The following is a 230,686-nucleotide window of genomic DNA, read 5'->3' as shown; positions in this document are numbered from 1 at the left end:
CGCCATGGCGATTGATGCCGCGGCACTAAGCGACCCGGACAAGAAGCGCATCATGGCCGACTATCTGGCCGATGCCCGGCTGAGTTTCGATCTTTATCCGCGCTGGCAAGCCTATTTGCGGAAATACCAACCCCGGACGCTGGTCGTATGGGGGGAGCGTGACCCGATCTTCGATGCGGCGGGTGTCAAAGACATTCAGGCGGCGGTCCCGGCGGCGAGCGTGCACCTTTACGACACCGGACATTTTGCGCTTCAGGAGGATGCGGGCGATATCGCCAGACAAATCATTGATGCCTTCGCGCGCTGACTCATGTCGACTTACCGCGTGACTGGCAAAACGCTTCAAAGCGAGTCGTTGCCAGCCGGCGTCGGGGGCGGCACGCCATCCGCCCCGTCATCGCAAGATTTCATTACGGAAAACACCAGGGGAAGTGGCGGTGCGCCACTGGACGTCCTCGTCGCAAGCGGCACGGCGCCGTAACGCGGCGTAATACGTGCTTACACATTCGCAGCGGCGCCACGTCAACATGCGTCGCAGCGCATGCGTTTACTGAGGTAGATGCAACGCATCTGCCCTCAAATGCCCGGACGATTCACCATGAAATCTCAAACCTTTTACACATTAGCCGCGTCGCTGTTGTTGGGCGCTTCGCTGTCCGGCTGCGTGGTCGCGCCGGTCGCCCCGGTGGAACCCGCGGCGGTCGCGCCTGCCGGTGTCGTCTACGTCGCACCGGTCGGCGTCGTACCGGGCCCCGGTTACTCGTGGCGCTATCACGCGCACTACGGCTGGGGATGGTGGCATCCGCGCTATGGCTGGCATCGCGGTTGGCACTGAGATGGGATGCGGCGCGGCCGGGCGTGATGCGCGCCCGGCGCTTCAGGAATTCGCGCTGCCCGGCATTTGCCATCCACCGCCTAGCGCCTTGTAAAGCGCCACCGACGCTTGCAGTCGGGCGAGCCGCAGCTGCACTTGCAGATCCAGGGCGGTGAACAGCGTGCGCTGCGTGTCGAGCAGCGTCAGCAGGGTATCCGCGCCGGCACGGTAACGCGACTGCGCGAGGGTGAATGCCGTGCGCGCCTGCGTCAGTTCGCGTTGCTGTGCGTCCTGCTGACGCTCGATGCCGTCAATGGCGTTGAGCGAGGCTTCCACGTCGCCGAACGCGGCAACGATCGTCTTCCGGTAATCCGCGAGTGCCGCTTCGCGTTGTGCGGAGCGCAGATCGCGCGCGCCCGCGAGCGCACCGCCATGAAAGATGGGGGCGCTCAGGCTAGCCGCGACGCTGTAAATCGGATTCTCCAGCACCGTATTCAGACGGCCTCCCGAAAACCCTACGCCGCCCGTGAGCGAGATCGATGGCAGCATGCGTGCGCGGGCTTCGAGCACGTCGGCGTCGCTGGCGGCGAGCACCGCTTCGGCGCGCGCAATGTCGGGGCGACGCGTGAGCAGGTCGCTGGGCAACGACGCGACCGCTGCCGGTGCGGTGAGCGCGTCGAGCATCGGGGTGTCCAGCGGCACATCGCCCAGATGGTGTCCCGTCAGTACCGCCAGGGTATTTTCACTGTCCGTCGCGTCCTGACGGCGCGCCGCGAGGTTGCGCAGTTGCGCGTCGTACAGTCCTTCCTGCTGCGCCAGATCCAGCGGACTTGCCTGACCCGCGCGTGCCTGAGCACGAACCAGACGCAGGACCTCCGCCGCAATATCGCGCTGCTGTGTGGCGATGGACGCGCGCTCGCGAGCCGCCGCCAGCGCCAGCCAGAGATTGGCCGCACCCGCCGTCGCCGTGAGCCGGATCGTATCGCGGTCGAACGCGCTCGCGCGTAACTGCGCCAGCGCACTATCGCGTGCGGCGCGATTCGCCCCCCAGAAATCCAGCTCGTAAGTGGCCGAGACGCCTAACGTCAACGCAGTGCCCGACACGTCGGCATTCCCGCCGATGCGGCCCTGCCGTGATGCCGAGGCATTGCCGTCGAGCGACGGCAGCAGGGGCGCGCCCGCAATGCGCGCGAGCGCCTGTGCTTGCCGCACCCGGGCGTAAGCCGCCGCGACATCCAGACTGTCGCGCTCCGTCATGGCGATCACCCGGTCTAGCGACGGGCTTCCGAATGCCTGCCACCACGCCTGATCGACGGGATGACCGGGCAAGGGCGTGGACGCCCCCGCGCCACTTTGGAACGCGCTCGGCGTAGCGACGTCGCGCGATGCGGGCGGCTCGTGCAGTGCGCACCCGCTGACGACGACCGCTGCACAAACGAGCGTCAAGGAACGCAGCGACAGCGAGGCCGTCGCGTTGCGTCGGAAGGGGAGGGAAGTGGGCTTGCTGCGCATGGCGGTCAGTCGCTCGCGAGAGCGACGATGGGATCGAGGCGAGCCGCCTGACGTGCGGGCATGTAGCCGAATATGAGGCCGGTCGCGAGAGCGCATCCGAACGCGGCGAGCATGGCCCGCACGGAGAACACCAGATCGACGCCCCAGAGAATGAGCACCAGCCCGAAGGCCAGACCGGAAACGAGGCCCAGCACGCCGCCGACGGTCGAGACCATGACGGACTCCGTCAGGAACTGTCGCAGGATGTCGGTCTGCCGCGCGCCCGTCGCCATGCGGATGCCGATCTCGCGAGTGCGCTCGCGCACGGTCATGAGCATGATGTTCATCACGCCGATCCCGCCGACGATGAGCGAAATGGCCGCAATCAGCCCGAGCGTGAGCGTCAGTGTTTGCTGGGCTTCGCTCTGCGCCTTGAGCGAAGCCGCCTGATTGTAGACCTGGAAGTCCTTCACATGATGGGCTTCGGTCAGCACACGCGTGATGTCTGCCGCCGTCTCGTCGACCTTGTCGAGGTCGTGCACGAGCACGGAAATCCACGACAGGTTGGCGGTGCCGAAAACCCGTCGGCTACCGGTGCTGGACGGCACGAGCACCACGTCGTCGTCGTTCGACTGACCGGACGTCGCCCCTTTTTCCGCCAGCACGCCGATGACCTGGAACGGTACGTTGTTCACCAGCACGTATTGCCCCAGCGGATCGCCTGGTCCGAACAGCTTGGTGCTGATGCGCTTGCCGAGGACCGCGACGGTCGCCAGCGAGCGCACGTCCTGCGGCGTAAAGAAGGTGCCCCGCGACACGTTCCAGTTCAGCACGTGGGGGGCCTGCTCGGTGACGGCCCACAGTCGCGTGCCGACGTCCACATTGGCGGCGCGCACGATGGTCTTGCCCGCGAAGAAGGGCATTGCGATATCGACGTTGGGCACCTGCGCGACGAGCGCGGCATCCGCCTCCGATAGCGTGCCGCCGGGGCCGCGCTCCGTATCGCCGCCCGGCGTCACATACATCCGGTTGGTGCCGAAACTCGCAATCTTGGCCATGACAGTGCGTTGCGTGCCGGTCCCGATGGCGAGCATCACGATGACCGACGCGACCCCGATGATGATGCCCAGTAGCGTGAGCAGCGTTCGGAAGCGATTCACGAGCAGGACCTGCCACGCCGCCTGCACGGCTTCGTAGATGTCTGCCCACGGAGACGCCGAGCGCGAGAGCCCGTGCGCCATCGTGGTCGCGAAGTTTTGTGCGTTCAGCGTCCAGCCTGCGCTGTCCGGCGGCGTCGAGGCGTCGGGCGGCGGCGGCCGGTCGCCCGCGTTGCCCGCGTTGCCGTCGCGCTGCGCCTCGCCGCTATCGGAAATGATCAGCCCGTCGCGAATCTCGATGACGCGGCGCGCCTGTGCGGCGACCCCACGGTCGTGGGTAATCAGAATGACGGTGTGACCCGCGTCGGCAAGCTCGCGCAGCAACGCCATGACTTCGGCGCCGCTTCGCGTGTCGAGCGCACCGGTCGGCTCGTCGGCGAGAATGATGCGCCCGCCGTTCATCAGCGCCCGGGCGATGGACACCCGTTGCTGCTGACCGCCCGAGAGCTGGTGCGGACGGTGGTGAATTCGTCCATCCAGTCCCAGTCGGGTGAGCAGTTCCGTTGCCCGGTGGTGCCGCTCCGCGCGCGACATGCCCGCGTAGACGGCGGGCACCTCGACGTTGTGCAGCGCGTCGAGGGTACGGATCAGGTGATAGTTCTGGAACACGAAGCCGAACGCTTCACGGCGCAGCCACGCGAGTTCATCGGCAAGGAACGACGCAATATCCTGACCGGCGAATCGGTATTGCCCGGAGGTGGGGCGGTCCAGGCAGCCGAGCAGGTTCATCAACGTCGACTTGCCTGAGCCGGAAGCGCCGACGATGGCGACGAATTCCCCGGCATCGATGCGCATCGAGACGCCGCGCAGTACCTGCGTCGCCGGCGTGCCGCCTTCGCCACCGTAGCTGCGGCAGATGTCGACCAGTTCGATCAGCGGAATCGCCTGCGGGGCAGGTGCAGGCGGCTCGCCGGACGTGCCGGCAGCATGGGTGTCGGTTACCACTGGAACCTCCCGGCCCCGGCGCGAACGGTGCTCACCGAGGTAATCAGGGCGTCGCCCTGTTTCAGGCCGTCGAGGACCTCGCCGTCGAGACGATCGCGCAGGCCGATGCGCACCTTGCGCTCGACAGGCTTGCCGTCGACCAGCACGTTGGCCGTGAAGACCCCCGCCTGCGCGTTGACGGGCACAAGCGGCGTCATCGGGGCGAGCAGCACATTCTTCGCCGAGGCGATGATGAAGAACACCTGCGCGGTCATCTCCGGCATGAGCACGCCGTCGTCGTTGTCGACGTCGACCAGCACGGTGTAAAGCACGACTTTGCCCGTGCTGCCTGTCGGACTCTGCTGCGAAGTGTCGGCGCCGCTCTTGTCCAGCGGCGTGGGCGGCGCGGGCAGTACCTGACGCACCGCGGCGTGCCAGCGTCGCGGGCCGGTGTCGGTCTGCCCGCCGAGGGTGGTGAAGTACACGGGCATGCCCGCTTTCACGTGCCCGATGTCGGCCTCGGAGACTTGCGTCCACACGGTCATGTGAGACAAGTCCGCAATACGCATGATGAGCGGGGTCTGGTAGGTGGCGTTCAGGGTCTGACCTTCGCGTGCGTCGAGGGAGACCACGGTGCCGGTAATCGGTGCATAGATGCGTGTGTAGCCCAACTGCGCTTCGTCGCCCTTGAGCGTTGACGTCGCCCCGTTGATCTGAGCATGCAGGTCGTTGATCCTGGCCACAGCCACGTCCAGATTGGCTTGCGCAGTCTGCACGTCTTCGAGTCGCGTCGCACCGTCGCTCATCATCTGCTGCTGACGGGCAGCACGCTGGGCCGCCAGCACACGCTCGGCATAGGCTTGTGCCAACTGGGCGTGCAGGCTGGCGAGGCTGGCCCGGTCGGCATCGACTTTGGCTTGTTGCACCGCCGGATCGATCTCGACGAGCAGATCTCCCTTATTGACCCGGGCCCCCGCCTGAACATGCAGACGGCGAATCGCTCCGGACGCTTGTGCGCCAACGTCCACGTAGTTTCGCGGACGAAGATTGCCCAGCGCCGTGACGCTCAACTCCAGGTTGCCCCGGTTGACGGTCGCGGTTTCCACATGCTCGACGTGTCGAAATATCGTGAACCACAGCACGAATGCCAGAAGTGCAACGACAAGGAGGAACAGGGCGCTACGAATTCGCTTCGGTTTGAGTGGCATCTGCTTCGATGGCGTGCACGGCCGAGCCTTGTCAGGTCTCGGCACGTCGTTTGGTGAACGAACTGGTGGTTGGCGAAAGCCGTCACTGACGCGGCGCACAGTATAGAACGATTCTCATTTACAGAGAAATCCTATCGTATCCGTCGAGCCGATAAATTCGAGAAGCCTGTCATATAGATATTACAAAGATGACCAATATTTAGAAGTAAATGAGCAAAATTCGGTTGACAGAGGCGATGTGTCTTTTGTAGATTCCACCTCACCAATGAAGAATGATTCTCATTAACTTGCTAAGAATCCTCGTAACGACCCTCGCATACATCGGGCGTTCGGCGGAGAAATAAGTAGTAAGGAATACGAACCATCAAGGGAGTGATTCAATGAGCTGGGATGACGAAAACGCGGAATTTGAAGTTGTCGTGAACCACGAGGCGCAGTATTCGATCTGGCCGAGTTACAAGGTAATCCCCGGTGGCTGGCGCGCCGTGGGCATGAAAGGCAACAAGGCGGCTTGTCTCGCGTACATCGAAGAGCACTGGACCGACATGCGACCGCTCAGCCTGCAAAAGGCGATGAGCGAGCAGGCCGGGCAGTCGGCCGCTGTCGACACCTCTGCGTCGGTGCACTGATTGCGCCTACACCCTATCGCGCCGACGCCTTCCGACACAATGCGCCCCCCGATCCTCCTGTTCTGTCTTCCCTATGCGGGAGGCAGCGCAGCGATTTTCCGCGACTGGCAGCGTTCGCTGCCCGACTGGATTCGTGTGGTGACGCTGCATCCGGCCGGTCGCGGTGTACGTCATGGCGACACGCCGGTCCATCGCTGGCCGGCATTCGTCGACGACATGGCGAAACAGGCACTGACGTCCCTTGTCGTGCCGGGGCAGGCGCCGTTACCGTTCGCCATCTTCGGGCACAGCATGGGGGCGCTGGTGGGTCTGGAACTCGCGCATGTGCTGCGGGCCCGGCTGGGTGTGACGCCTTGCTGGTTCGGTGCGTCGGCGAGTCTGGCGCCGAGCCTGCGTGAGCGTGAGACACACTGGCTGACGTGCGACGACATGACGTTCAAGGCCGAAGTCCGGCGTCTTGGCGGCATGCCGGAAAGCCTGCTGGAGAACGACGAGTTCATGGCGCTGGTCATGCCCGCCCTGCGTGCCGACTTTCACCTGTGCGGCACTTACGATCCGCCTGCACGCGCGCCACTGGCGTGCCCGCTGCTGGCGATCAACGGTGAGGGCGACGCGCGTTGCATCGTTCCCGCAAACGACCCCGCGTGGGCAGGCGAGACGACGGGGCCATTTGCCTCGGCGCGCGTGCCTGCGGGGCATTTCTTCATCAATACCCACCGAGATGCGCTGCTGGCGCAGGTGATTGCGCATCTGCGCGACGCCGTCGGTGTGAGCGAAACGCCTGTCCGGGCGCTCGCCTGACGTCAATACGGAGATGGACATCGTGCAAGGCCTCCCCCCGCTGTTCGATTTCGCCCCCTATCTCGAAGTGCGCGACGAAACGTTGCCCCTGATTCGGGAATTCGCGTCGCATATGGCGTTTCGTAGTGCCGTCGTCGAGGAGTTGGAGCTGGACGAAGACTTCTATCGCCGACCGCTGCGTCCCGAGGATCTCGAATTCCTCCAGTTCAAGAAGGCGGTGCGCGCCGAGACGGTCAGCCGTTTGCCGATGCTCGCCTCCCAGCGTCTGCTCATGTGCATCAACGAGGTCGGTATCGCCCGTATGCCGCGCCCCGGCGATGCCGAGGGTTTCGCCAGTGCCGATGCGTTCTACAGCGAGCGCAATCAGGTGCTCGGTGCACGCATCCGGCCGTATCTCGAGAACTATGCCTACACGTTCCTCGGCAATGAGGGCAAGGCCGACAACACGCCGGCCTCGCTGACCGAAGCCCTGCGTGCCATCGTGCAGACCGAACATGCGTGGTGGAGCGAGATGTTCGCGCTGCTCCAGCGCAACGAATATCTGCCCGAGGGCCTGCGCTTCATCATGATCCAGCGCTGGAGCCTCGCGCCGTCGCGTCGTGCCGCCGTTGCACGTGCGGTGGCCTCCGGGTATTTCGACGCCGTCTCACCGGATGCCCGTCCGGTCATGGTCGATGCCGCGCAGGACGCCTTGCTCACCCGCGTTGCCGGGGCACTCGACCTGACGCGCCGCGAGCATTCGTACTGGCAGTTCTATCTGCCGACGAGCCTTGCCAAGTGCAACCTGCTGTACGCGCTGGGCGCACGTCCGGACCGGGCTTTTGCGTTACTGGGCGCGGCGTTCGTTGCCGAGGCCGAAATGCTGGCGTTCTGTCAGGCCGCCGCTGCCGCCTGCCCGCACATGCTCCATGGGTTGCCGATTCAGCAGCCGCCGTTGGAAGACGCCGTGGCGGATCTGCTTCGCCGTGCCTCGGCCGCGACGACGCAAATCGACGACAAGTACGCCCAGCAGGGCCTGTATCGCGTCAGTCAGGGGCTCGGCGCTGCCGAACTCATGGCCGCACGGGGCCGTTGGGACCTCGGCGAGCAATTGCGCTGGCTGTCGGCGATCGAGCGTTACGTCGCGTTTGCGAAGCAGGTCGAGGGGCGTATCGAAGTCGAATGCCCGGGCATCGACCGGGAGACGTTTGTCGAGCCTCGCGAGATGTGTTCGACCACGCACGTGCACAACGATCACCGTCTGGTCGTCATCGAGTCGGGCGACATGATCTTCTGGGGCAACCTGGGAATGCAGCTCAAGATGAAGCAGGGCGACAGCGTGCTGATTCCGGACGGCCGTCTGCATGGCTCGACCGTGGTGTCGCACGAATGCACGTACCACCAGCCGATCATCCCTGATGAATGGATCGCGGCACTCCATGCGGGCACCATGCCGGCCCCGCAGTCCTCTGCTGCACTCGCCTGACGAGTGCGCCTCATGCCCCTGCGCGGTGACGCCGGCGCGCCCACCTAGCGCCGGCGACCAGAGACTCAAGGCTATCGACTCGTATAGCCTGTTAGTACTACTAAATTCTAGGCACGTTCACGCATCCCGCCGCCGGCTGTCCGGCGACGGTCGATGCGTGACGCAATGACAGCCGGCTCGGGCCGGCGCGCGCAGTTTCGACGGAGAAGCTCATGCAGCTCGATCCCCCCGATACCCTGGGTTCCCAACGCTCTACCTCTGCCCCCGATGCTTCCGGGAATTCCCCTGCGCCCAAGCGCACCACGGCCAGCGACTGGCGCTCGCGCGTCATTCTCGGCGATCAGGTCGGGGATATCGAACTGCCCGATTGGCTGGAGACGTCGTACGAGACGCTGCGCACGCAGGTCATGCACCCGGAGTATCCGTGCTTCTTCGGCACGATTGCCGAGCGGCGCGGCGAGATGTTCTACACCTTCGTCAACGGCAAGGACAACGCGTCGCTGCCCGCCACGATGCTCACGTTCGCGCGTCTCGCGTCGCAGCCGGAATTCCGACGTAACAACATCGCGATTTTCTACGAGCCGGACGCCACGCCGCTGACGCACGCCGAATATCACGACCTGTTCTGGAACACGTTGCAGTATCTGCACAACGTCGACCCCGATCCCGAGGCGGATCATCAGGTGCCGCCCTCGCACGAGGACTGGGAGTTCGGCTACGGCGGGCTTCAGATGTTCGTCGTCTGCGCCTGCCCGTCGTTCTCGTTGCGCCACAGTCGCAACCTCGGGCCGGGCATGGTGCTGCTGTTCCAGCCGCGTGCGGTGTTCGTCGACACCATCACGAACAAGGTGATCGGGCGTCAGGCGCGCGAGCAGGTGCGCGAGCGGCTGCGCAAGTGGGACGCCGTCGGCCCCCACCCGGACCTGGGCTTCTACGGCGATCCGGGCAACCTCGAATGGAAGCAGTACTTCCTCGAAGACGAGAACGTTGCCGCAGCCGATCAATGCCCGTTCCTCAAGCGCATGCGTCGCGCGACGGAAGACGCCGCTGTGCCGACGGTGCAGGCCGACGCAGGCGCCGCGGCGCCGATGCTCGGAAAAATTGCCGTCCATCCCAAACCGCACCCGACGCCCGCCGTTTCCCCCGCGCACGTCGCTCATGCGGGTCACGCCGGCCATGGTGCGCATCTGGCGCGTCAGATGCATGCCGATGCGGGGCACGGACGGCTGATCGAGCTGGGCGACGGCGAAACGAGCGACATGCCGGGCAGCCATAAACCGCATTCCGGGCCGCACGCGCAGGCACCCGTGCGCAACGACGGCGAGCATCCCGAGTAGTCGGCGCTCCCCTGTCGGCATGCCAGCGAGGCGCGGCCCTTCGGTCGCGCCGTTCGCCTTGGATGACACGCATGCCACGAACGCAATGAATCGCAAAGAATGCAACGAACTTCAGGCACTCCGATGTCCCAGACTCCCAAGCACATGGTTGAGCGACTGCAATCGCTCGCAATCGAACGTCCGAACGACACCGCACTGATCTGCGTGCAGGCTGGCGGCGAGACGTCGCACGGCTACGCCGAGCTCGACCAGCGTGCCAACGCGCTCGCCCACCGGCTCGGTGGGGGCGCGCTCAAGGGCGAGCGCGCCATTCTGCTCATGGACAGCGGCCTGTCGTATTTCACTGCATTCTTCGGCTGCCTTTACGCGGGCGTGCTCGCCGTGCCCGCCTTCGCGCCCGGGCGCACGCGCGACGCGTACGCGGAGCGCCTGCGCGTGATGCTCGCGGACGCACAGGCCCGCTGGGTGCTGGTGACCCCGGAGCATGCGCAGATCGCTCGTTCGCTGCTGGACCTGTACGGCGAGACGGCGGAGCTGATCGTCATCGACGATTCGAGCGCCCCGGCATCCACCTCGCGCATCGCCATCGATCTCACGTCGGAAGACATCGCGTTCCTGCAATACACGTCGGGGTCGACTTCGGCGCCCAAGGGCGTGATGGTCACGCACGGCAACCTGATCGCCAACGAGGTGGCGATTCAGGAGCGTCTGGGCGTCACGCCGTCGGACGTGTTCGTGAGCTGGCTGCCGCTGCCGCACGATATGGGCATGATCGGCACGATGCTCCAGCCGGTCTACACGGGTATCCCGCTCGTGCTGATGTCGCCGAATCACTTCCTGGAGCAGCCGATCCGCTGGCTCGAAGCGATTGCGCGGCACGGGGGCACGATCTCGGGCGGGCCGGACTTTTCGTACCGTTTGCTCACTGAGCGTGTGCGCGATGCGCAGATGGAAGGCATCGACCTGTCGAGCTGGCGTGTCGCGTTTTCCGGCTCGGAGCCGGTGCGCCACGACACGCTGTGCGAGTTTGTCGAGCGCTTCGGCGCGTGGGGCTTCCAGCCGGGGGCGGTCTATCCCTGCTACGGTCTGGCCGAAGCGACGTTGCTCGTTACCGGGGTGACGCGCTCGGACGGGATGTCGTCGCTGTCGGTGGACGGTGCCGACGGTGAGACCAAGTGGCTCGTGAGTTGCGGCAAGGCGCCGCAGGGCCACGAGGTGCGCATTGTCGATCCGACCAGCGGCAGGACGCTCGGCGACGGCGAGATCGGCGAAATTCGTTTCAACGGCCCGAGCGTGACGGCGGGCTACTGGCGCAATCCGGAGGCCAGCGCCGCGACGTTCGTCGAGGACGAAGGCCGTCGCTGGCTGCGCACCGGCGATCTGGGCATGACGCGGGGCGATCATCTCTACGTGACCGGTCGCGTGAAGGACCTGATCATCGTGCGCGGCCAGAACGTGTATCCGCAGGATGTCGAGCAGGTCGTCGAAGCGGAACTGGACATCGTTCGGTCTGGCCGCGTGTCGGCGTTCGCCGTGGAGATCAACGGTCGCGAGAGCATCGGTCTCGCCGCCGAAATCTCGCGCCGCACGCAGAAGCTGCTGACGCCCGCACAGATCGTCGACGAACTCGACGCCGTGGTCGCCCCCCGCTTCGGCGAGGCGCTCGGTGTCGTGGTCCTGCTCAATCCGGGCGGACTGCCGAAGACGTCGAGCGGCAAGCTGCAACGCTCCGCAGCAGCACGCGGCTGGCGCGAGCGCACGCTCGACGCCTGGGCGGTCTATGCCGACGGGACGTTCGACGAGGCTTACGGCGCGTCGCATAACGAGGGACTGGAAGCGAAACCGACGGCAGGCGAAGCGTCACCGGACGCCGTTTCCGGACGTCTGGCGGCGATCTGGGCCGACGTTCTGGGGCATGCGGTCGATACCAACGATACGGTCGATGCAGCCAGCGCACACTTCTTCCGTCTCGGCGGCAATTCGATTCAGGCCGTGCAACTGGCCGCACGCGTGCAGGCAGCGTTCAATGTGCCGTTCGACGTGCGCGACGTCTTCGAACAGGCCGCTCTGCGCGATGCTGCGCGGCTCGTGACGCAACGTCAGGGCGAGGTCGCGCAGAAGGGGGCGGCCGGGGCCGTTCCGCTGATTGCGCGCAATACCGCGTATGACACCATTGCGCCGCTCACGCACGCGCAGCACCGTCTCTGGTTCCTGTGGAACCTCGACGCATCGGATACCGCGTATCACGTGGGCGGCCGGTTGACGTTCGGTGTATCGCCTGACGCGTCGGCATTGGAAGGGGCGTTGCGCGCCAGCGTGGCCCGTCATGCCGCCTTGCGCACCACGTTCGATACCGATGCGCAGGGCGAACCGGTGCAGCGCGTTGCGGACATCGCCACGGCGTCGCGCTTCACAATGACGCAGACGCGACTCGATGACGTGGCCTTGCTCGACGCCGCGGCGCAGGCGTGGATCGATGCGCCGTTCGATCTTCGCGACGGCCCGCTGATGCGCGCCGCGCTGTTCACGACACCGGATCGTCGTGCGCATCTGGTCGTGGCGTTGCATCACATCGTCTGCGACGCGTGGTCGATGCAGGGCTTCGTCGACGCGCTGGCAGACGACTATCTCGCCTGTCTGAGCGGCCAGCCGACGCCGGCGACCGACGATCCTGCCGCGCTCCGATACACCGACTTTGCCGTCTGGCAGCGCGATCAACGCGAGCACGAATCGCGAAAGCAGGAACTGGCCTACTGGTGCGCCCATCTGGGCGACGAGCCCGCGCCGGCCATCCTTGGCGACCGTACGCGCGCGGGGAATACGCCGCGCCGCGCCGCTGCCCACGCGTTCGACTTCCCGCCGCAGGTGCACGCGGCACTGGCGGGCGTGGCGGCGACGCACGGCGTGACGCCGTCGATGCTGATTCTGGCGGCGTTGGGCCTCGTGCTGCGCCGTCACACCACGAGCCACGACGTGCGCATCGGTATGCCCGTGGCCAACCGCCAGCATGCGGGCACAGCACCCCTCATGGGGCTGTTCGTCAATACGGTGGTGATGAAGCTCGACGTGCAACCGGCCGGCACGCTGGCGGCGCTGCTCGCGCAGGTGCGCGACACGGCGCTTGAAGCGCAGCAGCATCAGGATCTGCCGTTCGACGTGTTGCTCGACGCTCTGGCGCCGCATCGCAGCATGGGCCAGACGCCGCTGTTCCAGGTCATGTACAACCATGTCCAGCAAGACGAGCGTTCGCTCACGCGCTGGCCGGACATGGCCGCCACGCTGCATGGCATCGACGCGAGTGCAGCGCAATTCGATCTCACGCTGGACGTGCAGGCGTTCGCCGATGGCCGTCTCACGCCCCGATTCCGTTACGACGCCGACACGTTCGACGCCTCGACCATCGCGCGTCTGGCCGATCACCTGTGCAACGCGGTGCAAGCGTTCATCGACCACGCCGCGAAGGCGGTGCGGGACGTGGCGCTGATCGACCGGAACGAGCAGGACCGGCTGATGCAGTGGAGCGCGAGCCAACCGGTGTCGCCGGGCTTGCCGTTGCATCGGCGTATCGAAGCGCACGCCGCGCAAACACCGGATGCCATCGCCGTGACGTTTGAGGACGTCGGCATGACGTACCGTGAGCTGAACGCACGTGCGAACTGGCTGGCTCACGCGCTCATCGCGCGCGGCGTGGGGCTTGAATCGCGTGTGGGCGTTGCGCTGGAGCGTTCGCCGGACATGGTCGTCGCGATTCTGGCCGTACTCAAGGCGGGCGGCGCCTATGTCCCGCTCGACCCGCAATATCCGGCGGATCGCCTGAGTTTCCTGATGTCCGATAGCGGCATGGCGTTGCTGCTCACGCGCGAAAGTCTGCGTGAGCAACTTCCGGTGCCTGACGGCGTGCAGACGCTGCTGCTCGATACTCACGACCATGAGCACGACCATGAGCACGCGAGTATGTCCATGGACTCGGACGACACGTCGCCGGGCAATCCGGACGTGCCGGTGCTGCCATCGCATCTGGCCTACATCATCTACACCTCCGGCTCGACCGGCAAGCCGAAGGGCGCGCTCGTCACGCATGCGAATGTCGGGCGTTTGCTCGACGCCACGGATGCCGACTTCCATTTCGGCGCGCAGGACGTGTGGACGCTGTTCCACTCGTATGCGTTCGACTTTTCGGTCTGGGAAATCTTTGGCGCGCTGTGCTACGGCGCACGGCTCGTGATCGTGCCGTACCTGGTGAGCCGTGCGGCGGACGACTTCCTGACGTTGTTGCGCCGCGAGCGGGTGACCGTGCTCAACCAGACGCCGTCGGCGTTCCGTCAGTTGCTGCAAGTCCCGGACTTGGCGGCGGCGGATGATCTGGCGCTGCGCGTGGTCGTATTCGGCGGCGAAGCGCTGGAGCCGCAGACGCTGCGTCCGTGGTTCGAGCGCTTTGGAGACGCCCACCCGCGCATGATCAACATGTACGGGATCACCGAGACGACGGTGCACGTGACGTTCCGTCAGATCACGCAGGACGACCTCGCCGTGACGCGCAGCCCCGTGGGCCGTGCCATCGTCGACCTAGGGCTGTACGTGCTCGACAGCGAGGGCGAACTCGCGCCCATCGGTGTGCCGGGCGAACTGCACGTGAGCGGGGCAGGCCTCGCACGCGGCTACTGGCAACGCGCATCGCTGAGCGCACAACGCTTCATCCCGGACACCTTCGCGGCAGACGGCGGCCGACTGTACCGGACCGGCGATCTGGCGCGCTGGCGTGCCGACGGCGAGCTGGATTACCTCGGACGTATCGATCATCAGGTCAAGATTCGCGGCTTTCGTATCGAGCTGGGCGAGATCGAGGCGCAACTGCTCGCGCAGCCCGGCGTACACGGTGCGGTCGCGAGTGTGCAGGAAGGGCCGGGCGGCGCACGCCTGATCGCGCACGTGGCGGGCACCGCTCAGGTGCCTGCGTTGCGCAGCGCGCTGGGTGCGGTACTGCCGGATTACATGGTGCCCAAGGCGATCGTGGTCATGCCGGTGTTTCCGCTGACCGCGAACGGCAAGGTGGACCGTCGTGCCTTGCCTGCGCCGGAGTTCGGCCGTGGCGGAGACGTCGCGCCGCGCGCCGGCACCGAAGCCTTGCTGGCCAAGGTCTGGCAGGACGTGCTGGGCGTCGCCTCCGTGGGACGTCACGACAACTTCTTCGCGATCGGTGGCGATTCGCTGCTCACACTGAAGGTCGTGACGCGTGCAACGCAGGCGGGCCTCGCACTCGCGCCACGGCATCTGTTCGAGCATCAGAGTCTGGCCGAACTGGCCGAAGCGCTCGACCATGAAGGCGGCGTGCAGGGTGGGCAGGGGGGCGTGGGGACACAGCCCGCGCTCGTGCCGGTGCCTCGCGGCGCCGACGCCGTGCTGCCGCTGTCCTACGCGCAGCAACGCCTGTGGTTCCTTTGGCATCTGCAACCGGAAAGCTCCGCGTACCACATCGCAGGCGGATTGCGGTTGCAGGGTAAGTTCGATCACCGCGCGAAACAGGCGGTTCAGGCCGCTTTCGATACGCTCGTCGCTCGCCACGAGTCCTTGCGTGTGACGTTCGCACCGGGGCAAGGCGATGCGCAAAGTGCAGGCGGACCGGTCGCCGCGCGCCAGATCGTGCACGACACCATGCCGGTGGCTGTGCGTCATCACGACGTAACGGGCACCGCCGATCCGCAGGCCGAAGCCGCAGCGCTCGCCAACGCATTCGCGCGCGAGACGTTCGACCTGTCGCAGGGCCCGCTGCTGCGCGTGGGCATCGTCACGTTGAGTGCCGATGAGCATCATCTGCTTGTGTCGATGCATCACATCATCTCGGACGGCTGGTCGATCGACCGCATGCTCGACGAGTTCGTCACGTGCTATCGCGCAGCGCTGGACGGTACGACGCCGGTGCTGCCGGTGTTGCCGGTGCAGTACGCCGACCACGCCGTGTGGCAACGCCGCTGGCTCGATGCCGGCGAGCGGGAGCGTCAACTGGCGTGGTGGCGCGCCACGCTGGGCGATCGGCATCCGGTGCTGGCGTTGCCGGCGGATCGGGAGCGCCGGTCGCTCGCGGATTACACGGCAGCACGCCATACGTTCGTGCTGCCGGCGGCGCTGACGAGCCAATTGCGGGCAAGCGCCCAGCGTCACGACAGCACGCTCTTCGTGGCGTTGCTGACCGCCTACATGGCCACGTTGTATCGTCACTCCGGCCAGCACGATATTCGCGTCGGCGTTCCCGTCGCCGGGCGCGAGCGTCCCGAGGTGAACGACGTGCTGGGCTGCTTCGTGAACACGCAGGTCCTGCATGCGCAACCGCTACGCACGCAGTCGCTCGGCGCTCTGTTGCACACGGTGCGTGCGAATGCCGCCGGAGCGCAGTCGCATCGGGATCTGCCGTTCGACGTGCTTGTCGACGCACTCCATCCCGAGCGGAACCTGCGGCACACCCCGATTTTTCAGGTGGTGCACAACCATCGCCAGCCCGATCACCATGTGTTCGACGCGCTCGACGGCCTGACGGTCTCGCGTATCGATATCGCGGGCCGGAACGTGCAGTTCGAACTGACGCTGGATACGGAGGAGGCTGCCGACGGCTCCGTGAGCGCGGCGATGACCTATGCGCGCGAGATCTTCGACGAGGCGAGCGTTGCTCGCTGGGCCGCGCACTTCGTGAACTTCTGCGAGGCACTGGCAGGCGATCCGTCCATTGCCGTGGGGCAGGTGACGTTGCGTAACGCCGACGGCAGCATCATGCCGCCGGTAGACGATGTGCTCGGCGATTTCATGCTGGCACACGGTGGTGAGAGCGTTGATGCCGGGGCGCGTGCAGGGGCGCATCGCGGCGCCTTCGAGGCACCGGCGTCGCCCGCCGAGCAAGCCGTCGCGGCCGCATGGCAGTCGGTGCTGCAAATCGACCGCATCGGCCGTCACGACAACTTCTTCGAGATTGGCGGCGACTCGATTCTGAGTCTGCAAATCGTGACGGCCCTCGCGCGCGAGGGCTGGAAGATCACGGCGCGCCAGTTGTTCGAAGCACAGACCGTCGCCACGCTCGCCGCATTGGCGCAGCCGATCGCCGAGGCAAGCCCAGCGAATACGTCGAACGGCCGCGAAGTCGCCGCGATGGCGGACGTGGGCGCCAATGGCGACATCGAGGCGATGTATCCCGCCACGCCGTTGCAAAGCGGGCTGTTGTTCCACAGCCTGATGCAGTCGGGGCGCGGCGTCTACGTGAACCAGAAGCGTCTGACGCTGCGCGGTGCGCTCGATCACGACCGTATGCGCGACGCCTGGACGCAGGTCATGGCGCGTCACGCCATTCTGCGCACGCATTTCAGTTGGGCGCACGGCGGCGACGCGATGCAGGTCGTTTCGCGTCACGTCGGGTTGCCGTACACCCGTCATGACTGGTCCGTCGGGCCGCAGGCGACCTACGACGCGCGTCTGCATGCCTGGCTCGCGGACGATCTGGCGCAGGGCTTCGACCTCGCCGTCGCGCCGCTGCTGCGTGTGAACCTGTTCGCACGCCCCGACGGTCTGACCGATCTCGTCTGGACTGACCACCACGTGTTGCTCGACGGCTGGAGTGCTGCACGTCTGCTCGCCGAGGTGCTGGCGATTTATCGCGGCGAGTCGTTGTCCGAGGAAAACGACTCGCCGCAGTACGGCGAGTACGTGCGCTGGCTGGAGACGCAGACCGATCACGCCGACTATTGGCAAGCCCGCATGCGCTCGCTGGACGAACCGGCGACGCTGGTCGCCAGCCTGCCGGCGGGGCCGACCGGACATGACGCCACGTCGAGCACCCTGCTGCAAGTCGATGACGTGCTCGACGCCGCGCTGGACACGCGCCTTCGCGATGCGGCGCGCCGGTATCACGTCACGCTCAACACGATGGTGCAGGCCGCGTGGGCGATGTTGAGTTCGCGCTACGGCAACCGCACGCAGGTCGCTTTCGGCGTCACGCTGTCCGGCCGCGAGAACGATCTGCCGGGAATTGACCGTACGCTGGGCCTGTTCATCAACAGTTTGCCGCTGTGGATCGATGTGCCGGCGGCGTCGAGCGTTGCCGACTGGCTTCAGGACGTGCAGCAGCGCGGCACGGCATTGCGCACCGTCGAGACCACGCCGTTGCGTCAGGTGCAGCAATGGACCGGACGCGCCGCCGAAGCGCTATTCGACACCCTTGTCGTGTTCGAAAACTATCCGATCGATGCGGCTGTGCGTGCCGACGACGCGTCGCTGTCGCTCGCCGCCTTCGCCACGACCGAGCAGACCCATTACCCGCTGGTGCTCGCCGTGCTGCCCGGCGACACCCTGACGTTGCGCTGGAAGGCCAGGGCGTCGCGCATCGCGCCGCAGATCCTGCGCCAGTTGCAGGACGACCTGCGCGCGATTCTCGATCAACTGGCCCGCCCGGCCAACGACGCGCTGCCGAATGTCGGCGCCATCACGCTGTCCGGACGGATCGAACCGTCGCCGCTCACCTGTCACGCGTTCGAGCCGGTGATGCATCGCATTGCGGCGCAGGCGTGGGCCACACCGCAACGTCCCGCCATCCATTGCGAAGGCGTGCGGTGGACGTACCAGACGCTGGACACGGCGGCCAACAGCATTGCCGTGGCGCTGGCCGCCGCCGGCGTGCAGGCCGACGAGCGCGTCGGGCTGTGCGTCGAGCGCTCGCCGTGGATGACGGCGGCGTTGCTCGGCGTGCTGCGTGCGGGGGGCGCCTTCGTGCCGCTCGATCCGTCGTATCCGTCCGACCGGCTGGCGTTCATGATGGAAGACGCGGGCGTGCGCCGCGTGTTGGCCGACGCTGCGACCGCACAGGCGATGGCCGATGTCCTGAGCGGCCATGAAGTCATCGTCGTCGATACGCTGGACCCGGCGTCGACCGAGGTCGTTTGTCAGGAAGTGCATCCCGAACAACTCGCCTACGTCATCTATACCTCGGGCTCGACGGGGCGACCGAAGGGCGTGGCGATCTCGCATGGCGCATTCAGCCAGCACATCGACGACTTCCTGAGCACGTACGCGATCTCGCAGGACGACAAGCAACTGCAATCGTCCACGATCAATTTCGACGTGGCGCTGCACGAGATGCTGCCGGCCCTGTGCAAGGGCGGGCAAATCGAGATGCGCGGCGCGCAGGCATGGGATCTGGAGACCACGAGCCGTCACCTGAGTGAAGAGGGTGTCACCTTCTCGCGGATTCCGACCGCCTATTGGCAGCAATGGCTGCGCAATCCGCCGTCGCGCGAAGCGCTTGCCGGGCTGCGTCAGATCACCGTCGGCGGCGAGGGGCTGCCCGGCGACGCGCTGCGTCAATGGCAGGACGGCCCGCTGGCGGGCATTCAGCTCGATAACCTCTACGGCCCGACCGAGACGACCGTGGCCTGCATGTTCCGACGCACGTGCGACGAGGACACACAGCACGCCATCGTCTCCATCGGTGTGCCGTATCCGTCGCGCCGTGTCTACGTCATCGATCAGCATGGTCTCGAGGCGCCGGTCGATGCGCTGGGCGAGCTTTGCATCGCGGGCCACACGCTGGCGCGCGGCTATCTGGGCCGCGCCGCATTGAGCGCGGAGAAGTTCGTGCCGGACCCGTTCATCGGCAACGGCGCACGGATGTACCGCACCGGGGACCTCTGCCGACGCCGCGCCGATGGCCGTATCGACTTCCTCGGCCGTCTGGACGCGCAGGTCAAGCTGCGCGGCCTGCGGATCGAACTGGGCGAGATCGACGCGGTGCTGCGTCAGGTGCCGGGGGTTCGCGACGCGGTCGTGGCGCTGGTGGGCGCAGGCGAGGGCGCGCGACTGGCTGGCTACGTCGTGGGCGACGTGGCGGACGTGGTGCTGCGCCGCTCGCTGGAGCGCAAGTTGCCCGCGCACATGGTGCCGTCGGTGTTCGTGCACCTCGATGCGCTGCCGGTCATGCCGAACGGCAAGACCGACCGTGCTGCGCTGCCGGTGCCGCAGGACATGGCCTCGCGGGAGCGTCAGGCGCCGGTGGGCGCTGTCCAGACCGCCCTGCGCGACATCTGGCGCGACGTGCTGGGACGCGACGACGTTGGCGTGACGGACAACTTCTTCGAGATCGGCGGCGATTCGATTCTGAGCCTGCGCGTGATTGCACAGGCCGCGGCGGCGGGGCTCAAGCTCACGCCGCGTCATATCTTCGACGCGCCGGACATCGAGCGGCTCGCGCTGTTGGCGGAGCCGCTGAACGCGCGCGAGAAACACGTGGAGTGCCGCGATCCGCTGCCGCTCACGCCGATTCAGGCGACGTTCTTCCAACGTCACCCGCACGGCGAAGCGCATTGGAATCAAGCCGTGTTGCTGCATAGCGCATCCATGCCGGACGTTGCGGCGCTGCGACGCGCGCTGGACGCCGTCATGCAGGCACACGACGCGCTGCGCCTGCGCTTCACGCGCACGCCGTCGGGCTGGCAGCAGCAGGTCGTGGCGGTGGATGCACACAACCTGCTCGAAACGCTGGACCTTCGCGCCGAGACGGACTGGCGTGCGGCCATCGACCGCGAGGGCACCCGTGTCCATCGCTCCCTCGACATCGGGCAGGGACCGCTGCTCAGAGCCAGTCTCATGCAGGTGCCCGAGGGCGCCTATCTGCTCGTCACCATTCATCACTTGGCGGTCGACGGCGTGTCCTGGCGCGTCTTGCTCGACGAACTGGAGCGTGCCTACCACGCCGCGCACGAATTGCGCGCGATCGAGCTGCCGGACAACACGCCCTGGAGTGTGTGGGTTCAGGCGGCCGCCGATCATGCCGATTCGGCTGACGTCATCGACGAATTGCCGTGGTGGCGCGACGCGCTCACCGGTGCGAAACCGCTGTTCGACGGCACCAGCACGGGTAAGCCCCGTCAGACCCGTCAGTGGTCGCTCGGTGCGCAGTCGACGCGCGAACTGGTCACGCAGACCCGTAGCCGTTTGGGCATGCAGGTGGATGAAGCGTTATTGGGCGTGCTGGCCCGCTCGCTGGGTGAAGTCTTCGGCGGTGCCGACGCGATTGTTGCCGTTGAAGGGCACGGTCGCGAAACTCTCGGTCGCGGCGAGCATGCCCAGCTCGATCTGAGTTCCACCGTCGGCTGGTTCACGACGCGCTACCCGGTGCGCTTGCCATCGACCGGTGCATTGGACGACCAGCTTCTCGCGACGAAGGACACGCTGCGCGACGTCCCGAACAAGGGCCTGCACTGGGGGCTGCTGGCGTGGCACGCGCGCGACGACGTGCGCGATGCGCTTGCATCGCTGCCCGTCGCGCAGGTCGGCTTCAACTATCTCGGCAATCTCGATCAGGCGGTCGCGAGCGGCAGCCTGTTCGCGCTGTCGACGCTGCCCTGCGGCGAGATGGCCGTGGCGGCACCTGCGCCGTTTGCCCTCGATCTGAATGCGCGCATTCAAGACGGTGCGCTGTCGATTACGTGGGACTACGACCCCGATCTGCTCGATGCCGCACAGGTCGAGCAGTGCATCGCGCGTTTCGACGCGCAGGTGCAGGCCGTGGTGACCGCGACACGCGAGCGCACCCGCCTCTTCTCGCGCAGCGACTTCCCGCGCGCGGCGCTCACAGCGGCGCAATGGCAACGGCTGTCGCTGGAAGCGTCGGGGGTGGAGGATGTCTATCCCGCCACGGCAGTCCAGCAGGGGTTGCTGTATCACGATCTGTCGTTGCCCGGCGAGGGCATGTACATCACGCAAAAGCGCGTGACGCTCGTTGGCGAGCTGAATGTCGACGCCCTGCGCGCGGCGTGGGAACACGCCGTTGCACGTCACGCCGCACTGCGGACGCGTTTCGCCTGGGGCCATGGCGGCCCGATCCTGCAAATCGTCCAGTCGCGCGCCGAGCTGCCGTTCACCGTGCATCCGATGGCGGCGCACAACGAAACGACGACCGCGTTCGAGGCCCGTTTCACGCAGTGGCTGGCGAACGATCTGCGTGCCGGGTTCGACGTCGAGCGCGCACCGCTGCTGCGGGTGAACGTATTCCTGCGGCCGGACAATGCGGCCGATTTGGTGTGGACGGCACATCACGCCATTACCGACGGCTGGAGCAGCGCCTTGCTGATGGCCGAAGTGGTCGGTACCTATCGGCGAGTGTGCGACGGCCAGACGCCGGGACAGGCGAACGCGGCACCGGCGGTGCCGTACAGCCGGTACGTCGACTGGGTCTCGCGTCAGCCGTCTTCACGCGACTGGTGGGTGGCGCAAGCCGGTGATGCGTCCGAGCGCGGGCAGTTGCTGGCTTACGCCGCTGGCGAGTCCAGTGCCGCAGGGCAAGCGCTCACCTTCGAAGATGTGCTTCCCGACACGCTTGGCGCAAGACTCACCGAAGCCGCCCAGCGCTATCAGGTCACGATCAACACGGTGATGCAGGGCGCGTGGGCGATGCTGATTTCGCAGCATAGCTTCCGCCAGCGCGTGACGTTCGGCGTGACGGTCTCGGGCCGTCCCGCGTCGCTGCCCGGCGCGCAGGACATGCTCGGCCTGTGCATCAACTCTTTGCCGCTGTTCGTCGCCGTCGAGCCGTCGCGCGACCTGGGGGAATGGCTGCGCGCGTTGCAGGCGCAGAACGTTTCGCTGCGCGAGCACGAGCACACCCCGCTCGCCTCCGTCCAGCAATGGCTCGGCATGAACGGCACCGCACCGTTCGATAGCCTGATGGTGTTCGAAAACTATCCGGTGGCGGCCGGGCTGCTCGATGGCGATGCGTCCTTGCGCGTCGGGCAGGTGCAGGGATGGGAGCGCACCAACTATCCGGTCACGCTCACGGTCGCCACACGCGGCACGCCCGCGCTGGGCTGGCGCTTCGACGCGACGCGTTGTTCGGACTCACAGGCAGCACGGCTGCGTCGCGAGTACCTGACGTTGCTGAATGCGTTGGCCGACGCCCCGGCGACCGGCCAGCGCGTGGTTGACGCACTGAGCCCGAACGCCGACACGACGAACGCACTCGCGACGTTGGGCGAGGCCGTGGCGACCGACGTCGCGACGATCCTGGTGCCCGCACGCATCGCGGCGCAGGCGCGACGCACCCCCGATGCCGTGGCGCTTGTCCTCGACGAGCACAGCCTGAGCTTCGCTGAACTCGACGCTGCGGCCAACAGGCTGGCACACCGTCTGATCGGCATGGCTGTCACGCCGGAAGCACGCGTCGGTGTCGCGATGCATCGCTCCATCGACATGGTGGTCGCGTTGCTGGCCGTCATGAAGGCAGGCGGCGCTTATGTGCCGCTCGATCCGGCTTATCCGGCGGCGCGCATCGCGCACATGATCGACGATAGCGGGGTGCGCGTCGTACTTTCGCAGGCCGACGTCTCGCTGTCGTTGTCGGCGGGCGTGCAGCGTCTCGATATCGACGAATCCGCTCTGACCGACGGCCAGCCGCTGCCGCCCGATGTGGCATTGCGCAGCGACAATCTGGCGTACGTCATCCACACGTCCGGCTCGACCGGCGTTCCGAAGGGCGTGGCGATCTCGCATGGCGCGCTCACGGGCCACGTCGACGCCACCATTGCCTACGCGAAGCTGAGTGACGCCGACCGGGTGCTGCAATTCTCGACGGTGAACTTCGACGGCTTCGTCGAACAGCTTTTCCCGAGCCTGTGTGTCGGCGCGACGGTCGTGTTGCGCGGCCCGGATGTCTGGTCGAGCGACGAGTTTGTCGCGCGCGTACGCCGTCACGGTGTGACGGTGGCGCACTTGCCGACGGCCTACTGGCACGCGCTGACGCAGGATCTGGCGGATAGCGCCGAATCCCTCGCGCCGCTGCGTGAATTCCACGCCGGCGGCGAAGCGATGTCCGCGCAGGCTTTGCGCCGCACGCGCGAGAGCGCCGGGCTGGCGCCGGTCACGCTCATCAACACTTACGGCCCGACCGAGGCCACCATTACGGCGACGGTCTACGATGCCGCGGAGATCGGCGCCGACGCGCTGCCGTCGCTGTCGGCCTTCGTGCCTATCGGACGCGCTCTGCCGGGGCGTCGGCTGTATGTCGTGTCGCCGGACCTGTCGCTCGTGGCGCGCGGTGCGCCGGGTGAACTCCTGATCGGTGGCGACCTGCTCGCGCGCGGGTATCTGAACCGCCCGGCACTCACCGCCGAGCGCTTCGTGCCGGACGCCTTCGCGGGCGACGGCGCGCGCCTGTATCGCACCGGCGATCTGGTGCGCTGGCGTGACGACGGTGCGCTCGACTATCTCGGTCGCATCGACCATCAGATCAAACTGCGTGGCTACCGGATCGAACCGGGCGAGATCGAAGCCGCGCTGACGGCGCAGGCGGGCGTGCGTGAAGCCGCTGCGATCGTGCGTACGGACGGTGCCCGCGCGCGTCTGATTGCCTATGTGGGCCGCGAGCCATCGCAAGCCGTGGACGGCGCCCGACTGCGCGAGGCGCTTGCCAACGCGCTGCCCGACTACATGGTGCCCGAGACGGTCGTCGTGCTCGATGCCCTGCCGCTCACCCCGGGCGGCAAAGTCGACCGCGTGGCGCTGCCGGACCCCGGCGCCGCCGTCACGGCGTTTGAAGCCCCGCAGGGCGAGACCGAGCGCGTGCTTGCCGACTTGTGGCAGACGGTGCTGGGCGTGCCGCAAGTGGGGCGTCACGACAACTTCTTCGCACTGGGCGGCGACTCGATCCTGAGTCTGCAAGTCGTGGCGCGTGCCCGTCAGAAGGGGCTGTCGTTGTCGCCGAAGCAACTCTTCTCCGCACCGACGCTCGCCGCGCTGGCCGCTGCGGCGACACCGGCCGAAGCCGGCGCCGCACGCGTGACGACCGACGACGCGCCGGGCGATGTGCCGCTGTTGCCGATCCAGCGGGCGTTCTTCGCTGCCGGCATGGCCAACGTGCATCACTGGCATCAGGCGTTGCTGCTCACGCCGTCTGAGCCGCTGGACGCGCAGGCGCTGCGTCAGGCGTTGGTGAGCGTCATCGCGCTTCATGCTTCGCTGCGTCTACGCTTCATGCCCGACGCGGCGCAGGCCAGCGGATGGCGTCAGTCGTATGCAGCGTTCGACCGCGAAGCCGCGCAGGCAGTGCTGTGGACGCGGATTGTGGCGAGCGCCGACGAGATCGAAGCCGTCGGCAACGAAGCGCACGCCAGCATTCATCTCACGCACGGGCCGATCTTGCGCGCCGTGCTCATCACACTGCCGGACGCCAGCCAGCGCCTGTTGCTCAGCGCGCATCACCTGGCGGTCGACGGGGTGTCCTGGCGCATCCTGCTCGGTGACCTGCGCACGGCATACGACGCATGGCGTGCGGGGCGCGCACCGGCGCTGCTCTCGGTCGGCACGAGCTATCGCACGTGGGCCGAGCGTCTGGCGCAAGGTGCGTCGCGCGAGGCGCAACGCGCCGAGCTGCCTTACTGGACGAGTATTCGCGGCGCAACGCATCTGCCGGTGACGAACGACGGCGCCGTGGCGCTGGCGGCGGACCTGACCCGGGTCGAACGCCGATTCGATCGTGACGTCACGCGACACCTCCTGCAAGACGCAGGCGTGGCCTATCGCACGCAGACGGCCGAGTTGCTGCTCGTTGCCGTAGCGCGTGCCCTGCACTCGTGGGTAGACGCCCCGACGAATGTGTCGACGCAGGTGCCGACGCCTCTGTCGAACTACGTCATCGCACTCGAAGGGCATGGCCGCGAGCCGTGGAGCGACGACGTCGATCTGTCACGTACGGTCGGATGGCATACGAGCCTGTACCCGTTTGCCGTTCAGGCGCGGGGCGAGCTTCGCGACGCCATTCTGTGCACGAAGTCGGCGTTGCGTGCGGTGCCGCAACGCGGTCTGGGCTTCGGCGTGATGCGCTGGCTGGGCGACGACGCGACCCGCGAGGCGCTCTTCGAAGTGCCGGTGCCTAGCGTCGTCTTCAACTATCTGGGGCGTTTCGACGGTGCGCTGGGGCAGGATTGGCAGCAAGCCGGGGAACCGATGGGGCAGACCGTCGCCGGCGATACGCCGCTCTCGCATGACCTCAGCATCGACGCCAAGGTCGTGGACGGTGCGTTGAGCGTGGCCTTGTCGTTCAGCGCGCGACGTATGGCGAAGGCGGACGTCGAAGCGCTGGCCGCTGCCATCGACCGCGAACTGTCGGCTGTCGTCGCGCATTGTCTCGATGAGCACGCCGCCGGTGTGACGGCGGACGATTTCCCGCTGGCTGCACTGGACGAGGCAACGCTCGCCAGCTTGCCTCTGCCGTGGCGCGACGTCGACGATCTCTATCCGTTGGCGCCGATGCAGGCTGGCCTGCTGTTCCACGCCATGGTCGACGGGCAGGGCGGGGCGTACCTGAACCAGATGCGCGTCGATATCGACGGACTTGATCCGGCGCGCTTCGAAGCGTCGTGGCAGGCCGTGTGTGCCCGTCACGAGATGTTGCGCACCGGTTTCGTGGCGACTGGCAGCACGCTGCTGCAATGGGTGGCCCGCAAGGCGCCCGTGCCGTTCCTGCATCACGACTGGCGTGAGCGTACGACTTCGCTGGCGGTCGCGCTGGATGCCCTGGCGCTCGCGCAGCGCGAGCAGCCGTTCGATCTCGCAACGCCGCCGCTGCAACGTGTCGCTCTCGTGCGCACCGGCGCGTCGACGTATCACCTGATCTGGACGTGTCACCATCTGCTGCTCGACGGCTGGAGCACGTCGCGCCTGATCGGCGACGTCATGCGCCACTATCGTGATGAGTCCGCAGCGGCTCAGACGGCCTCGGCAGCGACGTTCCGCGACTATGTCGCCTGGCTTGTCGCACAGCGCCAGGACGATGCGGGTGGCGCGATTGCGTTCTGGCGCAAGACGCTCGGTATGCTCGACAGCGCGACGCGTCTCGCACCTCGTGAGTTGCCCGGCGCGCAGGCGCGCGAGGATTTCGCGACGGAAGTCTCGGAACTCGATGCCGACACCGTCAGTCTGTTGAATGCCTTCGCCGCACGCGAACACATCACCGTCAACACGCTTGCGCAGGGCGCGTGGGCGTTGATGCTGCATCAGGCGACGGGGCATGCCAGCGTGGCGTTTGGCACGACCGTGGCCGGTCGCCCCGCGTCGCTGCCCGGCGCCGAGCACATCGTCGGCCTGTTCATCAATACGGTGCCGGTCGTCAGCCACCGCCCGCTTCGCGATGCGGCGGGCGACTGGCTGCGTGACTTGCAGGCGCGGCGTGCCGAGGCGGCCGACTTCGAACACACGCCGTTGCACGACATTCAACGCGTGGCGCCGCTGAGCGGTTCGTTGTTCGACACGCTGTTCGTCTTCGAAAACTTCCCGGTCGACGGCGCGCTTGCGCAGGCGTCTTCGCACGGTCTGACGCTCTCGGGGGCAAGCACCGACGAATCGACGCATTACCCGCTCGCCGTCACGGTCGTGCCGGGCGCGGCGTGGCGCATTCGCTGGAGTTACCGCACGCAGTCGTTCTCGCGCGAGGAGGTGCTGACGCTTGCGACACGCTTCGCCCGCACGTTGCGCGCGCTGGCCGGCGAGGGTTCGCAGGCGGCGGCCCATGCGCTGCGCCTGAGCGCCGATACGGCCTTGCAGATCGCGGCCCTCGGTGCGCCGCAGTCGCAAGCCGCGTCGCCGGTGGCACAGCAGGCGTTGTGTCTGCATGAACGTATCGCGGCGAACGCGCGTCGTGCACCGCAGGCCCCGGCGCTGCGTGACGGTGAGACAGTCGTCACCTACGGCGAACTCGACGCGCAGGCGAATCGCCTCGCGCACCGTCTGCTCGCCATGGGCATCGGCGCGGAGTCGCGCGTCGGTATCGGCATGACACGCTCGCCGCAGATGATCGTGGCCATGCTCGCAACGCTCAAAGCCGGCGCGGCCTATGTGCCGGTCGATCCGGCCTATCCGGCCGAGCGGCTGTCGTATCTGATGGCGGACTCGGGCATGCGCTGCCTGCTGACCCGCGCGGGCGACCGCGAGCTGTTGCCGGTGCCGGACGGCTTGCCTGTGGTCGACATCGGTCACGAGTTGGGCGACACGGACGCCGTGGAAGCGGCAGAAGCCCCGACGATCAAGGTCGATGCGCGGCAGCTTGCCTACGTAATCTACACGTCGGGCTCGACCGGCAAGCCGAAGGGGGCGCAACTCACGCATGCCAACGTCATGCGCTTGCTCGATCGCACGCACGCGCGCTTCGGCTTCGGTGAGCAGGACGTCTGGACGCTGTTCCACTCGTTCGCCTTCGACTTCTCGGTGTGGGAAATCTTCGGTGCGCTGTGCTACGGCGGCACGCTGGTCATCGTGCCGCACGCGGTGTCACGCTCGCCCGCCGAGTTCGCGACGTTGTTGCGCGAGACCGGTGTGACGGTGCTGAACCAGACCCCGTCGGCGTTCCGTCAACTGCTGCAAGTGCCGTCGATGTATGAGGACGGCCTGCGCCTGCGCACGGTCATCTTCGGGGGCGAGGCGCTGGAAGTGCGCGCGCTCGCGCCGTGGTTCGCGCACTACGGCGATCACGGTCCGGCCATGGTCAACATGTACGGCATTACCGAGACGACGGTGCACGTCACGGCCCGTGAGATTACGTCGCGGGACCTCGGTGTCGAACGCAGTCCTGTGGGGCGTCCGATCGACGACCTCGGGCTGTACGTGCTCGACGCCTGGGGCGAACTCGCGCCGGTCGGTGTGCCGGGCGAGCTGCATGTCAGTGGGGAAGGGCTGGCGCGCGGCTATCTGGGCCGTGCAGCCCTCACGGCCGAGCGCTTCGTGCCGAATCCGTTTGCACAGGACGGCGAACGCCTCTACCGCACGGGCGATCTGGCAAGCTGGACCGACGAGGGCGAACTCGTCTACCTCGGTCGTATCGACCAGCAGGTCAAGATTCGCGGCTATCGCATCGAGCTTGGCGAGATCGAAGCACAACTGCTGCGCGTGCCGGGCGTGACGGACGCGGCGGTGATTGCCGTGGGCGGCACGGCGGACGCGCGTCTGCACGCTTACGTGTGCGGCTCCTCGGCGCTCGACGGGGCGGCGGTCCGCACGGCGCTGGCGCAACATCTGCCGGACTACATGGTGCCAGCGAGCGTGAGCGTGCTCGCCACGCTGCCGCTCACCACCAACGGCAAGCTCGATCGCGCGGCGCTGCCTGCGCCCGAGGCACAGCACGCGGGCGGACCCGCGCCGCAGGGCCGGACCGAGCTGGCGCTGGCCGAGATCTGGGCCGATCTGCTCGGCGTGCCGACGGTCGGTCGCGACGACAACTTCTTCGATCTCGGTGGCGATTCGATTCTGGTGCTCAAGGTCGCGGCACGCGCCGCACAGGCGGGAATCGCCCTCACGGCGCGCCAGTGCTTCGAGGCCACGACGCTTGCGGCACTTGCCGCTGCGGCCGATGCGACGGACGGTTCAGAGGCGTCAGCCCGGTCGGCGGGCGATACCGCGCTCGCGCCGATCGTTCGTCTGACGGATCGTGGCCATCTGCCGCTGTCACATGCGCAACAGCGCCTGTGGTTCCTGTGGCAGTTGCAGCCGCAAAGCACGGCGTATCACGTGGGCGGGGCATTGCTCATGCGTGGCGCGTTCGACGCCGAGGCGGCGCGCCAGGCGTTTGGTTCGCTCGTCGAACGGCATGAAGCCTTGCGGACGACGTTCGCCATGTCGCCGCGCGGCGAGGCCACGCAGGTCGTGCACGGCACGCTGGCCTGTGCATTCGAGCATCGCACCGGCGACGAAGCCGGTGCTCGCGAATTCGCCTTGCAATGGATGAGCACGCCGTTCGATCTCGTCAATGGCCCGCTGCTTCGCGTGGGTGTGGTGAGCATGGCGCAAGACGCGCACGTGCTCGTCGTGGGCATGCATCACATCGTGTCCGACGGCTGGTCGATGGACATCCTGCTCGGCGAGTTCGTCGACGCCTATCGTGCCGCCCTCGCGGGCGAGACGCCTGACTGGACGCCGTTGCCGGTGCAGTACACCGACTATGCCGTCTGGCAGCGCGGCTGGCTCGACCATGGCGCGCGTGAGGCCCAACTGGCCTGGTGGCGCGATGCGCTCGACGCCGCGCCCGGCAAGCCGCAGCCGGTGCTCGATCTGCCGACCGATCGCGCGCGTCGCACGCTTGGCGACTATCACGCGGCGCGTGTGTCGTTCGCGTTGCCTGCGGACGTATCGACGGGGGTGCGGGCACTGGCCCGGCGCTTCGGCACCACGCCGTATGTGGTGTTGCTCGCCGCGTTCCAGGCGTTGCTGCATCGCCATACCCAGCAGAACGACATTCGTGTCGGTGTGCCGGTCGCCAACCGTGAGCGCACCGAGATGTCCGGCGTGATCGGGTTGTTCGTCAACACGCAGGTGCTGCGTGCGCAACTCGGCCCGCGCGTCACGGCGGCCGAACTGATTGCGCAGATCGACGAGCGTGCCCGTCAGGCACGCCTGCATCAGGATCTGCCGTTCGATGCGCTGGTCGACGCGCTTCAGCCGGAACGCAGTCTGTCGCACACGCCGCTGTTCCAGGTCATGTTCAACCACGAACGCGACGACCGACGGGCACTGGCGCAACTGCCGGGCGTGCGGGTGGAGCCGTTTGCGCTGGACATGGGCGAGGCGCAGTTCGAACTCTCGCTCACGACCAGCGAGTCGCCCGAAGGGGCGATCCACGCCGACCTCGACTACGTGCGTGAGCTGTTCGACGCGGCGAGCGCGCAGCGACTGGCCGACCAATACGCGCGACTGGTGTCCGGCTTTGTCCTGACCCCGGATTGCGCCATCGGCGAGATCGCGCTGCACGATGCGCAGGGTCTTGACGCGCTGATCGGCTGGGGGCGTAACGACGACGGCCAGACGCACGCGGCACCGGTGCACGAAACGATTGCCCGTCAGGCGGCGGCAACGCCGCATGCGGTCGCCGTCATTCTGGACGACGCGCGTCTGACGTACGGCGAGCTGGACGCGAGAGCGAACCGTCTCGCGCAGCATCTGATCGCCGCGCATCAGGGCCGGGGCGAAGCGCGTGTGGGCATTGCCATGCGTCGCTCGCTCGACCTCGTGGTCGCGGTCCTTGCAGTGTTCAAGTCTGGGGCGGCTTATGTACCGCTCGACCCCGACTATCCGGCGTCGCGACTGGCGGACATCGTCACGGACAGCCGTCTCGCGGCGATTCTGGCGCATGCCGATGTGCTCGACCGGCTGCCTGCGGATCTCGCATTGCCGGTGCTGTGCGTCGACACGCTGGATCTCGAGGTGCGCGACGGCGTAGCGACAAGCGCGCCGGACGTGCGCATCCATCCGGCGCAACTGGCCTACGTGATTCACACGTCGGGATCGACGGGCAAGCCGAAGGGCGTGGCGATTTCGCACGGCGTGCTTGCGCGTCACGTGGACGTCTCCGCGCGCTTTGCCGGGATCACGGCAGCCGACCGTGTGCTCCAGTTCTCGACGATCAACTTCGATCCGTTCGTGGAGCAACTGCTGCCCTCGCTCTGTCTGGGCGGGACGGTGGTGCTGCGCGGGCCTTCCGTATGGAGCGCTGCGGAGTTCCGCGCGCAGGTCCGGCAGCACGGCATCACCGTGGCCGATCTGCCGACGGCCTACTGGCAGATGGTCACGCGGGAACTGGGCGATGACGAGGCGTTTGCCGGGCTTCGCGAAGTGCATGCGATGGGCGAGGCCATGCCGCTGGAGGCATTGCGGCAATGGCGCGCGAGCCGCGCGTTCGGTGGCGTGCGTCTGCTTAACACCTATGGCCCTACGGAAGCGGCGGTGACGGCGACGCTCTTCGACGCGTCTGCCGCCGAGATCGATTCGCTGCCTGCGCTGGTGCCGATCGGCGTGCCGCTGGGCCAACGCGCGTTGTATGTGGTCGACGCCGATTTCCAACTGGTGCCGGCCGGCGCCATCGGCGAACTGATGATCGGGGGCGACCTGCTGGCGCGTGGCTACCTGAATCGTCCGGATCTGACGGCCGATCGTTTCGTGCCCGATCCGTTCGGTGAGAACGGTGCAAGGCTGTATCGCACCGGCGACCGGGTGCGCTGGCGCGCCGATGGTCAGCTTGAATACCTGGGGCGCACCGATCACCAGATCAAGATTCGCGGGTTCCGGATCGAGCCGGGCGAGATCGAAGCGGCGCTGCTCGCGCAGCCCGGTGTCGGTCAGGCCGTGGTGCTGGCGCGCGACGTCGACGGTGTGACGCGCCTGATCGGCTATGTCACGCCGGTGGCTGGTCATACGGATACGGGACCGGCGCTCGACGCCGAGGCGCTGCGTCTGGCATTGGGCACGACGCTCCCGGACTATATGGTGCCGTCCGCCCTGATGGTGCTGGAGACCCTGCCGCAGTTGCCCAACGGCAAGCTCGACCGTCATCGGTTGCCGGTGCCGTCGTTCGCAGCACAGGCATTTGAAGTGCCGCAAACGGCGCTCGAACAAACGTTGGCGGATCTCTGGCAGGAGGTGCTCTCCGAAGGGCGTGCCGACACCGCGAGCGCAGTGCGCGTAGGCCGTCACGACAACTTCTTCGCCATCGGCGGCGATTCGATTCAGATCCTGAAGATCGTGGCACGTGCGGCAGGGCGCGGGATCTCGCTTTCCCCGCGTCAGATGTTCGAGTCGCAGACGGTAGCGGCGCTGGCGACGTCCGTATCGAGCATGCAGGGCGGCATACTGTCTCCGGTCAGGCCGCTTGCGCCACTCGCAGACCGCTCGTCGTTGCCCCTTCCGCTTCCCGCTTCGCATGCACAACGTCGCATGTGGGTGCTCTGGCATCTCGATCCGCAAAGCAGCGCGTATCACATTGCCGACACGGTCCGGATTCGCGGCGCGCTCGACATGGCGGCGCTTCAGACGACGTTCGACGCCATCGTGGCACGCCACGAGAGCCTGCGAACGACGTTCGGGCAGGGGGCAGGGGACGATGTCCTCCAAATCGTGCACGCGGCCACGCCCGTGACGATCGAGCGCACGACGCTCGACGTGGACGCGGCGCGCGAGTGGGCGGCGGCGTTCATGGCGCAACCGTTCGATCTCACGCGGGGGCCGTTGCTGCGTCTCGCGCTGGTCTCGCTCGGCGAGCAGGATCATCTGCTGGTCGTGGCGATGCATCACATCGTCTCGGACGGCTGGTCGGTTGACGTCATGCTCGACGAGTTCACGACGGGCTATGCCGCTGCGCTCGCAGGCGGCGCCCCGGCGTGGCGCGCCTTGCCGGTGCAGTACGCCGACTATGCGACGTGGCAGCACGACGTGTTGAACGACACCGAGCGCGAGCGCCAACTGGCTTACTGGCGTGAAGCGCTCGACGACCGCGCGCAGGTGCTGGCGTTGCCGACCGATCGTCCGCGAAACACGAGCGGCCGCTATCGCGCGGCGCGTTTGCCTGTGGCATTGCCGCCGGCACTCGCTACGCAGGTCGCCGCGTTGGCGCGTCGCCATGAGACGACAGTGTTCACGGTGCTGCTGGCGGCGTTCCAGACGATGCTGCATCGCTATACCGGCCAGGAAGCGATTCGGGTCGGGGTGCCGGTGGCGAATCGGGAACACGCCGAAGTGCAAGGCCTCATCGGTCTGTTCGTCAACACGCAGGTGCTGGGCGTGCAGATCGACCCGCGCATGACGCTCGAAGCGCTGCTGGTGCAGGCGCGTGAGCGCGTGAGCGGTGCGCAACAGCATCGCGATCTGCCTTTCGACGTACTGGTCGAGGCGCTGCAACCGGAGCGCAGCCTCGTGCACGCGCCGCTGTTCCAGGTGATGTTCAACTTCGAGCAGGAGAGCCGCCGTGCGCTGCAATCGCTGCCGGGGCTGGTCACGGAGCGCTTCGACGCGGTCGAGCAGGCCGCGCAGTTCGATCTGACGCTGAACTTGCGCAGCACGCCGGACGGCGTCATCGACGGCAGCTTCCAGTACGCCCGGGAGTTGTTCGACGAGGCAAGCGTCGCGCGCTTCATGACGCATTACCTCGGGGTGCTGACGGCGTTCGTCACGTCGATGGGCGCGGCGGTGGGCGACATCACGCTGGCCGACGACGCGGAAATCGAACGCCTGCGTCGTTGGGGCGAAGGCGACAGCACGACATCGGGCGCGTTCGCGCAGACGGCCGTGCACGTCGCCATCGCCGCGCAGGCCGCGCGCACGCCGTCGGCGCTGGCGCTGGTGCTCGACGACGCGCACCTGACCTATGCCGAGCTGGACGTCAGGGCGAACCGTCTTGCGCAACGTCTGGGCCACGCGGGCGTGAAGTCCGACACGTGCGTCGGCATCGCCATGACGCGCTCGCTCGACATGATCGTCGCCATGCTGGCCATCCTCAAGGCCGGTGCGGCGTATGTGCCGCTGGACCCGGATTACCCGCTGGCGCGCCTGACGTACATGATCGAAGACAGCGGCATCCGCCTGCTGGTGACCGACGCCGCCGTCGCAGACAAGTTGCCCGCACTGACGCAGTTGCCGGGTGTCGCGGTGGTGAACGTCGATATCGCTGAGCCGTCGGCAAGCGCTGTGACATCGGACGCACCGTCGGTGCCGGACCTGCCGCAGCGTCTCGCATATGTGATCTACACGTCGGGGTCGACCGGGCAGCCGAAGGGCGTGGGTATCGCGCACGCAGCGCTTTCCGGCCATATTGACGCGACGATTCGCTACGCGCGTCTGACGCCGTCGGATCGCGTGCTGCAATTCTCGACCGTGAACTTCGACGGTTTCGTGGAGCAGCTTTTCCCGCCGCTGTGTCTGGGCGCGACGGTGGTCATGCGGGGCCCCGACCTCTGGACGACGGACGAATTCGTCGCCCGGGTGGCTCGCCATGGTCTGACGGTGGCGCACTTGCCTACGGCCTACTGGCACGTACTCACGCAGGATCTGGCCGAGCGCGGCGCCTCGCTTGCACCGTTGCGGGAGTTCCACGCGGGCGGTGAGGCGATGTCGGCACAGGGCTGGCGGCGCACGCAGGCAAGCCCGGCGCTCGCCCCGGTCACGCTGATCAACACCTATGGGCCGACCGAAGCGACCATTACCGCAACCGTCTACGACGCAACGTCGGTGGCGGAAGCGACTGCCGCGACGTTCCCGGGCACGGTGCCGATCGGGCGTCCGTTGCCGGGGCGCAGCGTGCAGGTCGTCGCACCTGACATGACGGCCGTGCCGCAGGGCGCTGTCGGCGAACTGGTCATTGGCGGCGATCTGCTGGCGCGCGGTTATCTGGGCCGTGCGGCGTTGACGGCCGAGCGCTTCGTGCCGGACCCGTCGCGTACCGACGGGGGCCGCTGCTATCGAACGGGCGACCTAGTGCGCTGGCGCGCCGACGGTCAGCTCGACTATCTGGGACGTATCGATCAGCAGGTCAAGATTCGCGGCCTGCGCATTGAACTCGGCGAAGTGGAAGCCGCCTTGCTGGCGCTCGCGGGGGTTCGCGAGGCGGTGGCGTCGGCGCTCGCAACCCCAGGGGGCGAAGACAAGCGACTCGTGGCATGGGTTAGGGCGGAGACCGGTGCAGCGCTGGACGTGCCCGCGTTGCGTGCGGCCCTCGCCGCCACGCTGCCGGCCTACATGGTGCCGGAGGTGCTTGTCGTTCTCGACGCGCTGCCCATGACACCGGGCGGCAAGGTCGATCGCCGGGCGCTGGTGCTGCCGTCGGCTGAAGCCGCGCAGGCGGCTCAGGCGGCGCACGTCGCGGCGCCCGTGGGCGAGACGGAAATCGCGCTGGCGGCGCTGTGGCAATCGCTGCTCGATGTGCCGGCGGTGGGACGCGACGACAACTTCTTCGCGCTCGGCGGTCACTCGCTCAAGGCGTTGCAGCTTGTCTCGCGTGTGAAGTCGACGCTGGGTCGTGAGATGGCGCTGCGCGACGTCTTCACCGCGCCGACGCTCAGCGCGCTCGCGCAACAGTTGGCGCAGGCGCCGCGTATGGCGGCTGAGGCCCCGACGCTGGTTCGTGTGCCGCGCACGTCGCGCATGCCGCTGTCGCCCACGCAATACCGTCTGTGGCTGGCCGACAAGCTCGCCAGCCCGGACGACGCGGCGTCGTACACGCTGGCGACGGCCATGCGGGTGCAGGGGGCGTTCGATGTCGACACGGCGCGTGCCGCCATGGCGTGGCTCGTCGCTCGCCATGAGGTGCTGCGCACCTGCTATCCGGACGACGACGGCGTGCCGTATGCATGCATCGCGTCGCAGGGTGAAGCGGACATCGATGTCGTCGATCTGGAAGGACAAACCGCATCGGCGCAGGAAGCCGCTGTGGCCGAGGCCATCGCCGCGCAGTCACGGCATCGCTTTGGACTCGCGAGCGGCCCGCTTGCCAGGATTCGCGTGCTGCGCCTGTCGTCGGACGACCATGTCGTGCTCTTTGCCGTGCATCACATCATTGCCGACGGCTGGGCCATGAGCGTGCTGGTGAGCGAGTTCGCCTCCGCTTACTCGGCGGTGCGTGAGGGGCATGTATCTGGGCAAGCACCGGTCTTCTCGACGACGTCGGAGCTGTCCGCGCCGCAGACGGATCGCGTGGAGTACGTGGACTACGCGGACTGGCAGCGCAAGGCACTGGACGGCGCCTCGGGTGACGCGTTGCGCACGTACTGGCGCGATGCACTGCGCGATGCACCAGCGGCGCTCCGTCTGGACACCGATCACGTGCGCCCTGAGGCGACGTCCACCGCAGGCGCGGGCGTGCCGTTCACCCTGCCGAAGCATCTCGACGCGCCGTTGCGGACCTTCGCACAGCGTCACGGGACGACGGCGTCGAGCGTGCTGCTCGCGAGCTATCAGGCGTTCCTGCATCGACTGACCGGCATGGACGATCTGGTGGTGGGCGTGGATTCGGCGGGGCGAAACGATGTCGCGCTCGAATCGATGCTGGGCTTCTTCGTCAACGTGCTGCCGGTGCGCTCGCGTTTTGCGGCGAATGGCGCGTCGTTCCCCGCGCTCACCCGCCGCGCGCATGACGCCATGCTCGGCGCCATCGCTCACGAGGCGCTGCCGTTCGAGCGAATCGTCGAGGCCAGCGGCGTGGCGCGCGAGCCGGGCCGTAGTCCGCTGGTGCAAACCCTCTTCGTCATGCAGAACACGCCGCGCGGCGCGCTCGCTATCGACGGTCTGCGTATCGACCCGATCGGCCAGCCTACCGCGTCGTCGAAATTCGACATGGCGCTGTTCATGCATGAAACCCCGCTCGGCTTTGCCGGCGAATGGGTGTTCGCAACCGATCTGTTCGTGCACGCAAGCATCGAACGCTTCGTTGCCACCTGGCTCAAGCTTCTGGAGACCTATCTCATGGAACCCGACAATCCGACGAACGAGACCACCCCGGTGTCTGATGCGGCGCGCACGCGAGACGCTGCCCGCGCTGCGAAGCTGGAAAAACTCGACAAGCTGGGCGCCCTCGGCGGCGCACGCCGCACGGCTCGTGCGGCATCCGATGCTTCAGGCAGCCCGGACGGCAATACCGCCGCACCGGACTTTCAGGTCCGCGTCACGCCGATGCAGGCGGGTACGGGCTTCCCGGCGCTGATCGAACCGCTGCACGCCGATCTCGATCCGTTCGTCTGGGCGGCACGCCATCGCGAACAGATCGACGTCTGGCTCGCCCGACACGGCGGTCTGTTGCTGCGTGGCTTCGCCATCGAGGGGCCGCGTCAGTTCGAGCGCTTCGTCGAGGCGATCGTGCCGGAGCTTTACGGCGATTACGGCGATCTGCCGAAGAAGGAGGAGGGTGAGAGGACGTACCGCTCCACGCCCTATCCCGAAAAGGAAATGATCCTCTTCCACAATGAAAGCTCGCATCTGGAGCAATGGCCGCGCAAACAGTGGTTCTTCTGCGAGTTGCCTTCGCAGGTCGGCGGCGCAACGCCGATCGTCGACGGCCGCGAGATGCTGCGCCGGTTGCCTGCCGAGGTCGTGGATCGCTTCGCACGTCTGGGGCTGTGTTACGTCCGCACGTTCATCGAAGGGCTCGACGTGCCGTGGCGGCAGTTCTTCCATACCGACAGCCGTGAGGAAGTCGAGGCGCGTTGCCGGGCGGTGGGCACCGAAGTGCGCTGGTTCGGCGATACCTTGCAGACCGTCTCTCGCGGCCCCGGCGTGATCCGGCATCCGGCAACGGGCGACATGGCGTTCTTCAATCAGGTGCAACTGCATCACCCGTATTTCCTGGCGCCGGACGTGCGGCAACACTTGCTCGACATCGCCGGCGAAGACCGTCTGCCGCGCAATGTGCTGTACGGCGACGGCACGCCGATCGACGACGAAACGATGGCTCTGGTCGGTCGCGCGTACGACGCCTGCGCGTTCCGCTTCGACTGGCAGCGTGGCGACGTGGTCATGCTCGACAACCTGCTCGTCGCCCACGCGCGTGACCCCTATCAGGAGCCGCGCAAGATCGTGGTGGCCATGGCGCAGATGATGTCGCGCGACAGCGTGCCGCTCGTGCAGCCCGCATCACCGTCTGCCTCACAGGCCGCCGACCCGGTTGCGGGTCCGATGACACAGAACGACGACCATGCGTGACGCATCGTCTCACCCGACAGAGCCTCAAACGATGACCGATACCGGATTTGCATTGACGCCGGAGCAACGCACGCGCGTGGCTCTCGGCATGGAGGCGGCCAGTGTGGCCGTCGTGGTGGCGCCCGATGCGGTGCTTTCCCCGGACGCGGTGCGTCAGGCATGGGCGATGCTGTCCGAACGCCATGAACTGCTCACGATGGCGACCGGGCAGGTCGAAGGCTTTCGCGGCGTGCGGCACCTCCCGCAGGCGCCTGCGCTGGGCTTGCCGTGGATTGCGCGACGGGTGAACCACACGTCGGCAGACGCCGCTGCGCTGGCCGAAGCCGCCGGCCCGATGCCCGAAGACGCCGCCTCGCAACGCGCCAACGCCTGTGCGATCTGGCTCACCTGCGATGGCGTGGTCGATGCCGCGCAAGGCGACACCCGTCTGATCCTCATGGCGCGGGCCTGGCTGTTCGACGAAGCCAGCCTCGTCGCGCTCGCGCAGGAACTGATCGCGTTGGCATCGGATGTGCCGGGGCAGGTCGGCGTCGATGACGATGCGCCGTTGCGATACGAGGACTTCGCTTCGTGGCGCGACAGTCTCGTCGAAGGTACCGAAGGACTCGACGGCAAGGCCTACTGGCGTCGGTACCTCGACGAAGCCGGCTCGCCACGCACGGGCGTGCGTCTCGCGGCGCACCGTCGGCTGCCCGGCAGTGGCGAGGCGGCACAGGAGACGGTGGCGCATGGGGTGCGACGCGTCGTGCCCGGCGAGACCGGCTCGGCGCTCGTCGCCATGGCGCAGGCGCGCGGCATTGCACCGGACCTGTTGTTGCAGGCGGCGTGGTGGGCGCTGCTGGCCCGCATCGGCGGGCAGTCGCCGGTCGATGGCACCGTCTGCCACGACTGTCGCGCGGACTACGGCCCGCTCGCCGGCTCGCTCGGCGTGTTCGAGCGGCGCATGCCGGTGCGTGTGTTCCTCGACGACACGCTCTCGCTCGTCGATATCGCCTGCCGGCTGGGCGAGGCCATCGACGAACATCGCAACTGGCAGGAATCCGTGCCGGCCGACATCGGCAATCATGTCCTGACATCGGTGCGCATCGTCGTGTGGGATTCGCCGGCTGCGCGCACGCGTCTGGTCGGCGTGACGGCACCGCTGGGCAAAGCGGAATGCCATCTGGATCTGGTCACGGATGCCCGCGGCGCCGTCACCCAACTCGCGTTGACGGGCGACGCTTGCGCCTATCCGGTCGATGCGCTCGACGTGCTCGCGGATCAGTATCTGACGTTGCTGGCATCGCTCACGGTGCCGGCCAGCGCCGACAGGCCGTGGCGTCAGATCGAGGTGACGTCCGATCTCCAGAAGTCGCGCTATCTGGGCTGGGCGGGACCGGCGCTGACGGTGGCCGACGAGACGGTCGTCCACGCGTTGTTGCGTCATGCGCAGGAGCGGCCCGATGCCCCGGCGCTGGACGGCGACGGCAAACGTTTCACGTGGTCGGAGCTGACGAGCGAGGTGTTGAAGGTCTCGGCGCATCTGCAAGCGAAGGGCGTACGCACGGGCGACACGGTCGCGCTTGCCATGCCGCGCAGCGTGGACATGGTGATCGCCCTGCTGGCGACGATGCGCGCGGGGGCGGCCTATGTGCCGCTCGATCCGTCGTGGCCGGTGTCGCGCGTGCATGCCGTGCTGTCGCAGGCTACCCCCGTGCTGGCGATCGTGGCCCCGCCGTTCGATGCATCGGCGCCGGTGCCGTCGGTGCCGCTCGTATCGTTTTCCGAACTGATGCAGCCGATGGTCGGCGACGCGACCCTGCCGGCGCCGCGAGCGACGGATCGCGCGTACGTCGTCTTCACCTCAGGCTCGACCGGCACGCCCAAGGGGGTGCCGATTGGTCATCGTCAGTTGGCTAATTACGCGCATGCCATCTCGAATGTGCTGTCGCTCTCGCCTGGGCATCGGGTCGCGCTGACCTCGACGGTGGCGGCCGATCTCGGCAATACGGCGCTATTCGGCGCAATGGCCGCCGGGGCCTGTCTGGTGGTCGCCAACGAGGCCGACATGGCGGACGGCGCGGCGTTTGCCCGTTTCGTCGGCAGCAATGCCATCGATATCGTGAAGATCACGCCGTCGCATCTCGACGCGCTGGTGCAGGTGCCGTCTGCGATCCTGCCCGGCACCGTCGTGCTCGGCGGGGAGGCGACGCAGCCGTCGCTGGTGGACGCATTGCGCCGCATTCGCCCGGACGTCCGTATCGTCAATCACTACGGGCCGACGGAGACGACCGTGGGGGTGCTGACCCATGTCTGCGAGGCAGCAGGTGGTAGTCATGACAGCAACGATGACGGTGGCGATGACAACGGCGCGCTGCCGCTGACACAGCCGCTCGCCAACTGCTACGTGCGGGTGCTCGACGATGACCTGTCGTTCACGCCGGTCGGGGCGCGCGGCATGCTCTACATCGGCGGTGAGCAACTCACACAGGGCTACCTCGGACGCGACGCCCGCGAAGGGTTCGTCGACGATCCGTTCCAGCCGGGAGTAAGGCTCTACCGCACCGGCGACGTCGCGCGCTGGTTGCCGCAGGGCGGTGTTCAATGGCTCGGCCGCGCCGACGAACAGGTCAAGATTCGCGGCCACCGGGTGGAGCCGGCGGAAATCGAAGCCGCGTGCCGCGACATTCGAGGGGTGACGCAGGCGGCGGTGCGCCCATGGGGCAGCGGCACGCAGGTGCAACTCGCCGCGTATGTGGTGGCGCCCGGAATGGCCGATGCGCAGAGGCAGGTGCGTGACGCGCTGGTCGAGCGTCTGCCCGCCGCATGGATCCCCGCGTTCGTGCTCACGCTGGCGTCGATTCCGCGTCTGGCGAACGGCAAGGTCGACCGTCAGGCATTGCCGGACCCGAGAGACGGCGCCATGGCGGGCGAGGGCGGTGCGGTCGACGTCGCCCCGCAGACCCCGCTCGAGACCTGGCTCGCGAAGCGTCTCGAAGACTTGCTGGGGCGTGCGCCGGTCGGCGTGACGCGAAGCCTGTTCGACCTCGGCGGGGATTCGCTCACGGTGATTCGTTTCGTTGCCCGAATCGGCGAAGGGCTGCACATCGAAGTGCTGCCCGGACTGGTCTTTGCCAACCCCACGGTGCGGGCGCTGGCGAACGCCCTGCTGGCGCGCCCCGACGGGGGCGAGGCGCTGGTGCGGCGCGCACAGGCGCGACTCACATTCGACGCTTTGCCACCAGAGGCGCAGGCGGCGCTGCTGGCACGGGCGCGTCAGGCGAGCAGCGCGGCGTCCTGAACCATCGCACACCGACATTTCGGCCGCATCCCGGTGAGATTGACGACGCAATCTCCCGGGATGTTGCTGAAATCGCTTAGTTGTCATCACCGATTCGTCTTTTCAATTGTGAATGGTAATGAGAACGGTTATTATTTCCAAGATTTTCTTCGGATTCATACATCGGGCGTATCTCCGAATCCCGATGCAGCATGCGCCGCTGAGAGCGCGCCATTACACGTCATAGGGGAAGGTTGCACATGAAGTCGATTCACGGGCAGTGCCGGTCAAAAAGGAGGGGCGTACTCACACCGAGTCGCATGAGTCTGGCGGTCATGCTGTTGGTCCTTGGGCAGGCCGCCGCAGCGCAGTCGCAGTCGCAGACCGCCCAGAACAATGCCGGCGGTGACGCTACGTCATCTCCGGCGGCCGGCACACAAGCCGCATCGCTACCCGCGACGAATGTCGAAGACCGCCGTGATCCGGTGGCCGAGGCCCTCAATCCGGCTACCACGGTCGGCTCGAAGATCCCGATGACGGCGCGCGAAATCCCGCAGAGCGTGTCGGTGATCACGCAGGAACAGATCAGGGAGCAGAACTTCCAGACGCTCAAGGATGCGATGCAGTACGCACCGGGCATCACGACGCTGCAAAGCGATTCGGACCGTGTGCAGTACTATGCGCGCGGCTTCCCGATCACGTCATTCCTCGTGGACGGCACACCGTCCTTCGTGAACAGCAGTATTTCGGTGACGGCCGACACCTTCCAGCCGAGCCTCGCGATCTACGACCGTGTGGAAGTGCTGACCGGCCCGAGCGGGCTGCTCAACGGTTTCGGCGCACCGGGCGGTGCCGTGAATCTCGTGCGCAAGCACGCGCAGAAAGAGTTCGAAGCGAGCGCAACGCTCTCGGGCGGCACGCGCGGCAACAGCGGCGCGACCCTCGACGTGGGCGGCCCGCTCAATCCGTCGGGCTCGCTGCGCGGTCGCGCGGTCGTGTCGTACACCGGCGCCAATGGCATTCAGGACACCACGAATACGCGTAACAAGGTGCTGTACGGCACGCTGGAAGCCGATCTGACGTCCACGACCCTGCTGCGCGTGGGGGCGAGCTACAGCGAGTACACCTCCAACGAGCCGTGGATCTGGGGCATCTACACCAACGGCACCTACGGTGACCTGCCGCGTGGCCATTACTACGGCGCGGGCTGGAACCGGGACACGTTCCGCACGACGGACCTGTTCGCCGAACTGCACCAGAAGCTGGGCGGCGGCTGGACTGCCAAGGCCGTGCTCGATTACGTCTACTCGCGCTCGACCACGCTGCAAGCCAGCCAGTTCAACGCCTGGGACCCGGCGACGTACACGGGCGACATCAGCGCAACGAACAACGTGGTGAGCGAAGGCAAGACGAACATCGACGTGTCGGCAACGGGCCCGTTCACGTTGTTCGGCCGCACGCATCAGGCGACCATCGGCGCGAACTACATGCGCATGGTCGAACACCAGTCGCAGTATTACGGCGACCCGAGCAATCTGTTCAGCGTGACGAACGTCAACTTGCTGGACATTCTGTATCCGATGCCGGTGTTCCCGGGCACCCCGGACACCACCAGCCGTAACAACACGTACGCCAAGCAGTATGGCTTCTACGGTCAGACGCGTCTCTCGCTGCTCGATCAGTTGACCCTGATTCTCGGCGGGCGCGTGAGCTGGTATCAGTCGCGCTTCGCGGTCGATCCGACGTACAACGTCTTCGGCCTGACGGGGAATTCGGTGGGCAATTCCGGCAAGTTCACGGGCTACGCCGGTCTGGTGTACGACCTGAACAAGACCTGGTCGGTCTACACGAGCTACACGAGCATCTTCCAGCCGCAGGACAACCTGCTCACGACCTCCGGCACGCTGATCAAGCCGATCACGGGCGATCAGTACGAGGCGGGGATCAAGGGCGAGTTCATGGACGGCCGTTTCACGACGGCGTTCGCGGTGTATCAGATCAACCAGAAGAATCGCGCCATGGTCGATCCGAACGATCCGACCTCGTCGCACTACATCGGACTGGGCAAGGCGCGCACGCGTGGCTTCGAACTGTCGGGGACCGGGGAACTGACGCCGGGCTGGAAGTTGTTCGGCAGCTACACGTACAACAACAGCCAGTTGGAAGATTCGAACAGCTTCGACACGATCGCGTCGCCGTTCTCGTCGATCTCGCCGCACAACATCTTCAAGCTCTGGACCAGCTATCGCCTGCCGGGCATGTTGCATGGCCTCACGCTGGGCGGTGGCGTCACGGCGGTGAGCGAAACGTCGGCCTCGCGTAACGGCTATACCGCCACGCAGGGCTTCTACGCGGTGGTCGATGCGTCGATCAGCTATGCCTTCACGAAGAAGACGTCGCTCTCGCTCAACGCCAACAACCTGTTCGATCGCGACTACTTTGCCGCGGCGTACGCACGCGGACAGCCGCGTACCGTGATGTTGACGTTGCGTACGGCCTACTGATCGGTTCGATCCGAAGGCGTGTATGACCTCTGGCGCGCGCCACCGTGCGCCAGATTGTTTTCCGGCCCGGGCAAATGCGCGGGCCGTTTCATCGGAGGAAGCTGGTATGGCCATGGATGATCTCGACCCCGCGCTGCTGGAATTGCTGATGAGCGACATGCAGGCGTCGCTGGGGGCGAGGGGCGATGCCAGTGGCGACGACGCGCAGGCAACGCCGCATGCTGAGGCGTCGGCCGCCTTGCCGGGCGCCGTGCCGCTGTCGTTTGCGCAACGCCGTCTCTGGATGGCGCAGCAATTCGCACCGCACGACGATGCCTATCACATCTCCCGCGTGTTCCGTCTGCAAGGCGCCGATATCGACGCGAACGCCATCGAGCAGGCGATTCGCACGGTCATTGCCCGGCATGACGTACTGAGGACGTGTTTTTCCCTGCATGACGGCGAGCCATCGCAAACGGTACTGTCCGAAGTACCGTTCGCCATGACACGCCTCGACTGGCGCGAACTGCCGGTCGCCGATATCGACGCACGCGTGGCCGCGCTGGCGGCGCAGAGCGCCCGAATCCCGTTCGATCCGGCCACCGCGCCCATGCTGCGCGTGACGTGGATCGCCTTGCCCGCACAGCAGTACGTGCTGGCCGTCACCATGCATCACCTGATCTCGGACGCCGCGTCGAACGACGTGTGGGCGCGCGAGTTCGCGCAGGCCTATCTCGCGGGAGTGCAAGGCGCCGACCCGGCGCTCACGCTGCCCTCGCTTGCGATCCAGTACGCCGACTATGCCCAACGCCAACACGCGGGGCTCGTCAGCGGAAGATGGCAGGCGGCGCTCGATGGCTGGCAACGGGATCTGGCTGACGAATACGGTCCGTTGCAACTCCCTGCGCCGCTGGTGCGCGAAGCCGGCGTTCGGCGTGGCGTATTGCGTCACGCACTCGATGTCTCTCGCCACGCGGCGCTGAGCGAGTGGTGCCGACAAGCGGGCGTGACGCCGTTCGTGGCGCTGCTCGGCCTTTGGCAACTGACCTTGCGTCGCTACCACGGCGACGGCGATTTCCTGGTCGGCGTGCCCGTCGACGGCCGTCACGTTCCGGGGACACCGGACTTGATCGGCTGCTTCGTCGGTACGCAGGTCTACCGGGCGCATCACCGTCCTGCGCAAACGTTGCGCGCCGTCGTCGAGGCGGTGAATCGGGCGCGTATTGCCAATCTCGACCGGCTCGACGTGCCGTTCGAGCTGGCGCTCGATGCCGCCCGGCGCAATGGCGGCAGCCTCTTCCAGACGATGTTCAACTTCAGCCAGTCGGACGCGGCGCCGCAGTTGCGCGTCGGCGACGTGCAGGTGGACGTGCTCACGCTGTCCAACGACACGCCCCAGTTTGATCTGACTTTGGCGGTCGACTGGCATAGCCTCGGTGCGGATCTCGACCTCGAATACGACCGCGAGCGCGTCGATGGCACGCTCGCTCGCGCCCTGATCGACGATTTCGTGGCGTGGCTCGATGCATTGGTGAGCACGCCGGATCGCGCCACGGGCGCCGTCGCGCTTGCGCCGCGTACGTCGGCCCATCTGTCGGCGGATTGCCTGCCCGACGAGACGACGGCCGACGTCCACGATGCACGGCTCGATCCCTTGCCGGTGCGCATCGCGTCGCGCGCGGCGCTCGATCCGTCGCGTGTCGCTGTCGTCTGCGGCGATGCGCGTGTGACGTATGGCGAACTGATGCGCCGTGCGGACCTGCTGGCACAGCGTCTCGTCGAGGATGGCGCCGGTCCCGACGTGTGCATCGGCGTGGCGCTGGAGCGCTCCGTCGACATGGTCGTCGCCGTGCTTGCCGTGCTGCGCTCGGGCGCGGCGTATGTGCCGCTTGACCCCGAATATCCGGCCGAGCGTCTGGCCTATATCGTGGCGGATGCCGGTTTGCAGCGCATCGTCACGTGTCCGGAAGTCGCCGCGCGACTCGGGTTTGGCGCAGACATCCGGACGTTCGAGGTGCTGCCCGACGATGGGCAGCGGGTCGTGCCGACGTTGCGCGTGGACGTGCATCCGGAGCATCTGGCCTATGTGATCTACACGTCGGGCTCGACGGGGCGACCGAAGGGCGTGATGGTGCGCCATGCGGCGCTGTCGAGCTTTATTGCGAGTCTGGGCGAGCGTCCCGGGCTTGGCGCCGACGACCGCTGGGTCGCGGTGACGTCGCTTTCGTTCGACATCGCGGCGCTGGAGCTGTATCTGCCGCTCGTGACGGGCGCGCAACTGATCGTCGCCGACAAGGACACCACGCGTGATGGCGCAGCGCTTGCGCGGTTGCTGACGCAAACACAGGCCACGGTGCTTCAGGCGACCCCGGCGACCTGGCGCATGTTGCTCGACCTTGAGGCGCATGAGACGCAGGCGGCGCTTCGGGGGCTGAAGGGCCTTTGCGGGGGAGAGGCATTGCCGCCGGACCTGGCGCAGTCGCTGCTGGCAAACGGCGTGGTGCTCTGGAACATGTACGGTCCGACCGAGACCACGATCTGGTCGCTCGTCGGACGCGTGGACGGTCAAAAGACCACGCTCGGCGCCCCGATCCGTGCCACGCAGGCATGGGTGCTCGATACCCGACTCGAAGAGACGCCCGTCGGTGTGCCCGGCGAGCTTTATCTGGGCGGTGAAGGGCTGGCGCGTGGCTACTGGCAGCGCGCTTCGCTGACGGCCGAGCGCTTCGTCCCGCATCCGTTTGCGGCAGACGGTGCGCGGCTCGGTGAGCGTCTATATCGCACAGGCGACCTCGTGCGACGCCGCGCCGATGGCGACATCGAGTTCATCGGGCGTATCGACCAGCAGGTCAAGATTCGTGGTTTTCGTATCGAACTGGGCGAAATCGAGGCGGGACTGTCCGCATGCGAAGGGGTGCGCGAAGCGGTAGTGACGGCGCACACCGGGCCGGGTGGCGCGCGTCTCGTCGGTTACGTGACGGCTTCGCCGGGCGCCTCGCTGGACGAGGCGGCGCTTCGCCGTGCCATCGGCCGTACGCTGCCCGATTACATGGTGCCGGGCCGCGTGATCGTGCTGCCCGCGATGCCGCTCACGCCCAACGGCAAGATCGACCGGCGTGCGTTGCCGGTCCCCCAGCAAGGTGACACTGTCTACGAAGCCCCGCACGGCGACGTGGAAATCACGCTCGCCGAGGCATGGCGTTCGGCGCTGCGCCTGGATGACGGGGCACGCGTCGGCCGCGACGACAACTTCTACGCGCTCGGCGGCGACTCGATCCTGACGCTGCGAGGTGTGGCACATGCCGCGCGCGCGGGCGTCGCTTCCACCCCGCGTCAATGGTTTGAAGCGGCAACGCTGCGTGCGCTGGCCGAAGCGGTCGCGCGAGACGACGAGCCGCAAAGTCGCCCCGAAGTCCTCGTTCGCGAGGGGGCGGAATTGCGTGCCGCGGCGTCGCATGCGCAGCAGCGCCAGTGGTTTCTCTGGTCGTTGCAGCCGGAGAGTTCGGCGTATCACATCACCGGGGCGATGCGCCTGAAAGGGGCGCTGGACGTCGACGCCGTGCGGCGTGCCTTCGCTGCTATGGTCGCCCGGCACGAAGTGCTTCGCACCACGTTCAGCGATACCGTTGTCGATACCGATACCGACGGCGAGCTGCAACAGATCGTGCATGCCGATCTGCCATTCTCGTGGCAGTGGGTGGACGTCGCATCGGAAGACGAGGCTCACGCGCGCGCACAGGAATTCAACGACACGCCGTTCGACCTGCGCGCCGGACCGCTGTTGCGCGTGGCCTTGCTGGCGTTGCCCGCCGATGCGGCGCCAGTGCAGGAACAGGCGGAAGGAAAGGTTTCGGCACGGGCCTCGCATCACCATATCCTGCTCGTCGCGATGCATCACATCGTGGCGGACGGGTGGTCCATCGACATCGTGCTGCGTGAGTTCGTCGCGGGCTATCAGGCAGCGCTCACCGGACAGACCGCAACGCTTGCGCTGCTGTCTTTGCAATACGCGGACATTGCGCAATGGCAGCGTGACCGGCTGGCGGCCGGCGAGCGGCAGCGCCAACTCGACTGGTGGCGCGCGACGCTGGGCGACGGCGAGGCAGCCCCCGTGTTGCTGCTGCCGTCGGATCATCCGCGCGAACCGTTGGCGCAGTACACGGAAGCCGCCGCGCCGTTCTCGCTTTCCCCGGCATTGACGGGCGGGATTCGCGCGCTTGCCGCCGCGCATCGCGCCACGCCGTTCATGATCGTGCTGGCGGCGTTCCAGTGGTTGCTCTCGCGACACAGCGGCCTGCGCGATGTACGGGTGGGCGTGCCGATTGCCGGACGCGAGTTACCCGAGAGCGCGCCGCTGATCGGTCTGTTCATGAACACGCAGGTGATGCGCGCACAGCTCGATGCGTCGCAGACCGTGGCGCAACTGCTTGACCGGACTCGCACCCAGGTGCTGGAAGCGGCCGCCCATCAGGCGTTGCCGTTCGAGGCGCTCGTGGAGACCATGGCGCCGGAGCGCAGCCTCACGCATACACCGTTGTTCCAGGTGTTGCTCAACTACCAGCGCGATGATGCAAGTCCCGTGCAGGCGCTCGATGGGCTGCATGTGGAGCGCTACTTGCCACGCGAGCGTGCTGCGCAGTTCGAATTGACGCTGAGTGCGAACGAACTGGCGTCCGGCGGGATCACCGGCAGCTTCGATTACGCCCGAGAGTTGTTTGCGCCAGAGACGATGGCACGGATGTGCGAACAGTTCGTGGTGCTGCTCACGGCGTTCGTCGCGACTCCGGATTCGCCGCTGGGGGAACTGACGCTGCACACGCCGCAAGCGCACGACCATCTGTTGGCGCACGGACGGACCTTGCAGGCCGCCGCCCCGTTCCTGCCGGTGCACTGCCAGTTTGAGGCGAATGCTGCGCAGGACCCCGAGGCGCTGGCGTTGCGCCACGATGGCGTGTCGCTTACGCGCGCCATGCTCGACCGGCGAGCGAAACGTCTGGCGCATCGTCTGATCGCGTTGGGGGTGACGCCCGACACGCGTGTGGGCGTGGCGTTGTCGCGATCGATCGACATGATCGTCGGGATTCTGGCTGTCCTCAAGGCGGGGGGCGCTTACGTGCCGCTCGATCCGGACTATCCGCCGCAGCGACTCGCCGACATGCTCGACGACTGCGGTGCGACGCTGGTTCTCGGTCATGAAGCAAGCGCTCACGTGGCATTGCCTGACGGGGTGCTTCGCGTCGATATCGATGCCTCGCATGACACGGTCGATGGCTTCGACGCGCTCGACAGCGCCCCTCGGGTGGCACTGCTGCCGGGGCATCTCGCTTACGTGATCTATACGTCGGGGTCGACGGGCAAGCCCAAGGGCGTGGCGGTCAGCCATGGCGGGCTTGCGGCGCATGCGCGCGTGTGGGCATCGCTGTGTCGGCTGACACGCGACGACCGCGTGTTGCAGTTCTCGACCATGAACTTCGACGGCTTCGTCGAACAGCTTTTCCCGGCGCTTCACGTCGGCGCGGCCGTGGTGCTGCGCGGGCCGCAATTGTGGAGCGCGGACGAATTCGTGGCGAACGTCGCGAGAGACGGCGTGACGGTCGTCGACTTGCCCACGGCGTACTGGAACGTGCTGGCACAGACGCTCGACGGTACGTCGACGCAGGGCGCACCGCTCGCGGGTGTCAGGCAACTGCATGTGGGCGGTGAAGCGATGTCGGCGCAAGGGTGGCGTCGCTGGCGCGAGCACGCCAACCTCGGACATATCCGTTTGCTCAATACCTACGGTCCTACGGAGGCGGTCGTCACCGCGTCTGCATGGACCGCTTCCGATACGCCAACCGATGCCACGGCGAGCGTGCCGATCGGGCGGGCGCTCGAAGGTCGTCAACTGTACGTCGTCACGCCTGACATGACGCTGGCGCCGCAGGGCGCTGTCGGTGAGTTGCTCATCGGTGGCGATCTGCTTGCGCGTGGCTATCTCGACCGGGCCGCGCAGACGGCGGAGCGCTTCGTGCCCGATCCGTTCGGGGCCCCGGGCAGCCGTGCGTATCGCACCGGCGATCTCGTGCGCTGGCGTGCCGACGGCGAGCTGGAATACCTCGGCCGCGTCGACTTTCAGGTCAAGATCCGGGGTTTCCGGGTCGAACTCGGTGAAATCGAAGCCGCGTTGCTCGCCCAGCCGGGCGTGCGCGAAGCCGTCGTGAGTGCGTTCGACAGCGACGCGGGCACGCGGCTGGCCGCTTACGTCACAGGGCAGCCGGCGTGTCAGCCGGATGCGATCGCGTTGCGTGCCGCGCTCGAAGCGTCGCTTCCGGCGCCGCTCGTGCCGTCGGCCATCGTCGTGCTGGATGCGCTGCCCATGACGCCGGGCGGCAAGCTCGACCGCCGTGCGTTGCCGGCACCGTCCTTCGGGCAAAGCGAATATGAAGCGCCTGACGGTGAGCGCGAAATTGCGCTGGCAGAGGTTTGGGCGGACGTGCTCGGCCTCGCGCGCGTGGGTCGCAACGACAATTTCTTCTCGCTCGGCGGCGACTCGATTCTGGTGCTGAAGGTGGTCGCGCGTGCGGCCGCACGAGGCATCTCACTTACGCCCCGTCAGTTGTTCGTCCATCGATCGCTGGCGGCGCTGGCCGCCGCCTCGATGCAGGCGAGCGGGCCGATGACAGCGCCGATTCCCCGAAGCCTCCGTTCGCGTCAGGCATTGCCCATGTCGCATGCACAACGGCGACTGTGGTTCCTGTGGCATCTGCAACCGGAGAGCGGCGCCTACCACGTGGCGGGCGGCATCGGCTTACGCGGCGCGTTGGACGAGCAAGCCGTGCGTCACGCGTTCGCACGGATCGTGGCGCGGCACGAAGTGCTTCGCACGACCTTCGAGATTCCGGCGGGTGAGACCGAGGCGGTGCAGGTCGTGCACGACGCACCGGACTTCGACTGGCAGGCATTCGATGTGTCCGCCGACGAGGCGTCGGCCCGAGCGCAGGCGTTCGCCGACGCACCGTTCGATTTGCAGCGCGGACCGCTGTTGCGTGTCGGCGTGATGCGGCTGAACGGGCAGGGCACGCAGGCACAGCCGGACCATGTGCTGCTCATCGCCATGCATCATATCGTCGCCGACGGCTGGTCCGTGGGCGTGCTGCTCGACGAGTTCGTGGCGGCCTACACGGCGCAGGTCGGCGCGTCGGACGCGCCGTCTGCCCCGACGCGAGCCGAACTGCCGATTCAGTACGGCGACTACGCCGCATGGCAGCGCGAGACGTTCGACGGCGCGGAGCGTGACCGGCAACTTTCGTATTGGCGTTCGCTGCTCGGCGAAGGCGCTGATGCGCATCCCGTGCTAGATCTGCCGCACGATCATCCGCGTCATCCGGTCGGCGTGTACAAGGCGGGCCGTCAACCGTTCAAGCTGGACGACGCGACAGTCGTGTCGGTGCGCAACGCGGCCCGTCGTCACGGCGTGACGCCTTATGTCGTGCTGCTTTCGGCCTTCCAGGCATTGCTGCATCGCTGGTGCATGCAGCGCGAAATTCGCGTTGGCGTGCCCGTGTCGGGCCGTGACCATCCCGAACTCGGCAACCTGATCGGCGTGTTCATCAATACGCTCGTCATGCGTGCTGACTTCCCAGAGCGCCTGCGTGCGGCGGCGCTGGTGCGTAACGTCGCCGAGCGCACGCAGGCGGCGATGGATCATCAGACGTTGCCGTTCGACACGCTTGTCGATGCGTTGTCCCCGACACGCAGCGTGAGCCACACACCGCTCTTCCAGGTCATGTTCAATCATCAGCGCGAGGATTACCGCGTGCTGCGCGATCTGCCGGGGCTCGCGACGCGTCATTTCGACACCGGCGGCGAGGCCGCGCAATTCGAACTGACGCTCAACGTCGGCGAAGCTTCCGACGGCGCGATCGCCGGGAGTTTCACCTATGCGCGCGAATTGTTCGAAGCCTCGACGATGGCGCGTCTGTCGCGCCAGTTTGAGACGCTGCTGACGGTACTGTGCGCCTCGGACGACGCGATCATCGGCGACATTCCCCTTGTCGACGCGCAGGCGGCGGCACAACTCGACGCCTGGGGCGTTGCGACGGAGGACTTTTCGACCGACGCGCCGGTGCATGTCCGCGTGACGGCGCAGGCGCGACTGACCCCCGACGCGATGGCCGTGCGCGCCGATGACGATTGCCTGACCTACGCTGAACTGGAGCGTCGCAGCAATCGATTGGCGCACGCGCTGATCGCACAGGGTGTCGGGGCAGACGTGCCCGTCGCCATCGCACTGGAGCGAGGCGCAGGCATGCTCGTGGCGCTGCTCGGCGTGCTCAAGGCGGGCGGTTGCTACGTGCCGCTCGATCCGGCTTATCCGGCGCAGCGTCTGCAGTACATGCTGGAACACAGCGGCGTGACGCGCCTCATCACGCAGTCGTCGCTTCAGGCGACGTTGCCGTTGCCCGCAGGCTCGACGTGTCTGCTGCTGGATCGCTTCGATGTCGGGACTTCAGGGAGCGATCCCGACGGCATCGACGAGGCACCGAACGTGCCCGTCGGCCCGGAACATCTGGCTTACGTGATCTACACCTCCGGCTCGACTGGCAAGCCCAAGGGCGTGATGGTGCGCCACGGCGGCCTGTCGAACTTCCTTTCGGGACTTGCGCGGCGTCCGGGGCTGTCGGCGAGCGATCGATGGGTTGCCGTCACGTCGTTGTCGTTCGATATTGCCGCGCTGGAGCTTTTCTTGCCGCTCACGCTGGGCGCGCAGGTGATCGTGGCGTCACGAGACACGGCACGCGACGGCTTCGCGCTGGCGGAATTGCTGCGCACCAGCGAGGCGACCGTATTGCAATCGACACCCGCCACGTGGCGCATGCTGCTGGCGTCCGGGCAACCGTGGCCGGCGCTGCGGGCGTTGTGCGGCGGTGAAGCGCTGCCGCCGGATCTGGCCGACGCGCTGCGTGCGCGCGGCTGTGAACTCTGGAACCTGTACGGACCGACCGAGACGACGATCTGGTCGATGTTGGGGCGCGTTGTCGGCAAGCCGGTGCTGGGGCAGGTCATCGCGGGCACGCAGGCACGCGTGCTAGACACGCGGCTTGCGCCGGTGCCGCCGGGCGTGGCCGGCGAACTGTACCTCGGGGGCAGCGGTCTGGCGCGCGGTTACTTCGGACGTGCCGACCTGAGCGCCGAGCGCTTCGTCCCCGATCCGTTCTCGTCGCAAGGTCAGCGCCTGTACCGCACGGGCGATCTGGCCCGGTGGAAGCACGACGGTACGCTCGAATTCCTCGGCCGTACGGATCATCAGGTCAAGATTCGCGGACACCGGATCGAACTCGGCGAGATCGAGGCCCGGCTGGCGGCGTCGGCGGGTGTCGGTGCCGCTGTCGTGGTGGCGCATGACGGGGCATCCGGCACGCAACTGGTGGGCTACGTCAGCCCGGCCAGCCCGGCCGATGCCCCTGACGCGAACGCGCTGCGCAGCGAGCTGGCCGCGCAGTTGCCCGACTACATGGTCCCGGCGGTCATCCTCGTGTTGCCCGCGCTGCCGCTCACGCCCAACGGCAAGATCGACCGTAAGGCCTTGCCGGCCCCGGACGTCGCCCCGCGCCACTTCGTTGCGCCTGAAGCGGGCGATGAAGCGACGCTCGCCGAGGTCTGGCGTGACGTGCTGGGCGTCGCATCCGTCAGCCGGGACGACAATTTCTTCGCGCTGGGCGGGCATTCGTTGCAGGCGATGCAGATCGTCTCGCAGTTGGCGACGAAGCACGGCAAGGCGCTCGCCTTGCGCGACGTGTTCGCCGCGGCCACGCTGTCGACGCTTGCGCAGTGCATGGTGTCGAACGCGCCGCAGGACGCCAGCGTTATCGCACCGATTCCCCGGCGTGGGGACGCACGTCGTGCACGGCTTACGCACGGTCAGGCGCGCCTCTGGTTCCTCTGGCAGATGGACCCGACGAGCGCCGCGTATCACATGACGGGCGCATTCCGCTTCGACGGACAACTCGATCCGCAAGCATTGCAGCTTGCCGTGGCCGATGTCGTGGCCCGACACGAAGTGCTGCATAGCCGCTTTGCGTCCATCGACGACATGCCGTGGCAGATGATCGACGCCCCCGACGCGTTCGGTTGGTCGGTCGAGGATGTCGAGGATGGGGAAGGCGACGACAAGGGCGCAGCCTTGCAGGCACGTCTGCGTTCGTTGTCGTCTGCGCCGATCGATCTGGCGCGCGGCCCGATCCTGCGTGTGACGCTGTTGCGGGTCGGCCCGACGTCGCACGTCCTGCATTTCGTGACGCATCACATCGTGGCCGACGAATGGTCGGTCGGGGTGCTCGCCCACGATTTCGGAACGGCCTACACGGCGCGGCTGGCGGGCGACGCTCCGGCGTTCGCGCCGCTTCAGGCCCATTACGGAGACTTCGCCGAATGGCACCGCGAATGGCTCGACGAGGCACGCGAAACGTCGCAACTGGCCTACTGGCACGCCCGACTCGGCGACGAGCATCCGGTGCTGGAATTGCCTGTCGCCCGCAAGCGCGCCGGGCTGCGCGCGGATCTCGGCGCACGGATTACCGCCGAGCTGCCCGACGCTATTAGCCACGGCGTGCGCGCACTTGCCCGCCGTTACGGCACGACGCCGTTCACCGTCCTGCTCAGCGCCTGGCAACTCACGCTGTCTCGTTATGCCGCGCAGAAGGACGTTCGCGTGGGCGTGCCGGTGGCCGGTCGCGTGCATCCGGCCACAGACGATCTCGTCGGCTTCTTCGTCAATACGCTGGTGATTCGCGCGGAGTTTGATGGTTTGCAGACGCTCGGCGACCTGCTGGCGCACACCCGCGAGCGCATGATTGAGGCGCAGGCGAATCAGGATGTGCCGTTCGCCCGCGTCGTCGATGCGCTGAAGGTGCCGCGCAGCCTGAGCCACACGCCGCTGTTCCAGGTGATGTTCAACTACGGCGTGCGGCCGGACAAGCCGACCGCACTCCCGGGCGTGCAGTTCGGGCTGTTGGCCAGCGAGGCCGCCACCGCGCGCTTCGACCTCGTACTCAACGTGTTCGACGACGACGCGTTCGGGCTGTCGCTGACGTACGCCTGCGATATCTTCGAGCGCGATGCCATCGAAGCGATGCTCGGACGTTACCGTCAGGTGATCGACCGTCTGGTGCGCGATGAAGCGATGGTCGCGCCGCCCGACGTTGCGCTTGGGGACGTTCGCCTCGTCGACGCCCCCGTCGATGTCAATGAGGTATCTGGCAGCGGCAGCGTGACGGCCAAGCCATGGCGGCCGGTCGCACAGACGCTGATCGAATCAGCCCGGGCGCATGCCGTCCAGCGCGCGGTGCACTGCGAAGGCGAACATCTCACGTATGCGGATCTCGACGCATGGTCCGGGCGCGTCGCGGCGGCGCTCAAGGCGTCGGGGGTGCGGCCGGAGGAGCGGGTAGGACTCTGTCTGCGCCGCTCGGTGGCACTGGTTCCCGCGCTGATCGGCGTGTTGCGCGCCGGTGCGGCGTTCGTGCCGCTCGATCCCGAGTATCCGGCCGATCGTCTGGCCTACATGATGGAAGATGCCGGCGTGACGCGTCTGCTGACCGATGCCACGACGCGTGAAGCGCTCGCTACGCTGTTCACGCAACGTGAGGCGATCGACATCGACACGCTTCGCCCGTCGGCTGATGGGCAAGCGGCCGTGACCACAGGCGACGCATCTGACGATACCGATGTTCATGGCGATCAACTCGCCTACGTCATCTACACCTCCGGTTCGACGGGCCGCCCGAAGGGCGTCGCGGTGAGCCATCGCAGTCTTGCGCTGCATCTGAACGACTTCATCGCGACGTACGGCATCTCGGCAACCGACCGGCAGTTGCAGTCGTCGACGATCAATTTCGACGTGGCGTTGCACGAAATGCTGCCTTCGCTCATGCAGGGCGGCAGCATCGAAATGCGTGGCGCGAAGGCGTGGGATCTGGCGACGACCAACCGTCAACTGGTCGCGGAGCAGGTGACGTTCGCGCGGATTCCGACCGCGTACTGGCAACAATGGCTGCACGAGCCGCCGGAACCGGCATCGCTCGCGCTGCGGCAGATCACGGTCGGCGGCGAGGGGTTGCCCGGCGACGCCTTGCGGCAATGGCGCAGCGGGCCGCTCGCTCACATTCGTCTGGACAACCTCTATGGGCCGACGGAAACCACGGTCGCCTGCATGTATCGTCCGACGCAGGACGCCGATTGTGCCCAGCCCATCGTGTCCATCGGCGGGCCGTATCCGTCGCGCGACGTCTATGTGTGCGACGACGCTGGCAACGTGTTGCCGGTCGGGGCGCTTGGCGAGCTGTGCATCGGCGGCGAAACGCTGGCGCGCGGCTACCTTGGCCGCGCTGCCCTGACGGCGGAAAAGTTCGTGCCCGATCCGCACCGTAACGACGGCGGTCGCATGTATCGATCCGGCGACCTTTGCCGCAAACGCCCGGACGGCACCATCGATTTCCTCGGTCGGATGGACCAGCAGGTCAAGCTGCGCGGCTTCCGTATCGAGCTGGGCGAAGTCGAATCGGCGTTGCGAAGCGTTCCCGGCGTGCGTGAAGCGGTGGCGGAGCTGCGCGGGCAGGGCGACGACCGACAACTTGTCGGTTACGTCACGGGCGATGCAACGCTGATCGACGCCAGCCACCTTCGAGATGCGTTGCAGACGCGCTTGCCTGCGTTCATGATCCCGGGCGCCTTCGTGCAGCTCGATGCGCTGCCGCTCATGCCCAACGGCAAACTCAACCGTGCGGCCTTGCCTGAGCCGTCCGCGCCGACGCCGGGCGACGCCGCGCAGGGGCCTGCGACACCGACTGAAGCGCTGCTGTTCGACATCTGGTGTGACACGCTGGGTCGCGATGGCTTCGGCCGTCACGACAATTTCTTTGCCATCGGCGGCGATTCGCTCGCGGCGCTCAGGGTGGCGGCCCGTGCCCAGCGCAGCGGCGTGACGCATTTCTCGCTGGAAGGCCTGTTCTCGCATCCGACGGTGGCCGGTCTGGCGACGTGGCTGGATGAGGCGTCGCAGGGGCGTCCGGCGAACATCGTCACGCTCGGCGGGGCAACGGCGGCACGGCAACTGTTTGCGATCCATCCCGGCTACGGTCTTGTCGGCGAGTACCGGGCGCTCGCGAGTGCGTTGGAGGATGTGGCGCAGGTTCACGGCGTGCAGTCGCCGATGTACACCGATGCCGACTGGGCGCCGACGTCGCTCGACGCAATGGCTCGCGACTATGCGGCGGCGATCCGTCGTGTCCAGCCGCGAGGGCCTTATCGTCTGCTGGGCTGGTCGAGCGGCGCGGCAATGGCCCGCCATGTCGCCGGGGTGCTCGTGGCAGACGGCGACGTTGTCGACTTCCTCGGCAGCGTGGACGGTGCGGCGCCCGAGCGTGCCGCATCGGATGACGAAACCCGCGACGGCGCGTCGGATATTGCGCAGGCGATGACCGTCACCGACGCGGAAATCGACTTTCTGCAAGCCGCGATGCAGGCCGATGCCGGGCGCTGGCAGGGGGTGATCCCCGAGGGCGACGACGGGCGTCAGTGGTTTGCGACCGCGCTGCGCATCGGCAAGCACTTCGACGCCGTGTCGTCCAACGCGGGCGACGCGGACCTGTTGCCGGTGTCGATGCACCTGTGGCTGGCCCGTCGCGATGGCGATACGACTGTGGCACTCGATGCAATTGCCGCGACCCGGGCATGGCGCGCGCATGCGGGCAGTGTCGCGGTCGAGAGCTTCGACACGGATCACACCGGCATCGTGCGTCATCCGGATTTCATGGCGGCGCTGCATCGTGCCCTCAGCGCGCTGCGCGAACCGGATGATATCGCGGGTGCCGAAGACACCCGGCAGGGTGACGACTCATGACACTTCGTATTCCACGTACCGTGAACCCTCGTAAATTCCTCACCCTCTCCGTGTCCGGCGCCTTGTGTCTGGCGATACTCGGCGCTTGCGCGACGGATACGTCTCGCTCGCCCGGCAGCGCCAGCGAGGGCAGCGCGCAGTCCTATCGCGCCCGAATCGAACGGACCACCGACGGCGTGCCGCATGTGGTCGCCAACGATTGGGGCAGCCTCGGCTGGGGCGCCGCGTACGTGCAGGCGCAGGACGACCTGTGCACCATGGCGCAGGCGTTTGTCACGTACCGTGGCGAGCGCTCGCGCTACTTCGGTGCGCAGGGCCAGCAGCCGACGGCCAGCACGCTTGGCGAACTCGACAATCTCGATTCCGACTTTTTCTTCCGCTTCGTCGCTGACGATGCTCGGCTGCAAGCCTATCGCGACGCGCAGACGCCGCAGTTTCGTGCGCTCGTCGACGGGTTTGTCGCCGGTTACAACCGCTACGTGAACGACTGGCAGCGCGGCGGGGCGAGCGGTGTCGATCCGGCGCACGCCGCGTGCCGCAACGCACCGTGGGTGACGACGATCTCGCCGGAGGATGTCTATCGACGTCTTTTCGCAGCCAACCTTGCCGGGGGCATGGCCCGCTTCGCCGGACGTGTCGTGAGCGCAAAACCGCCCGGCAACGCGCCCGCTGCGCCCCAAGCGCAAGGCGGTGCGGCGTCGATGGACAAGCTTGCGTTGCGCCCCGGCGCATTCGACGTGGGCGGCGGGCGGGGTATCGGCAGCAACGCACTGGCGTTCGGTGCGCAAGGCAGCGCTCGTGGGGCTTCCGGTCAAGGCGGCACGTCGGTGTTGCTCGGCAATCCGCACTGGTTTCTCGAAGGACCTGATCGCTTCTATCAGATGCGCCTGACGTTGCCCGGCCAGCTCGACGTCAGTGGCGTGTCGTTCCTCGGCGTGCCGGTCGTCATGATCGGCTTCAACCACAATGTCGCGTGGACGCACACCGTGTCGGCGGCGCGTCGATTCGGTCTGTTTCAGTTGTCCCTCGCCCCCGATAGCGACACCACGTATCTGGTCGACGGCAAGCCGGTGGCGATGGCGCCGGTCGTCGTCTCGGTGCCCGTACGCGAGAGCGACGGCACGGTGCGCCCGCATACCCGCACGTTGTATCGCACGGCGCTGGGGCCGGTCGTGAATCTCGCATCGCTCTCACCCGCGTTGCAATGGCGTGCCACGGCGCCGGGCAAGCCGGGGCAGGCGTTCGTGATCCGGGACATCAACGCCGATAACTACCGGGTCTTCGCGAACTTCCTCGCGTGGGGCCGGGCGTCGTCACTGGACGAATTCGTCGGCATCGCGCGCCGCGAGGCGGCGACCCCCTGGGTGAACACGGTCGCGATCGGTCGCGACGATCCGCGCGTGTGGTTCGGTGACGTCGGCGCCATGCCCAACGTGCCGGACTCGCTGGCCGCCCGATGCACGCCGCCGCTGGGCAAGGCGCTCGCCTCGCAGGTGCCGGGCGTGCCCTTCCTCGACGGCTCGCGCTCGACGTGCGACTGGCAGACCAGTCCGGGCGCGGCACAGGCCGGCGCGTTGCCTGCCGACGCCATGCCGCAGATGTTTCGCAACGATTACGTCGCGAACATGAACAACACGCATTGGATCGTCAATCCGGCGCAGCCGCTCACCGGCTTCGCCGCAGTGACGGGGCAGGAGCGCACGGAGATGGGGTTGCGGCCGCGTCTGGGCTTTCGTATCGCCGAGCAGCGCATGCAGGGCAGCGACGGCCTCGGTGCGCCGGGCGCGAGCGTCGATACGGTCGCGCGCGCTGCGCTCGATGCCAGAACGATGTCCGCCTTGCTGTTCAAGTCGCAAGCGCTGGCGAGCGCCTGTCGTGCCGACGGTCGTCGGCAGATCGTGACGGTGGATCCGTCCGGCGACCAGAAGGGCAGTCAGCCGGTCAAGACCGCCGCGCCGCGCGACGTCGACATTGCACCGGCATGCGCGGTGTTGAAAAAATGGGATAACACGGGCGGCACCTTTGCGCAGGGGGCGGTGCTGTGGAATGCCTGGTGGGCGCAGATCAAAGCCGTGCCGGAAGACAAGCGCTTTGCCGTGCCGTTCGATCCGCAACGTCCGCTGGACACGCCTGCGACGCTGAAGCTCGACGGCAAGACGCTCGTCAATGGGCTGGGTGTCGCCGTGCTGCGCCTGCGTGAAGGCGGATTTACGCCGGACGTCGAAACAGGCTCGGCCATGTACGCCACGCGCAACGGCGTCAGAATCCCGTGGTTCGGCGGATGCGACGACGAAGGCTACTTCACCTCGGGATGCAATAGTGAAGCCCGTATCGAGGACGGCGCATTGAAGATCGATGCCCACGCGTTCTCGAACAGCTACATGCAGGTCGTGACGTTCGGGGCGAACGGCGGACCCGTCGACGCACGTACGCTCATGGCCGGTTCGCAGGCCGACGATCCGGCGTCGCCGCATTTTGCCGACGGCACGCTGCGCTACGGCAAGCAGGCGTGGGTGGCGCGTCCGCTCGATGCAGTCACCTCGGCAACGTCAGCGAAGCCGGATAGTGGCGGCGCGTGGCTCGACAGTGCGCAGGCGACGCCGTCCGTGCTGTCCGATGTCGGCGCTTCGCCGACGCTCCCGGCCCGGTGGCAGGCGTTGGCGTCGCAAGGCCTCCCGGCACGCGAGGCCAGCGAACTGCTGGGCACGTCCGAGGCGGCGCTCGTGGCATCGGAGCAGGGCAGCGTGATCGTGCCGCTGCGCATGGGGCGCGAGGACTTCCCGGCGATGCTTGCCAACCTTCACCGGTTGGGAGGTCTCGAGGTGATGGTGCGAACAGAGCAGGGCATCGGCGAAAAAATCGTGCGGTCGTCCAAACCGCTCTTCGATGCGAACGGCCACGCGACCCCGGCGCTGGGCATGTCGCTGGACGTCTCGCGCTGGCAGTCCGCGTATGCCGTCACCCGATACTACGGCCCGAAGCGCGAACCGTACCGCCAGTTGCAGTTCTTCGACGCACAGGGTCGGAATATCGCTAAGATGACGGTCCTGGACTCGAAACCGGCGGCGCATGTGATGGACTACGATGCATTTGTCGCGTCATATCGCGCGGGACAGCAGGACATCGCTTCGGTAACCGATGCGACGCCCACGCCAGTGGCTGCACAGGTGCCGGTAACGCAAGGCCGCTGTGTGATGGCTAGCGATGACGGACGTCGCGCTCGCCTGGCGCTGGCCGATGCATTGGACACCGCCCGAACGAACGGCTGGCCGGTGCGCATTGGCGTGAACAACGGCGCGGCGTCGCTGGCGCAGGACGGGCGCATCGAGAAGATCGAGAATATCGGCGGCGGATGGCTCAGCGTGCAGATCCGTCACTTCACCCTGCATGTGCGGGCATCGGGTATCGCCGCGCAGTGCGCCGACATCGGTGCGCCGGACGACGCGCACCGTCAATCGGAAGACATCACGTGGCTGGACAGCCACGGCTCGTCGGTCGTCTCGCTGGCGCTTGCACCGCAAGCGAACGCGCAACAACGTGAGCGCTGGCTCGCCATGTGGCAAAAGGGCGATGCATCTGCGCTGGCGGTGTCGCGCCGATCTCCCTGACGACCTTACCGCTCGCGTGCGCCGACACTGGCGACGCGCGGGCGAGAACCCTCGGAAAGTTGCATGAAACGTCGTAGTTTTTGTGCCGGTGCCGCCGCCATGCTGGCGGGGGCCGGTTCTCTGGTCCAGGCGGCCGGACGCCCGCCGACGGGGTCCGCGCTGCGCATTCTTGCGCCCGATCGCGGCGCAGTGTCGTCGCTGCTCGCGCTCGGGGTCGAACCCATTGCCGGTGCCGATCGCGCTTTCTACGACTCGATGGGCGCGGAGCCTCGCATGCCGCCGGGCATGAATATCGTCAACAGTGGCGATCCCATCGAGCCGAACCTCGAACTGATGATCGAGCTAGGCATCAACTGGTGCGTGACCGTCACTACGCCGCAGATCGCCCGCGAGCGCATGAGCGTGGTCGCCCCGGTCACCCATCTGGACATCTTTACCGGCCAGATCGGCGCGCTCGACCGGGCGGCCGACGGTCTGCGCACGCTGGCGCGCCTGACCGGTCGTGAAGCACAGGCCGCTGCCTATATCGGGCAGGTCGAAGCGCGCATGGCCGAGGTCGCACGCACGCTCGCGCAGAGTGGCCGTCCGCCGCAACGTCAGACGTATCTTGTCACGCTCAACGATGGCGGACGCTCCATGGTCGCGTATGGCCGCAACAGCATCATGTGGGACGTGATGACGCGTGTGGGGCTTCGCAATGCATGGACGCGCAGCACCAACGAGTATGGATTCAGCGTCGGCGGTGTGGAATTGCTGGCAGAAGCGCCGGATGCCGACATCGTGGTCGTCGACTTCGGTGCGTCGACGACGGCCGCGCTGCGTCAACTCGCCGTCAGCCCATTCTGGAACCGGCTCGCCTCCGTCCGTGCAGGGCGTGTCTACCGAATTCCGCTCATCGATCTTTTCAATTCGTATCCTTCTGCCATGACGCTGCTGAGCGGGCTTGACGGACTCGTTCGCCGTGAGGATTTTCGCCATGTCTAGCGCGGTCATTCCGACGCCGATGCCGCCGCGCGAGACGTCGCCGCTGTCGTTCGTTCTGCTTCTGTTCGTGCTGGCGCTCGGACTCACGTGGCTCAATCTGCACAATGCGCTGCCCGCCACGGGCTGGCGCGGCTTGCTGCCCGCCGCCGATCCCGACGACATGAAGCGCGTGGTGATCGAGTATTCGTTTGCGCCGCGTCTGGCGGTCTCGCTGCTGGCGGGCGTGGCGTTGTCGCTGGCCGGCGGGCTGTTTCAGCATGTCCTGCGTAACCCGCTCGCCGAGCCCACGACGCTGGGCGTGGCCGCCGGGGCCAATCTGGCGATGACGCTCACGACACTGTGGATGCCGTCGCTGCTCATCGAGCATCGCGACGCTGTCGCGCTCGGCGGTGCCGTCGCCGCATTCACGTTGGTGTTCGTCATCGCGTGGGCGCACTCGCTCTCGCCGCTGGTGCTGATTCTGTGCGGGCTGGTCGTCACACTTTGCGCGGGGTCCATCGGCTCGGTGCTGTCGTTGTTCTTCCACGAAGGATTGCTCGGCGTGTTCGTCTGGCAATCCGGCGCGCTCAACCAGAATAGCTGGACGATCGCACAGCAGTTGCTGCCACGCATTGCGCTCGGTGCGGTGGCGACGGCGTTGCTGGTGCGCCCGCTCTCGGTCATGTCCGTGGGGGACGAGGCCTCGCGTGCCCTCGGGGTATCGCTGCGCGGGTTGCGTCTGTGCGCGCTTTTCGTCGGCACATTGTTGTGTGCATGGATCGTCAGCGCACTGGGCGTGATCGGCTTCGTGGGACTGGCCGGGCCTGCGCTCGCGCGTCTGGCTGGCGCGCGTACGCTCGGCCGGCGTCTGACCTGGGGCGCGATCATCGGCGCATTGCTGCTGTGGCTGGCGGATCAACTGGTGCAGTGGCTCGGTCAGTGGATTCCGGAGATTCCCACGGGGATCGCGACAGCGCTGCTCGGGGCGCCCCTGTTGCTGTGGCTGCTGCCGCAATTGCACGACAGCGCGCATATGCATCGACCCGAAGGGCCGATCGTGCAGCGCGAGCCGCGCAATCTCTGGGTCGTGGTCATCGGCGCGCTCGTCGTGCTCGTCGCCATGACGGTGGCCGCCGTTCTCGTCTCGCAAGGGTTGTCGGGATGGCGGGTGGACACGTTTGCGTCGCTCGGCCAATTGACGTCGCTGCGTGTGCCGCGTGTGGTCGGAGCGCTGGCGGCGGGGGCCATGCTCTCGGTCGCGGGCATTCTGATTCAGCGTCTGACGGCCAATCCGATGGCGAGTCCGGAAGTGCTGGGGATTTCGTCGGGCGCGTCGCTCGGATTGATCGTGCTGCTGTTCGCGGTGAATTCGCCGTCGCAGACCATGCAGCTTGCGGCCGCCTCGGCCGGGTCGTTTCTCGCGCTCGGCGCGATGTTCCTGCTCGCGCGCCGGAGCGGCTTCTCGCCGGAGCGCCTGATTCTCACCGGCATCGGTATCAGCACCGTGTTCAGCGGCCTGGCGTCATTGATGATGGCCAGCGGCGACCCGCGCATGGCGATGCTGCTGGCGTGGATGGCGGGGTCGACTTACGGCGTCGGGGTGACGCAGGCGAGCGTGGCGTTGATGATCGCGGTGGTGCTGTTGCCCTTGGTGCTCTTCGCCGCACGTGCGCTCGACATCCTGCCGCTGGGGGAAGCCGTCGCCCGGTCGGTCGGCGTGAACGTCGGACGTGCCCGCTTCGGGCTGCTGCTCGCCGCCGCCGTGCTCAGCGCTGCGGCCACGCTCATCATCGGCCCGATCTCGTTCGTGGGCCTGATGGGGCCACATATCGCACGACTGCTGGGCCTGCAACGTCCGGTGTCGCAAATTTTCGGCGGCGCGTTTGTGGGCGCGGCCATGCTGGTGCTGGCGGACTGGATCGGGCGCAATGCGCTATTCCCTGACCAGATGCCGGCGGGGCTGCTGGCGACGTTCGTCGGCGGCCCGTATTTCCTGATGCTGATCTGGCGCGATCGGACCTGACAGGCCGGAGCGACAGCGATGACACAACACACTGCAAGACCGAGTGACACGATGATGGAAGACACAGAATTCGCCGCCACACCTGCGGCGGCGGCTGGAACCGGGACTGACCCGCACGCAGCGCATGCCGCCCACGATGTGCCCTCGCCGATGTACGACCTGCGCGACGTGTCGTTCAAGGTGGGGGATCGCACCTTGTTGCAGCCGCTTACGCTCACGCTCGCGCCACGCCGCGTGATCGGGCTGATCGGGCACAACGGTTCGGGCAAATCGACGCTGATCAAGCTGCTCGCTCGTCAGCAGGCGCCCGCCGGGGGAGAGATTCGCTTCGAAAACAAGCGGCTGGACGACTGGCAGGGCCGGGCGCTGGCACGCAAGATTGCCTATCTGCCGCAGCACACGCCGCCTGCGGCAGGTCTGCGGGTGCGGGAACTGGTGCGCTTCGGCCGGTATCCGTGGCATGGGCCGCTGGGTCGTTTTTCCGCGCAGGATCTGGCGCGAGTCGATGAGGCAATGGAACTGACCGGCGTCGCGCGATTCGCCGACCGGCTGGTCGATACGCTCTCAGGCGGCGAGCGTCAGCGCGTTTGGCTGGCCATGCTCGTCGCGCAGGATGCCGACTGCCTTCTGCTCGACGAACCCATTGCCGCGCTGGACGTCGCGCATCAGGTGGAAGTGCTCTCGCTCGTGCAGTCGCTCTCACGCACGCGCGGGCTGGGTGTCGTGGTGGTGCTTCACGACATCAACATGGCCGCACGGTTTTGCGACGAGATCGTGGCGTTGCGCGGCGGGCGTCTGTGTGCCCGGGGCACGCCGGCCGAGCTGATGACGAGTGAGCGTCTGGAAGAGATCTACGACATCGCCATGGTGGTGATGTCGCATCCGCAAACCGGTGAGCCGGTTTGCGTCGTCCGTTAAGTTTCACGATTGGGGAAAATTGCCATGACCGACCGTTCCACTGGTCAATCGCCTGACAAGACGCGCATCGGGCACGAGTTGTTCCGGCTGTTCCGGCCCTTCCTCCCGATGAGCCTGTTCTCTACGGTCATGGGCGTGGTCGCAGGTCTCACCACGGCGTGGCTGCTCGCGACGATTAACGACGGCCTGCATGCGCCCGACGGCATCACCGGCAAGACAGTCGTGACGTTCGTCGTGCTTTGCGCCGTCACGCTCGCCGGCAATGCGATTTCCGGCGTGGGCAACAGCGTGATCGGCCAGAAGATCATTGCAGCGCTGCGCAAGGACATCTCGGCCCGTATCGTCTGCGCGCCTATCGCCGAAGTCGAGCGCTATCGCGTGCACCGGTTGCTCGCCACGCTCAACAGCGACGTCGACACCGTCAGCGCCGTGACCTTCAATTTCCCCGGCTTCATGGTGGCCGTGGCGATCGCGCTCGGATGCGTGGTCTATATGCTGGTGCTCTCGCCGCTGTTGTTCCTCTTCGCGCTGGCCGCCATCCTGATTGGTCTGGGGATCAATCATTACGCGTCGCTGCGCTGGGACTTCCACTATCAGGGAGTGCGCGGCGCACAGGACGACCTTCAGAAGCAGTACCGCGCGATTACCGAAGGCGCCAAAGAATTGCGCCTGAACCGCGCCCGCCGTCAACGCGTGTACGGCGAGCAACTCTCGGGCGCCGCCGATCTGATCAGCGAGCTAAAGAGCCGCGCCATGCGTCTTTACTACGCGGCCAACGCGATGGGCAGCATGCTGTTCTTCGTCGTGATCGGGTTGATTCTTCTGTTGCAGTCGAGTCTTGGCGTGGATTCGCGCGCGGTCAGCGGCTTCGTGATCGTGCTGCTCTATATTCGCGGACCCATCGAAATGATTGCCGGCGGCCTGCCGACCTTGATTCAGGCGCGTGTCTCGTTCCAGCGCATTGCCGAACTCACGAGTCAGTTCCGTAACCAGGAACCGCGTCTGATCGACGGCCCGGCGCCCGGCGAACCGGCCTTTCCCTCGATGCAGACGCTCGCGCTGAAAAAGGCGACGCACGTGTTTCCTGCCGTGGGCGACAGCACGCAGTTCCAGCTTGGCCCCGTCGATCTCGAGATCCGTCGCGGCGAAACGCTGTTTATCGTGGGCGAGAACGGTTGCGGCAAGACCACGCTGATCAAGACACTGCTCTCGCTCTATAACCCGGGAGACGGCGAATTGCTCGTCGACGGCAAGCCGGTGCCGGCCGAGCGGCTCGACGATTTTCGTCAGCAGTTCTCGGCGGTGTTCTCCGACTATCATCTGTTCGACGATCTCGTGGCGAGCGATCCGCAAACGCTGGCGCACGCGCAGGCCTATCTGGAGCAACTCGGGTTGGCGCACAAGGTGAGCATCGTCGACCGGGCGTTCTCCACCATCGATTTGTCGGCCGGTCAGCGCAAGCGTCTGGCGCTGGTGCATGCGTACCTGGAGAACCGTCCGTGGATGGTGCTCGACGAATGGGCGGCAGACCAGGACCCGACGTTCCGCCGCTACTTCTATCAGGAGATGCTGCCGGACTTCAAGCGTCAGGGCAAAACGCTGATCGTCATCTCGCACGACGATCGGTATTTCGGCTTGGCCGATCGCGTGGTGCGTCTGCATCAGGGGCGCATCGTCGAGGAAGCCGACGGCAGTACGTTCGCCTACGAGCCGAATGTGGATGCGCCGGTGAGTGCGCCGGTGGAGTGAACCGCGCTGCGGCGATGGCATGAAAAAGGGGCCGCCGAAACGGCGGCCCCGGTCAGGTCGAACCTGTGGGTGAGGGCGGCGGCGCGAGAGTCCGCCGTGATGTCAGATGCTGGAACGGCCGAGCCATTCACGCACGTGGTCGCCGCGTTCGGCGCGAGGCGACACTTCGGTATTTTCCGGAGGCGTGCCGACGAACAGGAAGCCGAGAATGCGCTCATGCGGTTCGAAATCCAGTGCCTCGTGCAGATCGCGGTCGTAGGCATCGGGCCCGGTGGCCCAGAAGCCGCCGTAGCCGAGAATGTGCAGCGCATTGAGCACGTTCATGGTGGCAGCGCCCACGGACAGCAGTTGCTCGCCTTCCGGCACGCTGGTTTGGGTCGAGACCGACGCCGCGATGACCACGATCACCGGCGCTGCGAATGCCTTCTGGCGCCGTTGTTCGTGCGTCTCGGCCGGCTGATCGGGGGCACGTTTGGCGGCGATCTCCACGAGCACCTGACCCAGTTCGTCGCGCGCCTCGTCGCGGATCACCACGAAGCGCCACGGGCGCAGACGACCATGATCCGGTGCACGCAAGGCGGCGTCGAAGGCAAGATTGAGTTCTGCGTCGCCCGGCGCGGGCTCGACGAGCGGCCAGTGCGACTGGCGACTGAGCAGAGCGTCCAGCGCGAGCTGGCGCGTAGCGTTGGCAGGAGCGACAAAATCAGTGTTCGAACCCATCGGGAATTCCTCCAGTTTTCTGAATCCCAATGATCGGCGATTTTTTCTCAAAAATCAAAATGATTCTCATTTACATGACGCCTCGCGATAGTGTCGGCACAGCAGGCAGTGGGGCTGAGGTCGCCGCATGACGGCGCCTGCACGACAACTGCAAGGTGCTGGCAGGTGGCCTGCGGACATCGACGTCTGGCACGTGCCGCTGGCCGACGCGCAGGCGGCTCATGCAGCGCAGACAGGGGAAGCGGGAGCGGCTGACGCGACGCAGGACATCTACCGTTATCTCGATGCCGATGAACTGGCGCGCGCGCGACGGTTTCGCTACGACATCGACCGGGAGCGCTTCGCGAAAACCCGCTCGGCGTTGCGGGTGCTGTTGAGCGGGTACACCGGAATGCCACCCGAGTCGATTGGCTTCACGCAGGGCGAATTTGGCCGCCCGGAACTGGCGCCGGTGGGTGCGGAACCCGGTGCCAGCCTGTCTTTCAACGTTTCCCATACGGGAGACGATGCGCTGATCGCCATTTCCCGAACGCGCAGCGTCGGTATCGACCTAGAGGTGAAGCTGCGTGCGCTCGATTGGCAGGAGCTTGCGCCGCTGGTGTGCACGGCGCAGGAACGTGCTGCCATCGACGCGCTGCCTTCATCGGCCCGGTGCGACGCCTTCCTTCGGTGCTGGACCGCCAAGGAAGCTATTCTGAAGACGATTGGCCTGGGGATTACCGAGGGGCTGTTGTGCCTGCGAGTCGATGTCGGCCATCTTGCCGTGCAACGCCCGGTCGTCGCTGATGTCGCTGATGCCCTGCGCTTTCAGGCCGCCGGGCAGTTGAACTTCCTGTGGATCGACGACGTGCCGGGGTGTCAGGCCTGTCTGGCGTGGCAGGCCCTGCCGGTCTGAACGTCGGCAAGCGCCCGCTACCGTCGTTTTCCGCGTTCAGGCGAACGCCTCCACCACCATGCGCGCCGCAAGCGCCAGCAATACCGATCCCATGAACCATCGTTGCAACGTCATGAGGTGAGGGCGGGTGGCGAGGAATTTCGCGGTGCTGCCCGCACCGATGGCGACGGTTCCGTTCACCAGCGCGAACGCCAGAATCATGATCGACCCGAGTCGCATCGACGTTTCCAGAATGCTGCCGCCCTGATCGCGCGCAAACTGCGGCACGAGGGTCAGGAAGATCATGGCGAGCTTGGGGTTCAGCAGGCTTGTCGTCGCCCCCATCATGAACAATCGCCGGGGCGGTTCGTATGTGAGCGCCCTCACTTCGAACGGTGACCGCCCGCCCGGCTTCAGCGCCTGCCAGGCGAGATACGCGATATAGGCCGCTCCCGCGATGCTCAGTCCAAGCATCGCGAAAGGCATTTTGACAAAGAGTGCCGTGATCCCGAACGCTGCGGCAAACATGTAGAACAGATAGCCGACCATGACGCCCGCGAGCGACGTGAGACCCGCCGTGCGGCCCTGCGCAATCGAGCGCGACATGATGTAGACCATGTTCGGCCCCGGGGTGATGGCGAGCAGGCTGCACACCGCGAGGAAGGCATAAAACGAGGAGGCGCTGGCGGCGGAAGTCAGGGCGGGGTCAGGCATGTTGGTGCTCGATGTGGCGGAGGTTTGCACCAGTATCCGGCGGCACCTGTCGTCGGTAAAGCAATATAATCTGAGTCAATTCATCAGAATTTCTGAGTAAATGAAAAGACTCGATTTCGATGTGCTCGAGATGGTCGTGGCGGTCGCCGAGACCGGCTCGTTTGCGCGCGGGGCGGAAGTCGTGCATCGCTCTCCTTCCGCGCTGAGCATGCAGATCAAGGCGCTGGAGGACGATCTCGGCAAGCCGCTGTTCGTGCGCAGCACGCGCCACTTGGTCATCACGCCGGAGGGGCAGACGCTGCTCGATTACGGGCGGCGGATGCTGGAGATGCGGGCCGAAGCGTGGGCGTCGATCGTGCGCCCGGAGATGACCGGGCGCGTAACGATCGGCATCCCTGACGACTACGCCTCGACGCTGCTGCCGCAGGTGCTGCGCAAGTTCGCGGTGGCGCATCCGCGTGTCGAGATCCGTGTGTTGGGACTGCCCAGCAGCGCACTCGCGCCACTGCTCAAGGACAACACGCTTGATCTCGCCTGCCTCACGAAGTCGAAAGGCGTGACGGGGACGTTCATTCGCGTGGAGCCGATGGTGTGGGTCGGCACGTCGACGCGCCCCGTGTGGAAGGAGCGTCCGTTGCCGGTGGCGCTGTTCGCGCCGGGGAGCAACGCGCGAGCGCGGGCGATCAGCGCGCTCCAGCGTGAGAACATCCCGTATCGCATGTCTTACGAGAGCCCGAGCCTGCTGGGGCTCATCAGCATGGTGGAGGCAGGATTGGCGGTTGCGCCACTGGCGCGATGCAGCGTACCGTCACATCTTTTGCAGCTCTCTCAGAGCGACGGCCTGCCCCCGCTCGATGACCTGGAAGTCGTGCTGGCACGCAGCGCCACGTCCAATCGTCCGCCCTGCGACTTTCTGGCCGAGCAGATCCTGAGCGAGCTGCGGGCTTAACTATCGAACCGCGAACCGCAAACCGCTATGGCACTGAGCCGATTGAATGCCCGACAACTGGAGACGTTTCTCGCGATTGCGGACTGCGGGAGCATTGCGCGCGCAGCTGACCGGGTGTGTCTCACGCCGTCTGCCGTGAGCCAGTTGCTCAGCGAGCTGGAGCGGGAAGTGGGATTCCGTCTCTTCGACCGGACCACGCGTCGCGTTGCGCTCACCGTGGCCGGAGCGGATTTCCTGCCGGCGGCGACTGCTGCGATGACGCAACTCCATGCCGCCGAACGGTCGGCCAGGCACATTCGCGAGCGGGCCTCGGGGGTGATCCGCGTGGGCGCACCGCTCGTGCTCTGCGCCGCCGTGTTGCCCGACGCCATTGCCGCTTACCGTCAGCACCATCCGAACGTGACGATCCGCCCGTCGGACGTCGAAGTCGAAAAGCTCGTGGCGTCGGTCGCGGACGGGCAGATCGACATCGCGCTCGGGCCGGACCAGCCGCTGGGTGAGCGAGTGGGCGCGACGCCCCTGTTCGATAGTCCGTGGGTCGTCTGGTGTTCGCCGCAGCACGCGCTCGCGCGATATGACGTCGTGCCGTGGGAAGCGTTGCGTGAGGCGTCCATCGTCGCCACCGGGCGCGATCACGAATACAGCGTCACGCGCATGCTCAGCGACCAGCCGGAAGGGCACCGCGTGCTGCCCGTCGAAATTGTCGAGAACGTCACCACGGCGTTCGGTCTCGCCCGCGCCGGGCTTGCCGTGACGCTGGCGCCCGACTATGTGCAGGGCTTCGCGCGCAGTCAGGGGCTCGTGATGCGCCGCACCGGAAAGCCGGAGACGATTCGCCAGATTTGCCTTTATCACGCCAGAGAGCGAGCATTGTCGCCGGCGGCCGCAGGGTTTCATGCCTTTCTGGAGCAATGGGTCGGCGATTGGTATCGGACGTTGGGGGCATGAGGTGGCGACGGTATTCGTAAGCGTTCTTTAGGAATCGATTAGCAGAAGTCGCGATGTGACACGCCGGGCCGCGTAGACTCTTTCGGGTAATGAGGAGACACGCAACATGACAACAATTTCCGGATGCCACGTATTTGATGACTTCACCCAGCCCGAGGGGATGAGTGATAGCGAATGGGCGGCGCGATGCGAACTCGCCGCCTGTTATCGTGTTTTCGACGATCTCGGCTGGACGGAGCTGATTTACAACCACATCACGCTTCGCTTGGTCGACGCCACCCCGCCTGCCTTTCTCATCAATCCGTTCGGTCTGCATTATTCCGAGGTCACGCCCCTCAATCTCGTCAAGGTGGATGGCGACGGCAATATCCTCGGCAATCGCGACTATCCGATCAATCCGGCCGGTTTTACGGTGCATGCCGCGTTGCATCATGGGTTGCCCGGGGCGCACTGCGTGATGCACACGCATACGACAGCGGGCGTGGCGGTGGCCTGTTCCGCTGCCGGGTTGCGCAGCGACAATTTCTACAGCGCGCAATTGCAGACACGTGTCGCGTATCACGATTTCGAAGGGGTGACGGTCAACCCGGAGGAGGGGCCACGGCTGATTCGCAGCATCGACGGAAAAAAGGCCGTCATTCTGAGAAACCACGGTCTGCTTTCCTGGGGCGGCAGCATTCCCGAAGCCTTCACCTATCTCTGGACGTTAAATCGCGCCTGTGAAATTCAGCTTGCCACGAGCATGATGGGGCCGTCGTTGGCTATTGCGCCGGAAATTACGGAGAAATGCGCGCGCGATGCGCTGCAATTCGATCCGGCATTCGGCGCCGGACGCGATGTCTTCGATGCGTTGGTGCGCGTCGCTTTTAAACGGTGATTAAAAGTTAACTACTAAATTATCGGGTCATTCACAAAAATCTCGAAAACTTAGATATATTTAGAGACGTCGTTTGCGTGTCATGTTTCGTTTAATTAATATAACAAGAGTGAGCGAAATGCATGTCCCCCAATCTCTGGCGTCTCTATTGGGCCACGTGGCTCGCCAATATTTCGTTGATTGTTGTGGATGTTACGTGGGGCGGACGTGCGGGACTGTCCGTTCTACGAAGTGATATCGAATGGATGATCGTGCGCTGCGGTCTGGGCGTATTGCTGGCGTCGGTGCTAATGCGTGCAGCGGTTTCCCGTCGGTTGCTGGCGACGACGCGCGGCGATGCTTATGGGGAAGCCGGGGTTGGCGTGTTGTGGGTGACGACGCTGGCGTGCTTTAGCGGCGCGGCCATGTTTTTCCAATACCTGTCGGTCTCCGTTTCCGCCCCCGATATCGCCAACTGGCTGGTGTCCGCCGACGCGCGTCTTGGCATCGACTGGCCATCGCTTTATCACGCGATGCGCGCGCGGCCATGGCTGGATGTCACGCTTTCCCTTGCCTACCAATCGGTGTTTCCGCAATTGGCGTTATTGCCGTTGGTATTGATTTACACCCGAAACATCGCCAGTTATGCCGAGTTCGTCGTGCAATTCATGGTGGCCAGCGCCGTGGTGATGTTGATTGCGACGCTGTTTCCGGCGGAGAGCGCCTTCGTTCATTTCCACATTCAGGATCCGAATACGGTTTCGACGGTATCGGATTTCATGGACTTTCGAACCGGCAAGATGCGGGAACTCTCGATCTGGACCGCGCAGGGACTGATCTCCTTTCCGTCGTTTCACGCAGTGCTGGGCGTGCTGTTCACCTACGCAACGCGTAAGGTCGAGCGCCTGTTCCCTTTCGTTTTCGGGTGGAACGCCCTCATGATCGTGTCCACGCCGACGCACGGCGGACATTACGTCTGGGACGTCATCATGGGGCTCGTGGTTGGCGCGATCGCCATCGCGATCGGCCGTGTGCTGGCGGGCGTGCGTCGCGACGCAAGTGCGCAGGCGCCGGTCATCGACTACCGGGGCACATGAGGGAGGCTTCATACGGCCTGCATTCGGCCTTGCATGCGGGCTTCATGCCCCCGCATTTCTGAACGCTTTCGGTGAGCTCCCGGTGACCCGCTTGAACGCATTGCTGAAGGCGCTTTCCGAGGCGTACCCCAGCGATTGGGCGAGCGTTGCCACCGGTGTCTTGCCTTCGCGCAACGTCTTCTCCGCAAGCCGCATGCGCCATTCGGTGAGATAGGTGAGGGGCGCGACGCCCGCAATCTTCTTGAAGTGGAACGCGAAGGTCGTGCGCGACATTGCGCAGGCTTGCGCCAGATCTTCGAGATGCCAGTCACGCGCCGGATCGTCGTGCATGAGCCGCAACGCGGGTGCGAGGCGGGGATTTGCCAGTGCGCGGAGCCACCCCGCGGGCATCGGGCTCGACGTCTCCAGATGCGCCCGCAGAATCTGGATGAAGAGCATTTGCGCCAGTTGCCCCGCCACGAGCGAGGCGCCGGGCAGATCGTTCGCCCGCTCCTCGACCAATTGCGTGAGCAGCCACCGGAAGCTCGTCGCCTGAGGCGACGCCGCGGGCACGTGAATCCACGGCGGCAGGACGTCCGCCAACAGGCGGCCACTCGTCGGATCCAATAGCACGTGTCCACCAAGCTGCGAGAAGTCCTTGCCGTCGCCAAGCGTCGTGATGCCACTGCGCACGCCGGTAAAGACGCTCATCGCATCGACCGGCGCCGTCTCCAGATCGCCCGCCAGCACGAACGAGCGCTTGGCCGTCAGCAGTCCCACGTCACCGGTTCGGAAGTGTGTCGGCTCGGACTCGCCGTCGATCACGACCCAGCACTCGCCTTTGAGCACGGCAAAGAACTTGATCTTGTCGGGCGCGGGAAAGCGCAGCGCCCACGGTCCGCCTGCGTTGAAACCGCCGGTCACGATCGATTCCGCGTTCGTGAATTTCAGGATGTCGGAGAAGGGGTCTGAGCTCATGTTCGTACGATTGCGCAAGTAAGTCGAACTATAGAGCATTCACAGTCCGAGTGCCGGGCCGTAATCTTCTCGCATGTTCAGACATTGGGACATCCCACTTTCTCGCCGCGATGTGTCGGCAGACAGCCTTTCCTCTCGCCGTGATTCCCCGGCGATTCAGAAATTTCAGAGATTCATGATGAAAAACGAACTGGTTTTGGTCACCGGCGGCACGGGATTCATTGCCCAACACTGCATCATCGCGCTGCTGGGCGATGGCTACCGCGTGCGGACCACCGTGCGCTCCCTCTCGCGCGAAGCCGAAGTGCGCGAGCAACTGAAGACCGGCGGTGTCGACGCGGGCGACCGTCTGTCGTTCGTCGCTGCCGATCTGGCGTCTGACGACGGCTGGCATGAGGCGGCGGCGGGGTGCACGTATGTGCTGCATGGCGCGTCGCCCACGCCGACCGGCGAAAAGGCCGGCGAGGACGACTGGGTCAAACCGGCGGTCGACGGTAACCTGCGCGTTCTGCGTGCGGCGCGTGCCGCAGGCGTCAAACGCGTGGTGCTGACCTCGGCCTTCGGGGCCATCTGCGCCGGGCACAAGAAGCCGAAAAATCGACCGTTCGATGAGACGGACTGGACCGATCTGTCGGGGGACGTGTGGCTTTACCAAAAGTCGAAAACGCTCTCGGAGCGCGCCGCGTGGAACTTCATTGCCCGCGAGGGCGGTGATCTCGAGCTGTCCGCCGTCAACCCGGTCGCCGTCGTCGGCCCGGCGCTCGGCAAGGATTACTCGCACTCGATTCGCCTCATCAAGAACCTGATGGACGGACAGCCCGGCAGCCCGAAAGTGAATTGCGGTTTCGTCGACGTGCGCGATGTCGCCGATTTGCACGTGCGGGCCATGACGTCCCCGGCGGCGAAGGGAGAACGCTTCCTGGCGATTTCCGGGGACAGCATGTGGATCGCCGATGTCGCCAAGGTGCTGCGCGATCGGATGGGCGCCGCCGCGAGCAAGGTACCTACGCGCGTGCTGCCCAACTGGGTCGTGCGTCTTGGTGCGCTGAAAGACCCGACCATGCGCGGTGTCGTGCCATTGCTAGGCGTGGACATGAACGCCACGGGCGAGAAAGCGCGGCGACTGTTGGGCTGGACACCGCGTCCGCGAGAGGAGGCTATTGTCGCGACGGCGGAAAGCCTGATCCGGCTGGGGTTGCTGAAGGACGCGTGAGGGGACGTCCCGCGAGTCCTTCCACCGATTCATCTATCGGATAGATTGATGGCATCGAAAATTAGAACTTAAAAAATCAATCGACAATCGTCAAACTAGGCTCATGATCGGTTGAGGCAACTCAACCGGGGCCGGCGGGCCGCTCCCCGTCTCCGGAGGCGCGCCTGACGGCAGCCGCGCTTCCCGCATTGGCCTCGCGTGCGGCGTGTCAGGCGCAGCACGCGAGGCATTCTCGCTTCAGCGTTTCCTCCAAGGAGAATTCCATGCTGTATCAACCCGAAAGCACGCGCTACGACGGCCAGATGCCTTATCGCCGCGTCGGCCGCAGCGGCATCAAATTGCCGGCGATCTCGCTGGGCCTGTGGCAAAACTTCGGTGGCGTCGACGTGTATGAAACGGGGCGTGCGATGCTGCGTCGCGCCTTCGACCGTGGCGTGACGCACTTCGATCTCGCCAACAACTACGGCCCGCCCGCCGGCTCGGCAGAAGAGAACTTCGGCCGCTGGATGGCGCAGGACTTCAAGCCGTTTCGTGACGAACTGATCATCTCGTCCAAGGCTGGCTGGCAGATGTGGCCGGGGCCCTACGGCGGCCCGAACGGCTCGCGCAAGCACCTGATCGCCAGTTGCGAGCAGAGCCTCAAGCGCATGGGGCTGGATTACGTCGACATCTTCTATTCGCACCGGGTGGACCCGGACACGCCGCTGGAAGAGACGATGGGCGCGCTCGTGCAACTGCATCGTCAGGGCAAGGCGCTGTACGTGGGCATTTCGTCGTACTCGCCGGAACTCACGCGCAAAGCCGCGCAGATTCTGGCCGACGAGCGCGTGCCGCTGTTCATCCATCAACCGAACTACTCGATGCTCAATCGCCGTATCGAGAAAGGGCTGCTGAGCACGCTGGACGATCTCGGCACCGGCTGCATTGCGTTCTCGCCGTTGGCGCAGGGGCTGCTGACGTCCAAGTACCTGTCGACTTCCAGCGCTGAGGGCAGCCGTGTCACACGAGGCACCTCGTTCCGCCAGAGCATGCTCAGCGAAGACAATCTGGCCCGTATTCGCGCGCTCAACGACATCGCGCAGGGGCGTGGTCAGACGCTGGCCCAGATGGCGATTGCGTGGGCGCTTCGCGACGAACGCGTCACGTCGGCGCTCATCGGTGCACGCACCGTGGCGCAGCTAGACGACTCGCTCGATGCCGTGAAACGTCTGGACTTCACCGCCGACGAACTTGCGCAGATCGATCGATATGCGCAAGACGGCGATGTGGATCTCTGGAAGGTCTCGTCGCAGATCGAGTGACGCCGACGCTGGATGCCGAACCCGCTGTCATGCCCGTCAGCCGACTACGGCTGGCGGGCACGCATGGGAGAGGTTTCCGGCATGAAAGCGTGACAAGACACCGATGAAATCCCCGTCGATGCGGCGATTCGTTTGATCTGATAAGTTTCGCTAATTGGCAGAATTTATCTATCGGACCGATGGATCACGGGAGTCGCGAATGGAATTGAGACAGTTGCGCCATTTCATCGCCGTGGCGGAGGAGGGCAACTTCACGCGCGCGGCGCAACGGTGTCATATCGTGCAGTCGGCGCTCTCGACGTCCATTCGTTCACTGGAGGACGAACTCGGCGCGAAGCTGTTTGTGCGCACGACCCGCCACGTGAGTCTGTCGGCGGCCGGGCAGGCGTTTCTCGACCAGGTCAGACGTGCACTCGATGTGCTGGACCGGGCCTCGGGCGACGTCGCCGATATCCACGCCATTCGCAAGGGCCGCCTGTCCATCGGCACGGTGCAAAGCCTGCCGCCGTTTCTCGACCTGTCGAACCTGATGTCGCGCTTTTACGAGCGCTATCCGCAGATTGAAATTCGTCTGGTGCAGGGCGGTGCTCACGATCTGAACGACAAGATCGCGGCGCGTGAAATCGATCTGGCAATTCTCCCGATCGAGGAGCGCAGCGAGAAACTCACGTCGCACATCGTCGCGTGCGACGACATGGTGCTGGCCTGCGGGCACCGCCATTCGCTGGCGGCCAGACGAAATGTCCAGCTCGCACAGCTCGCGGACGAGTCATTCGTGGACTTCGTCCCGGGACATGGCACGCGGCGTCTGGTGGATCGCGGGTTCGCCGAGGCGGACGTACGGCGCCGCGTGGCGTTCGAGATCGGCGATCTCGATACGCTGATGAGTCTGGTGGAACAGGGGCTCGGCGTGGCGCTTCTGCCGGCCGATCTGGTGTCGCGGCGCGCCGAGCGGCTGGTGCAGGTGCCGCTCAAAGGCAAGACGCTCTGCTGGGAACTGGTCGTCACGCATCTGCCTGCCGCGTCGGAAGATGCAGTGCCGCCACTGGACCCTGCGCCGCTGGCGTTTCTCGAGATGTTGCTCCAGGAAACGGTCGCGGCACGCGAGGACTGAGGTTTGCCCATAGCGACGGCCCTAGGCCGGCGCTCGCTGGGTTGCCTTGCGCGTGGCGCGACGTTTTGGCCGGGGTGCGCTCATATAGCCGTCCGGCGCGACGGGTTGACCGTCGACCGTTGTCAGGGCGATGGGCGCGATCGGGGTGCCGGATGCCCGGTCGACGAGCGTCAGCGACAGTTCGTCGTCGTCGAAACAATACGTCTCCCCCCATTGCCACAGCGCGACCAGTACCGTGCCGAGCGCTCTGCCGCGCGGTGTCAGGACGTAGATCTTGTAGACCGAGCCTTCCGGGTCCGGCGTGATGTCGAGAATGCCATCCTCCACAAGCTTCTTGAGACGCGTCGACAGAATGTTGCGCGCGAGGCCCAGATTCGTCTGAAATTCGCCGAAGCGCGTCATGCCACGCATGGCGTCTCGCACGATCAGCAACGACCACCAGTCGCCGATCACCCCCAGCGCCCGCGCAATCCCGCACTCCACCTGACTCAGATCCGTTTTCTTGCCTTTCATCGCTTTGCCTATCCCCGACTTGCCAATAAAGCAGTTGCAAAAATAAACCTAAATGCTTAGGCTGTCCATGAGTTGCAAATTTAAACTTGTGGGCGATTCGCCCGTTTCTTCACGAAAGCGAGATATCGAGATGCTCTTCAACGACACCGCACCGACGCTCCCCAAACCGGCTGGCCCGCCGCCGTGGTTCGAAAAACTGGCGGACGACGCCACGCTCGAAGCGGCTGTGCTCAAGCGCCCGGTGCATGGACGCGAAAACATCATCGCGCTGATTAAGGTCGCTATCGGCGTCTATGAGGGGGGGATGGATTTTCGTTATCTGCGGCAGATGGACGACCTGTTTCTCGAGTCCTATCGGTCGACGGTCGCGGGGCAGCCGATCGAAAACATGGTGGTCGTGCACTACAACGCCGAAGGCCTTGCGGACTCGGTCGTGATCAATCATCGTCCGCTGGGCGCAGCGCTCACGTTTTCACGTCTGATGTGGGAGAAGGTCGGTGACCGCTTTGGCGATCTTTATCTGACGGGGCGGGAGGCCGACGCCATGGCCGACGCGGCGGCATCCGGCAAGTAATCTGCAAATCATCGGCAAGTCATCGGCAAGTCATCGGCAAGTCATCGGTGTTGGCGCGCGAGCGATGTCTTCGTCGCCGCGCGCGGCGACCGGGTTGCACGACGCAAGTTTTTCCCTGCCTCAACGGGCTGGTGATTTCGTTTGCCGAAACGGCATTGTCCTAACATCGCGCTGACCCTTCGCCCGCGCGGCGTTCACGGATTGTGACAGTGTGAAACGCCGGCGAGTCACACGCGACTTCCTCAACTTACTCAATTCGCACGATTGCGCGAATTCGTCGTGTTCGATCAGAATTTTCTGCGCCGCCTCCTTATCGATCATTTGATAAGGAATGCTTACAAATCATTTCGGGTGATGGCGGGCGCATCGAAATTCAATCGAATCGAACTGTCGGTAAGGAAGGTAGACGATGAAGAAGTTGACCGTAATGTGCCTCGTCGCGATGGCGTTGGCCGGCGCGGCGGTAAGTGGCGTGGTGGATGCCGCTCAGGGGGAGGTTGAGGCGGGGGCAGGTGTGGCGGCAGACGCCGCCGTCGATCGTCAGACGCAGGTCGAAGATTCGCTGGTCAGCATCTTCGAGAATCTGACGCTCAGGATTCGCTATGAGTACATTCAGAACCTGAACGACGGGCGAGGCTTCACGGCAGGCCGCGCGGGCTTCACGTCGGGAACGGATGACCTGTTGCAAGTGGTGCAGGAGTACACGGCGCGCAAGCCCGGCAACGCGCTTGCGTCATACCTGCCGGCTTTGCGAGCCGTGAACGGCACCGATTCGACGGCGGGCCTTGGCGGCTTTCCGGAAGCGTGGCGCGCCGCTGCCACCGACCCGCAGATGATCGCGGCGCAGGACGCCGTCAACGACCAGTTGTACCGCGTGCCGTCGCGCAAGCTGGCGAACAAGCTCGGCCTCGTGCTGCCGCTGTCGCGTGCGGCCTTGTACGAAGCGGGCATTCAGCACGGGTATGGCGACGATCCGGACTCCGTCAAACAGATCGCCGCGCGTGCGACGGCGCAGGTCGGCAGCACGCCGGCGGCCGGGGCCGACGAAAAGACGTGGTTACTCACGTTCCTCGAGATGCGCCGTGACGATCTGCTGGCGCCGGCCAATACGAGTTCCGCCGAAGAGTGGCGAAAGTCGGTCGGCCGCGCTGACGCGATGATCACGCTCTTTCACACCGGCAACTTCGATCTGACTCAGCCGATCACCGTGTCGGTCTTCGGAAAGACGTTCCAGTTCTGACGTGAGGGGTACACGGTCGGCGGCGATAATGCGTCGCCGACCGCATGCAGGGTTCGCGCAGGCTCAGACTTTCAGACGTCGGTGAACAATTGCGCGACACCGGTCATATGAAGCTCGCCCATGCCAGCATGCAGGGCTCGATCGAACACGCCGTAGGCCGCCGAAATCGTCGGTGCCGATGCCGGATCTCCGCAGGCCGATGCCATGTAGCCGAAATCTTTGTGAATCAGCCGGACAGGAAAGCGCGGTGCGAAATCTCTGGCGCCGATCGATCGGGCGACTAACGTGGCAGCCGGACTCCAGACGGTCGTCGATGCCATCGCCTCGACAATCGGCGCGGCGTCGACCCCGTACCTCGCGAACAGCCCAAACACCTCTGCCAGCGCCGTTACTTGCACGCCCAGCAGGGTATTGGTCGCAAGCTTGGCCAATGCGCCGCAGCCAATCGGGCCGACGTGCCGGATCATGGCGCCCATCGGCGTGAGGACCGGGCGGGCGGCGTCCAGTGTCGCGTCGTCCCCGCCGATCAGGTAGACGAGTTGACCGGCGTCGGCCTGTGGCAAGCTGCCCGACACCGGCGCTTCGATGAAGCGGATGCCGCGCTCGGCTGCGATACGTCCTAGCTGGCAGACCCAGTCGGGGGAGAGGGTCGAGCTTTCGATGGCGATGGCATTCGCCGACATGCCGGAAAGCGCGCCATGCTCGTCGTCCAGCCAGACATGTTTCGACGCCTGATCGTCCGTGAGCATGGTGATCACGAAGTCGGCGCCTCGGGCGGCCATCTTGGGCGTGTCTGCCCATGTGGCGCCATCGAGCGCTGCGTCGGGCTGAGCGGGGCGCGTACGGTTCCAGACCGTGACGCGGTAGCCCGCGCCGATCAGTCGTGCGCACATGCGTCGCCCCATGTTGCCGAGGCCAAGAAATGCAATGGTTGTCATGGTCTTTCTCTGACGAAAACTGAAATTCGGATAGATCGAGTCGCGGCACACGAACATGGCGCGGCTCACTGCGCCTGGCGGCTGCCGTTGCGGTTCAGGAGGACGACGATCAGACCCAGCATCACGAAACCTGCCGCTACGGCCGGAATCGAGGCGGGACCGGACTGGTTGACGATCATCCCGCCGACCCATGCCCCCATGCCCACCGCCGCGTTGAAGACGGCAACGTTGACCGATGTTGCGGCGTCCACGCAGTCCTCCATCTTCGACGTGAGGTTGAACACCGACGTCTGCAACAACACCGGAAGCGCGCCATAAGCGGCGCCCCACACGGCCATTGCCAGTAACGTCGCGACGTAACCCGAGCCTGCGAGATACATACCCAGGAGGCTGAGCGCGAGCAGGGCCGTCACCCCGATAAAACCGCTACGCAGCGACTTTGCGGCAATCGGTGTGATCGCGAAGTTGGCGACAACGCCCGCCGCGCCATACGTCAGGAGCAACACGCTGATGTGCTCCGCAGACTGGCCGCCGACCTGCGAGAGATACGGCGAGATGTACGTGTAGGCCAGGAAATTGCCGGTGACCACCAGTCCGGTCGTCAGCAGCACGCCGAGCAGCGGGCGGCTCTTGAGTACGGTGGACGTCGTGCCGCGCTTTGCCGTCCGGGCAATGCTGACGGCCGGTACCGACCAGGCGATGACGGCGAACACCGCAAAGCTCAATATCGCCAACGCCCCGAAGACGGCCTGCCATCCGGCATGCTCGCCGAGCAGGGTGCCGGCCGGCACACCGAGCACCGTCGCGAGTGACACACCACCGAACACGATCGATGTCGCCCTGACCGCGTTGCGTGGCGAGACCAGATGGACCGCCGTGACCACCGCCGTCGACCAGAACACGCCGATGGCGGCGGCGACGAGAAGGCGGCCTGCCAGCACCACGCCGTAGCTGGGCGCCAGGAAGGTGACGACGTTGCCGAGACAGCACACGGCCAGCAACGCCGCCATCAACAGCTTGCGGTTCCATCGTCCGAGCCAGCCGGTCAGCGGTGTGGCGGTGAGTGCGACGACGAATGCGAAGCTGGAGACGAGATAGCCCGCGGCACCTAACGAGACGTGGAGGCCGTCGGCCATGGCGGGCAGCACGCCGACCGGCATGAGTTCGGTGCTGACGAACGAGAAGCAGCCGAGGCTGAGCGCCAGCACGGCGGCGGCGCTTTTCGCCCGGGATGCCCCGGGCCAGCGGGCGGCAGCGTCCGGCGTGCCGGCGGAAGAGGTTATGGCAGGTTCCATAGATCGATCCGAGAAGAAACAAGTGGAGACGGATCGGATTCTGACGCCGGGCGTTCATGAATGCGATAGCATGGAACGCATATGATTCTTGCAGCCACGTCATCAATGAAAACACTCAACTCGCAACTACTCGAAGGCGTCGACGTGCTCGCAGCGGTCGTCGATACGAAGAGCTTCGGTCGTGCCGCCGAGGCGCTCGACATGTCGCAGTCCGGGGTGAGTCGTGTGATTGCCCGGCTGGAGGCACGTCTGGGCATTCGCGTGTTCGAGCGCACGACTCGCAACGTCCGGCTGACCGAGGCGGGGCGTGACTTCTACGAGCAGGTGATGCCGCTCGTCGGTGCGCTGGCCGAGGTGACCAACAACGCGGCCGGCAACGCGTCGAAAGTGCAGGGACGCCTGCGAGTGAACGTCGACCCGCTCTTCGCCAGTCTCGTCCTTGGGCCGCGACTGGGTGACTTCATGGATCGCCATCCCGATCTCGAGATCGAATTGCGCTGCCGCGACGAACTGGGGGATCTGGTCGGCGAGGGGTACGACCTGGCGCTGCGTTTTGGACATCCGCCAGCGTCCTCGCTGATCGCGCGAAAGCTGTTCGATACGCGCGTGTTGGCCATGGCCTCGCCCGCGTATCTGAAACGGCACGGACATCCCAAAGATCCGAAGGCGCTGGAGACCGGCGGGCATCGTTGCCTGCTGTTCCGCGAGCCGCTGTCGGGGAAACCGTTCTCGTGGGAGTTTCATCAGGGACGCAAGAAACTGACGGTGCACCCGCGTGGGAGCTTGATGGTGAACGACCCGAGCGTGGTCCTGAGCACATGCATCGCGGGGATGGGCATCGCACAAATGTTCGAGCTGGGCATGGCGCCATACATCGCGTCGAAGCAACTGGTGCCGTTGTTTCCCGACTGGTCCGATTATCGCTTTCCCCTCTACGTCTACTATCCGACGCGTCACCATGTCCCGGCGAAAACCCGCGCGTTGCTCGATTTCGTCGATCGTCTGGTGCGGTAGGGAAAGAGTACGCAGCGATGCCGAAGATAGCGATAAAATCGGAAATTCCTTCTGTGCTTTGGCCGGAAGGCAGCGCGCAGGGGTGACGCACGGAACTCACCTCGTCCACTTTTCGATTCCCACGCCGAGTCATAACGATGACCAAAGACGAACTGGAAAAGGCAATCTCGACGCGTTTTCAGGAGATGCCGCCAAAGCTTCGTCAGGCTGCCCGGTATGTGCTCGACTCTCCCAAGGAAGTCGCACTGCAATCCATGCGCACGGTCGCCGCGCGGGCGCAATTGCAGCCGGCGTCGATGCTGCGACTGGCGCGTGAGTTGGGGTTTGCGAGCTACGAGGACTTTCGCGCGGTCTATATTGACTGGCTCTCGGCGGGGCCGTCGGGCCCGTCGGGGTTACTCGAACGTGCCGAACAGGTCCGGGAGCACTCGCGGGCTTCGGGCGACGAGCAACTGCTGGCTGAGTCGCTTGCCAACGAGTACGGCAATCTGGAAGCTACGCTGAGCCCGCGCAATGGGAAAAGCTTCGTCGAAGCCGTGGAGCGCCTGCGAGGCGCGAGCCGCATCTACGTGCTGGGCCTGCGCAGCCTCTATCCGCCGGCGTTCTATCTGCATTACGTGCTCTCGACGTTTCAGGACAACGTCACGCTCATCTCTGGTGAGGGCGGTGCGCTGATCGACGACATGCGTCGCATCGGCAAGACCGACGTGCTGCTGTGCTTCACGGCGCGTCCGTACACGGTGGCCAGCGTGGAGACGACCCGCTTCGCACGTGAGCGAGGCGCCACGGTCATCGCGGTCAGCGACAGCACGCTCTCGCCCGTGGCGGCGCAGGCGCACACGTGCATCGTCGCGCCGAACACGAGCTTGTCTCTGTTCCCGTCGATCCTGCCCGCACTGGCCGTCGCACAAACGCTCGCGCAATTGCTCATCGCGCACGGCGGTGAGGAGACGCTGGCCGAAGTGGCGAACAGCGCGGCACAGCTTCACGAATTCAACATCTATACGTCCGGCGACTGACGTTGCATGGCGCGTCGCGATGACCGACGCCGCAACTTTCCCCGCACAACGCAAAAGCCCGTCGAGGCCTCACGGCACTCGACGGGCTTTTTTGATGCGCAGCGACGGGGGAGTCCCGTCGCAACGTCTATGCAGACACCTTGCGCGGACTCAGCCCATCTCAGCTCATTTCCGCTTTGACCAGTCCGAAGTTCGGGCGCCGACGCAGCACGAAATACAGACCGACGATCATCACGGCAGTCGCGACCATGAACCAGAACTGGAAGCGCGAATCAGGGTTGAAGGCTTGCGAGAGCAGCACGGCCACTAGTGTGAGGAACGCAATGATGTTGGAGAACGGATAGAACCAAGCCTTGAAGGTCGATTCCTCGCGTTGTTGTGCCGGCAGACGCGCCATTTTGCGACGCATGACGAAGTGCGCCACGATGATGAAGATCCACACGGTCATGACGAACGCACCGCTGCTCTTGGCCAGCATGAGGAACAGATCGCCGCCGCTCACGAAGTGCACCGCCAGAATGCCCAGACAGATCGCGAAGCTGAAGGCCAGCGCGTTGATCGGCACACCACGCGCATTCGTACGGGCGAACATCGGCGGCGCGTAACCGCGCTGGCTCAGCGAGTACAGCATGCGCGAGTTCGAGAACAGGAACGAGTTCATCACCGACATGAACGAGACGAACAGCACCGCTTTCATCGCCAGCGCGGCGTTCGGGAATCCGGCCATGCTGAACAGCGAGACGTACGGCGAGGCGAGGTTGGCCTTGTCCGTCCAGGGCAGGCACAGAATGATGATCGACACCGAGCCGATATAGAACACCAGCACGCGGAAGATCACGCTGCGGATCGCCCGCACCACGTTCTTGCGCGGGTTTTCCGATTCTCCGGCCGCAACCGCTGCGATTTCACTGCCGCCCAGCGAGAAGATCACGACCATGATGCCCGCGATCACCGGCGAGAGGCCGTTGGGCATGAAGCCGCCGTTGCCCGTCAGGTTAGCGAAGCCGGGGGCGGGAATCTTCGCTTGCAGACCGAACAGGATCGACAGCCCGAACAGCATGAAGATCACGATGGTGGCGACCTTGGCGAACGACAACCAGTACTCCGCTTCGCCGAACGAGCGCACCGAATAGGCGTTGCTCACGATCAGCGTCATGAGCATGACGACCGCGCCGCCCCAGACCGGCAGCCACGGCAGAAACTCGTTGAGAATCGCGCCGAGCAGAATCGCCTCGATGGTGATCGTCATGAGCGACTTGAACCAGTACAGCCAGCCGACGGCGAAGCCGGCCCACTCGCCGAGGTAGGTGCTGGCGTAAGTGGAGAACGAGCCCGCATCCGGGTTGCGCGAGGCCATCTCGCCGAGCATGAACATCACGAACGTGACGATCAGCCCGCCCACGAGGTAGGAGAGGATGGCGGCCGGGCCGGCGGTGGCGATGATGGCGCCGGAGCCGACAAAGAGGCCGGCGCCGATGACACCACCAAGGGCAATCATGGTGATGTGTCGCTGCTTGAGGCTTTGACTCAGCGAGTTCTGCTGCATGGTCGGATTCCCTGTTGTGTAAGGTGTTGGGGGACGACGGTGGCGCGACAGCGCGGGTGGTGCAGCGCCGTTGGCGAGGCGCCGGTGTCTCGGCCGGTGCCTCGCGTCGCGCGGGGGGAGATCAGCGGATGGCGGGTTCGATAGCGGCCTGAATGGCGCCGTCGAGTCGCTCGACCACGAGATCGATTTCGGCTTCGCTGATGACGAACGGCGGGGCCAGCATGATGTGGTCGCCATGCTTGCCGTCGATGGTGCCCATCGCCGGATAGCAGGCGAGACCGCGCGCCATCGCTTCGCGCTTCACGGCGGCATGGACCGCAAAGCGCGGATCGAACGGGTCTTTCGTCGCCCGGTCGGCAACGAGTTCGATGCCCACGAACAGACCGCGGCCGCGCACATCGCCGATGTACGGGTTCTGCGCGAAGCGCTCGTTCAGTTGCTGCATCAGGTATTGCCCGCGATCGCGCACCTGTGCGAGCAGGCCGTCGCGTTCGATGACCTGCTGCACGGCCAGCGCAGCCGCGCACGCCGTCGGGTGCGCGAGATAGGTGTGACCGTGATGGAAGAAGCCGCTGCCGGCGCTCATCGTATCGACGATACGCTGGCTGGCCAGCACGGCGCCGATCGGCTGATAGCCGCCGCCAAGCCCCTTGGCGATGGTCTGAATGTCCGGCGCCACGCCTTCCTGTTCCCAGGCGTGCAACGTGCCGCTGCGGCCCATGCCGCACATGACCTCATCGAGAATCAGCAGAATGCCGTAGCGGTCGCAGACTTCGCGCACGGCCTTGAAATAGCCGGTCACCGGTGTGATGACACCGGCCGTTGCGCCACCGATCGTCTCTGCCACGAAGGCGATGATCGAGTCGGCACCCTGTTCGAGAATCGTCGCTTCGAGTTCCCTGGCCAGACGCTGGCCGTACTCGAGTTCCGTCTCCTGCGCACGCTGGTCGCGATAGGCATAGCAGGGCGAGACGTGCGTGACGTCGATCAGCAGCGGCTCGAACTGTTCACGACGCCAGCGATTGCCGCCGATGGCCAGGGCGCCGAGCGTGTTGCCGTGATAGCTCTGACGGCGTGCAATGAAGCGACGACGCTGCGGCTGACCGATCTCCACGAAGTACTGACGCGCCATCTTGAGCGCGGCTTCGATCGCCTCGGAACCGCCGCTCACGTAGTACACGTGGCTCAGGCCCGAGTCGGCGGGCGTATTGCGGATCAGGTTATCCGCCAGCGCTTCTGCGACCTCTGAACTGAAGAAGCCCGTGTGGGCGTAAGCCAGCTTGTCGATCTGCGCGTGCATGGCCGCAATCACGTCGGGATGCCCGTGACCCAGGCAGGAGACGGCGGCACCGCCGGAGGCGTCGATGTACTGACGGCCCTGAATGTCCGTCAGATAGACGCCCTGACCGCCGGCGGCGATCGGGGGCTGATGGCGGAGGTGTCGATGGAAAACGCGGCTCGAAGTGGCTTGACTCATTTTGAACAGGGGGCGGTATGCGCGGGTACGAATTGAACAAATGTTTAATTTTTGTAAGCGTATAGTACATATGTTTATTTTTTGATGCGTGGAAACCCTGAGAGCGGTCGTACCCCGTGTCGTCGGGACGGACGGGGCCGCCCGCAGGTGACAAATAAGAAAAAACCCGCCGAAGCGGGTTGAGAGGGCGCGAAAGTGGGGGGAGCGTCGTCTATTTCGACGTGCCGTTCGACGTTGCGAGGGCCGCGATGCCCAAGGCCATATAAAGTAGGCCTGCGATGTACTTGCCGATGCCCGGCTTCTGGCTGCGCCGTGCGAGCGCTCGGCCGATCGTGCGCGCGAGTGCGGCGTACGTCGTGTCGCTCACGCCCCCCACGAGCACCAGCAGCAGGCCCAGCGTTACGATCTGCAACGGCACATGGCCGAGCGACGGCGTGACGAACTGCGGCAGAAAGGCGGCGATGAAGAGTCCCGTCTTCGGATTGAGCAGATTGACGAGAAAGCCCTTTCTCACTGTCGCGCTCAGTGCGCGTGCCGGGGCTTGCGGCGCGGCTTCCTGCGTCGCGGGCCTGCTGCGAATGACTTTGATGCCCAGATAGACCAGATACCCCGCGCCAAGCAGCTTGATGACGTTGAACAGGACCGGTGAGGCGAGCAGCAGCGCGGTGAGGCCGACGGCGGCGAAGCTCACATGGACGAGCGTGGCGAGCATCACGCCGAAGCACGACGCGAGGCCGAAGCGGAAGCCCTGGCTTGCGCTGGTCGTCGAGATATAGATCGTGGTCGGGCCGGGAATCGCAACGAGCACCGCGACGGTGGCGAGAAAGAACGGCAGTACGTGAAGGTCGATCATTCCGGAGGTTTCTAAGAAAGTTCGGGGGGCGTGCCGTGCGAATCCTAACACCGCTGGTCTTTGGGAAACGTTGCATCGGGATTACGGGAGTGCTTTCCAGTAGGGCATAAGGCCAGTGCGTCCGAGCGATTTGCGTTCGCATGCCTGCGTCCCCCGGCGAATGCTCAACTCTCAAGTGGCATCGCAATGCGGCGTTGAATGTCAGGCATCCGTGGTTCGCGTCTCAACTGCCGAAATCGGGGATACAGTGGCCGGGCGGCGAGCGTCGTCCCAATGCCCACGCGTTCCCCCCGGCGCGTTGCGACGGCTCGCCGCACATATCTCACACTCAAGTCCGAACTATGAAACTCTTCAAATCTCCGCTGAAGCCTTTGCTGGCCATGACTGGCGCCATGGGCATTGCGGCCGCTTTGCATGCCGCGCCCGCCAGCGCTGCTGAACTGTGGCAGACGCTGCCGCCGACGCCCGCTCCGGCCAAGTTCGACCGCACCGGCTTCGCGAACGTCAACGGCATTCGTCTGTACAACGCCGAAGTGGGCAAGGGCAGCCCGGTGCTGCTGCTGCATGGCGGTCTGGCCAACTCGAACTATCTGGCCAAGCAGGTCGATGCGCTCAAGGCACACCATCTGGTGATCGCCGTCGACACGCGCGGTCATGGCCGCAGCACGCGCGACGACCGTCCCTATGGCTACGACCTGATGGCCGACGACGTGGTCGCGTTGCTCGACCAGTTGCACATCAAGAAGGCCGATGTCGTGGGCTGGAGCGATGGTGCGATTCAGGGCATCGACCTTGCCATCCGCTATCCGGATCGCGTGGGCAAGATCGTGGCGTTCGGCGTGAATACCAACACGGACGGCTTGAAGCCGGACTTCGACAAGAACCCGGTGTTCGCCGCATACATCAAGCGCGCCGCCGGTGAATACGCCCAACTGTCGTCGACGCCGAAGGAGTACGACGCCTTCCTCGCGCAGATCGGCAAGATGTGGGACAGCCAGCCGAACTGGACCGACGCGCAACTGAAGACCATCAAGTCGAAGGTGCTGATCCTCGACGGCGAGCACGACGAAGGGATCAAGCTCGAACACAACATCTACATGGCACACACGATCCCGGGCGCACAACTGATGATCCTGCCGGGCGTGAGCCACTTCGCCTTCATCCAGGATCCGAAGATGTTCAACTACGCGATCACGCACTTCCTCGACAACTGAGCCGCGCCGCTAGCCGTCGATCTACCTGACGCCCGTTCGCCCGTCCGCCCATTTTCGCCACCCGGCGAGAACGGGCGAGAACGGGTGAGCTGGCCCCGCGCCTTCCACGCTGTCTCGCTCGCGTCGTTCCGCCGCCTTGCGGCATTCGCCGACGTTATCTCGACGTCATCCTGCGCCATCCCGCGTCATCGTTTACCCGCAAATTCTCCCGTCCCACAGCTTTTGCCGTTGACCGGCAAATTGTTTTTTGCTGGTATACCAGTTATGAACCAGACCCAACGCACCCCGGCCCTGAGCGATTCGGCTTACAACGCCATTCGCAACCTCATCGTTTCCGGCGAGATCCGTGCAGGCGAAGCGCTGTCCGAGCGCGGGCTCTCGGAGCGCTTCGGCATCAGCCGTACGCCCGTGCGCGAGGCGATTCGTGCCCTCGCGAACGACGGCCTGCTGGAGATCGTGCCGATGCGCGGCACCTTCGTGCGTCAGTTGTCGGTGCGGGATCTGAGCGAGATTCACGAGGTGCGCCTCGCCCTCGAAGGCATGGCCGCATGGCTGGCCGCGCAAAAGGGCGTGACGCCCGCGCTCGAAGAAGTGGCCGTGCGACTGCGCGCGCTCGATGCGCAGGGCGCCGAGGGCATCGAACTCGACGTCGACATCACGCAACGCGTGGGCTGGCAGTTCCACGAGGCGATGTTCGCCGCTGCCGACAACGTGCGCCTCACCGAGACCTATCACGCGTTGCGCACCCAGAACGGTCTGGCGCTGCAACGCATTCCGCATTACGACGCCGAGCGCACCCGCACCGCCGTTCGCGAGCATCTCGCGATCTTCGAGGCCATTGCCGCCGGGCGTCCCGAGGAGGCCCAGCGTCGTGTCTGGGACCACCTCACGCACGCCATGCAGGCTCGCTTGCAGGCACTCGTCCCCCCGGCTGTTCCGCCCGCTGCGAAAGCGGCGCCGGGTCGCAAGCGCTGACCGTCTGCGCTACCCGGAAGGCCCGGGTACTGCCTACGTCGAGCGCGAGCGGTGTCGTCTCGTTAAATCCGGAGATTGTCGTCATGTCGTCAAGTACTGCCAGCAAGAAGAAGCGCCTCATTCCGTTGCCCATCCAGATGCTGATCGGTCTGGCGCTGGGTATCGGTTGCGGCATGGTCGCCCCGGGGCTGGCCACGAAGCTCATGCCCGTGGGCACGGCGTTCGTGCAGGCCGTGAAGATGATCGTCGTGCCGCTCGTCTTTACGGCGATTACGCTCGGCATCTATCAGATGGGGCACAACGCGCGCTCGCTCGGACGCGTCTCCGCGATCAGCATGATCTACTTCTTCGTCGCGACGCTCGTCTCGATCATGATCGGCCTCGGCCTGAACGCGATCTTCCACCCGGGCCTCGGCGCGAATCTCGCGGCGGCGCACGCTTCGGCCAAGCCGATTGCGGCGTCGGTCGACTGGACCAAGTTCTTCCTGGACATGATCCCGTCGAACATCGTGGCGGCAATGAGCGGCAGCAATCTGCTGCCGGTGCTTGTCTTCGCGGTGCTGCTGGGCATGGCGCTGTCGGCCATCGGCGAGCGCGCCAAGCCGCTCGTCGGCGTGCTCGACGCGCTCATGGGCGCCGTGTTCAAACTGACCGACTGGATCATCTCGCTCTCGCCGGTGGCGATCTTCGCGATCATTTCGTGGCTGTTCGCTACGCAAGGCATCGGCACGATTCTGTCGCTCGTGAAGCTCGTCGGCACGATGTACCTCGGCCTCGGCGTGCTGCTCGTGCTGTTCTGGATCGTGCTCAAGGCGATCGGCGAAAAGCCGATGGCGACCACGCGTGCGATCAGCGAGCCGGTGATTCTCGCCTTCGCCACGCGCTCGTCGGAAGCAACGCTGCCGCTGCATATGGAGAAGCTCATCGCGATGGGCGTGCCGAAGGCCATCGCCTCGGTCGTGCTGCCGCTGGGCTACGCCTTCAACCGCGACGGCTCGATCATGTACTTTGCGCTGGCCGTGGGCTTCCTGGCCGATGCGTATCACGTGCCGCTCGACATGCCGACACTGCTGTCCATCGTGCTTGTCACGACGCTCGCCAGCAAGGGCAGCGCGAACGTGCCGTCGGGCGGGCTCGTGGCCATCGCCATGGTGCTCACCACCATCGGGGTACCTATCGAAGCCCTCGCCATCATCGCCGGTGTCGACGCTTTCCTCGACATGGGCCGTACCGCCATCAACGTTTTCAGCAATACCGTGGCCATCAAGCTCGTCATGAAGCTCGCCGGCATTCCGTACGAATCGCCCGAGGCCGTGCAGGCGGCGCTCGCGGCCGAATCGTCGCAAGGCGCGCAGGCAGGCGCAGGCAGCCATGCCCACGGTCAGGAGTTTGCATGACCTCAGGCCATACCGAACGCGCCGTCGATCTGCGCAGCGATACCGTCACCCGTCCCACCGCGTTGATGTGGGAGGCGATGCAGACTGCATCGCTGGGTGACGACACGCTCGAAGGCGATCCGACCGTACGCGCACTGGAACATCTCGCGGCGGTCATGACCGGCAAGGAGGAGGCGATGTATGTCGTCTCCGGCACGATGGGCAATCTGATCGCCTCGCTGTGTCACGCCACGCACGGCGGTGAAGCGGTGCTCGACGTGCAGGCCCACATGGCGAAGTCGGAAGCGGGCGGCATGTCGCGGCTCGCGCATCTGTTCCCGATGCTGATTCCGTCAGTCCGTGGCGAGATGGATCTCGATCAACTGGCCGGGGCGTTGCGTCCCGGCTTTTCGCGTTACGGCCAACCGACGGCGATGGTCGCGGTCGAGTCGACACACAATCACTCGGGCGGCTACGTGCCGTCGCTGTCGTATCTGGCGGATGTGCATGCGCTCGCGGGGCGCGCCGGTGTGCCGGTCCACATGGACGGCGCACGCGTGTTCAACGCGGCGGCGGCGCTCGGCGTGGACGTCTCGCAGATCACCGCGCATTGCGACAGCCTGACGTTCTGTCTGTCGAAGGGACTCTCGGCGCCGATGGGCGCGATGCTCGTCGGCTCGCACGCGATGATCGAGCAGGCGCGCACGTTCCGTCGCATGACGGGCGGCGGTCTGCGTCAGGCGGGCATCATGGCGGCGGCGGGGAAGGTAGCGCTGGAGACGATGGTCACGCGACTGGCCGACGACAACCAGCGTGCGCAACGTCTGTGGGCAGGCTTGGCGCAGATCGATGCGCAACTGGTCGATGCCGTGCCGTCGAGGAGCAATATCGTGCGCCTGCGTGTCGGCGAGCAACGCGAGGCGAATCCTCGTGCGTGGGAGGCGGCGCTGGCGGAGTACGGAATTCTGGCGCGGGCGAGCGGCACGTCGATGCTGCGGCTCGTCACGCATCGTCACATCGGCGATGACGATATCGATGAGACGATCGCGGCGATTGCGTCGATTCGCGACACCTTCGCGTCCAAGGCTTCGCCACTCGGCGTGCTTTGAGGCACGGATCGTACCGAGGGCGCGGCTTCATCTCCTCAAGTCGCCGACATCCGCCCGTGCGGAGGGTCGGCAGGGCAGGGCGCCCTCAACGATCCGCTACCGCCAGATATTGTTGCGGCGCACGGCCGAACAATCGCTTGAACATCACGATGAACGCGCTCGGACTTTGATAGCCGAGCGCGAGCGCGACATCGCCGACGGACGCGCCCAGCGCCAGTCGCGTGATCGCCTCCGACGCGCGCATGTGCTGACACCAGCGTCCGAACGTCATGCCCGTCTCGTCCTTGAAGCGGCGCGCCAGCGTCTTGCCGCTCGCGCCCAGTTCTTCGCCCCATCGCTCCAGCGAGTAATCGGTCGCGGGCTCCATCATCATGTGCTCGCAGATCGCCAATAGCTTCGCCGAGCTGGGCAACGGCAAGCCGTGCTCGCCGGGCGCGGCGGCTTCACGCAGCAGACGAAGCAGCAGGGGGACGGACAGCGCTGTGCGGCTGTCCGGGGCGTAGTGGATGCCGTCGGGGAGGATGTCGACGGCGAGCTCGCGCAGCAGCGGGCCGACGGTGAGCGCGAGCGCGTTCGGCCACAACCACGACACGGTGCCCGGCTCGACGCTGATCGTGCAGAAGTGCATGCGCCCGACGGCGTGCAGTTCGTGCGGCGTGTTGGGCGGCAGCCACAGCGCTCGCGATGCCGGTAGCGTCCAGGTGTGCGCCGGCGTGAGCACACGCACCACGCCACGCAGCGCCATCACCACGTGACCGTGCTGATGCTGGTGCCAGGGCTGGCGTTCGCCATCCTCGCACTCCATGCCCACAAGCGTGACGTCGCGCGCCAGATGTCGGCGCGTTTCCGGGTAGCGGCGCAGCAGCAATTCCTTCATGACGACTTCCCAACCGGACCGCTCGACACGGTCAGACGACGGCCGCACGTTCGAATGTCCCTCGTGAGGACAACGCGCAGCGCGCCAAAGCATAGAGAAATGGACAAAAAATGTCCGTTTCTCAACATTTTTTGCGATTCACAGCAAAACGATCCCCGGTATTCTACCAACTGCCATCGGGGTTCAGGTGGCGGATACAAGTGATAATAGTAATGCGTCTCATTTATTTTAATTCATTCGGACAGAATGACACTGACGCGGGAAGCGGACGTAAAGTGAAACGAAATCACACGGGGAAGCCGACCCAATCGCGGCGACTGACGATACTCGCCGCCATGGTCGCGGGAACAGTTTTGGGGCAGCAGGCGGCGATGGCTGCCGATGCCAGCAGTGACAATACGGCGGCGGCCGGTACCGCAGGCGTGGCAGCGACGTCTCTTCCGGTCGCTCTGCCCGCCACGCAGGTGAACGACTCGTCGCTCACCGAGAGCCCGAACGGGCCGGGACGCGGTTACGTCGCCAAGCGCATGAGGACCGCGACGAAGACCGACGCCGCGACGCTGACCGTGCCGCAGGCGACCTCGACGGTGACACGTCAGCAAATGGACGATCAGGGCGCCATCACCATCGATCAGGCATTGCGCTACACCACCGGCGTCAATACGCAGGACGGCACCGACGTGCGCTTCGACCAGTTGCGTGCCCGCGGTTTCGATATCGACGCGTACCTCGACGGTCTGAGTATCTTCCAGTCGCCGCGCTTTGCGACGGCGCGCGTCGACCCGTATCTGCTTGATCGCATCGACGTGATGTTCGGTCCGTCGTCCGTGCTCTATGGACAGGGCAACCCGGGCGGTCTGGTGAATTACAGCAGCAAGCTGCCGACGGATCAGCCGGTGCGCGAAGTCACGCTTCAGATCGGCAATCACGACACCTATCAGGCGGGCTTCGATCTGGGCGGATCGCTCACGCCGGACGGCACGATCCTCTATCGCGTGGTCGGACTGGCGCGTGACGCCAAGACGCAGGTGAGCGCCATCAAGGACGAGCGCCTGGCGATCGCCCCGTCGATCACGTTCCGGCCGGACCGCGACACGTCGCTCACGCTGCTGGCGGGCTATCAGCGCGACCCGCAAGGCGGCCTGTTCAACCCGGTGCCGGCGAGCGGCACGTTGTTCGCGAACCCGAACGGTCACCTCGGCTCCGATCAGTACTTCGGCGACCCGACCCGCGACGGCATGCAGCGCACGCAGTACTGGTTCGGCTATCAGTTCGCGAAGCAACTGAACGATACGTGGCGCGTCTCGCAGGACGCGCGCTACCTGCATATCGACCAGAACTACTACCAGACGTCGGTCACGAGCGGCTTCGGCGCGGATCAGCGCTCGGTTTACATGTGGGGCAATGCAGACAAAGAGCACGTCAGCCAGTGGCAGATCGATACGAATGCACAGGCGAAGTTCTCGACCGGCCCCGTCGAGCACACAATGCTGTTCGGCTTCGACTATCGTCGCGTGCTCGAAGGCGATAACTACGGCGGCGCCGTCGTCGGGCAACTGGATCTGTTCAATCCCAACTACGCGTCGTTGGCGGGGGTGAACCAGAATACGCGTCTGGACTATTCGCTGAGTCAGGCCGGTCTGTATGCGCAGGACGAACTGCGGTACAACCGCTGGGTGCTCACGCTCGGCATGCGTGAGGACTGGGCGACGACCCGATCCAGCACGAACGGCAATACGCTGACGGCCGACAACCACGCCTTCACGTGGCGCACCGGGCTGGCCTACGCGTTCGATAATGGCATCGCGCCATACGTGAGCTACGCGAAGTCGTTCGCGCCGGTGCTCGGCACGACCTTCTCCGGCGGGGCGTTGCAGCCCACGCAGGGCAAGCAGTACGAAATCGGTGTGCGTTATCAGCCGAAGCAATACGATGCCTCGTTGCGTCTGTCTGCCTTCGATCTTCGTCAGGAAAACGTGAGTGTGGTCGATCCGGCACACCCGACGTTCCCCACGCAGACCGGTGAAGTGCGCTCGCGAGGCTTCGAAGCCGAAGCGCGTGCCAACGTCACCCGCGATCTGAAGGTCATCGCTTCGTACACGTATGTCAATCAGGTCAACCTGCAAAGCACGACGGCGCAAGGCAAGCGCCCGCAGATCACGCCGCGCAACAACCTCGCACTGTGGGCCGACTACACGATGCACGAAGGCGTGTTGCGCAATCTCGGGTTCGGTGCCGGGGTGCGTTACATGAGTTCGTCGGCGGGAGACGCCGCCAATACGTTCGAAGTGCCGAGTCGGACGCTGGTCGATGCCGCCGTGCATTACGACTGGCAACAATGGCGGTTCGGCATCAACGTCAGTAACCTGTTCAATCGCGAATACATCTCGTATTGCACGAACTCGTTCCTCTGCTACTACGGCGCAACACGAACCGTTCTGGGGACAGCCCGATATCAATGGTGATGCAACGAAAATCGTTTGCCGTCCGGCGCCGCCTTCTGGCGGCGTTTGGCGTTGGTGCGGTGGCACCGTTCCTGCACGCTTCGCGTGCTTTTGCCGCTTCTGACGGCTTATCTGGCGGCTTATCTGGCGGCGTATCGGGTGAGGCCGTGGCTTCGGGCCGCACGCCGCGTGTCGTCGTGCTCGACTGGGGACTCGCTGCGCAGGTGCTCGCGCTGGGCGTGGTCCCGGTGGGCGTCGCGCGTCCGTTCTGGTACCGGCTGCTTTCGGGCACGCCTGAGATGCCGGATTCCGTGGTCGACGTGGGACTGCTGTTCCAGCCCAATTTCGAGGTCGTGCAGTCGTTGCGTCCCGATCTGATCGTCATCACGCCCGCTCATGGTTCGCTGGCCGATTCGCTTTCGCGCATCGCACCGCTATTCGTCGCGCCGCCCGCGCATCCGCATGAAGACGGATACCGTCTCGCGCAGCGACGGGCGCACGCGTTGGGGGATGCCCTCGGGCGTCCTGCCGAGACCGCGCGGCTGCTCGCGCAGACGGATGCGCGCCTCGGCGCCGTGCGAGACCGGCTGGCGCAGCATGGTGCCACGCAACGTCCGATTTATCTGATGAGTCCCATCGACACCCGTCTGACGAACGTCTTCGGCCGCGAGAGCGTATTCGGCGGGACGCTCGCTGCCGTCGGCCTCACGAATGCCTGGCGACGCCCGAGTGATACGGAGGGCATGGCGCAGATCGATTACACGCAGCTCGGTGTCGATACGGCGGCGAGCGCGATGCTTATCGGGGCGCGTCCCGGTTTGCTCGGCATGCTGGGCCAGAGTCCGCTGTGGCAGGCGTTGCCGTTCGTGCGGGGTGCGCGCGTCGGACAACTGCCGATGATGTTGCCCACGGGCGGCACCCCCACGGCCGTGAAGCTGGCCGACGCGTTGAGCGTTGCACTGACGGGGGCGGCGGCATGAGCACACGCAATCCGTTCTCATCCGTGACGAGTGGCGCGCCGCGTGGTGCGTCGACCCCCGTCGAAGTGCGTCATCTGTGGCGTCTGGCGCTTATTGTCGGTCTGCCTGCGGTGGCCCTCGCTGTCGCGACGCTACTGGCGCTGCGCCCGGCGGGTGTCGACAGCGGCGCGTTCCTCGCGGCGGTGTGGCACGCGATCGTGCATCCGGCGCTCGACGCAGGCGCGCCGACGTCGCCTGCCGCGATGTCGGGGCTGCTCGTGAACTACGCCTGGCTGCCGCGTCTCGCCATGTCGTTGCTGGCCGGTGCGGGCCTCTCGCTCGCCGGCGTGATGTTTCAGCAGGTGCTGCGCAACCCGTTGGCCGAACCGTTGACGCTGGGCGTGGCCTCCGGGGCGTCGCTGGCGCTCTCGGCCGCGACGATCTGGCTGCCGCCGGTCGCGCTGGCGTGGAAGTCCGGCGTCGCCATGGCGGGGTCGGCGGCGGCCATGGCCATCGTGATGGCGCTGACCTGGCGCAGCCGCTTCGCGCCGGTGCCGGTGATCCTCGCGGGCATGATCGTCAACCTGTATTGCAGCGGCCTGTCGATCATGGTGTCGATGACCCACGAGCGTGCGCTGGTGGGCGTGTTCGCCTGGGGCGCCGGCTCGCTCGTGCAGAACGGCTGGCACGACTTCGGCTGGCTGCTGCCGCGCGTGCTCGCGGCGGTCGTCGCGGCGGCGCTGTTGCTCAGACCGCTGACCCTGTTCACGCTGGACGACCGCAGCATCACGCAACTCGGTGCGCGCGTCGCCTGGATTCGTACGGCTGGCCTCGTGGTCGCGGTTGCGCTTTCCGCCTGCATCATCGGCACGGTCGGCATCATCGGGTTCGTCGGGCTGGCAGGGCCGCAACTGGTCCGGCTGGCGGGCGCGCGACGTCTGCGAGATCAACTGGTATGGGCGCCGGCTATCGGCGCACTCATGCTGATGCTGACGGATCAGATCGTGCAGTGGCTACCGCTGTTCGACGGCGCATCGCTGCCGACAGGGGCTGCCGCAGCGCTCTTCGGCGGTCCGCTGCTGCTATGGCTGCTGCGTCGCACGCGTGCCGGCGAAGTGGCGACGGCCGATGCCGCGCCGCCTGCGCGTGTGCGTCACCCGCTGCGCTGGCTGGCGGTGACGCTGGCGCTCGGCGTGGTGATCGTGTGGGCGACGCAGCATCTCGGCCGTACCTTCGATGGCTGGGAATGGGCGAGCGGCGACGTCTGGACGGCGATGTCGCCGTGGCGCATGCCGCGCATGCTGGCGTCGGCAGCGGCAGGTGTCGCGCTGGCGCTCTCGGGCACGTTGCTGCAACGGATCAGCGGCAACCCGATGGCGAGTCCCGAACTGCTCGGCGTGAGCGGCGGGGCGATGCTTGGCGTGCTGATCGTGACGTTTGTCGTAGTTGGTGCGGGCGCTTCCGTCCTGTTTCTGGCAGCGTTCGCGGGTGCTGCCATCAGTCTCGCCGTGATGCTGACGCTCTCGCGCAAGGGAGGCTTCTCGCCCACACGCATGCTGCTCGCCGGTGTGGCCATCTCCGGCATGGCGCAGTCGCTCGTGGCGATTGCGAGTGCGAGCGGTACGGCCAATGCCTTCCTGCTGCGCTCGCTGATGCTCGGGCTGACATACATCGTCGGCCCCGGCATTGCGATGGTCACGGTCGCGGCGGCGCTCGCGGGGCTGCTGCTGACGTGTCTCGCGTCGCGTTGGCTCGATCTGCTGCCGATGGGCGACGCGACAGCCACGGCAGTCGGCGTGAATGTAAAGCGGGCGCGCCTGTGGCTCTGGTGTCTCGCTGCGACGCTGAGCGCCGTGGCTACGCTCGTCGTCGGCCCGCTGTCGTTCGTCGGCTTGCTATCACCGCATCTCGCCCGCATGGCCGGATTCGGCAAAGGACGCTCACAAGCCGTGGCGGCGAGCGTGTCCGGCGCGCTGCTGATGATTGCCGCCGACTGGCTCGGCCGTAACCTGCTGTTCCCGCAACAGTTGCCGGCGGGCGTGCTCGCCATGCTGATTGCGGCACCGTATCTGCTGTGGCACTTGCGTCGTCAAGTGGCCTGATGTCCCCCAATATCCCCACAAAATATTAGAGAGGTTTGCCTCCTATGTCCTTGTTCTGGCAACTGGTGCGTGCGTCGCGATGGCCTTTGGCAATCGCGCTCGCCGGTAGTCTCATCAGCGGTTTTGGCAACGCCGGTCTCGTCGCGCTCATCAACCGGGCGCTCGGCGCACCGCGCGAGCATCTCGGTGTGCTCGGCGTGCAGTTTCTCGGCCTCGGTGTGCTCGTGCTCGTCACGCGTGCGCTGTCGCAAACGCTGTTCATGTCGCTGGGTCAGCGGGCCAAAGCGACGTTGCGCATGCAGGTCGTGCGTCGCATCGGCGCGGCGCCGTATGCGAGCCTGGAGCGGCATGGCATCGCCCGTGCCATCGCGGTGCTCACGCAGGATCTCGACACCATCGTGGTGCTGTTCGTGAATCTGCCGGTGCTCGCCATGCAGGGCGCGGTGATCGCGGGCTGTCTGATCTATCTCGGCTATCTGTCGTGGCAGATTCTGTTGTTCGCGGTCGTGACGATCTTCATCGGCGCGGCCGGGTTTCGTTTCGCAAACCAGCGTGCGCTCCTGCATCTGCGCAGCTCGCGCAAGCGTGAGGAAGCGCTGGTGAAGGATTTCCGCGCACTGTTCGACGGCGCGAAGGAACTCAAGCTGCATCGTGCGCGCCGCGACGCGTTCATCGAAGATCGCCTCGCGAGCAACGTCGAAGCGGTGCGCGTGCAACGCACACGAGGCTATGTGCTGTATGCGGCGGCGGCAAGCTGGGGCAGCTTCATTCTTTTCGCGTTCATCGGGCTCACGCTGTTCGTGGTGCTGCGTCATGTCGATCTGCCGCCGCAGGTCGTGTCGGGCTATGCACTGGTGTTCCTGTACATGATCATGCCTATCGAGGGCGTGCTCTCGGCGATGCCCTCGCTCGGGAGCGCGCGCGTGGCGCTGGAGCGCATCGCGCAGGTCGAGAAGGAGCTGCCGCGCGAGTTGCTCCCGGCGCCCGCCAGAACGGAAGTGCCGACGTTCCAGGAGATCGTGCTTGAAGGCGTGACGCACAGCTATTTCCGCGAACAGGAGAACGAAAACTTTACGCTGGGCCCGATCGGTCTGACGTTCCGCCCGGGCGAACTCGTCTATCTGGTCGGCGGCAACGGCAGCGGCAAGACGACGCTCGCCAAGCTCATCGTCGGCCTCTATGTGCCGGAGCAGGGCCGGATTCTGCTTGACGGTGTGCCCGTGGGCGATGCCGAGCGCGACCACTATCGTCAGTTGTTCTCGGTGGTGTTCAGCGACTTCTTCCTGTTCGAACATCTGCTCGGTTTGCCGTCCGATGGACTCGATGGGCAGGCGAAGGCGCTCCTGAAGTCGTTGCAGCTCGATCACAAGGTCACGATCGAAGACGGCCGTTTCTCGACGCTCGATCTGTCGCAAGGGCAGCGCAAGCGTCTCGCGTTGCTTGTGGCGTATCTGGAAGACCGGCCGTTCTACGTCTTCGACGAATGGGCGGCGGATCAGGACCCGCTTTTCAAGGATGTTTTCTACCGCCAGATGCTCCCTGCGCTCAAGGCGCGCGGCAAGAGCGTGCTGGTGATTACGCACGACGACCGCTATTTCGATCTGGCGGATCGTCTGATTCGCCTCGACTACGGCCAACTGCGCGCGCCGCAGACCGATGCCGGGGCGCACCACGAACCTGCTTCACCGAAAGCCCATGACTGATACTCCGATGTTCGCGCTGCAAGACGTTTCCTTCGCCGTGGAAGGCCGCACGCTCCTCGCGCCCCTCACCCTCGAACTCGCGGGCGGGCAGGTGCATGGGCTGATCGGCCACAACGGCTCGGGCAAATCGAGTCTGATCAAATTGCTTGCGCGCCAGCTCTCGCCGGTAAGCGGGAGCATCCAGTTCGAGGGACGCGCGCTGGCGTCGTGGGGCGCGCGCGAATTTGCGCGTCGCGTGGCATATCTGCCGCAACAACCGCCGGCAGCGGCGGGGATGACGGTGTCCGAGCTTGTCGCTCTGGGCCGCTACCCATGGCACGGCGCGCTCGGGCGCTTCGATGTGCACGATCACGAGGCCGTGCAGCAGGCGATGGCGCAAACGGATGTGCTGGGCTTTGCGGATCGTCTGGTGGAATCGCTCTCGGGCGGCGAGCGTCAGCGCGTGTGGCTGGCGATGCTCGTCGCGCAGCAGGCGCAGTGTCTGTTGCTCGACGAGCCGACGTCGGCGCTGGACGTCGCCCATCAACTGGACGTGCTCAAGCTCGTGCGCGAACTGGCCGACAAGCACGGACTGGGCGTGGTGATCGTGTTGCACGACGTGAACATGGCGGCGCGTTTTTGCGACACGCTGCTCGCGCTCAAGCAAGGCAGGCCGATCGCTCGGGGCACCCCCGCCGAACTGATGTCGCCCGACACGCTGCAAACCATCTATGGCGTGCCGATGGGGGTGCTGCCCAACCCCGATGGCGGCATGCCGGTGAGCTACGCGCGCTGAGCGAGCTCAGGCGTCGGCGAGGTAGCGTTGCGGGGTGCGGCCCGTGACCTGTTTGAACATCGCGATGAAGGCGCTCGGACTCGCATAACCGAAGGCATCGGCCGTGGCCGCCACCGACGAGCCGAGCGCCAATGTCGAGATCGCTTCGGACACCCGCAGGTGCTGACGCCACGTCACGAACGTCATGCCGGTGTCCATCTGAAAGTGACGCGCAAGCGTGCGTCCGCTGACCCCGAACTGTTCGCCCCAGAAGTCGAGCGTCAGTTTGCTGGCGGGGTCGTTCATCAAATGCTCGCAAATCGCCTGCAACCGTGTGTCGCGCGGGACCGGCACGCCGCGCTCGGGCAGGGCGGTGGCGTCGCGCAGCACACCCAGCAGCGGCGGCACCGAGAGTGCCGCCCGGCTCGTCGGGCCATAGCTGTCGCCGTCACGGCCGACGGTGACCGCCAGCTCGCGGATCAGCGGGGTGACGAGAATCACCGTCGGCCGCACCCAATCCCAGGGAAACATGCGCGGTTCCATGTAGACGTTGCAGATCTGCGCGTCGCCCACGGCATGCAACTCGTGTTCGACATCGGAAGGCAGCCACACGGCACGCGAGGGCGGCAACGTCCAGATGGCCGTCGACGTCAGCACGCGCACGACGCCGCGCACCGCAAATGCCAGTTGACCGTGACGATGCTGATGCCAGATCAGCCGCTCGCCGTGGCGGTACGACGTGATCTGCGAGTAGACATCGCGCGGCAAAGGACGCACGGCATTGGGGAATCGCTTGCGCAGAAAATCGTTCATGCCGGGGTTTGTAATCGGGTATCGATATGCAGACGAAATTTGTCAAAAAATCGACATTAATTGTCGCCCTTGCCTATTCCGAACCCGATATTCTCCTGATCTATCAATGTGTTTGCCGAATCTCGCGCAAATTTAGTAATGAGTCTCATTTGCGATATTTTCGCCAGTGTAGCGGGAATTGGACCGTGACGCTAAAGGCACAAACACCACACAAAACAAGGCACCGATTCACGATCGCCGGAAGATCCCGGCAACAAGGAACTAGGGGAAGTGTTGTCAACGATGCAAAAGAATCAGAACCAGCAACCTCGCCGCGCGGCACGGGGCCGCATGTCTGACGGCATGAGGACCGGGCACCCGTCGCCGCTGCGTCTCGCGCGTACACCCATCGCCGTGGCGATGCTGATGTTGGGCACCGCTGCGGCGCACGCGCAGTCGGCTTCGCCCTCGACGGCGGCACCGGGCACGACGGCAGCACTGCCGGCGGCAAACGTCAGCGCACAACGCGATGCGCAGACCGAGGGGTCGAGCTCGTACGGCACGTCGACCACGACCATCGGCAAGACGCCGCAGGCACTCAAGGACATTCCGAACTCGGTGTCGGTCGTCACGCGTGCGCGCATGGACGATCAGGCGATGACCTCCGTGGCCGATGCGCTGCAATTCACCACCGGTATCACGGCGGTCAACTACGGTGACGGCACTTACTACTTCAACTCGCGAGGCTACAACGTCGGCGTCGAATACGACGGCGTGTCGATCCTGAGCGGTATCCAGTACCAGCCGCAATTCGATCTCTCGATGTACGACCGTGTGGAAGTTTTCCGCGGCCCGGCAGGGTTGCTCGACGGCACGGGCGAGCCGGGCGGCACGGTCAATCTGGTGCGCAAGCGCCCGGGCGACACCTTCGCTGTGCGTAGCGAGACGACCATCGGCTCCTGGGCGAACTATCGCCAGATGATCGACGTCACGGGCCCGCTCAACGAATCGGGCACCATTCGCGGACGCGCCGTGCTCACGGGCGACACCGGCAACAAGTCGGTCACGCGGACCAATGAAAGCAACTTCCTCGCCTACGGCGCGCTCGAATTCGACCTGACGCCGCGCACGTTGCTGTCGCTCTCCGGCTCGTATCAGGTCAACCCGCTGCACGCGTTCGACTACGGTCAGTCGTTGCTGACGAACCGCACGTTCCTGAACGCCCCCAACAACTCGAACTTCTCGCCGGACTGGAACTACGCCTGGACGTCGATGCAGGAAGTCAACGGCAAGCTGGAGCATCGTTTCGATAACGATATCGTCTCGACGACGACCATCAACTATCGTCACGTGCTCTCGAACAGCAAGTACGCCTATCTCGGCCCGGGCATCAACGCTGCGACGCTCACGGCCCGCTATTTCGGCCAGTCGCAACGCGGCGAGAACAACCTGCTGGGGATCGACTCGCATTTGTCCGGCCCGGTAGAGGCATTCGGCCGCAAGCATGAATGGCTGGTCGGCATGAACTACCAGATGACGCAGCAGCGCAGTCTGTCGGGTGGCGAAAACCTCGGCACCTTCAGCATCTTCTCGCCGCCGTCGGTGGAGCCGACCATTCCGTTCGACTCCGGCAACAAGCTGCAAGCGCAGCAGTTCGGCGTGTACGGACAGGCGCGTGTTCGCGTGCTCGACCCGCTCACCGTCGTGCTGGGCGGACGCGAAGCCTGGTATCAGCAGCAAAGTCAGAATCTGCTGCCGACCGAAGGCCCGTGGAACACCACCGCCCGTGCGAACAACAAGTTCATTCCGTACGGCGGCGTGGTGCTGGCCCTCACGCCGCAGATCAACGCGTACTTCAACTACTCGAAGATCTTCGCGCCCCAAACGGCGACGACGTTCGACGGCCAGGGATTGCCGCCGCGCGAAGGGCAGCAATATGAGGTGGGCCTGAAGGGCTCGTTCCTCGATGGTCGCCTGAGCGCCACCGTGGCGGCTTTCCGCATGACGGACACGAACCGTGCGGTGGCCGACCCGTTCCACGCCATCGGCTCGGTCGCGGCAGGCTCGGCGCAGAGCCAGGGCTGGGAAGCCGAAGTAACGGGGCAGGTCACGCGTAACTGGAACGTTTACGCCGGCTACACGCTGCTCAATACGCGTTACAACAGCGATCCGAACCAGGTCGGTCAGGCGCTCGACGGCGAAGAACCGCAACACTTGTTCAAGCTGTACACGACGTATCGCTTCACGGATGGCCTGTTCGGCGGCGTGCTCGACGGCCTGCGCGTGGGCGGTGGCGTGCGTATTCAAAGCTCGACGTACCGCACGACGGGCTTTGCGCAGGGCGGCTACGCCGTGTGGGACGCCATGCTGGCCTACCGCGTGAACCGCCATCTCGAAGCACAGCTCAACGTGAACAACGTCTTCAACCGTGACTACTATGCCCGCGTGCCGTCGACGTTCTACGGTATCTACGGTGAGCGTCGCAACATCATGCTCACGCTGCGTGCGGACTATTGAAGGTTGTGACGCGGCGAGTCGCGTGTCCGTAACCCAAAGCCGGGCAAAGCGCTAGCCGATTGGACCGCCCTATGCAACCGTGTGTTGCGTAGGGCTGTCGGCTGATATTGGCAAATGGCGGTACACTCCGAGTACACGTCACCCTAGCCGGGTGGCACGCACCTCCCAATTTCAGCCGGTTTGAACGTCAACATGAAGTCCCCTGGTACTGCCTCTGCCACGCCCAACTGCGACGCAGGCGAATGCGTCGAGCTTGTCGCCACGGCAACCCTGCCGACCCGTTACGGCACCTTCACTTCCCATGCATTTCGCGTCAAAGACAGCGCCAACGAGCATCTCGCGCTGGTCATGGGCGATGTGACGGACAACGCGTCGGGCATCTTGCCGCCGCTGGTACGTCTGCATTCGGAGTGTTTGACGGGCGACGTATTCGGTTCCTACCGCTGCGATTGCGGTGAACAGCTCGATGCGGGCATGCGCAAGATCGCCGAAGAAGGGCGCGGCGTCATGCTGTATTTGCGCGGCCACGAAGGGCGCGGCATCGGCCTGAGCAACAAGATCCGGGCGTATCTGCTGCAAGAGCAGGGCCGCGATACGGTCGAGGCCAACCTCGATCTGGGGTTGCCCGACGACGCCCGCGAATACGACTCTGCCGCCGCCATCCTGCGCATTCTCGGCGTGGGCTCGGTGCGCCTCATGAGCAACAATCCGAAGAAGTTCGATACGCTCATCAAGCACGGCATTCCGGTGAGCGAGCGCGTGGCGCTCGACATCCCCATGCGTGAAGAGAACGAGCGCTACATCCGGACCAAGCAGGCCAAGTTCGGGCACTACTTCGAAGAGAACGAATGAGCGTGGCCTGCGGCCGCTAGCGTGAGCGGCGGCGCTCGGCCATGATGAGCGTGAGATATACCAGACCGGCTGCCATGCTGGCCTGGCCGCTATAGTTCACCAGTCCCAATCCCCATCCCTGATGCACGACCGTCGCCGCCAGCGCGACGATCAGTGCCGTCCATCCGAGCCCTCGGCTGGCGCGCGTGCGCGACACCGAAGCACCGCCGAAGAACGTTTCCTGCTGACGCTCGGTCGCCATCGCCAGCGCGGCGAAGCCCACGAGACAAATGAAGAAAGTGACGACGTGCATCATGCGCGATCCTCGCTCAATGGCGCGTTGATTGCCGATGGTGCGGTCGTGGCGACGTCCGCACGCCGTGCCGGTTTCGTCTTCGGCTTGTGCCGGGCGGTGCGCACGGCAAGCCACGCGTGCAGGGCGGCGAACGCCCACAGCATGGCATCGACCCCCGCGTAGACCCAGTCGCCGGTCGTCACGCTGTGCCAGAAGCCGCGCGACGTCGTCACGGCATTGACGATCGGCAGCAACGCGAGCACGGCCGCGCCGGCCCAGAGCAGTTCGATCCACGCGCGCTTCGCGGGCCTGACGAGGGCATAGAGCAGCGTGGCCGCCCACACCCAGTAAAACGCGTCGACTTCGGTGGCGCTGCGATGCACGGCATCGGCCGGCATCAGGCGATTGCTCCACAGGAATGCGGTCATGGCGATGGAGAGGCCGGCAATGGCCGCGATGTTCAGCCGCTCGACCACATGGAAGCCGAAATGCGGACGCGCCGGGTCGGGCAGCTTGCTGCTACGTTTCACAGTCCACATCACCAGCCCGGTGCCGACCATCGCGGTGCCGCCGAGACTGACGAGGAAGTACAGCCAGCGCAGATGCAGATCGCTGAACCGTCCGAGGTGCAGCGCGTACATCACGCCGCGCGTTTCGGCGGCGGCGCCTACGTTGTCATGAACGTCGATGAGTTTGCCGGTCGTGCCCTCGAACAGCAGATATTGCGGACTCATCGAGACACGCGTGGATTCGCCGCGTGTGACGGCCACGCGTGCGCTGGCGTCGCCGGGGTTGGTGACGGTGACGCGTCCGACGTCGCGTGCGCCCCATCGGGCCTGCGCCTCACGCACCATCGCTTCGATGGACGCGAGCGGCATCTTCTCGCCGGTGGCCTTGCCCGGCGGCGGAAACGCGCTCAACTGCGCGTTCAACTGGCTGCGCTCGACCGGTGTCTTGATGGCCGTCTGTGCGCCCCACGGCATGTACATCGCCATGAGGGTGACGAGCCCGGTGTACGTGATCATCAGATGGAAGGGCAGGCCGAAGACGGACAGCGCGTTGTGCGCGTCGAGCCATGAGCGTTGCCCCTTGCCCCATCGGAAGGTGAAGAAGTCGATGAAGATTTTCTTGTGCGTGATCACGCCGCTGACGATCGCCACGAGCATGAACATCGCACAGAAGCCCGCCAGCCAGCGTCCCCACATGACCGGCAACGGGTGGAACTGGAAATGGAAGCGGTAGAAGAAATCGCCGCCCAGTGTCTCGCGGGCTTTTAGCGTCTCGCCCGTCGTGGGATCGAACGTCGCCTCTTCGAACGTGCGACGCGGCGCACTGGTGCTCCCTTTGGGCGCGGGGGCATTGCGCCAGAACACACCGGCGACCGGATTGCGCTCGGTCGGCAGATAAACGCTCCACTGCGGGCTCCCGGCGGCAAGCGTCGTCAACCGGTTCGCCACGTTCTGCGCGACGATGGCCGGGTCGGGCAGCGTCTGCCGATGCGGCACTTCGGGGCGCATCCACTGCGAGATTTCGTCCTTGAAGTAGCTCACCGTGCCGGTGAGGAACATGGCGTACAGCAGCCAGCCCACGAGCAGTCCCGCCCAGGTGTGCAGGTCGGACATCGTCTGACGGATGCCACGACCTTGCGACTTCGGTGTCCGCACGTCGTTCGTCGGCTCAGGCGTCATGCCGCACCTCCCGTCACCACGCCCGTCGACACCGCCCAGGCGGCGAGCGCGAGCGGTGCGGCAACGATCAGCAAACCGGCCCAGGCGCGCCACGCGCTGCGCACCGCGAACACCCACACAACCGCTCCGGCATAGATGGCGAAACTCGCCAGCTCGCCGGTGATGACCGCCTGCACCTTGTTCATCGGCAGGGCAAGCACCGCAACGCTCGCGAGCGCTGCGACGGCGTAGCCGCCACCGATGGCCGCGACGATGCGGGAGACGAGCGCGCCGAGACCGACGAGCTTTTGCCGCGTGCCGTGCGTGCCATACGTGTCCAAAGTGCGGGCAGTCCCCGTGGGGGTACGACGAACCTGAGCCATGATGCGAGTCAGTTACCTGTTGAGATGACGAATGCTGCGGGGGTGGATCGATGACACGTCGGCTGACCTCAGAAGTCGATCTGCGCCGACAGCAGGAACGTGCGCGGCGCGGCCACGGTGGCGTAAGTGCCGCTCATGAGCCAGTAGTTCGAATTGAACAGGTTCTCGATGTTGGCGCGGAACACGACCGACTTGCCCGCGATGCGGGTGCGATAGCGCGCGCCGATATCGTAGCGGGTCCAGGCCGGTATTTCGAGGGTGTTGGCCGCGTTGAAGTACATGCGCGACGTGTTGATGATGCGACCGTTGAGCGAGAGTCCCTGCACCCACGGCGTATCCCAGTCGACACCGAAGTTGAACGCGCGCTTGGGCACGCCGTTGGCGTCGTTACCGTCGTTCACGCCACCGGCCGTCTTGGTGAGCTTCGCGTCGTAGAACGTGGCGCTGGCCATCAGACGCAGACCCTTCACGACTTCGCCGTACGCCGACAACTCAAGCCCGCGGTTGCGTTGTTCGCCGTCGAAGCTGTAGACGTTGGTGGCCGGATCGGTGATCGCGTTCGGACGCTGCACCTGGAAGACCGACACCACCGTCGTCACCGGACCCCAATCGGCCTTCACGCCGGCTTCGTACTGCTTGGACTTGTACGGGGGGAACACCTGCCCGGCGTTGCGCGCTGTGGCCGGTGCAACGCCACCGCGCGACAGACCCGAGGTGAAGTTCGCGTAGACCGAGATGTTCTGCAACGGCTTGACGACGATACCGGCGAGCGGTGAGACGGCGCTCTGGTCGTAGTTCGACGTCAGCGCGCCGGTGGCGGTGCTGAAGTTGTCGAGCGCGACACGTTGATGGCGCAGGCCACCGGTGAGCAGCACGCGGTCGTTCAGGAACGAGAGCGTGTCCGTCACGGCGATGCTCGTCAGCGTCGATTCCGAGGCCTTCTTCGTGTCCGCACGCGGCACGTTCACAGCCGGCAGCGGCACTGGGTTGTAGATGTTCGAGGCCACCGACGTGGTGCCCGGCGAATAGGCGTTACCCGAATCCTGCTCCAGGCGCGAGGCCTGCACCGTCAGCGTGTGACCGATGTCGAACGTCTTGAACGTGGCACGTGCGCCGACGTCTGCCGTGCGCGAGCGTGTGTACGAGTCGTAGTAGGAATTCGTCGCCGTGAAGTTGCCGAGCGCATCCGCCGGGCCGCTCGGGAACGTCTGATAGGCGCTCGCGTAGTGATAGCCGACCGCACCCCAGACGGTGACGTTGTTCAGCACGTCGTATTCGAGACGCGTGGTGACGGCCGTATCGTGCAGATGCAGCTCGGTGCCGGGGTAGAAGTTGCGATAGGCGGACGGTGCGTCCGGAATCTTCTTGACCGACGACTGGAAGCCGATCTGCGGGCGGAAGTTGTCGTCGCCTTCGTGTTGCGTGTAAGCGTCGAGCGTCCAGCGCAGGCGTTGCGTGGTGTAGTCGAGGCCGACCGAGCCGAAGCCGATGTTCTGCTTGCCGTTGTCCATCGTGGTGTTGCCGCCACGGAACACGCCGTTCAGACGCACGCCCCATTCCTGATTCTCCCCGAAGCGACGCCCCACGTCGGCTTCGACACCGAGTTGCGATTTGCTCTGGAAGGTGGTCGTCAGTCGCGTGATCGGCTCGCTCGTCGCGCGCTTGGTCACGACATTGATGGCGCCGCCGATGCTGCCGCTCGGGCCCACACCGTTCATCAGCGTGCCCGGTCCCTTGAGGACTTCCACGCGCTCCACGATGGCGGCCGGCACCCGGCTGGCGGAGACCATGCCATACAGACCGTTGAGGCCGACGTCGCTGCTCGAGACCGTGTAGCCGCGAATCTGGAAGTCTTCGCCGAAGCCGCCGCTCGACGTCAGCATGCGGACCGACGATTCGTTGATGACGACGTCCGCCAGCGTGCGCGCCTGCTGGTCTCGCACCATCTGCTCGGTGTAGTTCATCGTGCTGAAGGGCACGTCCATGGCGTCGGCCGAGCCGAGCATGCCGAGGCTGCCGCCGCGTGCGATCTGACCGCCGGCATAGGCCGGTTGCAGGCCGTTGTCGTAGGCGGCGGTGACGTGCGTCGTCGGCAGGGTGACGGCGGTGTCCGTCGCGTTCAGACCCGCTGCGGGCTGAATCAGATAGCTGCCATTCGATTGGGGAACGACTTCGACCCCGGTGCCTGCCACGAGCGCTTCGAGCCCGTTACGGGGCGTATACGTGCCTTTGAGGCCGTTGCTGTGACGTCCCGCCGTGACTTCTGGCTTGAACGACAGCATGATGCCCGCGTCGCGGCCGAAACGGCTCAGCGCGTCTTCGAGCGAGCCTGCGGGAACGTCGAACGCTCGCGCACCCTGCGCGGTGGCGTTCTGCGCGTGAGCGGCGAGCGGCGCGCCGAGGGCGATGAGGCCTGCACCGGCCGGGGCGGCAACCGCTGCGCCCAGGGCGATGCGGCCCAATGCGCAGGCCAGCCGCGTGCGGCGAGGTACCCGAAGTGGTTGGCTGAGGCGTTGTTGCAGCCCGCGGACGTGACCCATGATCTGACCTTTCGTGTGGAAGAAGAGCGGTGGTGCTCGTCCTCCATGACCCGCGAAAAACAGAAACGGATCACCTTTTTCAAAAATATTTGCGGAGTCGCCTGAAATCGTCCGACTTCAGGTGACGGAATCTGGTCGCAGCGTTATCCGCGTTATCAGCGTTATGCCGGGACCAGCCGGATTTCGCGGGCGCCCCAGAAGCGGGTGACCGCTTCGGTGCGCACGGCGAGAGTGGTGCCGAGGGTGTCGAGCACCTTGCCGACGTCGTCGAGCGGGAACGTGCCCGACACGCGCAGGTTGGCGACGCTGGCGTCGCACGTGAGCGACGCGTTGCTGTAGCGCGCAAGCTCGGCGACGAAGTCCGCGAGCCGCATGCTGCGCGCGACGATGAAGCCGTCGGCCCAAGTCGCGTCGTCGGTCGGTGTGTCGCTCGCCTCGGAAATGCTGCTGGCCGTGTAGCTCGCGTGTTTACCGGCGGGCAGGATCAGCGACTTGCCGGGTACGTCGCGCGGACGAATCTCCACCGCACCCTTGAAGACACTCACATGGGTGCCGTCATCGAACTGGCGCACGGTGTAGCGTGTGCCGAGGGCGCGCGCGGTGCCCTGTGCCGTCTCGATCAGGAACGCACGCGCGGGTGTATGCGTGTCGGGGGCTGTCGTGATGAGCACTTCCCCGGCGATCAGCCTGACGCGGCGCTCGTTGTCCCGATAGACGATGTCGACGGCGGTGTCGGTGTTGAGCACGAGTTGCGTGCCGTCGTCCAGACGCAGGGTGCGACGCTCGCCCACGGCGGTATGCACGTCAGCCGACCAGCGTTGCCAGGGCGATGAGTGCAGGACGCCCCAGGTTCCCCACGTTCCGCTACCCGCGAACAGCAAGACGACCAGTGACTTCACCGCGCGGCGGCGCTGTTTCGACGCGGGCGGCGCCAATGCGGCCTGTGCGACCCCGGCTTCGACAGGCGCGGCGAGCGGGGCGAGCTTGCCTTTGACGGACTCGATGCGCTGCCATGCGCGTTCATGATCGGGGTGCGCCTCGCGCCACGCCTGCCATGCGGCGACGGTGTGCGGCGACACGTCGTCGCTCTGCAGCTCGATGAGCCATTCGACGGCGCGCTCGGCCACTTCCGCCGGCACATGCGCGGCATCGGCGGTGGCGTCGTACCAGCTTGAACGAACGGCAGGCATGGCGTGCTCCCCGTCAGCCGACGAACGGCAGGTCGGACAAGTCGGCGAAGTAACAGCGCTGCAATGCCTTGGCGAGATAACGTTTGACCGTCGGCACCGAAATGCCGAGCGTCTGTGCGATTTGCGCGTGCGTCTGGCCGTCGAGCTGCGAATACAGAAATGCCTGCCGGACGATGGTCGGCAGGCCGTCGAGCAAACGGTCCAGTTCCAGCAGGGTTTCGAGCATCATGGCGCGCGTCTCGGGCGACCATTCGACGTCGCGCGGCACTTGCGCAAGCGCTTCGAGATAGGCGCGCTCAAGCTTCTGACGACGCCAGTGATTCGAGACGAGATTCTGCGCCACCGTGGTGAGGTAGGCACGCGGTTCGTCGAACGTCGACGGCACACGCTCGCTGCCGAGCAATCGCACGAACGTGTCGTGCGCGATGTCGGCCGCCTGCTCGGCACTGCCCAGACGTCGATGCAACCAGCCCTTCAACCAGGAGTGGTGATGGCAATACAGCAGTTCGACGGTGGAGGGGAGGGTGCCCGGGGTTTGCATGATCCAGCCTGATGCTCGGTCCACTCACGACACTGGGGACCAGCGCGAACACTGGCTAACGGTCATGCAGCAGGTGAGACAACTCGCAGTAATTTGTTAATGATAATCATTATTAATAACTCATGGGAAATGTCCCTGTCAATCGCAAGTGTTTTGGCGATGGGGAAAGGATAGGTGTGCCGAATTGGGACAGATGTCGCTCAGGGCCGCCGCACGGGCATGCGCGACCGGAGAGGGTGTTGTTTTCAGGCAAATTCCGAAGATGTTTGCGATGCAGCATTTATTGCTTGACGCTCCAAATTAGCCTCAGTTACCATCCGCCCTGTCTTCAATTTAAGGGGTTAGTCCGTGAATTCCGATGCCAGTAGTCCTCGATCTTTGATCGATTGATTGCCTGAGGATCCACAGCTTTCCCTGTGCCGCGTCCTCAAGCAGGATGCGGTGTCTCGCGCCAACCGAACGCTCTTTCCGAGCGTGCCCGCCCAGGGCGCTCCGGCGCAATTCCCGCAAAAGTTTCCACTGTCGTGCCCGTGATGGGTGTCGTCGTCTTGCGTCTGCGCTTTGGCGTTTGCGCGTCGTGACGATGCGGCTTCACGCGCCGGCCGTCCATGCCGTGTGTCCACATGCGCCATGGGCACTTCGCAGCCATGCGAGGAAATCATGCGAGCTTTTCAAACGTTTCAGGCTTTCCAGAGCCAACCGACGCGCACCACGCCGGTGTCGCATCTGACCATCGTCTGCCTGGCCGAGGCCCTTGGCGCCTTGCGCAAGCAGATGTTCATCGACCTGACCGCCCTCGGCCTGCGCGCCACGCACGTGAGTATCACGCGCTGGAGCGACCGCGACGAGGCGTCCGCCACCGTGACGCTCGATTGCCCGCAGGCATCGCGCGCATCGCTCACGTCGCTCGTCATGCGACTGTCCGGCGAACGGAGCGTGCGCCGCGTGTTCTGGTCCGACGACGCTTCGCGCCGCGCGAGCGTCGGGGCCTCGCCCGTCGCCGCCTGAGTGCGGTTTTCCTGATCCACCGACGATTCGCCGCATCGCGCTTGCCCGCGATCCGGTGTCATCGATGATCAAAATTTAAGGAGTCCAAAATGGAAGACGGAAGTCCTCGAAGGTCGCCCGTCGGGGTCGTGCACGCGATGCATGACGTCCCGGCGGGCGACGTAACGCCACATCCCAGTTTTTTCGCTATCACCGACCGCGCGCCGCGCGGCGCGGCTGGGTGCGTTCGCGCTATTTTCCGGAGAGATGACATCCGGTAGCGCCTGACGAGACCGGCCGGCCGCCATGCCTTGCGCATGTGAGCGTAAGCCGCGCCAGGAAATCGTCATGACAAATAACCACCGCTCCCGCCATAAGCAGCGCGGCTTCGTCGAACACTCGACATCCTCCGATCTGCCGCTCTCGGGGCCCGACGTCGTTGCACGTCTCGCGACCGAACCGCTGCATCACGTGCTTCACACGCTGGGCACCGACACCAGCGGCCTGCCGCTCGCCGACGTCGGTCAGCGTCAGACGCGCTATGGCCCCAACGAAATTGCGCACGACAAGCCGCCGCACTGGACCCGGCAATTGATCGGCGCCTTCAACAACCCGTTCGTGTTCGTGCTGCTCGCTCTCGTCACGATCAGCTTCTTCACCGACGTCTACTTCGCCGATCCGGGCGACGAGGACTACAAGAGCATCATCATCCTGATGACGATGGTGACGATCAGTGGTCTGCTGCGCTTCTTCTCCGAGTTCCGCTCGCTGCGCGCCGCCGAAAAGCTCAAGGCGATGGTGCGCACCACGGCGAGCGTTCGCCGCCGGCTCTCGGCGTCGGGCAAGTCTGAGCGTCACGAGGTCGCCATGCGTGAGTTGGTCGTGGGCGACATCGTGACGCTTCAGGCAGGCGACATGATCCCGGCCGACCTGCGTCTGATCGAGTCGCGCGACCTGTTCATCAGCCAGGCCGTTCTGACCGGCGAGGCGCTGCCCGTGGAGAAGTACGACACGCTCGGTTCCATCGCACAGAAATCCGCTTCGATTGCCGGCGCTAACGGCAGTGCTGGCAATGCCAACCTGCTCGATCTGTCCAACATCTGCTTCATGGGCACGAACGTGGTGAGCGGCACGGCTGTGGGCGTGGTCGTGGCGACGGGCGCGGATACGTATTTCGGCGCGCTGGCGAAGAACGTCGTGAGCCACAAGCGCGTGGAGACGAGCTTCGACCGGGGCGTGAACAGCGTGAGCTGGCTGCTCATCCGCTTCATGCTGGTGATGGTGCCGATCGTGTTCATGATCAACGGCCTGACCAAGGGCGACTGGTTGAGCGCACTGACGTTCGCGCTGGCCGTGGCCGTGGGCCTCACGCCGGAAATGCTGCCGATGATCGTGAGCGCCAACCTCGCGCGCGGTGCGCTGGCGATGTCGCGTCGCAAGGTCGTGGTCAAGCGTCTGAACTCGGTGCAGAACTTCGGCGCCATGGACGTGCTTTGCACCGACAAGACCGGCACGCTCACGCAGGACCGCATCATTCTCGAACAGCATCTGGATGTGGCGGGCGACGAGCAGGAAGACGTGTTGCGTCTGGGCTGGCTCAACAGCTATCACCAGAGCGGTCAGCGTAACCTGATCGACGTGGCGATCATCCGCCGCGCCAACGAGATCGGCGAGTCGGTGCAGCCGCGCACGTTCGCCAAGATCGACGAGCTACCGTTCGACTTCGTGCGTCGTCGTCTGTCGGTCGTGGTCGAGAACGAGCGTCATGAGCATCTGATGGTCACCAAGGGGGCTGTCGAGGAGATGCTGTCCGTCGCCACGCACGTGAAGACCCCGCAGGGTGTGCGTGCGCTCGACGACACCGCCCGCGCCATGCTGATCGCTCGCGCCGAGTCCTATAACGAAGACGGTTTCCGTGTGCTGGTCGTGGCCACGCGAGACATTCCGGCGGGAGAGACGAAGACGCAGTACAAGACGTCCGACGAGCACAGTCTCACGGTGTGCGGCTTCCTGACGTTCCTCGATCCGCCCAAGGATTCGGCGGCCCCGGCCATTGCCGCGCTGCGCGAACACGGCGTGACGGTAAAGGTGCTCACGGGCGACAACCCGATCGTGACGATCAAGGTGTGCCGTCAGGTCGGTCTCGAACCGGGCACGCCGCTGCTCGGCTCGGACATCGAGTCGATGGACGACACCACGCTGCGTGATGTCGTCGGCCGCACGACCGTTTTCGCCAAGCTCGCCCCGTTGCACAAGGCGCGCGTCGTCAAGGCATTGCAGGCCAACGGCCACACCGTCGGCTTCCTCGGTGACGGCATCAACGACGCGCCGGCACTGCGCGATGCAGACGTCGGCATCTCGGTCGACACCGGCGCGGATATCGCCAAGGAAACCGCCGACATCATCCTGCTGGAAAAGAGCCTGATGGTGCTCGAAGCCGGCGTGATCAAGGGCCGCGAGACGTTCGGCAACATCCTCAAGTATCTGAACATGACGGCCAGCTCGAACTTCGGCAACGTGTTCTCGGTGCTGGTGGCGAGTGCGTTCCTGCCGTGGGAGCCGATGCTGGCGATGCAACTGCTCGTGCAGAACCTCGTGTACGACATCTCGCAGATGTTCCTGCCGTGGGACCGCATGGATCCGGAGTTCCTCAAGAAGCCGCGCAAGTGGGACGCCAGCAACATCCGTCGCTTCATGCTGTGGATCGGACCGACCTCTTCGGTGTTCGATATCACGACGTATGCGCTGATGTGGACGGTCTTCGGTGCGGGCGCGCTCTATCACGCCCACGGTGGCAACGGCGGGCAGGTGATCATGAACTCGGGCTGGTTCATTGAAGGGCTCGTCTCGCAAACGCTCGTGGTGCACTTGCTGCGCACGCAGAAGATCCCGTTCCTGCAAAGCACGCCGGCGCTGCCGATCATGCTCTCGACCTCCGTTGCCATTGCCATCGCCTGCTGGCTGCCGTATTCGCCGTTTGCCGACGCCATGGGCTTCGTGAGCCTGCCGGGGTCGTACTTCTACTGGCTCGTGGCGACCATGCTCGGTTACATCACGCTCGCGCAGATCGTGAAGACGATATACATCCGCCGCTTCGGTCGCTGGTTCTGATCGCTCATCACACCAACACACCCCACACATTGACGTCCCGGTGCGCATCCTGCCGCACCGGGCGGCACACGCACAAAGAGAACGACTCATGAAGAAGCCACTGATTTATCTCGCGCTGTTTTTCCCGCTGGTTTGCCCGTTGAGCGCTTTCGCGGCGCACCCGCTGACGTCTGACGACACCGGCACGCAAGGCGACGGCAACTGGCAATTCGAAACGAACGGCGAAGTCACCTCGAAGCAACCGGATATCGGGCGTCAGACCCTGTGGAACAGCACGCTCACGCGCGGTGTCGGCGAAGCGCTCGACCTGTACGTCAACGTGCCGTACACCAACATTCAGAACCGCTCGGAGACGTCCGGCAGTGGCATCGGCGATGTGGAGACCGGCGCCAAGTGGCGCATGTACGACGACGGTGCATTCAGTGTCGGTCTCAAGCCGTATCTGACGTTTCCCTCGGGCAACGACCAGCGCGGACTCGGCACCGGCCGCGTGAATGCCGGTGCGACATTGCTCGCCCAGTACCAGATCGACGACTGGACGTTTCTCGCCAACGCCGGCGCAGCCTATCAGGCGAACCGTCAAGGTCAGCGTCAGGGGCTCTGGAAGGCTTCTGCGGCGGTGCTCTACCGCGTCCTGCCGTCCACGCAACTGATTCTGGACGTGGGGACTTCGCAGAACCCCGATTTCGCGCAAAAGACGAATCCCGCGTTCATGATTCTGGGCGCGATCTATAGCCCGACGTCGTGGATGGATCTCGACGTCGGCTACCGGCGCGGCCTCAATCCGCAGACGTACGATTATTCGTGGATGGGCGGGCTGACGGTGCGCTGGTAAGGCATTCGATGGACTGACGCTCATCGCGCTGCGCGTCCTTGGGTGCTTCGTGAGACCGGGGGATGCGTGGCGTGCGCGGGACATAAGATGCATGTCGGAGCCATGTTAAACTGCCTCGCAAAAGCACACCGGGCGGCCGACGAGACATGTCGTGCCGCCCGATTCGTTCCCGCCGCCGTTCCCTGTCCACCGTCGCATGCGACTTACCGACCATACCGATTACAGTCTGCGCACCCTGATCTACGTCGCGGTTCATCCCGACGAGCTGGTGCACGTGCAGTCCGTGGCGGACGCGTTCGATATCCCCAAGAATCACCTCGTGAAGATCGTGCAGAAGCTCGGTCAACTCGGCTTTCTGCACACCGTGCGTGGCCGCTCGGGCGGGATTCGGCTGGGGCGCGCGCCGCAGCGCATCGGCCTCGGCGAAGTGGTGAGGGCGATGGAACCCGATTTCGCGATGGTCGAGTGCTTTCATCAGGGCGATAACGCATGCGTGATCACGTCGGCATGCCATCTTCGCAGTGTGCTCGGTGACGCGCTGCGCGCTTACTTTGCCGTGCTCGATCGCTATACGCTGGCCGATCTCGTCGACCAACCAGCGGAGTTGCGCCGTCTGCTGGGGGATGCGGCCGCCGCCGTCATTCCGGTGGCGGATATCAAAGTCAAAAAGCGCGTGACGGCGTCGTAATCCTCAACACGATTCCCCGTCCTATCCGTTCGTGAAACGGACGAAATTCCACCTTTTCCGGCCATCTGATCGACGTTCGCTATCGACGCCATAGCGCCGGATAATCGCGTCCGTCGAAACTGGACGAATGGTCGCATCTTGCAGACGTCCTGCCGTGCAGAGCGCGCTGTCCTTTCGTAATCTTCAGTCATACCCGCAAGCGTTCATCCGCTCTCCGGATGAACGCACAGGGAAAACCGACATCCGGCAATTCCATGCCGACCGAAAGGAGTTTCACCATGAACGCTCGTCTTTTTGCTGCCGCCCTGATCGCTACCGCTTCGTTCGCTTCCGCTTCGGCGTTTGCGGACACGCAGACCGCCGATGCTGGCCAACCCACGGTTTCACAAGGTCTCACCCGTGCACAAGTCGTAGAAGAACTGCGTCAGGCGCGTGCTTCGGGCCAACTCGACCAATCGCTCGAAACTTATCCGTCGCTGCTGCAACAACGCACGTCCGCCGGTCGCTCGCGCGCGGAAGTGCGCTCGGAACTCGGCACGGCCGCGACGGTTGGCGATAACCGCGCGTGAGGCACCTCGTGAGTCGTGCTTGAGTGCGTGGGCCGATCCGAGCAAGGGTTGGACAAATCCGCCATAATCGGCGCACCGGGTTATTTCGACGAGTGCGCCATGGATCGGCTCTCCACCCTGATTTCGAATTTCGGCGTTCGCGCCGGTGTGTTTCATAGCGGCGGCATGTGTGGGCTTGCCAGTTACGGCGTCGATGCCCACGACGGCGGCCATCTTCATTTGTTGCGTTCGGGCGAAGTCGCGCTCGTCACGGAAGACGGCGCGCGTCAGAAGATCGTGGAACCGTCGCTGATCTTCTTCCCGCGCCGCAATCATCACCAGTTGCTCTCGGGCGAGGCGGATCGCACGGAGCTGGTATGCGGCTCGCTGTCGTTCGACGGCGGCCACAACAATCCGCTGGTGGCGGCGCTGCCGGAATTTCTCGTCCTGCCGACGAAGTCCCTCTCTACGCTCGAACTCACACTGAACTGGCTGTTTGCGGAAGCGTTCGGCGAGCATTGCGGGCGGCTGGCCGTGATGGACCGGTTGTTCGAGTTGCTGGTGATCCAGTTGCTGCGCCACGTGCTGGAGCATCGGCTCGTGAGTTTCGGCATGCTTGCCGGGCTGGGCGATCCTCGCCTCGCGCGGGCGTTGAACGTGATTCACAATCAGCCGGGCGAGCCGTGGACGGTTGAGTCGCTGGCGAGCACGGCCAACATGTCGCGCGCGAACTTTGCCGCGCAGTTCCGCGAAGTCGTCGGGCAATCGCCGGCGGACTATCTGCTGGACTGGCGTATCGGGCTGGCGCAGAAGCGTTTGCGTGACGGGCAACCGATTGCGCGCGTGGCCGAGGAGGTCGGGTACGACAGCGCCTCGGCGCTCGCACGCGCCTTCCGTCGCAAGACCGGCAGTAGTCCGCGCGACTGGCTGCGCGCCCAGATGCATGCGGTCACGACGCTGCCGCGTCCTCGCGTGCAGATCGTGCCGGCACTGCCGGCGCAGGCCGCATAGCTGACACCATCGGGCCGTCGCGTTGCCTGGACGATGATCGAGTGACGACAAAACCGGCCGGGACCTGCACCGTAGTGCAAGTCCCGGCCGGTTTGCTTTTCCCGTCTCACAACATGTTCAGAACACGTGGCTAACGCCAAGACGCACGACGGTCTGCGAGTTGGTGGCGGATGACATGCCGTTTGCGGCGTCACCGACCGAGGCCGTGGCGTCGATCACGTTGCCGAACGCGTCGAGCGTGCTGCCCGAGGCCTTCTGATAACCGGCCAACGCGTACAACTCCGTGCGCTTGGACAGGTTGTAGAACGCTGCTAGGTTGAACTGATGGTACTTGGCGCCCGAGACGTTCGCGGCCGGCGCATTCACCTTGGTGAAGCTGTAGCCACCGCCCACGCGCCACGCATTCGTGATGCGGTACATGCCCAGCACACCGACCGTGTCGAACTTGGCAGTTCGGGTAAAGCGCGAATACGCGCCTGCCGAGTATTCCGTATGGCTGTAGTTCGCGCCGAGCGTGGTGTCACCGATCTGGTACGTCATCGAGGTCGCGATGATGTCGCGAGCGCGGGCGCTGGCGTATCCCGCGTTGATCGACGACGCGAAGGCCGATTCCGACGAGCCGACCCAGGTGCCGACCGACGTGTCCGTCGCGCTCGCCTTGTCGTTGTTGGCGTGCGAATAGCCCAGACCCCACGTCAGCGGACCGTTGGCATATTGTCCGGCCAGGCCCCAGGTGTTCTGGCGTCCCATCGTGCCCGGCTGGCCGCCGAAACCATACATCGCGCCGAAGGTGAAGCCCCCCCACGTCGGCGAGCGGTATTTCACGCTGTTGTTCACGCGCGAGCTGTGGTCGAGGTTGTCCACGTCGCCCGGATGCGCGGCCACGCCCGAGAGCAGTGCCGTGCCGCCCACGGAGCCGACGAGATCGATGAGCGGGTCGTACTGACGGCCGAGGGTGACGGTGCCGTAAGCCTTGTCCTGCAAGCCGACATAGGCGTGACGGCCGAACTCTGCGCCGCCCTGGCTGGCGGTACCGTTGCCGATGTTGAAGCCATTTTCCAGACGGAACAACGCCTTCAGGCCACCGCCGAGGTCTTCCGTGCCTTGCAGGCCCCAGCGGCTGCCTTGCCACGTGCCGCTTTGAAATGCGTAGTTCGATGCACCGTTGACCAGTGCCGGACGGCCCGCGGCGCCGGCGCGCGTGACGGTAGCGACGTTGCTGGCATAGCCGATGCCGCCGTCGACGATCCCGTAAAGGGTGACGTTGGACTGGGCATGCGCGAGTGCGGCGGCGCCGCAGCCGATGAGCAGCGCGGTCGCACGGGCGAGGGGCGCGAGTGGCGCGTGGGCGAATGACTTCATGGTGACTTTCCTGAGTGATGTTGGGCGAGTAGAAAAGGCCAAAGGGCCTGAAAGCGGCTTTGTGGCTCTGCGGCGTAGTGGTGTAGGCGCCGCGAAGCGCCGTCGATGCGTGTCCCGGTGTTTATCCCGGGTTAATGCATGTCATAAAAATAGGAGTCCTAAAAATATGAATGTCGAAATCTCTTGGGCGATCGTGACCGCGTCAGCGGGCGATCAGGCCACGCGCTCCGGTATCGGCGTGTGGCCTGATCGAGCTAAGCGGGTGATGAACCGAAAGCCGTCAGGCGTTCGTTACTTCGCGGCGTCTTTCCCTTGCGAGCCGAGTGCGGCGCGCAAGCGGGCGGGCGAGTCCGTCATCACCGCATCGAAGCCCAGTTGCGAGGCGGCTTCGAAGTCTTGCGGTGTCTCGACACCGAAGGCGACGAGGTGCACGTCGCCGCGCGACTTGAAGCACTGGACGGCGGCCGGTGTCCACCAGTTGGCAACGACCTTCGAAATGCCTTCGCCGAGCGTGAAGCGCTCCACGACTTCCACCTGACGATGAAACTCGATCCCGGCCCATGTGCCCGGCGCCGGTGGCGTAGCGCACTGGCCGGCGAGGGCGGCCGCCACGAGGCGGTTACGCGTGGCGTCGCGCGACTCGAACAACTGCGCCTGCGGGCGGCGCGCACGCATGCGATCGGTCGCATCGGACTCCGTCGAGTAGAGACGCACACGCGACCACGCGTTCGTCTCGTCGAGCACCTTGATGACGGCTTCGACCAGCGGGGCTGCCGGCGTCTGCTTCATGTCGAGCAGTACCGGGACGTTGGCCGGCACGGCGGCCAGCGCTTCGCGCAGCGTCGGGATCGGCAGCGGATGATCGCGATAGGGGAAGACGGTCTGGCCGCTGGCGTCCTTGCGCGAGAACGCATAGCCGGCGTTGAGCGTTTTCACGTCGGCGTAGTCGAGGTCGGCGAGCTTGCCGCGACCGTTCGTCAGCGCGGAGAGGTCGGCCGGACGGTACATGACCGGCACGCCATCACGCGTGACCTGCACTGTCATCCACAGCGCCTGCGCGCCGTTCTGCAACGCGTTGGCAAAGGCTTGTACGGTGTTCTCCGGCGTATCGCCGGTGCCGCCGCGATGCGCCACGATCAGCGGCGCGGCATTGACGGTGACGGGCGTCAGTGCGCCGACGAGGCAGGCGGCTGCTGCGATGCCCATCGCCGCGAGGCGGGCGACCGGCAGGGGAATGGACATAACGGACGTGCTAAGCGGCTTTTGAATCGACGCAAGGCGCGACTGACGAAGCGAGGCGAGTGGCATGGTGGTCGGTCTCAGGGCAGGGCGTGAACGATGAGCTTGAACAATGGGTGTGAACAATGCGCGTGCGGTCAGACGACGAGAATTTCGGGCGATCCGTCCGACGGACTTGCCAGGTGCCGACGCAGCGAATCGGGCAGGACGTCATCGGTAATGACGAGATCCTGTTCGGTGATTTGCCCGCCGCGCACGCTGGGTTTGCGTGTGAACTTGTACGCGTCGGCGACCAGAATGCGATAGCGGCTGGCATCGCGAAGGGCTTCGCGCGAGGCGGCTTCATGACGGTCGTAATCGAGCAGCGTGCCGTCGTCGTCGATGCCGCCGACGCTGTACACGCCCACGTCCGCCCGATAGGCGCGGAACAGGCGGTCGGCTTCGTCGCCGAGAATTTCGGGGTTGGGCGAGCGGAGTTCGCCACCCGGCACGATCACCCGATGCTCAGGGTTGCTGGCCAGCACGAGTGCGGCGCGCAGATTGTTGGTGATGACGCACAGACGCTTGCGATGCACGAGCGCGACGGCCACCTGCTCGGGCGTGGTGCCGATGCCGAGCAGGACGGTCGCACCGTCCGGAATACGTTCGGCCGCCGCGTGGCCGATGCGAAGCTTGCCTTCGAGGTTGCGCACCCGGCGCACTTCGTAGGGTTGGTTGGTGCCCGGGGTGAGCAGACGCGCGCCGCCGTGATAGCGACGCAGCACGTTGGCATCGCAAAGCGTGTTGACGTCACGGCGAATCGTCTGCGTCGCCACGCCGAAATGCTCGGCGAGGGCGTCGACACTCATTTCGCCATGTTGGCGGAAGAGGGCGACGATACGGGTCTGGCGTTCGGAGAGGTCCATCTGACGGTCGCAATGTGCACATTCGTTCTGGAATGGGCGCCACTTTGACAGCCGAGAATGACATTCAAATGACGGCGTCTAATGTTCAAATGAACATTTTCAATCAACGAGAAACCTTCGGATGAACGGGAGCATTCGCCTCGAACTTCGCGCAGCGCGTCGAAAAGAAGGTGCGTACGTTCCGGATATTGGCCGAGCTTTTGAACAGGCGTCGTGCAAGCTCGTCGTAGGCGGCCATGTCGCGGACTTCCGCGATGATGACGAAGTCAGGCCCCGGCGAGACGCGGTAGCACTGCGTCACCGCAGGTTCCTCGCAGATGTAGGCCTCGAAGGTGTCGTAGTCCTCGGCGGTCTGGCGGTCGAGGCTCACTTCGACGACGGCGCTCAGCGTCGGGCCAAGTTTCGTGGCATCGACGATGGCGATCTGACGTGCGATCACACCGGCCTCGCGCAAAGCCCGTACACGTCGCAGGCAGGTCGGCGCGGACGCGTGAACCCGTCGCGACAGTTCCAGATTCGAGATTGAGGCATCGGCTTGCAGGATGCCGAGGATGCGCAAGTCCAGATCGTCGAGGGTGAGATTCGCCATGCGGGAGTCCGAGATGTGTTTTGGGTTTGAAATTAAATTTCACGTCACATGAGTGGTGAATTTATATTTCATAGGATGATGAATATTGACGATTAATTTCTTGGTGTCAACTCTACCATCGCTTCACTGACGGGCAACGCAACATTCGGAGAAGCGTGATGTGTGGAATCATCGGCGCGGTAGCGCAGCGGGACATCGTCCCCAATCTGGTCGACGGTCTGAAGCGGTTGGAGTATCGCGGGTACGACTCGTGTGGCGTCGCGCTTTATCGTGACCGTGAGCTGGTCCGGGCGCGAAGCGTGGAGCGCGTGGCGAATCTTCAGGAGGAAATCGGGCGTGTCGGACTGAGCGGTTACACCGGTATTGCTCACACGCGCTGGGCGACGCATGGCAAACCGGTCACCGACAACGCACATCCTCATTTCTCGCCGAATGCCGAAACGCCGCGCATCGCGCTGTCGCACAACGGCATCATCGAGAACCATGAGGCATTGCGCGCGACGCTGGAAACGCACGGCTACACCTTCGCCAGCCAGACGGATAGCGAGGTCATCGCGCATCTGATCGACCATCTGTACGACGGCGATCTGTTCGATGCAGTGAAGGCGGCGGCTGCGCAATTGCAGGGAAGTTATGCGATTGCCGTGATTTGCCGGGACGAACCGCACCGGCTCGTCGGCGCGCGCGACGGCATGCCGTTGATCCTGGGCGTGGGCGACGGGGAGAACTTCATCGCGTCGGATGCGATTGCGCTTGCCAACGTCACCGACCGGATCGTGTATCTCGAGAATGGCGATGTGGCAGACGTTCAACTGCATCGCTACTGGGTGGTGGACGCGCAGGGGCAGCGCGTCGAGCGTCCGGTCAATCGCGTGGCGGCCCACAGTGGCGCGGCGGACCTCGGGCCGTATCGCTACTACATGCAGAAGGAGATTTTCGAGCAGCCGCGCGCGGTGGCCGACACGTTGTCGGACGTCACGTCGATCATGCCGGAATTGTTCGGCGATAACGCGTGGCGCGTGTTCAATACGGTCGATTCGGTGTTGCTGCTGGCGTGTGGCGGGAGCTATCACGCGGCGCTCACCGCCAAGTACTGGATCGAGAGTCTGGCGCAACTGCCGGTGAGTGTGGAGATCGCGAGCGAGTATCGCTATCGCGACAGCGTACCCAACGCGAAGACGCTCGTCGTGGCGGTATCGCAGAGCGGCGAGACGGCGGACGTGCTCGGCGCGGTGCATGTCGCCAAGCAGCGTGGGATGTTGCATACGCTGGCGATCTGCAACGTGGCGACGAGCGCGCTGGCACGGGAATGCGCGCTGACGTTCTTCACGCGGGCGGGTGTGGAGATCGGCGTGGCGTCGACGAAGGCGTTCACGACCCAACTGGTGTCCCTGTTCATTCTGGCGTTGACGCTGGCGCAAAGCCGCAAGCGTCTGACGGATGAAGACGAGCAGCAGCACCTGAAGGCCTTGCGCCATCTGCCGGACGCGATCGCCAAGGTGCTGGCGCTGGAACCGCAGATCATCGGCTGGGCGGAGCAACTGACGCGGCGTCAGGACATTCTGTTCCTCGGGCGCGGTTTGCATTACCCGGTGGCGATGGAAGGGGCGCTGAAGATGAAGGAAATCTCGTACATCCACGCCGAGGCGTATCCGGCAGGGGAACTCAAGCACGGGCCGCTGGCGCTGGTGAGCGATGAGATGCCGGTGGTGGCGGTGGCGCCCAACGATCGTCTGCTGGAGAAGCTCAAGTCGAACATGCACGAAGTGAGCGCGCGTAACGGGAAGCTGTACGTCTTCGCGGACAGCGATTGCGGGCTGTCGCCGGGGCCGGACATCGACGTGATCCGGCTGACCGAACACTACGGTTTGCTCTCACCGATTCTCCACACCATCCCGATGCAACTGCTGGCGTATCACGCGGCTGTGGCACGTGGCACCGATGTGGACAAGCCGCGGAATCTGGCGAAGTCGGTGACGGTGGAGTAAGCACCTCTTAAATAACGACTGGCGGTCCTTTGTCGGCGAGGACCGCCAGGCCCATCTCCGGTAGTCACTCCTCCATTTCCTGTTGACAAACTTCGATCTCGTCCGCAGTATATTATTTAGTCGGTTGACCAACTAAATAATGAGATGAAATTCATCGATCTGTCTGTCGCGCTGGAAAACGATTTGCCGGTCGATCGACCGGGGAACGGCCCGCGTATTACCTACTTCAAGCACCACGAGACGTTCGGGGCGCTCAGCAAGCCTTTTGTGGGACTCAAGCCTGAAGACTTGCCGGGAGGCGAGGCCTGGGCGGTGGAGCGCATCGATCTGTCGACACACAATGGCACGCACATGGACGCGCCGTGGCACTACGCCTCCACGATGAACGACGGTGAGCGGGCCATTGCGATCGACGAGGTGCCGCTGGAATGGTGCTATCGCCCCGGCGTCAAGCTGGATTTCCGACACTTTCCCGATGGTTATGTAGTGCAGCCGATGGATATCGAAGCGGAATTGCGTCGCATAGGACATGCGCTTCGCCCGTTCGATATCGTGCTGGTCAACACCGGGGCGGGGGCGCGATACGGACAACCGGATTATCTGGACAGCGGTTGCGGCATGGGCCGGGACGCCACGCTTTTTCTTGCCCGAAACGGCGTTCGCGTTGTGGGTACCGATGCCTGGTCATGGGACGCGCCCTTCTCCCACACCGCGAAGCGATACGCCGAGACCGGGGACGCTTCCATCATCTGGGAAGGGCACAAGGCCGGTCGAACGATCGGCTATTGCCAGCTCGAGAAACTCTTCAATCTGCAGTCGTTGCCGGACTCGGGCTTCGACGTCATCTGTTTCCCCGTGAAGATTCGCGGCGCCTCGGCCGGCTGGGTGAGAGCCGTTGCCGTTCTTCCCTAGCACAAACACCTCACAACACTCAGGTACGAAATGAACGCAATCTGTAGCGACACCGAGCAGGCCATTCTCGGTACGTGGTATCTCGACGAGGCTTACGCCGTGACCTCGTCGGGCGAGCGCCTCTACGACGTGTATGGAGCCAAGCCCTCCGGCATCATCAATTACGGCAGCGACGGACGGATGGTGGCGTTGATTACGCATGACGGCCGTTCGTTGCTCGACGGCGATCGTCAGGCGGCACCCGCGGATCAACGTGCAGCGGCTTACCAATCGTCTATTGGTTACGCAGGTCGATACGACCTGGAAGACAACTGCGTTCTTCACCGCGTGGATGTTTCGACTTACCCGAATTGGGTCGGGACCGTGTTGCGCCGATTCCTGAAGTTCGAGGACGGTGCCGCCGTTTTGTTGACCCCCCCTCAAATGCAGAATGGCGTGGAAACGGTCATCAAGCTCATCTGGCGTCGCTCGCCGTCAATCGGCTAACTCGCCGCACCCTCACGAGGGCATCGGGTTCGCGCGTCGTACGCATTGAACCGCCGGCCGAAGTCGAAGACAAGCAAACCAATTTGGAGAGGCACGATGCCGAAACCATCACGAAAGGTCATCATTACCAGTGCGATCACGGGGGCGATTCACACGCCGACGATGTCCGACGCGCTGCCCTACAAGCCCGAAGATATCGCACGACAGGCGATTGAAGCCGCTGAGGCGGGGGCCGCGGTCCTGCACTTGCACGCGCGTCATCCGCTGAACGGCTCAGTATCCATCGATCCCGAGCATTTCATGGCGTTTCTGCCGGAAATCAAAGCCTCGACAGACGCCGTCATCAACCTGTCGACCGGTGGAAGTCTCAAGAACTCGATTGCCGAACGCATTGCGCCGGCAGAGCGTTTCTCACCGGAAATGTGCTCCCTGAACATGGGAAGCATGAACTTTTCGATGCACCCGTTAGCCGATCGATATACGGACTGGAAATTTGATTGGGAGGAAGCCTACCTGCGTGATTCCGATACGTATATTTTTCGCAATACGTTCCGGGACATCGCGACCATCGCTCAGAACCTGGGGACGCAGCACAACGTGAAGTTCGAGCACGAGTGTTACGACGTCGGGCACCTCTATAACCTGAAGTTCTGTATGGATAGCGGGTTGTTCAAGGCGCCGGTGTTTATCCAGTTCATTTTCGGCATTCTGGGTGGGATCGGGCCTGAAATCGACAATCTCGTTTTCATGAAGCGCACGGCAGACAGGCTGTTCGGCGATCAGTACCGGTGGTCGGTGTTGGGGGCTGGCGGGGCTCAGATGAGCCTTGCAACGGCAGCCGCGGCGATGGGCGGGAACGTTCGGGTGGGACTAGAAGACTCACTGCTGATTTCGAGAGGCAAGCTGGCCGAGTCCAACGCGCAACAGGTGCGAAAGGTGCGCAAATTGCTGGAGGAGCTCGGCCATGAAATTGCCACGCCCGCCGAGGCGCGCGAGATGCTTGCGCTAAAGGGGGCGTCTGCGGTGAATTTTTAAGTGTGGCGCTGCGCGGTGGTGTTCGCTAAGCCGCGACCGGAACGCCGCGCATGCCGTCAGCAAGAAAGCGCACCATCTGTTGGAATGCGCTTTCGAATTCCCTGCTTGTGCAGCGTCCGTCGGAGATCACCTCCAGGCGACCGGTATCGGCCAGCACATACTGGTAAGTGCCGAGTATAAAGACGAAGCGCCAACAGACGTCTTCATGACGCAGGCCGGGCAGGCTTCTGGCAAATGCCGCCACGAAACGACTTGACGATTCGTCATAAAGCGCCTTGCGCATTTCATCGCCGAACTTGGACGATTCCAATTGGAGTCGAGCCTGCATCCGGAAAAACGCCCGGCCGCCGGGACCGCTCTTGGCAAGGTCGATGGCAGGTCTGAGAAAAAGCTCCACGAGTCGTTCGACGGCAATCGCTTTTTGCCCTGTGAGCGCTTCTTCGGCATCGAGCAAGCGCAAGCGGTCTTCCACGATATCCTGACCGCGTCGCACATAGGCTTCACGAAAAAGTGTTTCTTTCGATTTGAAGAAGTAGTGAATCATCCCCTGATTCACTTTCGCCTTTTCTGCCACGTCTCGCAAAGTACATCCGTCGAAACCGCGCTCTGCAAAGAGGCGTTCGGCGGCGTCCAATATGGTGGCTCTGCCATCGGTTTTTCGTTTGCGCGGTTGTTCAGGTTTAGGTGCCGAGACTGCCGAACTCTTGGGCTTTTGCATAGGAATTGACTGAACGATCGCGTACGAGGCGCAACGTAAATTTCATTGAATTTAATTGTACCAGAGCCGATACTGGTGCTAGTATTTAGTTGATTGACTAACTAAATAAAGCGCGACGGGCAGATGTTTTTCGCTCAGAGCAGCCATGACCCAGGAGACGGTGATGCAGCGTGTAGACAAGTATTCGGATGCCTCTGAGCGGGGGCGCCCGCCCGGCCTGAGTCGAGCGCAGTGGAAGATGATCGTGATCGCGAGCCTGGGTGGCGCGCTCGAATTTTATGACTTCATCATCTACGGCTTTTTCGCTCATTACATTGCCGAACAATTCTTCCCGAATGCGTCGCCAATTCTGAGTCTGCTGTTCGCGTTTTCGGTGCTGGCGATCGGGTATGTGGTTCGTCCGCTAGGCGGTGTCATGCTCAGTAGTTTTGGCGACCGCTATGGCCGGCGGCCCGTGTTCCTGATCTCGATTGCGGTCGTGTCCGTTGCCACCTGCTGTATCGGGCTTCTGCCGAATTACCAGACCTGGGGGCTCGCTGCTCCCGTGATATTTGTCATGTTGCGCCTGCTGCAGGGTTTCTGCGTGGGGGGCGAAATGCCCTGCGCCATCACCTATGCGGTGGAAGCGGCACCGCGGCGCGCCGGATTTGCCGCCGGCGTCATTATTGGCATGGTGAACATGGGCGTGCTTCTTGCGAACGCCGTCAACCTCCTCGTCCAGACTTATCTGACGCAGGCCGACGTCAGTGCTTATGGGTGGCGCATTGCATTTCTTCTCGGGGGGCTTGGCGGGATTGTTTCCTACTGGATGCGGCGCAACCTCGACGAATCCCCGGAGTTCAAGGAGATGCATGGCGCGGTAGTGAAGCGCCCCTTCCGGGAGACGGTACAACGGCATGGCGGGCAGGTCGTGGTCGGTATCTTCGCCATCGCGGTGGTGGCGGGTGTGAACGGCATTCTTTTCGGCCACATGCCTGCCTATCTTGTCCAGCAACTGCACTATCCGCCCGAAACTGCAGCCGTTGCGCAGAACGCGTACCTGATCGTGACCTCGATTGGCCTGCTGATCGTCGGATGGCTTAGTGATTTCATCGCACGTAGATACCTGCTGCGTTTTTCCGCATGCGCACTGACGCTACTGGCTTATCCGTTTTATCAGGCAATTGCCAGTCACAGTTTCAATCTGACGACGCTATTCGTGATCGCGGCGCTTGTGTGCTCGTTTGTATATGGGACGTGGGCGTCGGTGTTGGCGGACCTGTTTCCTGTGAGCATTCGATTCAGCGGAATTGCGCTTTCGTACAACGTCGCGACGGTACTTTTCAGCGGCTTTGCCCCATTGATTGCAACTGCGCTTATTCGAGAAACGGGCGTCCTGATTTCGCCTGCCTATTACGTCATGGGGACTTCCGCTATCGCGGTATTGGCCAGTTTCCTGCTGAAACCGTCTTCGATCTCCGTAGAGATTTCGCACCCACAGCCCAATGCGCAGTCATGAATGACGGTGGACGACTGGCAGACCTGCGAATGTGGTGCCACGATCCGGCTTCTTGACCGCAGTGAGGGTGGCCATGATGTACCTCGATCCAATGGAACTACGCTAAGCGACTGCGCCGGACGATCCCGGATCTACCACGTAAAACTCATTCGCATATTGTTGGCGGCTCTGAATCACCAGTCCGAACGGTGTACCGACTTCCGAGGTGCTGTCGGGTTCGGTGTTCTTGGCCGGTGTTGCGTCTTCGCCGACGGTCACATTGACCGTTGCTGCGCCGGCGGTGGTGAATGCCGGGACTACGCCGGTGATCTTGGTGTCGCTCACAACGGTGTAACTGGTCGCGGGAATCTTCTTCGACGCGGCGTCGACAAAGTACACCTGAACGGCCTTCGAGAATCCCGCGCCAGTGATCGTGAACTGGCCGCCGCCCTTGCGCTCGACCATGCCGAGGGTAGTGCTCGTAATGCTGGCCATGAGACACCTCCTGTTGAGACGTGGTGTCTCTCGAATCTAGGCGACACCGGCGCATCTCGCACCTGTCAACCCTGACAGGTAGCCTCGCGCTGTGCGTCTGAAACGACGAAGCCCCGCACAAGGCGGGGCTTCGATGAACTACCGATCGTTCAGCGCTCAGTGCGCACGCTTGCCCACCAACCGCATCCCGCTAGCCAGACATCCCGCCGCAGAGAACGCAGCGCCCCAGGCCAGCGCCCAGGTCGAACCGTGCGTGCCGAACAGGCCCAGTGCGAGAGCGACGAGGGCGGCGCCCGTCGCCTGACCGAGCAGGCGTGACGTGCCGACCATGCCGCTCGCGCCGCCGCTACGCTCCGGCGGTGCGCTGTGCATGAACGCCTTCAGGTTCGGCGACTGGAAGAAGCCGAAGCCCAATCCGCACAGTGCCATGCGCCAGCCGATATCCCACAACTGCGCGTGCTCCGGCATGATCGCCAGCAACGCCATCCCGGCACTCAGCATCGCCAGTCCGATCGCGCCCAGCGCACCGGGCGGGTAACGGTCGGACAGACGTCCCGCCAGCGGCGCGATGGCCGCCACGAAGAACGGCCACGGCGTCATCAGGAAACCGGTTTCGATGGGGCTGCGATGCAGCACGTTCTCGAAGTAGAAGGGCAACGACACCAGTCCCAACCCTTGCGTCGCGAACGCACAGATCGCGGTAAGCGTCGACAGCGCAAACGCAGGCAGGCGCAACAGGTCGACCGGCAGCATCGGCGCTTGGTGACCTCGCTCACGTCGAATCAATGCCCAGCCGAAGAACAACGCGCCGACGAAGCACGCCAGCGTCAGATGCCAGTCGGCTTGCTGTGCGCTCTGGCTGAGCGCGAAGATCAGCAGCGAGAACGTCAGCACATTGAGCAGCGCGGCGATCATGTCCGGCTTGTGCTCGCTGCGCGGCGTGTCCGGCAGATTGCGGCGCGAGAATGCCAGCGCCAGCAGCGCCGTCGGCACGTTGATGAGGAACAGCCACGGCCAACTGGCAAACGCCAGCACCAGCGACGCCACCGTCGGTCCGATGGCAAACGAGATGCCGACGATCAGGGCGTTGAGCCCAACGCCGCGTCCTAACTGCGCCGCCGGGTAAAGGAAGCGAATCAGCGCGATGTTCACGCTCATCACGGCCGCAGCGCCCACGCCTTGCAGCACGCGTGCCCCGGCAAGAAAGCCGAGCGACGGCGACAGCGCGCACAGTAGCGACGCCACGAGAAAGACCGCAACGCCAGCCATGAACACCCGCTTGTGTCCGACACGCTCGCCCAGCGATGCGAACGGCAGCAGCGTGGCCACCATCGCCAACTGGTACGCGTTCACGATCCAGACGGATGCCGACGGCGTCGTGTTCAGATCGAGCGCCATCTGCGGCAGGGCCGTGTTGGCGATGGCAGTATCGAGACTGGCGAGAGAGACGGCGAGCAGGATCGCCGTCATGGCAAGACCGCGTCCGGTGGCGGGCGGCTCGTGAGATTGCGCAGCAGCGGCGCTTACCGTCGAATTGTCGGCGGTCGGGGGCAACGACGACATGACGGATCAGCCCTCGGCCAGAATCTGACGGATGGCTTGCTCGAAGACTTCGGGCGGTTGCCCTCCGCTCACGAGATGACGGTTGTTGAAGATGATCGCGGGCACCGAGCTGATGCCCAGATTCTGATAGTGACGCTCCAGCGCACGCACCTGATCGGCGTACTCGTCGGTCGACAGGATCTCGCGAGCGCGCTCGGTGTCGAGGCCCGCCTGACGCACGGCGTCGACCAGCACTTCCGGATCGCTCGTGCGCTTGCCTTCGACGAAGTAGGCGCGCAGCAGTGCTTCCTTGAGCGCGAGCTGCTTGTCGTTGCCGACCGTCTGCGCCCAGTGAAGCAGACGATGCGCATCAAATGTGTTGTACGCGTGCGTGCGCAGATCCATGCGCATCGGGAAGCCCTCGGCAGCGGCACGTGCACTGATGTTCGCCTGATTCTGCGCGAGCTGTCCCGGCGAGAGGCCGTACTTACGCGACATGTAGTCGGCGAGCGGCACGCCGTCCACCGGCATGTCGGGGTTCAGCTCGAAGGGGCTGAAGTGCAGGTCGACGTCGACTTCGTCGCCCAGTCGGCCGAGCGCTGTCTTCAATGAGGCGAGGCCAATGGCGCACCAGGGGCAGGCGACATCGGAAACAAAGTCAATCTTGAGTGTGGCAGGCATGATCTGACGGCGCCAAGGGGGCGCGTGCAATGAAAAACGCGCCGCCTTGCGCGACGCAACACGACAATCGTCGCACAAATCGATGATTCTCGCCGGTTCCTGCGGTGCTCCTGCCGCAAGCCTTTGCGTGTGCGGGTCTTCGGCCAGGGTGCCTGGAGGGAGAGGTTTCACTTGTGTTTTGACAGTCGAAATTATTGTTTTGTCAGATGGAACTTTGGGTTGCGTCGATCACAGCCATCTGTGGCGTTGCGGTATTGTGTGGGGCGAAATCGATCGTTATCGATCGCTATCGATCATCTTCCCCCCCAAGATTTTCAAGGAGTCCGTTATGCCGTCCGCAGCCGATCTCGTGACGTCGCTGGAATTGTTGCCGCATCCGGAGGGCGGGCACTATCGGGAGACGTATCGCGCGGGCGACACGATTCCCGCTCAGGCATTGCCGAACGGATTCTCCGGTCCACGCAGCATCTCCACCGCGATTCTTTATCTGCTCGAAGCGGGGGACTTCTCGGCGTTTCACCGCATTCGCAGCGACGAGGTGTGGCACTTTCATCTGGGTGGCACGCTCTGGATTCACGAGATCGACCCCGTCGGCAAGCTCACGACGACGCCCCTCGGCCACGATGTCGCGCATGGCGAGCACCTTCAGCACGTGGTCCGCGCCGGCCACTGGTTTGCCGCACAGCCCGCACCGTCCACCGACTTCTCGCTGGTTGGCTGCACGGTGGCGCCGGGATTTGCCTTCGAGGACTTCGAGATGGCTGATCCGGCGGCGCTTGCCGCGCAGTGGCCGGCGCATCGCGATCTAATCGCGCGCCTCGGACGCGGCTGAGACCGCGACGTCTGCCTCGCCCTCGCCCTCGCCCCGAAGCGATCGGCCCCGCGACACGGCGTGGGCAGTGAAGATACGAGCGGTTGCCATCCTGCGGCGACGCTTGCCCCCGGAGTGCGATAGCATCGGCATTACCGCATGCACCCCCTGTGCACATCGTGCACACCGTATAACTTTCGGCCTTCGCTTTTCATGTCCCACACTGACGACGTTCATTTCTACGACCCGGCCAAAGGCCACGGTCTGTCTCACGACCCGTTCAAGGCGATTGTCGCGCCGCGTGTGATCGGCTGGATTTCCAGCCGCGACGCGCAGGGGCAGGTGAACCTTGCGCCATACAGCTTCTTCGGTGCGTTCGCCACGTTTCCGCCGATCATCGGTTTTTGCAGCGAGGGGTACAAGGATTCCATCGCCAACATCGAAGCCACGCGCGAGTTCGTCTGGAATCTGACGAGCAAGTCGCTGGTGGGGCAGATGAACCAGACGTCCGCGCCCGTGCCGCATGACGTGGACGAGTTCGAGCTGGCGGGGCTGACCAAGGCCCCCGGCGTGAATGTCGACGTACCGCACGTGGCCGAGTCGCCCGCATCCCTCGAATGCAAGCTGCTGCAAGTGGTGCGCATGCACGATCTCGACGGCAAGCCGATGAATAACTGGCTCGCGCTGGGGCAGGTGGTCGGTGTGCATATCCGCCGCGAATTCCTGCGTGAAGACGGCTTGTTCGATACCGTGAAAGCCCACCCGGTGATGCGCGCCGGCTATCTCGGCGACTACGCCGAGATCGGGCCGATGTTCGATCTGCGTCGCCCCAAGGCTTAAGGAACGTCGACGGCGACGGTCTCGCTTCCGTTCACGTCTTATCTATCTCCTCGCTGTCTCATCACGCGTTTCAGCACATCGAACGTGAAGGTGCCGCGCTTCGGCACGACACCTTCACGCGCATCACTATCTTCACTTTCCGCAATGCGCTATTGACGATTTCGACGCGCGAGATCGATTGACTTGTCATGCTGACGACGGGTCACGCTGCGGCGCGTTGTCGCGCGGGCTTACCCAAAGCCTAGGCGGATACCCTAATTGCCAACCGGTCGGTCGGCTGATGCGTTCGCAATCATTTGTAAAATTTGCTGCGATGCAAAATGTTTTCGAGACGCGTATGCTTGCCACCTTCGTTGACGCCCCCGCGCCCGGCGTCCCCTCCCGCAGGCATTGTCTTGCCTTGATTCTCGCGTTTCACGCTATGTGACACGCGCGGGGTAGGTTCGTCCCTGGCCGCGTCGACGTTGCGCATTTGCGCTCGATTTTTGTTGCGGCACACCAGGACCCCCAATGTTTCCCATCCTGTCCCTCCTGATCTGGCTTCCTATCGTGGCTGGCGCACTCGTCATGCTGCTTGGCCGCGATCGCTACCCCAATGCCGTGCGCTGGGCATCGCTTGGCGCCGCGGTGATTTCGGCGGCACCGCTCGTGCCGCTCGTGCGCGGGTTTCAGACCCATGTCTCCAGTCTGCAATTCGTCGAGCGTTTTCGCTGGATCGATTCGTTCGACGCCTCGTGGCACGTTGGCATCGATGGCATTTCGTTGTGGCTCGTGGCGCTCACCGGGGTGACCACGATCATCGTGGTGCTGGCGTCGTGGCGCGCCGTGACCACGCGCATGAGCGCGTACTTCGGTAGCTTCCTCGTCCTCTCGGGGTTGATGCAGGGCGTGTTCTCCGCGCAGGACGGCATGCTGTTCTTCGTGTTCTTCGAAGCGACGTTGCTGCCGCTGTATCTGCTCATCGGTGTGTACGGCCGGGCGAACCGCACGCGTGCGGCGGTGAAATTCTTCTTCTTCTCGCTGACGGGCTCGCTGATGATGCTGGTCTCGATGCTCTATCTGTACATGCAGACGCAGAGCTTCGACATGGCCCGCTGGCAGACGCTGCACCTGCCGCTCGCGGTGCAGGTCATGCTCTTCATCGGCTTTCTCGCGGCGTTCTCCGTCAAGGTGCCGATGTGGCCCGTGCATACGTGGCTGCCGGAAGTTCACCTCGACGGGCCGACGGGCGCGGCCGTCATGCTCGGCATGCTGAAGCTGGGCGGCTACGGTTTGCTGCGCTTCAACCTCCCGCTGCTGCCGGACGCCAGTCACTTCCTCGCCCCGCTGATGGTCGTGCTGTCGCTCGTCGCGGTGATCTACGCGAGTCTGGTGGCGCTGGTGCAAACGGATCTGCGCAAGCTGCTGGCGTACTCGGCCGTGGCGCACATGGGGCTGGTCACGCTCGGCCTGTTCCTCTTTTCCGAGATGGGAACCGACGGCGCGGTGATGCAGATGATTTCGTACGGGATCGTGTCGGGCGCCATGCTGTTGTGCACGGGCATGTTGTACGACCGCACCGGCAGCGCCTCGATCGACGGTTACGGCGGCGTGGCGAGCACGATGCCGCGTTTCGCGGCGTTCGCGATGCTGTTCTCGATGGCGAACGTCGGCATGCCGGGCACGTCGGGTTTTGTCGGCGAGTTTCTCGTGCTGATGGGTGCGATCAAGGCCAACTTCTGGATCGGTGCGTTGGCGTCGCTCACGCTGGTGCTGAGCGCGGCTTACACCTTGTGGATGTACAAGCGCGTGATCTTCGGTCGGGTGGGCAATGAGCGTGTCGCGTCGCTCAAGGATCTGAGTCGCCGCGAATTCGCGCTGCTGGGCGCGATGGCGGTGATGGTGCTCGGCATCGGCCTCGATCCGAAACCGCTCACCGACGGCATCGACGCCACAGCCATTCAGGTCGTGCAGGACATCGAGAACCATCGTCTGCCGGCGGGCGACCCGGGCAGCAGCGAGATGGCGGGGCGTCGCCATGGCGATGCGGCAGGACATGCGGCCGCAACGGTGAAGGGCTCGCGTCCGGATGCCTGACCGGATCTGAGCAAGACAAAACAGGTGTCCGTTTTAACGTGACACCTGTTTTTGCATTACGGGCTGCTTTTTTTCACTGCCCGTGAAATCCCCAAACGGCTCGCGAGAGATCGGCTGTCAGTTTCCTCACTTGGCGCAAACCGCATCACCCATGGCAGACGCCACGGAGTTCCCGTTGAGCGCGATATCCCACTTGTCTGAAATCCCGCCGTCGAAATTCAGTTCGTAGAGGGTACCGAAACCGCGGTCGCAATCGGCCGATGCAATGACGAGTTCGGTGTACTCGAAGGTGTTTTCGCGCAGATTGTCGAAGCGCGAAAGGATCGTCACCGACGGCTTGCCCTTGAAGTTTCGCTTGTGACGCGTGTCGCGCTTCAGATACACCTTGTTGCCCGACGACTTCACCGACGCCACGAAAGTCCAGGCGTCGTCCTTTTGCACGAGCGATGCCTTGCCCGTTTCGCCGTCCCAGGCCAGACAGGCCGTCGATCCGATGTTGTCGGCCACCGTGGGGCCGAATCGCACGAACTGGTCCTTGCTCAGGAACTGGCCTTCCATACCGTTGTAGTAGACGAAGCCATAGCCTTTGCGGCAGGCGTCGAGCAGCACAACGGCCTGTCCGTATTCATAAGTGCTCTTCGCCTTGTTCTTGATCTGATAGAGGTATTTGTAGCCGTTGTTCTTCCTGCCATCGACATTGGACAGCGAGCCACTGCCCGGTTGTGCCTGCCAGACGGACTTCGACGTTTCCGCGACGGTAATCCAGTCTTTCGCATCTTCGGCACACGCCGCGTGAACCATTGCCACGCCCACGAGCGTGCCCAGAACGGTCTTCACCAACATTTTGCGTTTCTCCCCGTGTTACGCATGTCATCCCCCAGTCTTTCGGTCGCGTGACGCCAGGCCTCGCAGACATTGACGCAATCCTCAACTTTTTGGGGCGTGAAACATTACTTCGGCACGTGGGCGGGAAACTTTAGCGAACGCGCGCGCGGTGGTTGCCACAATTCTTTAACGATCCCTCGCCAGAATGACGCTCGTGCCATGCCAGTGGCCTTTTTCTGTGTCGATCTTGCACACGTGTGCAATCGATGTTCGACAGAGCCGCTGGTTCCGTAATCGCCGTTAGAGCCCGTGAGAGATCGCATGAAACTGTTCACCCGTCTGCGCGCTGTGTCCCTTGCCGTCGCCGCTACCGTCAGCCTGTTCACCGTGGCGACGAGCGCCGGCGCGGCCGATCTCGTGATCGCCGGTCGCGACGACATCTATGGCAAAGGCCTTACCGAGGCCGTCGCGGGCTTCAAGAAGCAGCATCCCGATGCCGACATCGAACTGCTGAAGCTGCCCAACGCCAACCTCTATCAGAAGCTCAAGCTGTCGATGCGTGAGGCCACGGGCGCTTACGATCTGGTGATGATGGACGACACGTGGTCTCCGGAATTCATGGCGAACGGCTGGCTCAAGCCGCTGCCCGCCACGCTCGTCGACGCCGATATGGTCGCCTCGACCGTTGCGCTGGGCCGGGCACCGAACGGCAGTCTGTATGCACTGCCGGTGGTCGGTAACGTCGAGATGTTCGCGTATCGCCGCGATCTGCTTGCCAAATACAAGCTGCAAGCCCCGCGCAATTGGGACGACGTGCTCAAGATCGCGCAGACCACTGCGGCAGACACCGGTGTGTCGGGCGTCGTGTTCCGTGGCACGAAGGGCAATCCGGTCGTGACGGGCTTCCTGCCCATCCTGTGGGCGTATGGCGGCGACGTGATCGACGCCAACGGTCGCGCCGTCATCGATTCGCCGCAGGCGCTCGCGGCGTTGAAGATGTTTGTCTCGCTCAAGGCCTACGCGCCGAAGGACGTCGCCGTGTACGGCGCGGCCGAAGTGCGCGATGCGCTGCAAAAGGGCGCTGCTGCGCAAGCCATCGAAGTCTGGCCGGCCTGGGTGCCGGCGCTCGACGACCCGAAGCAATCGCGCGTGGTGGGCGAAGTGGCCTTGCAGGCGCCGCCGGGACAGGTGAAGGGGCCGGCGCCGATGCTCGGCATCTGGCAGATGGCGATCCCGAAGGACGCCCGCCACGCCGCACTTGCGCAGGACTTCCTGGCGTATCTGACGTCGCGCGAGACGCAAACGCGTCTGGCGGCGATGGGCATTCCGCCGACCCGCAAGAGCGTGTTCGAAGACGCCGCGCTCGTGAAGCAGTTCCGCTGGTATCCGGATCAGCTCAAGGCGCTGGAGGCAGGGCGTGCGCGTCCGCGTGTGAAGAACTGGGAGCAGATCGAGAGCCTGCTGGGCGATGCGCTGCAACTCGTGCTGACGGGCCAGCTCACGCCGGAAGCCGCGCTGCGTCAGGCGTCGCAGAAGATCGCGCCGGTGCTCACGGCTGCGGCCACTGCGGTCAATTAACGACGCGATACGGACTTCGACGATTCCATGAATGCTGTGCGTCGCTGGCTGCCGTTGGTCTGGCTCGTAGGGCCGGCGTTACTCGTCATTGGTGTGCTGGCGCTATACCCGGTGCTGCGAGTGCTGGCCGATTCGTTCTTCAACGTCGACTACGCGTCGGGGCGTCGGGCGTTCGCCGGGCTGGCGAACTATCGCACGGTGCTCGCCGACGACAACTTCTCGGCCAGCTTCTTCAACACGATGCACTTCACGGTCGTGGCGTCGGTGTGTGAAGTGGTGCTCGGTGGTGCGCTGGCGTTGCTGTTCTCGCGGGCATTTCGCGGGCGGCGCTTCGTCATGCCGCTGCTGATTCTGCCGATGATGCTCTCGACGCTGGTGTGCTCGGCGATCTGGCGAAACTGGCTGAACTTCGGTGGCTTCCTGAATGCCGGGCTCGCGAAGTTCGGCCTGCCAGGCGTGCAGTGGTTGTCCGATCCGGGGCTGGCGATCTGGTCGCTCATTCTCGTCGACGTCTGGCAATGGACGCCCATGGCGTTTCTCATCATTCTCGCGGGCATTCAGTCCATCGATCCCGAACTCTACGAGGCGGCCCGTACCGATGGGGCGAGCGAGTGGCAGTGCCTGCGCGACATCACGTTGCCGCTGCTGGTGCCGCAGTTCGTGCTCGCGCTGCTGCTGCGCTCGATCGATACGTTCAAGCTGTTCGACAAGGTCTATGCGCTGACCGGCGGTGGTCCGGGCAACGCGACGCAGACGTTGTCGACCTACGTCTACGACACGGGCTTTCGATTCTTCAGCGTGGGGCCGGCGAGCGCGGCATCGGTGTTGATGCTGTTGGTGGCGGCCGGGCTGGTCTCGGTGAACGTGTGGTTGTCGATCCGTAAGCCGGGGGCGAGATGAGTCAGGTCATGAATCGCAGTGATGCACCGGTTGCCGGTGCCACTGTGTCGTCCGCCTCTGCGACGTCTGCCGTGCTCACCTCGCCGGCTTCGGTGGCTTCGGCGGCATTCAGTCGAGCCGGGCAACGCACGGCGCTCTGGACGCTGCGCATCGCCGCGCTGGTCCTCATGCTGCTGCCCTGCGTCTGGATGTTGGGGGCGGCGTTCACGCCGTCGCTGGAGCGTCTCGACAATCCGCTCGCGCTATGGCCGCACGCGCCGACGTTGCAGCACTTCCAGACGGTCTGGGAGAGTGGCATCGGTCGTCAGGTACTCAATTCGCTGCTGGTCAGCGCAGGCACGACGCTGCTATCGCTGACGCTGGCGTTCCCGGCGGCCTATGCGCTGGTGCGCTTGCGCTTTCCGGGGCGGCTCGATGTGGTGTTCCTGATGCTGGTGCTCGCGGTCAAGCTGATGCCGCCGATCACCGTCGCCGTGCCGCTGTTTTCGCTGGCGAAGACACTGCATCTGCTCGATTCAGAGGTGGGGCTGATGCTTGCCTATCAGGTCTACACGCTGCCGTTGGCGATCTGGATGTTGCTCTCGTTCGTGCGGGAGATCCCGGTCGACTACGACGAAGCGGCCTGCATCGACGGTGCCGGGCTGTTCCAGCGGCTGGTGCACATCATGCTGCCGCTTTGCGCGCCGGGACTGGTGGCGACGGCGATTTTCGTGCTGATCGCCGCGTGGAACGAGTTCTTGCTGGCGCTGCTGTTCGTCTCGTCGCCGAGTCGATTCACGCTGCCTCTCGCGGTCGCGGGCTATGTGACGGAAAACGGCATCGATTGGGGCGATCTGATGAGCGTGGGCATGATCGCGTCGCTCCCCACACTGGCTGTCGCCGGATACGTGCAGCGTTATCTGCTGCACGGGTTTTCGGGCGGATTGAAGTGATCGATAGGTGATCCATGCGCGACGGCGCAGGCTGGACGGTGCTCAGCCGCAGCTCTCGCGCACGACGGGGGTGACCGGCACGACGCGTGTTCGGGAGGCGCCGGAGAACGCGTTCATCCGGTCGATGAGCAGGTCGGTCGCGGTGTCCGCCAGCGCGTAGGTGTCTTGCGCGATGGTGGTGAGCCGATAGTTGTCGTAACCCGCGGCGGGAATGTCGTCGAAGCCCACGACGCGAATGTCTTCCGGCACGCGCATCGAGTAATGGCGGCGCGCGGTGTCGATGAAGCCGAGTGCCAGCAGGTCGGACGAGCAGAAGACGCCATCCGGGCGAACGGTCTGGCTCAGCAGTGCGTGCGCGGCGGCGACACCGCATTCGTATGTGTCGGCCGGGGTGCTGTGTGTCTCGACCGGGTGCGCGAGGGCGTCGTCGGCGGCGGCGAACTGGCGCGTGGCGCGCAGGAAACCGGCGCAGCGCGCCTTGCCGTTGTAACTGGGTTTGGTCGGGCCGACGAAGGCCAGCCGCGTCGCACCGGCGTCGATCAGCATGCTTGCCGCCAGTGTCGCGCCTGCGGCGTTGTCGCTGACGGCGACGTCGGCACCGGGCAGATTGGACGCGCGGTTGATCATCACCACGGGGATCTCGCCTTCGAGGTACTGACGGGCGAGCCCGAGTGGCGGCGAGGCAGACGTCATGATGATGCCGCCGATCCGGTAGCTCAGGAGCATGTCGAGTGACTGCTGAATCTGCACCGGATCTTCGGCGTTCACCACGATGGGGGTGAGCTTATGGCGCCCGAGGGCGGCAATGATCTGCGCGAGGAGTTTGGCGCGGAACGGGTTTTCGAACCCTGCGGTGACGACGCCGATCATGCTGCTTCGCTGCATGATCATCTCGCGGGCGATCAGATTGACCTGATAGCCGAGCGTGCGGGCGGCTTCCATCACGCGCTCTCGTGTCTCGGGCGCGATGCTGGCAGTCGGCGAGAAGGCGCGCGATACGGCAGAACGCGATACGCCGGCGCGGCGCGCGACATCGGCGGCAGTGACCCAGGACGTTTGTTTCTTCGGCATGGCGTGGCGGGTGAGGGGACGCAAAGCTTGCTTCGCGCAGCGTGCCCGAAGAAAAGGGCAAGAAGATGACGAACCAGCAAGACATCACCGTAACACGCGAATCTCCCTTCACGACGATGGCAGGACATGGTTTGACGACAGCAAGCACACCCAACGAAACGGCCGACTGGATGACGCGGCTGCCCGACGACATCGCGCTGCATCGTCTGACGTTGCCCGGTAGCCACGATACCTGCGCTTACACCGTCGACGACGCGTTGGCGAGGACACAGGGTGCGAGTCTGGCCGTGCAGTTGGCGTGCGGCGTCCGGGTGCTCGACATTCGCTGCCGTCACGAGGACGACGTCTTTCACATCAATCACCAGCGAATTCCGTTGTGGCTGATGTTCGACGATGTTCTGGCGACCTGTGCGGCGTTTTTCGCGAGGTATCCCGGCGAGTGCATCGTGATGTCCGTCAAGGACGAGTGCGGCGACCGGCATTGTACGCGCAGCTTCGCGCAGACCTTTGCGTCGTATGTCGAGCGCTATGCGGAGCACGTTCGTTGGTTTCTGGGTGACACGATACCGCGTCTGGGAGATGTCAGAGGCTCGATCGTGCTGCTGCGCCGCTTCGCCAGTGCGACGCCGCTCGGCATCGATCTCACCGAATGGCCGGACAACGAGACGTTCGATATCGGGCGGGCAGGGGCGTCGTTCTCGATTCAGGACGAATATCGTGTGCCGGTCGAGGCCGCCATCGATTACAAGTTTCGCCAGATCGACGCGTTGCTGACGCGCACTGAAGCGATGGCCGCCACGCATTGGGTGATCAATTTTTGCAGCGGCACCGGCATGGGGGCGAACCCCTTACGCGTGGCGTGCGGCGGTGCGCGGCCCGAACAGCGGGGGATCAACGACATGTTGACGGCGCGTCTCGACGGCTATTGCGGGCCGTGCGGCACGATGATGATCGACTTTTGCGAGCACGCGGACTGGTCGCTGGTTCGGGCGTTGGTGGCGCGCAATGCCGGAGATGTCTGCGATGCCCGTAGCGCGAGCGATGCGCGGGAGGATGGCAACACCGACGATGCGGGTAGCGCGACGCGTTGGCGCGAGGTATCGGTGAGTGGTGAGGCTTCATGTCCGGGGACGTCGTGACGCGGTGTCGTGGTCTCCAGTCGTACGTAATTTCGTCTATCAGACGGCCCGTGCGGCCGTGCTTCATCAGGATTTCGTTCCATGCACCCCATGCTTAATGTCGCGGTCAACGCCGCTATCAGCGCTGCACAGATCATCCATCGCGCGTCGGCCGAACGTCATCGGCTCACCGTGAGCAAGAAGCAGCACAACGATTTCGTCACCGAGGTGGACAGGGCGTCGGAAGCCGCGATCATCGAAACGGTGAGGGCGGCGTATCCGGATCACGCGATTCTGGCTGAAGAGTCGGGGCGGTCGGCGGGCGCGGAGGGGCATTCCGAATTTCAGTGGATCATCGACCCGCTGGACGGCACGACGAACTTCATCCATGGCTTCCCGTATTACTGCGTGTCGATTGCGTTGGCGTATCGCGGCGTGGTCACGCACGCGGTGGTCTACGACCCGAACAGCAACGAGCTGTTCACGGCGACGCGCGGGGGCGGTGCGTTTCTGAACGAGCAGCCGATTCGCGTTGGGAGACAGGGGCAGTTGGCCGACGGGTTGATCGGTACGGGCTTCCCGTTCCGCGAGACGGACGATGTCGAGGCTTACACGCGGTTGTTCGTGGAGATGAGCGGAGCGTGTGCGGGGCTGCGTCGCCCGGGGGCATGTGCGCTGGATCTGGCGAACGTCGCAGCCGGGCGCCTGGACGGCTTCTTCGAGCAGGGCGTGAACGCGTGGGACATGGCGGCGGGCAGTCTGCTGATCACGGAAGCGGGCGGTCGCGTCAGCGACTACGCTGGCGGCGACGCCTTCCTGCATCTGGGCGAAATCGTGGCCGCGAACCCCGCCGTGTACGACGAGATGGTGCCGATGCTCAGGGGGTATAGCCGGACGGTGCAGTGACGTGACAAGTGCTGTGACCGTCAGCGGGAATATTCTGTGCTGCCGAGCCTGTTAGCGGTCTGACGTACGGAGAGTCGTTTGCGAAGAAAACGACGCGCGGGCTGTTCGAAGTAGCGATGGGTGCCGAGTGATACCACAACGATAGCACCGAGAATCACTATCACTCGGCCGCTCAAAATCAGGATGTTGGCGTTCGTCGGCTCCACGAACGCGGTTGGTGCTGACTTCTCGATGATCACGAGGTGCAGCAAATACATCGAGTAACTTGCCTCTCCAAGCGCAACAATCGGTGCCCACGACAGCAGTTTCACGTCATAGCGAGCGCAGCAGAAAATGATGATGGCGATGGCGGGAAGCAGGCCAATAGCGCTAATGGCCTCAACGATCCATGGATTGTCGATTTGAAACTTCAGCACGAACATCGCGATGTAGGCGGTCGTGGCGACTACCGCGATGCGCGCGATGCAGCGCTCGCCAGTTCCCTTCGGATGTTGCCCAAGCATCATATGCGCTTGGGCAATAGCGCTTCCCGTAAGAAACTCCAGAGCGCGAGGGTAGGGCGCAATGTAACTGAACCATGCCGAGAACTGCGTGGCGGGGCTTGCATTCGGATTCTCGATAACGCCCAGCATCGCGCCGAACGCATCGATTGTTGCGCTGTTCTTGCTGATCCATGAGAGCACAAAGGTGCCCACCAGGCAGGCCCCGATAGCCACATATGCCGCGCCCTTCGGCGTCTTCGACAAAAGCATCGCAGCGCAAACAGCCGGGTATATGAGGTACAGGAAAAACTCGGTGCTGATAGACCACAAGACGTGCGTGTAATGGAATGGGAAAGCGATGGGGTGATTACCCACGAATCCATACACCCAGCTTTGCACACCTGCCACCATGTACGGCAGCGCCTCCAGATAAGGCTGGCGCTCCAGAGGACTGCTGTTCAGAAAGAAGTTGCCGCACACCACGTCGTAGACCAGTAGCGCGAGGAGCAAAGGATACAGCCGACTGAAGCGCGCGACGGCGAAGTTATACAGACCGCGTGCCGAACCGATAAGCGTCGAATAGTTGTAATGAATAATGAATCCGCTGAGCACGAAGAAAAGCGACATGCCCAGATAGGCCAGCTGATGAAATGGCTCGGGGGCTGGGATAGCGGGTTTCAACTTCATCACGACCGGCCACAGGTGGTCCATGACAATCGCGAAAGCGGCGAAGAACCTAAGACCGGTAAGCGCTGGAATATCGTTATATTTCATGGGCTTGTGAGGTTTAGATCCGGAATTATCTTCCTTGGCCGAATCATACGGCAGCCGCTTTCAGGCTGTCGAGGCCGTAGGCCCATGCCTGTGTCTACGAGAGGACGACGAGTATGGCGATGGTCGCGAACGATCGTGGGGCGATCGCAGGCGGGGAGTAGAGGAGGGTGGTGGGGGATTGCGGAAAACGAAAAGGGGTTGCGATTTCTCGCAACCCCTTCTGTATTCTGGTAGGCCGTGCAGGATTCGAACCTGCGACCAACGGATTAAAAGTCCGCTGCTCTACCAACTGAGCTAACGACCCAACGAAGAAAAAGATTATAGCGTCGCAGTCGTTATGGTGTCAAGACTTCTGTGACGCAGATGTGTCCGTTTCCGGGGCTTTTCACGCAGTTGCGCGCGAATTTCGCTCAAACGCTGCGCTCAATGCGCCACATCTGATACTTGAACGCGCAGACGCCGCCCGCCAGAATCGCCGCAATCGCGACGAACGACCCGATCGCCAGCGTCGACACGCCCGACAACCCCTGACCCACGGTGCAGCCCAACGCCGTCACACCGCCAAAACCCATCAGCACGCCGCCAACCATGTGGTTCGCCGTATCTTCCGTTCCCTGAAAACCTTCCCAGCGGAAGTTGCGCGACACCAGTGCGTACAGGAACGATCCGGCAATCACGCCCAGCACGCTTGAAATCCCCAGCGTGATGACATTGCTCGTGTCGCTCCACATCATCAGCCAGTACAGCGTGTAGGCCAACGGCGAGACGAACGACAGGGCTTCCATCTTGCCCGAGTTCGTCGCGACGAAACTCTCTTCGAGCGTGTTCGGATTCTCCGCCACGTAACCGATCTTGCCCGACACATACCAGAGCGCGACGATGATCGCACCCACGACCAATCCGCCGAGTAAGTTGTCGAACGTCCAGAACTCACGACGCACGACAGCCGCAATCACGAACGCGCCGCCGATCACCAGACCGAGGATGAGCTGCGCGCGGTGCACATCGCCACCGAACAGGCCACCCAGCAACGTCGGCAGATCCTGCGACGTGGCGAATGTCGTTTGCACGCTGTCGAGCGCCGCAACACGGAACACGGCGAACAAGCCCTTGAGCGTCATGTACGCCGATACGCCGATCATCACGAAGACGAGCAGCGACTTCAGATTGCCGCCGCCGATCCGCACCAGCGTCTTGCTGCCGCACCCGGAGGCCAGCACCATACCCACGCCGAAACACCATCCACCAACGAGATACGACAGCCACGTGAAGCGTGGCGTGGTGTAAATCGCCTTGACCGGATCGATGATGCCAAGCGACGCCATGACGCCGGTGCCGATAGTGGCGACACCGATGGCCAGCCACCACATGCGCATGCGGTTCCAGTCGCCGATGTTGACGATATCGGACAGCGCACCCATCGTGCAGAAGTGCGTGCGCTGGAGCACGGCACCGAACACGAAGGCCAGGCCGAAGGTGAGCCACACGACAGTGTGGGAGAGGGCGGTGAGATCGACGTCGGTCATGAGGCGAGAAGACGATAGCGGCCGTGCCCGGCCGTTCGATGCATTGTCGCGGGCAGCGGGGCGCCACCGGCTTTGTTGTTATCAGACGTGCCGCGCAGCCAGTGCACGATCACATCGCGGGTGCGGTCGCCGTGACGTGCCGGCGACTGTGCGCCCACACGCATCCCCTGAGACGCTGCGCCTCGAACGTTTGGAAAGTCCGTATTCTACTTGAGGTCTCGCGAGACGCCAGAAACGACAACGCCGCCCAAAGGCGGCGTCGTTCGTTTGACGAGTGACCTCATACGGAAGATTGGTTCGCGCAACCTCCCGCAGGGCGTCTTACTTCAGCTTGGCCGCACGCTTCTTGGCCTCCGCTGCCGATTCGCTGTCCGGGTACCGGGCCACCAAATCCAGCAACGTTTTCTTCGCTGCCGCAGTCTGCCCGGATTCCGCCTGGTTGCTGGCAATTGCCAGCATGGCCTCGGCAGCCTTCGGGCTCGTCGGGTACTTCGTCACGATCCCTTGCAGCGTCGCAGTCGACCCCTTCAGATCCTTGTTGGCGTACTGCGCATTGCCAAGCCAGAACTGTGCTTCGGGTTGATACGGGCTGGCGGGATACTTCGCCGAGAAGGTCCGAAAATCCGTTTGCGCACCCTTGTAGTCACCGTTGCGGAATTTCGTCAGCGCGGCGTCAAAGACATCTTTCTCGCCCGGTTGGACGGTGCCTGTCACGCCGCCGACGGTCATCTGCTGCGGTTCCAATTTCTTCAGACGACCATCGAGGTCGGTGTAGAAATCCTTCTGACTCTGTTGCAGGTTCGCAAGCTGGTTCTTCAGATCCTCGTTCTGGCCGCGCTGGTCGGCCAGATCACGTTGCAACTGCTGGATCTGGTTGTTCAAATCCAGCACGTTGCGCGTGAGCCCCTCGATCCGCTGCTTGTCCGAATCCAGACGGCTGCGGATATCGAGGATCGCTTTGCGCGCCTCGTCGTCGTCGAACAATCCGGCATGCGCGAGCGGGCTCAGCACCGAAGTGCCGAGCGTCACCGCGCAGATCATGTTTTTAAGCAAACGAGACGTCATGACGATTCAATCAATAAGCCAGATCGACGCGACGGTCTTGCGCCCAGGTGGCTTCGTCGGTACCCGTAGCCTTTTCCTTGCCCAGCGACACGGCTTCCATCTGGTTGGTGTTGGCGCCCAGCGCCGTCATGGCCTTCAGCACGGCTTCAGCACGCTTCTGACCCAGGGCCAGGTTGTACTCGCTCGTACCGCGCGGGTCGGTGTTGCCCTGGAGCAGCACGTGACGTTGCGAGTACTTGGCCAGGAAGCCGGCGTGTGCCTGGAGCAGCGGGGTGTATTGCGAATCGACGTTGTACGAATCGAAGCCGAAGTACACGCTGCGCTTGGCGAGCGGGCCGTTCGGGTTGTTCAGTTCGTCGGCCGAAGCGTCGACGGGGGCGACAGCGCGGGCGTCGGTCGTGGTCTGACCCTTGTTGGCGTTAGCCTGGTCGTCAAGCTTCACACCCGACGAGCAAGCGGCCAGAGCGGCCAGCGAAGAGATGGCGAGGATATTACGAAGCAGGGAACTCATGTGAGCCTCCGAGTGATGTTGCTGTTGATGTTATTGCATAAAAGGGCCCCAGGAGGGTTCGCGAACTTCCCCTCCCCGAACCTGAAGAATCTGCCGGGTTTGCCCGTCCACCGAGACTGCCGCGAGGACCTTTCGGCCCCCCGATTGCGTTGCATAGAGAATGTACTTGCCGTTTGCGGCAAAACTCGGTGACTCGTCGTGGCTGGTGTCGGTCAGAGCCGTAACATCGCCAGTACTCATATCCTGCACGCACAGCTTGAATCCGCCACCCTGACGCGCGATGAACGCGAGCAACTTGCCGTCGGGACTGATTCGCGGGCTGACGTTGTAACTCCCCTTGAAGGTGACGCGCTGCGCGCCGCCTTCACTCTCGCCACCGGCCGGCATCTTGTAGATCTGCGGACCACCCCCACGATCGCTCGTGAAGAAAATCCATTTGCCGTCCGGGGAATACTGCGGTTCGGTGTCGATCGCGCCGCTGCGCGTCAGACGCTTGAGGCCACCGCCATTGGCGTTGACCTGATAGATCTGCGTGTTGCCGTCACGCGAGAGGGCCACGGCGAGCTTGCTGCCGTCCGGCGACCACGACGGTGCCGAGTTGTTGCCCTTCTCGTTGGCCAGCACGGCGCGGCGGCCGGTCGGCAGATCGTGGATGTACACGACCGGCTTGCGCTTTTCGAACGAGACGTACGCCACCTTGGTGCCGTCAGGCGACCAGGCCGGCGAGATGATCGGCTCGCGGCTGTTGAGCGCGACGCGCGCGTCCTGACCGTCCGAATCCGAAATCTGCAACTGGTAGTTCGGGCCGTTATGCAGCACGTACGACAGACGCGTGGCGAACACGCCCCGGTCGCCCAGCAGCTTCTGATAGATGTAATCGGCGATCTTGTGCGCGGTCAGTCGCAGGTTCGCCTGCGACGAGGTGAGGGCCAGCCCGCCGAGCGGTTGACCGTTCACGGCGTCGTAGAGACGGAAGCTGACCTGGAAGTTGCCGTTGCCCTGGGGAACGATGGTGCCGGAGACGAATGCGTTCGCACCCTTCGCCCGCCAAGTGCCGAGATCGACCGAATCGTCGACACCGACGGTTGCACCGCCCGTGTCGATCTGGTTGAAGCGGCCGCTGTTGCTCAGGTCAGCCTTGACGACGGAGACGATGTCCGTCGGCGCGGTGCCCTTGAAGTTCGACACCGCGATCGGGTAGCGGTTGGTACCGACGCCATTGATCTCGACGGTAAGCGGGGTCTGCGCATGGGCGATCGTGCAAGCCGCAGTGAGCCAGGTGGCCACCAGCGCACGCCATGCATATTGACTGGAAATTCGCATGCGTTCGATTAGTCAGTTACGCGGTGCAAGGGGCATTTTTACCACATCCAAGTGAAAATGGACTTGCAACGCTCGGTTTTCGTTCCCGTTTGACAACATTCCTCATCCCTTCGGTCTGAGGCGAATGTCGAGGGTCGGGGGCGGGGCTTTGCCGTCGATACCGCGCGGCAACGGGTCTGATTTCTTGATGGCGGCCATCGCGGCGGCGTCCCAGGCCGGATTGCCGCTCGACTTGGTCAGCTGCATCGACAGAATGCTGCCGTCGGGCGCGATGCGCACAGCAATGATCGCCTGCGGATTGCCCGTCGTATCGCCGGCATAGGCAATATTCGGCATGACCTTGGCGCGAACACGTTCCGCATAACCGGCCGTACCTGTGCCGCCGGCCCCGGCGCCCGTGCCGCCAGCCTGCGTACCCAGCCCGTTACCGTTGGCGCCCGGCGTGCCGGTCGCCATGCCGCGCAACGACGCCAGACGCTCGGCGCGTGCGGCGTCCGCCGCCTTCTGCGCTGCCGCTTCCTTGGCTGCCTTGGCCTTGGCGGCCTTGTCTTCCGCAGCCTTCTTCTCGGCATCCGCTTTCTTCTGCGCGTCTGCCAGTTGCTGCTGCTTGAGTTGTTCTGCCTTCTTGGCGTCCTCTTCCTTCTGACGCTTCAGTTCGTCCGCCTTTTTCTGCTCATCGGCCTTCTTCTGGTCGGCGAGCTTCTGCTGACGAGCGGCGTCGTCCGCGGCCTTCTTGCGCGCGAGATCGGCGGCTTGTTGCTCGGCGAGCTGCTTCTGCTTGAGCGCTTCCTGACGGGCCTTTTCCTGCTGCGCTTCGAGCAGGCGCGCCTGTTCGGCGGCCTGTTGTTCCTGCTTGCGCTTCTTCTGCTGGAGGGCGATGTCGGCGTCTTCGTCCGGCGGCGTGGGGGCGGCCACGGCCGGCGGCGCCGGTGTGGGCGGCGGCGTCACGACCCGTGGGGTCGGTTCGGCCACTTCGGTGGGCGTCCACAACTCCGCTTCGGAACCGGCAGGCGAGCTGTTCTGCCAGCGCATGCCGTAGAAAAGCAGCGCGAACAACAGCGCGTGCATGAGCAGCGCGAGGAGGAAAGCCCGCCCCGTGCCGCGCTCGCTGTTGTGCGGACCGATGGGACGATCGGGACGGCCCTGACGGGCGACGGTGCGACTCATTTCTGCTTGACGAGCAGGCCCACGCGCTTCACGCCCTGAGCCTTGAGATCGGACATCACGTTCATGACGATTTCGTACCGCACCGACTTGTCGGCGGCGATGACGACCGGCTGATCCGGGTTCGCGGCCTGACGGCCTTGCAGGAACCCGGTCAGATCGCCCGCGCTCATGCGCTGCTCGATGGTGTTCTCACCATCCTTGTAGCGCACCAGCATGCGATTGTCCGCTTCGATATTGACGACCACCGGCGGCGTCTGCTGCTGCGGGCTCGCGTTGGCGACGCTCGGCAGATTGACGATCGACGGCGCGACCAGCGGGGCCGCCACCATGAAAATGACGAGCAGCACCAACATCACGTCGATGTACGGCACGACGTTGATGTCCGCCATGGCGCGACGGCCGCGGCGAGCGTTGCGCATAGAACCTGCCATGTCTCGGCGCTCCCGGAGTGCTTAGTGAATCTGCCGTTGCAGGATGTTGGAGAATTCTTCGATGAAGCTTTCGAAGCGGATCGACAGCCGGTCGATGTCGGTGGCGAAGCGGTTGTAGGCAACCACGGCAGGGATAGCGGCGAACAGACCGATGGCCGTGGCCACCAGCGCTTCCGCAATGCCCGGCGCCACATTGGCGAGCGTGGCTTGTTGCACGTTCGAGAGGCCGCGGAATGCGTTCATGATACCCCACACCGTCCCGAACAGACCAATGTACGGGCTGACCGAACCGACCGACGCGAGGAACGGCAGATTGGCTTCGAGCGCGTCCATTTCACGTTGATAGCAAGCGCGCATCGCGCGGCGTGCACCGTCGAGAATCGCGTGCGGATCGTTCAGGCCCTTTTCGCTCGCCTTGATGTATTCGCGCATGCCCGATTCGAAAATGCGTTCGAGCGAGCCCGTCTGATGACGGTTGTTCAGGGCGCTCTGATACAGCGCCTGAAGATCGCCGCCCGACCAGAAATCACGCTCGAAGCGCTCGGTCTGGGTGCGGGCGCGCCGGATCGCGAAGATCTTGCGGAAAATGTGCGTCCACGAAAGCAGCGAGAGCAGCAGCAGCAGGCCCATGACTGCCTGGGCGAGCACGCTGGCATGCATGACCAGCGAAATGATGGAAAGGTCTTGATCGGGCATGGTGTGGTTATTGACTGACCGGAATTTTTATCCCTGGCTTCAGGCGGCTGCCGGGCGGGCAGGCGCCTGGGCCAGGGCGTTGGCCGCCGTGGCGGCCGACTGCATGGCGAGACGAACGTGTGGCGGAATCTTGCCGGGACGCAACGTCTGCGCGGTCACACAGCCGATTTTGATGCTGCCGCGCGCCAACAGTTCGCTGGTGCCGTCGGGGGCGTCGCGCCAGGCTTCCTGGAGGAAGTCGACGGAGGCGCCGCCCACGCGCTCGATGCGGCTCTTGATGACAACGAGATCGTCGAGGCGGGCAGGGCTCAGGTAATCGAGTGCCGTGGCGCGCACAATAAAGATCATTCCGGTATTGCGGGCCAGTTCAAGTTGCTCGATGCCAAGCGAACGGAGCCACTCGGTTCGGGCCCGTTCGAAGAATTTTAGATAGTTGGCGTAGAAGACGACGCCTCCGGCGTCGGTGTCCTCGTAGTAAACGCGAATTGACCAACTGGTATCAAAATCAGCCATGCCGCGCATTGTATCGGAACGGAGCAGTAACGCCAGTCACGGAAACACAATTTTTCAAACCGGCGGGACAATGAATTGTTTACGAGCGATTATTGAAACCCCAGTGGCGCACCAAACTGGGGCGAAACGTCGCCGATGCCCCGTCTGACGGGGGATTGCGCTGGCGTGAGAGCGTGGCCCGTCTCTATAATGACGGCTCGCAAGCCCCCTGTATTTCAGACGAGACCGCCGTGTGCACACGACGCAGTGCGTGCCCTGCGGCCTCACACCATGCATCCACCTGCGAGGCCCCTGAATTGACTTCCCCCACAACGCAATCTTCCGCGCCCGTCTCCCTTCGCGTCGCCTTCCTCGGTCTCGGCGTGATGGGTTATCCGATGGCCGGTCACCTGCAACGCGCCGGTCATACCGTCACGGTCTATAACCGCACGGCTGCGAAGGCACAGCAATGGGCCAAGGAATACGGTGGCGCGGCTGCGGCCACGCCGGCTGAAGCGGTGCGCGACGCCGACATCGTCGCCGCCTGCGTGGGCAACGACGATGACCTGCGCAGCATCGTGCTCGGTGAGCATGGTGCCTTTGCCGGGATGAAGGCGGATGCCGTCTTCGTCGATCACACCACCGCCTCGGCCGATGTGGCACGCGAACTCTATGCCGTCGCCCGCGAGAAGGGGCTGCACTTCGTCGACGCCCCGGTCTCGGGCGGTGAGGCCGGCGCGAAGAACGGCGTACTCACGATCATGTGCGGCGGCGATGCGCCGGCGTTCGACCGCGTGGCGGCCACGCTCGGCGCGTACGGGCGTGCCGTCACCCGCATTGGCGAGGCCGGTGCCGGTCAGTTGGCCAAGATGGTCAATCAGATCTGCATCGCCGGTCTGGTGCAGGGGTTGTCGGAGGCGATCAACTTCGGCCAGCGCGCCGGGCTGGATATGCCGCTGGTGCTCGACGTCATCAACAAGGGCGCGGCCGCGAGCTGGCAGATGGATAACCGCGGTCAGACGATGATCGACGGCAAGTTCGATTACGGTTTCGCCGTCGACTGGATGCGCAAGGACCTCGGGCTGTGTCTGGCCGAAGCGCAGCGTAACGGCGTTTCGCTGCCGGTCACGGCGCTCGTCGACCAGTTCTACGGCGACGTTCAGGCGCTGGGCGGTTCGCGCTGGGACACGTCGAGCCTGATTCACCGCCTGCGCGTGTTGTCGGGCAAGGCATAAGCCCGTTGTAAGCACACATCGGTCGGAACCCGCGAAGGCGGGCGGGCGGTGGACGGCAATGTGCCGGCCCCGTCCGCCCGCCTTTGTTTATGCGGCTGAGGTATCAAATATTCGAAATATCTCCGGGTTTGTCTGCAATCGTCGGAATAGACGATTCGCACTAGAATGCGGAAAACGGGACGTCGCGGTGATATGGCGCGGCGGCACGGCGGCGTGGCAGCTTGGGAGCGGGCTGGGGCGGTGGCGTGTCGACGTAGGAGTGTAGGGAGGCCGCCGCGATCGATAACGATCTAGAACACAACTCGAACCCGAGATCCAACCGACATGAGCAATCAGTCGAACGCCGCGGCCGTCCGCGCATTTCGCATTCTGGAAATTCTCAGCGCCTCTGGCGCGCCGATGACACTCGCGGAGATTGTCGCCGCGATCGGTCTGCCCAAGCAGACGGTGCATCGCATTCTCAAACAGCTCGAAGCCGCCTGGCTCGTCACTCGCGAGGCGGGGAGCCGTCACTACGAGCCGTCGTCGCGGGTACGGGCGATGGCCGTCAATGCCCTGATGCACGTGGGGCCGGCGGCAGCCCGTCATGCGGTGCTTCAGCAGTTGGTCGACAAGCTCGGGGAAACCTGCAATCTGTCGATGCTCTCGGGCGACGACCTCGTCTACCTCGACCGCGTAGAGACCGACTGGTCGCGCCAGCTCAAGCTGTCGCCCGGCTCGCGCGTGCCGTTGCACTGCACGGCCAGCGGCAAGTTGCTGCTCGCCTTCCTGCCCCGGGCGCGACGCGAGAAGCTGATCGCGCACCTGCCGCTGCGACCGCGCGCGGAGAACACCATCACCGACCTGGAAGACTTGCGCGATGAGTTGGGCGAGACACGCAAGCGTCGCGTGGGGACCAACAACGAGGAGCACGTGCCGGGGATGATCGCAGTAGCCGTACCGGTGATGCTCGATCGCAATCGTGCGTGCGCCGCCATCGCGGTGCAGGCGAGCGCGCAGCACTGCACGCTCGACAAGCTCATGACCTTCCTGCCCGAACTCCGGGACGCCGCCGAGACGATGGCGGCAACCTTCAACGAGTAAGAACGCGTCAGCGACACGGCGTCGCAGAAGGCTGGGTGCCGGCACGGTGAAGACTGTGCCGATGCCTGCGCCACGCCATCGGTGCGCCGCGTCCGCGTTACGACGTTATTGCGTCACTGCACCGTCGCTGCACCCTCGCGCGATGCCGGTAACGGCGGAGAGGGATCGGCCGGCGTGAGCGCTTCGAAGATCTGTTCGAGCTGCTTCGCGCCCTGCGCGGATTCGGCGCGCATGCGCGGTCCGATGAAAATCGGATCGAGAATCAGGAACAGCAGATTCGGCGTGCGATAGATGAAGTCGCGCTCGAAGCGGGTGCCGGTGCCGTCCGGGGTGATCTTGTAGCGCACTTCTCCCGACGGGCGTCGGTTCATCTCGCCTTCGATACGCCATTCGTACGGCGGCTTCGCCTCGACCACTCTCCAGTGAAGAATGCCGTGACGGCCCGCGAGCCGGAACTCTTCGGCCACTTCATCCCCGAGCTTCAGCGGATGATCAGTTTCGCCTTGCACAGCCAGCGACGCCGGATGCCACTTCGGCCAGTTTGCCGGTGTGGTGGCGTAGTCGTAGACCGCTTGCGGGGGCGCGCGCAACGTGGCCACGCTCACGACGTGGGTCTTGCGCTCGAACGGCAGCGGCAGCAACGAGAGCAGGGCGATGATCGCCACCGCCCCCAGCAGAATCAGGAAGGCTCGCTTCATCGGTGCGCGCTCACGCACCGGCAGGCGAATCGAGTTCGACATCGACCATCAGGTCGTCGGCAAGGCTTTCGAGAATTTCGCGCAGCGACTCGGTGCTCACGCTGGTGGGCACATGAAGCCGCGCGGTCGCACGAAAGAGCGTGCCGCCCGACATCGACCCCTCGACGCATTCCGTCGCGAGTTCGTCGATGGAGATGCCGCGCGTGAAGAGCACGTGAGAGATTTCCTTGACGATACCGGGGTGGTCCTGGCCGACCAGATCGAGCTGAAGCATGCGGGCTGCCGGATCGGCGGCGGCGCTTTGCGCCCGCGTCACGGAGATTTGCAGGCCTTGCGTCTCCAGCCCGTGCATGGCTTGCGTGAGCGCGTCGGCCTGATTGTCCGGCACTTGCAGATGGATGATGCCGGCGAACTGGCCGGCAAGATTGGCGAGACGGCTTTCGAGCCAGTTGGCGCCGGCAGCGGTGGCGCGATCGGCAATGGCATTGACCAGACCGGGGCGATCCGGACCAATCACGTTGAGAATGAGGGACGTCGTCATCACAAGCTCCGTCGAAACTGATGGGCAAGAGGCGGCGCAGGCCGCACGTGAATCCCCGGCGTGGGCCGTGGCGTGCAGCAGGCTCAAGTGTAGTGCAATCGCAGGGTGTGCCGCTACGGCTGGCGTGAGCGCTATCGCTGGTGCGGGTGGTTGGCGACGATGCCCCTCGCAGGCAGGGGCCGACGACGCATCAGGGGCGGTCCGCCGCCATGGCGAGCAGCGCAATGACGGTCGCGTCGTCCGTCTGCGCAAAGTCGCTGTACGCGATGCTGACGGCATAGAACGGTTGCGGGGTTTCGAGGCAGACGACGGCGTCGGCGAGCGTGGCGAGACGGGCGATGGCTTCACGCGCCCCGACCGGCGCACATGCGACGAGTGGCGTCGCACCCAGACGCCGCATCGCCCGCAGCGCCGCTGTCATGGTGGCGCCGGTCGCGATGCCGTCGTCGACCAGCACGACCGGACGCCCCGCCACGTGCGGCGCACCGCGTCCCGGGGTGTAGGCCTGGCGCCGCTGCTGGATCAACGCGCGCTGCCGCGCGCTTTCATGCGAGAGGTACGTGCCGGTCGCGCCGAGCGAGAGCGCATGATCGGCAAGGAAGATGCCGCCGAACTCATCGACCGCGCCGACCGCCAGTTCGGCCTGATGGGGTGCGCGCAGCTTGTGCGCGAGCAGGACGTCGAGCGTGCCGTTCAACTGACGCGCGATGGGCATGGCCACCGGTACGCCGCCGCGCGGAATGGCAAGGACAAGCGGCGGCGCGCAGCGCGCGAGCAGTTCATGGCCGGCGAGGACTTCGGCCAGCGCATTGCCTGCGGCAGCACGGTCGAGAAACGAGGCAACGGCAGCCATGGCAAGGGGCGGGGGCAAGCCCGCGGGTGAGTTGGCGAGCGCGGCTGGGACGTTTCCCATCCACAATCGCCATCCTAACGCCGGACCCTGATGCCCGTTTGCGCTGGCTTGGCCGGGATGCCTTCAGCGCGAGAACAGTTCCGGCAACGTCCCGACGAGCAGCGTCACGCCGGAGCAGGCCAGCAGCGCGAGCACCATGCGTCGGAAGGCATGATCCGAGAGGAACTGGAAGGCCCATGCGCCCGCAAGTGTGGGCAGGATCATCGAGGGCACGGCAATGGCGAAGACGTGCAGCGTCTGCGCCGTGATCACGCCATGTACGGCGTAGAGCGTGATGGTCAGCGTGTGCATCACGATGAAGAAGATCTGCATCACGGCGCGCTGCATGTCCTTGTCCCAGCCGCGCAGCGTGCACCACAGCGTCGGCACCACGCCCACGAGCCCGCCGATGCCGCCCATCACCCCGCCGATGAAGCCGACGACGCCATCTGCTGCGCGTCCGCCGTGTTGAATGCGTGGCAGGCGCGAAGCCAGCAAAAGCAGCGTGCAGTAGACCACGAGGATCGCGCCGATGCCCGCCCGGAACCACACCGGATCGAGGTAGCGCAGGATCCACACGCCGACAGGCACGCCGACCAGACCGCAAAGCACGAAAGGTGCGAGTCGGCTCAACGGCACGGCGCGACGCGCGGCCCGCAACCCGAGCAACTGACCGATGAGGGAGCAGAAAGCCGCGAGCGGACCCGCCAGCGTGGGCGGCAGCGACCACGCCCAGAAGGACAGGGCGACGAGACTGAAGGCGAAGCCCGACAGGCCTTGCACGAAGCCGGCGATGCAGGCGCCGAGAATCAGGGGAACGAGATGAAGCGAGGGATCGACGGTCATGGTTTCTTGTTTTCCGCCGACATTATGCGGCGATCCCGTCGCGAGATGAACGGGCGCCGTGCTTCTGACGATGCGTATGGCAGGTGGGTCGCCCTGCTGGGGCGGCCCACCGCGACCCTATGCACCGGTCATTGACGACTCAGGCGTGATGTCCGGCCTGCCAGCACTGCCACGCCGCCACGAACAATGCGCCGACGGTGATGCCCAGTGCGGCACCCGCCAGCGCGTCGCTCGTCCAGTGATAGGCGGAGGCGAGCTGGCCGAAAGTCGTGAGCGCAATGGCGATCGCGCAAGGCACGCGAAGCACGCGGTGGCGCAGCGCGAGCACGGTCGTGAAGGCGAGCATCACGGTGAGGTGTCCCGACGGGAACGACGCATAGGCGTAGTTGCTCGCGAAGAATTTGAACTCGAAAACGCCGTCGCGCAGATACGACGGATTCTCATGAATCCACGTGTCGGGCCACGTGCGGCCGAAGACGTATTTCAATGCCTGCTTCGCCAGGCTGCTCACGCCGACGGCGCCGGCTGCGAGCCACAGCGACACGGCCCACGACGGCAGCCGACGACGGAAGAACAGCACTGCGCCGATGATCAGAAACGCCGGCCATGCCGCCACGAACAGCGGCGCCGGCAGCTCGGCGACGTGCTGAATCCAGGGCGTGCCCTGCGTGTGGGCATGGGCGAAGTCGACGACAGGCCGGTCGACCCAGGGGATGGCAACGAGCGCGAGCAGCAGGCAACCCAGCGCGCTCCACAGGGCGGTGCGCAGGCAGGGCGTGGAGGTCGGGTTCGGGGGCGGGGCGGTCCGGGGGGATGGGGGTGTCGGTGACGCGGCGTTCGGAGCGAGTTCAGTCATGACGCGATTTCAGGAAATGGGGGGGGCATGCGGACATGCGTTGAGACGGCGTCATGGTAGTCGTCATCGACGCGTGGTGGATGTCCCGATCCCAAAGTCCGGACATCCACGCAGCGTTGAGCGCGGTTCGACAGATGAACCGGGCGGCTTGCCCGTCGTGCGCATCGTGCGCCGCGGCGATGGCGATTTGATGACGGCGAAGGACGGAGCGTTGTATGCGCAACATGTCCGGATGTCTTGAGAATCAAAGATTTTTTTGCGGCAAAGTGGGGCAACGTCCTACAATCGTCCCCTACATAAATGTCGGATAGGGTTGGATGGTAGTTCGCGGGACAAAACAAAATCAAAATTGCATGCGGGGGCAGTAGTGAACCGGGGATTCGAGAGCATCATCGATCGACTGGCGCGCGAGTTCTGGCGCGCCGCGCACTTGCGTGAGCAGCAGCACGCGCAATCGCAGGCGCGTTCGCTGGCGGAAGTCCGTGCGTTGGATCAGGCGCAGCGCGCCTGGGAAGAAGCGCCTGCGGGCGACGCGGCGGCAGGCGAGCGTCTGCATCTGGCCTGGCGTCAGGCGGAGGCGGCTGCGCAGGGCGCTCGCGCCAAGTTCGAAATGGCGAGGCTGGAGCGTTTGCTGGCCGACGGCCTTGCTCGCGACCTGCGTATTCCGCCGGCCGACCTGCGGGCGCGCAACACGCCGCCGGTGCTCGACACGCGCCATCTCCCGAAAGTCCTGCCCAAACCCGAGTGGGAAGCCTTTGCGCCCGAAAAGCCGGGACGGTTGGCGCTGGCCATGCCGGGAGCGTCGGGCCGTTATGAGCAGGCCGTCGCCAAGGCGCGCAGCGAATTCGTGCATACCGAACGGGAGTACGAAGCATCGAAGATCCGTCGCACGCAAGGATCGATGATTCTCCAGATCGCGCAGCAAAAGGCCACCGAGGCCGCGCGAGCCGAGAGTGCGCGTCACAACGCGGCGGTGGCCGACTTCGAGGGCGCTTTGCTGCGCGGCGAAGCGGCGGCCGTGACCGGCTATGCACGCATCGTGCTCAGCCGAAGCCCATATCCGGAAGCTTTCACGCAGACACTCGCCGCGCATTACGTCGAGACGCACAAGTTGCTGGCCATTGGCTACGATGTGCCGACACTTGATGCCGCCGTGCCTATTGCCCTCGACTACCACTACAACGCGGCGGACGCGACCGTGCAAGGCGTGCCGGCGGGGGAGGCGAAGCGTGCGCAGGTCTATGCCAGTGCGTTGCGCCAGATCGTGTTGCGCTCGCTCCATGAATTGTTCTCGGCGGACCCGCTGCGTCACGTGGGCGCCATCGTCTTCAACGTGTATGCGAGCGACGGGGACGAGCGGGTCTGCCTCGCAAGCGCGCACGTGGCGCGTGCCGACTTCGCGGCACTCGTGCTGACGGAGGGGGACGCCGCGACACATCTGGCGACGCTCGGCGCACGAGTGTCGACGCGTCCCGAAGCGTTGCTCGCGGTGACGCCGGTCGCGGGCGTGGACATGACGCAGGTCGTCACCGATGCCGACGTCGCCGTCGATCGCCGCTTCAATCTGATGACGCTCAGCGACAAGGATTTCACGCAGGTGATGTTCCATCTGCTGCGCTCGCATGGCTTTGAAGGTCCGCCACTGTTGCCGGGCGAACAGGAGGGCATGCTGACCTGCCGCGCGTGGGATCCGCATCCGATTTTCGGGGGCGATGTCGTCGTCCAGATCTTCCGCGTGATGGACCGCACGGCGCGACTGGAGATCGCGGTGGCCCGCGCCATGCTCGCCGAGATGCAGCAGATCGGCGCGGCGCGCGGCATGCTGATTACGACCGGCGAGTTCGACGAGGGCGTCGAGGAGTTCGCACGCGACCGGCGCATCGAATTGCTCTCCGGCCATCATCTCGTGTTCCTGCTCAAGGAGAATGCCGGCGTCGACGCGAGCGTCGTGATACCGGAAACGATCGATACGACCGCCGTCCTGTTTTGAGGGATGTCCGGGTTGCGTGATGGGCGGCCTGCTATAGTGGGCCGACCTGACCCCACGTCATTCACATCACGGAGGATCGTATGTCCCGAGGCATGGAATGCAAGGCACGCACCGTCAACCCGACCCGCACCGGTTTCACTCGATGGGCACGGACAGGTGCACGAGGTGTACGGATAGGGGCGATCGGCTTCGCGCTGGTAACGGCGCTCGGTGTGCCGATGTCGGCGCATGCCCAGCTCGATCTGCTGAAGAACGCCGTAGGTGGCGGCACTTCAGGCGGCACTTCAGGCGGTAGCGCCGGCGGGCTGCCGGGCGGACTGGGCGGGCTGGCGTCGTCGGGATCGCTGACGTCGAGCAGCATCGGCAATGCGACCGGCGTGCTCCAGTTCTGCATCAAGAACAACTATCTCGGTGGCGCGAATCTCGATTCCGCAACCGACGTGAAAGACAAGTTGCTCGGCAAGATCGGTACGCAGTCGGGATCGGCCGCCGCCAGCCCGGGGTATCTCGACGGCGTCAAAGGCATGCTGTCGTCGCCGGACGGCAAGACCGTCGACCTGAACGGCGGTGGCCTCAAGGAACAGCTCACGCGCAAGGTCTGCGACAAGGTGCTCGATCAGGCCAAGTCCTTCCTCTGACGACGGGCATCACGCCGTACGAGACGGGCCACGCCGGTGGTCCGTCGTGTATGCCCCCGGCGGCGTGACTCGCCGTCGTGGCATCAAAAAAATTCCATCGATTGGGTCTTTGCGCCGGGCCACGCCTGGACGTACGCTAAGCGTCATTCCCCACCCGCCGCCTTTGACCGGAGTCATCGATGTATCAGCCCGCCGCTTTCACTGAAGATCGTCCCGAAGTCCTGCACGATCTGATTCGCCAGCATCCGCTCGGCCTGCTGGTAAGTGCGGGCGCACAGGGGCTGATCGCCGATTCGATCCCGTTCCTGATGTACGCGCAGGAGGGCGAGTTCGGTACGCTGCGCGGACATCTGGCCCGCGCCAATCCGCATGGCGCGGCATTGCGCGATGTCGATGAGTGTCTGGTCGCGTTCACCGGCGCGCAGGGATACATCACGCCATCGTGGTACGCGGCCAAGGCCGAACATGGCAAGGTCGTGCCGACGTGGAACTATGCCGCCGTGCACGTGTGGGGCACACCGCGCGTGATCGACGACGCGGCCTGGCTGCGGCGTCTCGTCGGCGATCTCACGCAGTCGCAGGAGCAGGGACGTCCGGCACCGTGGGCTGTGGAGGATGCGCCGGCGGACTACGTAGATAGCATGCTGCGCGCTATCGTCGGTGTGGAGATTCCGATTCGCCGCATCGAAGGCAAGTTCAAGATGTCGCAGAACCGGCCGATGCCCGATCGTGTGGGCGTGGTGAATGGTTTGCGCGCCGAAGGGCCGTCGAGCGAAGCTTTGGCGGCGCTCGTCGCAAAACGCGGCGACGTGCCCGGCGCGTGAGTGCCTGAGCTGGTTGGCGTCGTGATGGGCTTTGGCTCGCGCGGGGCGCATCTCGTCATGCCGGAGCGCTGGTAACGAAACGAAACAATTCCGTCTCACGGCGACCGGTTTCGCGCTGCGATCCCCGCATACAATGCGGCAACCCAACTCGGATGCCGCAATGAAAACGCTGCTCCTCATGCTCGCGCTGATGCTCTGCCTGCTCTTTCTCGAGCAGGCATGGTTGCCGAGCGCGCAGGCGGATGAGTGCGACAACCTCGGCCCCGCTCAGACGTTGCAATGCGCTGCCTATGGCGCGGGGAACGTGGTCCCCGAATAGCCGTTCATCCGCTACAATCGCACCCCCTTACATCCTCCCCTAAGCAGTGCGATGAAGCAGTCTCGATGGACGGTCACCGCAGTGCGCGCAAGCCGCTTGCGCGCGATGGCCGGGCAGTTGGTTATCTCCACCGCAGTCGCTGTCGTGGCCTTTGGCGCCGCGCCGCGCGACGCCCAAGCCGCCGCGAGCGCGTGCGGCAATCACTACTGGTCCGGCACCGCGCCGGATATCACGAACAGCGCCATGACACGCGCGGCGCGCGAGGTGTGCTTCAGCGCGTTCGGCGTCATGCACTCGGGCGTTACGCGCACGCCGCTCTGGTCAGCCGAGCATCTCACGCGCGCCAACCTGAGCGATGCCCGTCAGATCTCGCGCGTGAACAGTTTCCACGCCGAAGCGCAGCTTCCGCCGGGGGAACGCGCGGAGTTGCGCGATTACGTGCGTTCGGGTTACGACCGGGGGCATATGGCGCCGTCGGCGGACATGCCGGATGCGCAAGCGCAGTCCGAGAGCTTTTCGCTGTCGAACATGGTGCCGCAGAACAGCGAGAACAATCGCTACCTGTGGGCCGGCATCGAGTCGAGCGTGCGCAAGCTCGCGCAGGATCGCGGCGAATTGTTCGTCATCACCGGACCGCTTTTCAAGGGCAAGACGATCACGCAGGTCGGTGATCGTGTGATGGTGCCCACGCAGTTGTTCAAGGTCGTCTACGACCCGAAGCGCAAGCAGGCGGGCGCGTATCTTGTCGCGAATGAAGCCACGGGCGATTATTCGGTCGTGAGCGTGGCTGAACTCGAGACATTGGCCGGGATCGATTTCTTCCCCGGCATGCCCGCGAACGTGAAGAAAACGGCGATGTCGCTGCCCGCACCGAAAGCCGCGGGCGGTGGCAGCAAGCGCAAGCGTGAGCCGGACGTGCCGACGTATCGGGAGGTGCAGACCGTGCTCGACTTCCTGCGTACGATCATTCGCTGAGCGTCACGGTAGCGTCCCGGGCCGGTTGCGCTGGACGTTGCCGGGCGACCTGCGGCTCAAGCCCTTTCACGACTGATTTCCCCCCGATTCAGGAGTTTTCCATGTCGACCCCGTCTTCTGCTTCTGCTTCCGCTTCGGCTACGGCCGGTTTCGCACCGTTCGCCAACGACGCCGACGCCCTAACGCTCGGTGAACTGAACGTCGAAAACCACACCGACTACGTCGCCATCTTCGGTAATCTCGAGCTGCGTCGCGACGCCGAAGGGCTGCGCCAGGCGCAGGCGCTCAAGGCGGTTGTCGATGCCATCGTGGCAACGTTGGCGAGTGCGGACCTGCCCGAAAAGGCGCAAACGCCAGCCGGGACGACCGCCAGGCCGGTTCGAAATCCGTTTGAATCTTGACTGAAGTGAGCCACGTGGGGTGGGGCACTCACCTTGCCCCGGGATTTACCCCAAATCTGTCGCATATTTAAAGAATCGATGTTGCGCTGCACGAAACCCTTCCCATGCCGCGCCGATTCCCTCATGCCGGTTCTGGACGCCTGCCTTATCGGGCAGGCGTTGCCTGCGACACGCCTTGCGTAACGCCCTTCGGAATTTTGCGAATTCCACGGTTCATGCGGGTTGCGCGACAACTTGTCGCATCTGCGACATTCTGTCGCATTGACACTCGCCGACAAAAATCACGAATCGCGTCACGGTGACGGTTTTTGCCGTGCCACCTTCACGTCTCGAAAACCATACGAATCCCGTGTTTTGCTTGCGGCGACGCAGCACAGATAGGGGGTTTACCGCTCGCAGACAAAGCGCATACTAGCCCTGCGTCTCGTCGATTCCGATCATGTGAATCGATGACCGGCAAGGCTACGAACACTAAACAACGCGAGGTTTTCTATGCACATCCGTTGGAAAAAAGTGTATTCGAGTGGTTGGGGAACGATTCATCACGATGCACCCCGTTCCCGTCGCAGCGCAAGTGAGCGCGAGCAACTCTTTCAACGCCTGTTGGCAATCGCGATCGCCTGTAGCGTCGGCGGTTTCGTCCTGTTGTCAGTAGGTGCGGCCTTCCTGGGACGCTAAAGTCACACCCCCTTCCTTTTCGTGCGCGGCACCGCCTCCGGCGGATTGCCGCGCTACGTTGCCTTTCACGATTCCCGTGATTCGCTTCTGAATCATTCCCTTCGGTCGCCTCTGCGGGACGCGCTTTGCAAGCGTCACGGCACGCCTCGATTTGCACTTTCAATCGGGCGATTAGAACGGGTGTCCATCCCGTATTTGAAACGTTTTGTTACAGACCTATTCTTCTGCCCTAAATACTGTTCGGGCAAAATTCCCTGAGTCGTTCAAAATTCCACGTTAAAGACAGGTGGTGCTTTACGATAAAGCACACTTTACGCGTCGATATCTATCGTCGATGACGTGGTCTCTCGTGGTTTCTGCGTCGCATTCTACGAGTTCACGCTATTGCAATTCCAGAAGAATAGTGCGATCTTGAGGCGAAAGCGCGGCGTCGGAATTTCAGGAAGATTTCGGGTGTTGCTGGTTACCTGACTTGCCCGGATTTATCCGAATTGTCTTGCGCCTCAAAAGTTTCGATAAAGAAGAAAAGAACAAGCAGTGCGGGCCGGTTTGATTGATTTGTGAGGTGCGCCATGGAAATTCGCTGGGAAAAGCTGTACTCGGGCGGATTAGGTCGTTTCTACGACACTTCGGAATCCAGCCGCCGCCGGGCGCGGCGTGCACAGTTGGCATGGTTTGGCGTGGTCATCTCGATTGGCGTCGCCATCGGGGCCATCGCCATCGCATGGCGCTGGATCTGATGCGCGCGAACGCGAAGCATCACTCGGGGATGGCTGGCTTGCTGGTACTCCTCGCCGTTGCGGCGAGCGGGTCCGTGTACGCGCAGACAGCGTCGATGCCGACCGAACCGCTCGATAGCGGCGGTCAGCCATGCGGCGCGATACGTGCGCTACCTGCGAATGTCACCGACTACCGGTACGAAGTGACGAACCGTTGCGAACGACCGGTGACGTTTTACTGGCGCTGCAACGCGGCGGACGCCGAACATTCGGTAGACGTGTCCGGCAAGGGCACGCAGTCGGCAACGTGCGTCAAGGCCAGCGGGGCAGCGGGCGAGATCGTGTTCCGCTTCGGGCCGCCGGGCACCGGTAACTGACAACCCCCATCCCTCCGTTCTTCGACCGACGTCGAGCGCTGTGCGACTGTGCAGCGGCTCGCGCCTTCGTACGACGGCACGCTCCCGGCGTCTTGCCGTCCGGTCGCCACACGCGGTCGGAATGGCTATCATGACGACATATTGGCGCGCGACCTGTCGCCGTCATCCAGACATCCCCCGAAGCCCATCCCCCAGGACATTCCCATGACCGATACCGTCACCCCGACTCAGCCGTCGCTCGACACGGCGGCATTGCGTGAATTCGTCGAACGCAAATGGAACGACGAAATCCTGCACGCACTGACCGATTACATTGCTGTGCCCGCCAAAAGCCCGGGCTTCGACGCCGACTGGGCGCGCAACGGTTACATCGATCGTGTGGTGCGCGACGCCGCGCAGTGGGCTGAGCGCCAACCCGTGAAGGGGCTGAAGCTCGAAGTGATTCGTCTGGAGGGCCGCACGCCGGTGATCTTCTTCGAAGCGCCGGCCACGCGCTCGGGCAGCACCGAGACGATCGTGCTCTACGGGCATCTGGATAAGCAGCCGGAGTTCGACGGCTGGCGCAAGGACCTCGGGCCGTGGACGCCCAAGTTCGAGGACGGCAAGCTCTACGGTCGCGGCGGTGCCGACGACGGCTACGCGATCTATTCGAGCGTGACGGCCCTGGCTGCGCTCGACGCGCAGGGCGTGGAGCGTCCGCGCTGCGTGGGACTCATCGAGACATGCGAGGAGTCGGGCAGCTACGACTTGCTGCCGTACGTCGACGCTTTGCGCGAGCGTCTCGGTCGGGTGAGCCTCGTCGTGTGCCTCGACTCGGGCGCGGGCAATTACGACCAGTTGTGGCTGACGACTTCGCTGCGCGGCCTGATTTCCGGCAGCCTCGAAGTGCAGGTGCTGGACGAGGGCATCCATTCGGGCGGTTACGGCGGCATTGCGCCGTCGAGCTTCCGGATCATGCGTCAGTTGTTCGAGCGTCTGGAAGACGCGGGCAGCGGCACCGTCCTGCCAAAAGGCTTCCATAGCCCGATTCCGCTGCAACGTCTGAAGGAGGCCGAAGCTACGGCGCACATTCTCGGCGACGACGTCTGGAAGAAGATGCCGTGGGCCTGCGGTCAGGACGGCCTGTCGGTCTTGCCGACGACGACCGACCCGCAGGAAGCGCTGCTCAATTCGACGTGGCGTCCGTCGCTGTCGGTGACGGGCGCGGCCGGGCTGCCGGCGCTGGCCGACGCGGGCAACGTGCTGCGTCCGCGCACGGCGTTCAAGCTGTCGCTGCGTTTGCCGCCGCTCATCGATGCCGCGCAGGCCGTGCAGGAGCTCAAGGCGTTGCTCGAAGTCGATCCGCCGTACAACGCCAAGGTGACGTTCAAGTCCGACGCCGGCGCGGCTTCAGGCTGGAATGCGCCGGACGTTGCACCGTGGCTGACTTCCGCGCTGAACACCGCGTCGCAACGTCACTACGGGGCGGACGTGGCTTACATCGGCCAGGGCGGCACCATTCCGCTGATGAACACCCTGCAAGCGGGCTTCCCGACGGCGCAATTCATGGTGTGCGGCGTGCTTGGCCCGAAGTCGAACGCGCACGGGCCGAACGAGTTCCTGCATGTGCCGTATGCGAAGAAGCTCACGGCGGCCGTGGCGGAAGTCATCGCGCTGGCGCCGTAAGTCACAGCGCGCGCAGGTCATACGGCCTGTACACCGCGCGCACGCAAGTCGATGCGAAGTCGATGCAAAACGGGCCGCACTTATGCGGCCCGTTTTGCGTTTGTGCGTTTTGCGTTCGATGCCGGGAGATGGATCGCCAGCGATCAAAGGCGGTGCGTCGCGGCTTCCATGACCTGCACGCCGCGCATGAAGTCGTCGAGGTCCATGTGCTCGGCGGGGTTGTGCGAGCCGTTGGCATTACGCACGAACACCATGCCGCTTGGAATCCCGGCGTTGGCAAAGATCGCGGCGTCGTGCCCCGCGCCGCTCGGCACGCGTTCCTGCGGAAGATCGAACGAACGGCACACGTCTTCAAGCACAGACGACACGTGCTTGTCCATGATCGCGGGTGCCGACGACAACCGCCGGTCGAAGACGAATTTCACGCCGCGATCGCGCTCGATGGCGCGGCACTCGGTGCGCATCAGTTCATAGAAGACATCGAGCGTGTCGGGACTCTGGCTGCGGACTTCCAGACTGAAATCGACCTTGCCGGGGATGCGCGAAATGGCGTGCTCGGCGGGATCGGTGCCGACGATGCCGGTCGTCACGACCATGTCGATGCCACGCTCGAGCAGCGCACGCCAGTGTTCGTCCAGACGCGTGATGAGATCGGCCACCGCGAACATGGCGTCGTGACGCAGCCAGCGCGGCACCGCACCCGAGTGTCCGGCTTCGCCGATGCACGACACGCGATTGTGACGCACGTTGCCGCGAATGCCGGGTACGATCGCCACGGGCATCTTGCGCGCGATCATCACCGGCCCCTGCTCGATGTGAAGCTCCAGCCACGTTCTGGCGCGCGACGCATCGAAGAGCGTCTCGCCTGCGCGAATCGCGTCGACGTCGGCGCCGGCCTGCGCCATGCAGTCACCGAGCGAGCGGCCGTGCGTGCGATGCGGCATGGCCAGATCGGCATCCGTCAGCTTGCCGAACAGCGCGCTCGATCCCATGTAAGCGCGACCGAACCATGCGCTTTCTTCGCCGCGCAACGCCAGCACACGCACCGGTGTGGCGGTATGACGCCCGCTGCGCCGCTGCTCGACGAGGCACAGCAGACCGGCGACGATGCCTGCCAGTCCGTCGTAGTTGCCGCCTTGCGGGACGGAGTCGAGATGCGAGCCGATCCATGTGGCAGGGGCGTCGCCGGTATCTTCTGGCAGCGTGAAGATCAGGTTGGCGGCGCGGTCGCGGGTGACGGCAAGGCCGTGGTGTCCGGCCCATTCCGTGAGATACGCCGCCGCCGCGTTTTCGCCGTCACCGTAGCTGTCGCGGGTGATGCCGACGCCATCGCTGCCGAGGCGACGCAGGTCGCTAAAGAGTTGCCCGGCCAGCGAGGCCAGTGCGTCCGGTTCCAGCGTCGGTTCCGCATTCGGGGCGGCGTTCAGATCCGCGTTCAGTTCCGCGTTCAGTTCCATGAGTGTGCTTCTTTTCGCGTGATGCCGTGCGAGGGTTGCAGGTAGTGCTTTGCCATGACGTTCGGATAATCGCGTAACGTCTCAGCCCGACTGTTGCGCGAAGCGCAGCCAGCGGTCGGTCAGCTGGGCGTCGAGGGCGACACCGCCGGTGAGCGACGCGAGCTTCTCTACGCCTTGGGTGTCGCAGTACGCGGCGACGCCGTCGACGATATGCCCCATGACGGCGGGATCGCGGAACGACGCTGTGCCGACCTGTACCGCGCTCGCACCGGCGAGCATGAATTCGACCGCATCGTCCGCTGTCTCGATCCCGCCGCAGCCGATGATCGGAATGCGCACCGCGCGATGACATTGATGCACGAGCCGCACGGCCAGCGGTTTGATCGCGGGACCCGAGAGGCCGCCCATCACATTGCCGAGTTTCGGCTTGCGTGTGCGCACGTCGATCGCCATGCCGAGCACCGTATTGCCCATGACGATGGCGTCGGCGCCGGCGTCTTCCGCCGCACGCGCGATCAGCGCGATCTGTCCGGCGTTGGGCGTGAGCTTCACCCACAACGGGTGCGACGTGCGACGCCGGATCGCGCTGACTGCCTTGTACGTGCTTTCCGCCTGCATCGCGAAGGCCATGCCGTCCGCTTCGAGATTGGGGCAGGAGATGTTCGCCTCGATCGCGGCGACTTCCGGCAGCGAGAGTGTCTCGCAGGCTTCGGCGAACGATTCCGCCGTGTCGGCCGAGACGGACACGACGACGGGCGTGTCGAAGCGGGTGTAGGCGGGCAGCACGTCGCGGCGATAGGCGTCGAGCCCCTTGCTGGGAATGCCGATGGAGTTGAGCATGCCGCTGGCCGTTTCGGCCACGCGTGGCGTCGGATTCCCGGCGCGCGAGTTGGGGGACACGCTCTTGATGACGAGCGCACCGAGCCGGTTCAGATCGAGCGCTTCGGCGTATTCGACGGCGAAGCAGCCCGACGCGGGCATCACGGGATTGCGCAGCGTCAGCGAACCGATGCGAACGGAAAGATCAGCCAAAGTCCACCTCGCCAACGACATCACGAATCGGGAAAACAGGGCCTTCACGGCACACGCGCAGGAATTGCTTGTCACCGTCGCAATCGAACAGGCGCACGCACGACAGGCACACGCCCATGCCGCACGCCATGCGTTGCTCCATCGCGACTTCGGCGGTCATGCCGGGATGCGCTTCGATCACACGCTGGAGCAGCATCAGCAGACGATGCGAGCCGCAGGTGTAGACGGCGTCGTGCGGCGTAGCGGCGAGCAGCGCGCGCACGCGCGGCGCCAGGGCGTCGACGGACGACGAGCCGTCGCTGTCGAACACGCAGTGCACGTCGGCCAGGGCGCGGGCTTCGGGCGAGCGCAGGAATTCGTCGCGCATCAGATCGGCCTCGCTGCGAGCGGACATCACGACCGTCAACTGCAATCCGGCGGCTGCGGCGCGCTGCACCAGCGGCGCCATCGTCGCGAGACCCACACCGCGTGCGACGAACATCACGCGCTTCCAGTCGGAATTGAGCGTAAAGGTATTGCCGAGCGGGCCGACGATATCGAGCGTTGCACCTTCGGCAAGCGTGGCGAGCGCACGGGTGCCCACGCCGGTCACGTTGTAGAGAAACTCGATGGTGTCCGGCTCGGGGCCGACGCCGTACACACTCATCGGGCGCAGCAGGAACGGCGCTTCGTTGTCCGTCACCGGGCACTTCAACTGATAGAACTGTCCGGGGCGCGTGGTGAGCGCGACGTCGGCGTCGGCCTGCAAACGCAGGTAACGATAGCGCGCGTTCACCGCGTGGTGACTGAGCACCCGGCAGCGATGCGTGGCGACGCTCGCGCCGTTGGCCACGCCGCAGGTCGCCGTATCGGTGCGGTGCGTGTCATGGCTGTCCTGCCGGTGACACGTGTCCGAGTGCACCGGCGTCATCGCGCGGGTGGCATTGAGGGACGTCAGAGAAACGACTGACATGGAGTCTCCGAATAGTGGGGGAAGGCGCTGAACGGCGTGGACGTGGCGAAGGCGTTGTGCCTGCTGCCGTCGTCGTTCCGGTCGCGGCTCTGGTGGTTATTCGAGTTCCGCGCCCTTGAGCTCGGGGATCAGGAAGCGCGTGGCGATCATGTCGAGCACGTAAAGGCTGGCGAGCAGCGCAATGGCGATCTGGAACGAGTAGCGCGCGGCGAGGGCGCCCACGACGAGCGGTCCGAGCCCGCCGATGGCGCGTCCGATGTTCCACAGCACGTTCTGCGCGGTCGCACGGGCGGCCGTGGGATACGCCTCGGACATGAGCGTGCCGTAGCCGCCGACCATGCCGTTCACGAACATCCCCATGAAGGCGCCTGCGAAGAGCATCACGGTCGGGTCGGTCAACTGCGAGTAGAGAATCACCATGACGACCGCACCCGCCTGATACAGCAGGAACGTGGGACGTCGGCCGATGCGGTCGGCCAACTGACCGAAGGCCCAGACGCCGAACATCATGCCGAGCACGGTCACGGCGGTCCAAAGCCCGGACTTCGTGAGCGAGAAGCCGAGCTTCTGCGAGAGGAACGTCGGCAGCCAGATCATGATCCCGTAGTAGCCGAAGTTCTGGACCGAACACAGGATGACGATGCCCAGACTCACACGCGTGGTGCGGGCGTCTTTCACCAGCAGACGGAATGCGTTCGAGCTGCCGTGCGACGGTGTCTTGTCGGTGCGGCGCACGAACACTTCCGGTTCGTGCAGCTTGTTACGCAGCACCCAGGCAACGAGCGCCGGCAGCACGCCGACGACGAACATGCCGCGCCAGCCGATGTACGTGAGCAGCAGCGGCGTGAGCAGGGCAGCGGCGAGCACGCCCGTCTGCCAGCCGAGGGCGACGTACGACGAGACGCGGGCGCGCTTGGACGCCGGCCATGCTTCTGCCGCGAGCGCCATGCCGATGCCGAATTCGCCACCGAGACCGATGCCCGCAATCGTGCGATAGACCAGCAGGTCCCAGAAGCCCTGCGCCAGCGCGCACAGTCCCGTGAAGACGGCGAACAGCAGAATCGTCCATGTCAGCATGCGCACGCGGCCATAGCGATCCGATAGCGCTCCGAACAGAATGCCGCCGACGACAGCGCCGATCAGCGTCCACGTCACCAGCGCACCGGCCTGACCTGCCGTGAGGTGCAGGCCAATCGTGATGGCCGGCAGCATGAAGCCGAGAATCAGCAGATCGAAGCCATCCATCGCATAGCCGATGGCCGAGCCCGCGAGCGCTTTCCATGCGTATGGCGTGACGGTGTCGTCTGCGCCCTTGAGTGAGGCGCCTGCGGGGTGCGCGCTCGACGTGTTCAGGTTGGCTTCCATGATCGGTTCCCGTGGGAGACGTTTGCCAGCGATGGAATTCGCACGACGGCAAACGTCAAATTGTCTATATTTTTAGACGATCAAGTGAAAAAAACGCGTGACGTCACGCGTAGACCTCGGTCGTCGACTGCGCGGCGAAGTGATTGAGTGTGGCGAGAAAGCTGGCGTCGGATTCGGCGGCGGCGTCGCGCAACATCGTCGCGTACGTTTTCGTGCGTGCGAGGAACGCGTGGAAGGTGTCGCCGCTGATGGCAATCCCCGACTGACGCTCGGCAAAGGTCTGGGCCGCCTGGGCGAGCAACAGCAAGGCAGCGGATTCACGTGTGGCGGTGCGCGAGGCATCCAGACAGCGCGCGGCAAAATCCTCGATGTCGGACAGACCGACCGTATCGCGCTGTAACCAGGCGCATGCGAGTTGCAGATCCATCGTGTGCTCCATCTGTCTAAATATTTAGACTAACTGAACCCGAAAGCGTGGGCAAGGTGAAAATAATCGGGGCTAACCCTGATGTCGGAAGGCCGCGACGGCCGTGAGCGGCATCACAAAGACGGATGCCGTCGCGGGCAAGCGCGGAGGTGTCTGGCAAAGCACACCGCCGCGATGCCGGGTAATGAGCGGATGTCGGCCGCGTTCAGAAACGTACGCGCATGCCTGCGCCGTACGTCTGACCCGTCGACATATCGCTCATATGGTCGTACTTGTATGCGACGTAGACGTCCGTGCGCTTGGACAGCGGATAGTCGTATCCGAGCGCCCAGGTCGTGCGGCGTTGGTTGTCACCCGAGCCGTTCGAGCCGGTGTAGGCCACCGAGGCGAGCACGCTGCCGAGGCCGACCGGTACCGAGGCGCCGAGCTGCCCCGTGTTCGCGTGGAAGTTGCCGCTGGCCGCCTGACTGGCGACGAGCATGTACTGCGCGAAGAGCTTCACGAACGACAGATCGTACGAGAGGCCCAGTTGCACCGTGTTCTGATTCGTCAGACCGGTCACGCCGGGGAGTTGCGCGCCGAAGTCGCCGGGCGTTGCGCTGAAGTTCACGTACTGGTAGTTGATGGCCGCCGCAAACGGACCGTTGGCGTACGTGAGGGCCGCGGCCCACTTCTTCGCGCTGTGGTCCTGCGCGCTATTGCCCGTGGCGTAGAGCAACGTGCCGGCGAGACCGGCGTAGGTCGGCGTGGTGTAAGCCGCCGCGTTGTTCCAGGCCGAATCGCCCACTACGCCTTGCGTCCCCAGACCCTTGTAGGTGTGGAAGATCATGGGCGAGAAGGTGTACGAGTTGTTGAACGGGTTGAACTGAATCGTCGCGAGGTACATCGGCGTGGTGATGCGCCCCAGACGGAAGGTGCCCAAGGTGGTGTTCGACAGGCCGACGTAGGCGTTGCGCGAGAAGAAGCTGTCGCCTGCAAAGCGGCCGTACGTGCCGTTGTTCGGCTGGAAGTAGCTCTCCAGCACGAACAATGCACTGTTGCCGCCACCGAGATCTTCCGTGCCCGACAGGCCCCAGTACGACGTCGTCATGCCGCCGCCTTGCTGGACCGCAGCGGCATTGCCGCCGGGGTTCTTCACCGAACCGACATAAGCGTCTGCCAAACCGTAGAAGTTCACGCTCGATTGCGCATGCGCGGTACCCGTGAGTGCGGCCGCTCCCAATGCGGCGGCGCCAGCCACCTTGTGCCAGGTTTTCATCATTCCCTCTTTGTTTGTATAAATTTCTGGACGGCGCGCAGCCTATCACCGCCTGCGCGTTGGGTCATCCCCCTCGGCGCCATGAGGCCGTTTGCGAGTGGCGGCATTCTCATGCGGCGGGGGAGCCGTGTCTGGAATCGTGCGGATATCTAAAAAATTAGACAATCGGAAAAATATTCGACCGCCCGAAGTGTGGTGCGCATCGCACGGTGAGGGAGGGGAATTTCGGCGAGTGTTGACGCGCGACGCGTCGCCGGTCAGGCGGGGCGCGCGACCGGTATAATCCCGGCACCGCAATGTGGGTCGAGGCTGTCCACGACGCCCTGCGACGTTCAGCGACGATCATCGGCTTGCGCAGGGACGCGGTATCCAAGAGGTTTTCCACAGGGGGCGATTTGACTCGAGCTGCAACGACATCCCGGGCGCCGCGAGGCGCGCGTTTCAATTTCCGAGCCATTGGCGAGCGCCTGCGTGCCTATCGTCTGGCCGCGGAGTTACGCAGTGAGGATGTCGCGGAGCAACTCGATATCTCGCGCGCCGCCATCTATAAGCTGGAGCGCGGCGAGATCGTCAAGATCGACACGCTGGAGCGTCTGGCGGCGCTGTTGGGGGTGTCGCTGGCCAACCTGCTCGGCGTGGAAGTGGAATATCACGACTCGGCGGTGAGCTACTTCGAGCGCATGCGCCAGTTGGAGAGTCGTTCCGAGCGCATCGTCGCGCACTTCGATCCGATCTCGTTCCTGCTCACGTCCGACGATTACGACGTCTGGCTGCGGCACATGCTGGCGGAAAGTATTCCGCCGACGCTCGCCGACCGGCATTGGGAAAACACGATCAATCGCGTGCTCGGCATCTTGCAGGATCGCAAGTCGAGCTTTTCGCGTCAGCGTCTGGCGGTCACGAGCCTGATCGGACTGCGGCAGATCGAGCAGTTCCTGCATCACGGACTGGTCGGTCGGCTGGGCCTGCCGCCGGGTGTGCAGCTTGAGCGGAAGATGGCCGCGCGACGCGAAGTGGCGCGCATCGTCGAGTTTCTCGAAGCGGACACCTCCGGCGTGCAGATCGGGATCGTCAGCGACAACATGCCCAACGAGACGTTTCAGATCTTCGAAGCGCAAGGCGAGGCGTATGTGGCTGTCTCGCCGTTCCGTCTGGGAGAGTTGCCGAATCTGCGGACCGGCATCGCGACCATCACCACCTCGCCCGACGGCGTGGGCATGTATCGCGCCATGATCGACCGCCTGTGGGCCGATTCGGCCAAGGGCAAAGAGGGCGCCGCCCTGCTCGGTCAGTTGCTCGCCCGCTTCTGAGGGCGGGCTGCGACGGCGCATCGCATTCAGCGGCGCCGTCACCCGCGTAGCCGTGGCACCTGAGCCGGTGCCACAAAACGAAGGCATCCCCCACAATCGAAATCCGCCCACTGCAATCCTGACTAGTCTCCGTGCCCGAAGGCCATCCGGCCTTGCTCATAGGAGATGAATGATGGGAACACTGTTCGGGTCAATATCAGGCGCGGCGTCGGCGCCAGTCCTCACCGGCGGCAAGTTGCTGCCCTGCGAGTGCGGTTCGAGCTTCGGATCGGACTTCGAGCGGTTGGGCGCCGTGCCGGTGACGACAACGACGGAGGCTTCCGGCAAGCCGTGGCAATCGTACCCGGAGCGCCGGCGCACCCTGCAGGATGCCGACGGTCTGTCGTTCGGGCACTGGCAGGCGTGTCGCGACGCCGAGCGACTCATCGCCGACGATCTGATCGGACGGCCGCTGGTTCCCAATGCGGTGAGTGAGCGTGTCGAGCGCTGGCACAGCATGTTTCAGCGCGGGATCGAGCGCGACGTCTCGTTCGAAGACGGGCGCACCGAAGCCATGCGGCAGGTGCGCTACGGTGTGCCGCCCGAGCCCCGGCCGTTCATACGCACCTTCGACCCGGAGCCGGTGATCGTGCAACTGCTCGAGATCGCGCAGGTGAACGACGAGATCGACCGTATGACGGCGGTCGTCGACCGGGTGCCCAAGGGGGCCGCGAAGTCGATGGCGCAGCACAGTCTTCACGACATGAAGAAGATGCGCGACACGATGCTCGTGCTCTCGACGACGCAGCACGATCGAACGTTCAACGAACTCAAGGCCGAGCGCAATGTGCTGATTGCGCTCAACGACATGGCGCGCGAGGCCCAGCGCGAGATGTCGAACGGTGGGGCTGACGTACCGCTTCGACTCAAGGTGCGCGGCAGCAGACTGATCCTCAAGCCTGCGACGTCGAAATCCCGATTCCAGAAGAACCACATCCGTGCACGCAACGATGCCGCGCGACTGGCGTTGTTGCTCGGCTATCCCGCAGGCCGGCCGGTGACGTTGTCCGACATCCGGGACCGAGGCTTCGGCCTTTACGAATATTCGACGGTGCTTCACAGCGCGAAGACGGCATCGCCGGAATGCACTGTGTCGTGGCTCGGCATGCGGGCGCTGGAGATCGACAACTGGAAGCACGTGGCTCGCGGTTTGCAGGACGACCTCCGCGAGACGGACGGCGGTCGCCTGCTCGGCGCGCCGGTCACACCATCCCCCGCGGTGCACGACGACAGTCGTCTAGACGCGATCGATGGGGCGCCGCAGTTGTCCGGCATAGACGAGATCGATGCCGTGCCGATGCGCACGATTCCGAAGGAGGCGGGAGCGCTCGGTGCGCATGCGCCGGCAGCGACAGCGACAGCGACAGCCGTATCGTCGGCGCAGCGCACATCGCATGGGCGGGCGCCGACATCACGTAGAGGCCAGTTCGCGGATCAGTTCATCGGTATGCAGCCAGGCAGAGCGGGACGCCTGAGCGCGATCCTCGAAGGCTCCCCCTCGGCGGAGCGTGTGGCGCAGATGGAACCGTCGCGCGGGCCACAGGGGCCACGGGGGGCGCGAGGGTCGGTGCCTCAGTCGGTTCCACCCGGGCGATCGGTGCCGTTGCCGGTGGCGACGTCGGCAACGACCACACGCGCGCAAGTGGTCGAGACACCCGAAGCGATGGCGTTGCGAACCGGGGCACGACCGAAGACACACCGGCAGGTCGCCTCGCCTTCGGAGACACCGCCGCCGTTGCCACTGACCCCGCCGCCAGATGCAACCTGACGCCATCTGACGCACAACCCGGCGCAATGTATCGACGTCGGTCATCCGATGCGTTGACCGGTTCGTCAGCCGAACCAGGCCGCCACGAGTTTCGTGGCGGTTTTTTGTTTTTGGCACGCCCCGCACGTCGCTTGCGCAGGACTCCGACGCGTTGCGTCGTCGGCGAAACCTCCGCGATGCGCGCTCCATTTTGTCACGCGAAACCCTGCGCGCACGCGTAATAGTAAATATTTTAATTATCTGCAAGCCTTTTTAATCAAGAAGTTGCGCGATTGGTGCGTCGGGTGCCGTTTCTTTGCCATGTAGGTAACTTGTCAGTAGAATGGCCGCGTTGTTAATACCGCTATGCGAGGTGAATAGCCAGTCTGGTTTTTTTCACGCATGGTGTGCTGTCGCTTGACTGTCATGCGTGATTCGTCCCCCACAAAACGGAGAACTCCATGTCACAGGACAAGGAACCGCGCCGGCGCTTTCTGCGCCAGGTGCTGGCGATCGTGCCTGCCACGACTCTCGCCACCGGTGCGACGCTTACCCAGTCCGCCTGTAGCAGCGAAACTGCTGCCCCCGCCGCCGCCTCCGGCAAATCGTACGAACCCAAATACTTCACGGCTGACGAATGGCGTTTCGTGAACGCTGCCGTCGACCGTCTGATTCCCGCCGATGATCTTGGCCCCGGCGCACTGCAAGCCGACGTGCCGCAGTTCATCGATCGTCAGATGGAAACGCCGTTCGGTCACGGCAAGCTCTGGTACATGCAGGGTCCGTTCCACACCGATCAGCCGCCCGAGATGGGCTATCAGCTGAGCCTCGTGCCGCGCGATATCTATCGTCATGGCATTGCCGCGTGCGACGCCCACTGCAAGAAGCAGTACAACAAGGCGTTCGCCGATCTCGATCACGCGACGCAGGAGGCCGTGCTCGGCGACCTGGAGCACGCGAAGATCGAGTTCGACAGCGTGCCTGCGCGCACCTTCTTCTCTTACCTGCTGGCCAACACGAAGGAAGGATTCCTCTCCGATCCGATTCACGGCGGCAACAAGGACATGGTCGGCTGGAAACTTGTCGGGTTCCCCGGCGCGCGTGCCGACTTCATGGACTGGGTGGACCAGCCCAACGTCAAATATCCCTACGGGCCCGTGTCGATTTCCGGAAAGCGGGGCTAAGTCATGGCAATCAAGAAAGATAAGGTCGACGCCGTCATCGTGGGCTTCGGCTGGACCGGGGCGATTCTCGGCCAGGAACTGACGGACGCAGGACTGAATGTCGTGGCGCTCGAGCGCGGCGCCATGCGCGACACCCCCACCGACGCGCAGTACCCCAAGGTCATCGACGAACTGGAATACTCGGTGCGCGGCAAGCTCTTTCAGGAGCTGGCGCGCGAGACGGTGACGATTCGTCATACGCCGGACGACCTCGCCGTGCCGTATCGCCAGAACGGTTCGTTCCTGCTCGGCAACGGTGTGGGCGGCGCGGGCTTTCACTGGAACGGCATGCACTACCGGATCCTGCCGGAAGAGCTGAAGCTGCGTAGTCATTACGAAGAGCGCTACGGCAAGAAATTCATCCCCGAAGGCATGACGATTCAGGACTTCGGCGTGAGCTACGAAGAACTGGAACCGCACTTCGACTTCGCGGAGAAAGTGTTCGGCACGTCGGGCAAGGCCGGCAATCTGAACGGCAAGATCGTGCCGGGCGGCAACCCGCGCGAAGGGGCGCGCTCCAGCGAGTTTCCGACGCCGCCGCTGCAGAACACCTACGGCGCACAACTCTTCGAGAAGGCGGCCCGCGAGGTCGGCTTCAATCCGTATCCGGCGCCGGCGGCAAACACGTCCGAGCCGTACACCAATCCCTATGGCGTGCGCCTCGGGCCGTGCAACTTCTGTGGCTTCTGCGAGAACTACGGTTGCTACATGTATTCGAAGGCGTCGCCGCAGACCACCATTCTGCCGGTGCTGCTCAAGAAGCCCAACTTCGAATTGCGCACGCATTCGTACGTCGTCAAGGTCAATCTCGACAGCGACGGCAAGAAGGCTACCGGCGTGACGTACATCGACGCGCAGGGTCGCGAAGTCGAGCAGCCCGCCGATCTCGTCATCATGGCGGCCTACCAGATGCACAACGTGCGTCTGCTGCTGCTCTCCGGCATCGGCAAGCCGTACGATCCGAAGACGGGCGAGGGCGTTGTCGGCAAGAACTACGCGTATCAGATGAACGGTGCCGTGAACGTGCTGCTGCCCAAGGGCACGCAACTCAATCCGTTCGTCGGCACCGGCGCCGGCGGCGTGTCGATGGACGACCTGAACGGCGACCAGTTCGATCACGGGCCGCTGGGCTTCGTGGGGGGCGCGAGCATTCGTCACATCCGCTATGGCGGACGTCCGATCAAGATGACGCCGACCGTACCGGGCACGCCGGCCTGGGGCAGCAAATGGAAGGCGGGCATTGCCGACGCGTATCAGCGCTACATGACCATCGGCATCTCCGGTTCGGTCATGTCGTATCGCGACGCGTGTCTCGATCTCGATCCGACCTATAAGGATGCCTACGGCGTGCCGTTGCTGCGCATGACCTTCGACTGGCACGACAACGAGTACAACATGCTCGGTTACATGGGCGACCGGATGGAAGAAGTCGGCCGTGCGATGAATCCGGAGAAGGTGTTCCGCGCCATCCGCAAGAAGGGAACGCATTACGACACGCGGATCTATCAGAGCACGCACACGACGGGCGGCGCCATCATGGGCACGAATCCGTCGAACAGCGTGGTCAACAAGTATCTGCAAAGCTGGGACGTGTCGAACGTGTTCGTGATGGGCGCTTCGGCGTTCCCGCAGAACATGGGTTACAACCCCACGGGCGTGGTGGCGGCGTTGGCGTACTGGTCCGCGAAGGCAATTCGCGAGCAGTACCTCAAGAACGCCGGCCCGCTGGTGCAAGCCTGAGGAGCGCCATCATGATCCGAAAAACGATGATGAAGCGCTCTGCCGGTGTGTTGGCCGCCAGCACCCTCGCGCTCGCGGCGGTTGCCGTGTGGGCGCAGAACGCGACCGCGCCCTCGGGCGCAGCCGTCTCGCCGGTGCCGACGCCTGCCGTTCCCGCCGTAACGATGGACGCTGGTACGCAGCCCCAGACACCGGCGGCGAACGACCCGCAGGCGCAACTCGTCCGTCAGGGCGAGTATCTGGCGCGTGCGGCCGACTGCGCCGCCTGTCACACGGCGCCGAAGGGCAAGCCGTTCGCGGGTGGCCTGCCGATCGCGTCGCCCATCGGCACGATCTACTCGACGAACATCACGCCGGACAAGGACACCGGCATTGGCAGCTACAGCCTCGAAGACTTCGACCGCGCCGTACGGCACGGCATTGCCAAGAATGGCTCGACGTTGTACCCGGCCATGCCGTACACCTCGTACGCGAAGGTGCGTCCGGCCGATGTGAAAGCGCTCTATGCGTACTTCATGAACGGCGTGCAACCGGTCGCGCAGGCGAACAAGGCGACGGATATCCCGTGGCCGATGTCGATGCGCTGGCCGTTGTCGTTCTGGCGCAAGATGTTCGCACCGGCGGTCGCCGCCGACGCCGCATCGACGGACAACGATCCGATCGCGCGGGGCCGCTATCTCGTCGAAGGGCTCGGCCATTGCAGTGCATGCCACACCCCGCGTGGTTTCGCGTTGCAGGAGAAAGCGTTGACGGATGACAGCACGGCGTTCCTGTCGGGCGGCGTGGTCGACAACTTCCTCGCGAAGAACCTGCGCGGCGATGTCACCGACGGGCTGGGCAACTGGAGCGAAGGTGACATTACGGCGTTCCTCAAGGGCGGACGTAATGACCACTCGGCGGCCTTCGGCGGCATGTCGGATGTGGTGCAGCACAGCACGCAGCACATGAACGACGACGACCTGACGGCGGTCGCGAAGTACCTGAAGACGCTCAAGCCGGTCGATCCGAACGCCAAGGCGCTGGCCTACGACGACACCGTCGCCAAGGCGCTGCGTGCGGGTTCCGACAAGAGCAATGGGGCGCTGACGTTCCTCGACAACTGTGCGGCGTGTCACCGCAGCACAGGCAAGGGGTACACGCAGACATTCCCGACGCTGGCGCTCAGCTCGACGGTGAATTCGGTCGATCCGACGTCGCTCATCCATATCGTGCTGCGCGGGGCCGAAATGCCCTGGACGAAGTCGGCGCCGACGCATTACGCCATGCCCGGCTTCGACGACCGTCTGACCGATCAGGATGTGGCCGACGTGCTGACGTTCGTGCGTTCCAGTTGGGGGAACAAGGCGCCCGCCGTGACGGCCGCGCAAGTCGCCAAAGTCCGCAAGGACGTCGGTGCCGCGCCGCAGCCGCAACGATGATCGCGCCACGCGTGCGGTGTCTCGTGTCGTATCTCGCGTCGTGTCTCTCGCCGTGAGACACACGACAGGTGCGACAGACGCACCCGGCGGGAAGTCCGGCTGACGCTCGTCGGCACGGATGTCGCGCTTGTGATGAAATGAAGCTCCGCCGGTCATATCGACTGGCGGAGCTTTTCTTTATGCTTTTTCGTTGCCGATCGTTTTCGATGTGAGGAGGCCGCAGTGCCGTTCATTCTTCTGGCGCTCGTTGTACTGGCGGGCATCGTCTACGGCGCAGTGCGTCTGTATGCGGCCGTGGCGTTGCAGTTCGGTACGCTGGCGGCCGTCGCGACGATTGTCGTATGCGTGCTGATCGTCGTGTGGCTGGTCGTCGATGCCGTACGCCGTTATCGCGCCGTGCATGGCGTGCGACGTGACGGTAAGCGGTTGGTGAGTGTCTCGGGCGCTTGGGGTGAACTCACGCTCGACGCCGACCGCAAGATGGGCACGTTGCGTGTCGACGGCCGCGAGACACGCTTCGTGTTCTCGGATGTGACGTCCGCGCATCCCGTGAGTGAGGGCGGCCAGTGGTCCCTCACGCTCGACCTCGCGCACAATGCGCAGCCGAGCTGGCGTGTGCCCATGTCCGGCCGCGCGCTCGCACAACGTTGGACGAAAATCTTCCGTCTCGCGAGCGCGCATCGCCTGTGACATCGTCTGCGATGTCGCTCAAGCGCTTGCGGGCATCGGTTGGCGCAGCGGCGGCACGATGCTTTCGTCGTCGATCGGGAAGTGAAGCGCTGCGGCGACTGCACCGAGAATCGCGGTCGCAGCCCACAGCAGGTTGTACGAACCGGTGACGTCGAGCACGAAGCCGCCGAGCCACGCCCCCAGGAACGAGCCGACCTGATGGCTCATGAAGCACACGCCGAAGAGCGTGCCCAGATGCCGCGTGCCGAAGACCTTCGCAACCAGTCCGCTCGTGAGCGGTACCGTCCCCAGCCACGTCAGTCCCATCACCGAGGCGAAGATCACGACGCTCGTGTCAGTCTTGGGCAGCAGGAAGAAGATGGCGATGGCCGCACCGCGAATCAGATACAGCCAGCCGAGCACATGATGCTGGCGATAGCGTCCGCCCAGCCAGCCGCAGGCCCAACTGCCCAGCATGTTGAACAACCCGATCAGCGCAAGTGCGGTCGCGCCGAGCCCGATCGGCATGTGGCACATCAACAGATAGCCGGGCAAGTGGGTGGCGATGAAGGCAAGCTGAAAGCCGCACGTGAAGAAGCCCAGCGTCAGGAGTTGATAGCCACGATGCGTGCACGCTTGATGGAGGACGTTGCGTAGCGAGACGTGCTCGGCCTCGTCGGGCGATGTCGCCGGTGTGGGCGTGGCGCCTGACGCCGTCCCGGCGGTTGCGGTCTTGCTGCGGCGCTGCATCGTCATGAACAGGCCGAGCGGCGCGGCGCAGCACAGGACCAGCGCGAGCACGAAGAGCGATGTGGACACGCCATACGTCTGGCGCAACCCTTGCGCGACCGGCACCAGCGCCACCTGTCCGAGCGAGCCGCCCGCGCTCACGAGACCCATGGCCATCGTGCGCCTCTCGGGCGTGACGGCGCGGCTCACGGCGGGCAGCACGACACCGAACGTCGTGCAACTGATCCCCAACCCGACGAGGACCCCCAGCCCGATCACGAGCCAGACGCCGGACGGCGCCAGCGCGGCCATCGCGAGCCCGCCGGCGAAGGCGAGCGCACCGGCTGCGACGACGGGCGCCGGCCCGTGACGGTCGGCCATGGCCCCCGCGAACGGCTGGGCGAAGCCCCACACGAGGTTATGCAATGCGATGGCGAATGCCACGAGCGTGACAGGCACGCCGCGATCGTACGAGAAGGGATTGATGAACAGGCCGAACGTCTGTCGGGTGCCCATCGCGGCGCTGAGTACCAGCGCGCCGGCGAGAATGATGAGGGTGACGCGACCCTGCAACGAGGGTGATGCGGAAATCGGGGTTTGCGACATGGTGATGAGTCCTCCTCACCGTAGTCTCGCAATGAAATCCCCGTCTGGCAAAGGAGTTGTGTGTGACATTAGGTGAATTTTATTCACCTTGATGGGTGCCTGCCTGATCGATGACCCAGTCGCGGAACGCCACGCATTCGGGGTGCGGTTCGATGTCCGGGGCGCAGATCAGCCAGTAGGCGCCTTGCGATTGCGTGGTGGTGCCGTGCGCGGGCACGAGTACGCCGTTGGCCAGGTATTCGTCGACCAGCGGACGGCGGCCGATCACGATGCCCAGGCCCATCATGGCGGCCTCGAAGGCCATCTGAATGCTGTCGAAGGTCAGGCCGCCGCGCGTGTCGAAATCGTCGATCCCCGCGCTTTCGACCCAGACCTGCCAGTCCTCGCTGGCGCTGCCCACGTGGATGCGTGTGGCCTTGCGCAGGTCGATATTGCCGTCTTCGTCCGCATGCATTGCGTGGTACGCGGGGCTGCACACCGGCACGAACCGTTCGCCGAAGAGTCGATGCCACGTGTCGCTGGCCACGGGGGCGCGCGACAGGCGGATGGCGAAGTCGAAACCGTCGGTGGGAAAGCCGACCTGGCGGCGCGACGTGTCGACCGTGATGTCGACGCCGGGCATGCGCCGCATGAACATGTCCAGACGCGGCAGCAGCCAGCGCGAGGCGAGCGTCGGTGCGCACGTGATGGCGATGGCGCGTGAGGCATCCGGCGTGGGCAGGCGACGGGTGCCGGTGAGCAGCAGCGAGAACGCTTCGGTGACGTACGCGAGGTAGTCCACGCCCTCGGGCGTGAGCGTGAGCCCTTGCGGGGAGCGCACAAAGAGCGCGACGCCCAGCGCTTGCTCCAGCCCGACGATGCCGTGGCTGACGGCGCTTGGCGTGAGATGGAGTTCGGCAGCGGCGCGTTTGAAACTCTGGTGGCGTCCTGCGGCCTCGAACAGGCGCAGGGCAGACAGCGGTGGCAGACGAGGCGGCATCGGGTGAGTGTCGAGCGTTCGTTAGGCGTCCGTTCGGGCAGTGTCGATGGAGTCGGGGGCTGGCGTCGAAGCGTGACGTCGACGGCGTGCGTCGATTCTCGCATGACCGTGACGCTTGTGGACAGCGCGATCCCTTGGGATGCAGGGGTAGATGACTGCGTGCCGACGGGGCGGCGCTAACTGTCATGGACGGCGTCCGGTACAGGCCCACAGGGATTCGGCGAACTGTACCGGGTGCGCGGCGATACGCGTGCCTATGCTGTGGCTCCGCGTGCTTTTCCGTGGGCCGCTTCGCGCGTTGCCTTATGCGCTTGCCGAAGGCCGTGCCTATGGCACCCGTTTCAGACCGACGATCATGACGACCGAACAATTGCTGGCCTTCTGCGCCTTTGCTGTCATTACCCTGGTGACCCCGGGGCCGAACAACATGATGATTCTCACGTCAGGGCTCAACTACGGCTTTGTCCGTACGCTGCCGCATCTGGCAGGGATCGCCTTCGGCTTTGCCTTGATGGTGTTTCTGACGGGCGCGGGCCTGCATACGGTGTTCGTACGCTTTCCAGTCATCCATACGTTGTTGAAGTATGTCGGCGCGGCTTATCTGCTGTGGCTGGCATGGCATCTGGCCCGCTCGGGGCCGATGGACGATGAGCGCCGGGGACGTGAGCGTCCGATGGGCTTCTTGGGCGCGGCTGCGTTTCAGTGGGTCAATCCGAAGGCGTGGGTGATGGCGGTGGGGGCGATCAGCACCTATCTGCCCAACGCGTCGCACTTGCCGGACGTCGCGCTGCTCGCCGTGATCTACGGCATGCTCGGTGCCCCTTGTATCGGCCTGTGGGCCGGCTTTGGCGTTGCGATGCGACGCGTGCTGACCGACGCGCGCTCGGTACGCATCTTCAACGGTGTGGCGGCGGCGCTACTCGTGGCGTCGCTCTATCCGATTCTGGTGGAGTGACACGTCGGGCGGGCGGACTGGGCGCATTCCCATCGTTATACTGACGGTTCTTGCGAATCCTTCCCCCTAACGTGAGGTATCGCCATGCCTGCCAAGCTCGTCGGGGCATTGCCCCGTCTGGTCGCCGCTGTCGCTTCTGCCGCGCTCGTTCTCTCCCCGATTTCCACACTTGCCTGCACCCGGGTCGTCTATCTGGGGGCGAACGATGACGTCATCACTGCCCGGTCGATGGACTGGAAGCTCGACGTCGCGACCAATCTCTACGTATTGCCGCGTGGCATTGCGCGCACCGGTGAAGCCGGTCCGAACTCCATTCGCTGGACGGCAAAGTACGGCAGCGTGGTGGCCACCGGCTACGACGTATCGACGACTGACGGCGTCAATGAGAAGGGGCTGTCGGCACAGTTGCTGTGGCTCGTCGAGTCGCAATATCCGAAGTTCGACAAGGATTCGAAGCCCGGGCTGACGATCGCGGCATGGGCGCAGTACGTGCTCGATAACTTTGCGACGGTGGACGAAGCCGTGACGGCGCTGGCGAAAGAACCGTTCACCGTCGTGACGGACAATGTGCCGGGCGAGGATCGGCTCACCACGCTGCATCTGTCCATGTCGGACAAAACGGGTGACAGCGCGATCATCGAGTACATCAACGGCCGGCAAGTGATTCATCACGGCAAGCAGTATCAGGTGATGACGAACTCACCGATCTTCGACGAGCAGCTCGCGCTCAATACGTACTGGAAGCAGATCGGCGGCACGACCTTCCTGCCGGGAACGAACCGCGCTTCCGATCGCTTTGCGCGTGCCTCGTTCTACATCAACGCGATTCCCAAGAGCGAGGATCCGGTGCAGGCCTTGGCGAGCGTATTCAGCGTGATTCGCAATGCCTCGGTGCCTTACGGCATCACCACCCCGGATGAGCCCAATATCTCGTCGACCCGTTGGCGCACGGTGGTCGACCACAAGCGCATGCTCTATTTCTTCGAGTCGGCCCTGACGCCCAACACGTTCTGGGTGGACCTCAAGAAGGTGGACTTCGCCGCCGGTGCGCCCGTCAAGCGACTCGATCTCGGCAAGGATCAGCGCAACACGTTCAATGGCGAAGTGTCCGCCGATTTCAAGGTCGCGCCACCGTTCTCGTTCCTCGGCTTGAAGACGGGGAAGGCGACCTAAACGGTGTTTGCCTCGGTCGCTGCGTTCGTCGCGTTCGCGCTGCCGAGCCGATGGATGTCGGCCGGCGTGAGAATCGCGTGCGGGGCGCCGTGTCGGACCGTGCCCAGCATCGCATCGCCGATGATGCGGGTCGTGAGCACGCTCGACGGCGATATCCAGCGCGCCAGCAACAACAGCGGCTTGAGCACGACGTACAGCCGTCGGTAGAGGGCCGTGCGTGATTCCACGCCATCTTCCGTCAGGATCGCGCCGGGACGGAAGATGGCCACCCGCTTGAACGGCAACCGCTGCAACGCATTCTCGGTCTCGCCGCGCACGCGTGCCCACATGCTGCGGCCCTGTTCGCTGCTGTCGGCACCGGCACCCGAAACGTACACCATCGTCATGTTGGGGCTTGTCTGAAGCAGCGCCTTCGCGACGACGAGTGTGAGGTCGTACGTCACCGCACGATAGGCCGGTTCGGTCATGCCGAAGGAGGAGACCCCGGCACAGAAGAAGCAGGCGTCGACGTCGCGGAACGCCGGATCGTCTGCCTTGAATGCCGCGAGATCCGGCAAGGTGAAGACCTGGATACGCGGATCACGGTAACCCGCGGGCAGCGGACGTCGCCCGACCACCAGAACTTCGGTGACGTCGCGGGCGGCCAGGCAGGCGCGCAACACGCCTTGACCGACCATGCCGGTCGCGCCGATCAGTACGATGCGCATGATTTCACTCCCTTGCTCATATCGAGATGCGTGGTGACGGACGAGCCGGTCTTATTGTGGATGAAAACCGACGCGACCTTCGAGGGTCACTGAGGCGGCGAGGTCCTTCTGGGCTTTCAAGGCATCAAGGCTGCGCGCGTAGGTGCCTTCCAGGACCTCGTAGGCGTCTGCGCCAAGCACGGTGCGCAGCGGCGGTTCGGCCATCTGACTGACGCCGTAGATGACGTCTGCCATTTTGAGCGGATCGCCGGAGGCGACTTCGTCCCCGTGTGTTTTGACGAGGGTGCGCAAGTTGGCGACGGCACCCGTGCGGTAGTCGTCGATTTCCGTCGTCCATTGGATGTTTGCGAGGAAGTTCGTGCGGATCGAGCCGGGCTCGATGAGGATCGTCTTGATGCCGAACTCGGCCGTCTCCAGACTCACGGCTTCGGCAAATCCTTCCAGGCCGAATTTGGCCGCGTGGTAGAGCGCGCAGCAGGGGAAAGTGGTGCGTCCACCGACGCTCGTGATGTGAATGAAGGTGCCGTGACGACGTGCGCGCATGGTGCCGAGAAAGGCACGCGTGACGTGGATCGGGCCGAGCAGGTTGAGCGCAATTTGCTGCTCGATCTGCGCTTCCGTCATTTCCTCCATGGCGCCGATGACGGCACCGCCAGCGTTGTTCACGACGATATCGACGTCCGGATAACGGGCAGCGACGGCCTGCACTCGGGCGACATCGGTCACGTCGATCGATTCGACCTGAAGCTGGTCGGGCCATGCTTGTTGCAGTGCTTGCAGGGCATCGACGCGACGCACGGCCGCGATCACACGATGGCCTTCGGCCAGCACCTTTTCCGCGAGCGCCAAACCCAGACCGCCTGACGCGCCAGTGATGAACCACGTTTGCTTCGACATCATGTCACCTCTTAATAAAATGAATGAGTACTCACGCAATTAAATGACAAAAAAACTTACGGCGTGATTGCGCGCCACGCCGCGGTGAAGCCGATCTGCCGGTAATGCGCGGCGTCGGCGGGGGATTTCTCGATGGATTCGATGGTGGTGTCCGCGATGCGCTCGATGATCGCGTAGAGAAAGGCCATCGGCGCGTTCAGCAGGGTGCCGTCTCGTACGGCCGCTTCCATCATTTGCGGGATGTCCAGAAACAGGGTGGCGCCTTGTGCACGGGTTTCGTCCGTCAACCGGCCCGACGCCAGCAAGCGTGAGACGGCGAGACGCCCGGCGGGGTTATCCAGCCCCCAGCCGACGTAGCACTGAAAGACATGCTCGACGCGGCGCCGGACATCGGTCTGATGCGGATAGCCCGGCATCATGGCCGCTGCCATCTCTCGTTTGAGGTGCAGATAGAGTTCCTGAAAGAGCACTTCCTTGTTCTCGAAGTAAGTGAACAGGGTGCCCTCGGCGACGCCCGCCCGCTTGGCGATGACGGCCGTGGTGGCCAGCACACCTTGCTCGGCCACCGCCATCATGGCTGCCTGCAAGAGCGCATCGCGTTTTTCCGGACTGAGAGGGCGAGCCATCGAACTTTCAGGAATTATAAATGAGTAATTGCTCAATTATAGGGATGGCGTTGGGGGATGGCAAGTGAGGGGAGGCAGGAGGTGGCGTTGCCGTGGCGCGTGCCGGGCGTCGCACAAAAGAAAAACGGACCCGAGAGGGTCCGTTAATTCAGCATATTGGTGGAGCCGGCGGGGATCGAACCGGCGCAGTGTTGGACGCACACGCTTGCTCAGAAAGGGATTGCAGATTTTTCTTGCGGCTGGGTGCCGTTCGCGTGCCGTATTTGCGACTCAGACATTCATCGGGCTGAGCTTGAGGTCAGAGCGAATTTCTGCAATTTCATCCTTTGGTCCGAGAAAATCGTCCGGACGATTCCAATTGTGCATAAGGCCCTTATTGTTAAAAACCCTGACGTATCCGTCGTTTGCCAAAGTTTCCATCACATATGAAACCGCAGCTGTGGCGATATCTTCATCTTCATTCTCAGTCAAGGTTTTCCAGATTGTCTCTTCGATACTGATATTTCCACTTTCAAAAACAAAGTACTTTGTGATATCAAAAGACATTTTGATTGTTTATTATTTGTTTTGGAATGAGAAGGGTATAATTAAAATTAACCACATAAGTGCCTTAAATTTTTGCGCATAAAAAGTGTAAATAGGATTGCTTTGCCGATCATTGACGGATTTTTGTGGCGTATCCGATTCCGAATTCGCATGATGTACTGACCAATCGTTCACAAGCTGATATCCGTTGCTGTGCCGGCTGTTTGGAATCTACTCCCCGTAGTGCCGGAGGATCATCGCGACGTCCACATGGCCCATCTGATTGGCGACCCACTAGGGATTCTCCCTTTGATGCAGCGTCGACGCGTAGGTGTGGCGCAGCGAGCTGTCGCTCCGGCCTAGGCTTCCCCCTGCCTGCTAGGCCCGGGCCTGTTGGGCGGGCTGGCAGGCGCGTTGTCGCCCGCCTTTTCCGCTGGCCGACCCCACCCCCAACCGCCTGCGCGCGCGGTCATGACCCCGCCACGCCTGCGCGCTTGATACAACACTTTTTATGCACCTTAGCGCTAGCCGCCGAGGGCTGCCAATACAGGCGCGGTAGAGCATTTCAGGGTGCAATAAGAAGTGTGCACTTTCATGCACGAAGCTCATGCAAGTAGAATCGCCGCAACAAATTTCCATAAGGACACCTATGTTGAATTGTCAGTTGTTAGTAAATGTCGTATCGCTAGTTGCCGGTGCCGCCGCCGCATACCTGTGGTGGCGCTCGGCGATAGCGCAAGTAACGCACGCGGAGGCGCAGCGACGAAACGCGGGAGGTGGGGGGCTTACAGTTATTGGCAGAGACGGTGTTGCCGTCAACATCCTAGAAACAATGAATGTTCAATCGAAGTGGAATCGTTACGCTGCGATTAGTGCCTGTATTGCCGCACTAGCACAGGTCGTCGATTCAATGCTCAAGATATTTTTTTGAGGGCAGATGGGAAAAGGGGGGAAGGGACGCCCACTGACTGAGTAACAGTTATGGGACGGTGCTCTCTTCATAACTACAAACAACTATGGGGTATAGAACCGGTGTGTACGTGTGTTGATCTGCTGGCCCGGGCGTGGCCAGACATCGCGAAAGGGCTTCCTGCTGCATTTGTGGCACTAGTTATCGGTGGAATTGCCGCTTATATTGCTTTTCGACAGTACGAGGTTGCTCGAGCGAAGTTGAACCTCGATCTATTCGAACGTCGATACGCGATCTTTCTAAACGTTTCCGGCTTTGCGTCTCACGTCCTGACGAGCGACGCCCCGCAATGGAACGGCGACGCGTGGTTGAAGTTTGTTAACGGTTTCGATCAGACCGAATTTCTCTTCGGTAAGGAGTTGGCGGACTACTGCGGTGAAATGCACAAGGCGGGTTACAAACTTAAGACATACTACAACCGAGCCATGAGCAATCGCGGCGTAATGCGGCCGGAAGATGTCGAAGACGACTACGAGCTACGGATATGGTTTTCTGAGCAAGCGCAGCACGGAGTGAGGGCGCGGTTCGGGGAGTACCTTAACTTTGAGCGATGGAAGTGAGGCCACATTCGCAATTGCTGCTGGTGCAAAGACAAAAGGGGCTGCGTGGATATCACGCAGCCCCTTTGTCTTTCTGCAAGCGGATACGCCGAAGGACTCCACCGCCGCGTGCCGTTTACGTGCCATTTCTCAGACAACCAACGGCAACCAGCGACAACGACGCAGAAATGAAAAACGGGCCCGAAGGGCCCGTCTTTTACAAGGTTTTTGACCGTCTTTCATTGTCGTTGACAGTCAGCATATTGGTGGAGCCGGCGGGGATCGAACCCGCGTCCGCAAGCACTCTACGATCAGTTCTACATACTTAGTTCAGTCATTTGATTTAACTGCTTTGTCGCGGACGAACACGCTACGCAGCAGCGATCCACTAAATTTTCGACTCTGGCGTCGCGGCACCACCAAAGCTTATCTGACGTATATGACCTCTGGCGGTATTGCTACCGGTCTTGCGACACTAGTCCGTCAGTGAACTAGGCAGAGGACGGCGGCCCTTAGGCTGCCAGTGCGTAACGAGGTTCGTTAGCAGTTACTTAATTTCCCATTGATTAACGAGGTGACGGGTCCTCGGTATGCCCTGAATCGCTTCGCTACCCACGTCGAAACCATGTCGGCCCCTGTGGACTAGGGATTATGACACAAATGCATCACTTAAGTGCGAAGTCCACGCGCGTTGTCGCCCCCTTGTCTTTGATGCCATCAGCGTTGAGCTTCGGTGCCACCACGAACAGCCGGTCGGATGCGATCTTGCCGTCCAGCCATGACCGGACACGCTGAGCGCGCCGCTCCGCCAGCGCCCGCAGATCGTCGTCGCCGACCTTGACGTTCGTCTCCATCAACTTTTCCATTTCGTCGTCCGGCAGCGACTTCGCGAATCCGATCATGTTGCGCGGCTTCGCAAAATCCGCTGCCTTGTAGGCCGCCGTGAGGTACTTGCTACGCTCTTCCGGGCTCACCTGCATGCTGTCCACGTCGACGCTTTCTCCCTTGCCGACCATCGCCTTGACCTTCTGGGCCTTGATCGCACGCTCGACGGCCACGCTGCGCAGCCCATCGGTGTCCTTGGCCGGATCCACGCGACCGACGATGTCCAGCTTGAGCGCCTCACGATCGTTCAGCGCCTTGACCAGCGTTTCCAGACGTTTCTCGTCCTCTGCGCTCAGACGCGCACTGCCCGGGGCGAACTCAACGTAGCCGAGTTCCTGATCACCACCGCCGAAGGCGGAGGCCAGCAAGCTGAACGGCGCTGTGGCCGCCTTGACGATCAGGTTGACGAACGCGCGGAAGATCACACCGCCGAGACTGAACTGCGGGTCGTCCAGCGAGCCGGAAATCGGAATGTCTACATCGATTTCGCCGCGCGAATTCTTCAGTAGCGATACCGCCAGACGCACCGGAAGATTGGTGGCCGTCGGACTCTCCACGCGGTCGCCGAACGTCAATTGATCGATGAAGATGTGATTGTTGGCGGTGAGCTTGGCCTGATCGAGCAGGTAGTGCACGTCGACCGTGAGCTTGCCCTTTTCGATGGGGTAGCCCGCATACTTCGTCGAATACGGCGTGAGATTGGTGAGTTCGATGCCATCGGCTTTCGCGCCGAGATCCACGAACGCCATCGGCGCGAGCGGATTGATCTTGCCGTTGATGTTGATCGGCGCGTTGCGGTTGACCTTGCCTTGCAACGCAACCTCGGCAGGGTCCGTCGTTGCCGTACCAAAGGCGCCGATGCGTCCCCCGATGTCCGTCAGATTGGCCGTGTAGTTTGGTTTGACGAAGTTGTCGGTGAAGTTGACGTTGCCGCCTTGCAGCGTGATACGCCCAATGTGGACGTCCGCAGGCAGCGCCTTGCCGGTGCCGTAGCCCGGCCCGCGCTCGGCCGTCGTCTTACCCGGCGTCTGCTCCTTCTTCTCGACCTCGGTCGGTTGTCCGGCTTCTACGGCTGACGCGGCCGCATCGAGCGGTGGCTTGGCTGCGGACGCCGCATCCAGCGGAATGCCTTCGTTTGCCCGGGTGAGCGAGCGGGGCGCTTCCTTGTTGCCGACCACGTCGGCCAGATTCAGACGACCGTTGGCGTTGATGATCAGACGCGCGTAAAAGCGCGACAGGGCAACGCTGCCCAACTGAACGTTCGGCTTGCCGCTGCCCACCGCCAGATTGATCTGCTGCACCGACAGGGCATTCCACCGCACGAAGTCATCCGTCGTCACCTTGTCGAGCAGACGGACGTTGCCGAGCGTCGCGTCACCGCGGTACGTGGCCTGCGGGGTGTCGCCCTTCATCGCAAACGTCGCGCGTCCGTTGCTGGACAGCAAGGCGCTTGCAATGCTCGCGTTCAGTTCGTCGCTCATGTACGAATCGAAGGCGGCCAGATCGAGTTGTTGCGTCTTGACCTGGAGGTCGCCCGACAGCGGCTGCGGCGTGATATTCCCGGTCGCGTTGAGCGAACCCTTCTTGTTGAGCGTGCCGTTGACTTCGAGCTGCAAGGGCTTGGTCATGTCCTGCGACGCGCCTTGCACCTTGATGTTGAGCGGCGCGAACTTCGCACTGATCGGCCGGCCTTTGACGGCACGGTCCTCGAACCCGATGCTTGCGTTCTCGACGGCAACCTTGCCGACCTTCCATTGCCATCCACCGGCCGAGGCTTGCGCACCCGATGCCGAAGATGCTCTGGCCGAAGTCCGGCGTCCGCGCTCCGTGCCGACACGTGCGTTGGCACCACCGCCGTTACTCACGGATGCCTTCGGCTGGCCGTCCCCCGTCAGCGCGAGCAGGTTGATCTTGCCGTCCTTGTCGCGACGCGCCGCAACGTCGAGCCCGCTGACGGTCACTTCGTCGACGATAGCCTGACGGGCGCCGAGATCGAAGTGCGAGAGCTTGGCTTCCGCCTTCGCCAGCTTGAGCGGTGCGTCGCCCTTCTGGCCCGTGAGCCATTCGATCTTTTCCAGCGTCGCCGTGGCCGGTTCGATTTGTACGTTCGGCTGCTTGTCCGGTGCGAAGGCCGCACTGAACTTGGCGTGAGCGCCTACCGTGCCGCTCTTCAGATCACCGGCTAGCGCGCCCTGTGCGAACGGCAGCAAGGGGGCGAGCGCAATCGATTGGGCGTCGAGTTCGCCGCTGGCGTTGTATGCCGGCAGGCTGAACTGGCCGTGTGCCTTGAGCGAGCCGCCACTCTGGATGCCGAGCGAAGCATCGTAGGTAGCCGGATCTTTACCCAGCGTCGAGAACTGCTTCACCCCGATCTGGATGTTTTCGAGCGAAACGCTTGCGGGTTTCGCACCGCGCTCGTCGGTGAAACGCAACTTGCTGTTGACCAGAGCGACTTCACCGACCAACAGGTCGAGTGGCAATGGCTGCGCGGCGGCGTCGGCCTTCGCCTGTGCCGCTTCAGCGGCCGATGCCGGCGTGGCCGGGCGGGCGGTTTGCTCCGCTGCAACCTTCGGTGCCGACTTGGCGGCTTCGCTGGCCTGAGGCGATGCGGCCGCCTGATCGACGGCCTTGCCAACGGCCTTGAGCACCGGACGTTGCGGAAGGAGAGCCTTCACGACATTGATCGTGCCGTCTTTCTCCATCGTGACGTGCTGGTCCAGTCCGTCGATCCGAACACTGTCTACGTGATAGACGTTATTCAGCGGTTCGACCTTGCCCAGCGTCACGTCGACTTGTTTGACCGCGACAAGCGGCGATCCGTCAGCTTCGTTGACGACGGCGTCGGCCAATCCGGCCGTGCCGGTGAGCAGTACGTGATTGCCGTCCTTGTCACGCGTGAAGCGCAACTTCAGATCGGTGCTGATGGCACCGCTCTTGATCTGTGCCGGGACCGTGACGGGCGAGTAGCCGAGATACTTTGGCACATCGAGTCGGTCGAGCTTGATGTCGACGGTCGATTCCAGTGAATCGGCAAACGGTTTGGTCTGACCCGAGATGTGCAGCGGCGAGCCATCGATGGAGGCCTGCAGCAGGGGCTGCACGAAGATGTCGACGTCCGCTGGCAGATTCGCGATGAAAGGCACGCCAACCTGCAAATTGTCGACCACATGCTTTTCGTTCTGGAAGCTGTCGTCGAAGCGAATCGTGCCGTTTTTGATCTGAACGTTGTTCAGCGCGAAGCGCGCGGGTTTGGACGGCTCAGGCGAGGGCGGCCCCGACGTTGCCCGATCGATGATGTCCGAGAAGTTGAAACGCTGCGGTGCGGTTCGCACGATGTTGACGACGGGCGTGTCGAGGTACAACTCGCCGATCACCGGCGCGAAGCGAAATAGTGAGCTCCACGATGCATTCACGCGCAGTTCGCCGATATCCACAAAGGGCTGGCCGGGTGTCTTGTCGCCGATATGCACCTTGTGCAAATCGAGGCGGAGCGTATAGGGATTGAAGCTGACGTCGCCCACGCTGACCGGTCGTTCGAGATACGCGGAGAGCTTGTCGACAGCGTAATGCTTGAGCACCGCCGGGACGGTGAAGTAACCGACGACGCCGAAGACGGCGATGATGCCGGCGGCCCACAGGCCGGTTTTGCGCGCGCGGCGGCGCACGTCGGGATCGCGCCCGAGCGCCTGTGCGCGGGCGAGCCCCTGTTGCAGACGGTTGCCGTCTGCGGATGATTCCGTGGTTGGTTTGCGATCGTTCGCTTGCTCGGCCATGCGGTCTCCCGAAAGTAGCCCGTGGAGCATACGCCACGCCCCTGGAGCGTGGCGGGACATTCCCAGCGCCGGGGTATGTGATGCCCCGGTGCTGGATAGCGATGATCCGGCGGGTTATGCCGGCGACATCACCAGCGGGGCGATCGCTCCCGCGTGTTCGACGACGGCATCCGCGTGCCACTGGGCAGGCGCGAGCGAGTCGCCGCAATAACCGTAGGCCGCAGCCACCGTGGCCATGCTTGCGGCCTTGCCCGCCTGCACGTCGCGAAGGTCGTCGCCGACATACACGATGTTTGCGGGCGCAATGCCGATGCATTCGGCGGCATAGAGCAGAGGCGCGGGGTGCGGCTTGCTGTGCGGCGTGGTGTCGCCGGAAACCACGCAAGCGGCACCGTTGTCGAGGCCGAGCAGTTTCACGAGCGGATTGGTCAGGCGTGCTGCCTTGTTGGTCACGATGCCCCAGGGCATGCCACGTTCGGTCAACGCGGCGAGCAACGCCGGGATGCCGTCGAACAAATGGCTATGGACGCACAACGCGGCTTCGTAATTAGCGAGGAAGGCGTCTCTCAATGCGGGAAAGGCAGCATCGTCCGGCGTGACGCCAAAGGCACTGCCAATCAATCCGCGGGCACCGTGCGACGCCTGCAGGCGCAGGGTTTCGTACGGCCCCGGCGGCAAGCCGCGATCGGTACGCACCTTGTTGACCGCAGCAACCAGATCGGGCGCGGTGTCGGCGAGCGTGCCGTCGAGGTCGAACAGGACAGCACGAATGTCGCCATGCAGCAGCGTCGACGCGGTGCTGTCGGGAGACGATGTGGAGACTCGGACGGGGGGCTCGAACATATCAGGCATCGCGTGTGCACGCGATCATATAGTTGACGTCGGTGTCGCGATTGATCGAGTAACGCTTGCTGATCGGATTGTAGGTCATCCCGCGCAGGTCACGTACCGCCAGACCACTTGCCCGGGCGAACGACGCCAGTTCCGAAGGGCGAATGAACTTCGCGTAATCGTGCGTACCGCGCGGCAGCATACGCAGCACGTACTCCGCACCGACCACAGCCAGCAACCAGGCTTTCGGATTGCGGTTCAGCGTGGAGAAGAACACATGACCGCCCGGCTTCACGAGCGTTGCGCAGGCGGCAACGATCGATGCCGGGGACGGCACGTGCTCGAGCATCTCCATGCAGGTGACGACGTCGTACGTGCCTGCCTCACGTGCGGCAAGCGCTTCGGCGGCGATTTCTTCGTATTCGATGTTCAGTCCGGCTTCGAGGCTGTGCAGATCGGCCACGCCGAGGGCTTTCTTCGACAGATCGATGCCCTTCACGCGAGCGCCCTGGCGTGCCATCGATTCCGACAGAATGCCGCCGCCACAGCCAATGTCCAGCACGCGCTTGCCTTGCAGCGGCACATGCTGTTCGATCCAGTCGAGGCGCAACGGATTGATCTCGTGCAGCGGCTTGAATTCGCTGTGCGGATCCCACCAGCGGTGGGCCAGTTCACTGAATTTATTGAGTTCTTGCGGATCGGCGTTCATCACTTGCTCATGGACATTGACGGCTCGGCGCAGGGGGCGTGCAACATGGCTGCGCGTGCCCTGTGTACCGGGTGGTCGGCGGGCGCCGTCGAGATGGGGCAAGTATAACGAAGTGAGTGCGCCCATGTCCAAAGCGCGAGGCGTGGCGAGGTGCTCGTGTCGGCGTTCGAGGCGTTCGGGCCGTTAGGTAGGGGGGCGGGGCGGAGGCGCAATGAGCATGACGGGCGGGGGCGATGGGAGTGTGCTGGCGTCGTCACCCGCACGTCGTCCACGCATGACGCCGAGGGGATGCGTACGCGACACGTGCGTCGCATCCCCAGGCGTGCGGTGCCATAGCCGCCGATAGGCGATCAGGCAGCCGCCGGCAAATTCGCCAGCACGGCGTGTGGGTCGTGATACGCGAGACCCAGCGCCTCGGCCACACCGCGATTCGTCACCATGCCGTGCGCGACGTTCAGGCCGGCAAGCAGGTGCGAGTCTGCGCGCATTGCCGCCACGGCGCCGTGATCGGCGAGTTGGAGAATGAACGGCAGCGTCACGTTGTTCAATGCGAAGGTCGAGGTGCGAGGCACGCCCCCCGGCATGTTGGCGACGCAGTAATGGACAACGCCGTCGACGACGTACACCGGATCAGCATGCGTCGTTGGGCGTGACGTTTCGCAGCATCCGCCCTGATCGATGGCCACGTCGACGATCACCGATCCCTTGCGCATCAGGCCGAGCATCGCCCGCGTGATGAGTTTCGGGGCTGCTGCGCCCGGGATCAGTACGCCGCCGATGACCAGGTCGGCTTCCCTTAAATGCGTTTCAATGGCGTGCTGCGTCGAATAAACGGTCTGCACACGTCCGCCGAACTGTGCGCTGATGCGACGCAGGGCATCGACCGATTTGTCGATGACCGTCACCTGTGCGCCGATGCCGACAGCCACAGTGGCAGCGTTAGTGCCAACGACACCACCGCCCAGAATCACGACCTTTCCCGCTTCCACGCCGGGCACGCCGGAGAGCAGCAAGCCCAGCCCGCCATGCGTTTTCTCCAGCGCCGTGGCGCCGGCCTGAATCGACATACGGCCAGCCACTTCGGACATGGGCGCGAGGAGCGGCAGGCCGCCATTCGCGGACGTCACAGTTTCGTACGCGATGCACGTGGCGCCGCTCTTGATCAGATCTCGTGTCTGATCGGCGTCTGGCGCCAGATGAAGGTAAGTGAACAGGGTGTGATGAGGCCGCAGTCTGGCGCGCTCGACCGCTTGAGGTTCCTTGACCTTGACGATCAGCTCGGCACGATCGAAGACGTCGACGGCATTCGCCGCAATGCGTGCACCGGCTGCCGCGTAGATCGTATCGTCCATGCCGATACCTTCCCCGGCTTGCGTCTCGATCCACACCTCGTGCCCGCGTGCGACCACTTCGCGTACGGCTGCGGGCGTCATGCCTACGCGATATTCGTGGTTCTTGATCTCCTTGGGTACACCGATCTTCATGATGCGTCTCCTTTGTTGTGATGGCACAGCAAACAGCGATGACGACAATGGTTAAAGCACAAACAAAGCACAAACAAAAACGGCACCCGAAGGTGCCGTTTCGAAGATCAGGCGAAGGCCGGTTCGGCCTGTGCGTGAGGCGCGCCGCTGTAGCGCGCCACAGACAGGTCGTCGGCCAGAATGGCAGGGCGGCGTCCGGACATCAGGTCGGCCAGCAATTGCCCGGACCCGCAGGACATCGTCCAGCCCAGCGTGCCATGTCCCGTATTCAGGAACAGGTTGCGCAGGGCGGTGGCGCCAACGATCGGCGTGCCGTCCGGCGTCATCGGACGCAGACCGGTCCAGAACGATGCTTCAGCCGTGTTGCCGGCGCCCGGATACAAATCGTTGACCACCATTTCCAGCGTCGCGCGCCGCGCCGGATTGAGTGCCTTGTTGTAACCGACAACTTCGGCCATCCCGCCAACGCGAATGCGATCCTCGAATCGCGTCACGGCAATCTTGTAAGTCTCATCGAGAATCGTCGATACCGGCGCGCGCGATTCGTCGACGATCGGCACAGTGATCGAATAGCCCTTGAGCGGATACACCGGAATGTCGACGATGCCGCGCAGGAACGGCGTGGAGTAAGAGCCGAGCGCGACGACGTAAGCGTCCGCACGTTGCAGCGTACCCGCGCAAACAACGCCCTCGATCTTGTCGCCCGCGACTTGAAGGCCTTCGATCGGCATGTCGTAGCGGAATTTCACACCCAGTGCCTCGGCCATTGCGGCCAGGCGGGTCGTGAACATCTGGCAGTCACCCGTTTCGTCGTTCGGCAGGCGCAGGCCGCCGGTCAGCTTATGCGAGACGGCAGCCAGCGCCGGTTCTGCACTGGCGAGCGCCTTGCTGTCCAGCAGTTCGAACGGCACGCCGGCTTCTTCGAGCACGGCGATGTCGCGAGCGGCATTCGCCAATTGCTCTTCCGTGCGGAATAGTTGCAACGTGCCCGCTTGACGGCCTTCGTATGCGATGCCCGTTTCTGCACGCAGCTCACGGAAGCAGTCGCGGCTGTATTCCGCGATCCGCACCATGCGTTCCTTATTGACGGCGTAACGCTCGGGCGTGCAGTTGCGCAGCATCTGGTAAAGCCATTTGAGCTGCGTCAGCGTGCCGTCCGGGCGGATAGCGAGCGGGGCGTGCTTCTGGAACAACCACTTGATGGCCTTCGTAGGAATCCCCGGTGCCGCCCACGGCGACGCGTATCCGGGCGAAATCTGGCCGGCGTTGCCGAAGCTGGTTTCGAGCGCCGGGCCAGCTTGACGATCGAGCACCGTGACGTCATGCCCGGCCTTTGCCAGGTAGTAGGCGCTGGTAACGCCGATGACGCCGCTGCCGAGAACGATGACCTTCATTGCGTTGACTCCTGTAAAACCATAGTTATGCAGTAATAATTCGCATGCTATTCTCGGAATCGTAGGTTTAGTTAATGTATATGGGCTGAATTCAGGAATAAATCATGAGAGTGCAGCAGCAATCGGTCCGGACGCTGGATCGGCTTGACCGGCGCATCCTGACGTTGCTCCAGCAGGACGGGCGAATGTCGATGAAAGACCTGTCAGAGCAGGTCGGCCTGTCGATTACGCCGTGTATCGAACGGGTGAAGCGCATGGAGCGCGATGGCGTGATCATGGGCTACTTCGCCCGGGTGAATCCGGCAGCCCTGGGGGCGGCGTTGCTGGTGTTCGTCGAGATCACGCTGGATCACAAGTCCGGCAACATGTTCGATCAGTTCCGCCGGGAGGTGCTGCGAATTCCCGAAGTCATGGAGTGTCATCTGATTTCCGGTGACTTCGACTACCTCATCAAGGCGCGAATCCGGGAGATGTCCGAGTACCGCAAGTTGCTCGGCGATATCCTGCTGCAACTGCCCGGTGCCGTGCAGTCGAAGAGCTATGTCGTGATGGAGGAAATCAAGGAAACGCTCACGGTCCACGTCGAGGAGTGAGCGGCCGGCGGACGTCCGCCCTGTGGCGTTGTCGCGGCAAGTTTGGAGTGCGGCAGGGGGAGCTGACTACCCGGCAAGCGTTGTACGGGTACGTTATCCGGCGACTTAGAAAAGCGGCATTTGCGGGTCGACCTTTCCCGTAGGCTCCGAGGCTGGAGTGCTCACCCGTTGTGGCATGCGTTGTTTTGCCGGGATCCCTTGATCTGACGGATCCGGCGCGGGTACGCGGAACTGGTCGTTCCTTAGCGGCGGTCTTGCCTGATTGAGCCCCAACTTACGGGCAGCCAGATGAAATCGCTGCCGAATCAGTTCAGCATGCAATCCAGTGCCACGCATGCGGGTGCCAAATTCCGAACTGTTATGTTTCCCGTCACGAACCTGCTCGATCAGGCTCATCACATGGCGTGCCCGCATTGGGTAGTTCGCTTCCAGCCATTCGACGAAAACGTCGTGAACCTCTCTCGGTAGTCTCAGCATCACGTAGGCGGCATAGGTTGCACCGGCCTCGGCGGCCGTCGTCAGCACCCGCTCGATATCGAAATCGGTGAGCGCGGGCACGATCGGCGCCACGATAACGCCCGTGGGAATGCCGGCATCCGTCAGCTTGCGTATGGCTTCGATGCGTTTGGGTGGCGTATTCGCACGTGGCTCCATCTTGCGGGCGATTTCCGCATCGAGCGTTCCTACTGAGATAAACACCCGCGCCAGTCCCCGCTGCGCCATGCGCGAGAGGATGTCGATGTCTCGCGTGACGAGGGCCGATTTGGTCGTGATGCCCACGGGATGACCGAAGCGCTCCAGAACCTCAAGCACGCTGCGTGTGATGCCGTATTCCCGCTCGATCGGTTGGTAGGGATCGGTGTTCGCACCCAGTGCGAGCAGGGAGGGCTGATATCCGCGCTTGCGTAGCTCGGCGTCCAGGCGTTCTGCCGCATTGTGCTTGGCGTAGAGCCGGGTTTCGAAGTCGAGGCCGGGGGAGAGGCCCAAATAGGCATGCGTCGGGCGCGCAAAGCAATAGGTGCATCCGTGCTCGCATCCGCGGTAGGGGTTGATCGAGCGATCGAACGGGATGTCTGCAGAAGTATTGCGGGAGATGATCGTTCGTGCGTTCTCCAGCGCGACCTGCGTGACGAACTTGACCTCGCATTCTTGGGCAGCGTCCGATTCATGGCGGCTCTCGTCGCTTTCTCTCCGGTACTCGGAGAAGCGGGATTCGAGGTTGGCGATTGCGCCCCGGCCCTTACGGGATGGGGGCGGCACGAACGAGGATGCCATGACGCGTCTCCTGAATAACACCCCCTGAAAGGAGCGCCGGGCAGGCGCAGGGAGTTGTCGTCATTATACTGTGTTTTTATACAGTATTTCGACGAAGGAGAGCGGCAGTGAGATACGTATTTGACGACCTTGCCAGTTTGTCCGTCAGCGTAGCGGCAATGTGCTGGGCAGGCTGGACGTCGTGGTTAACGTCATGCGTCGCGCGAGGGCATGACCGGCGGCACGTACGGGGCGATCGTCCGGGCGATGGTGTCGAGCGCCGCAATGTCCATGTTCGGGCGCTGGCTGGCCAGGTGAATGGCGCGAAGCGTCAGCAAGGAATAGAGCGTCGCATGGTTGCCGCCCATGGCAGCCAGGGCCTCGGTGTGGCGTTGGACAATGCCGACGTCGCCGCGCGATACGGGGCCGGCAAGCGCGCCGGAAAGCCCGCGCTCGCGAGCCGCTTCGAGTGTGCCCATGACGAGCGGCCACATGGCGTCGCGCGCGTCGGTCTCGTTCATGCCAATGGCTTTCCAGAGGTGCGTTGCCTCGTCGAGCAGGCAAAGCAGGAAACTGGCCGCGTAGTTGGCGCCCGCGTGATAACGCATGCGTTCGCCCGGGGCAATGGACAGCGCGCGGCATCCGATATCGCTGGCGAAACGCTGAAGGACTTCGTTCAGCGGCGCTTCGGCTTCAACGGTGATGGCGCTGCCCCGCATGCGGGTCGCGTCATCGTCAAGTCCTGCGAAAAGAAAAAGCGGATGAAAACCGCCGATATGCCCGCCGCTTTTCGTCGACGGTTCAAGCAACCCGACTTCGGATGCGCCACTACAATGGACAAGCGCTTGTCCGGCACGCGGCGCGAGATGCGTCGCGCAGTCGGCGATGGCGTCGTCCGGCACCGTGAGAAACACCAGATTCGCGTGCGAGAAAACGGCATTCATGCCGTCGGGCTGCGGAATAGACAGTGCGGTGCATTTCGGCAATGCCGTCGCGATATGTTGCGCATTGGCGATATTCCGGCTTGCCACGACCGTTACGTGGTATCCGGCGCGAGTTGCGGCGATCGCCAGCGCGCGTGCCACACGACCGGCGCCGACAAAACCGAGCTTTGGCAAGACGTTGGGGGATATGGCGTTGGGCATCGCGATCCGGGGTTACTGCGACAGGCGATTCGGCGTGTCGTGAATTTCGAAGTAAGTCTGGAACGCCACGGCGAAGCCGACCATCATCAGCATGGCGCCGACAAACAGCGACAGGCTGACGATGATGACAGCAATCCAGCCCGAACGGGACTGGGTTGCGGCACGAGGGTTGAATTGCGCGTTCCAGCGCTCGTCCGGACGCAAGCCGTAGACGATGGCGGCGAGAAAGGCCGAAAACAGCGAGATGGCGCCAAGAATCGTCAGTACCCATCCCGCGAGCGAATGCAGTTCGCTGGTGACCAGAAGTCCCCAACCCGCCAGGCCGCATGCCGAGCCCACGATATGGGCCCAGCCGAAGCGATCGCGAACACCATAAAGATAGAAGCGATGCAGGCCAAGCGTGCCGAACAGCATGGCAAGGCCGGCGGTCAGGGTTTTGGATTTATAGGCGACTGCGTTCATTGGGAATGGTTATCGGGCAGGCGTTTCGCGAATGACTTCGACCAGCGTCCAACGCATGCTCGAAGCATCGGCGGGCGGATTGGCGACAGGCTCGCCATGAATTTTCACGCGGTATTCTACGCCCGGCTTCCACTCGAAGCCATCGATGTGGGCGTACCAAAGCTCCCACTGCGATTTGCCCGAATCGTCAGCAGTCCGCACGCGCAGGCACTTACGCGGCGCGACGCCCACACAATCGGCCATCTGCGAGTCGACATCGAGGATGCGGTCTTCCGTCTTCACGGCGCCTGCGTTAGCCACGGGGCGATTGAGCAGTGTCTGCGATGCGTAGGTCAGCGTTTCGCCATTCGACGTACTCAGCGTCAGTTGTGTGTCGCGGCGCTCGAAGCGGGTGACGCTCGCGAGCGTCTTCAAATAGCGGGATTCGAAGGCCATCGAATCCGGGCACGCCATGCGTGTCGCTGCGGGGGCTTGAAGGCTGACCTGACCCTTGCCCGGCCCGATCGTGTACTGACCGAATATGCGATTGCAGCCGCCGGTGCCGGAAAACGCGCCCTTATCGTTGAACGTCAGGTTGATTGCACGGCCTTCCGGCAGACTCGGGGCGTCGCTTGCGCCTTCCCATTTCACCAGTTGCCACGTGCCCAGAATGTCGGTTGGGGCAGTCGCAGCCGCTGTGTTGTCGGTGCCCGAAGACGGATTGGCGCCACCGCCCGACGGTGCTGCGCAGCCGGCCAGCAGAGCAGCCGGAACGATAAGTGTCGCCAGGTAAGTGGCGAGCGAGGAGGGCAGGAACGAGAGTAGGCGTTGAGTCATGATCGTTATGTGGTGGTAGTTGCGGACAGGGCAGGGACGGCGGAATGTCGCGTTGAACAGGGGATGGTGTGTTCTAACGGTGCCGTGAGTACCATGAACTGTTGACCGAGCGCACAAAGGGTCAGTTCCTTGCGTAGGGTTGGGGATGTTTCCCAATCGAGGTCGGCCGCCCCATGTGGCATGAGGTCTCGGTGCGAAGGCGTGCAGAGCAAGGTCATGGCTTTCGATATGTGATGCGATAGATCGCGCCCGCGTGGTCGTCGCTGATGAGCAGGGAGCCATCGGGCAACGTCAGCAGGTCGACGGGGCGTCCCCAGACAGTCTCGCCATCGTCCAGCCAGCCCTGCGCAAAGACCTCCTGCTTTGCAACGTTGCCCTTCGCGTCGAGAACGATGCGTACGACGCGGTAACCCACTTTGCTGCTGCGATTCCAGGAGCCGTGCTCGGCGATGAAGATATTGCCGCGATACTCCGCCGGGAATTGTTTACCTATATAGAAGCGCATGCCGAGCGCTGCGACATGTGCGCCGAGTTTCGCTTTTGGCGGCGTGAAGCTGCGGCAGGGCTTTTCGCGCCCGAAGTCGGGGTCCGACACGTTGCCCGCATGGCAGTAGGGGAATCCGAAATGCTCGCCGACGCTGGAAAGTCGGTTCAGTTCGTCGTCGGGTACATCGTCGCCGAGGAGGTCGCGGCCGTTGTCTGTGAACCAGAGGGCATTGGTGCCCGGCTGCCAGTCGAATCCGACCGAGTTGCGCACCCCGCGCGCGATGACGCGCCAATCGGTGCCGTCGGGCTTCATGCTGCCGATCATGGCGTAGCGATTTTCATCTCGCTTGCAGACGTTGCACGGTGCACCGACGCCGACATAGAGGCGTTGGTCGGGGCCAAAGGCAATGTATCGCCATCCGTGGTGGGTTTCAGTCGGCAGCTTGTCGTAGAGGGTGACCGGCTTGCCCGGGCTGTCCAGCCGGTTCTCGATATCATCGAGTTTGAGGATGCGTGAGACGGCAGAGATATAGAGTGCGCCGTTACGCATGGCCACGCCCACCGGCATGTTCAGTCCCGATGCGATCGTGCGGACTTTGGCGGCGTACGCGCGAGACGGATCCAGCGTAATGGCGTAGACGTTGCCTTGGCCACGGCTTCCCACGAACAGGGTACCCTTAGGGCCCAGCACCATGCCGCGTGCGCCGGGCACCTGATCCGAGAGAACTTCGACGTAAAAGCCGGGTGGCAGCGACAGGCGTTCAATCGGAAGCGCGTCACGCGCTGCTGCGAATTGGGCGGCGAAGAGCAATATCGCGCCCAGGAGGAACTGCCATCCATCGGGAAATCGTCGCATGCAGGACTCGCTTCACGCAAAGGATGCGTGCATTGTAGACCAGTGCTCACCGGGGCGCGGCGACGCCGCACAAGCGGCCCAATTCGGGCGCCGCTCGACGGCACACATCTGCATTTGGCGAAGTGTTTGTTTTGACGAGGGTTTTGCGCTATAATCACGCGTTTTCTGTCCGAACACTTCTGGATTCACAAGGATTTAATATGGTCGTTATCCGCCTGGCTCGCGGCGGCGCGAAGAAGCGCCCGTTCTACAACATCGTTGCAACCGACTCGCGTAACCGCCGCGATGGCCGCTTCATCGAGCGTATTGGCTTCTACAACCCGGTCGCTGCCGAAGGCACGGAAGGTCTGCGCATTGCTCAAGACCGTCTGACGTACTGGCAAGGCGTTGGCGCACAACTGTCGCCGACCGTGGCTCGTCTGATCAAGCAAGGCGCCAAGGCTGCTGCCTAAGCTTTCAGATAGTCGAGCTGTACGCATTGCTGTCGGTTTGCCGGCGGCATGAGAATTGAACGGCGATGCCTGCTCCGGAGCAATCTAGAGCGGGCATCGCCGTGTGTTCGTCACAAGGTTGGATTGCATGGTTCGTTCCGCACGTGAGCGGGTACCGCTGAAGATCGGTGCTGAAGCGCGTCGCGCCTCAGGCATGCGCGCAGAGCAGGTGCTTGCCCCGGTGACCGAAGTCCCCGACGACCTCGTCGAGCTGGGGTACATCGGTGATGCCTACGGGATTCGCGGCTGGATCAAGGTACAGCCGCATACGGGGAAGGGCGAAAGTCTCTTGTCCGCAGAGTGCTGGTATTTCCGTCGCCCTGGCGCGCCGGAGTACACCAAAGCCAATGTGCTTTATAGCCGTGCGCATTCGGGAACCGTAGTCGCGCAATTGCGCGGCAGCGAAAACCGGACGGCGGCCGAGGCGCTCAAAGGGCTTCAGGTCTGGGTGCCGCGTAGCGCGTTCCCGAGCGCGGGTGAAGATGAGTTCTACTGGGTCGATCTGATCGGCGCCCAGGTGACGAACTTGCAGGATGAGTTGCTTGGCAAGGTTGTCGGTCTGCTGGATAACGGCGTGCACACCGTGTTGCGTGTGGCGTACGACGAACCTGCAGTCGATGGCAAGCCAGCGAAGACCGCTGAGCGGTTGATCCCCTTCGTTGGCCAATATATTCAGACCGTCGATGTCGAGGCGGGGCGTATCGTGGCTGACTGGGGTCTCGATTATTGAGATACCGATTGATCGCCCGGCCGTTATGGCGTCCGGGCACCTCTGGACGGAACCGGTCTGATGCAGTTTGACGTCGTCACGCTCTTTCCCGAGATGTTTCGGGCACTGACCGACTGGGGCGTCACCAGCCGGGCGCTCAAGCAGTCGCGCTACGGTCTGCGGTTTTGGAATCCGCGTGATTTCACGCATAACAATTACCGCACGATCGACGATCGTCCTTATGGCGGTGGTCCGGGCATGGTTATGCTCGCCAAGCCGCTCGATGATGCGATTGCCGCTGCGAAGGCTGCACAGGCGGAAGTCGGTGTGCCGCGCGGCCGGGTGTTGTTGATGTCGCCGCAAGGCAAGCCGCTGACGCATCGTCGGGTTGTCGAGTTGCGGGAGCAAGAGCAAGGGTTGATCCTGCTCTGCGGTCGTTACGAGGCCATCGATCAGCGTTTGATCGATCGCGTAGTGGACGAAGAGGTCAGCGTTGGCGATTTCGTGCTGTCGGGTGGGGAGTTGCCTGCCATGGCGCTGATGGATTCGCTGATCCGGCTGTTGCCGGGGGCGCTGAACGACGAGCAGTCGGCGGAGCAAGACAGTTTCGTCAACGGGTTGCTCGATTGTCCGCATTACACGCGGCCGGAAGAATATGAAGGCGTGCGCGTACCCGATGTCTTGTTGGGTGGGCATCACGCAGAGATTGAAAAATGGCGGCGTCGCGAGGCGTTGGCCAATACCTGGCACAAGCGCCCCGATCTGATCGAAAGCGCGCGTGCCAACGGATTGCTCAGTCGTGCCGATGAGGCATGGCTGGCAGGCCTACAGGTCGATTCGTCGGCCAGGTAGGTTCGGATGTCGTCATGGGGACGGCATTCGGTTTGACCCCATCCTCTGTCGGGGCCGGTTCGCCGGTATATAACGCCGACACGATGGCACTAGGAGTAGTAAATGAATCTGATCGCTAAGATCGAGCAAGAAGAAATCGCGCGTCTGACCGCGAACAAGACGATCCCCGACTTCGCCCCGGGCGACACCGTGATCGTCAACGTGAACGTGGTTGAAGGTAACCGCAAGCGCGTTCAGGCATACGAAGGCGTGGTGATCGCCAAGCGTAACCGTGGCCTGAACTCGGGCTTCATCGTTCGCAAGATTTCGTCGGGTGAAGGCGTTGAGCGTACGTTCCAGACGTACTCGCCGCTGATCGCCAGCATCGAAGTCAAGCGTCGTGGTGACGTTCGTCGCGCCAAGCTGTACTACCTGCGCGAGCGTTCGGGCAAGTCGGCACGTATCAAGGAAAAGCTCACGTTCAAGAGCAAGACCGTCGCTGCCGAGTAAGTCGGACGCCGCTATGCCCGACGACCTCGTGGTCGGGCACAGCAAAAGCCGCATGGAAAAAGCACCCTTCGGGGTGCTTTTTTCGTTTCGCTGCGTCGCATTTATGCGGTTGTGGCAGTGCGTCATAACGCGGGTATGCCGCGAATAGCCGTGTGAATCGTATTTTCTTTGCGGCCACGCGTTTTCAGCATCCTCGCTAAAATAGCGGAGTTAATCATCACCAAAGGTCTACGTGGCGCCACCTCTCATCCTGCATCCGGAAGCGTTACCCATCGTCTCGACGGGCGAGGGCGAGCCTGCGGTGCCGGCGGAGCGGTTGACCCCTTCAGCGTTGCGAGACCGTCTCGCCCGTCCCCCGATCTGGACTCCCGAGTCCGGTGTCGTCGAAGTTGTGTCCCCCACGTTGTTCACGCCGCGTGCCGCTGCGGTCCTGGTGCCGTTGGTCATGCGCCCGCAGGGAACGACCGTGTTGCTTACGAAGCGGACGCAGCACCTGAGCACGCATGCCGGCCAAGTGAGTTTCCCGGGCGGAAGCCGAGAGCCGGACGATCCCACGCCTATCGCGACCGCATTGCGTGAATCGCACGAGGAAATCGGCCTGGATGCCGGTGCGGTGGAGGTGATCGGAAGCTTGCCCGACTATGTGACGGGCACGGGTTTTCGCGTTGCGCCGGTCGTAGGGCTGGTCAAGCCGCCGTTTGATCTTGTGGCGGATACCGGGGAAGTGGATGAAATCTTCGAGGTCCCGCTGGATTTTCTGATGAATCCTGCGCATCACCAGATTCGCGTCTTCAACTATCAGGTCGGTGAGCGCAGGTTCTACGCCATGCCTTATCCAAAGGCCGCTGGCGGCGAGTATTTCATCTGGGGCGCGACGGCGGGCATGCTGCGGAATTTCTACCGTCTCCTGCGGGCCTGACGCGAAACGCGATTCCGAGGTGCGAAAGGTCCGCTGAAAACGGGATATGCGTGCGTCGCCAAGGCGCATGGGGCGGGCATTTGCGAGAAGCTGTGCTATCGTTACACCATTCCGTCTGGTGATCTGATCGCACGCATGACATTCTTCTCGGTACTCCTCGCGCTGATCCTCGAGCAGGTGCGTGCCCTCTCCACGCAAAACCCGATTTACAACCTGATTCGTTCCCACGCGGCTCACACCTCGCAATCTTTCGACGCCGGTCAACCGCGTCACGGCGTGCTCGCCTGGCTGGTCGTCGTGGTGCCGTTCGTGCTGGTTGTCGGCGTGGTGTACTACCTGCTGATGCGGGTCAATATTTTCCTGGGGTTCGCCTGGAACGTCCTCATCGTTTACCTGACGATGGGGTTCCGGCAATTCAGCCACTATTTCACCGACATCCACGTTGCGCTGAATAACGACAACGTGAATGAGGCCCGTGAAATCCTGCGCCAATGGATCGGTATCGATACCGTGGATATGCCGGTGGACGAGATCGTGCGGCACACGCTTTTGCATGCCGTGATTGCGTCGCACCGTCACGTGTTCGGCGTGTTCTTCTGGTTCTTGATGCCCGTGGGGCCAGCCGGCGCGGTCCTATACCGCCTCGCAGAGTATCTTTCGCGTCGCTGGACCGAGCCTGCGCCTGATCGCAGCCCGGCATTCGGTGCGTTCGCGCGCAAGGCCTTCTACGTGATCGATTGGGTGCCTGCGCGTCTGACGGCGATTGGCTTTGCAATCGTCGGCAACTTTGAAGATGCGATCTACGCATGGCGCCATTACGCCAAGCAGTGGCCTAACGAAAACGAAGGGATCTTGCTCGCTGCAGGTAGTGGTGCACTTGGCGCGCGTCTCACGGGGCCACTGGCGGAAGTGTCGAGTGTCGACGCGCTGAATCAGGGAGACGACGCCGTGCTGCCGGTCGGTGGCGAGTGTACGCCGCGTACATTGCAGGCCGCCGTGGGGCTGGTGTGGCGAGCCGTTCTGCTGTGGATGTTGCTATTGCTTCTGCTCACGTTGGCCGTCTGGCTTGGCTGACGCTTGGTAATACGACGCCACCAATGAGAAACCCCGCAAATGCGGGGTTTCTTGTTTTTCGGGAAGGCTTACGTCTGCAATCAATACGGAATCTGTTGCTCGGATTCGTGGACGAGTTGCGCGTACAGGGCGTGACGTTGCTGCGAGACGCGTCCGTCGGCTACGGCCGCCAGAATTGCGCAACCCGGCTCTTTCAGGTGATGGCAGTTATAGAACCGGCATCCCGTGAGTAGCGGACGAAACTCGGGAAATGCACGCTCCAGTGCGCCTTCCTTGAGATGATGCAGCCCAAACTCCTGGAATCCCGGAGAGTCGATGAGCAAACCGCCTTCCGGCAGATGAAAGATGCGCGTGAACGTCGTCGTGTGCTTGCCTGAGTTCAGTACGGTCGAGATTTCCCGTGTTGCAGCATCGGCGTTGGGTACGACCAGATTCACCAAGCTCGATTTCCCCATGCCGGATTGCCCCAGTAGCAACGACGCCTGATGCGCCAGACGCGGCAGCAACTGCGCCTTCGCCGCTTCCGGATCTGCGCGCACCGACAGTTCGAGGACTTCGTAGCCCAATGCACGATACGGTGCCAGACGCTCACGTGCCGCCGGTAACGCCTGCGTAACGTCGGTCTTGTTGAGCACGATCAGCGGGCGCAACTCGTTGGCTTCCGCTGCGACGAGCGCGCGGCCGAGCAAGTCCTCGCTAAAGTACGGCTCCGTCGCCAGCATGATCACCAGTTGATCGATGTTGGACGCAAAAAGCTTGCTCTTGAACTGGTCGGAGCGATAGAGGAGATTGCGACGCGGCAGAATTTCTTCGATGACGCCCTGATCCCCCGTACGTGCCCACGCAACTTCGTCACCGACGGCGATCTCGCTTTTCTTGCCGCGCGGGAAACAAAGCACCGTCTCACCGTCGTCCGCTTCGACGACGTAATGACGCCCGTGGGCCGCGGCTACGCGACCATGGCGTCGTTCTTGTGCTGTCGTCTCCGTGAGCGATGCCTTACCTTTGGCGCCGCGCTTCATGCGTGCCCCAACAAGCGATCGATGCGTTGCGACGCGGGAGGGTGGGAGTAATAGAACGCGGTGTAGACCGGGTCGGGCGTCAACGTCGACGCATTGTCCTGGTACAGCTTCACCAGCGCATTCACCAAATCGCTGGCTTGCGTCTGGCTGGCGGCAAAGGCGTCGGCCTCGAATTCGTGTTTGCGCGACGTGAGGCTACTCAGCGGGCTGGCAAAAAATCCGAACACGGGCAGGACGAGGAAGAAGAGTACGAGCGCCAGCGCGTTGTTGCTGCCTGTCATCGACGGCATGACACCGAGCTCCGTGTAAAACCAGGTCCGGCCGGTGAGCCAGCCGAGCAGGGCGAGGAATGCCAACGACAAGGCGAAGGCGACAACCAGCCGCTTGGTGATATGGCGGCGCTTGAAGTGTCCCAGCTCATGTGCCAGCACCGCTTCAATTTCGGCAGGCGAGAGACGCTCGATCAGCGTGTCGAAGAACACGATGCGCTTGGCGCGTCCGAAGCCGCTGAAGTAGGCGTTGCCGTGGGCTGAGCGCTTCGAGCCGTCCATCACGAACAGGCCACGTGCGGCAAATCCACAACGTTGCATGAGTCCCTCGATGCGTTGCGCGAGCGACACGTCCGAGAGCGGCTCGAATTTGTTGAACATCGGGGCGATGACGTGCGGAAAAATGAACTGCACGAACAGGTTGAACGCCACCCAGACCACCCACGTGTACACCCACCAGAGCGGGCCGGCGCGATCCATGAGCCAGAGCACGACAAACAGTAGGGGCAAGCCGAGCACGACACCCACGGCCGTCCCTTTCACCATGTCGGCAATAAAAAGGCCGAGCGACATCCGGTTGAAGCCGAACCGTTGCTCGATGACGAATTGCCGGATATAGGTGAAGGGCAGATCGACGATGCCGGAAATCAACAGGACCGCCGCGATCAGCGCAATTTGGCCGACGTAGCCTTCACCGAGCCATTCGGAGATGCCGATATGCAGCAGGTTCAGCCCGCCAAGCAGCGTAAAGGCGACCAGCAACACGGCCTGCGCGAAGATTTCGGCCATACCGAGGCGGGTGCGTGCCACGGTGTAATCGGCGGCACGCTGATGGTCGGTCAGTGTGATCGTGTCGGCGAATCGCTCGGGCACCGTCGCCCGGTGGGCGACCACATGGCGAACCTGACGGGCGGCCAGCCAGAGCTTGGTCATGACCATCGCCAGCAGGAAGATCACGAAGAGATAAGTGAACATGCGCTTTAGAAGAATCCGAAGTATGCGAGAATTATAAGTTCTTTCGACCGGTGAGGCGCCGTGCCGGTCGCCTACCGATGCGTTTTCCAGAGTCTTCCGATCATGTCCTCCCTTCCATCCCAAAATCCCACGCCTGCCGACGCCGAAACGACGCTTGCACGCGCCGAATTCAATTTGGTCTGGCTCGACATGGAAATGACCGGGTTACAGCCCGATAGCGACCGGATCATCGAGGTGGCGGTCGTCGTGACCGACTCGGCCCTGACGCGCCGCATCGAAGGTCCGGTGTTCGCCATTCACCAGTCCGACGCCGTGCTCGACGGCATGGACGACTGGAACAAATCGACGCACGGCCGCTCGGGGCTGATCGATCGCGTCAAGGCGTCGCCGGTGGACGAGGCGTCGGCGGAGGCGCAACTGATCGAATTCCTGAATCAGTACGTGCCGCCTAACAAGTCGCCGATGTGTGGCAATTCGATTTGCCAGGATCGTCGTTTCATGGCGCGCTACATGCCGAAGCTCGAAGCGTTCTTCCACTACCGGAATCTGGACGTCAGCACCCTCAAGGAGCTTTGCCGCCGCTGGGAGCCCGCCGTATACAAGGGCTTCACCAAGCGCGCCGCCCACACCGCGCTCGCCGATATCCATGAGTCGATCGACGAACTGGTGTACTACCGTGAGCATTTTCTGAAGACTTCCGTGCCGGGCACGCCCGTCTGAGAACTTCATCGGCACATAGACAAACGCCAGCGGATTCGCTGGCGTTTTGTTTTCTGGACTCAGGAGAGAAATGAGGGGAAGGCAGGTCGATCAGGCGGGTTTCGGTGCCCGAATCGCGCTCTTGGGACGGAACGCCTTGCAGACCGTCTCCTCGGTTTCGATATACGGGCCACCGATCAGATCGATGCAGTAGGGAACCGCGGCAAAGATGCCCAGCACGACCGATTTGCCCTCGGCGTCGCGCAAACCTTCAAGGGTTTCCTTGATGGACTTCGGCTGGCCGGGCAGATTGATGATGAGTGCCGCATGATCCGCCGTCTCGCGAATCACGGCGACCTGACGGGAAAGAATGGCCGTGGGCACGAAGCGCAGACTGATCTGGCGCATCTGCTCGCCGAAGCCCGGCATTTCCTTGGTGCCCGCGCGAAGCGTGGCTTCGGGCGTGACATCGCGACGCGCCGGACCGGTGCCGCCGGTCGTGAGGACGAGATCACATTGCATCGAATCGACGAGCTCGATCAACGTCGCAGTGATGCCTTCGGCAACGTCGGGAATCAGGCGCGTTTCGGCGACCCAGGGCGACGTCAGGGCGCTGCCCAGCCAGGCTTGCAGCGACGGAATGCCCTGATCTTCATAGGTGCCCTGACTGGCCCGGTCGCTGATCGACACCAGCCCTACGCGAAGTTCGTCCGGATGTGAGCGCGTGACCATCAGTAATCCTCGCGCGTTGGGAATTCCGGCAGATCGTTATCGGCGTCTTCCGAAGTTTCGGCCTCTGCCGAGCCGGTGCCCAGCAAATCCTTGAGTACCTGGAAGAGTTCGCGGAAAGCCTTGGGCGGCTTCTGCGTTGCCTGCTCCCGGCGGGCGTTACGAATCAGCGTGCGCAGTTGCTGAGCGTCTGCCGTGGGGTGCTGGGTGACCAGTTCGGTCAGCGCCTCGTCCTTGGCCAGCAAGCGTTCGCGCCAGCGTTCCAATGCGTGCAGCTTGGCGGTTTCTGCCTTGGAGACGCCCTTGATGACGTCCAGGGCACGTTGAATGGCCTCGATTTCCTTTTCGTCCAGCGTGCGCATTTGCTTGCCGACGTACTGCATTTGGCGGCGGCGGCCTTCATGCGCGGTGATCGTGCGGCAATCCCGGACGGCGCGTTCGAGGTTTTCGGGCATCGGCACGCGGGCGAGCGCGTCCTTGGCCAGGTTGACCAGTTCTTCGCCCAGATCCTGAAGGGCATGCGACTCGCGCTTGCGCTGGGATTTGCTCGGGCCTTCGTCGGAAAGCTCGCTGTGGGCGATACGGTTAAAGCGTTGAATGTGCGTCATAGCCGCTATTGTAACGCGGCGCGCGGCGTCCAAATAGTTGCCTGGGCTACGCACGACGGCGCGCAAGTCGCGCTAAGATGGCGGTTCCTATTCAGCCACTGACCGAATCGCGCCGATGTCCCAAGCGACCCAGCACTTCACGCATACCCAGGATCAACTCAAGGAAATCGTCAGCGACGTCTTGCAGTACGCCCGTTCGCTTGGCGCAACCGACGCCGCGGCCGAAATATCCGAGGGCGACGGTCTGTCGGTTTCGGTGCGGCGCGGTAAGGTCGAGACCATCGAGCGCAACCGCGACAAGCTGGTCGGCGTGACCGTTTTCATCGGCCAGCGCCGCGGTAACGCCAGCACGTCCGATTTCTCCCGCAAGGCGCTGCACGACACCGTCGACGCCGCCTACAACATTGCCCGTTTCACAGCAGAAGACGATTGCGCAGGACTCGCCGAGTCCGAACTGCTCGAAATGCACCCGCAGGATCTGTCGCTGTTCCATCCGTGGGACATCACGGCAGACGAAGCCGTCGAGCTGGCGCGGCGCGCCGAGAAAGCGGCGCTGGATGTGAGCCCTGTCATTCGGAATTCCGAAGGCGCAGGCGTCTCGGCCCAGCATTCGCAGTTCATGCTCGGCACGACGCGTGGCTTCCTGTCGGGTTATCCGTATTCCCGCCATTACCTGTCGGTGTCGCCGATTGCCGGTTCCGGCAGCCATATGCAGCGCGACGACTGGTATTCGTCCAAGCGCGCTGCGGGCGATCTGGCCTCGCCCGAAGCGGTCGGCCGGTATGCCGCCGAACGGGCGCTGGCTCGACTGCACGCTCGCAAGCTTTCCACGCGCAAGTGTGCGGTCCTTTTCGAGGCGCCGCTTGCTGCCGGACTGCTCGGGGCGTTCGTCCAGGGCGTGAGCGGTGGGGCGTTGTACCGCAAGGCGACGTTCCTCGTCGACACGCTGGGCAAGCCCGTGTTTGCCGATCACGTGGGTATTCACGAAGACCCGCACGTGCCGCGTGCCATGGGCAGCGCGCCGTATGACGAGGAAGGCGTGAAGACGCGTGCTCGTGATGTCGTTAGCGATGGCGTGGTGCAAGGCTACTTCCTGTCGACCTATTCGGCCCGCAAGCTCGGCATGCAGACGACCGGCAATGCCGGCGGTTCGCACAACCTGCGCATGTACAGCAAGCTGACGGCGCCGACCGATGACTTTCGCGCCATGCTGCGTAAGCTCGGCACCGGGTTGCTTGTGACCGAGCTGATGGGGCAGGGCGTGAACTATGTGACGGGGGATTACTCGCGCGGCGCGTCCGGTTTCTGGGTCGAGAATGGCGAAATCCAGTATCCGGTCGAAGAAATCACGCTGGCGGGCAATCTGAACGACATGTTCCGTCAGATCGTTGCGATCGGTGCGGACACGCTGGTGCGTGGCACGAAAGAGGTCGGGTCAATCCTGATTGAACAAATGACCATTGCTGGTCATTGATGCTGCAAAAGTCTGCGATGACGCCACAAACACGTTGCGTTTGTGCGCCATTGCGGGGCAAATGCTCAATTATCGTGTCAGTCTGAAGCGGTTTGCGATATGCTTAGGAGTTTTCTTAAGCCGTGGCTTAAGAACGGACACGGTAGTTAGGGTAACGGGCGCGCTCACAAGGCGCGCCTTCTCATAACTAGAGACTAGGTATTGGAGGAAGAGGACTCATGAAAAGCACCATGACCAAGTTGCTGAGCGCACTTGTTGCCACGGGGATGGTGGCTGCGGCCCACGCAGCCGATCTGAAGATCGGTGTTGCCGAGGCGCTGTCGGGCGGCGCGGCGCAGTACGGCGCTGCCATCAAGAACGGTTTCCAGCTCGCGGCTGACGAGATCAACCTGGCCGGTGGCGTCAACGGCAACAAGCTCGTGCTTCAGATCGAAGACGAGCAGGGCAAGAAGGAAGAGGCGATCAACGTTTTCAAGAAGCTGATCTTCCAGGACAAGGTGCTCATGGTGTTCGGTCCGACGCTGTCGAATTCGGCACAGGCTGCCGATCCGATCGCACAAGCCGGTAAGACGGTGGCCTTCGGCACGTCGAACACGGCTGACGGCATTACCTCCATTGGCGACTACATCTTCCGTAACTCGGTGACCGAAGCCGACGTGCTGCCGGAGACCATCAAGGTTGCGGCCAAGCACACGGGCATCAAGAAGGTTGCCGTGCTGTACGGTAACGACGACGTGTTCACCAAGAGCGGTTACGACAACTTCAAGAAGGCGCTTGAAGACCTGAAGATCCCGACGACGACGACCGAAACGTTCGCCAAGGGCGATGTGGACTTCAAGGCTCAGCTCACGAAGATCAAGGCCACCAACCCGGACGCCATCGTGCTGTCGGCGCTGATCGCCGAAGGCGCACCGATCATGGTGCAGGCGCGTCAACTGGGGATCAACGTGCCGTTCATCGGCGGCAACGGCATGAACTCGGTCAAGATCTTCGATCTGGCCAAGGGCAGCTCGGACGGCCTGTGGGTGGGTAGCCCGTGGTCGATCGAGAACAACACGCCGGCCAACACGAAGTTCATCGCCGCTTACAAGGCGAAGTACAACGTGGCGCCGGACCAGTTCGCCGCACAGTCGTATGACGCCATGTACATCGCGGCAGACGCCCTCAAGAACGTGAAGATTTCGGGCAATCTGGAAGCGGATCGCAAGGCACTGCGCGATGCGCTGCCGAAGGTCACGCATGAAGGCGCGACGGGCAAGTTCGCTTTCCGTCAGGCCATGGGCAAGAACGGCAAGCCGGCCGGCTATGACGCACAACAAGCACCGATCGTCAGTGTGACGAAGGGTGGCAAGTACGTCATCGAGAAGTAAGTAGCCCGGCAGTACTTGAAGAAGTCCGCATGGGCGTAGGGCCGAAAGGCGCTACGCCCATCGGCGTTTCTGGCGCACGTCGCCCCCCATACGACGCGCGCTCCCGTCCCTTAGGCTGGAATACACACCATGCTGGAACAGCAACTCGTCAACGCGCTCTCCCTCGGGTGCGTGTACGCCTTGTTCGCGCTCGGGTTCACACTCGTGTTCGGCATCCTCGGCGTTATCAATCTTTCACACGGCGCGGTTTTCATGGTCGGTGCCTATGCGGCGCTGCAAGCCGTCGTGCGCCTGCATCTACCGCTATGGGCGGCCATTCTCACGGCCGTCGTCGTCGCTGGCCTGCTGGGCCTGATCATCGACGTACTGGTGCTAAAGCCGTTGCGCAAGCGCGGTGCGCCTCACCTGATTCCGATGATCGCGACCATTGGCGTGGGCATTCTGCTCAACAACGGCGTGCAGGGCATTTTCGGCGCGGAGAACCTGCGTTTTCCGTACGACATCGTCTCGCAGGACACCCTCACGGTGGCCGGCGTTCATATGACGGTGCTTGAACTGGCGATCATCTTCATCTCGTTTGCGCTCATGGCCGTGCTCATTACCACGATCAAGAAGACGCAATTGGGACGTGCGCTACGTGCAATCGCCGAATCGCCGAAAGCGGCGTATCTGCTGGGCATCAACGTCGAAGGGTTGTTTCTGGCGACGTCGTTCGCTGCCGCAGGTCTGGGCGGTATGGCCGGCGTGCTGATCGGCCTTTACTCCAACGCCGTGTTCCCGCTCATGGGGCAGCCGATGCTGCACAAGGGCATCGCCGTGATCATTCTCGGCGGCATGGGTGACATTCGCGGCGCGATGATCGGCGGCTTGTTCCTCGGCTTCGCCGAAGTGCTGTCGGTGGCGTACATCGGCTCGAACATGCGCGATGCCGTGGCGTTCGGCCTTCTGTTCCTGATCCTGCTGGTGCGTCCGCAGGGGTTGTTCGGCAAAGTGCTCGAACGCAAAGCGTAATCACGGGGGCGCAATGGACTGGTTCAATAATTTCTGGGCGGTGTACAGCAATCTGGTGCTGACGTTGGGTACCAATGCGTTGCTGGCACTGTCGATTTACCTCACGCTCTCGTGCGGCATGCTTGCCATGGCCAACGCGGCGTTCATGGGCATTGGCGCGTACAGCGCAGCACTGCTGACGATGAATTACGACGCGCCGTTTGCCGTGTCGCTCGCTGGTGGCATGGCCGCGCCGGCGCTGATCGCATTCATCATCGGCAAGCCGACGCTGCGCCTGTCCGGCGTGTATCTGGCCATGGCGACGCTTGGTTTCGGCGAAGTCGTGCGCGTGCTCATCCTGAACACGGAAGATCTGACGGGCGGCGCGCTCGGTCTGAACGGCATTCCGCAACTCACGCAGTGGTGGCATGTGGCGGCGGCTGTCGTGATCGTGCTGGCGGTGCTGTGGCGTCTGCGTCGTTCGAAGGTGGGACGCGCATTCGAAGCCATCAAGGAAGATGAGACGGCAGCCGGCCTCATGGGCATCAACGTCACGGGCTACAAGATGCTGGCGTTCGTGCTCGGCGCGGTGCTGGCCGGTCTTGCCGGTGCGCTCAACGCACATTTGACGTTCTTCATCGGACCGAACGAATTCGGCTTCGACCGTGGCGTCGAAATTCTGACGATGGCGATTCTCGGGGGTATCAACGGTCTCGTGGGCCCGGTGCTCGGCAGTACGATTCTGACGTTGTTGCCGGAACTGCTGCGCGCGTTCAACGACTTCCGTCTCGTGGTCAACGGCCTGATCCTGGTGCTGATCGTGCTGTTCCTGCCCAAGGGCATCTGGGACCCGATGCGTTTTCGCCGTTGGTTCCGTGCCGACAAGGCGCGTTCCGCGTCTTCCACGTAAGCGCACGGAGGACACGACATGCTTAAGCTTTCCAATATTTCCAAGCGCTTCGGTGGCCTTCACGTGCTGCAGGACGTGAACATCGAAGTCCCGCAAGGTACGATCTTTGGCCTTATCGGCCCGAACGGTGCCGGCAAGACGACCGTTTTCAACCTGATCACCGGCCTGTTGCAGCCCACGGGCGGCAGCATCACGTTCAACGGCGAGAGTCTGGTGGGCGAGAAGCCGCACCGGATTACGCAGCGCGGTATTGCGCGTACGTTCCAGAACATCCGCATCTTCAAGGAGATGACGCTGATCGAGAACGTCGTGGTTGGCATGCATCGCCATCTCACGTATGGTCCGGCGGGTCTGTTGCTGTCGCTGCCGGGCTTCCGCGATATGGAGAAGCGTTCGCGCGAGCGGGCGCACGAGCTGCTTTCGTGGGTCAAGCTCGACCATAAGGCGTACGACATTGCGGACAACCTCTCGTACGGCGATCAGCGCAAGCTCGAACTGGCGCGTGCGTTGGCAACCGAGCCGAAACTGCTGCTGCTCGATGAGCCGGTCGCGGGCATGAACACCGGCGAGAAGGTCGATCTGATGAGCGAGATCGAGAACATCAAGGCGCGCGGTTACACGATCTTCATGATCGAGCACGACATGCGCTTCGTGATGGGGCTGTGCGAGCGCATTGCCGTGCTGAACTTCGGCCGCATCATCGCCGAAGGCAAACCGGACGAGATCAAGAACAATCCGCAGGTCATTGAAGCCTATCTGGGCCGCGATGACGATGACGATGTGGCGGCCCTGGCGGCTGGCGCGGAGGACAAGGCATGAGCGCGCTGCTCGAAGTGAAGGGCCTGAAAGTGGCCTATGGGCATATCGAGGCCGTGAAGGGTGTCGACTTTGCGTTGCGCGAGCACGAGATCACGTCGCTCGTCGGCGCGAACGGTGCGGGCAAGTCGACCACGTTGCTCGCGCTGTCCGGCCTCATCAAGAAGCAGGCGGGCACCATTGTCTTTGAGGGTGAGGACATTGGCGGCCTGGCGCCCAACAAGATCGTGCAGCGCGGGTTGGTGCAGGTGGCGGAAGGGCGTGCCACGCTCACGACCATGTCGGTGCGCGAGAATCTCGAACTGGGCGCGTACACGCGACGCGACAAGCAGAACATCAAGCCGGATCTGGACAAGGTGCTTGAGCGTTTTCCGCGGCTCGCAGAGCGTATCGACCAGATGGCAGGCAATCTGTCCGGCGGTGAGCAACAGATGCTGGCGATCGGCCGTGCGCTGATGGCGCGTCCGAAGCTGTTGTTGCTCGACGAACCGTCGATGGGGTTGGCGCCGATCATCGTGCAGGGCATTTTCGCCACGCTCAAGGAGATCAATGCCGATGGGTTGACCATCTTCCTGGTCGAGCAGAACGTGCGTCAGGCACTCAAGATCGCTCAGCACGGTTACGTGTTGGAGACCGGCAAGGTCGTGTTGGAGGACACTGGCCGGAATCTGCTCGGGAATCCGCGTGTGCTGGAGGCGTATCTGGGCGGTTAAGTTCCGAAAGGGGCACGGGACGAAGGTGTGTTCAAAACGCATATTCGAACGTTGCCGGCCAATGCCATGAAGTGACGCCAACGGCGTCGACGGGCTATTCGAAGATAGCTGGTCGACGCCGTTTCTCTTTTTGTGGACGGACGCCGAAAGGCAACATCAACGCAAGGCACGTTGGCAGGCCGTCGGAATTGGTGCATGCTGCGGCTATTCGGCCGCGGGCACTCACGGCGACGCCGCCGACGAGGCTCCGTCGATTCGGCATTGCGCTCGACAGGAGGAAGAGACTTCATGGACGGCTTTCTGATGGAGCACGCTTCGCGCGGACAGCGGGCCTTTGCTGGCTGTCTGGCGATCGTCATCCTCGCCGCCTTGATCCTGGCGGCACCGCAAGCGACCGCGATGCTGCCCGCCGTCGCTCCCTTTCTGCCGATGTGCGGGCTGACCGTGTTCACGACGGCGGCGATCGTGGCGTATTTGCTTTCTGCGCAATTTCTGGTCAGCCGCCGGCCGGTGTTTGGTTGGCTTGCCGGTGCCTACGCTTTTACGGCGATGACTGTGGCGATGCAGTTGTTGACGTTCCCCGGACTCTTTGCCCCCACGGGATTGTTTGGCGCCCATCCCACGACATCCGGTTGGATCTGGGTCTTCTGGCATGCGGGATTTCCGACGTTCGTCGTCATCGCGATGCTCTCGCAGCGCCTCTATCTATCGACTTTCACGCCGAAGCCCGTGACCCAATTGCTCCCGGTCGGCCGACGCCTTTGGCTTTACGTCGGGCTACCGTGGGTTGTGGGCGTGCTGCTGTGTTTGACGGCGCTGACAGTGCGACTACCGCCGGCCTTGTTACCGGCCACTGCGCCAGGCGACTTCTCTGGCGGCGGAACCGGCATCGTTCTACTCGTGCTCAATCTCGTGGCCCTCGGTGTCGTGCTGGGTGTCGGGCGGTTGCGTACTGTTCTCGATCTTTGGGTCGCACTGGCTGTACTGGCTTGCGTGACGGACACCGTACTGAGCCTGATGAGCACGGTCCGCTTCTCGCTCGGCTGGTATCTCGCCCGCTTTTTCAGCATGTCGGCGCCGGGACTCCTTGTTTGCGTGCTGGTGTGGGAGGTGACACGCCTGTATCGCGAACTCACGCGCGCGCATCTGCGCCTGATTGAGTACAGCAATCGCGATGCCCTGACCGGCATCTACAATCGCCGCTACTTCAACGATCGTTTTCCCGGTGACTTCGAGCAAGCGCGTCGCGCTGGACATCCTCTGTCGCTGTTGATGGTCGACGTCGACCATTTCAAGCGCTACAACGACGAACATGGCCATCCCGTGGGCGACGAGTGCCTTGAGCACGTTGCGCTGGCGTTGATGCGCTCGACGCACCGCCCAACCGATCTCGTCGCGCGCTACGGGGGAGAGGAGTTCGTGATCGTGTTGCCTGAGACGAATGGCAAGGGCGCACATTTCGTAGCCACGCGCGTGACGGAGACCGTACGTGCGTTGGCTATCCCGGGCTCGGGACCGCAGGGTGTCATGACCGTCAGCGTCGGATGCGCAACGCACGTACCGCAGCAAGGGGATGCGCGAGATACGCCGGAGCGGTTGATTGCATTGGCCGATGAGGCGCTATACGCAGCGAAACGCTTGGGGCGTGATCGTGTCCACGTGGCAACGGGTGTGTCGGTGGGGGATGTGTGTGAAGGCGGTGGCGCGGCCACTGACGTGCCGCGCGCGAACCTGAGCATCTGAGGATCGCCCGGACAGCCGGGCGATCAGTGTCAGACGCGTTCGTACGTAACGAACGAGTAATCGAAATCGTTCGGCGCGGGCGAGTGATGGGTTTCACGCGCTGTCTCGCGCCATTGCGCTGCCGACAGATCAGGGAAATGGGCATCGCCTTCGAAGGCCTTGGCGATCTCTGTCACGACGACCTTGTCGGCACTCGCCAACGATTCTGCGTACAACTGCGCGCCGCCGATCAGGCAGATTTCCTCGACGCCCACACACATGCGCATCGCATCCACCAGCGAACCGGCCACTTCGCAACCGTCAATCTTCAGATCCGGATTGCGCGATACGACGATATTGCGGCGCCCCGGCAGCGGACGCCCGATCGAATCGTATGTCTTGCGACCCATCACGACAGGCTTGCCGAGCGTCGTGCGCTTGAAGTGGGCGAGGTCTTCCGGCAAGCGCCATGGCAATTGGTTATCGCGCCCGATCACGCCATTCTCGGCTCGGGCGACGACCAGCGTCAGTATCGTCATACGGCCACCGGTGCCTTGATATGCGGATGCGCTTCGTATCCGGTGATATGGAAGTCCTCGAATTTGTAGTCGAAGATCGAGTCGGGCTTGCGCGCGATTTCCAGCTTCGGCAGCGGGAACGGTTCACGTTCGAGCTGCGTTTGCACCTGATCGAGGTGGTTGTTGTACAGGTGACAATCGCCGCCGGTCCAGATGAAATCGCCCACGTCCAGCCCGGTTTGCTGCGCCACCATGTGCGTGAGCAACGCGTAGCTGGCGATGTTGAACGGCACACCGAGGAAGATGTCGGCACTACGTTGATAGAGCTGGCACGACAGCTTGCCGTCTGCAACGTAGAACTGGAAGAACGCGTGACATGGCGGCAACGCCATACGCGGGATCTCACCGACGTTCCATGCGGATACGATCAGGCGACGCGAATCGGGCGTCGAGCGAATCTGATCCACGATCTGCGTGATCTGGTCGATATGGCCGCCATCCGGCGTCGGCCACGAACGCCACTGCGCGCCATAGACCGGACCGAGTTCGCCGTCGGCATCGGCCCATTCGTTCCAGATGGAAACGCCGTTTTCCTGCAAATAGCGCACATTGGTGCTGCCCTGCAAGAACCAGAGGAGTTCGTGCACGATGGACTTGATGTGCACTTTCTTCGTGGTGACGAGCGGGAATCCTGCCTGCAGGTCGAAGCGCATCTGATAGCCGAACACTGAGCGTGTGCCCGTGCCGGTGCGGTCAGTCTTGTCTGTGCCATGTTCAAGTACATGGCGCATGAAGTCGAGGTACTGTTTCATAGGCCCATCCGTTTTGCCGGATTTTACCAGCCTCTGCGTAACAGTGTCCTTCCCGGGCCTCAGGCCACGGCAGGACTCGCGGTGAATGCTACCGGGTGTTGCACCGTGAGCCTCAGTCCCACGCGATCGCCTGCTTCGTGGGCGAGCTCGCCATCGACCCGCGCTACGACCTCAATACCGGACGCCAGACGCAGCGTGTACAACTGATCGGCGCCGCGAAATGCGCGTCGTACGAGCGTGGCTTCGAACGGGCTTGCCGGGTCGTGCGCGATGTCGTCTGCACGCAGCAAGACGTCGACATGGACGGGATAGGTGTCTTTCGCGGCATTGCGCAGCAGCTTGTCGGCCAACGCCGGTGAAATGGAAATTTCCCCTAGTTCCATCGAAATGCCGCCGCCGTCCGCATTGCCGCGGAACGTACCCGGAATCAGTGCCCCGCGACCGATGAAATCCGCGACCACGCGATTGGCGGGCGTGCGCCAGAGTTCGCGGGCGGGAGACCACTGGGCAATCGCCCCCGCATGCATCACGCCGATGCGGTCGGCCATGGCGAACGCCTCATGCTGATCGTGTGTGACCAGAATGGCCGTGGCACCGCTCGCACGGATGATCTCGCGAACTTCGACGGCCAGGCGCTCGCGCAGATCGAGGTCGAGATTCGAGAAGGGCTCGTCCAGCAGCAACAGCGCCGGCGCGGGCGCGAGCGCGCGGGCAAGCGCCACACGTTGTTGCTGGCCGCCCGACAACTCGTGGGGATATTTTCGCAGTGCGCCAGACAGACCGACACGTTCGGCAAGCATCTCGACGCGGGCCTTACGCTCCCCGCGTGGTGTGCGGCCCAGACCGAAGCCGATGTTCTGCGCCACGTTCAGGTGGGGGAACAGGGCATAGTCCTGAAATACCACGCCCACGTGGCGGCGCTCCGGCGGCTCGCTGATTTGGGCATTCGCGACTTCATGACCATCGAGCACGATCCTTCCGCCGACCAACGGTTCGAAGCCGCAAACCGCCCGAAGTACGGTCGTCTTGCCGCATCCGGACGGGCCCAAAAGGCACCCGATCTCCCCGCGTGCAAGGGACAGCGACAGGTCGCGTACGGCTGTGTGGACGTGTCCTGCGGTGTCATAGCTGACGGAGATGTGATCGAGCAGTAGATAGGGCAGAGGCATCGGCGTGATGGAGGTTTGCGCTGGGCGGTTGACCGTTAGTTACGCTGGTTGCGTTAGCGGCGCTAGCGTACGGAACATGGTCTCGTACTTGCCGTCTTCGACATCGTTGGTAGATTGGTTGGCTGGCTCGTTGGCGAGTTTTGCTTGTCGGGCACTTTCCGGGCGTGACCGCGTCAGAGGCGCAGATGGGAATGCGTATAATTTACAACGCTTTAGACCAGAGAGTGACTTCCGGTTCCCTTCAGTAATACGCAAAGGGCGTCGGGGCGTGGTGACCCACGGTCACTCACGGTCACCCATGGTCACCGATGGCCATATTTCGTAGCGCTGACGCACCGTTGCCGCGCAGCGCTATTTGTCTAGCCACGATGCATCTTGATTGACGCTGTACTTCCCGTAATCTCCGGACCCCCCGAGATCCCCGGGACTCCTTTTACCGCTTCCAACCACGATTTGCCGATGTCATCGACGCCTCCGTCACGCGCCGTTACCGATACGCTACCCGCTGAATTGCCCCCGGAAGCGACACAAAGGCGAGCATCGCTCACGCCTGACCTCGTCGCGCAGACTCGGTCGACGTCACCCACCCATTTTGAGGCGCGTCGCGTGCCGCGCCGCCGTCACCATCGGTTTTTCGGTGCTTCAGGGTGGCGACTGGTGGCATGGATTCCGGCGCTGATTGTGCTCGTGCCGATGTTCGGCATTCTGGCGGCCCTGGGGGCGGGGGATGCTGACACCCGAGCGGTCCTGACGCACATGCTCGATACGGTGTTGCCAGAGTACGCGCTGAATTCACTACGCATCTCGCTGGCAGTGAGCGGTGGCGTGCTGGTGATGGGCGTGGCGAGCGCATGGCTGGTCGTGCACTACGCCTTTCCGGGACGGCGCGTGCTCGAGTGGGCGCTCATCCTGCCACTGGCGATGCCTGCGTATGTCACCGCTTATGCGTACACCGACTTCCTCCAGTTCGCGGGACCGGTGCAGACGGGCTTGCGGCAGATGCTGGCGGTCGACCGTCTGGCATGGTTCCCGGAAATCCGTTCCTGGTATGGCGCGGCCTGGGTCTTTGCCGGTGCCTTCTATCCCTACGTGTATTTGCTGGCCCGTACGGCGTTCACGGAGCACAGCCAACGCTTCTTCGAAGCGGCGCGCACGCTGGGATGCACGCCGCTGCGTGCGTTGGTACGCGTCGCACTGCCGCTCGCGCGCCCGGCGTTGGTCGCAGGGGTGGCATTGGTCCTCATGGAGACGCTGGCCGATTACGGGGCCGTGGCGTACTTCGGTGTGCCCACTTTCACGACGGGCATCTACCGCGCGTGGCTCTCGATGGGAGACCGTGTGGCGGCGGCACAGCTGTCCGCGTGTCTGCTGTTCGCGGTCATGCTGCTTCTGGTCGCCGAGGCACGCAGCCGGACGCGCCTGCGCTATTACGGCGCGCCGGGACGCACGCCGACAACATCGCGTCGTACGCGTCTCAAGGGGCTACGCGGCAGTCTGGCGACCCTCGTTTGTGCGCTACCGCTTGTCATTGGCTTTGTGCTTCCGGCACTCATCATGGTGCGACTGGCGGTGTCCGAGCTGGATCAGGTGCCCTGGCCGCGCTATGGCGAATGGGTCTTCAACACGGTGCGGCTCGCTGCGGTGGCCGCGGTCGTAGCTTGCGTATTCGCGCTGGTGCTCGGCTATGCGCAGCGACTGGCGCCGGGGCGCATTACGCGTATCGCTGTGCGGCTGGTCGGGGTGGGGTACGCGATTCCCGGGGCGGTCATTGCGTTAGGCATTCTCACGCCGGTTCTGCATCTGGATACCTGGCTTGGCAATGCGTTCGGTGCGAACGGTTTGGTGCTTGCCGGGACCGGCGGCGTGTTGATTTATGCCTATCTCGTTCGATTCCTGCCCGCCGCGCTCCAGAGCGTGGATGCCGGCTTCGCCAGAATCGCGCCAAATCTCGATGCCAGCGCCCGGAGTCTCGGAGTGGGGGGATGGGCGATGTTGCGCCGGGTTCATCTGCCATTGTTGCGGGGGAGCGTGCTGACGGCCGCCTTGCTGGTGTTTGTCGACGTCATGAAGGAGCTGCCCGCCACGCTTGCGTTGCGGCCTTTCAATATGGATACGCTGGCTGTGGTCACGAGCCATCTGGCCGCCGACGAGCGTCTGGCTGAGGCGGCAGTGCCTGCACTGACGCTGGTTCTCGTCGGACTGTTGCCGGTACTCGTGCTGGCTCGCACGATCGCTCGTCGCCCTTGAGGTCTCAAAATGCGCCGCGTGCGTCATCGTGGCGCCGCTTTGTTAAATCTAGAAACGTTTCACAGTTGCCGCGTCGATAGCGTCGCACTATAGTCAAATCAGACCCGGCGACCGAGCTGGGATGATTGAGCGTCAACAAAATGATTGCGATCATCATTTGCAAATGTTGGCTGTTCATGGCCTTGGCGACGGCACCACCGCCCGAGGCACCGCTCAACACGGCTGACGGCGGTTGGAGTGCCGTTTTGCTGACGGGGGCGATGCGCTAGGCGGTTGTCCTGGGAGGGATCGGCGCAAGGACATTTCACCGGACGCAGGACGTCCGGGGGAAGCGTGCAACCTGACGAGACCATGTCGGTTACGTGTCATGTCGGCACCGTTGCGCCTTTGACGATGCCGTCCGCTCAGGTTGTCTCCCGCGACGGTTGATGCGTCATCTGCCCGTTGTGACTCCGTTTGGAGCCGTTCGCGTGGGTTCGCGGACGTTGCGTGTCAATCGAGTGTTGTTTTCACGTATCGTCAGGGGCGGCCCCGAGTGACGTTTTTGTCGCGTGCGCCGCAAAATCGCTGTCAATGCAGTGCCTTCGGGAGATAGGCATGGCGCTATGGCGGATCGATCTCGTCTCGTTACGGTTGTTCGTCGCGGTTTGCGAAGAGAGCAGCATCGCTCGCGCGGCGGAGCGTGAGTTCATTGCACCTTCGGCCGTCAGTAAGCGGATCAACGACCTTGAATCGCTGGTCGGCTCCGCGCTCTTGCAGCGTCACAAGTGGGGTGTCAGGGCCACACCCGCCGGCGAAGCGCTGCTGCATCACGCGCGCAACGTACTACGCAGCCTTGAGAAGATGCAGGGCGACCTGTCGGAGTACACAAGTGGCGTACGTGGGCACATCCGCATCTTCGCCAACGTTTCCTCGATTGTCGAAACATTGCCCGACGAGCTCGGCGCCTTTCTGCGGCGTCACGAGGGCGTGAAAGTCGACCTGGAGGAGCACACCAGCGCTCAGGTCGTGCGCGGCGTGGCCGACGGGGCCACCGATATCGGCATTTGTTGGGATGCCGTCGATACGCGCGACGTCGAAGTTTTCCCCTACCGTCACGATCAGATCGTGACCGTGCTCCACCGCGACCATCCACTCGCCTGCGCACCGCAGCTATCGTTCATCGAAACGCTGGACTTCGATCAGATCGGCGTTCACCCGGACAGCGCGATGTACACCGTATTTCGGCGGTTAGCCGCAGAGCAGGGTAAAACCGTCAAGTTTCGTATTCACGTCTCGACGTTCGAAGCGGTCTGCCGCATGGTGCGGGCTCAACTCGGGCTTGCCATCGCGCCTAAGGAAGCCGTTGGTATTTATTCACAGGTGACGGACGGCGAAGCCTTGCGAATCGTGCCGCTGACCGACCCGTGGGCGGCGCGCCGTCTGGTCGTCTGCGTTCGCCGCTACGACGCGCTGCCGGTCGCGTCCCGCATGCTGGTAGACCATTTGTGCGCCCGTAACGTAACGGGGGGGTAACGTGCCCGAGGCGGGCGAAGCGTGACGGAAAGGCGACAGGTCCTTACGGCGGGTGCGAGTCCTCGCCGGCAGGCATCGTGAACCGCGATGTCTGGCATGCCGAAACACAACTTGCCGCCATGTCACGGTCAGCGGATGCTCTGGATGCCGATAGCGATTCCGGCCGACGAGCCGGGGCGCGCCTGTATCTCGCATAGTGCGGGAGGAGACACGCGATGACACATGCCGAAGCGCGCCGCGTGCGCGAAGCCGTGGGACGCCTGATTCTCGTCCTTACGCTGATGGCGTTGGGCCTCATAGCACTCAGTCTGAGCGGCGGTGCCTCCGCTGCACCGGCCCAACCGCTCGAAAAACCAAAGATCACCATCGCCGTCGGCGGAAAGCCCGGCCTCTATTACCTGCCCCTCACCATCGCGGAGCAACTCGGCTATTTCAAGGACGAGGGGCTCGACGTCACCATCGATGATTTTGCCGGTGGGTCGAAGGCGTTACAGGCGGTCGTTGGCGGGAGTGCCGATGTGGGCACCGGCGCCTTCGAACATACGCTGCTCATGCAGACCAAAGGCATGACCTACCAGTCGTTCGTCGTGCTGGGTGCGGCCCCGCAACTTGTGTTGGGCGTGGTCAAGAGCAAAGCGGCAGAAGTGAAGTCGGTCAAGGATCTGAAAGGGATGCGGGTCGGTGTCAGCGCGCCGGGTTCGAGTACGCACATGCTGGTGAGCGTTGCGCTGACGAAGGCCGGACTCAAGCCGACCGACGTGTCGATCGTCGGCGTCGGGAGCAACGCTACGGTCATTGGTGCGACGCGCAATGGACAAATCGACGCCGTTTCCAACGTGGATCCGATGATGACGTTGCTTCAGGAGTCGGGCGACGTGAAGGTGCTGATCGATACGCGTACGCAAGCCGGGACCCGCGCAATGTTCGGCGGTCCGATGCCTGCGGCTGTCATGTATGCGCCCCAAAACTTCATCCAGAAAAATCCGAGGACGGTACAGGCGCTGGCCAATGCCATCGTGCGAGCCGACAAGTGGTTACAGCGGGCCACGGCCGCGCAGTTGCTCAAAACGGTGCCCGAACCCTATCTGCTCGGTGACAAGACGCTCTACCTGAAAGCCTTCGCCAACTGCCGCGAGGCGTTCTCTCCGGATGGTCTGATGCCGACCGATGGACCGGCGACAGCACTCAGAGCGTTGGCCTCGTTCTCCCCGGAGGTCAAACCGTCGCAAATCCGTCTGGGGGATACGTGGACGAATACGTTCGCTGCACAGGCGAATCGCCAGTATCCCTGAGCGTCGGTCGACGAACACGCGTTTGGATGTCATGACCCCACTTTTTCCTCGCTGTCGCCGGCTGCCTCGGCACGCAACTTGCGATCGAAACGGGTGAACCCATGCGGGAACATTCGAGGAGCGATCTCATGCAAGCCACCGTGCAATTGAATGGCCGGGTACTGTGGTTGAGCGACCGGGCTGATACGATGGTCCGTCAACTGGCGGGGGAAGACCTGACGCGTGCCGAAGCCGGTCCGCTGCGCGATCAGATATCCACCGACGAAATGACGCCCGCCCGGGCATGTCTTGCATTCGACGAATCGCTTGGCGATTACGTTTATGCGGGTTTGCGATGCAGCGAGGACACGACCGATCCGACCGGCGTCTTCCCCGTCAAGCCAAAGGCGGTGCGCGAAGGGGGCTTTGCGTTGTCGGTGGCGGGGCTGCGTCGCGGCAAAGGGTCGTCGAGGGAGGCCAGCCCATTCGCCGAGTGGTGTGCCGGCATCCGTATCGTGATCGCCGAGAGTTTCGAGCGCATCTATGCGCAGAATTGCCAGAACCTCGGTCTCCTGATGTCCACCGATCTGGCCCTTGCCGAGCGCTTGCAGCGCGGCGAAGCGATTCCCATCGAGGCGTTTCTCGAAGACTGCGATCCGTTGGGCGAGGCCATTGTCCGTAGCGGTGGGTTGTTCGGCTATACGCGCCGCAGACTGTCCGGAGACATCGTGCCGCCGCAACCTGCGCATGCGCCGGGCGCCATGACTTA

At 64.1% G+C, this 230,686-nt stretch carries 170 protein-coding genes, 1 tRNA gene and 1 other RNA gene (2 of these 172 only partly in view); 97 read left to right on the top strand and 75 right to left on the bottom strand.

The window, feature by feature from the left end; genetic code table 11:
• Window positions 1–307: the end of an alpha/beta fold hydrolase gene (locus A9762_RS10055; RefSeq protein WP_170836216.1), read on the top strand. It extends 638 nt beyond the left edge of the window; 307 of the gene's 945 nt are visible here — the last part of the coding sequence; the start codon falls outside the window, past its left edge; it ends in the stop codon at window positions 305–307.
• 291 nt (window positions 308–598) lie between these two features.
• Window positions 599–835, top strand: a complete 237-nt coding sequence (locus A9762_RS10050) for a hypothetical protein (protein WP_069341873.1) — start codon at window positions 599–601, stop codon at window positions 833–835.
• A 42-nt stretch (window positions 836–877) separates the two neighbouring features.
• On the opposite strand, the gene A9762_RS10045 is transcribed toward A9762_RS10050, so the two are convergent.
• From A9762_RS10045 to A9762_RS10035, 3 genes are read right to left on the bottom strand one after another with little or no spacing between them, the layout of a single operon-like run.
• A complete protein-coding gene (locus tag A9762_RS10045) occupies window positions 878–2,326 on the bottom strand; it encodes an efflux transporter outer membrane subunit (RefSeq protein ID WP_083253805.1) in 1,449 nt (482 codons plus the stop codon).
• Window positions 2,327–2,331: 5 nt separating this feature from the next.
• Window positions 2,332–4,407, bottom strand: a complete 2,076-nt coding sequence (locus tag A9762_RS10040) for a MacB family efflux pump subunit (RefSeq protein WP_139133151.1) — start codon at window positions 4,405–4,407, stop codon at window positions 2,332–2,334.
• Window positions 4,401–5,594 (bottom strand): efflux RND transporter periplasmic adaptor subunit, encoded by a 1,194-nt coding sequence (locus A9762_RS10035; protein ID WP_069341872.1) that lies wholly within the window; start codon window positions 5,592–5,594, stop codon window positions 4,401–4,403. The genes A9762_RS10040 and A9762_RS10035 overlap by 7 nt, the downstream gene beginning before the upstream one ends.
• 380 nt (window positions 5,595–5,974) lie before the next feature.
• On the opposite strand from A9762_RS10035, the gene A9762_RS10030 reads away from it, so the two are divergent.
• The 13 genes from A9762_RS10030 (at window position 5,975) to A9762_RS09970 (ending at window position 67,172) form a co-directional block, all read left to right on the top strand.
• A complete protein-coding gene (locus A9762_RS10030) occupies window positions 5,975–6,223 on the top strand; it encodes an MbtH family NRPS accessory protein (protein ID WP_069341871.1) in 249 nt (82 codons plus the stop codon).
• Window positions 6,224–6,262: 39 nt separating this feature from the next.
• Entirely contained in the window at window positions 6,263–7,024 is a 762-nt protein-coding gene (locus tag A9762_RS10025) for a thioesterase II family protein (protein WP_069341870.1), read from the top strand.
• A gap of 13 nt (window positions 7,025–7,037) precedes the next feature.
• Complete coding sequence (locus A9762_RS10020) at window positions 7,038–8,489, top strand: peptide synthetase (protein WP_069341869.1); 1,452 nt, start codon at window positions 7,038–7,040, stop codon at window positions 8,487–8,489.
• A 212-nt stretch (window positions 8,490–8,701) separates the two neighbouring features.
• Entirely contained in the window at window positions 8,702–9,826 is a 1,125-nt protein-coding gene (locus A9762_RS28075) for a YqcI/YcgG family protein (RefSeq protein ID WP_083253804.1), read from the top strand.
• Between the two features lie 123 nt (window positions 9,827–9,949).
• A complete protein-coding gene (locus A9762_RS10010; protein WP_170836215.1) occupies window positions 9,950–38,290 on the top strand; it encodes a non-ribosomal peptide synthase/polyketide synthase in 28,341 nt (9,446 codons plus the stop codon).
• A gap of 31 nt (window positions 38,291–38,321) precedes the next feature.
• Window positions 38,322–41,570: an amino acid adenylation domain-containing protein gene (locus A9762_RS10005; protein ID WP_069341867.1), complete on the top strand. Its 3,249-nt coding sequence runs from the start codon at window positions 38,322–38,324 to the stop codon at window positions 41,568–41,570.
• Window positions 41,571–41,884: 314 nt separating this feature from the next.
• Window positions 41,885–44,053, top strand: coding sequence for a TonB-dependent siderophore receptor (locus A9762_RS10000; RefSeq protein WP_170836214.1), 2,169 nt, complete (start codon window positions 41,885–41,887; stop codon window positions 44,051–44,053).
• A 106-nt stretch (window positions 44,054–44,159) separates the two neighbouring features.
• Window positions 44,160–57,911: a non-ribosomal peptide synthetase gene (locus tag A9762_RS09995; RefSeq protein ID WP_069341865.1), complete on the top strand. Its 13,752-nt coding sequence runs from the start codon at window positions 44,160–44,162 to the stop codon at window positions 57,909–57,911.
• Window positions 57,908–61,519 carry a penicillin acylase family protein gene (locus A9762_RS09990; protein ID WP_083253799.1) on the top strand — a complete coding sequence of 1,204 codons (3,612 nt, stop codon included), beginning with the start codon at window positions 57,908–57,910 and terminating at the stop codon, window positions 61,517–61,519. Before A9762_RS09995 ends, A9762_RS09990 begins: the two co-directional genes overlap by 4 nt.
• Before the next feature lie 63 nt (window positions 61,520–61,582).
• Entirely contained in the window at window positions 61,583–62,503 is a 921-nt protein-coding gene (locus tag A9762_RS09985; RefSeq protein ID WP_069341863.1) for an ABC transporter substrate-binding protein, read from the top strand.
• Window positions 62,496–64,505: a Fe(3+)-hydroxamate ABC transporter permease FhuB gene (gene fhuB, locus A9762_RS09980; RefSeq protein ID WP_083253798.1), complete on the top strand. Its 2,010-nt coding sequence runs from the start codon at window positions 62,496–62,498 to the stop codon at window positions 64,503–64,505. The genes A9762_RS09985 and fhuB (A9762_RS09980) overlap by 8 nt, the downstream gene beginning before the upstream one ends.
• 150 nt (window positions 64,506–64,655) lie before the next feature.
• On the top strand, window positions 64,656–65,423 hold the full coding sequence (locus A9762_RS09975) for an ATP-binding cassette domain-containing protein (RefSeq protein WP_069341914.1): 768 nt from the start codon (window positions 64,656–64,658) through the stop codon (window positions 65,421–65,423).
• A 24-nt stretch (window positions 65,424–65,447) separates the two neighbouring features.
• Entirely contained in the window at window positions 65,448–67,172 is a 1,725-nt protein-coding gene (locus A9762_RS09970; RefSeq protein ID WP_069341862.1) for a cyclic peptide export ABC transporter, read from the top strand.
• 102 nt (window positions 67,173–67,274) lie between these two features.
• On the opposite strand, the gene A9762_RS09965 is transcribed toward A9762_RS09970, so the two are convergent.
• The gene (locus A9762_RS09965) at window positions 67,275–67,892 is read right to left on the bottom strand and encodes a nitroreductase (RefSeq protein ID WP_069341861.1); all 618 of its coding nucleotides are present in this window, start codon (window positions 67,890–67,892) and stop codon (window positions 67,275–67,277) included.
• 127 nt (window positions 67,893–68,019) lie between these two features.
• On the opposite strand from A9762_RS09965, the gene A9762_RS09960 reads away from it, so the two are divergent.
• Window positions 68,020–68,787 (top strand): 4'-phosphopantetheinyl transferase superfamily protein, encoded by a 768-nt coding sequence (locus A9762_RS09960; protein ID WP_069341860.1) that lies wholly within the window; start codon window positions 68,020–68,022, stop codon window positions 68,785–68,787.
• Between the two features lie 36 nt (window positions 68,788–68,823).
• Here the strand turns inward: A9762_RS09960 and A9762_RS09955 are convergent, their stop codons facing one another.
• The gene (locus tag A9762_RS09955; RefSeq protein WP_069341859.1) at window positions 68,824–69,480 is read right to left on the bottom strand and encodes a LysE family translocator; all 657 of its coding nucleotides are present in this window, start codon (window positions 69,478–69,480) and stop codon (window positions 68,824–68,826) included.
• 100 nt (window positions 69,481–69,580) lie between these two features.
• Between A9762_RS09955 and A9762_RS09950 the strand changes: the two genes are divergently transcribed.
• The 4 genes from A9762_RS09950 to A9762_RS09935 all read left to right on the top strand — a co-directional run bounded on the left by A9762_RS09950 (window position 69,581) and on the right by A9762_RS09935 (window position 73,330).
• Window positions 69,581–70,429, top strand: coding sequence for a LysR substrate-binding domain-containing protein (locus tag A9762_RS09950; RefSeq protein ID WP_069341858.1), 849 nt, complete (start codon window positions 69,581–69,583; stop codon window positions 70,427–70,429).
• A gap of 27 nt (window positions 70,430–70,456) precedes the next feature.
• Entirely contained in the window at window positions 70,457–71,377 is a 921-nt protein-coding gene (locus A9762_RS09945) for a LysR family transcriptional regulator (protein ID WP_069341857.1), read from the top strand.
• 106 nt (window positions 71,378–71,483) lie between these two features.
• Complete coding sequence (locus A9762_RS09940) at window positions 71,484–72,254, top strand: class II aldolase/adducin family protein (protein WP_083253797.1); 771 nt, start codon at window positions 71,484–71,486, stop codon at window positions 72,252–72,254.
• A gap of 122 nt (window positions 72,255–72,376) precedes the next feature.
• A complete protein-coding gene (locus tag A9762_RS09935) occupies window positions 72,377–73,330 on the top strand; it encodes a phosphatase PAP2 family protein (protein ID WP_069341855.1) in 954 nt (317 codons plus the stop codon).
• Between the two features lie 42 nt (window positions 73,331–73,372).
• Here the strand turns inward: A9762_RS09935 and A9762_RS09930 are convergent, their stop codons facing one another.
• On the bottom strand, window positions 73,373–74,326 hold the full coding sequence (locus A9762_RS09930; RefSeq protein ID WP_069341854.1) for an AraC family transcriptional regulator: 954 nt from the start codon (window positions 74,324–74,326) through the stop codon (window positions 73,373–73,375).
• A gap of 139 nt (window positions 74,327–74,465) precedes the next feature.
• Between A9762_RS09930 and A9762_RS09925 the strand changes: the two genes are divergently transcribed.
• The 3 genes from A9762_RS09925 (at window position 74,466) to A9762_RS09915 (ending at window position 77,915) form a co-directional block, all read left to right on the top strand.
• The gene (locus A9762_RS09925) at window positions 74,466–75,500 is read left to right on the top strand and encodes an aldehyde reductase (RefSeq protein WP_069341913.1); all 1,035 of its coding nucleotides are present in this window, start codon (window positions 74,466–74,468) and stop codon (window positions 75,498–75,500) included.
• 263 nt (window positions 75,501–75,763) lie between these two features.
• Window positions 75,764–76,801, top strand: a complete 1,038-nt coding sequence (gene mgrA / locus A9762_RS09920) for an L-glyceraldehyde 3-phosphate reductase (RefSeq protein ID WP_069341853.1) — start codon at window positions 75,764–75,766, stop codon at window positions 76,799–76,801.
• Between the two features lie 199 nt (window positions 76,802–77,000).
• Window positions 77,001–77,915 carry a LysR family transcriptional regulator gene (locus A9762_RS09915; protein ID WP_069341852.1) on the top strand — a complete coding sequence of 305 codons (915 nt, stop codon included), beginning with the start codon at window positions 77,001–77,003 and terminating at the stop codon, window positions 77,913–77,915.
• A 21-nt stretch (window positions 77,916–77,936) separates the two neighbouring features.
• Here the strand turns inward: A9762_RS09915 and A9762_RS09910 are convergent, their stop codons facing one another.
• A complete protein-coding gene (locus A9762_RS09910) occupies window positions 77,937–78,428 on the bottom strand; it encodes a helix-turn-helix domain-containing protein (protein ID WP_069341851.1) in 492 nt (163 codons plus the stop codon).
• 130 nt (window positions 78,429–78,558) lie between these two features.
• On the opposite strand from A9762_RS09910, the gene A9762_RS09905 reads away from it, so the two are divergent.
• On the top strand, window positions 78,559–79,002 hold the full coding sequence (locus tag A9762_RS09905) for a hypothetical protein (protein ID WP_069341850.1): 444 nt from the start codon (window positions 78,559–78,561) through the stop codon (window positions 79,000–79,002).
• A gap of 409 nt (window positions 79,003–79,411) precedes the next feature.
• Window positions 79,412–80,242 (top strand): chitosanase, encoded by an 831-nt coding sequence (locus tag A9762_RS09900; RefSeq protein ID WP_069341849.1) that lies wholly within the window; start codon window positions 79,412–79,414, stop codon window positions 80,240–80,242.
• Window positions 80,243–80,313: 71 nt separating this feature from the next.
• On the opposite strand, the gene A9762_RS09895 is transcribed toward A9762_RS09900, so the two are convergent.
• Together A9762_RS09895 and A9762_RS09890 are read right to left on the bottom strand one after the other, a co-directional pair.
• Complete coding sequence (locus A9762_RS09895) at window positions 80,314–81,180, bottom strand: NAD(P)-dependent oxidoreductase (protein ID WP_069341912.1); 867 nt, start codon at window positions 81,178–81,180, stop codon at window positions 80,314–80,316.
• Window positions 81,181–81,245: 65 nt separating this feature from the next.
• The gene (locus tag A9762_RS09890) at window positions 81,246–82,475 is read right to left on the bottom strand and encodes an MFS transporter (RefSeq protein ID WP_139133150.1); all 1,230 of its coding nucleotides are present in this window, start codon (window positions 82,473–82,475) and stop codon (window positions 81,246–81,248) included.
• A gap of 105 nt (window positions 82,476–82,580) precedes the next feature.
• Here A9762_RS09890 and A9762_RS09885 point away from each other — a divergent pair, with 105 nt between their 5' ends.
• Window positions 82,581–83,489 carry a LysR family transcriptional regulator gene (locus A9762_RS09885; protein ID WP_069341848.1) on the top strand — a complete coding sequence of 303 codons (909 nt, stop codon included), beginning with the start codon at window positions 82,581–82,583 and terminating at the stop codon, window positions 83,487–83,489.
• 137 nt (window positions 83,490–83,626) lie between these two features.
• The gene (locus tag A9762_RS09880) at window positions 83,627–84,508 is read left to right on the top strand and encodes a MurR/RpiR family transcriptional regulator (protein ID WP_069341847.1); all 882 of its coding nucleotides are present in this window, start codon (window positions 83,627–83,629) and stop codon (window positions 84,506–84,508) included.
• A gap of 160 nt (window positions 84,509–84,668) precedes the next feature.
• Here A9762_RS09880 and A9762_RS09875 read toward each other — a convergent pair whose 3' ends face one another.
• From A9762_RS09875 to A9762_RS09865, 3 genes are all read right to left on the bottom strand, one after another.
• Window positions 84,669–86,054, bottom strand: coding sequence for an amino acid permease (locus A9762_RS09875; protein WP_069341846.1), 1,386 nt, complete (start codon window positions 86,052–86,054; stop codon window positions 84,669–84,671).
• Between the two features lie 121 nt (window positions 86,055–86,175).
• The gene (locus tag A9762_RS09870; RefSeq protein ID WP_069341845.1) at window positions 86,176–87,531 is read right to left on the bottom strand and encodes an aspartate aminotransferase family protein; all 1,356 of its coding nucleotides are present in this window, start codon (window positions 87,529–87,531) and stop codon (window positions 86,176–86,178) included.
• 211 nt (window positions 87,532–87,742) lie between these two features.
• Entirely contained in the window at window positions 87,743–88,384 is a 642-nt protein-coding gene (locus A9762_RS09865; protein ID WP_069341844.1) for a LysE family translocator, read from the bottom strand.
• A gap of 341 nt (window positions 88,385–88,725) precedes the next feature.
• Between A9762_RS09865 and A9762_RS09860 the strand changes: the two genes are divergently transcribed.
• The 4 genes from A9762_RS09860 to A9762_RS09845 all read left to right on the top strand — a co-directional run bounded on the left by A9762_RS09860 (window position 88,726) and on the right by A9762_RS09845 (window position 93,058).
• Complete coding sequence (locus tag A9762_RS09860) at window positions 88,726–89,598, top strand: alpha/beta fold hydrolase (protein ID WP_083253796.1); 873 nt, start codon at window positions 88,726–88,728, stop codon at window positions 89,596–89,598.
• A 264-nt stretch (window positions 89,599–89,862) separates the two neighbouring features.
• A complete protein-coding gene (locus tag A9762_RS09855; RefSeq protein ID WP_069341843.1) occupies window positions 89,863–90,573 on the top strand; it encodes a GntR family transcriptional regulator in 711 nt (236 codons plus the stop codon).
• An 83-nt stretch (window positions 90,574–90,656) separates the two neighbouring features.
• On the top strand, window positions 90,657–91,970 hold the full coding sequence (locus tag A9762_RS09850; protein WP_069341842.1) for a dicarboxylate/amino acid:cation symporter: 1,314 nt from the start codon (window positions 90,657–90,659) through the stop codon (window positions 91,968–91,970).
• Complete coding sequence (locus tag A9762_RS09845; protein WP_069341841.1) at window positions 91,967–93,058, top strand: low specificity L-threonine aldolase; 1,092 nt, start codon at window positions 91,967–91,969, stop codon at window positions 93,056–93,058. The genes A9762_RS09850 and A9762_RS09845 overlap by 4 nt, the downstream gene beginning before the upstream one ends.
• A gap of 85 nt (window positions 93,059–93,143) precedes the next feature.
• Here A9762_RS09845 and A9762_RS09840 read toward each other — a convergent pair whose 3' ends face one another.
• A complete protein-coding gene (locus tag A9762_RS09840) occupies window positions 93,144–93,935 on the bottom strand; it encodes a helix-turn-helix transcriptional regulator (protein WP_069341840.1) in 792 nt (263 codons plus the stop codon).
• 335 nt (window positions 93,936–94,270) lie between these two features.
• On the opposite strand from A9762_RS09840, the gene A9762_RS09835 reads away from it, so the two are divergent.
• From A9762_RS09835 to A9762_RS09815, 5 genes are read left to right on the top strand one after another with little or no spacing between them, the layout of a single operon-like run.
• Window positions 94,271–96,400: a TonB-dependent siderophore receptor gene (locus A9762_RS09835; RefSeq protein WP_069341839.1), complete on the top strand. Its 2,130-nt coding sequence runs from the start codon at window positions 94,271–94,273 to the stop codon at window positions 96,398–96,400.
• A complete protein-coding gene (locus A9762_RS09830) occupies window positions 96,400–97,359 on the top strand; it encodes an ABC transporter substrate-binding protein (RefSeq protein ID WP_069341909.1) in 960 nt (319 codons plus the stop codon). Before A9762_RS09835 ends, A9762_RS09830 begins: the two co-directional genes overlap by 1 nt.
• Entirely contained in the window at window positions 97,356–99,440 is a 2,085-nt protein-coding gene (fhuB, locus tag A9762_RS09825; RefSeq protein WP_083253794.1) for a Fe(3+)-hydroxamate ABC transporter permease FhuB, read from the top strand. The genes A9762_RS09830 and fhuB (A9762_RS09825) overlap by 4 nt, the downstream gene beginning before the upstream one ends.
• Window positions 99,441–99,484: 44 nt before the next feature.
• Complete coding sequence (locus A9762_RS09820) at window positions 99,485–101,143, top strand: cyclic peptide export ABC transporter (RefSeq protein ID WP_069341838.1); 1,659 nt, start codon at window positions 99,485–99,487, stop codon at window positions 101,141–101,143.
• Window positions 101,136–101,918 (top strand): ATP-binding cassette domain-containing protein, encoded by a 783-nt coding sequence (locus A9762_RS09815; RefSeq protein WP_206093567.1) that lies wholly within the window; start codon window positions 101,136–101,138, stop codon window positions 101,916–101,918. Before A9762_RS09820 ends, A9762_RS09815 begins: the two co-directional genes overlap by 8 nt.
• A gap of 6 nt (window positions 101,919–101,924) precedes the next feature.
• Here A9762_RS09815 and A9762_RS09810 read toward each other — a convergent pair whose 3' ends face one another.
• A complete protein-coding gene (locus tag A9762_RS09810; RefSeq protein WP_069341836.1) occupies window positions 101,925–102,710 on the bottom strand; it encodes a helix-turn-helix domain-containing protein in 786 nt (261 codons plus the stop codon).
• A 330-nt stretch (window positions 102,711–103,040) separates the two neighbouring features.
• On the opposite strand from A9762_RS09810, the gene A9762_RS09805 reads away from it, so the two are divergent.
• Both A9762_RS09805 and ribA read left to right on the top strand, forming a co-directional pair.
• Window positions 103,041–105,206 (top strand): TonB-dependent siderophore receptor, encoded by a 2,166-nt coding sequence (locus A9762_RS09805; protein ID WP_240493495.1) that lies wholly within the window; start codon window positions 103,041–103,043, stop codon window positions 105,204–105,206.
• A 192-nt stretch (window positions 105,207–105,398) separates the two neighbouring features.
• The gene (ribA, locus tag A9762_RS09800) at window positions 105,399–106,058 is read left to right on the top strand and encodes a GTP cyclohydrolase II (protein ID WP_069341835.1); all 660 of its coding nucleotides are present in this window, start codon (window positions 105,399–105,401) and stop codon (window positions 106,056–106,058) included.
• 16 nt (window positions 106,059–106,074) lie between these two features.
• On the opposite strand, the gene A9762_RS09795 is transcribed toward ribA, so the two are convergent.
• The 6 genes from A9762_RS09795 to A9762_RS09770 all read right to left on the bottom strand — a co-directional run bounded on the left by A9762_RS09795 (window position 106,075) and on the right by A9762_RS09770 (window position 112,653).
• A complete protein-coding gene (locus A9762_RS09795; protein ID WP_069341834.1) occupies window positions 106,075–106,353 on the bottom strand; it encodes a DUF3325 domain-containing protein in 279 nt (92 codons plus the stop codon).
• Complete coding sequence (locus A9762_RS09790; RefSeq protein ID WP_069341833.1) at window positions 106,350–108,020, bottom strand: PepSY domain-containing protein; 1,671 nt, start codon at window positions 108,018–108,020, stop codon at window positions 106,350–106,352. Before A9762_RS09790 ends, A9762_RS09795 begins: the two co-directional genes overlap by 4 nt.
• Window positions 108,017–108,382, bottom strand: coding sequence for a DUF3649 domain-containing protein (locus A9762_RS09785; protein WP_083253792.1), 366 nt, complete (start codon window positions 108,380–108,382; stop codon window positions 108,017–108,019). The genes A9762_RS09790 and A9762_RS09785 overlap by 4 nt, the downstream gene beginning before the upstream one ends.
• A 68-nt stretch (window positions 108,383–108,450) precedes the next feature.
• Window positions 108,451–110,922, bottom strand: coding sequence for a TonB-dependent receptor (locus tag A9762_RS09780; RefSeq protein ID WP_083253791.1), 2,472 nt, complete (start codon window positions 110,920–110,922; stop codon window positions 108,451–108,453).
• A 161-nt stretch (window positions 110,923–111,083) separates the two neighbouring features.
• A complete protein-coding gene (locus A9762_RS09775; protein WP_069341831.1) occupies window positions 111,084–112,112 on the bottom strand; it encodes a FecR domain-containing protein in 1,029 nt (342 codons plus the stop codon).
• Window positions 112,113–112,125: 13 nt separating this feature from the next.
• On the bottom strand, window positions 112,126–112,653 hold the full coding sequence (locus tag A9762_RS09770; RefSeq protein WP_069341830.1) for a sigma-70 family RNA polymerase sigma factor: 528 nt from the start codon (window positions 112,651–112,653) through the stop codon (window positions 112,126–112,128).
• 660 nt (window positions 112,654–113,313) lie between these two features.
• Between A9762_RS09770 and A9762_RS09765 the strand changes: the two genes are divergently transcribed.
• The 6 genes from A9762_RS09765 (at window position 113,314) to A9762_RS09740 (ending at window position 119,833) form a co-directional block, all read left to right on the top strand.
• The gene (locus A9762_RS09765) at window positions 113,314–113,661 is read left to right on the top strand and encodes a hypothetical protein (protein ID WP_139133149.1); all 348 of its coding nucleotides are present in this window, start codon (window positions 113,314–113,316) and stop codon (window positions 113,659–113,661) included.
• A gap of 327 nt (window positions 113,662–113,988) precedes the next feature.
• Window positions 113,989–116,751, top strand: a complete 2,763-nt coding sequence (gene mgtA / locus A9762_RS09760; RefSeq protein WP_069341828.1) for a magnesium-translocating P-type ATPase — start codon at window positions 113,989–113,991, stop codon at window positions 116,749–116,751.
• 88 nt (window positions 116,752–116,839) lie between these two features.
• Window positions 116,840–117,586: a transporter gene (locus tag A9762_RS09755; protein WP_069341827.1), complete on the top strand. Its 747-nt coding sequence runs from the start codon at window positions 116,840–116,842 to the stop codon at window positions 117,584–117,586.
• A gap of 196 nt (window positions 117,587–117,782) precedes the next feature.
• On the top strand, window positions 117,783–118,274 hold the full coding sequence (locus A9762_RS09750) for an Rrf2 family transcriptional regulator (RefSeq protein ID WP_069341905.1): 492 nt from the start codon (window positions 117,783–117,785) through the stop codon (window positions 118,272–118,274).
• Window positions 118,275–118,552: 278 nt separating this feature from the next.
• Complete coding sequence (locus A9762_RS09745; protein WP_069341826.1) at window positions 118,553–118,843, top strand: DUF4148 domain-containing protein; 291 nt, start codon at window positions 118,553–118,555, stop codon at window positions 118,841–118,843.
• Window positions 118,844–118,942: 99 nt separating this feature from the next.
• On the top strand, window positions 118,943–119,833 hold the full coding sequence (locus tag A9762_RS09740; RefSeq protein ID WP_069341825.1) for an AraC family transcriptional regulator: 891 nt from the start codon (window positions 118,943–118,945) through the stop codon (window positions 119,831–119,833).
• A gap of 117 nt (window positions 119,834–119,950) precedes the next feature.
• Here the strand turns inward: A9762_RS09740 and A9762_RS09735 are convergent, their stop codons facing one another.
• The 4 genes from A9762_RS09735 to A9762_RS09720 all read right to left on the bottom strand — a co-directional run bounded on the left by A9762_RS09735 (window position 119,951) and on the right by A9762_RS09720 (window position 123,928).
• Window positions 119,951–121,195, bottom strand: coding sequence for a porin (locus A9762_RS09735; RefSeq protein ID WP_069341824.1), 1,245 nt, complete (start codon window positions 121,193–121,195; stop codon window positions 119,951–119,953).
• Window positions 121,196–121,486: 291 nt separating this feature from the next.
• Window positions 121,487–122,437 carry a glycerophosphodiester phosphodiesterase family protein gene (locus A9762_RS09730; RefSeq protein WP_206093566.1) on the bottom strand — a complete coding sequence of 317 codons (951 nt, stop codon included), beginning with the start codon at window positions 122,435–122,437 and terminating at the stop codon, window positions 121,487–121,489.
• Window positions 122,438–122,571: 134 nt separating this feature from the next.
• Window positions 122,572–123,339 (bottom strand): DeoR/GlpR family DNA-binding transcription regulator, encoded by a 768-nt coding sequence (locus A9762_RS09725; RefSeq protein ID WP_069341823.1) that lies wholly within the window; start codon window positions 123,337–123,339, stop codon window positions 122,572–122,574.
• A gap of 103 nt (window positions 123,340–123,442) precedes the next feature.
• A complete protein-coding gene (locus A9762_RS09720) occupies window positions 123,443–123,928 on the bottom strand; it encodes an Lrp/AsnC family transcriptional regulator (RefSeq protein WP_069341822.1) in 486 nt (161 codons plus the stop codon).
• 158 nt (window positions 123,929–124,086) lie between these two features.
• Between A9762_RS09720 and glmS the strand changes: the two genes are divergently transcribed.
• The 4 genes from glmS (at window position 124,087) to A9762_RS09700 (ending at window position 128,349) form a co-directional block, all read left to right on the top strand.
• Window positions 124,087–125,916, top strand: a complete 1,830-nt coding sequence (gene glmS, locus A9762_RS09715) for a glutamine--fructose-6-phosphate transaminase (isomerizing) (RefSeq protein ID WP_069341821.1) — start codon at window positions 124,087–124,089, stop codon at window positions 125,914–125,916.
• A 144-nt stretch (window positions 125,917–126,060) separates the two neighbouring features.
• Window positions 126,061–126,828, top strand: coding sequence for a cyclase family protein (locus A9762_RS09710; RefSeq protein WP_069341820.1), 768 nt, complete (start codon window positions 126,061–126,063; stop codon window positions 126,826–126,828).
• A 30-nt stretch (window positions 126,829–126,858) separates the two neighbouring features.
• Window positions 126,859–127,314 (top strand): lipocalin-like domain-containing protein, encoded by a 456-nt coding sequence (locus tag A9762_RS09705; protein ID WP_069341819.1) that lies wholly within the window; start codon window positions 126,859–126,861, stop codon window positions 127,312–127,314.
• 96 nt (window positions 127,315–127,410) lie between these two features.
• Window positions 127,411–128,349, top strand: coding sequence for a 3-keto-5-aminohexanoate cleavage protein (locus A9762_RS09700; protein ID WP_069341818.1), 939 nt, complete (start codon window positions 127,411–127,413; stop codon window positions 128,347–128,349).
• 25 nt (window positions 128,350–128,374) lie between these two features.
• Here A9762_RS09700 and A9762_RS09695 read toward each other — a convergent pair whose 3' ends face one another.
• Window positions 128,375–129,067, bottom strand: a complete 693-nt coding sequence (locus A9762_RS09695; protein WP_083253789.1) for a TetR/AcrR family transcriptional regulator — start codon at window positions 129,065–129,067, stop codon at window positions 128,375–128,377.
• Between the two features lie 238 nt (window positions 129,068–129,305).
• On the opposite strand from A9762_RS09695, the gene A9762_RS09690 reads away from it, so the two are divergent.
• On the top strand, window positions 129,306–130,565 hold the full coding sequence (locus A9762_RS09690) for an MFS transporter (RefSeq protein ID WP_083253788.1): 1,260 nt from the start codon (window positions 129,306–129,308) through the stop codon (window positions 130,563–130,565).
• 102 nt (window positions 130,566–130,667) lie between these two features.
• On the opposite strand, the gene A9762_RS09685 is transcribed toward A9762_RS09690, so the two are convergent.
• The 3 genes from A9762_RS09685 to A9762_RS09675 all read right to left on the bottom strand — a co-directional run bounded on the left by A9762_RS09685 (window position 130,668) and on the right by A9762_RS09675 (window position 133,262).
• Window positions 130,668–131,039, bottom strand: a complete 372-nt coding sequence (locus tag A9762_RS09685; protein ID WP_069341815.1) for an IPT/TIG domain-containing protein — start codon at window positions 131,037–131,039, stop codon at window positions 130,668–130,670.
• A 156-nt stretch (window positions 131,040–131,195) separates the two neighbouring features.
• Entirely contained in the window at window positions 131,196–132,602 is a 1,407-nt protein-coding gene (locus tag A9762_RS09680; RefSeq protein WP_069341814.1) for an MFS transporter, read from the bottom strand.
• 6 nt (window positions 132,603–132,608) lie between these two features.
• Window positions 132,609–133,262 carry a DsbA family oxidoreductase gene (locus A9762_RS09675; RefSeq protein ID WP_069341903.1) on the bottom strand — a complete coding sequence of 218 codons (654 nt, stop codon included), beginning with the start codon at window positions 133,260–133,262 and terminating at the stop codon, window positions 132,609–132,611.
• A 328-nt stretch (window positions 133,263–133,590) separates the two neighbouring features.
• Between A9762_RS09675 and A9762_RS09670 the strand changes: the two genes are divergently transcribed.
• The 3 genes from A9762_RS09670 to A9762_RS09655 all read left to right on the top strand — a co-directional run bounded on the left by A9762_RS09670 (window position 133,591) and on the right by A9762_RS09655 (window position 136,989).
• Window positions 133,591–134,094 carry a cupin domain-containing protein gene (locus A9762_RS09670; RefSeq protein ID WP_069341902.1) on the top strand — a complete coding sequence of 168 codons (504 nt, stop codon included), beginning with the start codon at window positions 133,591–133,593 and terminating at the stop codon, window positions 134,092–134,094.
• A 192-nt stretch (window positions 134,095–134,286) separates the two neighbouring features.
• Window positions 134,287–134,913, top strand: coding sequence for a flavin reductase family protein (locus tag A9762_RS09665; RefSeq protein ID WP_069341813.1), 627 nt, complete (start codon window positions 134,287–134,289; stop codon window positions 134,911–134,913).
• A 510-nt stretch (window positions 134,914–135,423) separates the two neighbouring features.
• A complete protein-coding gene (locus tag A9762_RS09655) occupies window positions 135,424–136,989 on the top strand; it encodes a NuoM family protein (protein ID WP_069341811.1) in 1,566 nt (521 codons plus the stop codon).
• Between the two features lie 126 nt (window positions 136,990–137,115).
• Here the strand turns inward: A9762_RS09655 and A9762_RS09650 are convergent, their stop codons facing one another.
• Window positions 137,116–137,832 (bottom strand): hypothetical protein, encoded by a 717-nt coding sequence (locus tag A9762_RS09650; protein ID WP_069341810.1) that lies wholly within the window; start codon window positions 137,830–137,832, stop codon window positions 137,116–137,118.
• A gap of 303 nt (window positions 137,833–138,135) precedes the next feature.
• On the opposite strand from A9762_RS09650, the gene A9762_RS09645 reads away from it, so the two are divergent.
• The 3 genes from A9762_RS09645 to A9762_RS09635 are packed head-to-tail and all read left to right on the top strand — an operon-like array spanning window position 138,136 to window position 141,224.
• A complete protein-coding gene (locus A9762_RS09645) occupies window positions 138,136–139,392 on the top strand; it encodes an ABC transporter substrate-binding protein (RefSeq protein WP_069341809.1) in 1,257 nt (418 codons plus the stop codon).
• Window positions 139,393–139,419: 27 nt separating this feature from the next.
• Window positions 139,420–140,292 carry a carbohydrate ABC transporter permease gene (locus A9762_RS09640; protein ID WP_069341808.1) on the top strand — a complete coding sequence of 291 codons (873 nt, stop codon included), beginning with the start codon at window positions 139,420–139,422 and terminating at the stop codon, window positions 140,290–140,292.
• Between the two features lie 8 nt (window positions 140,293–140,300).
• Window positions 140,301–141,224, top strand: coding sequence for a carbohydrate ABC transporter permease (locus A9762_RS09635; RefSeq protein ID WP_083253787.1), 924 nt, complete (start codon window positions 140,301–140,303; stop codon window positions 141,222–141,224).
• Between the two features lie 42 nt (window positions 141,225–141,266).
• Here the strand turns inward: A9762_RS09635 and A9762_RS09630 are convergent, their stop codons facing one another.
• Entirely contained in the window at window positions 141,267–142,295 is a 1,029-nt protein-coding gene (locus tag A9762_RS09630) for a LacI family DNA-binding transcriptional regulator (protein ID WP_069341807.1), read from the bottom strand.
• Between the two features lie 131 nt (window positions 142,296–142,426).
• On the opposite strand from A9762_RS09630, the gene A9762_RS09625 reads away from it, so the two are divergent.
• A complete protein-coding gene (locus A9762_RS09625; protein ID WP_371442696.1) occupies window positions 142,427–143,434 on the top strand; it encodes a phosphatidylinositol-specific phospholipase C in 1,008 nt (335 codons plus the stop codon).
• 81 nt (window positions 143,435–143,515) lie between these two features.
• Window positions 143,516–144,319, top strand: coding sequence for an inositol monophosphatase family protein (locus tag A9762_RS09620; protein WP_069341805.1), 804 nt, complete (start codon window positions 143,516–143,518; stop codon window positions 144,317–144,319).
• 20 nt (window positions 144,320–144,339) lie between these two features.
• On the opposite strand, the gene A9762_RS09615 is transcribed toward A9762_RS09620, so the two are convergent.
• From A9762_RS09615 to ybgC, 10 genes are all read right to left on the bottom strand, one after another.
• Window positions 144,340–145,575, bottom strand: a complete 1,236-nt coding sequence (locus tag A9762_RS09615; RefSeq protein WP_069341804.1) for an acyltransferase — start codon at window positions 145,573–145,575, stop codon at window positions 144,340–144,342.
• Window positions 145,576–145,803: 228 nt separating this feature from the next.
• A tRNA-Lys gene (locus A9762_RS09610) sits at window positions 145,804–145,879 on the bottom strand.
• Window positions 145,880–145,985: 106 nt separating this feature from the next.
• Window positions 145,986–147,101 (bottom strand): YeeE/YedE family protein, encoded by a 1,116-nt coding sequence (locus A9762_RS09605; RefSeq protein WP_069341803.1) that lies wholly within the window; start codon window positions 147,099–147,101, stop codon window positions 145,986–145,988.
• Between the two features lie 321 nt (window positions 147,102–147,422).
• Window positions 147,423–148,166, bottom strand: coding sequence for a tol-pal system protein YbgF (gene ybgF, locus A9762_RS09600; protein ID WP_069341802.1), 744 nt, complete (start codon window positions 148,164–148,166; stop codon window positions 147,423–147,425).
• Between the two features lie 10 nt (window positions 148,167–148,176).
• Window positions 148,177–148,677 (bottom strand): OmpA family protein, encoded by a 501-nt coding sequence (locus tag A9762_RS09595; protein ID WP_069341801.1) that lies wholly within the window; start codon window positions 148,675–148,677, stop codon window positions 148,177–148,179.
• Window positions 148,678–148,707: 30 nt separating this feature from the next.
• On the bottom strand, window positions 148,708–150,000 hold the full coding sequence (gene tolB / locus A9762_RS09590) for a Tol-Pal system beta propeller repeat protein TolB (RefSeq protein ID WP_069341800.1): 1,293 nt from the start codon (window positions 149,998–150,000) through the stop codon (window positions 148,708–148,710).
• Window positions 150,001–150,102: 102 nt separating this feature from the next.
• On the bottom strand, window positions 150,103–151,167 hold the full coding sequence (gene tolA, locus A9762_RS09585) for a cell envelope integrity protein TolA (RefSeq protein ID WP_069341799.1): 1,065 nt from the start codon (window positions 151,165–151,167) through the stop codon (window positions 150,103–150,105).
• Window positions 151,164–151,598 carry a protein TolR gene (gene tolR, locus A9762_RS09580; protein ID WP_046291400.1) on the bottom strand — a complete coding sequence of 145 codons (435 nt, stop codon included), beginning with the start codon at window positions 151,596–151,598 and terminating at the stop codon, window positions 151,164–151,166. The genes tolA and tolR overlap by 4 nt, the downstream gene beginning before the upstream one ends.
• A gap of 21 nt (window positions 151,599–151,619) precedes the next feature.
• Window positions 151,620–152,294 (bottom strand): protein TolQ, encoded by a 675-nt coding sequence (gene tolQ / locus A9762_RS09575; RefSeq protein WP_044455157.1) that lies wholly within the window; start codon window positions 152,292–152,294, stop codon window positions 151,620–151,622.
• Window positions 152,295–152,333: 39 nt separating this feature from the next.
• Window positions 152,334–152,816 (bottom strand): tol-pal system-associated acyl-CoA thioesterase, encoded by a 483-nt coding sequence (gene ybgC / locus A9762_RS09570; protein WP_069341798.1) that lies wholly within the window; start codon window positions 152,814–152,816, stop codon window positions 152,334–152,336.
• A gap of 287 nt (window positions 152,817–153,103) precedes the next feature.
• On the opposite strand from ybgC, the gene A9762_RS09565 reads away from it, so the two are divergent.
• Together A9762_RS09565 and A9762_RS09560 are read left to right on the top strand one after the other, a co-directional pair.
• Entirely contained in the window at window positions 153,104–154,021 is a 918-nt protein-coding gene (locus tag A9762_RS09565) for an NAD(P)-dependent oxidoreductase (RefSeq protein WP_069341797.1), read from the top strand.
• Between the two features lie 324 nt (window positions 154,022–154,345).
• Entirely contained in the window at window positions 154,346–155,104 is a 759-nt protein-coding gene (locus tag A9762_RS09560; RefSeq protein ID WP_069341796.1) for an IclR family transcriptional regulator, read from the top strand.
• 113 nt (window positions 155,105–155,217) lie between these two features.
• Here A9762_RS09560 and A9762_RS09555 read toward each other — a convergent pair whose 3' ends face one another.
• From A9762_RS09555 to A9762_RS09535, 5 genes are all read right to left on the bottom strand, one after another.
• Entirely contained in the window at window positions 155,218–155,844 is a 627-nt protein-coding gene (locus tag A9762_RS09555) for an SRPBCC family protein (protein WP_083253786.1), read from the bottom strand.
• Complete coding sequence (locus tag A9762_RS09550) at window positions 155,813–156,343, bottom strand: glycine cleavage system protein R (RefSeq protein WP_069341795.1); 531 nt, start codon at window positions 156,341–156,343, stop codon at window positions 155,813–155,815. The genes A9762_RS09555 and A9762_RS09550 overlap by 32 nt, the downstream gene beginning before the upstream one ends.
• A 190-nt stretch (window positions 156,344–156,533) precedes the next feature.
• The gene (locus A9762_RS09545; RefSeq protein ID WP_083253785.1) at window positions 156,534–157,256 is read right to left on the bottom strand and encodes a phosphoribosyltransferase; all 723 of its coding nucleotides are present in this window, start codon (window positions 157,254–157,256) and stop codon (window positions 156,534–156,536) included.
• Between the two features lie 63 nt (window positions 157,257–157,319).
• A complete protein-coding gene (locus tag A9762_RS09540; RefSeq protein WP_069341793.1) occupies window positions 157,320–158,081 on the bottom strand; it encodes a sulfite exporter TauE/SafE family protein in 762 nt (253 codons plus the stop codon).
• Window positions 158,082–158,220: 139 nt separating this feature from the next.
• Entirely contained in the window at window positions 158,221–158,937 is a 717-nt protein-coding gene (locus tag A9762_RS09535) for a phosphatase PAP2 family protein (RefSeq protein WP_069341792.1), read from the bottom strand.
• Window positions 158,938–159,304: 367 nt separating this feature from the next.
• Here A9762_RS09535 and A9762_RS09530 point away from each other — a divergent pair, with 367 nt between their 5' ends.
• The 9 genes from A9762_RS09530 (at window position 159,305) to A9762_RS09500 (ending at window position 167,523) form a co-directional block, all read left to right on the top strand.
• Window positions 159,305–160,927, top strand: a complete 1,623-nt coding sequence (locus A9762_RS09530) for a restriction endonuclease (RefSeq protein ID WP_069341791.1) — start codon at window positions 159,305–159,307, stop codon at window positions 160,925–160,927.
• Between the two features lie 218 nt (window positions 160,928–161,145).
• Complete coding sequence (locus tag A9762_RS09525; protein ID WP_069341790.1) at window positions 161,146–161,565, top strand: DUF2501 domain-containing protein; 420 nt, start codon at window positions 161,146–161,148, stop codon at window positions 161,563–161,565.
• A 179-nt stretch (window positions 161,566–161,744) separates the two neighbouring features.
• Window positions 161,745–162,389 carry an FMN-binding negative transcriptional regulator gene (locus A9762_RS09520; protein ID WP_069341789.1) on the top strand — a complete coding sequence of 215 codons (645 nt, stop codon included), beginning with the start codon at window positions 161,745–161,747 and terminating at the stop codon, window positions 162,387–162,389.
• 160 nt (window positions 162,390–162,549) lie between these two features.
• Window positions 162,550–162,708, top strand: a complete 159-nt coding sequence (locus tag A9762_RS28900; protein WP_170836213.1) for a hypothetical protein — start codon at window positions 162,550–162,552, stop codon at window positions 162,706–162,708.
• Between the two features lie 51 nt (window positions 162,709–162,759).
• Window positions 162,760–163,683: a DNA/RNA non-specific endonuclease gene (locus A9762_RS09515; RefSeq protein WP_240493493.1), complete on the top strand. Its 924-nt coding sequence runs from the start codon at window positions 162,760–162,762 to the stop codon at window positions 163,681–163,683.
• A 101-nt stretch (window positions 163,684–163,784) separates the two neighbouring features.
• On the top strand, window positions 163,785–164,084 hold the full coding sequence (locus A9762_RS09510) for a hypothetical protein (RefSeq protein ID WP_069341788.1): 300 nt from the start codon (window positions 163,785–163,787) through the stop codon (window positions 164,082–164,084).
• A 1,250-nt stretch (window positions 164,085–165,334) separates the two neighbouring features.
• The gene (locus tag A9762_RS28895; protein ID WP_157112269.1) at window positions 165,335–165,502 is read left to right on the top strand and encodes a hypothetical protein; all 168 of its coding nucleotides are present in this window, start codon (window positions 165,335–165,337) and stop codon (window positions 165,500–165,502) included.
• Entirely contained in the window at window positions 165,487–165,858 is a 372-nt protein-coding gene (locus tag A9762_RS09505) for a hypothetical protein (RefSeq protein WP_069341787.1), read from the top strand. The genes A9762_RS28895 and A9762_RS09505 overlap by 16 nt, the downstream gene beginning before the upstream one ends.
• A gap of 204 nt (window positions 165,859–166,062) precedes the next feature.
• Complete coding sequence (locus A9762_RS09500) at window positions 166,063–167,523, top strand: M20 family metallopeptidase (protein ID WP_069341786.1); 1,461 nt, start codon at window positions 166,063–166,065, stop codon at window positions 167,521–167,523.
• 143 nt (window positions 167,524–167,666) lie between these two features.
• Here A9762_RS09500 and A9762_RS09495 read toward each other — a convergent pair whose 3' ends face one another.
• The 6 genes from A9762_RS09495 to A9762_RS09470 form a co-directional block, all read right to left on the bottom strand.
• On the bottom strand, window positions 167,667–168,980 hold the full coding sequence (locus A9762_RS09495; RefSeq protein ID WP_139133148.1) for a hydantoinase/carbamoylase family amidase: 1,314 nt from the start codon (window positions 168,978–168,980) through the stop codon (window positions 167,667–167,669).
• Window positions 168,981–169,061: 81 nt separating this feature from the next.
• Window positions 169,062–170,012: a dihydroorotate dehydrogenase gene (locus tag A9762_RS09490; RefSeq protein ID WP_069341785.1), complete on the bottom strand. Its 951-nt coding sequence runs from the start codon at window positions 170,010–170,012 to the stop codon at window positions 169,062–169,064.
• Window positions 170,005–170,964, bottom strand: coding sequence for a dihydroorotate dehydrogenase electron transfer subunit (locus tag A9762_RS09485; protein ID WP_083253782.1), 960 nt, complete (start codon window positions 170,962–170,964; stop codon window positions 170,005–170,007). The genes A9762_RS09490 and A9762_RS09485 overlap by 8 nt, the downstream gene beginning before the upstream one ends.
• A 96-nt stretch (window positions 170,965–171,060) precedes the next feature.
• Window positions 171,061–172,209, bottom strand: a complete 1,149-nt coding sequence (locus A9762_RS09480; RefSeq protein ID WP_240493498.1) for an MFS transporter — start codon at window positions 172,207–172,209, stop codon at window positions 171,061–171,063.
• Window positions 172,210–172,432: 223 nt separating this feature from the next.
• The gene (locus A9762_RS09475; protein WP_069341783.1) at window positions 172,433–172,756 is read right to left on the bottom strand and encodes a hypothetical protein; all 324 of its coding nucleotides are present in this window, start codon (window positions 172,754–172,756) and stop codon (window positions 172,433–172,435) included.
• 205 nt (window positions 172,757–172,961) lie between these two features.
• Entirely contained in the window at window positions 172,962–174,017 is a 1,056-nt protein-coding gene (locus tag A9762_RS09470) for a porin (protein WP_139133147.1), read from the bottom strand.
• A gap of 392 nt (window positions 174,018–174,409) precedes the next feature.
• Between A9762_RS09470 and A9762_RS09465 the strand changes: the two genes are divergently transcribed.
• From A9762_RS09465 to A9762_RS09440, 6 genes are all read left to right on the top strand, one after another.
• A complete protein-coding gene (locus tag A9762_RS09465) occupies window positions 174,410–175,324 on the top strand; it encodes a helix-turn-helix domain-containing protein (protein WP_069341895.1) in 915 nt (304 codons plus the stop codon).
• A gap of 172 nt (window positions 175,325–175,496) precedes the next feature.
• Complete coding sequence (locus A9762_RS09460; protein WP_069341782.1) at window positions 175,497–177,131, top strand: hypothetical protein; 1,635 nt, start codon at window positions 175,497–175,499, stop codon at window positions 177,129–177,131.
• A 440-nt stretch (window positions 177,132–177,571) separates the two neighbouring features.
• Entirely contained in the window at window positions 177,572–178,294 is a 723-nt protein-coding gene (locus A9762_RS09455) for a gluconate 2-dehydrogenase subunit 3 family protein (RefSeq protein WP_069341781.1), read from the top strand.
• Between the two features lie 3 nt (window positions 178,295–178,297).
• On the top strand, window positions 178,298–180,073 hold the full coding sequence (locus A9762_RS09450) for a GMC family oxidoreductase (protein WP_069341780.1): 1,776 nt from the start codon (window positions 178,298–178,300) through the stop codon (window positions 180,071–180,073).
• Window positions 180,074–180,084: 11 nt separating this feature from the next.
• Window positions 180,085–181,491, top strand: coding sequence for a cytochrome c (locus A9762_RS09445; RefSeq protein ID WP_371442683.1), 1,407 nt, complete (start codon window positions 180,085–180,087; stop codon window positions 181,489–181,491).
• A 222-nt stretch (window positions 181,492–181,713) separates the two neighbouring features.
• Window positions 181,714–182,181 (top strand): hypothetical protein, encoded by a 468-nt coding sequence (locus tag A9762_RS09440; RefSeq protein ID WP_069341779.1) that lies wholly within the window; start codon window positions 181,714–181,716, stop codon window positions 182,179–182,181.
• Between the two features lie 18 nt (window positions 182,182–182,199).
• Here A9762_RS09440 and A9762_RS09435 read toward each other — a convergent pair whose 3' ends face one another.
• A complete protein-coding gene (locus tag A9762_RS09435) occupies window positions 182,200–183,495 on the bottom strand; it encodes an MFS transporter (protein ID WP_069341778.1) in 1,296 nt (431 codons plus the stop codon).
• Window positions 183,496–183,574: 79 nt separating this feature from the next.
• On the bottom strand, window positions 183,575–184,474 hold the full coding sequence (locus A9762_RS09430; RefSeq protein ID WP_069341777.1) for a LysR substrate-binding domain-containing protein: 900 nt from the start codon (window positions 184,472–184,474) through the stop codon (window positions 183,575–183,577).
• Between the two features lie 256 nt (window positions 184,475–184,730).
• Between A9762_RS09430 and A9762_RS09425 the strand changes: the two genes are divergently transcribed.
• Both A9762_RS09425 and A9762_RS09420 read left to right on the top strand, forming a co-directional pair.
• Window positions 184,731–185,429, top strand: coding sequence for a LysE family translocator (locus A9762_RS09425; protein ID WP_240493492.1), 699 nt, complete (start codon window positions 184,731–184,733; stop codon window positions 185,427–185,429).
• A gap of 84 nt (window positions 185,430–185,513) precedes the next feature.
• A complete protein-coding gene (locus tag A9762_RS09420) occupies window positions 185,514–186,602 on the top strand; it encodes a linear amide C-N hydrolase (protein ID WP_069341776.1) in 1,089 nt (362 codons plus the stop codon).
• On the opposite strand, the gene A9762_RS09415 is transcribed toward A9762_RS09420, so the two are convergent.
• The 4 genes from A9762_RS09415 to A9762_RS09400 form a co-directional block, all read right to left on the bottom strand.
• The gene (locus A9762_RS09415) at window positions 186,599–187,309 is read right to left on the bottom strand and encodes a semialdehyde dehydrogenase (RefSeq protein ID WP_069341775.1); all 711 of its coding nucleotides are present in this window, start codon (window positions 187,307–187,309) and stop codon (window positions 186,599–186,601) included. The genes A9762_RS09420 and A9762_RS09415 overlap by 4 nt on opposite strands.
• Before the next feature lie 51 nt (window positions 187,310–187,360).
• Window positions 187,361–188,209 (bottom strand): SDR family NAD(P)-dependent oxidoreductase, encoded by an 849-nt coding sequence (locus A9762_RS09410; protein ID WP_240493491.1) that lies wholly within the window; start codon window positions 188,207–188,209, stop codon window positions 187,361–187,363.
• A gap of 53 nt (window positions 188,210–188,262) precedes the next feature.
• The gene (locus A9762_RS09405) at window positions 188,263–188,832 is read right to left on the bottom strand and encodes a TetR/AcrR family transcriptional regulator (protein ID WP_069341774.1); all 570 of its coding nucleotides are present in this window, start codon (window positions 188,830–188,832) and stop codon (window positions 188,263–188,265) included.
• Window positions 188,833–189,102: 270 nt separating this feature from the next.
• Window positions 189,103–189,378: a hypothetical protein gene (locus A9762_RS09400; protein ID WP_069341773.1), complete on the bottom strand. Its 276-nt coding sequence runs from the start codon at window positions 189,376–189,378 to the stop codon at window positions 189,103–189,105.
• Window positions 189,379–189,964: 586 nt separating this feature from the next.
• On the opposite strand from A9762_RS09400, the gene A9762_RS28500 reads away from it, so the two are divergent.
• Together A9762_RS28500 and A9762_RS09395 are read left to right on the top strand one after the other, a co-directional pair.
• Window positions 189,965–190,288 (top strand): hypothetical protein, encoded by a 324-nt coding sequence (locus A9762_RS28500; protein WP_139133146.1) that lies wholly within the window; start codon window positions 189,965–189,967, stop codon window positions 190,286–190,288.
• 239 nt (window positions 190,289–190,527) lie between these two features.
• Entirely contained in the window at window positions 190,528–190,887 is a 360-nt protein-coding gene (locus A9762_RS09395) for a hypothetical protein (protein WP_069341772.1), read from the top strand.
• 243 nt (window positions 190,888–191,130) lie between these two features.
• Here the strand turns inward: A9762_RS09395 and ssrA are convergent.
• The 6 genes from ssrA to A9762_RS09365 all read right to left on the bottom strand — a co-directional run bounded on the left by ssrA (window position 191,131) and on the right by A9762_RS09365 (window position 199,942).
• Window positions 191,131–191,502, bottom strand: a transfer-messenger RNA (tmRNA) gene (gene ssrA, locus A9762_RS09390).
• A gap of 29 nt (window positions 191,503–191,531) precedes the next feature.
• Window positions 191,532–195,524 (bottom strand): DUF748 domain-containing protein, encoded by a 3,993-nt coding sequence (locus A9762_RS09385; RefSeq protein ID WP_069341771.1) that lies wholly within the window; start codon window positions 195,522–195,524, stop codon window positions 191,532–191,534.
• 114 nt (window positions 195,525–195,638) lie between these two features.
• Window positions 195,639–196,367 carry an HAD-IA family hydrolase gene (locus A9762_RS09380; RefSeq protein WP_069341770.1) on the bottom strand — a complete coding sequence of 243 codons (729 nt, stop codon included), beginning with the start codon at window positions 196,365–196,367 and terminating at the stop codon, window positions 195,639–195,641.
• A gap of 1 nt (window position 196,368) precedes the next feature.
• Entirely contained in the window at window positions 196,369–197,067 is a 699-nt protein-coding gene (gene ubiG, locus A9762_RS09375) for a bifunctional 2-polyprenyl-6-hydroxyphenol methylase/3-demethylubiquinol 3-O-methyltransferase UbiG (RefSeq protein ID WP_069341769.1), read from the bottom strand.
• A gap of 347 nt (window positions 197,068–197,414) precedes the next feature.
• Window positions 197,415–198,548 (bottom strand): alanine dehydrogenase, encoded by a 1,134-nt coding sequence (gene ald, locus A9762_RS09370; protein ID WP_069341768.1) that lies wholly within the window; start codon window positions 198,546–198,548, stop codon window positions 197,415–197,417.
• Window positions 198,549–198,655: 107 nt separating this feature from the next.
• Entirely contained in the window at window positions 198,656–199,942 is a 1,287-nt protein-coding gene (locus tag A9762_RS09365; protein WP_069341767.1) for a D-amino acid dehydrogenase, read from the bottom strand.
• 104 nt (window positions 199,943–200,046) lie between these two features.
• Between A9762_RS09365 and A9762_RS09360 the strand changes: the two genes are divergently transcribed.
• Window positions 200,047–200,535, top strand: a complete 489-nt coding sequence (locus A9762_RS09360) for an Lrp/AsnC ligand binding domain-containing protein (RefSeq protein WP_069341766.1) — start codon at window positions 200,047–200,049, stop codon at window positions 200,533–200,535.
• A gap of 105 nt (window positions 200,536–200,640) precedes the next feature.
• Here the strand turns inward: A9762_RS09360 and A9762_RS09355 are convergent, their stop codons facing one another.
• The 5 genes from A9762_RS09355 to A9762_RS09335 all read right to left on the bottom strand — a co-directional run bounded on the left by A9762_RS09355 (window position 200,641) and on the right by A9762_RS09335 (window position 205,554).
• A complete protein-coding gene (locus A9762_RS09355; protein WP_206093565.1) occupies window positions 200,641–201,810 on the bottom strand; it encodes a PA0069 family radical SAM protein in 1,170 nt (389 codons plus the stop codon).
• A 191-nt stretch (window positions 201,811–202,001) separates the two neighbouring features.
• A complete protein-coding gene (locus tag A9762_RS09350) occupies window positions 202,002–202,934 on the bottom strand; it encodes a Rossmann-like and DUF2520 domain-containing protein (RefSeq protein ID WP_069341765.1) in 933 nt (310 codons plus the stop codon).
• Window positions 202,935–202,946: 12 nt separating this feature from the next.
• Entirely contained in the window at window positions 202,947–203,396 is a 450-nt protein-coding gene (locus A9762_RS09345; protein ID WP_069341764.1) for a hypothetical protein, read from the bottom strand.
• Between the two features lie 9 nt (window positions 203,397–203,405).
• A complete protein-coding gene (locus tag A9762_RS09340) occupies window positions 203,406–204,212 on the bottom strand; it encodes an META and DUF4377 domain-containing protein (protein WP_069341763.1) in 807 nt (268 codons plus the stop codon).
• Between the two features lie 214 nt (window positions 204,213–204,426).
• Entirely contained in the window at window positions 204,427–205,554 is a 1,128-nt protein-coding gene (locus tag A9762_RS09335) for a sorbosone dehydrogenase family protein (RefSeq protein WP_069341762.1), read from the bottom strand.
• A 200-nt stretch (window positions 205,555–205,754) separates the two neighbouring features.
• Between A9762_RS09335 and rpsP the strand changes: the two genes are divergently transcribed.
• The 6 genes from rpsP (at window position 205,755) to A9762_RS09305 (ending at window position 210,088) form a co-directional block, all read left to right on the top strand.
• Window positions 205,755–206,006: a 30S ribosomal protein S16 gene (rpsP, locus tag A9762_RS09330; protein WP_017234865.1), complete on the top strand. Its 252-nt coding sequence runs from the start codon at window positions 205,755–205,757 to the stop codon at window positions 206,004–206,006.
• A gap of 127 nt (window positions 206,007–206,133) precedes the next feature.
• Window positions 206,134–206,775 (top strand): ribosome maturation factor RimM, encoded by a 642-nt coding sequence (gene rimM, locus A9762_RS09325; RefSeq protein ID WP_069341761.1) that lies wholly within the window; start codon window positions 206,134–206,136, stop codon window positions 206,773–206,775.
• A 60-nt stretch (window positions 206,776–206,835) separates the two neighbouring features.
• Window positions 206,836–207,606: a tRNA (guanosine(37)-N1)-methyltransferase TrmD gene (gene trmD, locus A9762_RS09320; RefSeq protein ID WP_069341760.1), complete on the top strand. Its 771-nt coding sequence runs from the start codon at window positions 206,836–206,838 to the stop codon at window positions 207,604–207,606.
• Between the two features lie 102 nt (window positions 207,607–207,708).
• Window positions 207,709–208,095 carry a 50S ribosomal protein L19 gene (gene rplS / locus A9762_RS09315; RefSeq protein ID WP_069341759.1) on the top strand — a complete coding sequence of 129 codons (387 nt, stop codon included), beginning with the start codon at window positions 207,709–207,711 and terminating at the stop codon, window positions 208,093–208,095.
• A gap of 232 nt (window positions 208,096–208,327) precedes the next feature.
• Window positions 208,328–209,014, top strand: a complete 687-nt coding sequence (locus A9762_RS09310; RefSeq protein ID WP_069341758.1) for a CoA pyrophosphatase — start codon at window positions 208,328–208,330, stop codon at window positions 209,012–209,014.
• Window positions 209,015–209,149: 135 nt separating this feature from the next.
• Window positions 209,150–210,088 carry a CobD/CbiB family protein gene (locus A9762_RS09305; protein ID WP_069341757.1) on the top strand — a complete coding sequence of 313 codons (939 nt, stop codon included), beginning with the start codon at window positions 209,150–209,152 and terminating at the stop codon, window positions 210,086–210,088.
• An 80-nt stretch (window positions 210,089–210,168) separates the two neighbouring features.
• Here A9762_RS09305 and rsgA read toward each other — a convergent pair whose 3' ends face one another.
• Together rsgA and A9762_RS09295 are read right to left on the bottom strand one after the other, a co-directional pair.
• A complete protein-coding gene (gene rsgA / locus A9762_RS09300) occupies window positions 210,169–211,110 on the bottom strand; it encodes a ribosome small subunit-dependent GTPase A (protein ID WP_069341756.1) in 942 nt (313 codons plus the stop codon).
• A complete protein-coding gene (locus tag A9762_RS09295; protein ID WP_069341755.1) occupies window positions 211,107–212,354 on the bottom strand; it encodes a M48 family metallopeptidase in 1,248 nt (415 codons plus the stop codon). Before A9762_RS09295 ends, rsgA begins: the two co-directional genes overlap by 4 nt.
• 102 nt (window positions 212,355–212,456) lie before the next feature.
• On the opposite strand from A9762_RS09295, the gene orn reads away from it, so the two are divergent.
• Window positions 212,457–213,074: an oligoribonuclease gene (orn, locus tag A9762_RS09290; protein WP_069341754.1), complete on the top strand. Its 618-nt coding sequence runs from the start codon at window positions 212,457–212,459 to the stop codon at window positions 213,072–213,074.
• Between the two features lie 90 nt (window positions 213,075–213,164).
• Here the strand turns inward: orn and mog are convergent, their stop codons facing one another.
• Together mog and yjgA are read right to left on the bottom strand one after the other, a co-directional pair.
• Window positions 213,165–213,785: a molybdopterin adenylyltransferase gene (gene mog, locus A9762_RS09285; protein ID WP_069341753.1), complete on the bottom strand. Its 621-nt coding sequence runs from the start codon at window positions 213,783–213,785 to the stop codon at window positions 213,165–213,167.
• On the bottom strand, window positions 213,785–214,390 hold the full coding sequence (gene yjgA / locus A9762_RS09280) for a ribosome biogenesis factor YjgA (protein WP_069341752.1): 606 nt from the start codon (window positions 214,388–214,390) through the stop codon (window positions 213,785–213,787). The genes mog and yjgA overlap by 1 nt, the downstream gene beginning before the upstream one ends.
• 115 nt (window positions 214,391–214,505) lie before the next feature.
• Between yjgA and pmbA the strand changes: the two genes are divergently transcribed.
• From pmbA to A9762_RS09245, 7 genes are all read left to right on the top strand, one after another.
• A complete protein-coding gene (gene pmbA, locus A9762_RS09275) occupies window positions 214,506–215,864 on the top strand; it encodes a metalloprotease PmbA (protein ID WP_139133145.1) in 1,359 nt (452 codons plus the stop codon).
• Between the two features lie 218 nt (window positions 215,865–216,082).
• Window positions 216,083–217,234, top strand: coding sequence for an ABC transporter substrate-binding protein (locus A9762_RS09270; protein WP_069341750.1), 1,152 nt, complete (start codon window positions 216,083–216,085; stop codon window positions 217,232–217,234).
• A gap of 129 nt (window positions 217,235–217,363) precedes the next feature.
• On the top strand, window positions 217,364–218,245 hold the full coding sequence (locus tag A9762_RS09265) for a branched-chain amino acid ABC transporter permease (RefSeq protein WP_069341749.1): 882 nt from the start codon (window positions 217,364–217,366) through the stop codon (window positions 218,243–218,245).
• A gap of 13 nt (window positions 218,246–218,258) precedes the next feature.
• A complete protein-coding gene (locus A9762_RS09260) occupies window positions 218,259–219,134 on the top strand; it encodes a branched-chain amino acid ABC transporter permease (protein ID WP_069341748.1) in 876 nt (291 codons plus the stop codon).
• An 18-nt stretch (window positions 219,135–219,152) separates the two neighbouring features.
• On the top strand, window positions 219,153–219,953 hold the full coding sequence (locus tag A9762_RS09255) for an ABC transporter ATP-binding protein (protein WP_069341747.1): 801 nt from the start codon (window positions 219,153–219,155) through the stop codon (window positions 219,951–219,953).
• Window positions 219,950–220,663, top strand: coding sequence for an ABC transporter ATP-binding protein (locus A9762_RS09250; protein ID WP_069341746.1), 714 nt, complete (start codon window positions 219,950–219,952; stop codon window positions 220,661–220,663). The genes A9762_RS09255 and A9762_RS09250 overlap by 4 nt, the downstream gene beginning before the upstream one ends.
• A gap of 288 nt (window positions 220,664–220,951) precedes the next feature.
• Window positions 220,952–222,406 carry a sensor domain-containing diguanylate cyclase gene (locus tag A9762_RS09245; RefSeq protein ID WP_069341745.1) on the top strand — a complete coding sequence of 485 codons (1,455 nt, stop codon included), beginning with the start codon at window positions 220,952–220,954 and terminating at the stop codon, window positions 222,404–222,406.
• A gap of 29 nt (window positions 222,407–222,435) precedes the next feature.
• Here A9762_RS09245 and A9762_RS09240 read toward each other — a convergent pair whose 3' ends face one another.
• From A9762_RS09240 to A9762_RS09230, 3 genes are read right to left on the bottom strand one after another with little or no spacing between them, the layout of a single operon-like run.
• The gene (locus tag A9762_RS09240; RefSeq protein WP_069341744.1) at window positions 222,436–222,924 is read right to left on the bottom strand and encodes a dihydrofolate reductase; all 489 of its coding nucleotides are present in this window, start codon (window positions 222,922–222,924) and stop codon (window positions 222,436–222,438) included.
• Complete coding sequence (locus A9762_RS09235; protein ID WP_069341743.1) at window positions 222,921–223,715, bottom strand: thymidylate synthase; 795 nt, start codon at window positions 223,713–223,715, stop codon at window positions 222,921–222,923. Before A9762_RS09235 ends, A9762_RS09240 begins: the two co-directional genes overlap by 4 nt.
• A gap of 59 nt (window positions 223,716–223,774) precedes the next feature.
• Complete coding sequence (locus A9762_RS09230) at window positions 223,775–224,884, bottom strand: ABC transporter ATP-binding protein (protein ID WP_069341742.1); 1,110 nt, start codon at window positions 224,882–224,884, stop codon at window positions 223,775–223,777.
• Window positions 224,885–225,343: 459 nt separating this feature from the next.
• Between A9762_RS09230 and A9762_RS09225 the strand changes: the two genes are divergently transcribed.
• From A9762_RS09225 to A9762_RS09210, 4 genes are all read left to right on the top strand, one after another.
• Window positions 225,344–227,131 carry an iron ABC transporter permease gene (locus tag A9762_RS09225; RefSeq protein ID WP_170836212.1) on the top strand — a complete coding sequence of 596 codons (1,788 nt, stop codon included), beginning with the start codon at window positions 225,344–225,346 and terminating at the stop codon, window positions 227,129–227,131.
• A 456-nt stretch (window positions 227,132–227,587) separates the two neighbouring features.
• A complete protein-coding gene (locus A9762_RS09220; protein WP_371442664.1) occupies window positions 227,588–228,646 on the top strand; it encodes a LysR substrate-binding domain-containing protein in 1,059 nt (352 codons plus the stop codon).
• A 215-nt stretch (window positions 228,647–228,861) separates the two neighbouring features.
• Complete coding sequence (locus A9762_RS09215; protein WP_083253779.1) at window positions 228,862–229,938, top strand: ABC transporter substrate-binding protein; 1,077 nt, start codon at window positions 228,862–228,864, stop codon at window positions 229,936–229,938.
• 128 nt (window positions 229,939–230,066) lie between these two features.
• Window positions 230,067–230,686: the 5' end (the start) of an aconitase family protein gene (locus A9762_RS09210; RefSeq protein ID WP_069341740.1), read on the top strand. It continues 1,408 nt past the right edge of the window; only the first 620 of its 2,028 coding nucleotides appear in the window; the start codon lies at window positions 230,067–230,069; its stop codon lies off the right edge, out of view.

The organism is Pandoraea sp. ISTKB, assembly GCF_001721285.1.
GTDB classification, from domain to species: domain Bacteria; phylum Pseudomonadota; class Gammaproteobacteria; order Burkholderiales; family Burkholderiaceae; genus Pandoraea; species Pandoraea capi.
This window is presented reverse-complemented; position numbering and strand designations above follow the sequence as displayed.

Excerpts from the sequence above, each read along its gene's own strand:
- A9762_RS10050 (WP_069341873.1), top strand. The coding sequence starts at position 599 with ATGAAATCTCAAACCTTTTACACATTAGCCGCGTCGCTGTTGTTGGGC.
- A9762_RS10045 (WP_083253805.1), bottom strand. The coding sequence starts at position 2,326 with ATGCGCAGCAAGCCCACTTCCCTCCCCTTCCGACGCAACGCGACGGCC.
- A9762_RS10035 (WP_069341872.1), bottom strand. The coding sequence starts at position 5,594 with ATGCCACTCAAACCGAAGCGAATTCGTAGCGCCCTGTTCCTCCTTGTC.
- A9762_RS10030 (WP_069341871.1), top strand. The coding sequence starts at position 5,975 with ATGAGCTGGGATGACGAAAACGCGGAATTTGAAGTTGTCGTGAACCAC.
- A9762_RS10025 (WP_069341870.1), top strand. The coding sequence starts at position 6,263 with ATGCGCCCCCCGATCCTCCTGTTCTGTCTTCCCTATGCGGGAGGCAGC.
- A9762_RS10020 (WP_069341869.1), top strand. The coding sequence starts at position 7,038 with ATGGACATCGTGCAAGGCCTCCCCCCGCTGTTCGATTTCGCCCCCTAT.
- A9762_RS28075 (WP_083253804.1), top strand. The coding sequence starts at position 8,702 with ATGCAGCTCGATCCCCCCGATACCCTGGGTTCCCAACGCTCTACCTCT.
- A9762_RS10010 (WP_170836215.1), top strand. The coding sequence starts at position 9,950 with ATGTCCCAGACTCCCAAGCACATGGTTGAGCGACTGCAATCGCTCGCA.
- A9762_RS10005 (WP_069341867.1), top strand. The coding sequence starts at position 38,322 with ATGACCGATACCGGATTTGCATTGACGCCGGAGCAACGCACGCGCGTG.
- A9762_RS10000 (WP_170836214.1), top strand. The coding sequence starts at position 41,885 with ATGCTGTTGGTCCTTGGGCAGGCCGCCGCAGCGCAGTCGCAGTCGCAG.
- A9762_RS09995 (WP_069341865.1), top strand. The coding sequence starts at position 44,160 with ATGGCCATGGATGATCTCGACCCCGCGCTGCTGGAATTGCTGATGAGC.
- A9762_RS09990 (WP_083253799.1), top strand. The coding sequence starts at position 57,908 with ATGACACTTCGTATTCCACGTACCGTGAACCCTCGTAAATTCCTCACC.
- A9762_RS09985 (WP_069341863.1), top strand. The coding sequence starts at position 61,583 with ATGAAACGTCGTAGTTTTTGTGCCGGTGCCGCCGCCATGCTGGCGGGG.
- fhuB (WP_083253798.1), top strand. The coding sequence starts at position 62,496 with ATGTCTAGCGCGGTCATTCCGACGCCGATGCCGCCGCGCGAGACGTCG.
- A9762_RS09975 (WP_069341914.1), top strand. The coding sequence starts at position 64,656 with ATGTACGACCTGCGCGACGTGTCGTTCAAGGTGGGGGATCGCACCTTG.
- A9762_RS09970 (WP_069341862.1), top strand. The coding sequence starts at position 65,448 with ATGACCGACCGTTCCACTGGTCAATCGCCTGACAAGACGCGCATCGGG.
- A9762_RS09965 (WP_069341861.1), bottom strand. The coding sequence starts at position 67,892 with ATGGGTTCGAACACTGATTTTGTCGCTCCTGCCAACGCTACGCGCCAG.
- A9762_RS09960 (WP_069341860.1), top strand. The coding sequence starts at position 68,020 with ATGACGGCGCCTGCACGACAACTGCAAGGTGCTGGCAGGTGGCCTGCG.
- A9762_RS09955 (WP_069341859.1), bottom strand. The coding sequence starts at position 69,480 with ATGCCTGACCCCGCCCTGACTTCCGCCGCCAGCGCCTCCTCGTTTTAT.
- A9762_RS09950 (WP_069341858.1), top strand. The coding sequence starts at position 69,581 with ATGAAAAGACTCGATTTCGATGTGCTCGAGATGGTCGTGGCGGTCGCC.
- A9762_RS09945 (WP_069341857.1), top strand. The coding sequence starts at position 70,457 with ATGGCACTGAGCCGATTGAATGCCCGACAACTGGAGACGTTTCTCGCG.
- A9762_RS09940 (WP_083253797.1), top strand. The coding sequence starts at position 71,484 with ATGACAACAATTTCCGGATGCCACGTATTTGATGACTTCACCCAGCCC.
- A9762_RS09935 (WP_069341855.1), top strand. The coding sequence starts at position 72,377 with ATGTCCCCCAATCTCTGGCGTCTCTATTGGGCCACGTGGCTCGCCAAT.
- A9762_RS09930 (WP_069341854.1), bottom strand. The coding sequence starts at position 74,326 with ATGCTCTATAGTTCGACTTACTTGCGCAATCGTACGAACATGAGCTCA.
- A9762_RS09925 (WP_069341913.1), top strand. The coding sequence starts at position 74,466 with ATGAAAAACGAACTGGTTTTGGTCACCGGCGGCACGGGATTCATTGCC.
- mgrA (WP_069341853.1), top strand. The coding sequence starts at position 75,764 with ATGCTGTATCAACCCGAAAGCACGCGCTACGACGGCCAGATGCCTTAT.
- A9762_RS09915 (WP_069341852.1), top strand. The coding sequence starts at position 77,001 with ATGGAATTGAGACAGTTGCGCCATTTCATCGCCGTGGCGGAGGAGGGC.
- A9762_RS09910 (WP_069341851.1), bottom strand. The coding sequence starts at position 78,428 with ATGAAAGGCAAGAAAACGGATCTGAGTCAGGTGGAGTGCGGGATTGCG.
- A9762_RS09905 (WP_069341850.1), top strand. The coding sequence starts at position 78,559 with ATGCTCTTCAACGACACCGCACCGACGCTCCCCAAACCGGCTGGCCCG.
- A9762_RS09900 (WP_069341849.1), top strand. The coding sequence starts at position 79,412 with ATGAAGAAGTTGACCGTAATGTGCCTCGTCGCGATGGCGTTGGCCGGC.
- A9762_RS09895 (WP_069341912.1), bottom strand. The coding sequence starts at position 81,180 with ATGACAACCATTGCATTTCTTGGCCTCGGCAACATGGGGCGACGCATG.
- A9762_RS09890 (WP_139133150.1), bottom strand. The coding sequence starts at position 82,475 with ATGGAACCTGCCATAACCTCTTCCGCCGGCACGCCGGACGCTGCCGCC.
- A9762_RS09885 (WP_069341848.1), top strand. The coding sequence starts at position 82,581 with ATGAAAACACTCAACTCGCAACTACTCGAAGGCGTCGACGTGCTCGCA.
- A9762_RS09880 (WP_069341847.1), top strand. The coding sequence starts at position 83,627 with ATGACCAAAGACGAACTGGAAAAGGCAATCTCGACGCGTTTTCAGGAG.
- A9762_RS09875 (WP_069341846.1), bottom strand. The coding sequence starts at position 86,054 with ATGCAGCAGAACTCGCTGAGTCAAAGCCTCAAGCAGCGACACATCACC.
- A9762_RS09870 (WP_069341845.1), bottom strand. The coding sequence starts at position 87,531 with ATGAGTCAAGCCACTTCGAGCCGCGTTTTCCATCGACACCTCCGCCAT.
- A9762_RS09865 (WP_069341844.1), bottom strand. The coding sequence starts at position 88,384 with ATGATCGACCTTCACGTACTGCCGTTCTTTCTCGCCACCGTCGCGGTG.
- A9762_RS09860 (WP_083253796.1), top strand. The coding sequence starts at position 88,726 with ATGAAACTCTTCAAATCTCCGCTGAAGCCTTTGCTGGCCATGACTGGC.
- A9762_RS09855 (WP_069341843.1), top strand. The coding sequence starts at position 89,863 with ATGAACCAGACCCAACGCACCCCGGCCCTGAGCGATTCGGCTTACAAC.
- A9762_RS09850 (WP_069341842.1), top strand. The coding sequence starts at position 90,657 with ATGTCGTCAAGTACTGCCAGCAAGAAGAAGCGCCTCATTCCGTTGCCC.
- A9762_RS09845 (WP_069341841.1), top strand. The coding sequence starts at position 91,967 with ATGACCTCAGGCCATACCGAACGCGCCGTCGATCTGCGCAGCGATACC.
- A9762_RS09840 (WP_069341840.1), bottom strand. The coding sequence starts at position 93,935 with ATGAAGGAATTGCTGCTGCGCCGCTACCCGGAAACGCGCCGACATCTG.
- A9762_RS09835 (WP_069341839.1), top strand. The coding sequence starts at position 94,271 with ATGGTCGCGGGAACAGTTTTGGGGCAGCAGGCGGCGATGGCTGCCGAT.
- A9762_RS09830 (WP_069341909.1), top strand. The coding sequence starts at position 96,400 with ATGCAACGAAAATCGTTTGCCGTCCGGCGCCGCCTTCTGGCGGCGTTT.
- fhuB (WP_083253794.1), top strand. The coding sequence starts at position 97,356 with ATGAGCACACGCAATCCGTTCTCATCCGTGACGAGTGGCGCGCCGCGT.
- A9762_RS09820 (WP_069341838.1), top strand. The coding sequence starts at position 99,485 with ATGTCCTTGTTCTGGCAACTGGTGCGTGCGTCGCGATGGCCTTTGGCA.
- A9762_RS09815 (WP_206093567.1), top strand. The coding sequence starts at position 101,136 with ATGACTGATACTCCGATGTTCGCGCTGCAAGACGTTTCCTTCGCCGTG.
- A9762_RS09810 (WP_069341836.1), bottom strand. The coding sequence starts at position 102,710 with ATGAACGATTTTCTGCGCAAGCGATTCCCCAATGCCGTGCGTCCTTTG.
- A9762_RS09805 (WP_240493495.1), top strand. The coding sequence starts at position 103,041 with ATGTCTGACGGCATGAGGACCGGGCACCCGTCGCCGCTGCGTCTCGCG.
- ribA (WP_069341835.1), top strand. The coding sequence starts at position 105,399 with ATGAAGTCCCCTGGTACTGCCTCTGCCACGCCCAACTGCGACGCAGGC.
- A9762_RS09795 (WP_069341834.1), bottom strand. The coding sequence starts at position 106,353 with ATGATGCACGTCGTCACTTTCTTCATTTGTCTCGTGGGCTTCGCCGCG.
- A9762_RS09790 (WP_069341833.1), bottom strand. The coding sequence starts at position 108,020 with ATGACGCCTGAGCCGACGAACGACGTGCGGACACCGAAGTCGCAAGGT.
- A9762_RS09785 (WP_083253792.1), bottom strand. The coding sequence starts at position 108,382 with ATGGCTCAGGTTCGTCGTACCCCCACGGGGACTGCCCGCACTTTGGAC.
- A9762_RS09780 (WP_083253791.1), bottom strand. The coding sequence starts at position 110,922 with ATGGGTCACGTCCGCGGGCTGCAACAACGCCTCAGCCAACCACTTCGG.
- A9762_RS09775 (WP_069341831.1), bottom strand. The coding sequence starts at position 112,112 with ATGCCTGCCGTTCGTTCAAGCTGGTACGACGCCACCGCCGATGCCGCG.
- A9762_RS09770 (WP_069341830.1), bottom strand. The coding sequence starts at position 112,653 with ATGCAAACCCCGGGCACCCTCCCCTCCACCGTCGAACTGCTGTATTGC.
- A9762_RS09765 (WP_139133149.1), top strand. The coding sequence starts at position 113,314 with ATGCGAGCTTTTCAAACGTTTCAGGCTTTCCAGAGCCAACCGACGCGC.
- mgtA (WP_069341828.1), top strand. The coding sequence starts at position 113,989 with ATGACAAATAACCACCGCTCCCGCCATAAGCAGCGCGGCTTCGTCGAA.
- A9762_RS09755 (WP_069341827.1), top strand. The coding sequence starts at position 116,840 with ATGAAGAAGCCACTGATTTATCTCGCGCTGTTTTTCCCGCTGGTTTGC.
- A9762_RS09750 (WP_069341905.1), top strand. The coding sequence starts at position 117,783 with ATGCGACTTACCGACCATACCGATTACAGTCTGCGCACCCTGATCTAC.
- A9762_RS09745 (WP_069341826.1), top strand. The coding sequence starts at position 118,553 with ATGAACGCTCGTCTTTTTGCTGCCGCCCTGATCGCTACCGCTTCGTTC.
- A9762_RS09740 (WP_069341825.1), top strand. The coding sequence starts at position 118,943 with ATGGATCGGCTCTCCACCCTGATTTCGAATTTCGGCGTTCGCGCCGGT.
- A9762_RS09735 (WP_069341824.1), bottom strand. The coding sequence starts at position 121,195 with ATGAAGTCATTCGCCCACGCGCCACTCGCGCCCCTCGCCCGTGCGACC.
- A9762_RS09730 (WP_206093566.1), bottom strand. The coding sequence starts at position 122,437 with ATGTCCATTCCCCTGCCGGTCGCCCGCCTCGCGGCGATGGGCATCGCA.
- A9762_RS09725 (WP_069341823.1), bottom strand. The coding sequence starts at position 123,339 with ATGGACCTCTCCGAACGCCAGACCCGTATCGTCGCCCTCTTCCGCCAA.
- A9762_RS09720 (WP_069341822.1), bottom strand. The coding sequence starts at position 123,928 with ATGGCGAATCTCACCCTCGACGATCTGGACTTGCGCATCCTCGGCATC.
- glmS (WP_069341821.1), top strand. The coding sequence starts at position 124,087 with ATGTGTGGAATCATCGGCGCGGTAGCGCAGCGGGACATCGTCCCCAAT.
- A9762_RS09710 (WP_069341820.1), top strand. The coding sequence starts at position 126,061 with ATGAAATTCATCGATCTGTCTGTCGCGCTGGAAAACGATTTGCCGGTC.
- A9762_RS09705 (WP_069341819.1), top strand. The coding sequence starts at position 126,859 with ATGAACGCAATCTGTAGCGACACCGAGCAGGCCATTCTCGGTACGTGG.
- A9762_RS09700 (WP_069341818.1), top strand. The coding sequence starts at position 127,411 with ATGCCGAAACCATCACGAAAGGTCATCATTACCAGTGCGATCACGGGG.
- A9762_RS09695 (WP_083253789.1), bottom strand. The coding sequence starts at position 129,067 with ATGCAAAAGCCCAAGAGTTCGGCAGTCTCGGCACCTAAACCTGAACAA.
- A9762_RS09690 (WP_083253788.1), top strand. The coding sequence starts at position 129,306 with ATGATCGTGATCGCGAGCCTGGGTGGCGCGCTCGAATTTTATGACTTC.
- A9762_RS09685 (WP_069341815.1), bottom strand. The coding sequence starts at position 131,039 with ATGGCCAGCATTACGAGCACTACCCTCGGCATGGTCGAGCGCAAGGGC.
- A9762_RS09680 (WP_069341814.1), bottom strand. The coding sequence starts at position 132,602 with ATGTCGTCGTTGCCCCCGACCGCCGACAATTCGACGGTAAGCGCCGCT.
- A9762_RS09675 (WP_069341903.1), bottom strand. The coding sequence starts at position 133,262 with ATGCCTGCCACACTCAAGATTGACTTTGTTTCCGATGTCGCCTGCCCC.
- A9762_RS09670 (WP_069341902.1), top strand. The coding sequence starts at position 133,591 with ATGCCGTCCGCAGCCGATCTCGTGACGTCGCTGGAATTGTTGCCGCAT.
- A9762_RS09665 (WP_069341813.1), top strand. The coding sequence starts at position 134,287 with ATGTCCCACACTGACGACGTTCATTTCTACGACCCGGCCAAAGGCCAC.
- A9762_RS09655 (WP_069341811.1), top strand. The coding sequence starts at position 135,424 with ATGTTTCCCATCCTGTCCCTCCTGATCTGGCTTCCTATCGTGGCTGGC.
- A9762_RS09650 (WP_069341810.1), bottom strand. The coding sequence starts at position 137,832 with ATGTTGGTGAAGACCGTTCTGGGCACGCTCGTGGGCGTGGCAATGGTT.
- A9762_RS09645 (WP_069341809.1), top strand. The coding sequence starts at position 138,136 with ATGAAACTGTTCACCCGTCTGCGCGCTGTGTCCCTTGCCGTCGCCGCT.
- A9762_RS09640 (WP_069341808.1), top strand. The coding sequence starts at position 139,420 with ATGAATGCTGTGCGTCGCTGGCTGCCGTTGGTCTGGCTCGTAGGGCCG.
- A9762_RS09635 (WP_083253787.1), top strand. The coding sequence starts at position 140,301 with ATGAATCGCAGTGATGCACCGGTTGCCGGTGCCACTGTGTCGTCCGCC.
- A9762_RS09630 (WP_069341807.1), bottom strand. The coding sequence starts at position 142,295 with ATGCCGAAGAAACAAACGTCCTGGGTCACTGCCGCCGATGTCGCGCGC.
- A9762_RS09620 (WP_069341805.1), top strand. The coding sequence starts at position 143,516 with ATGCACCCCATGCTTAATGTCGCGGTCAACGCCGCTATCAGCGCTGCA.
- A9762_RS09615 (WP_069341804.1), bottom strand. The coding sequence starts at position 145,575 with ATGAAATATAACGATATTCCAGCGCTTACCGGTCTTAGGTTCTTCGCC.
- A9762_RS09605 (WP_069341803.1), bottom strand. The coding sequence starts at position 147,101 with ATGACCGACGTCGATCTCACCGCCCTCTCCCACACTGTCGTGTGGCTC.
- ybgF (WP_069341802.1), bottom strand. The coding sequence starts at position 148,166 with ATGACGTCTCGTTTGCTTAAAAACATGATCTGCGCGGTGACGCTCGGC.
- A9762_RS09595 (WP_069341801.1), bottom strand. The coding sequence starts at position 148,677 with ATGAGTTCCCTGCTTCGTAATATCCTCGCCATCTCTTCGCTGGCCGCT.
- tolB (WP_069341800.1), bottom strand. The coding sequence starts at position 150,000 with ATGCGAATTTCCAGTCAATATGCATGGCGTGCGCTGGTGGCCACCTGG.
- tolA (WP_069341799.1), bottom strand. The coding sequence starts at position 151,167 with ATGAGTCGCACCGTCGCCCGTCAGGGCCGTCCCGATCGTCCCATCGGT.
- tolR (WP_046291400.1), bottom strand. The coding sequence starts at position 151,598 with ATGGCAGGTTCTATGCGCAACGCTCGCCGCGGCCGTCGCGCCATGGCG.
- tolQ (WP_044455157.1), bottom strand. The coding sequence starts at position 152,294 with ATGCCCGATCAAGACCTTTCCATCATTTCGCTGGTCATGCATGCCAGC.
- ybgC (WP_069341798.1), bottom strand. The coding sequence starts at position 152,816 with ATGCGCGGCATGGCTGATTTTGATACCAGTTGGTCAATTCGCGTTTAC.
- A9762_RS09560 (WP_069341796.1), top strand. The coding sequence starts at position 154,346 with ATGAGCAATCAGTCGAACGCCGCGGCCGTCCGCGCATTTCGCATTCTG.
- A9762_RS09555 (WP_083253786.1), bottom strand. The coding sequence starts at position 155,844 with ATGTCGAACTCGATTCGCCTGCCGGTGCGTGAGCGCGCACCGATGAAG.
- A9762_RS09550 (WP_069341795.1), bottom strand. The coding sequence starts at position 156,343 with ATGACGACGTCCCTCATTCTCAACGTGATTGGTCCGGATCGCCCCGGT.
- A9762_RS09545 (WP_083253785.1), bottom strand. The coding sequence starts at position 157,256 with ATGGGAAACGTCCCAGCCGCGCTCGCCAACTCACCCGCGGGCTTGCCC.
- A9762_RS09540 (WP_069341793.1), bottom strand. The coding sequence starts at position 158,081 with ATGACCGTCGATCCCTCGCTTCATCTCGTTCCCCTGATTCTCGGCGCC.
- A9762_RS09535 (WP_069341792.1), bottom strand. The coding sequence starts at position 158,937 with ATGACTGAACTCGCTCCGAACGCCGCGTCACCGACACCCCCATCCCCC.
- A9762_RS09525 (WP_069341790.1), top strand. The coding sequence starts at position 161,146 with ATGTCGGCGCATGCCCAGCTCGATCTGCTGAAGAACGCCGTAGGTGGC.
- A9762_RS09520 (WP_069341789.1), top strand. The coding sequence starts at position 161,745 with ATGTATCAGCCCGCCGCTTTCACTGAAGATCGTCCCGAAGTCCTGCAC.
- A9762_RS28900 (WP_170836213.1), top strand. The coding sequence starts at position 162,550 with ATGAAAACGCTGCTCCTCATGCTCGCGCTGATGCTCTGCCTGCTCTTT.
- A9762_RS09515 (WP_240493493.1), top strand. The coding sequence starts at position 162,760 with ATGAAGCAGTCTCGATGGACGGTCACCGCAGTGCGCGCAAGCCGCTTG.
- A9762_RS09510 (WP_069341788.1), top strand. The coding sequence starts at position 163,785 with ATGTCGACCCCGTCTTCTGCTTCTGCTTCCGCTTCGGCTACGGCCGGT.
- A9762_RS28895 (WP_157112269.1), top strand. The coding sequence starts at position 165,335 with ATGGAAATTCGCTGGGAAAAGCTGTACTCGGGCGGATTAGGTCGTTTC.
- A9762_RS09505 (WP_069341787.1), top strand. The coding sequence starts at position 165,487 with ATGGCGCTGGATCTGATGCGCGCGAACGCGAAGCATCACTCGGGGATG.
- A9762_RS09500 (WP_069341786.1), top strand. The coding sequence starts at position 166,063 with ATGACCGATACCGTCACCCCGACTCAGCCGTCGCTCGACACGGCGGCA.
- A9762_RS09495 (WP_139133148.1), bottom strand. The coding sequence starts at position 168,980 with ATGGAACTGAACGCGGAACTGAACGCGGATCTGAACGCCGCCCCGAAT.
- A9762_RS09485 (WP_083253782.1), bottom strand. The coding sequence starts at position 170,964 with ATGTCAGTCGTTTCTCTGACGTCCCTCAATGCCACCCGCGCGATGACG.
- A9762_RS09480 (WP_240493498.1), bottom strand. The coding sequence starts at position 172,209 with ATGGATGGCTTCGATCTGCTGATTCTCGGCTTCATGCTGCCGGCCATC.
- A9762_RS09475 (WP_069341783.1), bottom strand. The coding sequence starts at position 172,756 with ATGGATCTGCAACTCGCATGCGCCTGGTTACAGCGCGATACGGTCGGT.
- A9762_RS09470 (WP_139133147.1), bottom strand. The coding sequence starts at position 174,017 with ATGATGAAAACCTGGCACAAGGTGGCTGGCGCCGCCGCATTGGGAGCG.
- A9762_RS09460 (WP_069341782.1), top strand. The coding sequence starts at position 175,497 with ATGGGAACACTGTTCGGGTCAATATCAGGCGCGGCGTCGGCGCCAGTC.
- A9762_RS09455 (WP_069341781.1), top strand. The coding sequence starts at position 177,572 with ATGTCACAGGACAAGGAACCGCGCCGGCGCTTTCTGCGCCAGGTGCTG.
- A9762_RS09450 (WP_069341780.1), top strand. The coding sequence starts at position 178,298 with ATGGCAATCAAGAAAGATAAGGTCGACGCCGTCATCGTGGGCTTCGGC.
- A9762_RS09445 (WP_371442683.1), top strand. The coding sequence starts at position 180,085 with ATGATCCGAAAAACGATGATGAAGCGCTCTGCCGGTGTGTTGGCCGCC.
- A9762_RS09435 (WP_069341778.1), bottom strand. The coding sequence starts at position 183,495 with ATGTCGCAAACCCCGATTTCCGCATCACCCTCGTTGCAGGGTCGCGTC.
- A9762_RS09430 (WP_069341777.1), bottom strand. The coding sequence starts at position 184,474 with ATGCCGCCTCGTCTGCCACCGCTGTCTGCCCTGCGCCTGTTCGAGGCC.
- A9762_RS09425 (WP_240493492.1), top strand. The coding sequence starts at position 184,731 with ATGCTGTGGCTCCGCGTGCTTTTCCGTGGGCCGCTTCGCGCGTTGCCT.
- A9762_RS09420 (WP_069341776.1), top strand. The coding sequence starts at position 185,514 with ATGCCTGCCAAGCTCGTCGGGGCATTGCCCCGTCTGGTCGCCGCTGTC.
- A9762_RS09415 (WP_069341775.1), bottom strand. The coding sequence starts at position 187,309 with ATGCGCATCGTACTGATCGGCGCGACCGGCATGGTCGGTCAAGGCGTG.
- A9762_RS09410 (WP_240493491.1), bottom strand. The coding sequence starts at position 188,209 with ATGATGTCGAAGCAAACGTGGTTCATCACTGGCGCGTCAGGCGGTCTG.
- A9762_RS09405 (WP_069341774.1), bottom strand. The coding sequence starts at position 188,832 with ATGGCTCGCCCTCTCAGTCCGGAAAAACGCGATGCGCTCTTGCAGGCA.
- A9762_RS09400 (WP_069341773.1), bottom strand. The coding sequence starts at position 189,378 with ATGTCTTTTGATATCACAAAGTACTTTGTTTTTGAAAGTGGAAATATC.
- A9762_RS28500 (WP_139133146.1), top strand. The coding sequence starts at position 189,965 with ATGCAAGTAGAATCGCCGCAACAAATTTCCATAAGGACACCTATGTTG.
- A9762_RS09385 (WP_069341771.1), bottom strand. The coding sequence starts at position 195,524 with ATGGCCGAGCAAGCGAACGATCGCAAACCAACCACGGAATCATCCGCA.
- A9762_RS09380 (WP_069341770.1), bottom strand. The coding sequence starts at position 196,367 with ATGTTCGAGCCCCCCGTCCGAGTCTCCACATCGTCTCCCGACAGCACC.
- ald (WP_069341768.1), bottom strand. The coding sequence starts at position 198,548 with ATGAAGATCGGTGTACCCAAGGAGATCAAGAACCACGAATATCGCGTA.
- A9762_RS09365 (WP_069341767.1), bottom strand. The coding sequence starts at position 199,942 with ATGAAGGTCATCGTTCTCGGCAGCGGCGTCATCGGCGTTACCAGCGCC.
- A9762_RS09360 (WP_069341766.1), top strand. The coding sequence starts at position 200,047 with ATGAGAGTGCAGCAGCAATCGGTCCGGACGCTGGATCGGCTTGACCGG.
- A9762_RS09355 (WP_206093565.1), bottom strand. The coding sequence starts at position 201,810 with ATGGCATCCTCGTTCGTGCCGCCCCCATCCCGTAAGGGCCGGGGCGCA.
- A9762_RS09350 (WP_069341765.1), bottom strand. The coding sequence starts at position 202,934 with ATGCCCAACGCCATATCCCCCAACGTCTTGCCAAAGCTCGGTTTTGTC.
- A9762_RS09345 (WP_069341764.1), bottom strand. The coding sequence starts at position 203,396 with ATGAACGCAGTCGCCTATAAATCCAAAACCCTGACCGCCGGCCTTGCC.
- A9762_RS09340 (WP_069341763.1), bottom strand. The coding sequence starts at position 204,212 with ATGACTCAACGCCTACTCTCGTTCCTGCCCTCCTCGCTCGCCACTTAC.
- A9762_RS09335 (WP_069341762.1), bottom strand. The coding sequence starts at position 205,554 with ATGCGACGATTTCCCGATGGATGGCAGTTCCTCCTGGGCGCGATATTG.
- rpsP (WP_017234865.1), top strand. The coding sequence starts at position 205,755 with ATGGTCGTTATCCGCCTGGCTCGCGGCGGCGCGAAGAAGCGCCCGTTC.
- rimM (WP_069341761.1), top strand. The coding sequence starts at position 206,134 with ATGGTTCGTTCCGCACGTGAGCGGGTACCGCTGAAGATCGGTGCTGAA.
- trmD (WP_069341760.1), top strand. The coding sequence starts at position 206,836 with ATGCAGTTTGACGTCGTCACGCTCTTTCCCGAGATGTTTCGGGCACTG.
- rplS (WP_069341759.1), top strand. The coding sequence starts at position 207,709 with ATGAATCTGATCGCTAAGATCGAGCAAGAAGAAATCGCGCGTCTGACC.
- A9762_RS09305 (WP_069341757.1), top strand. The coding sequence starts at position 209,150 with ATGACATTCTTCTCGGTACTCCTCGCGCTGATCCTCGAGCAGGTGCGT.
- rsgA (WP_069341756.1), bottom strand. The coding sequence starts at position 211,110 with ATGAAGCGCGGCGCCAAAGGTAAGGCATCGCTCACGGAGACGACAGCA.
- A9762_RS09295 (WP_069341755.1), bottom strand. The coding sequence starts at position 212,354 with ATGTTCACTTATCTCTTCGTGATCTTCCTGCTGGCGATGGTCATGACC.
- orn (WP_069341754.1), top strand. The coding sequence starts at position 212,457 with ATGTCCTCCCTTCCATCCCAAAATCCCACGCCTGCCGACGCCGAAACG.
- mog (WP_069341753.1), bottom strand. The coding sequence starts at position 213,785 with ATGGTCACGCGCTCACATCCGGACGAACTTCGCGTAGGGCTGGTGTCG.
- yjgA (WP_069341752.1), bottom strand. The coding sequence starts at position 214,390 with ATGACGCACATTCAACGCTTTAACCGTATCGCCCACAGCGAGCTTTCC.
- pmbA (WP_139133145.1), top strand. The coding sequence starts at position 214,506 with ATGTCCCAAGCGACCCAGCACTTCACGCATACCCAGGATCAACTCAAG.
- A9762_RS09270 (WP_069341750.1), top strand. The coding sequence starts at position 216,083 with ATGAAAAGCACCATGACCAAGTTGCTGAGCGCACTTGTTGCCACGGGG.
- A9762_RS09265 (WP_069341749.1), top strand. The coding sequence starts at position 217,364 with ATGCTGGAACAGCAACTCGTCAACGCGCTCTCCCTCGGGTGCGTGTAC.
- A9762_RS09260 (WP_069341748.1), top strand. The coding sequence starts at position 218,259 with ATGGACTGGTTCAATAATTTCTGGGCGGTGTACAGCAATCTGGTGCTG.
- A9762_RS09255 (WP_069341747.1), top strand. The coding sequence starts at position 219,153 with ATGCTTAAGCTTTCCAATATTTCCAAGCGCTTCGGTGGCCTTCACGTG.
- A9762_RS09250 (WP_069341746.1), top strand. The coding sequence starts at position 219,950 with ATGAGCGCGCTGCTCGAAGTGAAGGGCCTGAAAGTGGCCTATGGGCAT.
- A9762_RS09245 (WP_069341745.1), top strand. The coding sequence starts at position 220,952 with ATGGACGGCTTTCTGATGGAGCACGCTTCGCGCGGACAGCGGGCCTTT.
- A9762_RS09240 (WP_069341744.1), bottom strand. The coding sequence starts at position 222,924 with ATGACGATACTGACGCTGGTCGTCGCCCGAGCCGAGAATGGCGTGATC.
- A9762_RS09235 (WP_069341743.1), bottom strand. The coding sequence starts at position 223,715 with ATGAAACAGTACCTCGACTTCATGCGCCATGTACTTGAACATGGCACA.
- A9762_RS09230 (WP_069341742.1), bottom strand. The coding sequence starts at position 224,884 with ATGCCTCTGCCCTATCTACTGCTCGATCACATCTCCGTCAGCTATGAC.
- A9762_RS09225 (WP_170836212.1), top strand. The coding sequence starts at position 225,344 with ATGTCATCGACGCCTCCGTCACGCGCCGTTACCGATACGCTACCCGCT.
- A9762_RS09215 (WP_083253779.1), top strand. The coding sequence starts at position 228,862 with ATGACACATGCCGAAGCGCGCCGCGTGCGCGAAGCCGTGGGACGCCTG.